At 66.5% G+C, this 228,446-nt stretch carries 196 protein-coding genes, 1 other RNA gene, 4 pseudogenes and 2 riboswitches (1 of these 203 running past the window's edge); of the genes and pseudogenes, 85 read left to right on the top strand and 116 right to left on the bottom strand.

Annotation, left to right across the window (positions count from 1 at the left end; all coding sequences use genetic code 11):
* Both rsmH and J7J08_RS11300 read right to left on the bottom strand, forming a co-directional pair.
* Positions 1–90, bottom strand: partial view of a 16S rRNA (cytosine(1402)-N(4))-methyltransferase RsmH gene (gene rsmH, locus J7J08_RS11305; RefSeq protein WP_214905453.1) — the beginning only. It extends 876 nt beyond the left edge of the window; only the first 90 of its 966 coding nucleotides appear in the window; its start codon is at positions 88–90; the stop codon falls past the left edge of the window.
* A 14-nt stretch (positions 91–104) separates the two neighbouring features.
* A complete protein-coding gene (locus J7J08_RS11300) occupies positions 105–551 on the bottom strand; it encodes a division/cell wall cluster transcriptional repressor MraZ (RefSeq protein WP_214905328.1) in 447 nt (148 codons plus the stop codon).
* 324 nt (positions 552–875) lie between these two features.
* Between J7J08_RS11300 and J7J08_RS11295 the strand changes: the two genes are divergently transcribed.
* Complete coding sequence (locus tag J7J08_RS11295) at positions 876–1,667, top strand: NRDE family protein (protein ID WP_214905451.1); 792 nt, start codon at positions 876–878, stop codon at positions 1,665–1,667.
* A 100-nt stretch (positions 1,668–1,767) separates the two neighbouring features.
* A complete protein-coding gene (locus J7J08_RS11290; protein ID WP_214905326.1) occupies positions 1,768–2,256 on the top strand; it encodes a DM13 domain-containing protein in 489 nt (162 codons plus the stop codon).
* 48 nt (positions 2,257–2,304) lie between these two features.
* On the opposite strand, the gene rnpB is transcribed toward J7J08_RS11290, so the two are convergent.
* Positions 2,305–2,656: RNase P RNA component class A (gene rnpB, locus J7J08_RS11285), an RNA gene on the bottom strand.
* 323 nt (positions 2,657–2,979) lie between these two features.
* Positions 2,980–3,801, bottom strand: a complete 822-nt coding sequence (rsmI, locus tag J7J08_RS11280) for a 16S rRNA (cytidine(1402)-2'-O)-methyltransferase (protein WP_214905323.1) — start codon at positions 3,799–3,801, stop codon at positions 2,980–2,982.
* Positions 3,802–3,869: 68 nt separating this feature from the next.
* Between rsmI and J7J08_RS11275 the strand changes: the two genes are divergently transcribed.
* The 5 genes from J7J08_RS11275 to J7J08_RS11255 all read left to right on the top strand — a co-directional run bounded on the left by J7J08_RS11275 (position 3,870) and on the right by J7J08_RS11255 (position 12,619).
* Positions 3,870–5,588 (top strand): penicillin-binding protein activator, encoded by a 1,719-nt coding sequence (locus J7J08_RS11275; RefSeq protein ID WP_214905320.1) that lies wholly within the window; start codon positions 3,870–3,872, stop codon positions 5,586–5,588.
* Positions 5,589–5,592: 4 nt separating this feature from the next.
* On the top strand, positions 5,593–5,961 hold the full coding sequence (locus tag J7J08_RS11270) for a YraN family protein (protein WP_214905318.1): 369 nt from the start codon (positions 5,593–5,595) through the stop codon (positions 5,959–5,961).
* A 62-nt stretch (positions 5,962–6,023) separates the two neighbouring features.
* The gene (locus J7J08_RS11265) at positions 6,024–7,373 is read left to right on the top strand and encodes an FAD-linked oxidase C-terminal domain-containing protein (protein WP_214905448.1); all 1,350 of its coding nucleotides are present in this window, start codon (positions 6,024–6,026) and stop codon (positions 7,371–7,373) included.
* A gap of 252 nt (positions 7,374–7,625) precedes the next feature.
* A complete protein-coding gene (locus tag J7J08_RS11260; RefSeq protein WP_214905315.1) occupies positions 7,626–10,094 on the top strand; it encodes an autotransporter outer membrane beta-barrel domain-containing protein in 2,469 nt (822 codons plus the stop codon).
* Between the two features lie 47 nt (positions 10,095–10,141).
* Positions 10,142–12,619 carry an autotransporter outer membrane beta-barrel domain-containing protein gene (locus J7J08_RS11255; protein WP_251006579.1) on the top strand — a complete coding sequence of 826 codons (2,478 nt, stop codon included), beginning with the start codon at positions 10,142–10,144 and terminating at the stop codon, positions 12,617–12,619.
* Positions 12,620–13,118: 499 nt separating this feature from the next.
* Here J7J08_RS11255 and J7J08_RS11250 read toward each other — a convergent pair whose 3' ends face one another.
* From J7J08_RS11250 to J7J08_RS11225, 6 genes are all read right to left on the bottom strand, one after another.
* Complete coding sequence (locus J7J08_RS11250; RefSeq protein ID WP_214905313.1) at positions 13,119–14,723, bottom strand: MASE1 domain-containing protein; 1,605 nt, start codon at positions 14,721–14,723, stop codon at positions 13,119–13,121.
* Positions 14,724–15,015: 292 nt separating this feature from the next.
* Positions 15,016–15,981 carry a thiamine-phosphate kinase gene (thiL, locus tag J7J08_RS11245; RefSeq protein ID WP_214905311.1) on the bottom strand — a complete coding sequence of 322 codons (966 nt, stop codon included), beginning with the start codon at positions 15,979–15,981 and terminating at the stop codon, positions 15,016–15,018.
* A 19-nt stretch (positions 15,982–16,000) separates the two neighbouring features.
* On the bottom strand, positions 16,001–16,480 hold the full coding sequence (nusB, locus tag J7J08_RS11240) for a transcription antitermination factor NusB (protein WP_214905307.1): 480 nt from the start codon (positions 16,478–16,480) through the stop codon (positions 16,001–16,003).
* Complete coding sequence (gene ribH, locus J7J08_RS11235; RefSeq protein ID WP_214905305.1) at positions 16,477–16,944, bottom strand: 6,7-dimethyl-8-ribityllumazine synthase; 468 nt, start codon at positions 16,942–16,944, stop codon at positions 16,477–16,479. Before ribH ends, nusB begins: the two co-directional genes overlap by 4 nt.
* Before the next feature lie 203 nt (positions 16,945–17,147).
* A complete protein-coding gene (gene ribB / locus J7J08_RS11230; RefSeq protein WP_214905302.1) occupies positions 17,148–18,245 on the bottom strand; it encodes a 3,4-dihydroxy-2-butanone-4-phosphate synthase in 1,098 nt (365 codons plus the stop codon).
* A complete protein-coding gene (locus J7J08_RS11225; RefSeq protein WP_214905301.1) occupies positions 18,242–18,889 on the bottom strand; it encodes a riboflavin synthase in 648 nt (215 codons plus the stop codon). The genes ribB and J7J08_RS11225 overlap by 4 nt, the downstream gene beginning before the upstream one ends.
* A 75-nt stretch (positions 18,890–18,964) precedes the next feature.
* Positions 18,965–19,109, bottom strand: a riboswitch (FMN riboswitch).
* A 159-nt stretch (positions 19,110–19,268) separates the two neighbouring features.
* Between J7J08_RS11225 and J7J08_RS11220 the strand changes: the two genes are divergently transcribed.
* From J7J08_RS11220 to J7J08_RS11210, 3 genes are all read left to right on the top strand, one after another.
* Positions 19,269–19,901: an outer membrane beta-barrel protein gene (locus J7J08_RS11220; RefSeq protein ID WP_214905299.1), complete on the top strand. Its 633-nt coding sequence runs from the start codon at positions 19,269–19,271 to the stop codon at positions 19,899–19,901.
* 196 nt (positions 19,902–20,097) lie between these two features.
* The gene (locus tag J7J08_RS11215) at positions 20,098–20,442 is read left to right on the top strand and encodes a hypothetical protein (protein WP_214905297.1); all 345 of its coding nucleotides are present in this window, start codon (positions 20,098–20,100) and stop codon (positions 20,440–20,442) included.
* A complete protein-coding gene (locus J7J08_RS11210) occupies positions 20,439–20,765 on the top strand; it encodes a transcriptional regulator (protein ID WP_214905295.1) in 327 nt (108 codons plus the stop codon). Before J7J08_RS11215 ends, J7J08_RS11210 begins: the two co-directional genes overlap by 4 nt.
* Positions 20,766–20,779: 14 nt before the next feature.
* On the opposite strand, the gene ribD is transcribed toward J7J08_RS11210, so the two are convergent.
* The 4 genes from ribD to J7J08_RS11190 form a co-directional block, all read right to left on the bottom strand.
* On the bottom strand, positions 20,780–21,862 hold the full coding sequence (gene ribD / locus J7J08_RS11205; protein WP_214905443.1) for a bifunctional diaminohydroxyphosphoribosylaminopyrimidine deaminase/5-amino-6-(5-phosphoribosylamino)uracil reductase RibD: 1,083 nt from the start codon (positions 21,860–21,862) through the stop codon (positions 20,780–20,782).
* 158 nt (positions 21,863–22,020) lie between these two features.
* Entirely contained in the window at positions 22,021–22,542 is a 522-nt protein-coding gene (gene nrdR / locus J7J08_RS11200) for a transcriptional regulator NrdR (protein ID WP_068849191.1), read from the bottom strand.
* 139 nt (positions 22,543–22,681) lie between these two features.
* The gene (glyA, locus tag J7J08_RS11195) at positions 22,682–23,935 is read right to left on the bottom strand and encodes a serine hydroxymethyltransferase (protein ID WP_214905293.1); all 1,254 of its coding nucleotides are present in this window, start codon (positions 23,933–23,935) and stop codon (positions 22,682–22,684) included.
* Positions 23,936–24,082: 147 nt separating this feature from the next.
* A complete protein-coding gene (locus J7J08_RS11190; protein ID WP_214905291.1) occupies positions 24,083–24,517 on the bottom strand; it encodes an RcnB family protein in 435 nt (144 codons plus the stop codon).
* A 234-nt stretch (positions 24,518–24,751) separates the two neighbouring features.
* Here J7J08_RS11190 and ettA point away from each other — a divergent pair, with 234 nt between their 5' ends.
* Positions 24,752–26,416, top strand: coding sequence for an energy-dependent translational throttle protein EttA (gene ettA, locus J7J08_RS11185; protein ID WP_214905289.1), 1,665 nt, complete (start codon positions 24,752–24,754; stop codon positions 26,414–26,416).
* Positions 26,417–26,933: 517 nt separating this feature from the next.
* The gene (locus J7J08_RS11180) at positions 26,934–28,250 is read left to right on the top strand and encodes an NCS2 family permease (protein ID WP_214905286.1); all 1,317 of its coding nucleotides are present in this window, start codon (positions 26,934–26,936) and stop codon (positions 28,248–28,250) included.
* Positions 28,251–28,355: 105 nt separating this feature from the next.
* Here the strand turns inward: J7J08_RS11180 and pncB are convergent, their stop codons facing one another.
* The 17 genes from pncB to purL all read right to left on the bottom strand — a co-directional run bounded on the left by pncB (position 28,356) and on the right by purL (position 57,397).
* A complete protein-coding gene (gene pncB / locus J7J08_RS11175; protein WP_214905283.1) occupies positions 28,356–29,531 on the bottom strand; it encodes a nicotinate phosphoribosyltransferase in 1,176 nt (391 codons plus the stop codon).
* A gap of 187 nt (positions 29,532–29,718) precedes the next feature.
* Positions 29,719–30,552 carry a glycosyltransferase family 2 protein gene (locus tag J7J08_RS11170; RefSeq protein WP_214905281.1) on the bottom strand — a complete coding sequence of 278 codons (834 nt, stop codon included), beginning with the start codon at positions 30,550–30,552 and terminating at the stop codon, positions 29,719–29,721.
* A complete protein-coding gene (locus J7J08_RS11165; RefSeq protein WP_214905277.1) occupies positions 30,549–31,409 on the bottom strand; it encodes a glycosyltransferase family 2 protein in 861 nt (286 codons plus the stop codon). The genes J7J08_RS11170 and J7J08_RS11165 overlap by 4 nt, the downstream gene beginning before the upstream one ends.
* Before the next feature lie 43 nt (positions 31,410–31,452).
* Positions 31,453–33,645, bottom strand: a complete 2,193-nt coding sequence (gene gspD / locus J7J08_RS11160; RefSeq protein WP_214905274.1) for a type II secretion system secretin GspD — start codon at positions 33,643–33,645, stop codon at positions 31,453–31,455.
* A gap of 9 nt (positions 33,646–33,654) precedes the next feature.
* On the bottom strand, positions 33,655–34,473 hold the full coding sequence (locus J7J08_RS11155) for a general secretion pathway protein GspN (protein WP_214905271.1): 819 nt from the start codon (positions 34,471–34,473) through the stop codon (positions 33,655–33,657).
* Complete coding sequence (gspM, locus tag J7J08_RS11150) at positions 34,463–35,194, bottom strand: type II secretion system protein GspM (RefSeq protein WP_214905269.1); 732 nt, start codon at positions 35,192–35,194, stop codon at positions 34,463–34,465. The genes J7J08_RS11155 and gspM overlap by 11 nt, the downstream gene beginning before the upstream one ends.
* On the bottom strand, positions 35,169–36,326 hold the full coding sequence (locus J7J08_RS11145) for a PilN domain-containing protein (protein WP_214905267.1): 1,158 nt from the start codon (positions 36,324–36,326) through the stop codon (positions 35,169–35,171). Before J7J08_RS11145 ends, gspM begins: the two co-directional genes overlap by 26 nt.
* Positions 36,323–37,183, bottom strand: a complete 861-nt coding sequence (locus J7J08_RS11140) for a type II secretion system protein GspK (protein ID WP_214905265.1) — start codon at positions 37,181–37,183, stop codon at positions 36,323–36,325. Before J7J08_RS11140 ends, J7J08_RS11145 begins: the two co-directional genes overlap by 4 nt.
* Entirely contained in the window at positions 37,180–37,812 is a 633-nt protein-coding gene (locus J7J08_RS11135; RefSeq protein WP_214905263.1) for a type II secretion system protein J, read from the bottom strand. Before J7J08_RS11135 ends, J7J08_RS11140 begins: the two co-directional genes overlap by 4 nt.
* Positions 37,809–38,231 carry a prepilin-type N-terminal cleavage/methylation domain-containing protein gene (locus J7J08_RS11130; protein ID WP_214905261.1) on the bottom strand — a complete coding sequence of 141 codons (423 nt, stop codon included), beginning with the start codon at positions 38,229–38,231 and terminating at the stop codon, positions 37,809–37,811. The genes J7J08_RS11135 and J7J08_RS11130 overlap by 4 nt, the downstream gene beginning before the upstream one ends.
* Positions 38,228–38,650 (bottom strand): GspH/FimT family pseudopilin, encoded by a 423-nt coding sequence (locus J7J08_RS11125; RefSeq protein WP_214905440.1) that lies wholly within the window; start codon positions 38,648–38,650, stop codon positions 38,228–38,230. The genes J7J08_RS11130 and J7J08_RS11125 overlap by 4 nt, the downstream gene beginning before the upstream one ends.
* Before the next feature lie 93 nt (positions 38,651–38,743).
* Complete coding sequence (gene gspG / locus J7J08_RS11120; RefSeq protein WP_214905258.1) at positions 38,744–39,178, bottom strand: type II secretion system major pseudopilin GspG; 435 nt, start codon at positions 39,176–39,178, stop codon at positions 38,744–38,746.
* Between the two features lie 43 nt (positions 39,179–39,221).
* On the bottom strand, positions 39,222–40,442 hold the full coding sequence (locus J7J08_RS11115; protein WP_214905255.1) for a type II secretion system F family protein: 1,221 nt from the start codon (positions 40,440–40,442) through the stop codon (positions 39,222–39,224).
* Between the two features lie 2 nt (positions 40,443–40,444).
* Entirely contained in the window at positions 40,445–42,178 is a 1,734-nt protein-coding gene (gene gspE, locus J7J08_RS11110) for a type II secretion system ATPase GspE (RefSeq protein ID WP_214905252.1), read from the bottom strand.
* A 117-nt stretch (positions 42,179–42,295) separates the two neighbouring features.
* On the bottom strand, positions 42,296–44,149 hold the full coding sequence (locus J7J08_RS11105) for a S8 family peptidase (protein WP_214905249.1): 1,854 nt from the start codon (positions 44,147–44,149) through the stop codon (positions 42,296–42,298).
* Positions 44,150–44,267: 118 nt separating this feature from the next.
* Positions 44,268–52,898, bottom strand: a complete 8,631-nt coding sequence (locus J7J08_RS11100) for an ESPR-type extended signal peptide-containing protein (RefSeq protein ID WP_214905246.1) — start codon at positions 52,896–52,898, stop codon at positions 44,268–44,270.
* A gap of 614 nt (positions 52,899–53,512) precedes the next feature.
* Positions 53,513–57,397, bottom strand: a complete 3,885-nt coding sequence (gene purL / locus J7J08_RS11095; RefSeq protein WP_214905242.1) for a phosphoribosylformylglycinamidine synthase — start codon at positions 57,395–57,397, stop codon at positions 53,513–53,515.
* Between the two features lie 314 nt (positions 57,398–57,711).
* Between purL and J7J08_RS13500 the strand changes: the two genes are divergently transcribed.
* The 3 genes from J7J08_RS13500 to J7J08_RS11080 all read left to right on the top strand — a co-directional run bounded on the left by J7J08_RS13500 (position 57,712) and on the right by J7J08_RS11080 (position 61,788).
* Complete coding sequence (locus J7J08_RS13500; RefSeq protein ID WP_214905239.1) at positions 57,712–59,814, top strand: glycosyl hydrolase family 18 protein; 2,103 nt, start codon at positions 57,712–57,714, stop codon at positions 59,812–59,814.
* A gap of 152 nt (positions 59,815–59,966) precedes the next feature.
* Positions 59,967–60,287, top strand: a complete 321-nt coding sequence (locus J7J08_RS11085; protein WP_214905235.1) for a hypothetical protein — start codon at positions 59,967–59,969, stop codon at positions 60,285–60,287.
* Between the two features lie 106 nt (positions 60,288–60,393).
* Entirely contained in the window at positions 60,394–61,788 is a 1,395-nt protein-coding gene (locus tag J7J08_RS11080; RefSeq protein ID WP_214905232.1) for a hypothetical protein, read from the top strand.
* A gap of 114 nt (positions 61,789–61,902) precedes the next feature.
* Here the strand turns inward: J7J08_RS11080 and J7J08_RS11075 are convergent, their stop codons facing one another.
* Positions 61,903–62,691: a thioredoxin fold domain-containing protein gene (locus tag J7J08_RS11075; protein ID WP_214905229.1), complete on the bottom strand. Its 789-nt coding sequence runs from the start codon at positions 62,689–62,691 to the stop codon at positions 61,903–61,905.
* A gap of 135 nt (positions 62,692–62,826) precedes the next feature.
* Here J7J08_RS11075 and J7J08_RS11070 point away from each other — a divergent pair, with 135 nt between their 5' ends.
* On the top strand, positions 62,827–63,657 hold the full coding sequence (locus J7J08_RS11070; RefSeq protein WP_214905226.1) for a hypothetical protein: 831 nt from the start codon (positions 62,827–62,829) through the stop codon (positions 63,655–63,657).
* A gap of 10 nt (positions 63,658–63,667) precedes the next feature.
* Here J7J08_RS11070 and xerD read toward each other — a convergent pair whose 3' ends face one another.
* On the bottom strand, positions 63,668–64,645 hold the full coding sequence (gene xerD, locus J7J08_RS11065; protein WP_214905223.1) for a site-specific tyrosine recombinase XerD: 978 nt from the start codon (positions 64,643–64,645) through the stop codon (positions 63,668–63,670).
* A 68-nt stretch (positions 64,646–64,713) separates the two neighbouring features.
* On the opposite strand from xerD, the gene J7J08_RS11060 reads away from it, so the two are divergent.
* Positions 64,714–65,187, top strand: coding sequence for an RDD family protein (locus J7J08_RS11060; RefSeq protein ID WP_214905220.1), 474 nt, complete (start codon positions 64,714–64,716; stop codon positions 65,185–65,187).
* Between the two features lie 67 nt (positions 65,188–65,254).
* On the opposite strand, the gene lptG is transcribed toward J7J08_RS11060, so the two are convergent.
* Entirely contained in the window at positions 65,255–66,361 is a 1,107-nt protein-coding gene (gene lptG, locus J7J08_RS11055; RefSeq protein WP_214905217.1) for an LPS export ABC transporter permease LptG, read from the bottom strand.
* A complete protein-coding gene (gene lptF / locus J7J08_RS11050; protein WP_214905214.1) occupies positions 66,358–67,437 on the bottom strand; it encodes an LPS export ABC transporter permease LptF in 1,080 nt (359 codons plus the stop codon). Before lptF ends, lptG begins: the two co-directional genes overlap by 4 nt.
* 104 nt (positions 67,438–67,541) lie before the next feature.
* Here lptF and J7J08_RS11045 point away from each other — a divergent pair, with 104 nt between their 5' ends.
* From J7J08_RS11045 to J7J08_RS11035, 3 genes are all read left to right on the top strand, one after another.
* A complete protein-coding gene (locus tag J7J08_RS11045) occupies positions 67,542–69,032 on the top strand; it encodes a leucyl aminopeptidase (protein WP_214905211.1) in 1,491 nt (496 codons plus the stop codon).
* On the top strand, positions 69,019–69,444 hold the full coding sequence (locus J7J08_RS11040; RefSeq protein ID WP_214905208.1) for a DNA polymerase III subunit chi: 426 nt from the start codon (positions 69,019–69,021) through the stop codon (positions 69,442–69,444). Before J7J08_RS11045 ends, J7J08_RS11040 begins: the two co-directional genes overlap by 14 nt.
* Positions 69,445–69,517: 73 nt before the next feature.
* Positions 69,518–72,343, top strand: a complete 2,826-nt coding sequence (locus J7J08_RS11035) for a valine--tRNA ligase (RefSeq protein ID WP_214905206.1) — start codon at positions 69,518–69,520, stop codon at positions 72,341–72,343.
* Between the two features lie 317 nt (positions 72,344–72,660).
* On the opposite strand, the gene rimI is transcribed toward J7J08_RS11035, so the two are convergent.
* The 3 genes from rimI to pssA are packed head-to-tail and all read right to left on the bottom strand — an operon-like array spanning position 72,661 to position 74,440.
* The gene (gene rimI / locus J7J08_RS11030) at positions 72,661–73,158 is read right to left on the bottom strand and encodes a ribosomal protein S18-alanine N-acetyltransferase (RefSeq protein ID WP_214905203.1); all 498 of its coding nucleotides are present in this window, start codon (positions 73,156–73,158) and stop codon (positions 72,661–72,663) included.
* Positions 73,155–73,664: a hypothetical protein gene (locus tag J7J08_RS11025; protein ID WP_343237726.1), complete on the bottom strand. Its 510-nt coding sequence runs from the start codon at positions 73,662–73,664 to the stop codon at positions 73,155–73,157. The genes rimI and J7J08_RS11025 overlap by 4 nt, the downstream gene beginning before the upstream one ends.
* Entirely contained in the window at positions 73,661–74,440 is a 780-nt protein-coding gene (gene pssA / locus J7J08_RS11020; protein ID WP_214905200.1) for a CDP-diacylglycerol--serine O-phosphatidyltransferase, read from the bottom strand. The genes J7J08_RS11025 and pssA overlap by 4 nt, the downstream gene beginning before the upstream one ends.
* Before the next feature lie 102 nt (positions 74,441–74,542).
* Between pssA and J7J08_RS11015 the strand changes: the two genes are divergently transcribed.
* The 3 genes and pseudogenes from J7J08_RS11015 to J7J08_RS11005 form a co-directional block, all read left to right on the top strand.
* Entirely contained in the window at positions 74,543–74,923 is a 381-nt protein-coding gene (locus tag J7J08_RS11015) for a DUF4124 domain-containing protein (protein WP_214905197.1), read from the top strand.
* Positions 74,924–75,017: 94 nt separating this feature from the next.
* A complete protein-coding gene (locus J7J08_RS11010) occupies positions 75,018–76,709 on the top strand; it encodes a proline--tRNA ligase (protein WP_214905194.1) in 1,692 nt (563 codons plus the stop codon).
* A 128-nt stretch (positions 76,710–76,837) separates the two neighbouring features.
* A pseudogene (locus J7J08_RS11005) lies at positions 76,838–77,200 on the top strand (H-NS histone family protein); the annotation flags it as partial.
* Positions 77,201–77,388: 188 nt separating this feature from the next.
* Here the strand turns inward: J7J08_RS11005 and J7J08_RS11000 are convergent.
* Entirely contained in the window at positions 77,389–78,648 is a 1,260-nt protein-coding gene (locus tag J7J08_RS11000; RefSeq protein ID WP_214905187.1) for a threonine/serine exporter family protein, read from the bottom strand.
* A gap of 104 nt (positions 78,649–78,752) precedes the next feature.
* Here J7J08_RS11000 and J7J08_RS10995 point away from each other — a divergent pair, with 104 nt between their 5' ends.
* Genes J7J08_RS10995 through J7J08_RS10980 form a run of 4 tightly spaced genes read left to right on the top strand, consistent with a single transcriptional unit; the run spans position 78,753 to position 82,281 of the window.
* Positions 78,753–79,865 (top strand): MlaE family lipid ABC transporter permease subunit, encoded by a 1,113-nt coding sequence (locus J7J08_RS10995; RefSeq protein WP_214905185.1) that lies wholly within the window; start codon positions 78,753–78,755, stop codon positions 79,863–79,865.
* Positions 79,865–80,695: an ABC transporter ATP-binding protein gene (locus J7J08_RS10990; RefSeq protein ID WP_214905183.1), complete on the top strand. Its 831-nt coding sequence runs from the start codon at positions 79,865–79,867 to the stop codon at positions 80,693–80,695. Before J7J08_RS10995 ends, J7J08_RS10990 begins: the two co-directional genes overlap by 1 nt.
* Positions 80,696–80,698: 3 nt before the next feature.
* Complete coding sequence (locus J7J08_RS10985) at positions 80,699–81,625, top strand: MlaD family protein (RefSeq protein WP_214905181.1); 927 nt, start codon at positions 80,699–80,701, stop codon at positions 81,623–81,625.
* Positions 81,622–82,281, top strand: a complete 660-nt coding sequence (locus J7J08_RS10980; RefSeq protein WP_214905180.1) for an ABC-type transport auxiliary lipoprotein family protein — start codon at positions 81,622–81,624, stop codon at positions 82,279–82,281. The genes J7J08_RS10985 and J7J08_RS10980 overlap by 4 nt, the downstream gene beginning before the upstream one ends.
* A 247-nt stretch (positions 82,282–82,528) precedes the next feature.
* Here J7J08_RS10980 and J7J08_RS10975 read toward each other — a convergent pair whose 3' ends face one another.
* Positions 82,529–83,113, bottom strand: coding sequence for an alpha-ketoglutarate-dependent dioxygenase AlkB (locus tag J7J08_RS10975; RefSeq protein ID WP_214905177.1), 585 nt, complete (start codon positions 83,111–83,113; stop codon positions 82,529–82,531).
* Positions 83,114–83,523: 410 nt separating this feature from the next.
* Here J7J08_RS10975 and J7J08_RS10970 point away from each other — a divergent pair, with 410 nt between their 5' ends.
* Positions 83,524–84,483, top strand: coding sequence for a UDP-glucuronic acid decarboxylase family protein (locus J7J08_RS10970; protein WP_214905174.1), 960 nt, complete (start codon positions 83,524–83,526; stop codon positions 84,481–84,483).
* 106 nt (positions 84,484–84,589) lie between these two features.
* Here J7J08_RS10970 and J7J08_RS10965 read toward each other — a convergent pair whose 3' ends face one another.
* From J7J08_RS10965 to J7J08_RS10945, 5 genes are read right to left on the bottom strand one after another with little or no spacing between them, the layout of a single operon-like run.
* Entirely contained in the window at positions 84,590–85,186 is a 597-nt protein-coding gene (locus J7J08_RS10965) for a hypothetical protein (protein WP_214905172.1), read from the bottom strand.
* Complete coding sequence (locus J7J08_RS10960; RefSeq protein ID WP_214905171.1) at positions 85,183–85,575, bottom strand: GtrA family protein; 393 nt, start codon at positions 85,573–85,575, stop codon at positions 85,183–85,185. Before J7J08_RS10960 ends, J7J08_RS10965 begins: the two co-directional genes overlap by 4 nt.
* Positions 85,559–86,521 carry a glycosyltransferase gene (locus tag J7J08_RS10955; protein WP_214905169.1) on the bottom strand — a complete coding sequence of 321 codons (963 nt, stop codon included), beginning with the start codon at positions 86,519–86,521 and terminating at the stop codon, positions 85,559–85,561. Before J7J08_RS10955 ends, J7J08_RS10960 begins: the two co-directional genes overlap by 17 nt.
* The gene (locus J7J08_RS10950) at positions 86,514–87,728 is read right to left on the bottom strand and encodes a hypothetical protein (RefSeq protein ID WP_251006577.1); all 1,215 of its coding nucleotides are present in this window, start codon (positions 87,726–87,728) and stop codon (positions 86,514–86,516) included. The genes J7J08_RS10955 and J7J08_RS10950 overlap by 8 nt, the downstream gene beginning before the upstream one ends.
* On the bottom strand, positions 87,706–88,119 hold the full coding sequence (locus J7J08_RS10945) for a hypothetical protein (RefSeq protein ID WP_214905167.1): 414 nt from the start codon (positions 88,117–88,119) through the stop codon (positions 87,706–87,708). The genes J7J08_RS10950 and J7J08_RS10945 overlap by 23 nt, the downstream gene beginning before the upstream one ends.
* Positions 88,120–88,734: 615 nt before the next feature.
* Here J7J08_RS10945 and J7J08_RS10940 point away from each other — a divergent pair.
* The gene (locus tag J7J08_RS10940; RefSeq protein WP_214905165.1) at positions 88,735–89,031 is read left to right on the top strand and encodes a SymE family type I addiction module toxin; all 297 of its coding nucleotides are present in this window, start codon (positions 88,735–88,737) and stop codon (positions 89,029–89,031) included.
* Positions 89,032–89,174: 143 nt separating this feature from the next.
* Positions 89,175–91,229, top strand: a complete 2,055-nt coding sequence (locus tag J7J08_RS10935; RefSeq protein WP_214905162.1) for a glycoside hydrolase family 99-like domain-containing protein — start codon at positions 89,175–89,177, stop codon at positions 91,227–91,229.
* Positions 91,230–91,270: 41 nt separating this feature from the next.
* On the opposite strand, the gene J7J08_RS10930 is transcribed toward J7J08_RS10935, so the two are convergent.
* The gene (locus tag J7J08_RS10930; RefSeq protein ID WP_214905159.1) at positions 91,271–91,897 is read right to left on the bottom strand and encodes a CoA transferase subunit B; all 627 of its coding nucleotides are present in this window, start codon (positions 91,895–91,897) and stop codon (positions 91,271–91,273) included.
* 1 nt (position 91,898) lies between these two features.
* Entirely contained in the window at positions 91,899–92,630 is a 732-nt protein-coding gene (locus J7J08_RS10925) for a CoA transferase subunit A (RefSeq protein WP_214905157.1), read from the bottom strand.
* 183 nt (positions 92,631–92,813) lie between these two features.
* Between J7J08_RS10925 and J7J08_RS10920 the strand changes: the two genes are divergently transcribed.
* From J7J08_RS10920 to J7J08_RS10910, 3 genes are all read left to right on the top strand, one after another.
* The gene (locus J7J08_RS10920) at positions 92,814–96,128 is read left to right on the top strand and encodes a DEAD/DEAH box helicase (RefSeq protein WP_214905155.1); all 3,315 of its coding nucleotides are present in this window, start codon (positions 92,814–92,816) and stop codon (positions 96,126–96,128) included.
* Between the two features lie 92 nt (positions 96,129–96,220).
* The gene (locus J7J08_RS10915; protein ID WP_214905154.1) at positions 96,221–97,570 is read left to right on the top strand and encodes a phosphomannomutase; all 1,350 of its coding nucleotides are present in this window, start codon (positions 96,221–96,223) and stop codon (positions 97,568–97,570) included.
* Between the two features lie 11 nt (positions 97,571–97,581).
* On the top strand, positions 97,582–98,985 hold the full coding sequence (locus tag J7J08_RS10910) for a mannose-1-phosphate guanylyltransferase/mannose-6-phosphate isomerase (protein ID WP_214905153.1): 1,404 nt from the start codon (positions 97,582–97,584) through the stop codon (positions 98,983–98,985).
* Between the two features lie 80 nt (positions 98,986–99,065).
* Here the strand turns inward: J7J08_RS10910 and rfbD are convergent, their stop codons facing one another.
* From rfbD to rfbB, 4 genes are read right to left on the bottom strand one after another with little or no spacing between them, the layout of a single operon-like run.
* Positions 99,066–99,956, bottom strand: a complete 891-nt coding sequence (rfbD, locus tag J7J08_RS10905; RefSeq protein WP_214905152.1) for a dTDP-4-dehydrorhamnose reductase — start codon at positions 99,954–99,956, stop codon at positions 99,066–99,068.
* Positions 99,953–100,510: a dTDP-4-dehydrorhamnose 3,5-epimerase gene (gene rfbC / locus J7J08_RS10900; protein WP_214905151.1), complete on the bottom strand. Its 558-nt coding sequence runs from the start codon at positions 100,508–100,510 to the stop codon at positions 99,953–99,955. The genes rfbD and rfbC overlap by 4 nt, the downstream gene beginning before the upstream one ends.
* Positions 100,507–101,394, bottom strand: a complete 888-nt coding sequence (rfbA, locus tag J7J08_RS10895; RefSeq protein WP_214905150.1) for a glucose-1-phosphate thymidylyltransferase RfbA — start codon at positions 101,392–101,394, stop codon at positions 100,507–100,509. The genes rfbC and rfbA overlap by 4 nt, the downstream gene beginning before the upstream one ends.
* Before the next feature lie 11 nt (positions 101,395–101,405).
* The gene (rfbB, locus tag J7J08_RS10890) at positions 101,406–102,461 is read right to left on the bottom strand and encodes a dTDP-glucose 4,6-dehydratase (RefSeq protein WP_214905149.1); all 1,056 of its coding nucleotides are present in this window, start codon (positions 102,459–102,461) and stop codon (positions 101,406–101,408) included.
* A gap of 258 nt (positions 102,462–102,719) precedes the next feature.
* Between rfbB and J7J08_RS10885 the strand changes: the two genes are divergently transcribed.
* From J7J08_RS10885 to J7J08_RS10825, 13 genes are all read left to right on the top strand, one after another.
* Positions 102,720–103,466 (top strand): electron transfer flavoprotein subunit beta/FixA family protein, encoded by a 747-nt coding sequence (locus J7J08_RS10885; protein ID WP_214905147.1) that lies wholly within the window; start codon positions 102,720–102,722, stop codon positions 103,464–103,466.
* The gene (locus J7J08_RS10880; RefSeq protein ID WP_214905145.1) at positions 103,466–104,404 is read left to right on the top strand and encodes an electron transfer flavoprotein subunit alpha/FixB family protein; all 939 of its coding nucleotides are present in this window, start codon (positions 103,466–103,468) and stop codon (positions 104,402–104,404) included. Before J7J08_RS10885 ends, J7J08_RS10880 begins: the two co-directional genes overlap by 1 nt.
* 58 nt (positions 104,405–104,462) lie before the next feature.
* Positions 104,463–104,843: a GtrA family protein gene (locus J7J08_RS10875; RefSeq protein ID WP_214905143.1), complete on the top strand. Its 381-nt coding sequence runs from the start codon at positions 104,463–104,465 to the stop codon at positions 104,841–104,843.
* A gap of 132 nt (positions 104,844–104,975) precedes the next feature.
* The gene (locus J7J08_RS10870) at positions 104,976–106,787 is read left to right on the top strand and encodes an LTA synthase family protein (RefSeq protein ID WP_251006576.1); all 1,812 of its coding nucleotides are present in this window, start codon (positions 104,976–104,978) and stop codon (positions 106,785–106,787) included.
* Positions 106,788–106,909: 122 nt separating this feature from the next.
* On the top strand, positions 106,910–107,899 hold the full coding sequence (locus tag J7J08_RS10865) for a lysylphosphatidylglycerol synthase transmembrane domain-containing protein (RefSeq protein WP_214905141.1): 990 nt from the start codon (positions 106,910–106,912) through the stop codon (positions 107,897–107,899).
* Positions 107,900–108,012: 113 nt separating this feature from the next.
* The gene (locus J7J08_RS10860; protein ID WP_343237728.1) at positions 108,013–109,404 is read left to right on the top strand and encodes a UbiA family prenyltransferase; all 1,392 of its coding nucleotides are present in this window, start codon (positions 108,013–108,015) and stop codon (positions 109,402–109,404) included.
* Positions 109,401–110,708: an FAD-binding oxidoreductase gene (locus J7J08_RS10855; RefSeq protein ID WP_214905138.1), complete on the top strand. Its 1,308-nt coding sequence runs from the start codon at positions 109,401–109,403 to the stop codon at positions 110,706–110,708. Before J7J08_RS10860 ends, J7J08_RS10855 begins: the two co-directional genes overlap by 4 nt.
* Positions 110,709–110,710: 2 nt before the next feature.
* Positions 110,711–111,442: an SDR family oxidoreductase gene (locus J7J08_RS10850; protein WP_214905135.1), complete on the top strand. Its 732-nt coding sequence runs from the start codon at positions 110,711–110,713 to the stop codon at positions 111,440–111,442.
* Positions 111,443–111,469: 27 nt separating this feature from the next.
* Positions 111,470–112,141 (top strand): class I SAM-dependent methyltransferase, encoded by a 672-nt coding sequence (locus J7J08_RS10845; protein WP_214905132.1) that lies wholly within the window; start codon positions 111,470–111,472, stop codon positions 112,139–112,141.
* Positions 112,142–112,170: 29 nt separating this feature from the next.
* Positions 112,171–113,115 carry an NAD-dependent epimerase/dehydratase family protein gene (locus J7J08_RS10840; RefSeq protein WP_214905128.1) on the top strand — a complete coding sequence of 315 codons (945 nt, stop codon included), beginning with the start codon at positions 112,171–112,173 and terminating at the stop codon, positions 113,113–113,115.
* 27 nt (positions 113,116–113,142) lie between these two features.
* Entirely contained in the window at positions 113,143–114,444 is a 1,302-nt protein-coding gene (locus J7J08_RS10835) for an NAD(P)/FAD-dependent oxidoreductase (RefSeq protein WP_214905126.1), read from the top strand.
* 274 nt (positions 114,445–114,718) lie between these two features.
* The gene (locus J7J08_RS10830) at positions 114,719–115,129 is read left to right on the top strand and encodes a GtrA family protein (protein WP_214905123.1); all 411 of its coding nucleotides are present in this window, start codon (positions 114,719–114,721) and stop codon (positions 115,127–115,129) included.
* Positions 115,126–116,844 (top strand): hypothetical protein, encoded by a 1,719-nt coding sequence (locus tag J7J08_RS10825; protein ID WP_214905120.1) that lies wholly within the window; start codon positions 115,126–115,128, stop codon positions 116,842–116,844. The genes J7J08_RS10830 and J7J08_RS10825 overlap by 4 nt, the downstream gene beginning before the upstream one ends.
* A gap of 54 nt (positions 116,845–116,898) precedes the next feature.
* Here J7J08_RS10825 and J7J08_RS10820 read toward each other — a convergent pair whose 3' ends face one another.
* The 13 genes and pseudogenes from J7J08_RS10820 to J7J08_RS10765 form a co-directional block, all read right to left on the bottom strand.
* Positions 116,899–117,900 (bottom strand): glycosyltransferase family 2 protein, encoded by a 1,002-nt coding sequence (locus tag J7J08_RS10820; RefSeq protein WP_214905116.1) that lies wholly within the window; start codon positions 117,898–117,900, stop codon positions 116,899–116,901.
* Between the two features lie 34 nt (positions 117,901–117,934).
* Complete coding sequence (locus tag J7J08_RS10815) at positions 117,935–120,220, bottom strand: hypothetical protein (RefSeq protein ID WP_214905113.1); 2,286 nt, start codon at positions 120,218–120,220, stop codon at positions 117,935–117,937.
* 19 nt (positions 120,221–120,239) lie between these two features.
* Positions 120,240–121,463, bottom strand: coding sequence for a hypothetical protein (locus J7J08_RS10810; protein ID WP_343237725.1), 1,224 nt, complete (start codon positions 121,461–121,463; stop codon positions 120,240–120,242).
* A 26-nt stretch (positions 121,464–121,489) separates the two neighbouring features.
* The gene (locus J7J08_RS10805; protein WP_343237727.1) at positions 121,490–123,058 is read right to left on the bottom strand and encodes a glycosyltransferase family 2 protein; all 1,569 of its coding nucleotides are present in this window, start codon (positions 123,056–123,058) and stop codon (positions 121,490–121,492) included.
* 630 nt (positions 123,059–123,688) lie between these two features.
* Positions 123,689–124,357 (bottom strand): annotated as a pseudogene (locus tag J7J08_RS13495) (wsae); the annotation flags it as partial.
* Positions 124,358–124,672: pseudogene (locus tag J7J08_RS13490) on the bottom strand (class I SAM-dependent methyltransferase); the annotation flags it as partial.
* Positions 124,653–125,888 (bottom strand): ABC transporter ATP-binding protein, encoded by a 1,236-nt coding sequence (locus J7J08_RS10795; protein WP_214905104.1) that lies wholly within the window; start codon positions 125,886–125,888, stop codon positions 124,653–124,655. The gene J7J08_RS10795 and the pseudogene J7J08_RS13490, both read right to left, overlap by 20 nt.
* The gene (locus tag J7J08_RS10790) at positions 125,885–126,646 is read right to left on the bottom strand and encodes an ABC transporter permease (RefSeq protein ID WP_251006587.1); all 762 of its coding nucleotides are present in this window, start codon (positions 126,644–126,646) and stop codon (positions 125,885–125,887) included. Before J7J08_RS10790 ends, J7J08_RS10795 begins: the two co-directional genes overlap by 4 nt.
* 24 nt (positions 126,647–126,670) lie before the next feature.
* On the bottom strand, positions 126,671–127,864 hold the full coding sequence (locus tag J7J08_RS10785; RefSeq protein WP_214905099.1) for a cystathionine gamma-synthase: 1,194 nt from the start codon (positions 127,862–127,864) through the stop codon (positions 126,671–126,673).
* Positions 127,865–127,994: 130 nt separating this feature from the next.
* Positions 127,995–129,365 carry a pyridoxal-phosphate dependent enzyme gene (locus J7J08_RS10780; RefSeq protein WP_214905095.1) on the bottom strand — a complete coding sequence of 457 codons (1,371 nt, stop codon included), beginning with the start codon at positions 129,363–129,365 and terminating at the stop codon, positions 127,995–127,997.
* A 186-nt stretch (positions 129,366–129,551) separates the two neighbouring features.
* Positions 129,552–129,770: a YdcH family protein gene (locus J7J08_RS10775; protein ID WP_214905092.1), complete on the bottom strand. Its 219-nt coding sequence runs from the start codon at positions 129,768–129,770 to the stop codon at positions 129,552–129,554.
* Between the two features lie 415 nt (positions 129,771–130,185).
* A complete protein-coding gene (locus tag J7J08_RS10770) occupies positions 130,186–131,079 on the bottom strand; it encodes a hypothetical protein (RefSeq protein ID WP_214905089.1) in 894 nt (297 codons plus the stop codon).
* Positions 131,076–131,480 (bottom strand): DUF4398 domain-containing protein, encoded by a 405-nt coding sequence (locus J7J08_RS10765; protein ID WP_214905084.1) that lies wholly within the window; start codon positions 131,478–131,480, stop codon positions 131,076–131,078. Before J7J08_RS10765 ends, J7J08_RS10770 begins: the two co-directional genes overlap by 4 nt.
* A gap of 98 nt (positions 131,481–131,578) precedes the next feature.
* Between J7J08_RS10765 and J7J08_RS10760 the strand changes: the two genes are divergently transcribed.
* The gene (locus tag J7J08_RS10760; RefSeq protein ID WP_214905081.1) at positions 131,579–132,709 is read left to right on the top strand and encodes a PilT/PilU family type 4a pilus ATPase; all 1,131 of its coding nucleotides are present in this window, start codon (positions 131,579–131,581) and stop codon (positions 132,707–132,709) included.
* A 356-nt stretch (positions 132,710–133,065) separates the two neighbouring features.
* Here J7J08_RS10760 and maiA read toward each other — a convergent pair whose 3' ends face one another.
* Both maiA and J7J08_RS10750 read right to left on the bottom strand, forming a co-directional pair.
* Complete coding sequence (gene maiA / locus J7J08_RS10755; protein WP_251006586.1) at positions 133,066–133,734, bottom strand: maleylacetoacetate isomerase; 669 nt, start codon at positions 133,732–133,734, stop codon at positions 133,066–133,068.
* On the bottom strand, positions 133,731–134,720 hold the full coding sequence (locus tag J7J08_RS10750) for a fumarylacetoacetate hydrolase family protein (RefSeq protein ID WP_214905078.1): 990 nt from the start codon (positions 134,718–134,720) through the stop codon (positions 133,731–133,733). Before J7J08_RS10750 ends, maiA begins: the two co-directional genes overlap by 4 nt.
* A 594-nt stretch (positions 134,721–135,314) precedes the next feature.
* On the opposite strand from J7J08_RS10750, the gene J7J08_RS10745 reads away from it, so the two are divergent.
* Positions 135,315–136,736, top strand: coding sequence for a DEAD/DEAH box helicase (locus tag J7J08_RS10745; RefSeq protein WP_214905075.1), 1,422 nt, complete (start codon positions 135,315–135,317; stop codon positions 136,734–136,736).
* 201 nt (positions 136,737–136,937) lie between these two features.
* Here the strand turns inward: J7J08_RS10745 and J7J08_RS10740 are convergent, their stop codons facing one another.
* Entirely contained in the window at positions 136,938–139,502 is a 2,565-nt protein-coding gene (locus tag J7J08_RS10740) for a M14 family zinc carboxypeptidase (RefSeq protein WP_251006574.1), read from the bottom strand.
* Between the two features lie 30 nt (positions 139,503–139,532).
* Positions 139,533–142,199 (bottom strand): TonB-dependent receptor, encoded by a 2,667-nt coding sequence (locus tag J7J08_RS10735; protein WP_214905073.1) that lies wholly within the window; start codon positions 142,197–142,199, stop codon positions 139,533–139,535.
* A gap of 188 nt (positions 142,200–142,387) precedes the next feature.
* Here J7J08_RS10735 and queD point away from each other — a divergent pair, with 188 nt between their 5' ends.
* A complete protein-coding gene (gene queD, locus J7J08_RS10730) occupies positions 142,388–142,741 on the top strand; it encodes a 6-carboxytetrahydropterin synthase QueD (RefSeq protein ID WP_214905071.1) in 354 nt (117 codons plus the stop codon).
* Positions 142,742–143,041: 300 nt separating this feature from the next.
* Here queD and J7J08_RS10725 read toward each other — a convergent pair whose 3' ends face one another.
* From J7J08_RS10725 to J7J08_RS10715, 3 genes are all read right to left on the bottom strand, one after another.
* Positions 143,042–144,127: an alpha/beta hydrolase gene (locus tag J7J08_RS10725; RefSeq protein ID WP_214905069.1), complete on the bottom strand. Its 1,086-nt coding sequence runs from the start codon at positions 144,125–144,127 to the stop codon at positions 143,042–143,044.
* Between the two features lie 131 nt (positions 144,128–144,258).
* Positions 144,259–145,731, bottom strand: a complete 1,473-nt coding sequence (locus J7J08_RS10720) for a HAMP domain-containing sensor histidine kinase (protein WP_214905067.1) — start codon at positions 145,729–145,731, stop codon at positions 144,259–144,261.
* Entirely contained in the window at positions 145,728–146,450 is a 723-nt protein-coding gene (locus J7J08_RS10715) for a response regulator transcription factor (RefSeq protein ID WP_214905065.1), read from the bottom strand. The genes J7J08_RS10720 and J7J08_RS10715 overlap by 4 nt, the downstream gene beginning before the upstream one ends.
* A 146-nt stretch (positions 146,451–146,596) precedes the next feature.
* On the opposite strand from J7J08_RS10715, the gene msrB (J7J08_RS10710) reads away from it, so the two are divergent.
* The 3 genes from msrB (J7J08_RS10710) to msrA all read left to right on the top strand — a co-directional run bounded on the left by msrB (J7J08_RS10710) (position 146,597) and on the right by msrA (position 149,751).
* A complete protein-coding gene (gene msrB / locus J7J08_RS10710) occupies positions 146,597–147,100 on the top strand; it encodes a peptide-methionine (R)-S-oxide reductase MsrB (protein ID WP_214905063.1) in 504 nt (167 codons plus the stop codon).
* Between the two features lie 120 nt (positions 147,101–147,220).
* Positions 147,221–148,996, top strand: coding sequence for a cytochrome c biogenesis protein DipZ (locus tag J7J08_RS10705; RefSeq protein WP_214905061.1), 1,776 nt, complete (start codon positions 147,221–147,223; stop codon positions 148,994–148,996).
* Positions 148,997–149,010: 14 nt separating this feature from the next.
* Positions 149,011–149,751, top strand: a complete 741-nt coding sequence (msrA, locus tag J7J08_RS10700; protein WP_214905060.1) for a peptide-methionine (S)-S-oxide reductase MsrA — start codon at positions 149,011–149,013, stop codon at positions 149,749–149,751.
* A gap of 3 nt (positions 149,752–149,754) precedes the next feature.
* Here the strand turns inward: msrA and bioD are convergent, their stop codons facing one another.
* Positions 149,755–150,435: a dethiobiotin synthase gene (gene bioD / locus J7J08_RS10695; RefSeq protein ID WP_214905058.1), complete on the bottom strand. Its 681-nt coding sequence runs from the start codon at positions 150,433–150,435 to the stop codon at positions 149,755–149,757.
* An 86-nt stretch (positions 150,436–150,521) separates the two neighbouring features.
* Here bioD and J7J08_RS10690 point away from each other — a divergent pair, with 86 nt between their 5' ends.
* The 3 genes from J7J08_RS10690 to btuB all read left to right on the top strand — a co-directional run bounded on the left by J7J08_RS10690 (position 150,522) and on the right by btuB (position 153,575).
* Positions 150,522–151,004 (top strand): GAF domain-containing protein, encoded by a 483-nt coding sequence (locus J7J08_RS10690; RefSeq protein ID WP_214905056.1) that lies wholly within the window; start codon positions 150,522–150,524, stop codon positions 151,002–151,004.
* Positions 151,001–151,363: a TfoX/Sxy family protein gene (locus tag J7J08_RS10685; protein WP_214905054.1), complete on the top strand. Its 363-nt coding sequence runs from the start codon at positions 151,001–151,003 to the stop codon at positions 151,361–151,363. Before J7J08_RS10690 ends, J7J08_RS10685 begins: the two co-directional genes overlap by 4 nt.
* 28 nt (positions 151,364–151,391) lie before the next feature.
* Positions 151,392–151,616: riboswitch (cobalamin riboswitch) on the top strand.
* A 117-nt stretch (positions 151,617–151,733) separates the two neighbouring features.
* Positions 151,734–153,575 (top strand): TonB-dependent vitamin B12 receptor, encoded by a 1,842-nt coding sequence (gene btuB / locus J7J08_RS10680; protein WP_214905051.1) that lies wholly within the window; start codon positions 151,734–151,736, stop codon positions 153,573–153,575.
* A gap of 84 nt (positions 153,576–153,659) precedes the next feature.
* Here the strand turns inward: btuB and gph are convergent, their stop codons facing one another.
* Complete coding sequence (gph, locus tag J7J08_RS10675) at positions 153,660–154,310, bottom strand: phosphoglycolate phosphatase (RefSeq protein WP_214905048.1); 651 nt, start codon at positions 154,308–154,310, stop codon at positions 153,660–153,662.
* A 157-nt stretch (positions 154,311–154,467) separates the two neighbouring features.
* Positions 154,468–154,557 (bottom strand): annotated as a pseudogene (locus J7J08_RS13485) (LysR family transcriptional regulator); the annotation flags it as partial.
* A gap of 97 nt (positions 154,558–154,654) precedes the next feature.
* Here J7J08_RS13485 and J7J08_RS10670 point away from each other — a divergent pair.
* Positions 154,655–155,293: an NAD(P)H-binding protein gene (locus tag J7J08_RS10670; protein ID WP_214905046.1), complete on the top strand. Its 639-nt coding sequence runs from the start codon at positions 154,655–154,657 to the stop codon at positions 155,291–155,293.
* Between the two features lie 389 nt (positions 155,294–155,682).
* On the opposite strand, the gene dinB is transcribed toward J7J08_RS10670, so the two are convergent.
* The gene (gene dinB / locus J7J08_RS10665; RefSeq protein ID WP_214905044.1) at positions 155,683–156,765 is read right to left on the bottom strand and encodes a DNA polymerase IV; all 1,083 of its coding nucleotides are present in this window, start codon (positions 156,763–156,765) and stop codon (positions 155,683–155,685) included.
* Between the two features lie 242 nt (positions 156,766–157,007).
* On the opposite strand from dinB, the gene fabA reads away from it, so the two are divergent.
* Both fabA and fabB read left to right on the top strand, forming a co-directional pair.
* A complete protein-coding gene (gene fabA / locus J7J08_RS10660) occupies positions 157,008–157,523 on the top strand; it encodes a 3-hydroxyacyl-[acyl-carrier-protein] dehydratase FabA (protein WP_214905042.1) in 516 nt (171 codons plus the stop codon).
* Entirely contained in the window at positions 157,523–158,731 is a 1,209-nt protein-coding gene (fabB, locus tag J7J08_RS10655; RefSeq protein ID WP_214905040.1) for a beta-ketoacyl-ACP synthase I, read from the top strand. Before fabA ends, fabB begins: the two co-directional genes overlap by 1 nt.
* A 326-nt stretch (positions 158,732–159,057) precedes the next feature.
* Here fabB and J7J08_RS10650 read toward each other — a convergent pair whose 3' ends face one another.
* The 3 genes from J7J08_RS10650 to J7J08_RS10640 are packed head-to-tail and all read right to left on the bottom strand — an operon-like array spanning position 159,058 to position 161,569.
* Positions 159,058–159,738, bottom strand: a complete 681-nt coding sequence (locus J7J08_RS10650; protein WP_214905038.1) for an HAD family phosphatase — start codon at positions 159,736–159,738, stop codon at positions 159,058–159,060.
* The gene (locus J7J08_RS10645; RefSeq protein WP_214905035.1) at positions 159,735–160,454 is read right to left on the bottom strand and encodes a pseudouridine synthase; all 720 of its coding nucleotides are present in this window, start codon (positions 160,452–160,454) and stop codon (positions 159,735–159,737) included. Before J7J08_RS10645 ends, J7J08_RS10650 begins: the two co-directional genes overlap by 4 nt.
* Positions 160,451–161,569, bottom strand: coding sequence for a class I SAM-dependent methyltransferase (locus J7J08_RS10640; protein WP_214905032.1), 1,119 nt, complete (start codon positions 161,567–161,569; stop codon positions 160,451–160,453). The genes J7J08_RS10645 and J7J08_RS10640 overlap by 4 nt, the downstream gene beginning before the upstream one ends.
* Positions 161,570–161,719: 150 nt before the next feature.
* Here J7J08_RS10640 and J7J08_RS10635 point away from each other — a divergent pair, with 150 nt between their 5' ends.
* Positions 161,720–161,983, top strand: a complete 264-nt coding sequence (locus tag J7J08_RS10635) for a hypothetical protein (RefSeq protein ID WP_214905029.1) — start codon at positions 161,720–161,722, stop codon at positions 161,981–161,983.
* A gap of 40 nt (positions 161,984–162,023) precedes the next feature.
* On the opposite strand, the gene J7J08_RS10630 is transcribed toward J7J08_RS10635, so the two are convergent.
* Positions 162,024–162,314, bottom strand: coding sequence for a DUF3247 family protein (locus J7J08_RS10630; protein WP_214905026.1), 291 nt, complete (start codon positions 162,312–162,314; stop codon positions 162,024–162,026).
* Positions 162,315–162,448: 134 nt separating this feature from the next.
* On the bottom strand, positions 162,449–164,434 hold the full coding sequence (locus tag J7J08_RS10625; RefSeq protein ID WP_251006584.1) for an ATP-binding protein: 1,986 nt from the start codon (positions 164,432–164,434) through the stop codon (positions 162,449–162,451).
* A gap of 233 nt (positions 164,435–164,667) precedes the next feature.
* Here J7J08_RS10625 and J7J08_RS10620 point away from each other — a divergent pair, with 233 nt between their 5' ends.
* Positions 164,668–165,234, top strand: coding sequence for a DUF3016 domain-containing protein (locus tag J7J08_RS10620; RefSeq protein ID WP_214905020.1), 567 nt, complete (start codon positions 164,668–164,670; stop codon positions 165,232–165,234).
* Here J7J08_RS10620 and alr read toward each other — a convergent pair.
* The gene (gene alr / locus J7J08_RS10615; protein ID WP_214905017.1) at positions 165,221–166,297 is read right to left on the bottom strand and encodes an alanine racemase; all 1,077 of its coding nucleotides are present in this window, start codon (positions 166,295–166,297) and stop codon (positions 165,221–165,223) included. The two genes, J7J08_RS10620 and alr, sit on opposite strands and share 14 nt — an antisense overlap.
* Positions 166,276–167,589, bottom strand: a complete 1,314-nt coding sequence (locus tag J7J08_RS10610) for a D-amino acid dehydrogenase (protein WP_214905014.1) — start codon at positions 167,587–167,589, stop codon at positions 166,276–166,278. The genes alr and J7J08_RS10610 overlap by 22 nt, the downstream gene beginning before the upstream one ends.
* Positions 167,590–167,737: 148 nt before the next feature.
* Between J7J08_RS10610 and J7J08_RS10605 the strand changes: the two genes are divergently transcribed.
* Complete coding sequence (locus J7J08_RS10605; protein WP_145481399.1) at positions 167,738–168,217, top strand: Lrp/AsnC ligand binding domain-containing protein; 480 nt, start codon at positions 167,738–167,740, stop codon at positions 168,215–168,217.
* A 78-nt stretch (positions 168,218–168,295) separates the two neighbouring features.
* Here J7J08_RS10605 and J7J08_RS10600 read toward each other — a convergent pair whose 3' ends face one another.
* Together J7J08_RS10600 and J7J08_RS10595 are read right to left on the bottom strand one after the other, a co-directional pair.
* Complete coding sequence (locus J7J08_RS10600; RefSeq protein WP_068848964.1) at positions 168,296–168,460, bottom strand: lana protein; 165 nt, start codon at positions 168,458–168,460, stop codon at positions 168,296–168,298.
* A gap of 144 nt (positions 168,461–168,604) precedes the next feature.
* The gene (locus J7J08_RS10595) at positions 168,605–169,024 is read right to left on the bottom strand and encodes a classical arabinogalactan protein 4 (RefSeq protein WP_214905012.1); all 420 of its coding nucleotides are present in this window, start codon (positions 169,022–169,024) and stop codon (positions 168,605–168,607) included.
* A gap of 131 nt (positions 169,025–169,155) precedes the next feature.
* Between J7J08_RS10595 and msrB (J7J08_RS10590) the strand changes: the two genes are divergently transcribed.
* From msrB (J7J08_RS10590) to J7J08_RS10570, 5 genes are all read left to right on the top strand, one after another.
* A complete protein-coding gene (gene msrB / locus J7J08_RS10590) occupies positions 169,156–169,623 on the top strand; it encodes a peptide-methionine (R)-S-oxide reductase MsrB (RefSeq protein ID WP_214905010.1) in 468 nt (155 codons plus the stop codon).
* Between the two features lie 164 nt (positions 169,624–169,787).
* Entirely contained in the window at positions 169,788–170,642 is an 855-nt protein-coding gene (gene motA, locus J7J08_RS10585) for a flagellar motor stator protein MotA (protein WP_214905008.1), read from the top strand.
* 9 nt (positions 170,643–170,651) lie between these two features.
* On the top strand, positions 170,652–171,650 hold the full coding sequence (gene motB / locus J7J08_RS10580; RefSeq protein ID WP_214905006.1) for a flagellar motor protein MotB: 999 nt from the start codon (positions 170,652–170,654) through the stop codon (positions 171,648–171,650).
* Between the two features lie 314 nt (positions 171,651–171,964).
* Positions 171,965–172,462: a hypothetical protein gene (locus tag J7J08_RS10575; RefSeq protein ID WP_214905004.1), complete on the top strand. Its 498-nt coding sequence runs from the start codon at positions 171,965–171,967 to the stop codon at positions 172,460–172,462.
* Positions 172,463–172,476: 14 nt separating this feature from the next.
* A complete protein-coding gene (locus tag J7J08_RS10570) occupies positions 172,477–172,752 on the top strand; it encodes a DUF4031 domain-containing protein (RefSeq protein ID WP_214905001.1) in 276 nt (91 codons plus the stop codon).
* A gap of 92 nt (positions 172,753–172,844) precedes the next feature.
* On the opposite strand, the gene J7J08_RS10565 is transcribed toward J7J08_RS10570, so the two are convergent.
* Positions 172,845–173,387, bottom strand: a complete 543-nt coding sequence (locus J7J08_RS10565; RefSeq protein ID WP_214904997.1) for a hypothetical protein — start codon at positions 173,385–173,387, stop codon at positions 172,845–172,847.
* Positions 173,388–173,489: 102 nt separating this feature from the next.
* On the opposite strand from J7J08_RS10565, the gene J7J08_RS10560 reads away from it, so the two are divergent.
* Positions 173,490–173,738 carry a DUF3297 family protein gene (locus tag J7J08_RS10560; protein ID WP_214904994.1) on the top strand — a complete coding sequence of 83 codons (249 nt, stop codon included), beginning with the start codon at positions 173,490–173,492 and terminating at the stop codon, positions 173,736–173,738.
* Positions 173,739–173,789: 51 nt separating this feature from the next.
* Here the strand turns inward: J7J08_RS10560 and J7J08_RS10555 are convergent, their stop codons facing one another.
* The 3 genes from J7J08_RS10555 to J7J08_RS10545 form a co-directional block, all read right to left on the bottom strand.
* Positions 173,790–175,433, bottom strand: a complete 1,644-nt coding sequence (locus tag J7J08_RS10555) for a Na+/H+ antiporter (protein WP_214904990.1) — start codon at positions 175,431–175,433, stop codon at positions 173,790–173,792.
* A 67-nt stretch (positions 175,434–175,500) separates the two neighbouring features.
* On the bottom strand, positions 175,501–176,295 hold the full coding sequence (locus tag J7J08_RS10550; RefSeq protein ID WP_214904988.1) for a class III extradiol ring-cleavage dioxygenase: 795 nt from the start codon (positions 176,293–176,295) through the stop codon (positions 175,501–175,503).
* A gap of 175 nt (positions 176,296–176,470) precedes the next feature.
* A complete protein-coding gene (locus J7J08_RS10545; protein ID WP_214905414.1) occupies positions 176,471–179,419 on the bottom strand; it encodes an EAL domain-containing protein in 2,949 nt (982 codons plus the stop codon).
* A gap of 337 nt (positions 179,420–179,756) precedes the next feature.
* Between J7J08_RS10545 and J7J08_RS10540 the strand changes: the two genes are divergently transcribed.
* Positions 179,757–181,880: a M13 family metallopeptidase gene (locus tag J7J08_RS10540; RefSeq protein ID WP_214904985.1), complete on the top strand. Its 2,124-nt coding sequence runs from the start codon at positions 179,757–179,759 to the stop codon at positions 181,878–181,880.
* 29 nt (positions 181,881–181,909) lie between these two features.
* On the opposite strand, the gene J7J08_RS10535 is transcribed toward J7J08_RS10540, so the two are convergent.
* Positions 181,910–182,824 (bottom strand): oxygenase MpaB family protein, encoded by a 915-nt coding sequence (locus tag J7J08_RS10535; protein ID WP_214904982.1) that lies wholly within the window; start codon positions 182,822–182,824, stop codon positions 181,910–181,912.
* Between the two features lie 318 nt (positions 182,825–183,142).
* On the opposite strand from J7J08_RS10535, the gene J7J08_RS10530 reads away from it, so the two are divergent.
* Positions 183,143–183,757 carry a hypothetical protein gene (locus J7J08_RS10530; protein ID WP_214904979.1) on the top strand — a complete coding sequence of 205 codons (615 nt, stop codon included), beginning with the start codon at positions 183,143–183,145 and terminating at the stop codon, positions 183,755–183,757.
* Between the two features lie 50 nt (positions 183,758–183,807).
* Here the strand turns inward: J7J08_RS10530 and J7J08_RS10525 are convergent, their stop codons facing one another.
* The 11 genes from J7J08_RS10525 to J7J08_RS10475 form a co-directional block, all read right to left on the bottom strand.
* The gene (locus tag J7J08_RS10525) at positions 183,808–184,581 is read right to left on the bottom strand and encodes a LytTR family DNA-binding domain-containing protein (protein ID WP_214904977.1); all 774 of its coding nucleotides are present in this window, start codon (positions 184,579–184,581) and stop codon (positions 183,808–183,810) included.
* Positions 184,571–185,830 carry a histidine kinase gene (locus J7J08_RS10520; protein WP_214904975.1) on the bottom strand — a complete coding sequence of 420 codons (1,260 nt, stop codon included), beginning with the start codon at positions 185,828–185,830 and terminating at the stop codon, positions 184,571–184,573. The genes J7J08_RS10525 and J7J08_RS10520 overlap by 11 nt, the downstream gene beginning before the upstream one ends.
* Before the next feature lie 433 nt (positions 185,831–186,263).
* Positions 186,264–187,913: a M28 family metallopeptidase gene (locus J7J08_RS10515; protein WP_214904972.1), complete on the bottom strand. Its 1,650-nt coding sequence runs from the start codon at positions 187,911–187,913 to the stop codon at positions 186,264–186,266.
* Positions 187,914–188,182: 269 nt separating this feature from the next.
* On the bottom strand, positions 188,183–189,826 hold the full coding sequence (locus J7J08_RS10510) for a CsgG/HfaB family protein (protein ID WP_214904967.1): 1,644 nt from the start codon (positions 189,824–189,826) through the stop codon (positions 188,183–188,185).
* A gap of 18 nt (positions 189,827–189,844) precedes the next feature.
* Complete coding sequence (locus tag J7J08_RS10505) at positions 189,845–190,510, bottom strand: hypothetical protein (RefSeq protein ID WP_214904964.1); 666 nt, start codon at positions 190,508–190,510, stop codon at positions 189,845–189,847.
* A gap of 76 nt (positions 190,511–190,586) precedes the next feature.
* A complete protein-coding gene (locus J7J08_RS10500; protein ID WP_214904959.1) occupies positions 190,587–191,687 on the bottom strand; it encodes a hypothetical protein in 1,101 nt (366 codons plus the stop codon).
* Positions 191,678–192,886 (bottom strand): hypothetical protein, encoded by a 1,209-nt coding sequence (locus tag J7J08_RS10495; protein WP_251006571.1) that lies wholly within the window; start codon positions 192,884–192,886, stop codon positions 191,678–191,680. The genes J7J08_RS10500 and J7J08_RS10495 overlap by 10 nt, the downstream gene beginning before the upstream one ends.
* Before the next feature lie 102 nt (positions 192,887–192,988).
* Entirely contained in the window at positions 192,989–194,251 is a 1,263-nt protein-coding gene (locus J7J08_RS10490; RefSeq protein WP_214904956.1) for a sigma-70 family RNA polymerase sigma factor, read from the bottom strand.
* A gap of 57 nt (positions 194,252–194,308) precedes the next feature.
* Positions 194,309–194,719, bottom strand: coding sequence for a VOC family protein (locus tag J7J08_RS10485; protein ID WP_214905408.1), 411 nt, complete (start codon positions 194,717–194,719; stop codon positions 194,309–194,311).
* A 13-nt stretch (positions 194,720–194,732) separates the two neighbouring features.
* Entirely contained in the window at positions 194,733–195,158 is a 426-nt protein-coding gene (locus tag J7J08_RS10480; protein ID WP_214904953.1) for a VOC family protein, read from the bottom strand.
* 28 nt (positions 195,159–195,186) lie between these two features.
* Positions 195,187–195,606: a YciI family protein gene (locus J7J08_RS10475; protein ID WP_214904950.1), complete on the bottom strand. Its 420-nt coding sequence runs from the start codon at positions 195,604–195,606 to the stop codon at positions 195,187–195,189.
* A gap of 212 nt (positions 195,607–195,818) precedes the next feature.
* Here J7J08_RS10475 and J7J08_RS10470 point away from each other — a divergent pair, with 212 nt between their 5' ends.
* Entirely contained in the window at positions 195,819–196,193 is a 375-nt protein-coding gene (locus J7J08_RS10470; protein WP_214904947.1) for a YciI family protein, read from the top strand.
* Between the two features lie 4 nt (positions 196,194–196,197).
* Here J7J08_RS10470 and J7J08_RS10465 read toward each other — a convergent pair whose 3' ends face one another.
* Complete coding sequence (locus J7J08_RS10465; RefSeq protein WP_214905404.1) at positions 196,198–198,243, bottom strand: NHL repeat-containing protein; 2,046 nt, start codon at positions 198,241–198,243, stop codon at positions 196,198–196,200.
* A gap of 178 nt (positions 198,244–198,421) precedes the next feature.
* Here J7J08_RS10465 and J7J08_RS10460 point away from each other — a divergent pair, with 178 nt between their 5' ends.
* Positions 198,422–199,942, top strand: a complete 1,521-nt coding sequence (locus J7J08_RS10460; RefSeq protein WP_214904944.1) for a hypothetical protein — start codon at positions 198,422–198,424, stop codon at positions 199,940–199,942.
* 16 nt (positions 199,943–199,958) lie between these two features.
* Here the strand turns inward: J7J08_RS10460 and J7J08_RS10455 are convergent, their stop codons facing one another.
* On the bottom strand, positions 199,959–200,732 hold the full coding sequence (locus J7J08_RS10455) for a lytic transglycosylase domain-containing protein (protein WP_214904942.1): 774 nt from the start codon (positions 200,730–200,732) through the stop codon (positions 199,959–199,961).
* Positions 200,733–200,991: 259 nt separating this feature from the next.
* On the opposite strand from J7J08_RS10455, the gene J7J08_RS10450 reads away from it, so the two are divergent.
* From J7J08_RS10450 to J7J08_RS10440, 3 genes are all read left to right on the top strand, one after another.
* Positions 200,992–202,590 carry an EAL domain-containing protein gene (locus J7J08_RS10450; RefSeq protein WP_214904939.1) on the top strand — a complete coding sequence of 533 codons (1,599 nt, stop codon included), beginning with the start codon at positions 200,992–200,994 and terminating at the stop codon, positions 202,588–202,590.
* A gap of 168 nt (positions 202,591–202,758) precedes the next feature.
* Positions 202,759–204,369, top strand: a complete 1,611-nt coding sequence (locus J7J08_RS10445; RefSeq protein WP_214904936.1) for an ATP-binding cassette domain-containing protein — start codon at positions 202,759–202,761, stop codon at positions 204,367–204,369.
* Positions 204,370–204,533: 164 nt separating this feature from the next.
* A complete protein-coding gene (locus J7J08_RS10440; protein ID WP_214904933.1) occupies positions 204,534–204,905 on the top strand; it encodes a MerC domain-containing protein in 372 nt (123 codons plus the stop codon).
* A 186-nt stretch (positions 204,906–205,091) separates the two neighbouring features.
* On the opposite strand, the gene J7J08_RS10435 is transcribed toward J7J08_RS10440, so the two are convergent.
* A complete protein-coding gene (locus J7J08_RS10435; protein WP_214904930.1) occupies positions 205,092–205,367 on the bottom strand; it encodes a metal-sensing transcriptional repressor in 276 nt (91 codons plus the stop codon).
* A 52-nt stretch (positions 205,368–205,419) separates the two neighbouring features.
* Between J7J08_RS10435 and dmeF the strand changes: the two genes are divergently transcribed.
* Complete coding sequence (gene dmeF, locus J7J08_RS10430; RefSeq protein ID WP_214904928.1) at positions 205,420–206,448, top strand: CDF family Co(II)/Ni(II) efflux transporter DmeF; 1,029 nt, start codon at positions 205,420–205,422, stop codon at positions 206,446–206,448.
* Positions 206,449–206,619: 171 nt separating this feature from the next.
* Here the strand turns inward: dmeF and J7J08_RS13395 are convergent, their stop codons facing one another.
* Positions 206,620–206,955 carry a hypothetical protein gene (locus tag J7J08_RS13395; RefSeq protein ID WP_251006569.1) on the bottom strand — a complete coding sequence of 112 codons (336 nt, stop codon included), beginning with the start codon at positions 206,953–206,955 and terminating at the stop codon, positions 206,620–206,622.
* Between the two features lie 112 nt (positions 206,956–207,067).
* Here J7J08_RS13395 and J7J08_RS10420 point away from each other — a divergent pair, with 112 nt between their 5' ends.
* Positions 207,068–207,493, top strand: coding sequence for a hypothetical protein (locus tag J7J08_RS10420; RefSeq protein ID WP_214904926.1), 426 nt, complete (start codon positions 207,068–207,070; stop codon positions 207,491–207,493).
* Between the two features lie 369 nt (positions 207,494–207,862).
* On the opposite strand, the gene J7J08_RS10415 is transcribed toward J7J08_RS10420, so the two are convergent.
* Together J7J08_RS10415 and J7J08_RS10410 are read right to left on the bottom strand one after the other, a co-directional pair.
* Entirely contained in the window at positions 207,863–208,348 is a 486-nt protein-coding gene (locus J7J08_RS10415) for a transposase (protein WP_214904924.1), read from the bottom strand.
* Between the two features lie 97 nt (positions 208,349–208,445).
* Positions 208,446–209,264 carry a hypothetical protein gene (locus J7J08_RS10410; protein ID WP_214904922.1) on the bottom strand — a complete coding sequence of 273 codons (819 nt, stop codon included), beginning with the start codon at positions 209,262–209,264 and terminating at the stop codon, positions 208,446–208,448.
* 149 nt (positions 209,265–209,413) lie between these two features.
* On the opposite strand from J7J08_RS10410, the gene J7J08_RS10405 reads away from it, so the two are divergent.
* The 5 genes from J7J08_RS10405 to J7J08_RS10385 all read left to right on the top strand — a co-directional run bounded on the left by J7J08_RS10405 (position 209,414) and on the right by J7J08_RS10385 (position 214,487).
* Positions 209,414–209,773: a hypothetical protein gene (locus tag J7J08_RS10405; RefSeq protein ID WP_214904920.1), complete on the top strand. Its 360-nt coding sequence runs from the start codon at positions 209,414–209,416 to the stop codon at positions 209,771–209,773.
* An 86-nt stretch (positions 209,774–209,859) separates the two neighbouring features.
* Positions 209,860–210,702 (top strand): MnmC family methyltransferase, encoded by an 843-nt coding sequence (locus tag J7J08_RS10400; RefSeq protein ID WP_214905398.1) that lies wholly within the window; start codon positions 209,860–209,862, stop codon positions 210,700–210,702.
* 142 nt (positions 210,703–210,844) lie between these two features.
* Positions 210,845–211,240, top strand: coding sequence for a BlaI/MecI/CopY family transcriptional regulator (locus J7J08_RS10395; RefSeq protein WP_214904917.1), 396 nt, complete (start codon positions 210,845–210,847; stop codon positions 211,238–211,240).
* The gene (locus J7J08_RS10390; protein ID WP_214904914.1) at positions 211,237–212,778 is read left to right on the top strand and encodes a M56 family metallopeptidase; all 1,542 of its coding nucleotides are present in this window, start codon (positions 211,237–211,239) and stop codon (positions 212,776–212,778) included. Before J7J08_RS10395 ends, J7J08_RS10390 begins: the two co-directional genes overlap by 4 nt.
* 137 nt (positions 212,779–212,915) lie before the next feature.
* The gene (locus tag J7J08_RS10385; protein WP_214904911.1) at positions 212,916–214,487 is read left to right on the top strand and encodes a serine hydrolase domain-containing protein; all 1,572 of its coding nucleotides are present in this window, start codon (positions 212,916–212,918) and stop codon (positions 214,485–214,487) included.
* A gap of 11 nt (positions 214,488–214,498) precedes the next feature.
* Here J7J08_RS10385 and J7J08_RS10380 read toward each other — a convergent pair whose 3' ends face one another.
* The 3 genes from J7J08_RS10380 to J7J08_RS10370 all read right to left on the bottom strand — a co-directional run bounded on the left by J7J08_RS10380 (position 214,499) and on the right by J7J08_RS10370 (position 216,577).
* Positions 214,499–215,458, bottom strand: coding sequence for an XVIPCD domain-containing protein (locus J7J08_RS10380; RefSeq protein ID WP_214904908.1), 960 nt, complete (start codon positions 215,456–215,458; stop codon positions 214,499–214,501).
* Positions 215,459–215,461: 3 nt separating this feature from the next.
* Positions 215,462–216,115 (bottom strand): hypothetical protein, encoded by a 654-nt coding sequence (locus J7J08_RS10375; protein WP_214904905.1) that lies wholly within the window; start codon positions 216,113–216,115, stop codon positions 215,462–215,464.
* 114 nt (positions 216,116–216,229) lie between these two features.
* Positions 216,230–216,577: a helix-turn-helix domain-containing protein gene (locus J7J08_RS10370; protein ID WP_214904901.1), complete on the bottom strand. Its 348-nt coding sequence runs from the start codon at positions 216,575–216,577 to the stop codon at positions 216,230–216,232.
* Between the two features lie 108 nt (positions 216,578–216,685).
* Between J7J08_RS10370 and J7J08_RS10365 the strand changes: the two genes are divergently transcribed.
* On the top strand, positions 216,686–217,675 hold the full coding sequence (locus J7J08_RS10365; protein ID WP_214904898.1) for an MDR family oxidoreductase: 990 nt from the start codon (positions 216,686–216,688) through the stop codon (positions 217,673–217,675).
* Between the two features lie 567 nt (positions 217,676–218,242).
* Here J7J08_RS10365 and J7J08_RS10360 read toward each other — a convergent pair.
* Positions 218,243–219,385: a YncE family protein gene (locus tag J7J08_RS10360; protein WP_214904894.1), complete on the bottom strand. Its 1,143-nt coding sequence runs from the start codon at positions 219,383–219,385 to the stop codon at positions 218,243–218,245.
* 257 nt (positions 219,386–219,642) lie between these two features.
* Here J7J08_RS10360 and J7J08_RS10355 point away from each other — a divergent pair, with 257 nt between their 5' ends.
* Complete coding sequence (locus tag J7J08_RS10355; RefSeq protein ID WP_083214053.1) at positions 219,643–219,858, top strand: hypothetical protein; 216 nt, start codon at positions 219,643–219,645, stop codon at positions 219,856–219,858.
* A gap of 21 nt (positions 219,859–219,879) precedes the next feature.
* Here the strand turns inward: J7J08_RS10355 and J7J08_RS10350 are convergent, their stop codons facing one another.
* From J7J08_RS10350 to J7J08_RS10340, 3 genes are read right to left on the bottom strand one after another with little or no spacing between them, the layout of a single operon-like run.
* Positions 219,880–222,330 (bottom strand): XVIPCD domain-containing protein, encoded by a 2,451-nt coding sequence (locus J7J08_RS10350; RefSeq protein WP_214904891.1) that lies wholly within the window; start codon positions 222,328–222,330, stop codon positions 219,880–219,882.
* A 9-nt stretch (positions 222,331–222,339) separates the two neighbouring features.
* Positions 222,340–223,698: a hypothetical protein gene (locus tag J7J08_RS10345; RefSeq protein ID WP_214904888.1), complete on the bottom strand. Its 1,359-nt coding sequence runs from the start codon at positions 223,696–223,698 to the stop codon at positions 222,340–222,342.
* A gap of 11 nt (positions 223,699–223,709) precedes the next feature.
* Positions 223,710–224,258 (bottom strand): hypothetical protein, encoded by a 549-nt coding sequence (locus tag J7J08_RS10340; protein WP_214904884.1) that lies wholly within the window; start codon positions 224,256–224,258, stop codon positions 223,710–223,712.
* A 330-nt stretch (positions 224,259–224,588) separates the two neighbouring features.
* Here J7J08_RS10340 and J7J08_RS10335 point away from each other — a divergent pair, with 330 nt between their 5' ends.
* A complete protein-coding gene (locus tag J7J08_RS10335; RefSeq protein WP_251006568.1) occupies positions 224,589–225,344 on the top strand; it encodes a hypothetical protein in 756 nt (251 codons plus the stop codon).
* Positions 225,345–225,371: 27 nt separating this feature from the next.
* Positions 225,372–226,685 (top strand): XVIPCD domain-containing protein, encoded by a 1,314-nt coding sequence (locus J7J08_RS10330; protein WP_214904878.1) that lies wholly within the window; start codon positions 225,372–225,374, stop codon positions 226,683–226,685.
* Positions 226,686–226,696: 11 nt separating this feature from the next.
* On the opposite strand, the gene J7J08_RS10325 is transcribed toward J7J08_RS10330, so the two are convergent.
* The 3 genes from J7J08_RS10325 to J7J08_RS10315 all read right to left on the bottom strand — a co-directional run.
* Positions 226,697–227,596, bottom strand: coding sequence for an Abi family protein (locus J7J08_RS10325; RefSeq protein WP_214904875.1), 900 nt, complete (start codon positions 227,594–227,596; stop codon positions 226,697–226,699).
* A gap of 291 nt (positions 227,597–227,887) precedes the next feature.
* The gene (locus tag J7J08_RS10320) at positions 227,888–228,121 is read right to left on the bottom strand and encodes a hypothetical protein (protein WP_214904873.1); all 234 of its coding nucleotides are present in this window, start codon (positions 228,119–228,121) and stop codon (positions 227,888–227,890) included.
* Positions 228,118–228,446: SymE family type I addiction module toxin (locus J7J08_RS10315; protein WP_214904871.1), on the bottom strand; the 329-nt coding region annotated here is incomplete at its 5' end. The genes J7J08_RS10320 and J7J08_RS10315, both read right to left, overlap by 4 nt.

The following is a 228,446-nucleotide window of genomic DNA, read 5'->3' as shown; positions in this document are numbered from 1 at the left end:
GCCGTCCAGGACCTGCGTGTACAGCACCGGCAGGTGGCCCGCCGGCGACTGCGACACCGGAAGGTGACCGGCCTGCGCGCCTCCGCGCACCCGGGCACCCCGGGTCACAACTTCAGGTCGAGCAACCCATCGCCCAGATCCCCGTCAGACAACGTCTGCTGGATCAATGCGCGATGAGCCTGCTCGCTCCACAATTCGAATTTGTCGCCCATGCCGAGCAACACCGCCTTCTTTTCAATGCCAACAGCGCCGCGGTGGCTTGCCGGAATACTGATGCGGCCGTTGCCATCCAGCTCCAGATGCGCGGCCGAACCGACCAGCTTCTGTTGCAGCAGGCGCACGACGCGCTGTGTGTTGGGTTTGGCCATGACGTCGTCGCGGACCCGCTCCCACTCCGCCTCGGCGTACAGCCACAGGCAGCCGGACTCGAAGGGGTTGTAGGTCAGGACCAGGCGGTTGTTGCTCACGCGCGCGACCAGGTCGCGATGCGCGGTGGGAACCGCCATGCGTCCTTTATCGTCAACTGTGATGGCCGTCTCGCCTTGAAACACGACGCGTGCACCTTTCCTTCGCCCGGTGAAACATTGAACCACGAAAAACCACAAAAAACCCGGTTTCTCCTCTGTTGCCCACCTTAGCAGTGCCGATTGGGTTGTCAACAGTTTTGCGAAGCGGAAATCGCCTTGGACATCAAGGGCTTGCGGCAATGTTTAGAGACTTGTTCAAGGCTTATCCACAAGTTGCTGTTTCGTCTCATTTTTTGAGATTGGGCCGAAGTTCAGGCCCGTGGAGGCCGCGTGAAACATCGGCGCGCATTCATCAGCCTTCACGTCGTCAGCGGCGCACCGCTGCGCAAACCCGGCACAATGCGCGGCATGTGCCTGCTCGCCCTGGCCTGGAAGGTCCACCCCCGCTGGCAGTTGCTGATGGCCGGCAACCGCGATGAATTCCATGAGCGCCCGACGGCCGGGCTGGCCGCATGGCCAGCCCCGGACCTGGGCGTGCTGGCCGGCCGCGACCTGCGTTCGGGCGGCACGTGGGCCGGCGTGGGCCCCGATGGGCGAATGGCGGTAGTGACCAACGTGCGCGACCCGCTGGCCCGGCAAACCGGTCCGTCGCGCGGCGCATTGGTGGCCGGCTACCTGCGCGGCACGACCCCGGCCGCCGAATTCACCAACCAGCTGGCCGCCAACGCGCCCGCCTTCGCCCCGTTCAACCTGCTGCTCGCCGACCGCGACAGCTGCCAGTTCCTCGGCAACCACCCCCTGCTGCGCCAGGCGCTGGCACCGGGCATCCACGGCATGTCCAACGGCCCGCTGGACGCGCCGTGGCCGAAGACGCTGGCATTGAACGGGGCCCTGCAGGCCTGGGTGGACGCCGGCCGCGAGGACCTCGCGCCGCTGTGGGCGGCACTGGCCGACGAAACCCGCGCCGACGACGCCCGCCTGCCCGACACCGGCATCGGCCTGGAACGCGAGCGTTGGCTGTCGCCCGCCTTCATCCGCAGCGCGGAGTACGGCACCCGGGCCAGTACCGTGATCGCATTGGACGCCCAGGGCCAGGGCTTCATCTGCGAACGCCGGTTCGCCCCCTCAGGCGCCTGCAGCGGGGAAACCACGCTGACGGTCGGCACGCCCGGGCCGCTGCCCAACCCCGCTGCACGGTGAATGGAAGGGCACGCGGCGGTGCGCCGCGCGGATCGATCCGGGCCCCGGATCGCTCTTGTCTGGCACCGGCGCAGTCCGCGCCTTCCCGTTGAGAGTTCCGATGAATCGACGCATCACCCTGTTCCTCGCCACCCACGTGCTGACCCTGGCAGCGGGCTTCGGTAGCGGCGTATACCTGCTGCCGATCCTCACCGCACCCGACGGCCCCAGCGCTGCCAGCGTCGCCGAGGCAATGGCCAACAGCAGCCACGACGCCCGCTTCCGCCGCGACCTCAAGGGCAGCGACGCGGTGCACTGGGCCGACGGCAAGGTGAGCGTGAGCCACGACCGGATCGCCTTCGACAGCCGCATGGCCCCCGGCCCGGATTACAAGGTGTACCTGTCGCGCGAGTTCGTCGACACCCGCAGCGATTTCCTGCGCATCAAGCAGGACGCCACCCTGATTGGCGACGTGAAGACCTTCAACCGCTTCCTGCTCGATGTGCCCGACAACGTCGACATCGACGACTACACCACCGTCGTGGTCTGGTGCGAAGCCTTCAGCCAGTTCATCTCAGCCGCCCAATACCGGATGGGCCCGGGCCACTGAACAAAACGGGCAGGTGACGACCGCTGGTCGTCACCTACCAAAAAAACAAGGCAGAGTCGGCCGATAAGCCGGGTTTTGTCGTGGACAGTCATTCTTCTAGGCGCCACGTCACCGTGGCGCTCAAGCAACCTACCCGGTCCCGACGCGGGCCGCGCCATGAGGACCCTATTTGGTCTTGCTCCAGGTGGGGTTTGCCGTGCCGGTCTGTTGCCAGACTCGCGGTGCGCTCTTACCGCACCATTTCACCCTTACCGGCTCCCCGAAGGGAACGTAGGCGGTATCTTTCTGTTGCACTTTCCGTCGGCTCGCGCCGCCCAGGCGTTACCTGGCACCTTGCCCTGCGGAGCCCGGACTTTCCTCGGCATTCCCGAAGGAATGACGCGACTGCCTGGCCGACTCTGCCATGCGTAGTCTATCACCGTAACGGCACCTTCCCCTTGGTTGATTGATCGCAATCTCAATGAGCCCGTACGAATTCGTAGTGCCGGCCGTTGGCCGGCTGCTTTTCGACCCGGGGTCATGAACGCCTGGAACGCGATTTCGATTTGGGTTAAACCCCGGATGTCCGTCGTGGGCGATCAATCAAGGTCTTCGGACACTTGGGCCGCGCTGCGCGCGGTTTCCGGCCAACGGCCGGGGCTACGGATTGTTACGTCGCGTCCGAAGATCGGGATCAATCAACCAATAGCCCAGGAATATGTACGAATCCATTGGCAATGACGTTTACGAGCCGTACAACGCTTTTCGGGGGGCGCCGGTGAGTTCCGCAGCCAGTTTGGCTGCGGTGGAAGGCGGCAGGTGCTCGCTGAGCTTGGCGTACAGGCGGCGGCCCTGTGCCAGCTGTGCCGCTTCGTCGTTGGCCGCGCCCTGCACCATCACCACGAATTCGCCCTTGCGCTGGTTGTCGTCCGCTTCGACCCGCTGCAGCAGGCTGGCCAGGTCGCCATCGAGCACGGTCTCGAACAGTTTGGTCAGTTCGCGCGCCAGTACCGCGGGCCGCGTTGCGCCGAATGCGGCAACCATGTCCGCGAGCGACTCCGCGATGCGGTGTGAGGATTCGTAGAACACCAGCGTGCGGGTTTCCCCCGCGAGCGCCTGCAGGCGCTCGCGGCGGCCGGAACCCTTGGCCGGCAGGAATCCCTCGAAGGTGAAGCGGTCGCTGGGCAGGCCGGCCACGCTCAGCGCAGCGATGGCCGCGCACGCACCGGGCACCGGGCTGACCCGGATGCCCGCCTCGCGCGCGGCGCGGACCAGCCGGTAGCCGGGGTCGCTGACCAGCGGCGTGCCCGCATCACTGACCAGCGCCAGCGATTCGCCCGCCTGCAGCCGCGCCACGATGCGCTGGGCCAGCGCCTCTTCATTGTGGTCATGCAGCGCCACCAGCGGCTGCTGGATACCGAAGTGGGCCAGCAACTGGCCGCTGCGGCGGGTGTCCTCGGCGCAGATCGCGGCCACCGAACGCAGCACCTCCTGCGCCCGCGGCGTCAGGTCGGACAGGTTGCCGATCGGGGTGGCAACGACATACAGCGTGGGGACAGCACTCATCGCAACGGCACTCACAGGTCAAGGGTAGAATCCTAACGTGTACGAGCCACCCTCGAATGGACCTGATCATGAACAAGCCCGCCGCACGCATCTCCGCCCTGTCGTTGTCGCTGCTGCTGCTTGCCGGCTGCGCCACGACCAGCCTGACCAGCGCCCCGGGTTCGCCGGCGCAGAGCCAGGCGCTGGCGCTGATCGACCAGGGCAAGCCGCGTGATGCAGCCGTGCAGCTCGAAGCGCTGGCCAACACCCTGCGCGGCAACGCCCGCAGCGCCGCGCTGGCCGATGCGGCCTTCGCCTGGCACGAGGCCGGCGACAACGCCCGCGCCCGCAGCCTGCTGGCCCAGGTCACCGCGCGCCAGCTCAGCGGCGCCAGCCTGCAGCGCTTCCACCTGACCAGCGCCGAGCTGGCCCTGGCCGACAAGCAGCCGGCACAGGCGCTGGCGTTCCTGAAGGAATCCTCCGATACCGTGGCACCGCCGTTGCGCACGCGTTGGCAGCTGGCCCGCGCCGATGCACTGCAGGCCACCGGCGATGCGATCGGCGCGGCGACCGAGCGCGCCCGCGCCCACGCATCGCTGAGCGGCCAGGCCCGCGCCGAGAACCAGCAGGCCATCGCCGGCCTGCTCGGCACCCTCGATGACGCCACCCTGCGCGCACGCGCCGCCGCGCTGCCGGCCAACGAGCCGCTGTACAACTTCGCCGGCCGCGCCCTGATCGCGCGTGGCCTGCCGCTGCCGCGCCCGTTCGATCGCGATGGCGCGGCCCAGTTCGATACCAGCAAACGGCCGCCGGCGATGAGCGACGGCTACCGCCCGCCGGTGAAAATGGCCGTGCTGCTGCCGCTCAGCGGCCGCCTGGCCACCGCTGCCCAGCCGGTGCGCGATGGCCTGCTCAGCGGCTACTACGGCGAGAGCCGGCAGCGCCCCGACATCCAGTTCATCGATACCGCCGGCACTGCGGCCGGTGCCATGGCCGCATACGACAAGGCGGTCGGTGCCGGCGTGGACTTCATCGTCGGCCCGCTTGGCCGCGATGAAGTGGACGCCGTGTTCGGCCGCAGCGAACTGCCGGTGCCGGTGCTGGCGCTGAACCGCGGCAAGAGCAGCCCGCCGGCCGGCAGCGCCGGTTTCTCGCTGGCGCCGGAAGACGACGGCATCATCGCCGCCGAATACCTGCGCAGCCGCGAACGCAGCAAGGTGCTGGTGATCCATAGCAATGACGACAATGGCCGCCGTACGGCGGCCGCCTTCCGCGAGCGCTTCACCCAGCGCGGCGGCCAGGTGCTGGCCACCGTGGGCGTGAGCGAGGTCGTTGGCGATATCGGCGCACAGGTGCGTGCGGCCGGCGCGGTGGACGGCGTGCTGCTGGCGGTGAAGGCACCGCAGGCGCGCGCACTGGCCCCGCAGCTGGCACTGGCCGGCGCCGGCGGTGCCAGCCGCGTGGGCACCTCGCAGCTGACCCTGGGCACCGGCACGCCGGAGGAAGACATGGCGCTGGACGGCATCGTCTACCCGAACGAAGCCTGGAACGTGCGTGGCGTGGCCGGCCTGCCATCGGCCGCCACCGCCGGGCAGCTGCTGCCAACCGCGCGCGGTGCGGCCGGCCGCCTGTTCGCCTTCGGTTTCGACGCGTGGAAGATCAGCGCCTACCTGGACAAGGTCGCCACTGAAGGCGGGCTGGCCGGTGCTACCGGCACCCTGTTCCTGGACAGCAACGGCAACGTGCTGCGGGTACCGGCCTGGTCGACCTTCAGCGGTGGCCGGCCGATGCCGGTGAGCAACAACTGAGGCCATGCCCACCGGGCGGGCCCAGCGCGGGGCGGCGGTGGAAACCGCCGCGCTCGCACACCTGCGTGGCACCGGGCTGCGCCCGATCGCCCGCAACGTGCGCTACAAAGGCGGTGAGCTGGATCTGGTGATGCGTGATGGCGACACCACGGTGTTCGTGGAAGTGCGCTACCGCGCCACCGCCGACTTCGGCGGCGGTGCGGCCTCGGTCGATCTGCGCAAGCGACGCAAGCTGGTGTTGGCCGCGCAGCTGTTTCTGCAGTCGCACCCGACCCTGGCGCAGGGACCCTGCCGCTTCGATGTGGTCGACGCCAGTGGCGACCCGCCCCGGTTGAACTGGCTGCGTGATGCGTTCCGGTTGGAGGATTGTTGATGGTTTCGATCGAGGTTCCCGAAGGCCGGCCAACGGCCGGCGCTACCGGGTTCGCGGCTGCGATGCAGGGGCTGCTGGGGTCCGACGGATGGCGGACGGATGCGCCGACGCTGGAGGCGCACGCACGCGACAACTCCTGGCGTCACGCGCTGCCACTGGGCGTGGCCCTCCCGCGTGATCGCGAGCAGGTGGTGCAGATCGTGCGCGCCTGCCGGACGCACCGCGTGCCGGTCGTGGCACGCGGCGCCGGCACCGGCACCACCGGTGCGGCGGTGCCGGTCAACGGCAGCATCGTGCTCTCGTTCGCCCGCATGAATCGCATTCTCGACATCCAGGCGGGCAACCGCTGCGCGGTGGTGGAACCGGGCGTACTCAACGGCGACCTGCAGCAGGCGCTGGTCGCACATGGCCTGTTCTGGGCACCGGATCCGTCCAGTGCCGATATCTGCAGCATCGGCGGCAACCTGGCCTGCAATGCCGGCGGCCCACGCGCGGTGAAATACGGGACCAGCCGCGACAATGTGCTGGGACTGGTCGCAGTGACCGGCGCAGGCGACCTCATCCAGTGCGGCGGTGCCTATACCAAGGACGCCACCGGCTACGACCTGACCCACCTGCTGGTGGGCAGCGAGGGCACGCTCGCGCTGATCGTGGAAGCGACCTTGAAGCTGACCCCGCTGCCGGTCACCCAGGCCGGCCTGCGCGTGCTGTACCGCGACGCCGATGCCGCGGCAGCCGCGGTGTCGCGCCTGATGGCGCAGCCGGTAGTGCCCACCCGCCTGGAGTTCATGGACGCGCGCAGCCTGGAACTGCTGCGCCGCAATGGCGCCGACGTACCGGAGGCCGGCGCGATGCTGCTGGTCGAAGCCGATGGCGATCACGACACCCTGCCCTACCTGCTGCAGGCGCTGGCCACTGCGGCCGAAGGCGACGGCATGCTGGCGCTGGATGTGGCGATGGAAGGCAGCGCGCGCGAGAAGCTGTGGGCCGCGCGCAAGGCGCTGTCGCCGGCGCTGCGCAGCATCGCCCCGGGCAAGATCAACGAAGACGTGGTGGTGCCGGTGTCGCGCATCCCCGACCTGGTGGCCGGGGTGCAGGCATTGGCGCAGCAGTACACGCTGACCATTGTCACCTTCGGCCACGCCGGCAACGGCAACCTGCACGTCAACATCCTCTACCACCCCGACGATGCGGACGAAAACGCACGTGCGCACGCCGCACTGCCGAAGATCTTCGAACTGACGCTTGCGTTGGGTGGCACGCTGTCGGGCGAGCATGGCATCGGCCTGGCCAAACGCGACTTCATGGCGCAGGCATTCACACCCACCACGCTGGCGGCGATGCGGGCGATCAAGCACGCGCTGGATCCAGACGGCATCCTCAACCCGGGCAAGGTATTGCCACCGGTGTAACCGGCGTCGCTTCCGGCACGTAACCGCGAAAAGTGCGGCGTACCTCACGCTGGTGTTGTGATGCTTTGCAACTCTTTGCATGGGCCGCGCCCACGTCGCTGCGCATTCTTGTCGCCCCTTGGACACCCGGGCCACGCCCGGCCCACGGTCGTGCACGCGGCCTGGACCGTGCTGCATTACGCACCTGCCTGCATGCCAACGCCGTGGTGATGGTCGGGGTGTCCTCTGCCCTCCGACACAAGAAGCCAGACGATGACGCCACGCCGCAGTACCGCGCCCACCTCCCTTTCGATGCGCCCGCTGGCGTGCAGTGTGATGCTCGCGCTGCTGGCATTGCCGGTGGGGGGCCTCGCTGCGCGCGAGCTCGATGGCGAAGACCAGGAAATCGTGGTGGGCCCCGACGATGGCGCCGAGTCGTGGACCCTGCGCAATGGCGCGCGGCTGGTGGTCCATCTGGGTCAGGCGCGCTCGATCACGGCCGAGAGCGGATCGCAGGTCACCCTGTCGGGCGCAAGGGTCACCCGTGACGCCAACTATGGCCTCACCGCGCTGCTGCGCGGCGGCGCGACGCTGGACGCCGCCGGCACCACCTTCCTGGGCGGCGGGCTGTGGCTCAACGGCGCGTCATCGGTTCACCTCACCAACAGCAGCATCCTGATGGACAACCTCGGCGCGGACTTCAGAGGCGCCGGCATCGGCGTGAGCCTGCTGCCCTGGGACTACTCGGACCACGGCCCCATGCATGCGGTGCTGGATTCCACCCTGGTCCGGGTCCGGGATGTGGAAGACGCCACCGACAATGACTCCGGACTTGGCGTGCGGCTTGACCACGGCACGGTCGAGCTCATCAACGGTTCCCACATCGAGGCGGCGAACGTGGGCGTGTTGTTCTTCGGGGTCGTCGGCAGGGATGGCGTCAGCAGGCTGCGGGTGGACAATTCCACGATCCGCGCCGGCCGGGGTGCGGCAATCCATGTCGATGCGCTGGCCAACGACGTTTCTGACCGCATCTACGACATCGAGATTGCCAACGGTGCCCAGCTGTTCGGCGGCGATGGCAACCTGCTGCGGGTGGAAGGCCAACCGCATGCCGGGCGGCGCTGGATCACCCTCTCCATAGACGATGCGCAGCTTGCCGGCGACATCACCGTGGATGCGCCGGGTAGCAACATCCGCGTGGATGTCGCCCTGCGCAACAATGCGCGGATCGACGGCAGATTCCTCGATGTAAGCTCGGCCACGCTCGGCACGGGCAGCCTGTGGCGGATGACCGGCGACAGCAACGTGGGGCGCCTGCAACTCGATGCAGATGGCACCGTGGTGCTGGGCGACGGGTCCACCTTCAACACGCTCAGTGTGGACGACTTCGTCGGCCACGGCGGCACGCTGCGGTTCAACACCGCACTGGGCGACGACACCTCGGGCACGGACACGCTGGTCATCACCGGCGATGCCAACGGCCAGGCCGGGGTACGCGTGCTCAATGCCGGCGGCGCCGGTGCGCAGACCGACCAGGGCATCGAACTGATCAGCGTCGGCGGCGACTCCAACGCCCGCTTCGATCTGATCGGCCGCGCGGTCGGCGGGCAGTACGAATACTTCCTGGTCAAGGGCAGCGATGGCGGCTGGTACCTGTGCTCGGAAGTGATGGCGATTCCGGAGCCGTGCCAGGTCGACCCCAGCCTGCCCGAATGCCAGCCGATCGATCCGGAGGAACCGATTGGTCCGGAGGACCCGATCGATCCAATCGATCCAATCGATCCGGTGGAGCCGATTGATCCGGGCGACCCGGTGAATCCCATGCCGGTGCTGCGTCCGGAGACCGGCGCCTACCTGGCCAACCAGTTCGCCCTCCACCATCTGCTTCGCCACAGCGGGCATGACCGTGCCGGCAAGCGGACGGCCGCCAGCGACGGCGTGCATGCCTGGGCCAACGTGGACTCCACCCACAGCCGCCTGCGTGCGGCAGCAGACCAGCTTGCACTCAACGTGGAACGTTCACGTCTGCAGATCGGTGCCGACATCGGCGTATTCGATGCCGACCGTGGTCGCCTCGGCGTGATTCTCACCGCCGCACAGTCGGAGGCGACCTCGCGCTCGGCGATCACCGGTTACAGCGCGCGTGGCAAGGTCCAGGGCGGTGCGGTGGGCGCGTACGGCAGCTGGAGCAATGACGCGCTTTATCTGGATGCCTCGGTGCAGCGCGGCCAGTTCCGCAACCGCGTCGAAGGCGATGGCCTGGATACGGAGCGATACGACGCCGAACTGTGGCAGTCGTCGTTGGAAGCCGGCTATCGCTTCGACATCGGTCAGCTGGGTGGCATGGGCATGAATCTGCAGCCGGAGCTGCAACTGATCCATACCGATGCCGCCACCGATCAGCACCGCGAGAGCAACGGCACGGTAGTGCGCAGCCTCGGCGACAACGGGCTGTCCAGCCGGCTTGGCCTGCGCCTGCAGGGCCAGCCGCGCAGCGGCGGCGCAACGGCGGTGAGCCCCTACCTGGCGGCGAACTGGTACCGCGACGGTGCGCTGCAAGGCATGGCGTTCGACGACGAGGTCATTGAGGCCAGCACGCCGCGCAGCCGGTATGCACTCGATGCTGGTGTGCGCATCAACTGGCGCTCGCAGCTGTCGACATCAGTCGCGATCAATCACACCCGCGGCGACAGTGGCTACCGCGAAACCAGCATGCAGCTGGGCATGGCCTACCTCTGGTAGGCCGCCCCCCCCGACTCCCTCTCCCCTCCCCCAGGATCAAGACAACGATGAAGAACTCCTGTGGCGCACGCCGCCGCTTTCCCGCATTGCGCCCGCTTTCCTGCACCCTGCTGTTGACCATGGCCAGCCTGGGTGCCGCCCAACTGTCCGCCCGCGAGCTCAACGGCGAAGCGCACGAAGTCATGTACGGCGATGCCAAGGAATGGTGGCAGCTGACCAATGGCGCGGACCTTCTCGTCAATGGGGGCAGCACGTACAGCATCAGCGCACAGGGCGGCAGCCTGGTCACGCTCATGAATGCACAGGTCGAACGCGAGCATTCCAACCCCGAAGCCATCGAGCTGCGTGGCAGCTCCACGCTGCTGTCCAGCGGCTCCCGAATCGAGCACGGCGGCATCCGGTCGTGGGACAGTTCCTCTGTCTATCTTCACTACAGCCAACTCACCATTGGTGAGGATTCCCCCGAGTCGGTCCCAACGGTGGGCATCATGATGATCGACAGCACGACCGACGCCCGGGTGACGCTGGATGCCTCGACCATCCGCGTCGCGGACAAGCAGAACCATGCGCATTACGCCACCGGAATCGGCATTCGCCACGGCGCGGGCGTGGTGCAGTTGCTGAACGGTTCGCACATCGATGCGGGCAACGTCGGTGTGATGCTTCCCGACACCCGCGGCGACGCCCGTTTGATCGTCGACGATTCGACGATCCTTTCCCGCCGCGGCGCGGCGATCGAAGTCCTTGATGCGAATCACACCTATGACGTGCGCATTGCCAACGACGCCCGCCTCACCGGTGGCGACGGCCACCTTCTGCGCGTCCACAATTCTGCCGAAGCTGCAACTGCCGGCCAACCGGATGTCAACGTGGTGGTCGACAACGCCCGCCTCCAGGGCAACATCACGCTGGATGACAGCGCCGCCGGCGGGCGTATCGACCTGCTGCTGCAGAACAATGCGCGCATCGATGGCCGCTTCTCCAACGTGACCTCGGTGGGGATCGGCACCGGCAGCTCCTGGATGCTGACCGGCGACAGCAACGTGGGCCGCCTGCAGCTTGATGATGCCGGCACCGTGGCATTGGGCGATGGGTCCACGTTCAATACGCTCACCGTGGATGACTTCGTCGGCAACGGCGGCACGTTGCAGTTCAACACCGTGCTGGGTAACGACGCGTCGGCCACCGACAGGCTGGTGATCACCGGCAATGCCAACGGCCAGGCGGGCGTGCAGGTGCTCAATGCCGGCGGCGCCGGGGCGAAGACCGACCAGGGCATCGCGCTGATCGACATCGGCGGCGAGTCCCATGCACAGTTCGACCTGATCGGCCGGGCCGTGGGCGGCCAGTACGAGTATTTTCTGGTCAAGGGCCTGGACGGCAGTTGGTACCTGCGTTCGGAGGGCGGGCCGACCCCGGATCCGTGCGAGGTGGATCCCAGCCTGCCCCAGTGCGAGCCGATTGATCCTGTTGATCCTGTTGATCCTGTTGATCCTGTTGACCCTGTTGACCCTGTTGACCCTGTCGATCCGGACAGTCCGAACGATCCAGACCATCCGAACGACCCCAGCGATCCCGGCGATCCGGTGGACCCCGCAGACCCGGTTCCGGTGCTGCGCCCGGAGGTGGGGGCCTACCTGGCCAACCAGTTAGCGCTCACCCACCTGCTGCGCCACACCTGGCGCGAGCGCAACGGTGACCAGGCGGCGGCCAGCGACGGCGCGCATGCCTGGGCCACGGTGGACGCCACCCATAGCCGCCTGCGTGCGGTTGAAGACCAGCTCGCGCTCAAGGTGGAGCGTTCGCGCCTGCAGATCGGCGCCGACATCGGCGTATTCGATGCCGACCGTGGCCGCCTCGGCGTGATGTTCACCGCCGCGCAGTCGCACGCGATCTCGCGCTCGTCCCTCACCGGTTACCTGGCGCGCGGCACGGTCGAGGGCGGCGCGGCCGGCGTGTATGGCAGCTGGAGCAATGAAGCGCTTTACCTGGATGCCTCGGTGCAGCGTGGTCAGTTCCGCAACCGCGTGGAAGGCGATGGTCTGGCTACCGAACGTTACGGTGCGGACCTGTGGCAATCCTCGCTGGAAGCCGGCTACCGCATGGACATCGGCCGCGTCGGCACGATGGCGCTGAGCCTGCAGCCGGCGCTGCAGCTGGTCCATACCCATGCCTCCATCGACCCGCATCGCGAGTCCAACGGCACGGTGGTACGCAGCCTGGGCGAAGGCGGCCTGTCGGGCCGGCTGGGGGTGCGCATCGGAGGCGAGTCCACGGGCGACAGCGGCGCGGCGGTGCGCCCGTACGTGGCGGTGGACTGGTATCGCGATGACGTCAGTAGCGGCATTGCCTTCGATGAGGAAGCGCTGCGGGCCAGCACCCCGCGCAACCGCTATGCGCTCGGTGCCGGTGCCAGGGTCGCATTCGGCGCGGGCTTCTCGGCCTGGAGTGGCCTGGGCCTGACGCGCGGCGACAGCGGTTACCGCGAAACCAGCGCGCAGCTGGGGGTCTCCTACGCCTGGTAGGTCGTGCGGCATGCGCCACAGAAGCAGACGCCGGGCAGTGCCCGTGATGCCGTTCACTAAAACGAACGGCGTGCAATCGGTGGCGTTTCCATTTTTCCGTGCTGGGGCGGCCGGCGGGCAGCCCCACTCCGGGACACGCCGTGAACCCGTCCTTGGGGGCTGCTAGAAAACATCCATGTTTTCTAGCGTCCCTCCGGGGGCTACCCGCCGGCCGCCCCCGATGGTTGGTCGTGTGCGGTGAGGAGAGCAGCGACGCAGGGCGTCGCTCTACGGGGTCATGGGTACATCTGACTCTGCATTGACGCTTTCCAAGAGCACCGCCATTCCTAAGGCGGGTCGGGGCGGGTTTTCGGGGGTATGAGCGGCATGGGTAGGGCGTATACCCCCAACCCCGGTCTAGCCGTGTGCGCAGGACAGCGCCGCATACCCAGCGGCATCGACGCCTGCGTTCATTGGTCAGGGTTGCGGAGTATCGGGTCGCGCCGTTCCCGCTCTCGCGTTATGGCACGGGTGAAAGGGTGGCGTAGTCGATTGAGGTTTCGGGCACTTGGCGCTGCGCGTCTGGTGCATCCCTGAACACCATGCAGATGCGATTGCGCCGGCACTGAACGGTACCGCCGTAGACCAGCGTGCGTCCGGCAAGGCGGCCAACCGCCAGAGCACGGGTTGCGTCGGACAACCGGTGCTGCGGGTCGAGCACCGACACCACCACGAGGATGCCCTGGCGGTTTCCGAAGCGCCCACACCGCGCGTTGACGCGGAGCAGCCCGGGCTCATGCTGCAGCAGCAGGGAAACCGCTTCGGTCAGCGTGCGATAGGCGGCCAGCTGCAACGCCACTGTCAGGCGGCACGGATCGCCAATCAGACGGGGCTGTGCCACGCGCTCGGTGTTCGACCATGCCTCGCTGATTCCGCCCACCTGCAATGCCAGGTACAGGCCGACATGTTCCAGCGCCGTGGGGTAGACCATGCTGGCCTGCTCGCGGAACTTGCGCGAGTACAGGCCTGCGGTGCGGATCAGGTTGCTGGCGATGTCGTGGTGGCCCTGCCGCTGCAGCCAGTCGGCGGTTTCGCTGAGATAGGTATCGATGCCATCGCCGATCCGGTTGATGTCCAGGGCGCGTTGCCGAAGGTCCATCTCGCCTGTCTTATGCGACGTCCTGGCCATGGAAACGACCTGCTTGCTGTCGCGGTCGCGGGTTTTGTAGCGGAGGTGGTAATGGCTGATGGTGGAACCCAGTGCAAGCAACGCGGCACCTGCCACAGCCAGAATCTGCTGTGCGGTGAATGTTGCAGCGTCGAACGACCAAGGCAAACCGCTGGTGGGCATGGTCAGACCAACCACCAGGTTCAGCATGGGTACGGCGACGGCGGCACCCCGCCAGCCATGAAGACAGGTAAGCGCGACGGCCGGAATGGCCATCAGCTGCAATGTCAGCTGCAAGCTGGTCTCGAATGCCGCATATCCTGGAAGAACCTGTGTAGAGCCGATGCCGAGCATGAGCATCAGTGATAGGCAAGCGATAGTCGGCGCAAGGAATGCGGTGCCCCGTTCGGTACTGGTAGCTCGCCGAATCCACAACAGAGCCAGCGGAACGACTGTCAGAATGCCGATGAAGTTTCCAACGATTTGATGCGCCGCTATCGTTGGAAGTGGAACGCTGAAAGCCATCGGCCAAAACAGCTGAGCAGTGCCAATGTTGATCAATGCGGTGGCTATGGCGATCGTTGTGGCCAACGAGAGCAGCCATGCACCTGGAGATATGGAAACCACATCCCGGTGAAGCCGGACGATCAATGCGACAGCCGGCATCAGAAGGACGGAACTGACGATTGCCCACGCCAGGCCATACTTGTCGATCAGCGGATACCGTACCTGTGCAAGGTGGGCATAGTCTCCAAGGATCAGGTAAGGCCAGAGCCTGGGCGGGCACAGTAGCAATGCGGCAACACGAAGCCCTGTGAGCAGGTTGAACTGATCAACCGATATCTGTCGCGCAGCCAAGCAAGCCAATGCGTACAGGGCTGCAATCAGCAGTCCATCGGGATAGATGCGCATCCCCAGCTTCACCTGAAGCCCATTCTTCCACCAGTTCAACAGCACTTTCCGCCTCCTGTTCAGTGCACAACGGCATCAACGGTGTGATGTCGCCGCGCATCGGTGCGGGGAAGGTATCTGCGGCAGGAGTCGCACGCAATTGGATGGATGCAGTTTCAGAGTTGATTGAATTTCCGATCCAGGCCCGGAAATGAGACAGCTATCACCATGCTGATCTGATGTAGTGCCAAAGATGGTATTAAGAACGACTTTACATGTCGCTTTTCTTCATGATTGACGCATCGAGTCACTTGGCGTCAATGGCTCACCGTGATGCGGAGACCGGAACAAGCGCTGCTCAGCGGAAGTGCTGGTAACCGCCCGTACCGGGGTCGTCGCCCGCACAGGCAACGCCCTGGCCCGCGATGATGGTGCCGATGCGGGTCAGCGGCAGGTGCAGCCGGACCGCCAGTGCCGCCAGCGCATCGCGCTGTGCAGGGGCAGCGGTGAAGCACAGCTCGTAGTCGTCGCCGCCGCGCAGGGCGCACTGGCGTGCGTCGTCGTCCGCAACCACATGACGCAGGGCATCGGACAACGGCAGCGCGGCCGCATCGAGCTGCGCGCCGACGCCGCTGCGCGCGCAGACATGGCCCAGGTCGGCAAGCAGCCCGTCAGAGACGTCCACCGCCGCATGCGCCAGCCCGACCAGCGCGCGCCCCAGGGCCACGCGCGGGGTCGGCCGTGCCAGTCGTTGCCGCAGCACCTCACGGTGGAGATCAGCGCAGGGCTGGCGCACGTCCAGCGTGCCGTCCTGCCAGGCGCGCAGGCCACCGGCGGCATCGCCCAGCGTGCCGCTGATCCAGATGTCGTCGCCCACCTGCGCCGCATCGCGCCGCAACGCGGTGCCGGTCGGCACCTGCCCCATCGCGGTCACCGACAGCGACAGCGGGCCACGGGTGGTATCGCCGCCGATCAGCACGATGTCGTGTTGGTCGGCCAGCGCGAAGAAGCCGTCGGCGAACGCATCGATCCAGTCCGGATCAGCATCGGGCAATGACAGCGCCAGCGTGCACCAGGCCGGTTGCGCGCCCATCGACGCCAGGTCGGACAGGTTCACCGCCAGGGTTTTCCAGCCGATGTCGTAGGGCGCCGTTTCAGCCGGGAAATGCACGCCACTGTTGAGCGTGTCAGCGGTGACCACCAGCTGTTCGCCGGCGCGCGGCTGCAGCAGCGCGGCATCATCGCCAATGCCGAGCACCACATCGGCACGCGTGCGGGTGCGCGTGCGGATGCGGTCGATCAAGGCGAATTCAGCGAGGGACATGGGTGTTCCCCGGCCGGGGTCAGTTCCCGCTTTCGACCTTGCGCCATTCGACCGCCGCGCGGTCCAGCACACCGTTGACATAGGTGTGGCCGTGTTCGGAACCAAAACGCTTGGTCGATTCGATCGCCTCGTTGATCACCACGCGGTACGGCACGTCCATGCGGTAGCGCAGCTCGTAGGCGGCCACGCGCAGCGCGGCGCGTTCGATGGCATCCACTTCGTCGATGCTGCGGTCCACGAATGGCAGCAGCGCCTCGTCCAGGTCCTTGCGATGGTCGAGCACGCCGTGAACCAGCGCCTCGAAGTAGGCAAGGTCGGCGATTTCGCGGGCCTGTTCGTGGGCGAACTGGGCGATGAGCTGCTGTGCGTTGCCGCCGGAGATCTGCCAGGCGTAGATCGCCTGCAGGGCACGACGGCGCGCGCGCGAGCGCAGCACCGGGTCGATGCCATCGCGGCGGACCGGCTTGCCGGAGGGCTTGCCCGGGTTTGACTTGTTCACGGCAACTGCTCCAGAAGATTGACCATTTCCAACGCCGTCAGTGCGGCTTCCTCACCCTTGTTGCCGTGGCTGCCGCCGGCACGGGCCTCGGCATCCTCGGCGCGTTCGACCGCCAGCACGCCATTGAGCACGGGCACGCCGAAATCCAGCTGCACGCGCATCAGGCCTTCGGCGCAGCGATCGGCCACGTGCTCGTAGTGGCGGGTGTCGCCACGGATCACACAACCCAGGGCGATGATCGCGGCATGTTCGTGCGCTGCCGCCAGGCGCGCGGCGACCAGCGGCAGTTCCCACGCGCCGGGCACCCGGATCACATCGATGGCTGCTTCCTGGATCCCGTTGCCGGCAAGGCTCTGGCGCGCGCCGGCCACCAGCACGTCGGTGATGCGCGCGTTCCAGCGGCTGGCAAGGATGGCGAAACGGGCCGCTTCGGGGGTGCGAAGGTCGCCTTCGTAGTGGCTCATGGTCGGCAGGTTATTCAATAAAGAGGGACATTCTACCGTAGAGCCAGGCCCTGCCTGGGGTTCGCGTCATCGCATGCGCGCTGCCGCCCCACGGTTGGCTTCGCAAACCGTGGGCCCCTCTTACCAGCACCCATGCCCCCGCCGCTTCGCGGCCGCCCCCTGACTCAGGGGGCTTCCGTCCACCAGCATTCGGGGCACCGCGATCAGGGGGTCACGGTTTCCACGACTTCCAGGCCGTAACCGGCCAGGCCGATCTGGCGGCGCGGGGTGCCCAGCACGCGCAGCTGGCCCAGGCCCAGGTCGGACAGGATCTGGGCCCCGGCACCATTACGGCGCCACTGGCTCACATCCTTGTCCTTGCCCGGGGTGACCGGCTGCGGCTGTTGGCGCAGGCGGGCCAGCAGGCTGTTGCTGTCGCGCGGGGCCGACAACACCACCATCACGCCGCGCCCGGCCGCCGCGATGGCGCGCAGGGCGTCGGTGGAGGCCACGCCGAAATCGTCGCGGCGCCAATGCAGCAGGTCGGCCAGCGGGTTCTCCACCTGCACCCGGACCAGGGTCGGCTGGGTATCCGGGGTACCGCGGACCAGGGCGAAATGCAGGTCGTGGGCGATGCGGTCGCGGTAGGTCACCAGCTTGAACGGGCCGAACTCGGTGTCGATCTCGCGCTCATCGACGCGCTCGACGGTCTTCTCGGTGGCCAGACGGTAGGCGATCAGGTCGGCGATGGAGCCGATCTTCAGGCCATGTTCGCGGGCGAACACCTCCAGCTCCGGGCGGCGCGCCATGCTGCCGTCGGGGTTGAGGATTTCCACCAGCACGCCGGCCGGTTCCAGCCCGGCCAGCATGGCCAGGTCCACGCCCGCTTCGGTGTGCCCGGCGCGGGTCAGCACGCCGCCCGGCTGGGCGATCAGCGGGAAGATGTGGCCGGGCTGGTGCAGGTCGGCCGGCTTGGCATCGGGCTTCACCGCCGTGCGGATGGTATGCGCGCGGTCGTAGGCCGAGATGCCGGTAGTGACGCCTTCGGCGGCTTCGATGCTGACGGTGAAATTGGTCTGGAACTGGGCGGTATTGGCCTGCACCATCGGCGCCAGGCCCAGGTCGGCGGCACGCTCGCGGGTCAGCGGCAGGCACACCAGGCCACGGCCGTGGGTGACCATGAAGTTGATGTCCGACGGCTTGACCAGCTCGGCGGCCATGATCAGGTCGCCTTCGTTCTCGCGGTCTTCGTCATCGACGATGACCACCATGCGGCCCAGGCGGATGTCCTCGAGGATCTCGGGGATGGGGGCGAAATTCATGCGGATGCTCCCTGCGCAATGGCGTCGTGACCGGGTAGCTGCCGACCGTTGGTCGGCAGGCCGACAAGGCGCTCCACGTAACGGGCAACCAGATCGATTTCAAGATTGACCGCACTGCCCACGGCAGTGGCGGCGAAGGCGGTGTTGGCCACGGTGTGCGGGATCAGCGCGACCTCGAAGCCGGCATCGTCCACCTCGTTGACGGTCAGGCTGACCCCGTCCACGCAGATCGAGCCCTTCCTGGCGATGTAGCGCAGCAGGCCGGCCGGTGCGGCGAAGCGCCAACGCTGGGCGCGCGCGTCCTCGTGGATGGACAGCACCTGGCCCAGGCCATCGACATGGCCGCTGACCAGGTGGCCGCCGAGGCGGTCGGTGGGGCGCATGGCGCGTTCCAGGTTGATCACCGCGCCCTGGGCCAGCTGGCCCAGCGTGGTCAGTCCTAGGGTTTCGGTCGAGGCATCCGCCTGGAAGGAGCTGCCGTCAAAGGCGATGACGGTCAGGCACACGCCGTTGATGGCGATGCTTTCGCCCATCTGCACGTGCTCGAACGGCAGGCTGCCGACATGGAAGGTGAAGCGGACATCGCCGCCCAGGGGATCGCGAGCGGCCAGGTGGCCGACGCCTTCGATGATTCCAGTAAACACTAACGTTCTCCGCGAAAAGTGAGCGAAAAACGCCGCAAGGCAAACAGGCGGGCGCAGGGCCGGCAGGCCCTGTAGCACCGTCTTCTTTCATCCGGACTATACCGTCGGCTCCGGCATTTGACCGGATCTGCTGACCTTCCGGCGTAACCGGAAGCGCTCGCGGGCTCGTGCTTGCGCACCTACCGCCGGTGGGGAATCGCACCCCGCCCTGAAGACGTTTGTATACCGGCGAACCGGCGCGGGCATTGTAACAGCGCTGGCTGAGCGCTCGCTTTCTGTAAACAATTTGTTAACATGCGCCCGCGCGGCGATGATCGCCGCCCTGCCGCCCATGACGGGCAGGCTGAAATGGACCTCACTTTTTTCCCAAGGAATCTCCATGCGCAAGATGCTCGTCCTGGCCGCCGCCCTGCTGGCCGCCGCTCCGATGGCCGCTTCTGCTGCCGACGCCATGAGCTACACCTACGTTGAAGGCGGCTGGATGCAGCAGCAGATCAACAACCCGGGCAGCAACCCGAAGCTGGACGGCGGCTACCTCCGCGGTTCGTTCGCGATTGCCGAGCAGGTGTATGTGTTTGGCGGCTACAGCACCACCTCCAAGACGTACCGCCTGGAAGACGACATCGGCGAATTCCGCCTGAAGAACACCCTGGAACAGCCGGAACTGGGCATCGGCTACCACATGCCGTTCACCGACCGCCTGGACTTCACCGCCGACCTCGCCTGGACCCGCATCAACAACGAAGTGGAGTTCAACGACGGCGTGACCCGCGACTCCGTGGAAGTGCACACCAATGCCGGCCGCGGCTCGCTGGGCCTGCGTGGCAAGCCCTCGCGCGCCACCGAAGCCTGGCTGAAGGCCGGCTACATCGACGGCAGCGACATGGACGGCGTGTGGATCGGCACCCTGGGCGGCCAGATCAAGTTCAACCGCAACTGGGGCGTGGTCGGTGAAGTGCAGTACTACGACGACGTGACCCAGTACACCGTGGGCGTGCGCGCCAGCTTCTGAGTTTCCGATCGGGCAGCGCCAACCCGCGCCATGATCGACGGGCCCCGCAAGGGGCCCGTTTTTTATTGCCTATCGATTCGCGCGTGTCGATTGATTCTGCGTCCGGCAGCGCAACCTGGATGTGACCTGCGGCCGGGAACAGGGGCCGGGCCCTGCGTATCGTTCACATGTAACCATACGCAGATAACGTATACTCATGCATGCAGTGTTTGTGGAACTGGCGGGATTCGCCCGTAACCGGGCAGCGCACCTGGATGACGCGGGCTTTCGTGAGCTGCAGCAGTGGCTGACGCGCGAACCGGAGCGCGGCGATCTGATCGTGGGCACGGGTGGGCTGCGGAAGGTTCGATTTGCTGATGAAGGTCGCCAGCGTGGCAAGCGCGGGGGCCTGCGGCTGATCTACTACTGGTGGCCCGATGGTGCGCAGTTCTGGTTGTTCACGGTGTACGGCAAAGGCATCCAGGACGACCTGGATCCGGCACAACGGCAGCTTCTTTCAAGGCTGCTGGATCAGGAGCGGAAGGCGAGGAGCCCAAGATGAAACGAGACATTTTCGCAGAGCTGGTCGAGGGGATGGAGGAACTCGCCCATGCGCGGGGGGGCAAGGTCACCCTGCGGACACATGCGGTAAAACTGGCTGCGCTGCCCCCACTGGCTGCAAACGAGCTGATCGCCATTCGCGAGAAGCTCAACATGTCGAGATCGATCTTCGCGATGTACCTGCGGACCAACGCACGCACCCTTGAGAACTGGGAGCAAGGGCGTGCGCGACCCAATGCGCAGGCGGCGACGCTGATCCGGCTTGTCCAGGCTTATCCGCAGACCGTGCAGCATCTCGCAGCCCTCGGTGCGGCGGCAGCGTAACGCTGCACCAAGACTTAGTGGGGCCGCAGCAGCAAGCGCAGGTCGTCGCCTACCTGACGCTGGTCCACCAGCCGCAGCCGACGCTGCTGTTCCATGGCGTGGATGCCCAGCCCGCCCAGCAGCGGCCGGCCGTGCTCGCCGAGCAGGGTCGGCGCCTGGTAGAGCAGCAGTTCATCCACCCAGTCGCCGGCCAGCAGCGCGCCGCATAGGGTGGCGCCTGCTTCCGTGTGCACTTCGTTGATGCCGCGCTCCGCCAGCAGGGTCAACACTGCTCCCAGATCGAGCCGGCCATTCTGGCTGGGCACGCTCGCGAACTCGGCATCGGCCGCATCGGGAGGGCTCACGGCGGCGTCGTGCAGGTAGAGCGTGGGTGCCCCACCCTCGCGAACCCGGGCGCATTCCAGTGAGCGCAGGCGCGAATCCAGTACCACGCGCAGCGGCGCCATCACTTCGGTGTCAGGCAGACGTACGGTCAATTGCGGGTCGTCGGCCAGCACGGTGTCGGCGCCGGTCAGGATCGCGCCGGCACGGGCGCGCCAGTGCTGCACATCCTCACGTGCCGCGGCGCCGGTAATCCACTTCGAGGTGCCGTCGGCCATGGCCGTGCGGCCGTCCAGGCTGGCTGCCAGCTTGACCCGCAGCCACGGACGTCCACGTTCAACGCGCGACAGGAAGCCGTGATTGAGTTCGCGCGCCTGGGTCGCCATGAGCCCTTCGACGACTTCGATAGCGGCCTCGCGCAGCAGGGTGAAGCCGCCGCCATCGACCTTGGGGAACGGGTCGCGCATGGCCGCCACCACCCGTGCAACGCCGGCCTCGATCAGCGCCAGCGCGCACGGTGGCGTGCGCCCGTGATGGGCGCAGGGTTCCAGTGTCACGTAGGCGGTGGCTCCGCGCGCCTCTTCGCCGGCCTGGCGCAGCGCGAATACTTCGGCGTGCGGGCCGCCGGTGCGCTGGTGCCAGCCCTCGCCGACGACGCGGTCGCCATGCGCGATCACGCAGCCTACCATCGGGTTGGGCCGGGCGGTGAACCTGCCGCGTTCGGCCAGGCGCAGCGCACGGGCCATGTGCAGGTGATCGAGCGTGGAGAAGGTCATGGCGGCCATGGTAACGCCCGGCAGCCGGTGCGACGTAGAGCGGGCCTCTGGCCCGCTGCAAAGAAAGGGTAGAGCGGGGCTCTGCCCCGCTGCCCAGAAATGCAGCGGGGCCGACCTAAGCAGCGGGGCAGAGCCAAGCAGCGGGGCAGAGCCCCGCTCTACCCTTTCTTTTTTTTGGTCAGGGCGATCACATCGCCCAGCAGCTGCAGCTGCTCGGTACTGGACGGCAGCTCGCGCTCGAGCTTCTCGATCTCCTCGCGGAAATCGGCCACGTCCTCGAAGCTTCGGTACACCGACGCGAACCGCACGTAGGCCACGTGATCGAGCTTGCGCAGCTCGTTCATCACGAACTCGCCGACCTTGATCGAGGGGATTTCGCGTTCGCCGCACATGCGCAGCTGCTGCATCACCGCGCGCACCGCCAGCTCGATCTTGTCCTCGGGCACCGGGCGCTTCTGCAGCGCACGGTCGAAGCCAACCCGCAGCTTGCGGGCATCGAACTGCTCGCGGCTGCCATCGCTCTTGACGATCGCGGGCAGCTTCAACTCGATGGTTTCCAGGGTGCTGAAGCGCTCGCTGCAGGCCTCGCACTCACGCCGACGGCGGATCGTCGCGCCGTCTTCGGAGACGCGCGAGTCGATCACCCGGGTATCGGCATGCTGGCAGAACGGACAGTACATGGAACGCCTTGCATCAGAGAAACGTCATGCCGTGGTCACGGCAGCGTCGCAACGGTACCTGAGAAGGCCCCGACGTACAAATCGGGATGTGGTTCGTGTTTCCAGGCAGCGGCGCAGGGCGCCGCTGCCTGGAAAGGCATCACCCGTAGACCGGGTACTTGCGACACTGCGCGCTGACCGCGTCGCGCACGCGGGCGATGACCGCCTCGTCGGCCGGGGCGTCGAGCACGTCGGCGATCCAGGTGGCCAGTTCCACGCAGTCCGCTTCCAGGTAGCCGCGGGTGGTCACCGCCGGGGTACCCAGGCGCAGGCCCGAGGTCACGAACGGCGAGCGCGGGTCGTTGGGCACCGCGTTCTTGTTGACGGTGATGTGCGCCTTGCCCAGCGCGGCTTCCGCATCCTTGCCGGACACATCCTTGCCGATCATGTCCACCAGCATCAGGTGATTCAGGGTGCCGCCGGAGACGATCTTGTAGCCACGGGCGATCAGCGTGGTGGCCATCGCCTGGGCGTTCTTGACCACCTGCTGCTGGTAGGCCTTGAAGCCCGGCTCCAGCGCTTCCTTGAACGCCACGGCCTTGGCCGCGATGACGTGCATCAGCGGACCGCCCTGGATGCCCGGGAACACGATGGACTGCAGCTTCTTCTCGATCTCTTCGCCGGCGCCCTTGGCGATGATGATGCCGCCGCGCGGGCCGCGCAGGGTCTTGTGGGTGGTCGAGGTGACCACGTGCGCATGCGGCAGCGGGCTGGGGTACACGCCGGCGGCGACCAGGCCGGCGACGTGGGCCATGTCCACGAACAGGTAGGCACCGACCTTGTCGGCGATGGCGCGGAAGCGCGCCCAGTCCACCACCTGCGAATAGGCCGAGAAACCGGCCACGACCATCTTCGGCTTGTGCTCCAGGGCCAGGCGCTCGACTTCGTCATAGTCGATCAGGCCCTGCTCGTTCACCCCGTACTGGACGGCGTTGAACAGCTTGCCCGAGGCATTGACCTTGGCACCGTGGGTCAGGTGGCCGCCATGGGCCAGGCTCATGCCCAGGAGGGTGTCGCCCGGCTTGAGCAGCGCGAAGTACACCGCCTGGTTGGCCTGCGAACCGCTGTGCGGCTGCACGTTGGCGTAGTCCGCATCGAACAGCTGCTTGAGGCGGTCGATCGCCAGCTGCTCGGCGATATCCACGTATTCGCAGCCACCGTAGTAGCGCTTGCCCGGATAGCCTTCGGCGTACTTGTTGGTGAGCTGGCTGCCCTGGGCCTCCATCACGGCCGGGCTGGTGTAGTTCTCGCTGGCGATCAGCTCGACGTGGTCTTCCTGGCGCTGGGTTTCGGCGGCGATGGCCTTGGCCAGTTCGGGATCGTAGGTTTCGATGCGGACGTCACGCGGGAACATCGCTTACTCCAGGCAGAAGGGGGAAACAGCGGGCCCCTGATTGTAAGGCGGAACCCACCCCGGAACGAACAAGCGCGCCCGGGGGCGCGCTTGTTCGTTCCGGGTCCAGGGCAGCCACGCAGGGCGTGGCTCTACCTGGGGCGCGGATTACCGGTTGTTGATCACGTAGTCGGCGATGATCCCGGTGGCGATGGCCACCATCAGCAGGTTGCCGCGGTCATCGCGGATCCAGTGGTGGCCATGCGGCGGGCGGCGCACGGAGTAACGGCTGTAGTCGTTGACCACGTACACCGGCCCCCGGTAGTACTCGTTGTAGCGGTGGCCGCGGGCCCAGCCGTAGCCCCGGCCGGGGCCCGGGCGGTAGACCACGCGCGGCGGCGGCGCCGGGCGGTAGTAACCGCGGTTGTCATGGTAGCGGCGGTCGTGACGGGCTTCACGGCGGCGGTCGTCGTGGCGGTCATGGCGATCGTCGTGATGACGGTCATGGCCGCGGCCGCGATGGTCGTCGGCGAAGGCCGGGGCGATGCTGCCCAGCGCGAGCAGCGAGGCCACGATTCCGACCACAATTCGATTCATGTGCATGATTGGCCTCGCTTGGTGGAGTGATGGCTCCATCATGCTGATGGCATCTGAACGGCTTCCGGCTGGAAACGGTTTCCAATCCAGCGGCTTTGACGACCCATTCAGGCAGCGGCAAGCCCCGCCCCATGGGCCGGCCGGCGGCGGTCAGCGCTTCCGGCTATAATTGCCGCCATCCCTTTTCATCTGTGCTTGTTCCTGACGGAACGGGCGCAGGGTTGCGCCTTCGGAGAGCTCATGTCCTCGCAATACATCTACACCATGAACCGCGTCAGCAAGGTGGTTCCGCCCAAGCGGCAGATCATCAAGGACATCTCGCTGTCGTTCTTCCCGGGTGCCAAGATCGGCCTGCTGGGCCTGAACGGCTCGGGCAAGTCGACGGTGCTGAAGATCATGGCCGGCGTGGACACCGACTTCGAGGGCGAAGCCCGCCCCCAGGCCGGGATCAAGGTCGGTTACCTGGCCCAGGAACCGGAGCTGGACCCGACCAAGACCGTGCGTGAATCGGTCGAGGAAGGCGTGGGCGAAGTGCTGCAGGCCCAGGCCGCGCTCGACGCGGTGTACCTGGCCTATGCCGAGGAAGGCGCCGATTTCGACAAGCTGGCCAAGGAACAGGAGCGCCTGGAGGCGATCCTTGCCGCCGGCGACGCGCACACGCTGGAAAACCAGCTGGACGTGGCCGCCGACGCGCTGCGCCTGCCGCCGTGGGATGCCGTGGTTGGCACCCTGTCCGGTGGTGAGAAGCGCCGCGTGGCGCTGTGCCGCCTGCTGCTGCAGAAGCCGGACATGCTGCTGCTCGACGAACCAACCAACCACCTCGACGCCGAATCGGTCGAGTGGCTGGAACAGTTCCTGGCGCGCTACACCGGCACCGTGGTGGCCGTCACCCATGACCGCTACTTCCTGGACAACGCCGCCGAGTGGATCCTGGAACTGGACCGCGGCCGCGGCATTCCGTGGAAGGGCAATTACACCGACTGGCTGACCCAGAAGGATGATCGCCTGCGCCAGGAAGACAACCAGGAAAAGTCCCGCCAGAAGGCGATCCAGAAGGAACTGGAGTGGTCGCGCCAGAACGCCAAGGGCGGCCGCACCAAGGGCAAGGCCCGTCTGGCCCGCCTGGAAGAGCTGCAGTCGGTTGATTACCAGAAGCGCAACGAGACCAACGAAATCTTCATCCCGCCGGGCGAGCGCCTGGGCAACGCAGTGATGGAATTCAAGAACGTCTCCAAGAAGTTCGGCGACCGCCTGCTGTTCGACGACCTGAACTTCCTGGTCCCGGGCGGCGCGATCGTGGGCATCATCGGCCCGAACGGCGCGGGCAAGTCGACCCTGTTCAAGATGATCACCGGCCAGGAAAAGCCGGACACCGGCGAGATCGTGGTCGGCCCGACCGTGAAGCTGTCCTACGTGGACCAGAGCCGCGACGCGCTGGAAGGCAACCACAACGTCTTCCAGGAAATCGCGGGCGGCCTGGACATCCTCAACATCAATGGCATCGAGATCCAGTCGCGCGCCTACATCGGCCGCTTCAACTTCAAGGGCCAGGACCAGCAGAAGCTGGTCGGTTCGCTGTCCGGTGGTGAGCGTGGTCGCCTGCACATGGCCAAGACCCTGCTGCAGGGTGGCAACGTGCTGCTGCTCGACGAACCGTCCAACGATCTGGACATCGAAACCCTGCGTGCGCTGGAAGATGCGCTGCTGGAGTTCCCGGGCAACACGTTCGTCATTTCGCATGACCGCTGGTTCCTGGATCGCATCGCGACCCACATCCTGGCGTTCGAAGGCGATTCGCACGTGGAGTTCTTCCAGGGCAACTACCGCGAATACGAAGAGGACAAGCGCCGCCGCATGGGCGACGACGCCGCCCCGAAGCGCCTGCGCTTCAAGGCGCTGAAATAATAAGGAAAAACGGCCGCGCTCTGCGCGGCCGTTTTGCATTCTGGTAGGCCACGACCGTTGGTCGTGACACAAGGTCAACGGCGGCGTTTCCATTGCTGTGTGCAGGGAGGCCGACGGGCAGCCCCTTACGGGACACGCCGTAAACCCATCCTTGGGGGCTTGGCAAAAACATCCATGTTTTTGACAGTCCCTACAGGGGCTGCCCGCCGGCCTCCCTCGACAGATCGCGTGTGCGGTTGGGAACGGCAGCCACGCAGGGCGTGGCTCTACGCGGCATCCCCCCCGCATGGAAATGATCGAAACGGCATCTGATCTTCCATGGCCACCGACCTTCTTCGGGAGGGCCGGCGGGTGCGGGGGTACGGGACCGTAGAAAACATGGATGTTTTCTACGAGCCCCCATGGATGGGTTCACGGCGTGTCCCGTACCCCCGTACCCGTCGGCCCTCAGCAAGTGATGCACCAGACGAAGGCTCTTGCTTTCGCCATAACCGACCAACACCCATGGACCCCCGCCATGAAGCTGCTTGAAAACCTGTTCCAGCTCGAACAACACGGCACCACCGTGCGCACCGAGATGCTGGCCGGGCTGACCACGTTCCTGACGATGTCGTACATCGTCTTCGTCAATCCGGACATTCTGTCCACCACCGGCATGGACCCGGGGGCCGTGTTCGTGGCCACCTGCCTGGCCGCCGCGCTGGGTTCGCTGGTGATGGCGTTTGCCGCCAACTTCCCGGTCGGCATGGCCCCCGGCATGGGCTTGAATGCCTTCTTTGCCTTCACCGTAGTGGGCGCCGCCGGCCTGCCCTGGCAGCAGGCACTGGCCGCCGTGTTCATTTCCGGCCTGGTGTTCCTCGCACTCTCGCTCACCGGCGTGCGTGCCTGGCTGGTGGCCGGCATTCCCGCCTCGCTGCGCGCCTCCATCGTTGCCGGCATCGGCCTGTTCCTGGCCATCATCGCCCTGCAGAAATCCGGCGTCATCATCGCCAACGCCGACACCCTGGTCGCACTCGGCCCGCTCAACACCGCCCCACCGCTGCTGGCGCTGGCCGGCTTCCTGCTGATTGCCATCCTTGAAGCGCGCCGCGTCAAAGGCGCCATCCTGATCGGCATCCTCGCCGTTACCGGCGCCGCCTGGCTGCTCGGCAACGTCCAGTACCACGGCGTGGTCTCACTGCCTCCCAGCCTGGCCCCCACCTTCCTGCAGCTCGACCTGCCCGGCCTGCTCCACCACGACGGTGGCGCACCGCTCGCCGTGCTCCTGCAGGTCGTGCTGGTGTTCGTGCTGGTCGAAGTCTTCGATGCCACCGGCACCCTGTATGGCGTGGTGGGCCGCGCTGGCCTGCTCAAGCTGCCCGGCGCCCAGAAGCGCTTTGGCCGCGCCCTGCTGGCCGACAGCACCGCGATTGTTGCGGGCTCCCTGCTCGGCACCAGCAGCACCACCGCGTTTGCCGAAAGCGCCTCCGGCGTGCAGGCCGGTGGTCGCACTGGACTGACCGCGCTGGTGGTGGCTGCATTGTTCCTGGCCGCGCTGCTGTTCTCGCCGCTGGCCGGCATGGTGCCCGGCTATGCCACCGCACCGGCGCTGCTGTTCGTGGCCGGGCTGATGCTGCGCGAGCTGGTGGATGTGGAGTGGAACGACCTGACCGAATCGGTGCCTGCTGCCCTGTGCGCGCTGGCGATGCCGTTCACCTACTCGATTGCGAATGGCTTGGCATTCGGGTTCATTGCCTATGCCGTGTTGAAGGCCGGTACCGGGCGATGGCGGGAAGTGCACCCGGCGGTGTGGTTGGTGGCGGCGTTGTTCGTTGCCCGGTATGCGTTGGAATAAGGCGCGGCGTCGGTCAGGGTCATGCGTTACCGTGTCGATCGGCAAGGTCGGCGGTTGTTTGGGAACCAACCCTACCCGGGTAGGTAACGACCGTTGGTCGTTACGCTATTCCGGCGGCAGCTCGAATACCTGGCGCAGGTAGGCCAGGTAGCCCGGGTCGTCGCACATGCTCTTGCCCGGCGAATCGCTGAGCTTGGCCACCGGCTGGCCGTTGCAGCGGACCATCTTGATCACGATGTTGAGCGGCGTCGGGCCCAGGTCGTTGGTCAGGTGCGTGCCGACACCGAACGCGACCTGGCAGCGCCCACGGAAGTAGTCGAACAGGCGCATCACCTTCTCGATGTTGAGCCCGTCGCTGAACACCAGCACCTTGCTGCGCGGGTCCACGCGGCGCTCCTTGAAGTGCGCCAGCATGCGGTCGCCCCAGCTGAAGGGGTCGCCCGAATCATGCCGCACGCCATCGAACAGCTTGCAGAAATACATGTCGAAATCGCGCAGGAACGCCTCCAGCCCCACCACGTCGGACAGCGCGATGCCCAGGTCGCCGCGATACTCGCGTGCCCACGACTCCAACGCCGCCACCTGCGAATCGCGCAGGCGCGGGCCGAGCGCCTGGAATGCCTGCAGGTACTCGTGGGCCATCGTGCCGTGCGGGGTCATGCCGTACAGCCGCGCGAAATGCACGTTGCTGGTACCCACGAACTGGTCGCCCAGTGCGTCGCGCATCATCGGCAGCATGCGGGCGTGCCAGTCGCGCGAGTAGCGGCGGCGGCTGCCGTAATCGGCGATGCGGCACAGCTCGAAGCCCGGCGTGTCGCGCAGCAGCGCCGTCTTGGCCTGCAGGCGGCGCTCGCCTTCGGCGAAATCCGGCGTGCTCGTATTGCGGAACCAGACCTCGTTGATGATCGCCAGCAGCGGCACTTCGAACAGGATGGTGTGCAGCCACGGCCCGGTGATGTCCAGCGCGATCTCGCCCGGCACCGTCTGCGACGGGCGCAGGTCGATGTACTTGCGGTCCAGGTGGAACAGGCCCAGGAAGTCGGCGAAGTCCGGCTTTACGAAACGCAGCCCGCGCATGTAATCCAGCTCTTCGGTGCTGAAGCGCAGCTGGCACAGGTGGTCGATTTCGGCGTTGATCTGCTCGATGAAGCCCGCCAGGTCGATGCCCGGCGTTCGGCACTTGAACCGGTACTGGACCTGCGCGCCGGGGTGCTGGTGCAGCACCGCCTGCATCATGGTGAATTTGTACAGGTCGGTGTCGAGCAGGGACTGGATGATCATCCCCGGATTATGCGCCCCCCAGCATGTACCGACCAACGCGGCGCGCGTCTGATTGCAAGGCATGCATGAAGTGAAGAGCCCCCTTGGTGTTCAAGGGGGCGCGCCGCAGGCGCGGGGATGAGGAAGCTGGTGTGGTGGGGCCCGCGGTTTGCGCAGCGAACCGTGGGGTGAATACGCGAATGCGGATTCACGACCGCAGCAACCGCGGGATCTGGGCCGCCGCGTGCGCCCAGATCGCGCCCCACACCGCGGCCTGCACCAGCAGGTTGCGCCGGGGCGCCTCGAACCGGCGGAAGTAACGCCACAGGCCACGGTGCTTGTGCCATTCCACGAAGAACGGCCGCGAACGGCTCGACACGCCGCGTACGTGCACCACCTGCAGGTCGTTGGCGATCGCCACCACCGCGCCGGCTTCGCGTGCGCGGCGGCACAGGTCCAGGTCTTCGGCATGCAGGCGGTAGCCGGCATCCCAGCCGCCGATGCGGTCGAACAGCGCACGCGGCATCAGCAGCAGCGCGCCCGACAGCGCCGGCACCGTCTGCAGCGCCTGCGACGGATCGGCCGGGATGGCCAGGCGTGCGCCCTGCCCCGGGTGGCGCAGCATGGCGCCAAAATCGGGATCGCGGCGGCGCACCGCCGCATCGGGCTGGCCCTGTTCGTCCACCTGCTCCACGCCCAGCACGCAGTCACCCAAGGCCTGGCCGCGTGCGCGCAGCTGGGCCAGGGTGTCGGCCGCGACCATCAAGTCGGGGTTGATGAAGGCCAGCCAAGGTGCCTGGCTGTCGGCCACGCCCTGGTTGTTGGCGGCGGCGAAGCCGGGGTTGTCGGGGTTGGCGATGAAGCGTACGCGCAGGTCGGCACTGGCGTGGCGCTGCACGATGTCCAGCGTGCCATCGTCGGAATCGTTGTCGACCACGCGGATCTCGGCGACCTCGTCGGCCGCGCGCAGCCGCGCCAGGCAGTCGTCCAGCGTGCTGGCGCTCTGGTAGCTGACGATGATGACGGCAATGCAGGGATTCAAGCAGGCGGCTCCGGAGCAGCGGCGGCGGGCGATCCGAACAGATCGCCCTGGGACCGGGGCATTATCGCCTGCTGATGCAGGCGCTGCAGGTCCTGGCGGACCTGCAGCAGCGGGTCGCTCATCAGGAACCCGGCCAGCCGCGGCTGCCATGTCGGCCAGCGCGTGCCCAGTGCCTCCAGGTCACCGTCGTGCGCCAGCGCCTCACCGCCGCGCGCGACATACGCGTTGGCGCACAGGGCGTTGCGCCAGCCCAGGCCGGCCATGCGCAGGCTCAGGTCAATCAACGCGGCGTTCCAGGAGCCGTAGCTGTGCATGTCCAGGCCGCCAGCCTTGCGTCGCGCGTTGGCACGCAGCAGCACCGCGTGAGTCACCGCCGAAGGCAGTTCAGGGTCCAGCGTAGGCAGCGCGGCGCACGCCTGGGCCATCGCGGACAGATCGTCCGGCACCGGGTTGATCTCGCCCAGCCGCGGCCAGGCCGCCGTTTCACCGGCGTTGCACCATGGCGTGGCCGAACCGATCGACGCATCCCGCGCGAAGCAGGCATCAAGCTGCTGCAGCCAACCGGGTGCGGGCACGGCATCGGGCGCCAGCACCAACACGTCGCCGCCGTCGCACGCGCGCAGCATTTCATCCAGGTGGGCCACTTCGCCAATCGCGCGCGCACGTCGGGTGTATTCGGCCCGCAGCGGTGTATGTGCCAGCCAGTGTTCGATCACCGCCTGTGCACGTGGCCCCGCCTGGCCGTCATCGGCCAGCCATACCGGCGTCTGCGCCGGGGTGCCTGCATCCAGTGCGGCCAGGCAGCGGTCCAGGGCGCTGTCATCGACCCCGATCGGCAGCAACACGATCGTTCCCATCCGTCCCCCTGAGTGCGGCGTCGTGACCGCAGCGTAGCAGGACTCAGCGCCTGGGGCGGGACGGGAACGGTTCCATGGCGCGGAAGCGATTGCTGTATTCGTCGGTCAGGTTCCGCGACTCCTGCGCGTTGCGCACGATGGTCGGGGTCAGCAGCACGATCACTTCCGAGCGGTCGGTGTTCTGGGTCTTCCTGCCGAACAGCGCGCCGATCACCGGGATCCGGCTCAGGCCCGGCACGCCGTTGGCGCCGTTCTCGTCCGAATTGGTGATCAGGCCGGCCAGCATGATGGTGTCGCCGCTCTGCACCGCCGCTTCGGTGGAAATCTTGCGGGTGTTGATCGGCGGGTTGCAGGTGGTGCGGGTGGGATCGCAGCCGGAAGGGATCGCGCCGGCCGAGCTGACTTCCTGCACGATGTCCAGGAAGACCACGCCGTCACGGGTGATGCGCGGGCGCACTTTGAGGATCACGCCGGTGTCCAGGTACTGCACCTGGCTGTAGGTGTTGTCACCGCCCACGCCGGTGTTGACCGACACCGAGTTGATCGGGATCTGGGTACCAACGTTGAGGGTGGCCTCGGCGTTGTTGCGCACGAAGATCGAGGGGGTCTGCAGCAGGCGCAGGTTGCTCACCTTGTCCAGCGCGGTCACCACCGCCGCCGCGTTCTTGCCCAGGAACGTCCAGCCGAGCCCGCCGTCGCCGACCCTGCCGGAAATGCTGCCCCAGATCGAACGACCCAATGCACTGGGCAGGTCGATGCCGCTTTCGGTCTTGCCGGTCTGCACCGCCTGTTCAAAGAACCAGTTCACGCCATAGGCGAGGTCGCCGGTCAGCGCCACTTCGGCCACCTGCGCTTCGATGTGCACCTGCATCGGCATCACGTCGAGCTTTTCGATGACTTCGCGGATCGAACGCCAGGCCTGCGGGGTGGAGCGCACCAGCAGCGTGTTGGTTTCCTCCACTGCCGACACGCCAACCGAATCGCCCTGGATTTCCAGGTTGAAGCTGGCGTTGCCGGGCTGGCGCTGCGGCAGGTTCATGGTGCCGTCGCCCATGCCGCCGGTGCGATTGGTGCCACTGTTGCCGGTACTGTTGAAGCTGTCGCCGCTGGTGCCGTCGCGACTACCCAGCTCCTGCACGTTCGCGCCCGGTGCCAGCGAGCCGCCACGGCTGCCGCGGCTGTTTTCGCTGGCGAACGCTTCGGCCAGGCGCTCGGCCAGGTCCTTGGCTTTGACATAGCGCAGTTCGTAGGAGAACAGCCGCGCGCTCCCGCCGGCGGTATCGATGCGTTCCAGCCACTGTTGGATCTGGTCGAGGTAGCGTGCCTGCGGGGTGATGACCAGCACCGCGTTGGCGTTCTCCAGCGGCAGGAAACGGAACATGCCGGCGCTGGGGGTCTTGCTCTCTTCGCCGAACACTTTCTCCAGGTCCGCCGCGACCTGCTCGGCCTTGCCGGTCTGGATGGGGAACACGCCCACGGACATGCCCGACAGCCAGTCGACGTCGAAGATCTCGACCGTGCGCAGGTAGTTCTCCAGTTCGCTGCGGGTGCCGCCGAGGGTGATGACGTTGCGCCCGCTGTCGACGTTGACGATCGCGTTCGGCCGCGCATACGGCTCCAGCACCTTCTTCATCTCGGTGGCGGAGATGTACTGCAGCGGGATGACGCGCACTTCGAAACCGCGCGCGTTGGCCGGCGGCGCGGTGCTCGGCGCGACGGTGCCGGCCAAGGCCTGGTCGGCGGCGACGATGTTGTAGCGGCCGCCGCTGTAGACCATGCGCGCGTTGTTCCAGCCCAACACCATCTCCAGCAGGTTCAGCGCCTGCGCCGAGGACACCGGCTTGGGCGTGGCCAGGGTCACGGTGCCCTGCACGCCCGGCGCGATCACGTAGTTCTGGCCGAGCATGTCGCCCAGGATCGCCTTGACCACCGCGTGCACCGATTCGCCTTCGAAATTGAAGGTGGCCGTACCGGTGCTGGCCTGCGACAACGCCGGCGACGGCGCCGCGGCGGCGCTGCGGTTGATCATGGTGCCGCTGCCGCGACGGATCACCGCCTGTGGCGCGCCGTCGGTGCCCAGCGGCTGCGCCTCCACGCCGTCGTGCGAGCCGTCGCCGGCCACGACCTGGTGCTTGCCATCGAGGACTGCATCGCGGCGCACTTCGGGACCGGGCACGGAGGCGCAGCCTGCAAGCAGGGCCACGGCGAACGACAGGGAGAAAAGACGCAATGTCATGCTTTCACTCTATTTGGTTTGGCCGGAGCCGCCCGCGGGCGGCTGCTGCGACTGTTGCTGTTGCTGCAGTTGCTGGCGACGTGCCTGGATGCGGGCGCGGATGGCCTGCATCTGTTCTTCGCTGGGGCCCTGCGTGGCCGGCTTCTGCGCCGCCGCGGCAGCGGCGGCGACCGCATTCGCGGCTGCTTCGGCGCCGGCCTGCGCGGCCGGAGGTACCGCGCCGGTGACGTTCGTTGTCGGCCCCCGCCCGGCGTTCTGCCCGGGCGGTGGCGGGGGTGGGCGCACGCCATTTCCCTGGGCCGCGCCGGCCGCCGTGCCCAGCACGGTGGGCGGTTCCCCTCCCTGCCCGCTGAAGGTCACCAGTTCCAGCGTCTGCGTGCCACTGGGGCCGGTCACGGTGGCACTGCGCGGTTCCAGCGCGAGCAACTGCCAGCCGTTCACCGCATCGCCGTTGAGGCGCAGGCGCAGCGACTGCTTCTGGTCGGTGGTGAGGATGGCCATGCCGAATTCGGCGGTGAGCAGCACACCGGTCAGCGTGACGGCGCTGGCGCTGCTGCCCGGTTCACTGCCGCCCAGCAGGTAGGGGCGCGGCTTGCGGTCTTCGGCGAACAGGGGGCGCGCACCGATGGCGGCGTACGCTTCGGCCGAGGCGATGCGCTCCGGCGCGGCCGGGGCCAACGTGGGCAGCGGCGGTGGGGCGCGGTCGCCGGCACCGGCCGGGGCGATGCGCCCACCGGCGCCGAACAGCATGGCGATCCAGATCGCGGCGGCCCAGGCGGCCACGCCGCCCAACCACCAGCTGCGCAGGGGCGCGAGTTCAATCTTCAATGGCAGCCCCCTCATCCTGTCCGGTCGTTTCCGGGTCGCTCGGCGCGGCCATGGCCGAAGGCACCGGTTCCAGCCCCGCCGGCGCCGCGTCAGGCACCGGCGCGGCAGGCGCTGCGGCGGCCGCGTCACCGCCTGCGCCCGGCTTGAGGTAGCCGACCAGTTCGAACGACACATCCAGCCCGGTGCCGGTCTCGTTGGGCGATGCCTGGAAACGCTGCGCCAGCAGGTTGAGGTTGCCCACGAACAGGCGCGGGCTGCCGGTTTCCAATGTATGCAGCACCGCTGCCATTTCCGGCACGCCGCAGCGCAGGCGTACCTGCAGTGCCACGCGCGGGAACTGCGCATCGCGCGCGGTGTCGGTCAGCGGCGAGCGGTTGCTGATGGTGCAGCTGCGGTTGCCCGGGCTGGCGGACGCCACCGCATCCTGCAGCCGGCTCGACAACGCGGCCGCGGCCGATTCGGCGGTGGGCTCGCGCAGGAAGCCGGGGCGCCCGTCCAAGGCGGCCTGCACCTGCTGCAGCCGCTGCTGCACCTGGGCACGCTGCTGCAGCTGGGCCTGCACGCGCTGCTCGCGTTCCTGCAGTTCGGCAATGCCCTGGTTGATGTCCAGCAACGGCCGGGTGAACCACGGGTGGACCAGCACCAGGTAGGCCAGCGCGACCACCGCCAGCAGCAACGCCAGCGCCAACCAGCGGTCACGGCGTGTTGGCGGCATTGCCATCGGCAACCTCCGTGGCGGTCGTGGCAGCGGCAGCTGCGCCCGGCAAGGGCTGCAGTTCGGCGGTGAGCGTGAAGCGGTCGCGGCCGGCGGCGCCGCCATCGGCCTGCAGGACGCCGGTCAGGTTGACCTTGCGCCACAGCGGCGAATCCTGCAGCAGCGACACCAGCTGCGACGCCTCGCGGCTGAGCCCGATCAGCTGCAGCGTGTTGCCTTCCACCGACAGTTTTTCAAGATAGGTGCCATCGGGCAGCAGCCGGGTCAGTTCGTTCCACAGCTCCACGGTGCTGGCGTGCGCGGTGCGTTTGCCCTCCAGGAACGCCGCGCCGTCGACCAGCTCCTGCAGTTGCTGGCGTTGCGCCGCCACGCGGCGTGCGTCGTGTGCGGCGGCATCGACCTGCCCGCGCAGGCGATCGGCGGCAGCCTGGCGGTTGTCCAGCAACTGGGTGCCGGCCAAGGCCAGCAGCACCACGGTGGCGATGGCGAGCAGCAGGTTCCAGCGCCGCATCGGGTCGTGGGTGACGCGGCGCTGGGTCGGCGGCAGCAGGTTCACGCCCAGCGGCTGCCCATTGCCATCGTCGGCATCCACGCCGGCCAGCTGCTGCGCCCAGCCGCCGGCCTGCTGCGACCACTGCTCCAGCGCCTGGCGTGGAATGACCACCAGCTCCACCTGCAGCTGGCCGTCGGGCAGCGTGTCCAGTTCGCGCACGTCGTAATGGACCTGGCTGGCCTCGAACGGGGTCTGCCGGTCGATCTCGAAGCCGACCACAGCGCGCAGGCGTGGTGCGGCGGCGGCCGGCAGGCGCAGCGGGCGGCGCAGCACGGCGGTGGCCGGCAGCACCCAATGCCGCGGCAGCGCGCGCAGGCGCGCCTCCAGCACCCGGTCCAGATCGGCCGGCGTGGTCGGCCACGGCAGTTCGGCCACGGCCTGCAGCTGGGTGGCGGTATCGCGGCGCAGCACCAGCTGTTCGGCATGCCGCGACAGCAGCAGGCGTGAGCGCGACCAGCCCATGGCCCATTGCCAGCGCAGCGGCAGCCAGGCCAGCAGCGAACGCCGCCACCAGCGCAGGCCATTGCCCACGCCGGGTGCGAAGCGTCCCCGTGCCTGCACCAGACTGTCCCGCCATGCCGTCATCGTGCTGCCATTCCCTGTTCCCAGCGAAGTACTGTGTAAGTCGTTCCCGGCGTGCCCGCCGCGCCCATGCGCACCACGGCGCGCAACACTGAAACCCGGCCGCGCTCATCCAGGGCGCGGCTCTCGATACTATAGGTGCCGCTGCCACTGGCAAGCGCGCCGGTCACGTTTTCATCGCCGGCCGCTTCGGCCCGCTCGCGTTCGGCCAGCAGGCGCTCGGCATCCAGCCCGAGCGCTTCCAGTACCGGCCCGGACGCGAACCGCGGATCCGGACGCGACTGCCGACTGTACAGGGTCAGCATCGGTTCCATCCGTTCATACAGTGCCGCGTCCATGCCCAGCACCCGCTGCAGTTCGCCCAGCGTCTCGAAGCGCCCGTTGCGCGCGCCATACGGCAGGCCGGCCGCCTGGTAGTCGGCGGTTTCCGCCCCACCGCCGGGCTGCTTGAGGCTGTCGGGATCGCGCCAGTCGGCGATGGCCCCCGCCACCTGCGGGGCGCGCCCGGGCTCCACGTCCAGCGCACGCAGGAACGCGGTCAACAGGGCGGTGTCGGCCAGGTTGAGGTTGATCTTGCCGTTCTCGTCGGTGATCCGCAGGTCGACCTGGCGGCCATCGAAGGTCCAGCGATAGCGGCGGCCGTCGGCCTGCCACGGCGGTTGCAGCGCCGAAGGGCGCAACCGGAACAATGCGTACTCCAGTCCGGCACGGGCATGTTCCTGGCCGATCGCGTCGTCACCGATCACCCGCTGCTGCAGGTGTTCGATGCGTGCACTGAGTGCGAACGCACCCACCACGGCAGTGAGCAGTGCGATCAACCACAGCACCAGCACCAGCGCCGCACCACGCGCACGCCTCATGAGCGAGCCCCGCGCGCCTGCGACAACGCAGCCACCATCGGCGGCCATGCCGGCCCCTGCTGCGGCACGATGCGGATCTCGACCAGCAGCGGCAGCCGCCGGGTGTCGTCCCAGCGTGTCTCCCAGTCCCCGAGCTTGCCGCTGCGCGGATCGATGCCACGGTATCGGAACGCGACCTCGCGCAGCGCGTCGGCCAGCAGCTCCGGCGCGCGCGGCGGCGCCTCGTCGATGCGCTCGCCGTTCTGCACCAGGGTCAGTGCAACCTCCAGCCGCAGCTCCGTGCCACTGCGGTTGACCTGCAGCTCATGCACGTAGGAACCGCCACGGCCGAGGTAACCGGGCAGTTCGGACACGAACAGCATGCGCTGCGGCTCGCCCTGGAAATACAGCGGTTCGCGGGTGGGATCGGGCGGCTCGGCCGCGGTGGGCAGCGCCATGCTCAGGCGCCTGCGCAGGAACCCTTCCACCGCACGCATGCGCTCATTCTGCGCGGCCACGCGTTCGCCGCGCTGGGCGATGTTCATCGCCGAACGCACGGTGGCGAAAGCCAGTGCCAGCCCACCGACCAGCAGCACGGTCGCCAGCAGGACTTCGATCAGGGTGAAACCGCGTGCAGCGCGCCGGCTCATCGCGCCGCCTCGGGCGTATTCGGCAGCAGCCGCAGCGAGCGCCATTGCAGGCGTTCGCCGTTACCCTCGCCCCAGCGCACCTGCAGGGTCACCTGTGCCAGGGTCGGGCCGCCGGTGGGGGTGTCGGCAGCCTGCGGCAGCGCGCTGGTGCGCGCATCCACGTACGGTTCCACCTGCAGGTCCCAGCGGTAGCGGCCGTCCTCCCATTCGCCCTGCGAACGCCCTTCCTGCAGCGGCGCCTCGATGCCGCTCGCGGCGAGCAGCGACTGCGCGTGCAGCACCGCACGCGTGCGCAGGTCGGCGTGGTGCACCTGGCGGGCGGCACCGGAAAGGCTGCCCAGCAACAGGGTCAACGCCAGTGCCAGCAGCGCGAAGGCCACGATCACTTCCAGCAGCGAATAGCCACGCTGGTGCTTCATCGTGCCCCCCGCACCGGACCGGAGCGCACTTCACCGGTGATCCAGCTCACGTCGATGCGCCACCGTGCATCGCGCACGCCCAGTTCGATGGTGCCGCCGCTGGAGCCGCCGTCGGGATGGAACGCGATGCCGCCCTTGCCGCTGGCCACGCCGGCGACCTGGCCGGCACCCCGGAAGTGGACCTCCAGCGCGGCGGGCAGGCTGCCGTGGCGGCCGTTGGCCGCTTCCCAGGTACGCGCCTCGGGATCGATCAGGAAACGCTGGCGTTCACCGGTGGCGATGGCCTGGGTGCGGGTGTAGCGCAGCTGGCTGGCCACTTCCTTGCCGGCATTGCGCAGGCGCACGCCGTCGATGCCGCCGTTCATGGCGGTGGCGGTGATCACCCCGATGATCGCGATCAGGGCGACCACCAGCAGCATTTCCAGCAGCGAAACGCCGCGCACGGCGTACCGTCGCGACAGGGTGCGAGGGCGGCGGGTGCGGCGCGGCGCGGCGGAGGGACGCAAGCGCGCTTACTCGTACTTGATGTCCGCGTCGTAGCTGTTGCCGCCAACCTTGCCATCCTTGCCCAGGCTGATCAGGTCGAACGGCTGGCCTTCGCCCGGCGCGCGGTATTCCAGTGCGTTGCCCCACGGATCGTTCAGCTCGCTCGACTTGGCGTACGGGCCCAGCCAGCCATTGCTGCCGCCGGGCTGGGTGACCAGGTCGTCCAGCCTGGCCGGCAGCTTGCCGGTATCGAGCTGGTAGTTTTCGATCTTGCCGGCCATGGTCTGCACCTGCGACTTGGCGATGTTGGCCTTGCCGCGATCGGCACCGCCGAGCACGCGGCTGCCGACCAGGGTGAGCACCGCGCCGATCAGCACGATGACGATGATGATTTCCAGCAGGCTCATGCCCGACTGGTTGCGCGGCGAAGACAGGCGGACCGCTTTACGACGGTGGATCATGGAAGCTCCTTGCAGCATGTCGGGACGAAGTGCGCCACGGCGGTCAGCCGATGGCATTGGTGAGGTCGTACAGCGGCACCAGCACGGCAACGATGACCAGGCCGACCACCGAGGCCAGCACCAGGGTGATCACCGGCACCAGCGCCGACAGCAGGCGGTCGATGGCGCGTGCGGTTTCCTGTTCGAAGGTATCGGCGGTCTTGAGCAGCATGACATCCAGCGCGCCGGATTCTTCGCCGACCTGGATCATCTGCAGCGCAAGGCGCGGGAAGCGCTTGCCCTTGCTCAGCGAGGCGGACAGGCCATTGCCGTTCTTGACCTCGTCGCTGGCCGCGTCCACATCGGCGGCCAGCGCCCGGTTGCCCAGCACGTTGCGCGCGATGCCCAGGCCGGCCAACAGCGGTACGCCGTTGCGCAGCAGCGTGCCCAGCGTGCGTGCCAATCGTGCGGTTTCCAGCTTGGCCACCAGCCCGCCGATACCCTTGCGCTGCAGCAGCCAGCCATCGAGTGCCAACCGCGCCGCTGGCTGGCGCAGCCTGCGTTCGATCACCAGCAGCGCCAGTGCCGGCACCACGATCATCGCCAGCCAGCCTTCGCGCACCAGCAGGCCCGCGCTGAGCACCCACTGGGTGAACCACGGCAGCGCCACATCGAGGCTTTCATACATCTGTGCGAACTGCGGCACCACGTAGCCGAGCAGGAACAGCAGCGCTCCGCCGACCACCGCCAGCAGGATGGCCGGGTAGATCAGCGCGTTGATCACCCGGCCCTTCAATTCCTGGCTGCGCTCCAGGTAATCGGCCAGCCGCTGCAGCGTATCGTGCAGGCTGCCACCGGCCTCGCCGGCACGCACCATGTTGATGTACAGCCGCGAGAACAGCCCGTGCTGGCGTTCCAGCGCGGTGGACAGCGCGGCCCCGCCACGCACCACATCGCGGATGTCGGTGATCACCCGCCGGCTGCGTTCGTCTTCGGGCAGCTCCAGCAGGATGGTCAGCGCGCGGTCCAGCGGCTGCCCGGCGCCGAGCAGGGTGGCCAGCTGCTGGGTGAACTGCACCAGCGCGCCGCCGTCGAACGGCTTGCGCCGCAGCAGCGCGGCCCAGGAGGTACCGCCAGCACCACCCTCGCCGGCCAGGCGCGCTTCCATCGGCAGGTGCCCCTGGTCCTGCAGTTTCGCGGCCACATCGGCTTCGCTGGCAGCCTCCATCTGGCCGTCGAACAGCTCGCCGTGCGCATTGAGGGCCTTGTAGCGGTACTGCGGCATGCTCAGCTTTCCTCGGTCACGCGCAGCACTTCTTCGAGCGTGGTGTGGCCCATCAGCGCCTTGGCCAGGCCATCTTCATACATGGTGCGCATGCCGGCGGCGCGGGCGATCTGCTCCACCTCGCCCATGCCGGCGCGGCGCATCACCGCGCGCCGCAGCTCGTCGTTCATCACCAGGAATTCCATGATGGTGGTGCGCCCCAGGTAGCCGGTCGGGGCGATCGCCGAGGGCTGCGCGCGGTACAGGAAGATCTCGCCTTCCGGCTGCAGGCGGCGCAGCCCGAACTTCTCGATCTCCTCCGGCGAGGCCGGGTAGCGCAGCGCATGCTGCGGCTCCAGCCGGCGCACGAGGCGCTGGGCCAGGATGCCGTTGATGGTGGAGGTGAGCAGGTAGTCTTCCACGCCCATGTCGAGCAGGCGGGTGATGCCACCGGCGGCGTTGTTGGTATGCAGCGTGGACAGCACCAGGTGGCCGGTCAGCGCGGACTGGATCGCGATGCGCGCGGTTTCCAGGTCGCGCATTTCGCCGATCATGATGATGTCCGGATCCTGGCGCACGATGCTGCGCAGCGCATTGGCGAAATCCAGCCCGATCTGCGGCTTGGCCTGGATCTGGTTGATGCCTTCGATCTGGTATTCGACCGGGTCCTCGACGGTGATGATCTTTACATCGGCGGTGTTGAGCTGGCTCAGCGCGGTGTACAGCGTGGTGGTCTTGCCCGAACCGGTGGGGCCGGTGACCAGCAGGATGCCGTGCGGCTGCTCCAGCACCCTGCGGAACTGCGGCAGGAACGCATCGGTGAAGCCGAGCCGGTGGAAATCGAACACCACCGTGTCGCGATCGAGCAGGCGCATCACCACGCTCTCGCCGTGCGCGGTGGGCACGGTGCTCACGCGCAGGTCCAGTTCCTTGCCCTGCACCCGCAGCATGATGCGGCCATCCTGCGGCAGCCGGCGCTCGGCGATGTTCAGCCGCGCCATGATCTTGATGCGGCTGATCACCGCTGCGGTGAGGTTGGCCGGCGGGCTCTCGCCGTCGATCAGCACGCCATCGACGCGGTAGCGCACCTTCAGCCGGTTCTCGAACGGTTCGATGTGGATGTCCGAGGCGCGCAGTTCCACCGCACGCTGGATCACCAGGTTCACCAGGCGGATCACCGGGGCTTCGGAGGCCAGGTCGCGCAGGTGTTCGATATCGTCGACCACGCTGCCTTCGCCATCGGCGGTTTCGATGATCGCGCCCATCGCGCTGCGACCCTGGCCGAACCAGCGTTCGATGACGTCATCGATCTCCGAGCGCAGGCCGACGTGCAGGCGTACCGGCACCGCCATCGCCAACTGCACCGCATCGGCCGTGTACGGCTCCTGCGGGTCGCTCAGCCACAGGTCGAGCACGCCGTCGTGCAGCGCCAGTGGGCAGGCATGGAACTGTTTGAGGAAGCGCAGCGACAGCGGCAGCGCGTCGATCAGGGATTCGGGGGGCGCTTCGGGCACGCCCTTGCCCTCCAGCAGCGGCAGCGCCAGCACCTCGGCACAGGCCTGCGCGTGGTCACGTTCGGACACCAGGCCCAGCCGCACCAGCAGCGGCAGCAGGCTGCCACCGGCTTCGCGCTGCAGCGGCCGCGCGCGGGTCAGGTCGGCGTCCTTCAGCCGCCCGTTGCGCAGCAACAGCGCCACGATGCGGCTTTCCGCATCCATGGCTGACTCTTCAGCAAGATCGTGGGTTACCGCATTCACGAAAGCTCTCCTGGCGACCCGCAGACTTTAGCAGCTCGCCGTGATGCCACATGCGGTGGTGGCCTTGGAAAACGGGAGCCCGTCACATGACGGGCTCCCGCAGGTACTGCCGGACCGTTACTGGACGGCCTGGATGCTCACGCCACTGAAGGCCGATTCACCCACCAGGTTGATGTAGTAGGTGCCCGCCACCGGCGCGGTGAAGCGCACGGTTTCACTGTTGCCCGGACGCGAGGACTTGGCATCGAAGTCCGTCGCGGTCGGCGCGTCGCCCGCGCTGACGTACAGCGAGACATTGCCACTGCCGCCGTAGGTGAGGAAGCTCAGCGTCTTGCCCGCCGCTGCTTCGAAGCTGTACAGCGTTTCGCTGCCACCGGCGCCGGTCAGACCGCTGACAGCCACGCGGTTGGTGAGCGGCGTCGCATCCGGCGCGCAGTCTTCCGTGCACGGCTCGGCCAGCGCTTCATCCAGTGCCCCTTTGGCGTCGACGATGCCGCTGCCGATCGGGGTGGAGGTCGGAATGGTCACCGGGAACGCACGGGCACTCTGCTTGAGCAGGGTTTCCACCTGCGCCGGGGTCAGCGGGTCCTTGCCGGCCGAGGCCAGCGCGCCCTGCACCAGTGCAGCCACGGCGGCCACGTGCGGCGAGGCCATCGAGGTACCGCCCATGCCCATGTAGGTGTAGGCACCGGAGGTCGGTGTGGTCAGGCCGTCGTAGCCGGCCTGCCAGACGTAGCCGCCGGGATTGCCATCCACGCCGCCACCGCCGCCCGGACCGGACAGGTCGACCGCCGTGCCGAAGTTGGAGTAGGAGGCGATGCCGCCGGTGATGCGGGTGGCGCCCACGGCGATCACGTTGGCGCAGCTGGCCGGACGGTAGCCGGAGGCGTTGGAGGCCTGGTTGCCGGCCGCCACCACCACCGTGGTGCCGCGCGACACCGCGCCGTTGATCGCATCCTGGTAGGCCGGATCGCAGGCGCCGCCGCCGCCCAGGCTCATGTTGATCACTTCAGCCGGGTTCGGGTTGGCCGGAATGCCGGCAACGGTGCCGCCAGAGGCCCAGGTGATCGCGTCGGCGATATCGGACAGGTAGCCGCCGCACTTGCCGAGTACGCGTACCGGCAGCACCTTGGCCTTGTAGGCAAGGCCGGCCATGCCGATGGTGTTGTTGGTGGCCTCGGCGACCGTGCCCGACACGTGGGTGCCGTGCCAGGAGCTGTCTTCGGCCAGCGAACCGGCGTAGCACTCGTTGTCGTTTTCGACCCAGTCGCCGTAGTCCAGTGCACCCGGCACGCGCTCATCGGTGGGACGACGCGAGGTCTCGGCGTCGCTGATGAAGTCATAGCCTTCCAGCAGGGTGCCAGCGGCGAAATCCGGGTGCTGCGGCAGGATGCCGGTGTCGAGCACCGCCACCACCACGCCCTCGCCCTGGGCCACGTCCCATGCAGCAGGTGCGTTCACGCCACCGGTGGGACTGTGCAGGTGCCACTGGTACTGCGTGTAGTACTGGTCGTCCGGCACCAGCTGCGGGGTTTCCTTCGCACGCACGTCGGCGCGCTGCAGCTTGACGTCCACCGCGGCGTACTGGACCGACGGATCGGCCTGGATTTCCTTCAGCACTTTCTGCAGGTCGGCCTGGCTGAGCTTGCCCTGCAGGCGGATCACGTCGGCACCGGTGCCGAGCCGGCGCAGGTGCTGCGGGCTGGCGGCGGCAGCGCGCGAGGCGGTGGCGCCCAGGCTGGCCCGCGACACCGCCGAGGTCACCGCAGCCAGCTTGGCCGAGCGGTCGGAGGCAGCCGCGCTGCCGGGGGCGTACTTGACGATGATGCGTTCGGAACCCTGTTGGGCGGTGCTGGCCTGCTTCGCCGGTTCCTTGACCGGCAACCCGGCGGCATAGGCGCTGGCGCCCACGGACAGCGACAGCACGGCGGCTGCCAGCACATTGATGCGAAGGTTCTGCTTTGTGGTCACGGTGTAATCCTCTTCAAGGTCATGGATCAAACGACTGTTCAGGCCAACACTCCATGCGGAAACCCCGGCCGGCCCTGGCCAGGGTTCCCGTGACCCGCCCCCTCAGGCCTTGCATTGCTTACCAACCGAAGCCGGCACCGACGCCGACCGAGCTGTCATCGCTGCTGAACGCACCGCCGACAGTGACCGTGGCGCGCTCGCTGAGGGCGCGCTGGTAGCCCAGCGACAACGCCGACTCGCCGCTCTGGAAGCCGACGCCGACGCCGACGCGGTTCTGCGTGCGGATGCCCGCGGCACTGGTGGCCATGTTGAGCATGGCCGCGTTCATCGCCCCCTGGCGGTCGATGCGACGATCCTGGTGACGCAGGCGTTCGTCGATCTCGCCCTTGTAGATGTCGAAGCTGTCGGCCATCGCGTTGTAGCGCTGGTCGGTGTAGCTGTTGGCGGTGGCGATGCCACCGTCCAGCTGGCCCTTGTTGACCGCGTCGGTGGCGGCACTGCCGGCCGCCACGTTGGTGACCTGGCGTTCGGCACCCACCGCACCCACCGAAACCGTATCGGCGCGGTCGGCAACCGAGCCCTGGCCCAGCGCGACCGAGTTGGCGGCCGTGGCGCTGGCCCCCTGCCCGATCGCGGTGGCCGACGCCCCGCTGGCCACGGCACCGTCGCCCATCGCCACCGAGGTGACCGGTGCCACCGCCGCGACAGGCTGCGGGGCACCGACACTGGCAGCCGTCGGCGTGCCCTGCACGACCGGCGCATCGGCACTGGCTACGCGGGCCGTGTCGGTGCTGGCCGCGGTGGTCGCAGCCGTATCGGCGGCGTCGGGTGCGGCGGCCACGCTGGCGGTGGACACCGACGCGGTACGCGCGCGTGCCGCGCTGTTGCTGCCACCTGCCACACGCTGGTCGAGGTCGCTGACCTTGGCATCCAGCGCGCCGAGCGCATCGCCCACGTTGTTGTACGTGCTGCCCTGGATCACATAGTTCGGCGCGACGAACACCCCCTGCATGCCGACGCTGGCGCCGCCGCCGAGGAAGCTGGCGGTGTCGGTCAACGCCTGGAACAACTGGCCGCCGTTGACGGCCTGGCGGCTGCCGCTGGCGATTGAACCGGTGGCGACGTTGTCCAGCGTGGTGCCGTCCAGTCCGGACAGGGTGATCTTGTCGCGGGTGCTGTCGTCGTAGCTCAGCGCATTGGCGGTCACGTTCTCGACCGAGCCGATACGGTCGTCGATGTCACCAACCCGGGTTTCCACGGCGCCCACGCGCTGGTTGGTGGTGTTGAGCTGGCCACCGGTGACCGCGTCGGTGCTGTTGGCGGCGATGCGACCGGCCGCGACATTGACGATGCGGCGGGTAGCCGGCGAATCGGTGCCGTTGCCGCCGCCGACCGAGACCACGTTGGCTTCCACCGCACGCGAGCCCGCGCCCAGTGCCACCGAATTGGCCCCGGACGCGCCGGCGCTGGACCCGATGGCGATGCCGTTGGCGCCGTTGCTGACGAAGGCGCCGTTGCCGACGGCCACGCCGTTGGTGGCGTTGGTCGAGGCCAAGCGGCCGAGCACCGTGCTGTTGTCACCGCGTGCGGAAGCATCGGCGCCCACGGCGGTCGCACCTGTCGCCGAGGCGGTCGCAGCGGTGCCCAGCGCACTGCTGCGGTTGCCGCTGGCGGTTGCGCCGGAACCGGCTGCCAGTGCGTCGCTGCCGCTGGCGGTGGCCAGGCCGCTGCCGCTGGCCTGGAAGCGCTGGCCCACCGCATCGGCGGTCGCGACCACACTGTCCAGCTGCGCCTTGTTGACCGCGTCGGTGGCATTCACGGCCGCACCGACGTTGGTGATGCGGCGCGTGGCAGGACCGGTGGTGCCATTGCCGCCACCGACCGAGACCACGTCGGCCTCGGTCGCGCGCGAGCCTGCGCCCAGCGCCACGCTGCCGGTGCCGCTGGCCCAGGCGCTCTTGCCCAGTGCGGTGGCGTTGATGCCGCTGTAGGCGTAGCTGTCCTGGCCGATCGCGGTGGAGCCGGCCGAGGTGGCCCACGCCAGCTGACCCACGGCGGTGGTCTGTGCGGCCGTGGCCCAGGCACTGGCGCCGCCGGCGAAGCTGTTGGCGCCGCTGGCCTGCGCGCTGTTGCCGATGGCAATGCCATACGCGCCCGAGGCGGTGCTGCCCCAACCGAAGGCAGAGGCGTAATCGCCACTGGCCTCTGCGCCGTAGCCGAGTGCGGTGGTGCGCACGCCGCTGGCGGCACTGAACGCACCCACGGCGGTGCTGTAATCGCTGCCGGCTTCGGCGCTGTAGCCGAACGCCGACGACTGCAGCCCGGCCGAGGTCGCACCGGCACCGCTGGCAGTGCTGAATACACCGGTGGCCTGTGCACCGGCACCCAGCGCGGTGGCACCGGTACCGCTGGCGCTGGTGGCCTTGTCGAGCAGCACGTTGCCGTTGACATCTTCGTAGTACAGCGAACCACCGATGGCGGTGGCCGAATCAGCCGTGGCCGACGCGTTGTAACCCGACGCCGAGGCGTAGCGGCCCGACGCCAGCGAACCGCTGCCGTAGGCCGACGCGCCGGTGCCGAAGGCGTTGGAGGCTTCGCCCGCCGCAGTGGCGTAGGCGCCATCGACGTAGCTGCCCACGTCATCGCCGTTGCCGCTGCCGGAGGCCTTGAAGTAGCGGTTGGTTTCCTCGGCGGTATCGGCGACCGCACTGAGCTGGTCAAGGTTGACCGCGTCGGTGCCTTCAGTACCCGCTGCCACGTTGGTGACCTGCCGCTGCGAGGTGGCGGTACCGACCGAGACGCTGTTGTCGCGGTCCGCGCTGGAACCCGCACCCAGGGCGACGCTGTTCACGCCGGTGGCCGTGGCGCTTTCGCCCAACGCGGTGGCGCTGGCCGCATCGGCCCACGAATTCCAGCCGATCGCCGTGGTGTAATCATCGGTTGCCCAGGCGCCGGCGCCGAACGCGGAGGCGCCGGTACCCGAGGCGCGCGCCGGAATGAAGCCGAAGAAGGTGCTGCCGCCGACGGCGACGCTTTCATCGCCGGTGGCTTCACTGAACTCACCCACGGCCACTGCGCTGGCACCGGAGGCGGTCGCCGCTGCGCCGACGGCGGTCGCGTAAGCATTGGAAGCCACCGCGCCGTAACCCAGCGCCGAAGACAACTCGCCGGTTGCTTCGCTGTACCCACCGAATGCCGACGCCCCTGCTTCGGAGGCGGTGGAGCGGAAGCCGCTCGCGGTGGCCTGCTGGCCCGACGCAATGGCTTCGCTGCCGTTGGCGGTGCTGTATGCACCGGAGGCCTGTGCACCGGCACCGGTGGCGCTGGCGCCGATCTCGCTGGCTGCGGCGCCCGTGCCGACCGCCACACTGTTTTCGCCGGTGGCCTGGGCCTCGCTGCCCAGCGCCGCCGCCCCTTCGCCGGCAGCCAGCGCGTTGAAGCCGATGGCGGTGGCGTTGTTGGCCAGTGCGTTGGCACCACTGCCGAGCGCGCTGGCACCATCGCCGATCGCGTTGGACGCCTCACCGGCCGCCAGTGCGTTGTCGCCTTCCACGTACGCGCCGGCATCGCTGTCATCGCTGCCGCTGGCCTGGAAGTACCTGCTGGTGGTTTCAGCCACCGCGGCCACTTCCTTCAGCTGTGCCACGTTCACCGCGTCGGTGTTTTCGGTACCGGCACCCACGTTGGTGATCTGGCGGTCAATGGCGTCGTGCACCACGCCCGCCGCATCGGTCCAGGCTTCCGCCGCGCCGACCGACACCGTGTTGGCACGGTTGGCCAGCGTGCCGGCACCGAGCGCGACACTGTTTTCGGCATCCTTGGTGGTCCAGGTGTTGCTGCCCACCACGGTGGCGTTCAGCGCCTGCGCGTAGCTGTTGTAGCCGACCACGGTGGCGCCGTCTTCGGTGGCCCATGCCTCACTGCCGATGGCCGTGGTCTGGATGCCCTGGCTGGCGCTGTTGGCATCCGCGCCGGCCAACGCGTTGAAGCCTACCGCCACGCCGTTCTGCGCGGTGGCGGCATTGTTGCCCAGCGCCACGCCGTACTCGCCGGCATTGGCCTGCACGCCGAACGCGGCACCGGCTACGTTGGCGCGGGTGCCCTGGCCGACCGCGGTGGCCACTTCGTCCGCGTAGCTGTAGGTACCCAGTGCGGTGCCGAAGAACCCTGCCGTGGCACCCGCACCGAAGGCACTGGCGGCCCAGCCATCGGCCGTGGCGAAGTTGCCGATGGCCGTGGTTTCGCGACCCAGCGCCCAGGCGCCGTAGCCTACGGCGGTAGAGGCAAGGCCACTGGCCTCGGATCCCGCACCCACCGCGACGGCACCCAGGCCCTGCGACAGCGCGCCGCCGCCGATGGCGACCGACGCGTTGCCACTGGCCGCGCTGAGATCGCCCACCGCGATGGCGCCTGCGCCGGTGCTGGCCGCATTGCTGCCCACGGCCACCGCGTTGTCGGCCGTGGCCGTGGCGTTGAAGCCAACCGCCGTCGCCTCGTTGGCGACCACCGTGCTGCCGGCACCCAGCGCCGTGGCGCCGTTGCCGATCGCATTGCTGGCTTCACCGGCCGCCAGCGCATCATCGCCATCGACGAACGCGCCGGCGTCGCTGGCATCGCTGCCGCTGGCCTGGAAGTACTTGCTGGTGGTGGCGGCCGTATCGGCCACCGCGTTGAGCTGGTCCACGTTCACCGCATCGGTGCCTTCGGTACCAGCGGCGACGTTGGTGACCTGGCGCTCGCTGCCGGCACTACCAACCGACACGCTGTCGTCGCGGTCGGCAATCGAGTCCGCACCCAGCGCTACGCTGTTGATGCCTTCGGACGTAGCGGCGTTCCCCAGTGCGGTGCTGTTCAACCCCGGCGACCACGCCCCTCCGCCGACGGCGGTGGAGTAGTTGCCGGAGGCTTCGGTCGGCAGCAGGCCGAACAGGGCGCCACCGATGGCAACGCTGTTCGTGCCGCTGGCCAGGCTGCCCTGGCCGGTGGCGGTGCTGTAGGCGCCGGAGGCTTCGGCGTCACCGCCGAGCGCGACGCTGTTGGAGCCTGTGGCCTGGGCGAAGCTGCCCAGCGCGGTGGCGTTGAACGCGGTGGCGGCCGCATAGCCACCGATCGCAGTGGTGTAACCGGCGGTGGCTTCCGAGGCGAAACCGTAGCCGGCCGACAGGGTACCGCTGACCACGCTCTCGGCGCCGACCGCCGTCGCGCCCGAGCCGCTGGCGGTGCTGTAGTAGCCCAGCGACACCGATTCTTCACCGGCCGCTTCGGACAGCGCACCACCGGCCAGGCTGCCCGCGCCCGACGCGATGCTGGCTGCGCCGGTCGCGGTGCTCTGCTCGCCCGAGGCCAGGCTTTCGGCACCGCTGGCGGTGGCGTACTCGGCGGTGGCCTGCGCATTGGCACCTGCCGCCGTGGCGTTGCCCGCGCTGGCCAGCGCGTTGAGGCCGACCGCGGTTGCGCCATCGGCCAGGGCGAACGCACCGCTGCCCACTGCCGAGGCACCCGTACCGCTGGCGAAGCTGCTTGAACCCACCGCCGTGGCGTAGTCGCCATCGGTGGCGGCATTCGAACCCGCCGCCACGCTTTCTTCGCCGCCCGCCACGGCCACGCCGTCACCGGTTGCCTGGAACGTGTCCGTGGCTGCGGTCAGCTGATCGACATTCACCGCATCGGTGCCTTCGGTACCGGCGGCGACCTGGGTGATCTGGCGCTGCTGGTCGTCATTGCCGACCGACACGGTGTAAGCCCGGTCGGCGCGCGCGCCGGCGCCCAGCGCCACTGCATTGGCGGCACTGGCGTTGCTGCCCGCACCGATGCCGATCGCACTCTCGCCGCCGGCGACCACATTGGTGCCGATGGCGATGGTGTTGATGCTGTCGGCCAGTGCCTGATACCCCACGGCCACGCTGTTGTCGCCGTAGCCGAATGCACCGCGACCGAGCGCGGTGGCACTGCTGCCGCGCGCCCAGCTGTTGTAACCGATGGAGGTGGCTCCTGCACCGTCGGCCCAGGCCGCGTAACCCACCGCAGTGGCGTTGGCCTCGGTGGCCCAGGCGCTGGCACCGAAGGCGGTAGCGCTCTCGGCGGTGGCCCACGCATACGCACCGGTCGCCGTGCTTTCCACGCCGCTGGCGAACGCGTTGTCGCCCTGTGCCATGCTGTAGTCGCCGGTGGCGCGCGACTTGTAGCCCTGCGCCAGGCTGTTGTCGCCGGTAGCCTGTGCGCCGCTGCCGAAAGCGTTGCTCTGCGCGCCGGTAGCTTGTGCACCGACACCGACCGCGACGGCGTCCGCTGCGGCCGTAGTACCCACCGTCACCGCATTGCCGTCGCTGTCCACGATCGGCTGGTTGTACTGGTCGTACGCTTGGCCAAGACCGCCGATGGCGACGCCGCCAGTGCCGGTGGCGGCCACATTGCGACCGACCGCCACGCTGTCATCGCCAAGCGCGGATGCGCCATTGCCCACCGCCGTGGCACCGGCGCCGAACGCATTGCTGGCTTCGCCGGCGGCCAGCGCGCCGTCGCCGTCGGCGAAGGCACCCACATCGCTGTCCTGCGAAGGATTGGCCTTGAAACGCTTGGCGGTTTCATCGGCCGTTGCGGCCACGCCGTCGAGCTGGGCCTTGTTCACCGCATCGGTGTCTTCGGTACCGGCGGCGACGTGGGTGACCTGGCGTTCGTTGCCGACATCGCCGACCGAGACCGTGTTGTCGCGCACGGCCGTGGAGTTGGCCCCCAGCGCCACGCTGTTGGCGCCACGTGCAGTGCTGTAGAAGCCAACTGCCGTGCTCAGCTCGCCGCTGGCCCAGCTTTCCGCGCCGAGCGCGGAAGCGCCCTCGCCCGGTGCATACGCGAAGTAGCCTACGGCGGTGGCTTCGGTGCCGGAGGCTTCGCTGAGCGTGCCGTTGGCCACGGCGTAGTCGCCACTGGCGATCGCGCCGGCGCCTACTGCGGTGGCGGCTTCACCGCTGGCCTGGGTATCGACGAAGAAGCCCAGCCCGGGAATCAGGTCGACCGGACCGCCGATGGCGGTGCTGCTGGTACCGCTGGCCGCGCTCTGCGTGCCGACCGCGGTGGCGTAATCGCCTGTTGCATTGGCCACCGCGCCGAACGCCGACGACTGCGCACCGGCTGCATACGCGCCGACGCCATAGGAGGACGCCGCGAAGCCCGCCGCTTCCGCACTGGCGCCGACTGCGGTACCGCCCACGCCGGCGCTGGTGGCACCGGTATCGACCGGTACCCCGCCATTGGTGATCAGCGGGTTGCCGTCTTCGTCCACGGCTGCACCGCCAACCGCGACGCTGCCCGGGCCGCTGGCCTGCGCGTTGGTGCCGAACGCGGCGCTGTTCTGGCCGCTGGCCAAGGCGTTGTAGCCGACCGCCGTGGCATTCTGCGCCACCGACGTTGCACCACTGCCGAGCGCGGTGGCGCCGTTGCCGAGCGCGTTGCTGGCTTCGCCAATCGCCGTGGCGTTGTCGCCATCGGCAAACGCACCGGCGTCGCTGTCAGCGCCGCCGGTGGCCTGGAAGTACTTTGCCGTGGTCGAGGCCACGTCCCCCACTTCATCCAGCTGGGTCTTGTTCACCGCGTCGTTGGCTTCGGTGCCGGCGGCAACATGGGTGATCTGCCGTTGCAGGCCGTTGTTGTTGCCGACCGAGACGGTGTCCACGCGATCTGCGTAGGAGCCGGCGCCCAGCGCCACGCTGCCGACCGCAACCGCTGCGGAGTTGGAACCGAGTGCCGCACTGAAATCGGCCACGGCAGTGCTGAAGGCACCCACCGCAATGGACGCTTCACCGCCGCTGCCAGCGCCACGGCCGAGCGAGGTGCTGCCCGCGCCGATGGCCAGCGCGCCGCCGCCAATGGCAGTGGCACCGTCCGCACTGGCCTCTGCCAGACCCCCAATCGCGGTCGCGGCGCCGTTCTCGCTGGCGGCGAATGCGGACGCACCAAGTGCGACATCGCCCAGGCCGAACGCCATGGCGTTCTGACCGACCGCGACGGTGGCGTCACCGATGGCCAGGCTGCCCTGGCCGAATGCGCTGCCACCCAGGCCTGCCGCAACCGCATCGCTGCCGACCGCCGTGGTGGCATTGGCCAGCGCCTGGCTGTTGTGGCCGAGTGCAGTAGCGCCATCACCGTCGGCGGTGGCATCGGCACCGGCCGCAAGCGCGCCGTCACCGTCGATGCTGGCCGCATCGCTGTCGTTGCCTTCACCATCGGCCTTGAAATAGCGGGTCGCGCCTGCAGCGGTGGCAGCGACCGTATCCAGCTGGGCCTTGTTCACCGCGTCGGTAGCGGCAGTGCCAGCAGCAACGTTGGTGACCTGGCGCTCCTTGCCGGCATCGCCGACCGAGACCGTGTTGGCGCGCGCGGCCCGCGAGCCGGCGCCAAGCGCCACGCTGTTGGCCGCCGAGGCGGTGCTGTTGCTGCCGATGGCCACCGCGTTCGCGCCCGATGCGGTCGCGTTGCCGTCCACCACGCAGCTGTCAATCACACTGCTGTTGAGCACCACGCAGTTGGCGTTGCCGCCCACTTCCACCGACTGCGCATGCGCGTGGGATATCGCTCCCGCCATGCCCAACCCCAACGTCAACGCAATGGCGGCCGACAATGTCGATGCGCTGCGCGCGCCAGCGGATCGTCGCTGATCGATGACCACGCCCGGGGTCTGGCTGCTGGCCAATTCGGAGGCAACGACCATCTGCCCCAGTGCTTTGTTCCAGACCTTGCGATAAATCCGATTCATCGATGCGACTCCTGGTTGGCTGGTTTTGGGCAAAGCGACGCCAACGCCAGGCCGCGTGGCCCAACGTCCCCTGGGGGCGTTTTCCGCTTGATTTACTGCGTAGTGCGGGATGGCGCGCTATCGGCGCGATCAACGAACAGAGAACTCGCCATCCTTGCGGTTACTTCCGAACTGAACACTTCCCAACTGAGAACTCAGTGTTAACGCAGGGTTTTCATAACGTCAAGACTTTGACAGTAGAAATTGTTCTAACGCGAGAAGCGTCACACATTCGGCCATTCATGCGGTCAATTTGTTAGATGCATGTGAGCATCTTTCATCACGCGTGAAACGCGACGTAACTCATTGCCACGTATTGAATCGCGCGTTCTGGACACCTGCATTTTTCACGTGACTTTCACCGACGGGGGATGCGTGAGCCGCATTTCCATACGCCTGCGTCGCGAAAAGCGCGCGCGTGCGCGATGGCGCGCTGCGACATCGGCAACGTGTGATGTGAAGACGGAATTGCGCGAACGCGGCGGTGTTGTGCGGGCCGGCCAACCGCCGGCGCTACCGCTTCGGGAAGTGTGCGGAGGCGGCACGCCTGGCGTGCCGCCGTGCAGGGCGATGCCTTAGTTGCACCACACCCGTGCGTTGCGGAACATGTGCAGCCACGGCGAGTCGCCGTTCCAGTCCGCCGGGCGCCAGCTCAGGTTCACTGCGCGCGGGGTGCGCTCCGGGTGCGGCATCATGATGGTCACGCGGCCATCGGTGGTGGTCAGGCCGGTGATGCCGTCGGGCGAGCCGTTCGGGTTGAGCGGGTACTGGGTGGCCACGTTGCCGTCGCCATCGACATAACGCAACGACACCCGGGCCGCGGCCTGGTCCACTGCGCTGGCGAACACCGCCTGGCCTTCCCCGTGCGCCACCGCCACCGGCAGGCGCGAACCGGCCATGCCACGCAGCAGGATGGAGGGCGACTCCACGATCTCCAGCAACGCGGTGCGGGCTTCGAACTGCTCGCTGCGGTTGCGGCGGAACTGCGGCCAGTGTTCGGCACCGGGGATGATGTCCTTGAGCTGGCTCATCATCTGGCAGCCGTTGCACACGCCCAGCGCGAAGCTGTCCTGGCGCGCGAAGAACGCGGCGAACGCATCGCGCAGCGCGCTGCGCTCCAGCACCGACGTCGCCCAGCCGCGACCGGCACCGAGCACGTCGCCGTAGCTGAAGCCACCGCAGGCAGCCAGGCCGGTGAAATCGGCCAGGTCCACGCGGCCGGCGATCAGGTCGCTCATGTGCACGTCCACCGAGGTGAAGCCGGCGCGTTCGAAGATGTTCGCCATCTCGATCTGGCCGTTGACGCCCTGCTCGCGCAGCACCGCCACGCGCGGGCGCGCGCCGGTGTTGATGAACGGCATCGCCACGTCTTCGTTGAGGTCGAAGCTGAGCTTCGGCTTCAGGCCCGGCGCGGTGAAGCTGCGCGCGATGGCGCGCTCCTGGTCGGCGTTCTCGGGGTTGTCGCGCAGCTTCTGCATCGCATGGGTGACAGACCACCAGGCATCGAACAGCGCTTCCCAGCGCCACTCGACCAGGCTCTCGCCCTGCAACGACACCCGCACCACCGGTGCGGTGGTCGGGCGGGCGATGCGCTGGGCGCACTCGGTCAGCGCGTGGCGCTCGACCAGGTCGGCGAACGCCGCGCGGTCTTCGCGGGCAATCTGCACCACCGCACCCAGCTCTTCGTTGAACAGGCTGCGGAACGGGTCATCGCCCCAGGCATCCAGGGTGATGTCCAGGCCCTGGCGCGAGGCGAACGCCATTTCGCACAGCGCGGCGAACGCGCCGCCGTCGCTGCGGTCGTGGTAGGCCAGCAGCAGGCCGGCCTGGCGCGCGTCGCGGATCAGGTCGAAGAACCCACGCAGGCGCTGCGGGTCGTCCAGGTCGGGCACGGCACCGGCGAACGCCGGCAGCGCGCTGTGGTCGGCATGCACCTGGGCCAGGATCGACCCGCCCAGCCGCTGCTTGCCGGCGCCCAGGCCGATCAGCCACAGCTCGCTGTCGGTTTCGCGGTCCAGTAGCGGGGTCAGCTGGGTGGACGCATCGGCCACCGGCGCGAACGCGGTGATCACCAGCGACACCGGCGACACCGACTTGTGCGCCGCGCCGGCGTCGTGCCATTGCGCCTGCATGGACAGCGAGTCCTTGCCGACCGGAATGCTCAGGTCCAGCTGCGGGCACAGCTCCATGCCCACCGCGCGCACCGCGTCGTACAGCAGCGCGTCTTCGCCGTTGTGGCCGGCCGCGGCCATCCAGTTCGCCGAGAGCTTGACCGTTTCCAGCGCATCCACCGGGGCCGCGCACAGGTTGGTGATCGCTTCGCCCACCGCCATGCGCGCCGAGGCAGCGGCATCGAGCAGGGCCAGCGGCGTGCGCTCGCCGATCGACATCGCTTCTCCGGCCAGCGTATCGAAGCCGGCCAAGGTGATGGCGACGTCGGCCAGCGGCAGCTGCCACGGACCAATCATCTGCTCGCGTGCGGTCAGCCCGCCCACGCTGCGGTCGCCGATGGTAACCAGGAAGTTCTTGGACGCCACCGACGGGTGCGCGAGCACGCGCAGGCCGGCATCGTGCAGGTCCAGGCCACCGGTCTTCAGCGCCGGCCAGCGCGGGGCCGCCGGGTGTGCGGTGTCGCGGTGCATCTTCGGCGGCTTGCCAAACAGCACGTCCATCGGCAGGTCGATCGGGGCATCGGCAGGAATATTGCCCACCGTTGCACCGTAGGCGACAACAAGATGTTCCTCGGCCGTGGCCACGCCCACCGCGGCGAACGGGCAGCGCTCGCGCGCGCACAGCGCGGCGAACTCGGCCAGGCGCTCCTGCGGGACGCCGAGCACGTAACGCTCCTGCGATTCGTTGCACCACAGCTGCATCGGCGACAGCGACGGGTCATCGGTGGGCACCTTGCCCAGGTCGATCACCCCGCCCACGCCCGAGTCGTGCAGCAGTTCCGGAATCGCGTTGGACAGGCCACCGGCGCCGACGTCATGGAACCAGCGGATCGGGTTGTCCAGGCCCAGCGCGACGCAGCGGTCGATCACTTCCTGGCACCGGCGCTCCATTTCCGGGTTGTCGCGCTGCACGCTGGCGAAATCCAGGTCCTCGGCGCTTTCGCCCGAGGCCACCGAGCTGGCCGCACCGCCGCCCAGGCCGATCAGCATGGCCGGGCCGCCGAGCACGATCACCGCATCGCCCGGCTGCAGCTTCAGCTTCTCGACCTGGACCTGGTCGATCGCGCCGAGGCCACCGGCCAGCATGATCGGCTTGTCGTAGGCGCGGGTCAGGCCTTCGCCTTCGGGCAGCTCGAAGCTGCGGAAGTAGCCGAGCAGGTTGGGGCGGCCAAATTCGTTGTTGAAGGCGGCGCCGCCGAGCGGGCCCTCCAGCATGATGTCCAGCGCCGGGGCCATGCGCGGGTTCAGCGCGCGCGGCGCTTCCCACGGCTGCGGCAGGGTCGGGATGCGCAGGTGCGAGACCGAGAAACCGGTCAGGCCCGCCTTGGGCTTGCCGCCGCGGCCGGTGGCGCCCTCATCGCGGATCTCGCCGCCGGCACCGGTGGAGGCGCCCGGGAACGGCGCGATGGCGGTCGGGTGGTTGTGGGTTTCCACCTTGATGCAGAACGCCGAATCAACCACGGCCTCGCTGCGGTATTCGCCCGTGGCTGGATCGGGGCGATAACGCGCCGCCGGGAACCCCGCCACCACTGCCGCGTTGTCGCTGTACGCGCTGAGCGTGTGCTGCGGGGTCTGCTGGTGGGTGTTCTTGATCATGCGGAACAGCGAGTGGGCCTGGTCGGCGCCATCGATGGTCCAGCTGGCATTGAAGATCTTGTGCCGGCAGTGCTCCGAATTGGCCTGCGCGAACATCATCAGTTCCACGTCCGACGGCTTGCGGCCCAGTTCGCCGAAGCGCTGGCGCAGGTAGTCGATCTCGTCCTGGGCCATGGCCAGGCCAAGGCGGCGATTGGCCGCTTCCAGATCTTCCAGCGCCACCCGCTCCAGCTCGCCACGGGCCGGCGCGGTGAACAGCGCCTGGGCCTGGGCGGCATCGTCGAGCACGGACTGGGTCATCGGGTCGTGCAGCGCGCGAACCACCGCCTCGCGGGCAGCAGCATCGGCCGGCCAGCCGGCCAGGTCGATGCGCAGGCCACGTTCCACGCGGCGGATCGGCTGCCCGGCACCACGCACCAGTTCGGTGGCCTTGCTCGACCACGGCGACAGCGTGCCCAGGCGCGGCACCACGAAGCGGGAGGTTGCCCCTGCTTCCTGCGGCGCCAGCGCGGGCTGGGCCTCCAGGATCCGGCTCAGGATCGCCGGGTCCGGGGCTGCATCGCCCTCGGTCTGGATGAAGTAGACGTGCCAGGCACCGGTAATGCACAGGTCGGCGGCCAGGGACTGCAGGCGGGATTCAAGACGTTCGCGGCGGAACGGCGAAAGGGCGGATGCGCCCTCGAGGACCATCATGTCCGGGGAACCGTGGTTGGAGACGGGGCCCACTATTGTACCGGTCCGTGCCGGCCGGTGGTCGCTCCCGGGGTCGGTTCCGGCCTGCCCGCCGCCGGTCCGGACGAAAGCACCGGCACCCCGAACCTTGCGCTGGCGCACGGATTGCCCCCGCAAACCATGACAACGTTGCCACCACCCACCCGGCACATCGCCTGGCGGGACCCGTGTCCGCCCCCTCTGCTGTTGCCGGCCTCTCTCACCGGCCCCGGACCTGCTGCAACGCTGGCCGACACCCTGCCGCCCAGCGCCCACCACCTGATCGGAGTACGACCATGGCTGACCCGATTGCGCGCAGTAAGGTGACATCGTTATCCCCCCGTTCCCCGGCCCGGCACCGCCGATGGCTGCTGGCCCTGGCGCTGGCCTCGGCCACCCTCGTCCCGAGCCTGGCCCAGGCGGCCAGCTGTACCGGCGTGGCCGAGTGGAACCCGTCCGTGATCTACCTGGCCGGCAACACCCTGCAGAAAGGTGGCGTGCTGTACCGCGCCAACCAGGACATCTGGAACGCCCCGCCCGACCACCCGGCCGGCGCGCAGTACTACACCAACCTGGGCGCGTGCGACAGCGGCGGCAGCAACCAGCCACCCAGCGTCAGCCTGACCTCGCCGGCCAACGGCGCCACGTTCAGCGCCGGCAGCAGCATCACCGTCAGCGCCAATGCCAGCGACGCCGATGGCAGCGTCAGCAAGGTCGAGTTCTTCCGTGGCGGCACGTCGCTTGGCATCGATACCAGCACGCCCTACAGCGTCACCTGGGCCAATGCCGCGGCAGGTACCCACACCTTCAAGGCGGTCGCCACCGACAACAACAACGCGGTGACCTCGTCGGCCACGGTCAGCGTGACAGTGAATGCGGCGAGCAACGACACCACCGCGCCCAGCGTGCCGGGCGGCTTGTCGTCGCCGTCTAAAACCGCCACCACGGTCAACCTGGCCTGGAGCGCGGCCAGCGACAACAGCGGCGGCAGCGGCGTGGCCGGCTACGACGTATACCGCAACGGCAACCTGGTCGGTTCGCCCAGCGCCACCCAGTTCACCGACGGCGGGCTCACCGCCAGTACCGCTTACACCTACGCGGTGCGCGCCCGCGACAACGCCGGCAATGCCTCCGCACGCAGCGCCACCATCAGCGTGACCACCAGCGCCGGCAGCGGCAATGGCGGCAACAAGCGGGTGATCGGCTACTTCACCCAGTGGGGCATCTACGGCCGCAACTACCGGGTCAGGAACATCGACACCAGCGGTTCGGCCAGCAAGCTGACCCACATCAACTACGCCTTCGGCAACGTGCGCAACAACCGCTGCGAAGTGGGCATCACCCAGCCGTCCGACTCGAACACCGGCGCCGGCGGCGACGCGTTCGCCGATTACACCAAGGCGTTCCAGACCGGTGAAAGCGTCAGCGGCAGCGCCGATACCTGGGACCAACCGTTGCGCGGCAACTGGAACCAGCTCAAGCAGCTCAAGGCCAAGCACCCGAACGTGAAGGTGTTGATCTCGCTGGGTGGCTGGACCTGGTCGCGCGGCTTCTCCAGCGCGGCGCAGCCGGCCAACCGCCAGGCCTTCGTGGCCTCGTGCATCGACGCCTACATCAAGGGCAACCTGCCGGTGACCGATGGTGCGGGTGGCGTGGGCGCGGCAGCGGGCGTGTTCGACGGTATCGACATCGACTGGGAATACCCGGTGGCCTGCGGCATCGCCTGCGGCAACCCGGCCGACAATGCCAACTTCACCGCGTTGATGGCCGAGTTCCGCCGCCAGCTCGATGCGGTGCGTCCGGGCCTGTTGCTGACCGTCGCCGTGGGTGCGGGCATCGACAAGATACGTGTGACCGACCCGGGTACGTACCACCAGTACCTGGATTACATCAACGTGATGACGTACGACTTCCACGGTGCGTTCGACCCCATCACCGGGCACCATTCGGCGCTGTTCGACTCACCGGCCGATCCGTCCACCGGTGACGTGAAGCTCTACAACAGCAATGACGCGATGGAAGCCTTCATCGCCCGTGGCGTGCCGGCCAGCAAGCTCAACCTGGGCATCGGCTTCTACGGTCGCGGCTGGACCAACGTGCCCAACGTGAACAACGGGCTGTACCAGAGCGGCACCGCCGCAGCGGGTACGTATGAGGCGGGCATTGAAGACTGGAAGGTGCTGAAGAACCTCAACCACCCGGTCTTCACCGACGCCAACGCACGCGCCACCTGGAGCTACAACGGCACCACGTTCTGGAGCTTCGACACGCCGGCACTGGTGACCGAGAAGATGGGCTACGTGAAGACCCAGGGCCTGGGCGGTGCGTTCTTCTGGGAGTTCAGCGGCGATGATGCCCAGGGCACGCTGGTGAACAGCATCAGTACCGGGTTGAAGTAAGGGGGATCGTGCCCGGGGCCCTCCCACCCCGGGCACGATATTTTCGCTCGCGTGACGCGATCAGCGGCTGGTGAGCGGAATCTGCAAGCTGCATTTTTTGCATCACGCAGAATGATGCACCCGCTGTATGCCGCTGCCTGGGAGCACCGCCGATGTATCGCACCGACGCCACCGCACCCGCCCAGAGGGCCCAGACACGGCCCGTGCCGCCGCCGGTGCCCCCGCGTCCGTCGTCCAGCACCTGGGCGCCGATCCGCAACCTGAGCGCGGTAAACAACGCGCCCGCCATGCTGTCGCCCCCGCGCCCGGCTGACGACGACCGGAGCGACAGCGACAGCGAATTCGAGAGCGGGTACACCCCTGAACAGATGGCTGCCTTCGATGCCCGCTTCGCGGAAGAAGAACTGCAGAACATCAATGCACCGCAACCGGTGGCGCTGCCGGTTGGTCAAGGACAGGGAACTTCCGACTGAAATAGACGCACATGAAGCCTCAGGCGCGCGCTTGAGCATTTTCTGAAAGCCATACAGAGCCGCCCTCCAATAATGGCGATTCTTCCTTTACGGCGCATCCCATTCCATGCGGACCCCAACCGCCCTGCTGCGCATCGGCGCCGCGCTCGGTAGCCAGAGCGCGAAACAAACGCTCAAGGATCGACGCGCCACCAAGACGGCGTTCATTACCAATATCAACAACATCAACAAGGAATGGAAAGCGGAGCGCCAGCGCCAGGGGTTCCACGACCCGCTGTACACGCAGCTGCCCAAGACGTCGCCCGATGTGGCTTCACGCATGCGCACGGCGACCGAACATCGCTCCAGCGAAGGGCTCGCGCAGACCCGGGCACGCCTGTGCATCCCCGCGTCGATAGCCAACTCACGCGACCCGGGCGCCGCGACGCCGACCGGGGCCGTACCCGGGGAAAGCCTGCTGCCCTCCAACCGTAGCTGGCTGCACCATGGTGCTGGTGGCCCGGGGGCGAGCGCAGCCCACTTCATCGCGTGCGGATCGAGTGCAGCCGCCGCCGCGCAGCCCGACCTGAACGCCGCTACCCGCAAGCTTGCCCCGGATTCGCCGACGCTGCCGTTCAAGACGAGCGAGCTGCACCCCAACGCGGTGATGCAGCTCAAGGTGGTCCACGGTCCGTTTGACCGGATGAGCCACCTCAATCTCCAGGCGGCTGCATTGATCAATGCGGAGAAGGACATCGCAAGCATGTTCGGCGAGCTGGATCCACCCGAAACGGAATCAACACGACCCGCCGCGTTGCCCCAGGGGATCAACGGCCGTCTGGTGGAATCCGGTGAAAACGCCCCGCTTAAGTTCACCATTCCCCGGCCGCAGCTTGGGCCGAAAGTCCCCGCTGCGGACCATGAACGTGAGGGCGCCAAAGCGGAGCTGCCGGTCGGATTTACCCTTCCCAGGCCCCAGCTCGGCCCCACGATTCCCCCTGTCGACTATGGAAGTGATGCCGAAAGCGTCTACAGCGGCTACGACAGTGATGGCAGCAGTGACACGGCTTCCATTGCCTCGCTCAGCGACCGCGATTCTGCCGACGAGTGGGAGGACGTCATCCCTGAGGAGATGGCTGCCGCAAAGGAAAGGTTCATGCAGGAGGATCAGGAGATAGCGCAGTTCGAGGCTCAGTTTGTGCGCTCGAACCACGTTTCACTGGAAACGACGCCGGAAGCCCCACCGGCGCCTGACGAGGGTTACGCCGCGCCCGGTCACTCGGTCGACTTGAACGTAGCCAACCTGCTTAAAGAAATCCGGGAAGAAGGGACCCGACGGCAAGGTATCACTGTCGAAGTCACGGACAGGTCCGACAGGGATTATCCCACCCTCGCAGAGTCGATTCTCCGCGACAGTTTGACCTCGCTGAAAAAGATCCATTCGTTCGAGGCGTCTTCCGACGAAGAGGATTCCGGGAAGGGCAGCGGCAATGCGTCCGATCTGGAACGCGACTGGAGTTGATGGCACAGGTGACATCGCGGGGGCCGGCCAACGGCCGGCGCTACCGCGGAACCGACACGAGTGGGTGAACCCCATTACAGCGCCCCGGATCATTCGATCCGGGGCGTTTGTGCATCAGCGCGCCTGGCGCTCCAGCGCCTTGACCAGCTGCGCCGGCGGCACATAGCCGCCCAGCTGGGTGCCATCGGCGGCGAACACCGCCGGGGTGCCGCTCACGCCCACCTGCTGGCCGAGGTTGTACTGCATGGCCACCGGGCTGGTGCAGTTCTTCGGGGCAACCGGCTGGCCCTGCTTGGCATGGGTGAGCGCCTGGCGGCGATCGGCCGCACACCAGACCGAGATCATGTCGGTGAAGTCCTGGCTACCCGGGCCCATGCGCGGGAAGGCCAGGTATTCCACGGTGATCCCGAGCTTGTTCAGTTCCGGAATGTCCTGGTGCATCTTGCGGCAGTAGCCGCATTCGATGTCGGTGAACACCGTCAGGGTGTGCTTGGGGTTGGAGGCGGCGAACACGATCCGCTCGCCACGTGGCACCTTGTCCAGCAGCGCCTTGCGGTGGGCCAGCAGGCCGGCACTGCTGGCCGGCGCGCGGTTCTGGATGTCGTAGGGCTGCGACTGCATCAGGTAGCGGCCGTCGTCGGAGACGTACAGTACCTGCCCGCCTACCAGCACCTCCCGGAAACCGGGGAACGGGGCGGCGCCGATGTAGTCCGGCTTGAACTTCGGGTCCAGCCCGGCCAGCGCGCTGCGCACGGTCTGGTCGGCATTCGCATTGCCCTTGGCGGCGGGGGCGGCAGCGTTGCTGCCCGGCTTGGCAGCCGGCGTGGCACCGGGGGAGGCCGGTTGGGCGCAGGCGGTCAGGCTGAGCGCACCGAACAGGGCCACGGTAAGAACTCGACGCATCGGTACATCCACGGGAGAGAGTGGGCGGATTCTCGCACAGACGCCCGGGTGAAGCCTGTGAGGCCGAGGGATTTCTGAAAGTCGCCGCCGCCCCGTGCGGGGATGATTCCATCCCCCGAATCGATTCCCGGCCGCATGCGCATTCCTTCCCCACTGCTCTGGTTCAAAGCACAAATTGGCAGCACGGCAGCCAAGGTGGAGTTGAGTGTCCGCTCCCCCAGCAACGGCCGCTTCGACACGGCCCTCATCGCGATCCAGAACCGGGAGGCGCGTTTGACCCAGGCCTGGCGACGGGACCAGGTGTCCGAAACGCAGCTGGTCGACCGCAGCCGCTACCTGACCGACCTGCGCCAGAAGCTTTACCAGAATCCTTCGCCCATGGCGCATAGCCAGTCCATGCAGGACATGCTGACCCGCATCTGCAACCCCTCGCAGGCGGCCGGACCACGCAGCTTCTCGGGATCCTTGGAATCGCTGGCGTCACGCACGTCGGTAAGCTCCCGGACCTCGGTGGCGTCCAGCGAACAGTTCCAGGGCCGCGCCCTGGCAGCGCTGGCCGATGCAGTGTGGAGCGGCCAGTTGAACTCGCTCAAGGAGCTGCGCACGGAAGTGCTGGCAACTGCCGATCTGATCGCCGACGCCGATCCCACCCGGCGGCAGTCCGAGGTGGTTGCCGAGGTCTTCGACGGGCTGCAGGCGCGTGCGCCTGTCGGTTCGGGCCTGGCAGGTCCGGAGTGGAGCGTGGTGCGCTACCTGCGGCGGGAAATGCTGACCAACAGCGACGGTCCCGGCGGGCGTGTCGCGACCGACCGGCTGGTCGTGGACGCGGACAACGCCGACCGCTTCGCGTCGTGGCTTGCACAACCGTTGCCCGCCGGCCCAGCCCCGCCGAAGCCGCCGCGGCTGGGCCAGCCCCGCGCGATAAGCCTGGCGCGCGATTGGCGACCGGGTGAATCCAGCGCATGAGGGGTCGACCCTACCCGCGCGGGTGGTGTTTGGCGTGCAGCTTCTGCAGGTGTTCGCGCGCCACCAGCGTGTAGATCTGGGTGGTGGACAGCGAACTGTGGCCGAGCAGCATCTGCAGCGCGCGCAGGTCGGCGCCGCGGTTGAGCAGGTGGGTGGCGAAACTGTGGCGCAGGCCGTGCGGACTGATCCGTACCGGATCGATCCCGGCCAGTACCGCGTACTTCTTCACCAGCGCCCAGAACTGCTGGCGGCTCAGCGGGTGCAGTGACGGGGCCAGGAACAGCGGCACCGCGCCGTCGCGCGACGCAGGCACCGCGCGCGTACCGGCCAGCTGCGGCCGTGCTTCGCGCAGGTACCGTTCCAGCCAGTGCTGGGATTCTTCCCCCAGCGGCACCAGCCGCTCCTTGCTGCCCTTGCCGGTGACCCGCAGCACGCCCTGGCGCAGGTTCACCGCGTTGGCCGGCAGTTCCACCAGTTCGCTCACGCGCAGCCCGGCGGCGTACATCAGCTCCAGCATGGCGCGGTCGCGCAGGCCCAGCGGCTGGGCCACGTCCGGGGCGGCCAGCAGCGCATCGATCTGGCTTTCGGCCAGCGCCTTGGGCAGCAGACGCGGCAACCGCGGCGGATCCAGCAGCGCGCTGGGGTCTTCGCTGCGCTGTCCGCGGCGCAGCGCATCGGCGAAGAACGCGCGCAGCGCCGACAGCAGCCGTGCGTTGCTGCGCGGCGACCAACCGTGGCGGGCGCGCCAGGCCAGGTAGTCAAACAGTCCGGCCCGGTCGATTCCGGCCAGCCCTTCCCCGGCCCCGTCGCGCCAGCGCGCCAGTCCTTCCAGGTCGCGCCGGTAGCTGTCCAGGCTGGCCCGGGCCAGGCCCTGCTCGGCCCAGATGGCATCGAGGAAGCGCTGGATCAGCGCGTTGTCGGCATCACGCAACTCGGGCAGGTGCTGCACCAGCTGGCGGCGTGCGGCGGGGGTGGTGGCGTCAGGCATGCGCACAGGATACAGGCGGGCCGGCGGCGACCATCCAAACCGGAAGCGGGCGAAGGTATGCTCGGCGCATGAGCACACCCACCGCCGTGGCAACCGACACCGCCCGCCCTGCATCGCTGCTGTTGTGGCGGCTGCTGGCACTGCTCTACGACTTCTTCCCGGCGCTGGCGCTGTGGATGCTGGTCGGCGCGCTGTTTACCGCAGGCTATGCGTTCGGCCACGCCAAGCGCGACAACATCCCTCCGTTCAGTGCGCTGCAGTGGGTGCTGTGGGTGTGCTGCTGGGGGGTCACCGGTGTGTACGCCGTCGAAAGCTGGCGGCGCGGCGGCCAGACGTTGGGCATGCGCCCGTGGCGGTTGCAGGTGGTGGGTGCCGATGGCACCTCGCCCACGAGACGCCAGCTGTGGCTGCGTTACGCGGTGGGCACGCTGTCCCTGTTGCTGGGTGGCCTGGGGCTGTGGTGGGCGCTGCTGGACCGCCAACGCCTCACCTGGCACGACCGCGCAAGCGGCACCCGGATGGCGAGGTTGCCGAAGCGATAGGAACGCGGCGGACACCGCCTGGGCCGGCCAACGGCCGGCGCTACCGTCGGGTTGACCCGTTACCGGGTCAACCCGATTTACGTCGGAACAACATCCCCGACACCACCAGCATCACGATTGGTGGCAGCGCGTAGGCGATGCGGTAATCGAACTTCAACGCACCGGCCATGCGCCCGAAGAACAGCTGCAGCAGCCAGAAGCCCAGCGCGAACAGGATGCCCAGGAACAGGCGCTTGCCCATGCCGCCGCTGCGCAGCGAACCGAACGCGAAGGGCACAGCGGCCAGGCACAGCGCCAGTACGTTGAGCGGGTAGAACCAGCGGCTCCAGTAGATGTCTTCGTAAGCGCGCGCGTCCAGCCCATTGCGCTTGCGGTACTCGATGCTGGTGCGCAGGTCGCGCGCGGCCAGATTGCGCGGCTTGGAGAACCCGGCCGCCAGGGCGCCCGCATCCAGCTGCGACTCCCACTTCTCGGTCTCGGCCGTGGTACGCGTAGCCGAACGTTCGCCAAAGGTGTCCCGGCGCACCTTGTTGAGTGTCCATCCGTCCGCGCCATGCTCGACCGTGGCCGCGTGGGTCAACGAGGCGACCCTTCCGTCGGCCGCGATCCGGTACAGACGCACGTCGTTCAACACCAGCCGCGTGCCACCGCCGGGCAGCAGCTGCTCGTCGCCGCTCATCGCACTGAGGAAGGTGTCGCCTTCGCGCACCCAGACGCCGGAATAACGCGACGATGCCACGCTCTGGCCCGACTTCGCGCTGGTCTTGATGTTGTCCGCGCGCTCCTGCGCCCACGGCGCCAGGGTCTCACCGCTCAGCACCATCACCGCCGTCATCAATGACAGCGCGATCGCCACCGAGGCGCTGAGCCGCTTGCGCGACAGCCCCAGCGCACGCAGCGCCGTCAGCTCCGAGGTGGCGGCGAGCTGGCCCAGCCCCATCAGCGCGCCGATCACGGCGGCGGTCGGGAAGAACGTATAGGCACGGCGGGGCACGGTATAGAGCACCCAGGCCGCCGCATGGCCGAGCGTGTAGCCGCCCTTGCCCACGTCATTGAACTCGCCGGAGAACGCCATCACCACGTCCAGGCCCACCAGCACGGCCCAGGTCAACAGCACGGTGCCGAACACCGCACGGCCCAGGTACAGGTCAAACCGCATCGGAAGCAGCTTCATGCGGTCCTCCGCGGGCGCGACAGCTTGCCGTCACGCAGGTACATCCATATCGCCAGTGCCAGCAGCGGCAGGCTCAGCCACCACAGGCCCACGGTCCCGGACAGTGTGCCGTCGGCAATCCAGCGGGTACCGATGAACATCAGGTTCATGCCGACCATGTAGGCGAGGAAGGCCAGCATCATGCGCCCATAGCGCTGCTGGCGCGGCGAACTGCGGGCCAGCGGCAGGGTCATCAGCGCGAACGCCAGGGCGATCAACGGCGGGGTGATGCGCGAATGCAGCTGCGCCTGCGCCTCCGGCCGCTCGTCGCCGAACAGCTGGGTGGTCGGCAGCAGCTCGGGGTCGTCATTGTCGCGGGTGTCCGCACCGTCGGGCAGGGCCACATCGTTGCGGGCGAAGGTCATCAGGCGATAGTCAAGCGCACCGTTGGCCGGCCCCTCGATCTGGTGGCCGTCTTCCAGCTGCAGGTAACGCTGGCGGTCGCCTTCGAAGAACATCTTGCCGCGCGCGGCCGAGACCACTTCGATCCGCTCGCCGCGGCTGCGTTGCAGGAAGACCCGGCCCAGGCCGGTGCCATCGGCGGTCACCGAGGACAGGTAGACCACGCCGCCGTTGGGCAGCATGGTGAACTTGCCCGATTCCAGCCCGGCCATGACCAGGCTGCGGTTGGCCTCGGCGATCAGCCGTTCACTGGTGCGGTCGGCCCAGGGGCCCAGCCACAGCGAGCACATCGCCACCAGCCCCACCACCGGCAGCACCAGCATCAGCACCGGCCGCAGCAGCCGCTTGGGGCCCACACCAATCGCGGTCAGCACCGCCATTTCCGAGTCCCGGTACAGCCGGGCCGTGGCCAGCAGCAGGCCCAGCATCAGTGCCAGCGGCAGGATCAGCGGCATGTAGACGATGAACTGCAGGCCCAGCTGGGAGAACAGCAGGCGGGCAGGCAGGCGGCCATCGGCAATGTTGCCGAGGATGTCCACCAGCACGCCGCCCACGCTCACCACCAGCAATACGATCAGGGTGGCCAGAAAACTCTGGACGAAATCACGCAGGAGATAGCGATCGAGCTTCGACATGGGGCGGTGGTTTAAACTCTCGGATTCGTTCGCGTGGTTGCCCAGTCTACTGACGGGACGTAAACAGCTCGCGATTGTACGTATTTGCCAACGGAATCTGATCAATGGCCCTGGAATTCACCCTGAACCACGCTGCCCCGGCCTCTGCCGAGGTCGACTGCGTCATCATCGGCGCCTACGCCGACCAGACCCTGAGCCCGGCGGCACAGGCCCTGGACGCCGCTTCGGGCGGCCGTTTGACCGCCCTGGTCGCCCGCGGCGATGTCAGCGGCAAGACCGGCGCCACCACCCTGCTGCATGACGTGCCCGGCGTGAACGCCCCGCGCGTGCTGGTGGTCGGGCTGGGCGAGCCGGCCAAGTTCGGCGTGCCGCAGTACCTCAAGGCGGTAGGCGATGCCAGCCGGGCGCTGAAGAGCGGGGTCATCCGCCACGCGCTGTTCACCCTGGCCGAGATCGAGGTCAAGGGCCGCGACGGCGCCTGGAACATCCGCCAGGCGGTGATCGCCGCCGACCACGCCAGCTACCGCTACACCGCCACCCTGGGCACGAAGAAGCCCGAGGCCGCGGGCCTGGCCACCCTGGCCATCGCCGGCACCGACGCACAGGCCCTGCTCCAGGGCCAGGCCATCGCCGCCGGCGTGCAGCACGCGCGCGAGCTGGGCAACCTGCCGCCGAACCTGTGCACCCCGGCCTACCTGGCCGACTCCTCGGTGGCCTTCGCCCAGGCCCATGCCGGTGCCGAAGCGGAGATCCTGGACGAGGCGCAGATGGAAGCGCTCGGCATGGGCTCGCTGCTGGCCGTGGCCCGTGGCTCGGCCAACCGCCCGCGCCTGGTGGTGCTGAAGTGGAACAACGGCGGCGACGCCAAGCCGTACGTGCTGGTCGGCAAGGGCATCACCTTCGATACCGGCGGCGTGAACCTGAAGACCCAGGGCGGCATCGAAGAGATGAAGTACGACATGTGCGGTGGCGCCAACGTCATCGGCACCTTCGTCGCGGCGGTCACCGCCAAGCTGCCGCTGAACCTGGTGGTGGTGGTCCCGGCGGTGGAAAACGCCATCGACGGCAATGCCTACCGCCCGTCCGACGTGATCACCTCGATGTCGGGCAAGACCATCGAAGTGGGCAACACCGACGCCGAAGGCCGCCTGATCCTGTGCGACGCGCTGACCTACGCGCAGCGTTTCGAACCGACCGCGCTGGTCGACGTGGCGACCCTGACCGGGGCCTGCCTGGTCGCGCTGGGCCACCAGACCGCCGGCCTGATGACCAAGCACGACGACCTGGCCAACGAACTGCTGGCCGCCGGCGAGCACGTGTTCGACCGCGCCTGGCGCCTGCCGCTGTGGGACGAGTACCAGCCGATGCTGGATTCCAGCTTCGCCGACGTCTACAACATCGGCGGCCGCTGGGCCGGTGCGATCACCGCGGGCTGCTTCCTGTCGCGCTTCACCGAAGGCCAGCGCTGGGCGCACCTGGACATCGCCGGCGTGGCCAGCGACGAAGGCAAGCGCGGCATGGCCACCGGCCGCCCGGTCGGCCTGCTGACCCAGTGGCTGCTGGACCAGGTCGGCCGCGCCCATGTCCCGAGCTGATTTCTACCTGATCGCCAAGCCCCGCTTCCTGACCGAGCCGCTGCGCCTGGTCTGTGAGCTGGCCCGCAAGGCCAACGACGCCGGGTTGTTCACCCTGGTGCTGGCGCGCGACCAGGCCCAGGCCGAGGAACTGGACGAGCTGTTGTGGTCGTTCGACGACGATGCCTACATTCCGCACCAGATCGCCGGTGAAGATGCGGACGAGGAAGAGGCGCTGGTGCTGATCGCCGTGCCGGGCACCGATGCGCCATCGCGCCCGCTGGTGATCAACCTGCGCGACGACCCCTATCTGGGCGCCTGCGACCGCGTGCTGGAAGTGGTGCCGGCCGACCCGGAAGCCCGCGAACCGCTGCGCGAGCGCTGGCGCCAGTACAAGGCGCTGGATTTCGACCTGAACAAGTACGACATGTAAGCCCGTGCCGGCGCCCTTGATCGGGCTCGCCGGCGCCCTGATCCTTTACTGATTGCCTCCTGGTTGCCCCCGCATGACCCAACTTGCCTCCAGCTACGACCCCAAGACCTTCGAAACGGAGTTGTACGACTCCTGGGAGAAGGCCGGGCACTTCAAGCCGTCCGGCAAGGGCGAGCCGTACACCATCCTGCTGCCGCCGCCGAACGTGACCGGCACGCTGCACATGGGCCATGCCTTCCAGCAGACCCTGATGGATGCGCTGGTGCGCTACCACCGCATGCGCGGCTACGACACGTTGTGGCAGGTGGGTACCGACCACGCCGGCATCGCGACCGAAATGGTGGTATCGCGCAACCTGGCGCTGGCCGGCAACGGCGAAAGCCGCGATTCGCTGGGCCGCGACGGTTTCATCGAGAAGGTGTGGGAGTGGAAGGCGCAGTCGGGCGACATCATCGAACGCCAGATGCGCCGCATGGGTACCTCGGCCGACTGGTCGCGCAGCACCTTCACCATGGACCCGCAGCCGTCCGAAGCGGTGGTCGAGGCGTTCCTGCGCTGGCATGAGCAGGGCCTGATCTACCGTGGCCAGCGCCTGGTCAACTGGGACCCGGTGCTGAAGACCGCCATTTCCGACCTGGAAGTGGAAAGCGTGGAAGAAGAAGGCTTCCTGTGGTCGATCGCCTATGCGCTGGAAGATGGCGCCAGTTATGAGCATGTCGAGCACGACGTCGACGGCAACGAGACCCTGCGCGAGACGCGCCCGTACCTGGTCGTGGCCACCACCCGCCCGGAAACCCTGCTGGGCGATACGGCCGTGATGGTGCACCCGGAAGACGAGCGCTACGCGCACCTGATCGGCCGCAGTGTGACCCTGCCGCTGACCGGGCGCAGCGTGCCGGTGATCGCCGATGAGTACGTCGACCGCGCGTTCGGCACCGGCGTGGTCAAGGTCACCCCGGCGCACGATTTCAACGATTACCAGGTGGGCCTGCGCCACGACCTGCCGATGATCAACCTGTTCACCCCGGTGGCGGCGATCAACGACAACGCCCCGGAAAAATACCGTGGGCTGGACCGTTATGAAGCGCGCAAGGTGGTGCTGGCCGAGCTGGAAGAACTGGGCATCCTGGTCGAAACCAAGGCGCACACGCTGCAGGTGCCGCGCGGCGACCGAACCGGCCAGGTGATCGAGCCGTACCTGACCGACCAGTGGTTCGTGAAGATGGACGTGCTGGCCAAGCGCGGCCTGGAGCTGGTCGAGAACGGCTCGATCCAGTTCGTCCCAGCCAACTGGATCAATACCTACCGCCACTGGATGGAAAACATCCAGGACTGGTGCATCAGCCGCCAGCTGTGGTGGGGCCACCGCATTCCGGCCTGGTTCGACGCCGCCGGCACCTGCTACGTCGGTCGCGACGAGGCCGATGTCCGTGCGCGGAACAACCTGGGCGCGGACATTGCCCTGCGCCAGGACAGCGACGTGCTGGAAACCTGGTTCTCCTCGCAGTTGTGGCCGTTCTCCACACTGGGCTGGCCGAACGAACAGGCCATGGCCGAGCGCGGGTTCGAGCGTTACCTGCCGTCGGCGGTGCTGGTCACCGGCTTCGACATCATCTTCTTCTGGGTGGCCCGCATGATCATGGCCACCGACAGCTTCACCGGGAAGATTCCGTTCAAGGACGTGTACATGACCGGCCTGATCCGCGATGCGCAGGGCCAGAAGATGTCCAAGTCCAAGGGCAACGTGCTCGACCCGCTGGACATCATCGACGGCATTTCCATCGACGACCTGGTCGCCAAGCGCACCACCGGGCTGATGAAGCCCAAGGACGCGCCGAAGATCGAAAAGGCCACCCGCAAGGACTTCCCCGAGGGCATCATCGCCCACGGTGCCGACGCGCTGCGCTTCACCATCGCCGCACTGGCCACCCACGGCCGCGACATCAAGTTCGACATGAGCCGCGCCGAGGGCTACAAGAACTTCTGCAACAAGCTGTGGAACGCCAGCCGCTTCACCCTGATGAACACCGAAGGTAGCGTGTTCACCGGCGCGCCGCAGCCGCGTACCGATGCCGAACGCTGGATCCTGGCGCAGCTGGCGGCGGTGTCGGCCGAGGCGCAGACGCACTACGCCAACTACCGCTTCGACCTGCTGGCGCAGTGCCTGTACGAATTCGCCTGGAACGCGTTCTGCGACTGGTTCCTGGAGCTGACCAAGCCGGCGCTCAACGGCGACAACGCCGACGACGCCACCAGCACCCGCCACACCCTGCTGTACGTGCTGGAAGCGCTGCTGCGCCTGCTGCACCCGCTCACCCCGTTCGTGACCGAACAGCTGTGGCGCCAGGTCGCGCCGCGCCTGGGCCTGGAAGTGGACACCATTTCGCTGCGGCCCTACCCGACCGCCGACGAATTCGCCGGTGATTACACGCGCGCCGAAGCGGATGTGGAATGGCTGAAGTCGATGGTCAGCGCGCTGCGCCGCGTGCGCAGCGAACTGAACGTGCCGCCGGCCAGGCAGATCGCCCTGCTGCTGCAGGGTGGCAATGAAGAAGATCGCAACCGGGTGGCCGGCTTCACCTCGTCGCTGTCGTTCCTGCTCAAGCTGGAGCGCATCGAGTGGCTGGCGGCAGATGCGGAAACCCCGCCGGCCGCCACCGCGATCGTGGGCGACCTGAAGCTGCTGGTGCCGCTGGAAGGCCTGGTCGACCTGGGTGCCGAACGCGCGCGCCTGGACAAGGAGATCGCACGCGTCGAATCGGAGAAGGAGAAGAGCGCGGTCAAACTCTCAAAATTCACCGACAAGGTGCCGGCCGCGGTGATCGAGCAGGAGCGCGTGCGCCTGGTCGAATGGACCGCGCAGCTGGAAGGGTTGGTCGCGCAGCGCGCGAAGCTGTAACGGGGTTGAGCGTGGCGACCAGCGGTCGCCACCTACCGGGCGGGGCTGCTCGCCGGTAGAGTCGGTTCCCAAACGACTGCCGATCGCGGTGATCGGCCCTTTGACGCATGGACGTTGATCGGAATAACCGCCGTTGCCGTTCGAGGTCATGCCCCAATGCATCAACAACAGTCATCGGCGGTGGTGCTCCTCCGCATCCTGCGGCCGCACCACTCGTGCATCCATGCACATCGTCGATCGGGATGCGACCCTACCGGCGGGATGTCATTTGCCGGAGTGGTATCGGCATGACGCCGTCGCCTTCGCGCACTGGGTCATTACAGCGGCGGCATCGTCTGGATGTCTTCGTCAACCAATTCCATCGCCATCACCAGCGCGTCCTCGCGCCCATCACGGGCCGGGTAATAGCGCGGGCGGCGGCCGATCTCGTTGAAGCCTTCACTGTGGTACAACGCCACCGCCGGCGTGTTGGACGGGCGCACTTCCAGGAACACCCGCTGCGCCCCGTGCTCACGCGCCAACTTCACCAGCGCGCGAAACAGCAGCCGGCCCAGGCCCCGGGTCTGACACGCTGGATCCACGCAGACATTGAGCACATGCGCCTCATCGGCGGCGATGCTCAATACGCCATAGCCAACCAGCACACCATCATCTTCCAGCGCCAGCGCCGGGTAACCCGCACGCAGGCAATCGACGAAGATGCCGCGCGTCCACGGGAACGGATACCCGCGCAGTTCGATCTCCATCACCGCATCCAGGTCGCTTTCGCGCAGCGCGCGCAGCGACATCGGGCGCGGCGAGCTGACCGCGCTCACCCGCGGCCCCGCTTGCGCAGTGCCCTCAACTGCGGCCACAACGCACGCTTGGCGGCGGCATTGCCGCGCAGTTCGTCCAGTTTCCAGGCGGCCATCAAGGCCTGTGTCTCAGGATCGTTCGGGTTGCAGCCGGACGCGCGCAGCAGGGCGATCTGCAGCGGCGGCGGCATGCGGACCGCCGGGCGGCGGGAGCCGGCACGGGTGGGCGCAGGCGCGGCAGTATCTTCGGCCGTGGGGGCGTTGCGGCGCGACGGCGCGGACGGTCGTAGAGTCGGGCTCTGCCCGGCTTCCCGTAGCGCCGGGCTATGCCCGGCCAAGCCCCCATCCAGCCGGTCAGCGTCGGCACCCGGCCGGGCAGAGCCCGGCGCTACGGGTATCGCGCCCAGTTCGACCACCGCCTGCGGCGCCGCTTCCACGCTGCCATCCACGAACACCGTGTACCCCATCGCCTGCAGCCAGGACTGCTGCGCCGGGGTCCACAGTGGCGGGGCGGCCGGGGTGCTCACGCGCCGGGCTCGGCCGTCTTGCGGGTGCGCTGCCACAGCCAGCTGACCGGCCCGGACAGCGCATAGATCACGCCGACCGCAAACAGCACGCGCGGCAGGTCGATGACCATGATCGCAATGGCGATCGGCACCAGCGCCAACGCCAGGAACGGCACCCGATCGGCACGCGGGCCTTTCTCACCGCTGCCCTTGAAGCTCCAGAAGCGGATCCGGCTGACCATCAGCAGCGCCGCCACCAGGGTCACGCCCAGTGCCGCGTAGCGCAGTTCGTTGCCGTCCCAGCCCAGCGCGCCATCGGCGAACGCCCACACAAAGGACATCATCAGTCCGGCCGCAGCCGGGCTGGCCAGGCCGATGAACCAACGCTTGTCGACCACGCTGACCTGGGTATTGAAGCGGGCCAGGCGCAGCGCGGCGCACGCGGCATACAGGAACGCCACTGCCCAGCCGACCCGGCCAAGGAGGGGGTCGTCGAACTTCAGCCACGACAGCGACCAGTGGTACATCACCAGCGCCGGGGCCATGCCGAAGCTGACCAGGTCGGCCAGCGAGTCGTACTGCACGCCGAATTCGCTGCTGGTGCCGGTCAGGCGCGCCACCCGGCCATCCAGCCCGTCCATGACCCCAGCCACGAACACGGCAATGGCGGCATTGACGAAATCGCCGTTGGCCGCCGCGATGATCGCGTAGAACCCGGCAAACAGGCCCGCGGTGGTGAACAGGTTGGGCAGCAGGTAGATGCTGCGTGAGCGGGGCGGGGGTTTCATCTGGTCCATACCGGCCAGTTTAGTGGCTGCGGCGCGGTTTTGGGGGGAGGCTTGCCAGCGCGGGGCGGGAATGCTGCAATCGAGCTTCTGTCCCCGCTGCCTGGAGTTGCCATGCGTGCCCTGCCCCTCGTGTGCTGCCTGCTGCTGCTCGCCAGCGCATCGGCCAGTGCCGGAACCGTCTACAAGTGGAAGGACGCCAACGGCGTGACCCAGTATTCGGAAAAGCCCCCTACCGGCCAGCAGGCCGAACAGCGCCAGATCCAGAACCGCGATCCCGCCGGCGGCAGCGCGGTTGCCAAGGCCGCGCCGGTCGAATCGGCCGACTGCACCACCGCCCGCAACAACCTGGCCCTGCTCAACGGCAAGGGCGCAGTGCTGCAGGACACCGATGGCGATGGCAAGCCCGATTCCCCGCTGGATGACGCCCAGCGCCAGAGCCAGAAAGGCCTGGCTGAAGCCGGCATCACGGCGTATTGCACGCCCAAGGCCTGAAGGTCACACGACCAACGGTCGTGTGCTACCCGCCTACATTCTGCCAGCCGGGGCTGGCAGAATGTAGGCTTTCCGCCGTTCAGCGAAGCCGACGATGCGCCTCTCCCAGTTCCACCTGCATACCACCAAGGAAACCCCCAGCGACGCCGAGCTCACCAGCCACCGGCTGATGCTGCGCGCGGGCATGATCCGCAAGCTGGCCTCGGGTCTGTACACCTGGTCGCCGCTGGGCCTGCGCGTGCTGCGCAAGGTCGAGCGCATCGTGCGCGAGGAAATGGAGCGCGCCGGCGCGGTGGAATTCCAGGTGCCGACCATCCAGCCCAAGGAACTGTGGGAAGCCACCGGGCGCTGGGAAAAGTTCGGCCCGCAGCTGCTGAAGATCAAGGACCGCAAGGAGCAGGTGTTCTGCTACAGCCCCACCGCTGAAGAGGCCGCCGCCGATTTCGCGCGCCAGGAGCTGTCCAGCTACAAGCAGCTGCCGGTGAACTTCTTCCAGATCCAGACCAAGTTCCGCGACGAGATCCGCCCGCGCTTCGGCGTGATGCGCGCGCGCGAGTTCCTGATGAAGGATGCGTATTCCTTCCACCTGGACGATGCGTGCCTGGTGCGTGAGTACGAAAACATGAAGGCTGCCTACGCCCGCGTGTTCACCCGCCTGGGCCTGGACTTCCGCATGGTGCAGGCCGATTCCGGCGCCATCGGCGGTGATGCCTCGCAGGAATTCCACGTCATCGCCGAATCCGGCGAAGATGCGCTGGTGTTCTCCACCGGCTCGGATTACGCGGCCAACATGGAAGCGGCCGTCGCCGCCGCCCCGGGCCCGCGCCCGGCCGCCAGCGAAGCGCTGCGCAAGGTCGACACCCCCACCCAGAAGACCTGCGAGGCGGTGGCCGCCCTGCTCGGCCTGGGCCTGGAGCGCACCGTCAAGTCGATCGCGATCATGAGCGAAGCCGGCTTCGTGCTGGCGCTGGTGCGTGGCGACCATGACGTCAACGAGATCAAGCTGGGCAAGGTGGATGGCCTGCAGGGTTACCGCATGGCCGGCGAAGCGGAAATCGCCGCGCACCTGGGCAGCGAACCGGGCTTCCTTGGCCCGCTCAACCCGGACAGGCCGATCCGCATCGTGGCCGATCGCGATGTGGCCGCGATGGCTGATTTCGTCATCGGCGCCAACGAGGTCGGTTTCCATTTGGCCGGCGTCAACTGGGGCCGCGACCTGCCCGAACCCGAAGTGGCTGATATCCGCAACGCCAAGGAAGGCGATCGCGCCGCCGATGGTGGCGAGCTGCGCGTCGCACGGGGTATCGAAGTGGGCCACGTGTTCCAGCTGGGTCGCCAGTACGCGCAGGCATTGAATGCCACCGTCCTGGACGAGAACGGCAAGGCCGCGGTGATGGCGATGGGCTGCTACGGCATCGGCATTTCGCGCATCGTGGCTGCGGCAATCGAACAGAACCACGACGATGCCGGCATCCTCTGGCCCGACGCGATGGCGCCGTGGCAGGTGGTGGTGTGCGTGATCAATCCCAAGCAGGACGAGGGCGTGGCGCTTGCCGCCGCCGAACTGCTGGCCCAGCTGCAGGCGGCCGGCCTGGATGCCGCGCTGGACGACCGTGGGCTGCGCCCGGGTTCGATGTTCGCCGACATGGAACTGATCGGCGTGCCGCACCGGGTGGTGGTCTCCGAACGTGGCCTGGCCGCCGGAACCTTCGAATACCGCGCGCGCAGCGCCGGCGAGGCCGAAAGCCTTGACCGCGAAGCGCTGCTGGCCAGGCTGACGAAGTAATGACGGTGCCGGGTGAAACAACCCGGCATTTTATGGTCCCGTTTCCATTGATTATTCCTTTCAGCTGTGCATTGGCGAAATGAGAATGTATGCTGTTGGGAATGCCTTTTTAGATTCCGGAGCAGTTGATGAGTATTGACCTGAGTGGTTTGTCCGCCAAAGAGCTGGGCGCCCTGATCAAGAACGCCAAGAAGCAGCAGACCATCGTCGCCAAGCGCCCGGCCATCACCAAGGTCCGCGCGCAGCTGACCAAGCTGGCCAAGGCGAGCGGATACACCCTGGAAGAAGTGGCGGGCGTTGCGGCCCCCACCCGCAGCCGCGCCACCAAGGCGGCACCAGCCAAGGCCGCGCGCAAGCTCGGCAAGGTGGCTCCGAAGTACCGCAACCCGGCCAACCCCAAGGAAACCTGGACCGGCCGCGGCAAGCAGCCGCGCTGGCTGGCCGCCTACACCACCAAGGGCAAGAAGCTGGAAGATTTCCTGATCAAGAAATAAGCGGGCGCTGTTGCGCACCGAATGAAACGCCGGCCCGGATGGCCGGCGTTTTTTTTGGAACGGTAGCGCCGACCGTTGGTCGGCCCAGGCGGTGTTGGATGCGCGCGTCATGCACGACGCATCGATATCGATTATTTCAATGCGTTACCGGGTGTTGATAGGGGTTTGCCGAACGTCGCGTCAACTCACAGATTCTTCCGCGCGGGCACCAGCAGGTTGCCAAACAGCAACCCCGCCACCAGCGCCATTACCACGTTCAGCACGGTCATCAGCACGATCTGGCCGGCGCTCACGTCCTGCTGCTGCACCAGGGTGAGCACGCCGCGCAGGCTGGTGCTGCCGGGCACCAGCATGATGATGCCGGGCAGGCGGATGATCGCCCCCGGGCGCTGCACGAGGCGGCCGAACAGGTTGCCCGCCGCGGTCATCACCATGGCTGACATGAAGATGCCTGCCGGCAATCCCCACGCCTGGCCGGCGAACTTGGAAATTGCATAGCCGGCCACGGACGCCGCCACCACCCACGGGTAATCCCGGCGGCTGGCCTTGAACAGCATCGCGAACGCGAACGCGGCCACCAGCAGCGCGCTCCATTCCACCCAGTCGGCCTGCGGGCGCGATGCGCGCACCAGCGGATCCAGGCCAAGGATGCCCGACAGCGTCACCGCGATCACCGCGCCGACCGTCAGTTTGAGGATGGTGGTGATGGCACCGGCGAAACGTGCCGTGCCCGACACCCAGTGCTGGCTGGCCAGCTCGTTGACCGCGTTGGTCAGCGACATGCCGGGCAGCATCACCACCAGCGAGGCGATGATTACCGTATTGAGGTTGAGCGCGCCCACGAACGAAGCGACCAGCGCCGCCACCGTGCCGGCCAGCAACGCGGCCAACGCTTCGCTGGCTTCGCGGCTGGCCGGGCGCCGGTCGGTGACCAGGGTCATCAGCCCGATCAGCAGCCCGATCACCCCGGCCGTGGCGATGTCCAGCCACGGCAGTTTCCACAGCCCGGCCACGCCGGCCGCGCCCAGGCTGTAGGACAGGATCATGCGGACCTTGCCGCGCCGGCCCGGGTCCTTGTCCAGTTGCCGCAGTGCGGTATGGCCCTGCGCGATGCTCATCGTGCCGTTGGCGACCGCTTCGGTGATCTGGTCGGCGATGCTGAGTTTGTGCAGGTCGTTTTCGCCCGGCGCCAGCCGGATCACGCGCGTGATGTCCGACGAACCGATGGCCTTGGTCGGGTCGCTGAAGCTCAGGATCAGCCCGGTCGGGTTCGACCATGGCTCGCAGTCCAGGTCCAGCCGCTGCGACAGCGCGACCACCGCCGCCTCCAGCCGCTGGGCCGTGGTGCCGTAACTGTGCAGCCGTCCGGCGATCTCGGACACGAAGGCCACCCGCTGTGCGTAGGTGGCTGGAGGGGTGGCAATGGCGGGTGCGTCGGCAGACATGCGTCGTAGTATTACCCGAAGCCCGCCCGGGCTGAACAACGAAGTCGTGGCGCGCACACACTTGGCCTCCACGCAGACAGGTTATGCTGCGTGGAGGACGCCCCATGACGCCAGACCAAGCCCCCAAACTCGAACAGGATCCACAGGACCCCGGAATCATCCGGTTGTCCGGCCAATGGACCTTGCGCACCGCGCTGGACGCGGCCGAAGCGCTGCGTGCGGCACCGGAACACGTCACCGGCATCGATGCCAGCGGCATCACCCAGCTCGATTCGGCCGGCGTGCTGCAGGTGCTGCGGGTGGCCCATCGCGCCGACCTGGCCGAGGATGCGCTGACCTTCCGCGACGACCACCGCGCACTGGTGTGCACCATTGAAGAGGTGGCCGACGACCGCCCCAAGGCCAAGCGCGACTTCGGCGTGCTGGCCGCGTTGGAGCGCCTGGGCGTCAGCGTGCACGCCACCGGCCACAACATCGTGGCGCTGGCCAGCTTCCTGGGCGAGAACCTGGTCAAGGGCGGCCGCCTGCTGCGCGAGCCACGCCGTTTCCGACTGACCGCGACCGTGCACCACATGGAGCAGGTCGGGCTGGATGCGGTGCCGCTGGTGGCGCTGCTGTCCTACCTGGTCGGTGCGGTGATCGCCTTCCTGGGTTCGACGATCCTGCGCGACTTCGGCGCCGAGATCTACGTGGTGGAACTGGTCAGCATCGCCTTCCTGCGCGAATTCGCCGTGCTGCTCACCGCGATCGTGCTGGCCGGCCGCACCGCCAGCGCGTTCACCGCGCAGATCGGCTCGATGAAAGCGCGCGAGGAAATCGATGCCATCCAGACCCTGGGCCTGGACCCGGTTGATCTGCTGGTGCTGCCACGCCTGATCGCCCTGCTCATCACCCTGCCGCTGCTGACCTTCGTGGCGATGATCGCCGGCCTGGCCGGTGGCGTCACCGTAGGTGCGTTCGACCTGGATATTCCGCCGCAGATGTACCTGGCGCGCCTGCACGACACCATTGAAGTGCGGCACATGCTGGTGGGCCTGTCCAAGGCGCCGATCTTTGCCGCCGTGATCGGCCTGATCGGCTGCCTGGAAGGGCTGAAGGTGGAAGGCACCGCGCAGTCGGTGGGCGAGCGCACCACCTCCAGCGTGGTGCAGACCATCTCGCTGGTGATCATCATCGACGCGTTCGCCGCGTTGTGGTTCATGCACATGGATTGGTGATGACGACCGCAACCGCCCCTGCCGAGGACACCCGCACCGCCCTGGCCGACGAGGCCGGGCTGGCGATCCGCGTGCGCGGGCTGGCCAACCGCTTCGGCAGCCAGACCGTGCACGACGACCTGGACCTGGACGTACGCCGCGGCGAGATCCTCGGCGTGGTCGGCGGCTCGGGTACCGGCAAGTCGGTATTGATGCGCAGCATCCTTGGCCTGCGCACACCCGATGCCGGCCAGATCGAGGTGCTGGGCGTGGATGCACGCTCGGAAAACCGCGCCGACCGCCTGCACATCGAACGCAATACCGGCGTGCTGTTCCAGGACGGTGCGCTGTTCTCCTCGATGACCGTCGGCGAGAACGTGCAGGTACCGCTGAAGGAACACCACGGCGAACTGCCCGAGCGCTGGCATTACGAACTGGCCCTGCTCAAGGTGAAGCTGGCTGGCCTGCCGGCCGATGCGATCAACAAGCTGCCCTCGCAGCTGTCCGGCGGCATGCGCAAGCGCGCCGGCCTGGCCCGCGCGTTGGCGCTGGATCCGCCGCTGCTGTTCCTGGACGAGCCCACCGCCGGCCTGGATCCAATTGGCGCGGCCGCCTTCGACCGCCTGATCAAGACACTGCAGGAAGCGCTGGGCCTGACCGTCATGCTGATCACCCATGACCTGGACACGCTGTATGCGATCTGCGACCGGGTGGCGGTACTGGCCGACCACAAGGTGATCGCCAATGCCCCGCTGCACGAGATCGAACAACTGGAGCACCCGTGGATCCAGGAGTATTTCCACGGACCGCGTGCGCGTGCCGCACGCGCCGCCAAGCAGAAGAGCGAGTAAGCCATGGAAACCAAAGCCAATTACGTATTGATCGGCGCCTTCACCCTGATCGTGGGGCTGGCCATGCTGGCCTTCGGGCTGTGGGCGGCCAAGTACTCCTCCGACCGCACCTGGACCGAATACCGCGTGGTGTTCCGCGAGGCCGTCACCGGCCTGTCGGTGGGCAGCCCGGTGCAGTACAACGGCATCGCGGTCGGCTCGATCACCGAACTCAACCTGGTGCCGGACGACCCGCGCCAGGTGGTCGCGCGGATCCGCCTGAACTCCAACACCCCCGTCAAGACCGATACGCGCGCCAAGCTGGCCATCACCAGCCTGACCGGCCCATCGATCATCCAGCTCAGCGGTGGCACCCCGCAGGCGCAGGCGCTGACGGCAGTGAACAAGGACCCGGCACCGATCATCCCGACCACGCCCTCGGCGCTGCAGAACATCACCGACGTGGCCAACCGGATTGTTGAACGCATGGACCAGGTGCTCAGCGACCGCAACGTGGCCAGCATCAACGCCACCCTGGCCAACCTGGAAACCATCAGCACCGGTCTGGCCGACCGCGACCAGGGCACCCAGGCGCTGCTGCTCAGCGCACGCGACGCCGCGCGCAGCCTGGACGTGACCCTCAAGACCACCAACGGCACCATCCAGCGCCTGGACACCAACCTGGTGCAGCAGTTGCCGCCGATCCTGGACAAGCTGGAAACCACCCTGACCAAGTTGGATTCGGCTGCCGGCAGTGCCGATTCGATCCTGGGTGAGAACCGCGCGGCCATCAACAGCTTCGCCAACGATGGCCTGGCCCAGCTCGGCCCGACCCTGACCGAGCTGCGCGGACTGATCCGCGACCTGCGCCGGGTCAGCGACCGCCTGGACAACAACCCGGCCCGCTATCTGCTCGGCCGCGACGCGCCGAAGGAGTTCGAACCCAAATGAGCCGCTTCCCTCTCCTGCCCGCTTCCCTGCCCCGCCTGCTGCTGCCGGCCGGCCTGATGGTCGCGCTCGGCGCGTGTTCGCTGCTGGGCAGCAATGAACGCAGCGCGGTCACCATCTATTCGCCGGTGGTACGCATCCAGCCGGATCCGTCGTGGCCGAAGGTCGACTGGCAGCTGGTGCTGGTCAAGCCGACCGCCGCCCGCGTGGTCGACAGCCCGCGCATCAACGTGCGCCCCACCCCCGGCGAGCTGCAGGTGTACAAGGGCGTGAGCTGGGCGCAGCCGGCCACCGACATGGTCGACGATGCGCTGGTGCGCGCCTTCGAGGATTCCGGCCGCATTGCCGGCGTGGCCCGCGCCACCACCGGCATCCGCGCCGACTACAAGCTGGCACTTGATCTGCGCCGTTTTGAATCCGATTACCGCGGCCAGCCCACGCCCACCGCCTTCATCGAGATCAACGCCAAGTTGATCCACGTGATCGACCAGCGCGTGGTGGCCGACCGTACGTTCCGCCAGGAACAGCCGGTGGGCAGCGCTGCCACCGGCGATGTGGCCCAAGCATTCGAGAAGGGCCTGCAGGCGGTGACCACCGAGCTGGTGGGCTGGACGTTGACTACCGGGCAGGCGGACCGCCAGGCGGCCCCCGGCCGGTAACGGCGATCCATCCGTAGAGCCACGCCGCGCCCCCTCACCGGCGGGCGCCATTTCGACGAGCGCGTCGCCACGCGCCCGGATCTCGCCGCAACGGAATGGGACACGCTTATGTGGGCGTGGCTGAACGGGTCCGACACCGCGCAGCCACGCCCACAAAAGCCTGTCGCATCGCGATGCGGGTGGCTTCTGGCGCGTGGCGACGCGTTCGCCACAATGGCGCCCATAGGTCATTGGGCGCGGCGTGGCTCTACGCCCGGTCCCCTATCCAGCGGAAGGTCAGGTTGATGCGTTCGGCGAGCGGCCGGGCGCTCTTGGGCAGCGCGTGCTGGTAGAAGGACTGTGTGCGCCCGCCCATCAGCAGCAGGTCGCCGTGGCCCAGCGTCACTTCGGCCTTGCGCGCATGGTCGTCGCGACGGCGCAGCAGGAAGCGGCGCGCGGCGCCCAGGCTGAGTGAGGCGATCATCGGGGTTGGTCCCAGTTCGGGTTCGTTGTCGCTGTGCCAGCCCATGCCGTCGTCGTTGTCGCGGTAGCAGTTGAGCAGCACGCTGTTGAACGGCTGGCCGCAGAACCTGCCCAGTGCGTCGCGCAGCGGGACCAAGGCCGGGTGCCAGGCATGCGGCACGAAGTCGGTGCCGGAATAACGGTAGCGCGCGGCGGGGTCGCCCATCCAGCAGCTCAGGCGGGGTGAATCGACCGAACGGCCGAACATGCGGATCTTGTGGACTTCCCACGGCACGTCCTGGCGCAGCGAGCGCTGCAGCGTGTCCGCATCGGCGACGGCAAGCCAGTTGCGGTGCCAGTGCACCTGGGCGTCGGGAAGATGGAGGTCCATGGCGGAACGCTAGCATGGCGGTGAATCACCCGCATGCGCCCGTCGGGCGCCTTCCCCGCCCATGTTCATGCCATCACCGGATGCGGACGGTGCAATGGCGGTCGATTGGGATGCGACCCTACCGCGCGGTGAATCACCCGCATGCGCCCGTCGGGTGCCTTCCCCGCCGATGTTCATGCCATCACCGGATGCGGACGGTGCAACGGCGGTCGATTGGGATGCGACCCTACCGGCGTAGTCGGTCGGCATGCGCGGGGAATGCAACATTGGCGGCGTGGCGGCAGCCCTGTCGCTATGCCGGGCGCGCCTGACCCGCCTACAATCTCCCTTCCCCCCCAGCATGATCAGCGGCATGCCCGGTTCCTGCGCTCGCCGACTGGACCACGCCGCCTACAGGCAGAGAACCCTCAATGAGAAGTCACGACAGCAGCAAGCGCATCCTGGTCACCGGTGGTGCGGGGTTCCTCGGCTCGCACCTGATCGAGCGCCTGCTCGAGCAGGGCCACGAAGTGGTCTGCGCGGACAACCTGTTCACCGGCACCAAACGCAACATCGCGCACCTGCTGGGAAACCCGCACTTCGAGTTCCTGCGCCATGACGTGACCTTCCCGTTGTACATCGAGGTGGACGAGATCTGGAACCTGGCCTGCCCGGCCTCGCCGGTGCACTACAGCCACGACCCGGTGCAGACCACCAAGACCTCGGTGCATGGGGCCATCAACCTGCTGGGACTGGCCAAGAGGCTCAACTGCCGCATCTTCCAGGCCTCCACCAGCGAGGTTTACGGCGACCCGAGCGTGCACCCGCAGCGCGAGGAATACTGGGGCAACGTGAACCCGATTGGCCCGCGCTCCTGCTACGACGAGGGCAAGCGCTGCGCGGAAACGCTGTTCTTCGATTACCACCGCCAGCACGGGCTGGACATCAAGGTGGCGCGCATTTTCAACACGTATGGCCCGCGCATGCACCCCAACGATGGGCGCGTGGTGTCCAATTTCATCGTGCAGGCGCTGCGTGGCGAAGACATCACCATTTATGGCGAGGGCCAGCAGACGCGGTCGTTCTGCTATGTGGACGATCTGATCGAGGGGTTCATCCGGCTGATGGCCACCGACAAGGATTTCACCGGGCCGTGCAACCTCGGCAACCCGGCCGAGATGACCATCCGCGAGTTGGCTGAGACGGTGATTGCCTTGACCAATTCAAGCGCGAAGCTGGTATTCAAGCCGCTGCCGCAGGATGACCCGATGCAGCGCCAGCCGGATATCTCATTGGCCAAGAGCAGGCTGGGCGGGTGGGAGCCGCAGGTGAAGCTGGAAGAGGGATTGGTGCGGACGATTGCGTATTTTGATGGGTTGTTGAGCGGCTGAGAGCGCGCTCCGTTTTGGGTCATGCGTTCCCGGGCGATGCACCGATACGTGCAGTCGTTTGGGAACCGACACTACCGTGTCTGCCGTTGCGCCAGGACCCGATTACTCACCGGCACTGGTAGGTGACGTCCTGGCGGCTGTGGCGGAACGGGTCGGTGAGGTCGTCGGAATACCTGCCCAGCAGCAGCCGCTGCCTGGGCAGGAAATGCTGGCGGTAGAAGCGGCTCATCGAGGCCATCCGCCTGCCCTTGTCGGTCAACAGCACACAGCCATGCTCGATGCGGACGGTGCCCGAACTTTCCTGCTCGGTCAGGCGCACGTCCACCAGTCGGTGTTCGACCATGTATTCCTTCGTGAACACATCCTGGAAGGCGTCCTGGCGGATGCCACCACCCCGCTGGTCGAGCTTTTCCAGGATGTAGAACGACAGCGAACGGTCGATCACGGTCGGCACCGAGATCGCGAAGGCGTAGCCGCCCAGCAGCCATACCAGCACCAGCAGCACCTTTTCCGTCGGGGTGAAGCGGCGCAGCGCGGGCACCAGCAGCAACAGGCTGGTGACTGCGGCGGCCAGCAGCGCATCGCCGATTGCCGCGTAGAACACCACATCCACGTTGAAGAAACGGACGTGCAGGAAATGGATGCCCAGCAACAGCACCACGTAGAAGGCGGTAAGCAGCAGTGCGTTGCGTAGGGTTTTCATGGTTTGAACACCAGCAGGCGATTGCCCAGGAACGAGAGGATGAACTGGATGATGCTGATCAGTACGAAGCCCACGCGATAGTCGAACTTCAACACGTCCGACCAGAGCGCCATCAGCCCGCCGTTCAACAGCGCGATGGCCGCGTACAGCAGCACGAATCGCCACAGCTGGCCACTGGCGCGCGCCTGGGTAGCGGCGAACACGAAGAGACGATTGCCCAGGAAGGACGCCACGATGGCGACCGCCGCCGCCAGCAGGTTGGCCACGCCTTTGGAGGGCACATGCACCACCTCCACCAGCAGGGTCAGCACCGCAAAGTGCACGCCGGTCGCCACCAGTCCATTGATGACGTAGCGCAGCAGCTGGCGGATATCAGCGTTGCGCGGCATCGGCGGATACTTCGGTGACACCGGCCAGGTACTCGCGGTAGGCACCCGGCTTCTGGATGGTGCCACGGACGATGCCACTGAGCATCAGCGTCATCAGGGTAAGCGTGCCGGTCTGCAGGAAGACCAGGAACAGCACGCCCAGCGCCATGGAAAACCAGCCCGGGGTGGCGTAGCCGGCCAGCTTGAGCAGGGTGGCTACCACCGCCAGCAGGATCGAGGCCGAGGAAACCAGTACGCACATCAGGCCCACCCGTACCAGCACATCCTCGGCAAACACCATCAGCGCGCGGAAACCGTGCAGCGTGAGCCCAACGAAATTCATCTTGCTCTGGCCGGCGTAGCGCGGGCCGCGGTCGATCGGGCACACCGCCAGGCGCAGCTTGCTGGCGATCAGTCCCGCTGCCACGTGGGTCCACACTTCATGCATGGCATTGAGGCGGTGCAGCGCACTGACCTTGATCGCCATGAAGTTGCCGAAGCTGATGGTGCGCCCGGTGAGCAGCTGGAAGATGAATTTGTAGACCACATAGAAGGTGCGGAAGCGCAGGGTTTCCACCCGGCTCCGGCGCCGCGCCACCGCCACGTCGACATTCTCGTCGCGGGCTGCGTCCAGCAGTTCGGCAATGGTTTCCGGCAGGTCCTCGCCGTCGGAGTCCATCACGATGACCCGCTGCGCGTCGGGCAGGTTCTCTTCGACATAGCCGAGGCCCACGGCGATGGCCTTCTGATGACCGACATTGCGGCGCAGCTTCAACACTACGCCGCTGACTCCCGAGCCAGACAGTTGGAACGGCTGTACCGGTTCCCTGATCGAGCCATCATCCACGGCCACCACAAACACGCGGTCGCCATACAGGCGCGCCAGTTCGCTGAACAACCGGGTCGAGGCCACGTGGTCCTCGTAGACCGGCGTCACCACCACGAACGATTCGTTGGTCTCAAGCATTCTGCTCTCCTGCAGCTCTGCGCGGGGTAGTCTGTCTCCACTGATCCAGCACCATCAGCACCGCGTACATCAACAGCAACTGCACCGGCAGCGCCACGCGGCGGGCACTGGTGGCCAGATGCCAGACCAGGTCGTGCGGGGTGCTCAGGTACACCGCAAACAACACGCCGAAGTAGGCCACGGCGACCATCAGCCCGGCCCGGGCGGCGGGCGTGCGCCAGGTGCGGGTCCACAGTACCAGCAGCAGCACCAGCGGCACCCAGACGGCGCCGCGCAGAAGGGCTTTCAGGATAAGCACGGTCGGTGCCAGGTCGGGCAAGCGCACCAGCAGCTGCCCCTTCAGATCGCTTTCGGCCAGGTCGTTGCCCAGGTCGGCGCCGGCCACGGCCAGCTTCCATGCCAGCAGCGGCAGCATCGACACGGCGAACGCGATCAACAGTCCCCACGGCATGCGCCGGTCGCGCAGCACGCAGGTTGCCACGGCGACGACGGCCACCAGGATGGCCAACACGGCGCCTTCGTTCTTGATCAGGGTCAGCACCGCCGAAAGCGCCGCATACGCAGCCAGCTGGAACCAGGCCACACCGCTGACCTGCGTGCGCGGCTGGACCGCCATGGCGAGTGTGGCGACGGCATAGACCGCCAGGAACCCGTCCATGTACCCATCAACCAGATACCGCCCGCCCACCTCCAGCACCGCCACCGCGAACAGCCCGGCCACCCACCACGTGCGCAGGCTACGCGCGATCAGCAGCAGTGCCGGCAACAGCAGCAGCGTGGCCGCGGCCTTGGGGAAGATCTCGTTCCAATGGCCAACCAGCTTGGCGGCCGTGGCCGACCAGAGCGGCATCAACGAGGGGTAGTCGTTGTGGCTGTAGACGGCGTAGTCGTCCAGCTGGCTGTACAGCGAGCCTTCCAGGTAGATCCGTTTGGCATGGAAAAGCCAGATCGAGCGCGGATCCCATTCGTCGGTGGGGCTACCCAGGGCAAGGACCAGCAGCACGGCAACGATGCCGATCATCCAGGCCGTGCGGCCGTCGCGCAGCGCCAACAACGACCAGACCGCACAGCCCAGCACCGCGATGAAGGCAAGCTGCGTGGGCAGCCCTATCCAGCCAAAGGCGGCGAAGGCATAGCAGGCCAGCACGCCGGCCAGCATGCCCAGCGCGGCGCGTGCGCCTGTATCAGTGGCAGTCAACGAGAACAATGCGCTCACTCCTTGCAATTTCGGTGCAGGTTGGCTGCTGCGGTCCCGGGGTGCGCCAGAGCATCAAGCCCTTGTCGGCCCAATGCACGCGGCGAGGGTACAGCCCGTCCCAAAGGCGTTCGCGCACCAGTGGGTCTTCCCACAGGCCCGGTGCCAGCGCGATCGGCGCGCCGCTTTGCTCGTGGCGGAGAAGCTCGCGGGCTTCGACCACCTCGGGGGGTACCGACTCGGCCCAGCCGGCGTCGGCAACAAAGGCCTGGCGCAGCAGGGCGCCGTCGAAATGGACATCCTTGGCGATGCCGCGCAGCCCCACCAGCAACGCCGCCCCGATCAGCAGACCGACCAGCCAGCGTTGCACAACGGAGGGGTTTCCCTTCCCGGGTTTGATCACGGCAGCATTCCAGGTTCAGCCAAGCCGGAAATTCTAGCATTGCGCCTCGAACGCCCCGCTGGCGCGAGGCCGGGTAGGGTCGGTCCCCAGACGACGCCGTGCATGGATGCACAAGTGGCGCGATCGCAGGATGCGAAGGAGCGCCCCGCACGTATCCCCCCAACGCCCGGTAACGCATGGAGGCCTGATCGAAATCACGCCCTCACCGCGCGATACAGAAAAATTGGTGCCAGAGCCGCCATCTGGAATTCCGCCGCGGCCACCTGAAAATCCCGCCCAGGACCGTCAACTGCCAACTTCATTCCACTTCCCAATATCCTTACCGCACAAGGCTTTCTGGCGCTTTCTAGGCTCGTGACGTCACACCCATTGATGGCGTCAAATGGAATGCGAACATCAACAGGAAAAATCTACTGGAGGTATCGTCGTGTGGTTCGCATGGTGTGCCCGAGAGTTTGAAAGCTCCGCTACTGCATATCGGTCCTCCTATGTCGGGAGGGCGACGGAATAAAAAACCCCATGAGGGAAATACGTCGCACCGTCTGCAGTAGCACGGCTTTCAACCTCCCGACTCCCCTCGCCATCCCGGCGAGGGATACATCTTGGAGAGCCACCATGCATTCCCATGAAAACGAAACGCCAGTCACTGCTGCGCCCCGCCCCGGCCTCGGTTGGCACAAGCCAAAGCGCATACTGGTCGGATCGCTGATCCATCAGCACCAGCAGCCGCAGCCCGGCGATCCGATCATCCCGTGCATCAAACTGCGCGGCATGTGGATGTCCGAGGCCGGCATCGCGCCTGGTACCCGGCTGACCGTGGAAATGTATGACGGCGCCATCCTGCTGCGTGCTGCGGAGCCGGCGGTGTCGGTACAGTTTCGGCCGGTCAGGCGCAGGCACTGGCGGGCGTAATCCGGGCGGTGATGGGTTCAGCGACGCACGCCCTCGCCCTGCATTGCCGCTGCACCGGCGAACGCCCAGAATGACGGCCATTCCCGTTGTGCTGGAGTCCCCATGCCCGTTGCCGCGTTCACCCTGACCTGGGTCTGCCGTTCATGACCGCCCTGAAGGCCAGGCTGCGCGCTGCGGTCTACCTGGTGCTGCGCACCGGCTTCCGGGCGCTGCCCCTGTCAGAAGGGCAGCGCGACCGCCTGCGCGGCCGCTTTCTGGACCGGCATTCGGACTGGGTACCGCCACCGCCGCGCGGGCGGCTTGATGCGTCGGGTGGCGACTGCGCCCGCCGGCCGCTGGTCCGCGCCGATGAGCCTGCCATCGGCCACGTGCCGTACCGGGCCGAGGCCTTGCCTGCAACACTGCCGGCCACGCTGGTGGCGTTCTACCTGCCGCAGTTCCATCCGATCGAACAGAACGATACGTGGTGGGGCAAGGGCTTCACCGAATGGCGCAATGTCACCCGCGCTCTGCCCCAGTTCGAAGGCCACGTGCAGCCACGGCTGCCGGCCGACCTGGGCTTCTACGACCTGCGCAGCCCGCAGGTGATGCGCGACCAGGCCGCCCTGGCCCTCGAGTACGGCATTGGCGCGTTCTGCTTCTACTACTACTGGTTCAGCGGCACCACGCTGCTGGAGACGCCGCTGCGCCAATGGCTGGCCGACGACAGCATCGAGATGCCGTTCTGCCTGTGCTGGGCCAACGAGAACTGGGCACGGCGCTGGGACGGGCGCGGCGATGACATCCTGATCGGCCAGCAGCACAGCGCCGGGGACGATATCGCCTTCATCACGCACGTGGCCGACTACCTGCGCGACCGCCGCGCGTTGAAGGTAGATGGCAAGCCAATGCTGCTGGTGTACCGCCCGCACCTGCTGCCCGACGCACGGGCCACCGCACAGCGCTGGCGCCAGTGGTGCCGGGATCACGACATCGGCGAGATCCACCTGGCGTACGTGCAGGGCTTCGAGCGCCCAGACCCGCGCGATATCGATTTCGATGCGGCCGTCGAATTCCCGCCGAACATGAGCAACCCACGCTCGCTGACCGCCGACCAGTTCCTGATCAACCCGGAGTTCCACGGCGACGTGCGCGACTGGCGCGAGCTGGCCAGCGAAATCGCCGCGCGCCCGCTGCCCGACTACCCGATGTACCCCGGGGTCAATCCCGGCTGGGACAACGAGGCGCGGCGCTCCGGGCGCGGCCGCGTGTACCTGCACGCGTCACCGCGCGGCTACCGCGACTGGCTTTCGACCACGATCCACCAGCGCCTGGCGCCGATTCCGCCGAGCCACCGCCTGGTGTTCATCAACGCCTGGAACGAGTGGGCCGAAGGCGCAGTGCTGGAGCCGGACCTGCGGCTGGGCCATGCGTACCTGGATGCCACCCGACAGGCACTGCACGCACCCGCTGCTGCGCGCACCGCAACGCGCCCCTGCGTGGTGATCCACGCGTGGTACCTGGAAGAGCTCGGTGAGCTGCTGGCGCAGTTGAAGCAGAGTGCCCTTGATTGCCGCCTCATCATCAGCACCGCCCATGAGCACCTCGACCGGGTGCAGACGTTGCTGCAGGCCTCCGGCCTGGCCGGTGAGGTGATGGCCTTCGCCAACCATGGCCGCGACGTCCTGCCGTTCCTGCACGTGGCCAACCGGCTGCTGGAGGAAGGCGAGGACGTGGTGCTCAAGCTGCACACCAAGCGCTCCACCCACATGCAGCAGGGCGCACAATGGCGCCAGGAACTGCTGCTGCAGCTGCTCGACGATGGCCACGGCGCGCAGGCAGTGGCGCGTTTCGCGCAGGACCGCGAGCTGGGCCTGCTGGCCCCGGCCGGCCACCTGTTGTCGGTGCGCGACTACGTGGGCGCCAATGACGCCGCGCTGCAGCGGCTGCAGGTGCGGCTTGGCCTGCACACCGACATCCGCGCGGCGAAGTTCAGCGCCGGCAGCATGTTCTGGGTGCGACTGGCGGCCCTGCGGCCGTTGCTGGATGCCCACCTGCCACCCAGCGCGTTCGACGCCGAACACGGCCAGGTCGACGGGACGCTGGCACACGCGCTGGAGCGTGCGCTGGGTGCGGTGTGCGTGGATGCCGGGTATACCGTGGCCACGATCGGCGCGACGACGGAGGGGGCGGGCTATGCCTACGCCAGACGCGGCTGACCCGCACGCCGGCACAGCGTGCGGACCCCCGCGCTGCCGGCTCAGCTGAAGCTGACGCCGGTCTTTTCCTTCAACTCGTCGGTACTCACGCCCGGCGCGGCCTCGACCAGGGCCAAGCCTGCATCGGTGACATCGAATACCGCCAGGTCGGTAATGATCCGGTCGACCACGCCCACGCCGGTCAGTGGCAGGGTGCACTCGGGCAGGATCTTGTGCTCGCCGTTCTTGGCGGTGTGTTCCATCAGCACCACCACGCGCTGCACGCCGGCCACCAGGTCCATGGCGCCGCCCATGCCCTTGACCATCTTGCCCGGCACCATCCAGTTGGCCAGGTCGCCCTTGTCGGTGACCTGCATCGCGCCGAGGATGGCCAGGTTGACGTGGCCGCCGCGGATCATCGCGAAGCTGTCGTGGCTGCCGAAGTAGCTGGCGCCGGCCCGTGCAGTGACGGTCTGCTTGCCGGCATTGATCAGGTCCGCATCCACCTCGGCGTCGGTCGGGAACGGGCCGATGCCGAGCAGGCCGTTCTCGGACTGCAGCCACACATCCACGCCGTCCGGAATGTAGTTGGCCACCAGGGTCGGCAGGCCGATGCCCAGGTTCACGTACGCACCATCGGTCAGCTCGCGGGCGGCGCGCTGCGCCATTTCATCGCGGGTCCATGCCATGTCAGTTGTCCTCCGCACGCACGGTGCGCTGTTCGATGCGTTTTTCGGGGGTGGGATTGTGCACGATGCGGTGCACGTAGATGCCCGGCAGGTGCACGTGGTCCGGATCGATGCTGCCCACTGGCACCACCTCTTCCACTTCCACCACGCACAGCCTGCCGGCCATCGCGCAGGCCGGGTTGAAGTTGCGCGCGGTCTTGCGGAACACCAGGTTGCCCGCCTCGTCGGCCTTCCATGCCTTGACCAGCGCCACGTCGGCGCGCAGCGCGGTTTCCATCACGTAGTGCTTGCCATCAAATTCGCGGGTTTCCTTGCCCTCGGCCACCACCGTGCCGAAGCCGGTAGCGGTGAAGAAGGCCGGAATGCCGGCACCGCCGGCACGCAGGCGCTCGGCCAGGGTGCCCTGCGGGTTGAACTCCAGCTCCAGCTCGCCGGCCAGGTACTGGCGCTCGAATTCCTTGTTTTCGCCCACGTAGGACGAAATCATCTTGCTGATCTGCCGCGTTTCCAGCAGCTGGCCCAGGCCGAAACCGTCCACACCGGCATTGTTGGAAATCACCGTCAGGCCTTTCACCCCGGTGTCACGCAGCGCCGCGATCAGCGCTTCGGGAATGCCGCACAGGCCGAAGCCGCCGACCGCCAGGGTCTGGCCATCGGCCACCGCGCCCTGCAGGGCTTCTGCTGCGGAAGCAAAGCGCTTGCTGCGCTTGCCGTTGGAAGTGGGTTGCTGCATTGCGGTCTGGCCCTGCACGGTATGGATGGGGCCATTCTAGCCGGTCACCCTCGATAGCCCGGGATGCGACGCAGCATGGCCGCCACCCGGTGCCGGAACCGGTGCCCGTATCGTCCTAGAATGTCCATCTCCATTCATACCGGTGCAGCGCGCGACGCTGCATGTCGCAACCCAAGGCGGGCCATGGCAGCACCTTTCAACGAAGATGACCTGTTCCGCTGGTTCGACGCCTGGACCCTGGAAAAGAGCGAGCGTTGCCTGTCAGGGGTGCGCAATGTGGAACTGCAGGACGCGGTGCTGACAGCCGATGTGAAGGGTTCCGTCAAGCAGCCCTATCAGGTCTGGATCGACCTGCGCGCCAGCACCCGTACCGCGCGCAGCCGCCTGAAGGGCGATTGCACCTGCCCGGTAGACGACATCTGCAAGCATATGGCCGCCGTACTGCTGGCGGTGCTGCTGGCACCTGACGAAATGCCAGACGCTGCACTTGCCGCCACCGACCTCACCCTTCCGCCACGCCCGCAGCTGCTCGCGGAATTGTCGCGCTGGCAGGCCGGTCGCGTCACCCCAGCCCCTCGGCACCCTCGCGGTATCGCCTTCACACTGTCGACGAGCCACTTCCGGCCCTTCATCGTCGTCCATCGAACCCGGCAGGCCGCCAACGGCGCGGTGACCTTCGACAAACTGCTGGACATCACCCCGGACGTGCTGCTGGAACCGGCTGGCCACCTGACCCAGATCGATATCGCGATCCTTACCCAGTTGTGGCTGCTCCAGCAGAACCAGCTGAAGACCGCGCAGATCGATGTCGCCGCCCTGCTGGCCCTGGTCGTCTCCAGCGGCCATGGCTGGGTGTCCGGTCCCTCTCTCCACGAACGGGTGGCCGCGCGCGCGGGTCCGCTGCGCCGCGGGGAGCTGGCGTGGACGCCCACCGACCATCACGGCACGCTGCTGCCCGCGCCCACCCTGCAGTTGGAGGGAGGTGCCGAGGGAATGGTGCTCGGAACGTCAGCGTGCTACCTGGACCCGGTGACCGGTGAGGTCGGCCCCTTGGCGCTGGACGTGTCGGCCCAGGATGCAGACGCCTTCCTCAGCCTGCCACCACTGCTGCCGAACGAAGAAGCCGTGGTCGCCCAGATGCTGCAGCAGATCGATTCAGCACTGCCACGACCTGGCAGCGCCGAGGCCCTGCCCACCCTGCGCATCGCCTCGATGTCCCCGGTCCTGCGCCTGCACAGCCTGGAGTATCGTCCGGCCTGGCTGCGCCGCCGCGATCCTTCGCAATGGACTGACATGGCCACGGTCGCCTTCGAATACGACGACCACGTTCGCGTCCTGGGAGATCCCTCGTTGTTTGCCCATGATGCAGATGGCCAGCTTTGCCTGCTTCCGCGCGACCTGGCCGAAGAGGCGCGACGCGAGACCGAACTCGGGACGGTAAAACTGCACCGCGAACGCCAGCCACGTGCGACGCTGGAAGGTGCCGGGCCATCGTTCGAACTGCGCAGCTTCGACTGGACGCGTTTCATGCTCGAAGACGCGCCGCGCCTGGAGGCGCTGGGCTGGAAGATCGAGCCCGACGATGATTTCCGCCATCGCATCACCCTGGTGGAGGACATCCACCTGGATATCCTCCCTGACCCCAGCCAGGAAGGCTGGTTCGACCTGGCGCTGGACGTCCAGGTCGATGACCGTAACGTGCCGTTGGCACCGCTGCTTCAGCAGATGCTGCAGACCGACCCGCGCTGGATGCGGGGGCAGCTCGATGCCATCGATGACGACGAACGCATCCTGTTGTCGGCGGCCGACAACACCCGCCTGGTACTTCGTGCCGGGCGCCTGAAGCCGGTGATCGCGCTGCTGGCCGACCTGTTCGGATCGCGCGATGCATCGCTGCGGGTTTCTGCCCGCGACCGGGGCCGCCTGCGTGCCCTGCAGGACACTGCGCGGTTGCAGTTCAAGGACCGCAAGGACACCCGCGCGCTGGTGCAACGGTTGTTGGACGGTCCGGCCATGGCAGCAGTAAGTGCGCCGCTCGGACTGGCGGCCACCCTGCGCCCCTACCAGCAGGAAGGCCTGGCGTGGCTGCAGTATCTGCGGCAACAGGACCTGAGTGGCGTACTGGCCGACGACATGGGCCTGGGCAAGACCCTGCAGACCCTGGCCCACGTGCTGCTGGAAAAGGAAAGCGGCCGGCTGGACCGGCCAGCGCTGGTGGTGCTGCCGACCTCGCTGCTGAACAACTGGCAGACTGAAGCCGCCCGCTTCACCCCCGGCCTGCGCGTGCTGACGCTGCATGGCACCGGACGCGAGGCGTTGTTCGAACAGATCGCCGGGCACGACCTGGTGTTGACCACCTACCCGTTGCTGTGGCGCGACGAAGATGCGCTGCAGGCGCACCGCTACCACCTGCTGATACTGGACGAAGCGCAGCAGGTGAAGAATCCAAAATCACGCGCTGCCGCCACCTTGCGCATGTTGCAGGCACGCCATCGCCTGTGCCTGACCGGCACGCCACTGGAGAACCACCTGGGCGAGCTGTGGACGCACTTCGATTTCCTGCTGCCCGGCCTGCTCGGCAGCGAAAAACAGTTCAACCAGCACTGGCGCCACCCCATCGAGCGCGGCACCGACCGCCAACGCGCGCAGCTGCTGGCACAGCGCCTGCGGCCGTTCATGTTGCGCCGGCGCAAGGACCAGGTGGCGACCGAGCTGCCAGCCAAGACGCTCATCACCCGCACGGTTGCCCTGGAAGGCGGGCAGCGCGACCTTTACGAAACGGTGCGCGCCGCCATGGAAAAAAAGGTACGCGATGCCATTGCCAGCAACGGCCTGGCCAAGAGCCACATCGTGGTCCTCGACGCCCTGCTGAAACTGCGCCAGGTATGCTGCGACCCGCGCCTGCTGCCCGGCGACAAAGGAGCACGCAGCGCAGGCTCGGCCAAGTTGGAACTGCTGCGCGACATGCTGCCGGAGCTGGTCGAGGAAGGCCGCCGCATCCTGCTGTTCTCGCAGTTCACCAGCATGCTGGCACTGATCGGGAAGACCTTGGACGAGCTCGGGCTCGCCTATGTCGAACTGACCGGCAGTACCAAGGATCGTGCCACGCCGGTGCAGGCCTTCATGCAGGGCCAGGTTCCCGTTTTCCTGATCAGCCTGAAAGCCGGCGGCGTCGGCCTCAACCTGACGGCGGCAGACACCGTGATCCACTTCGACCCCTGGTGGAACCCGGCGGCGGAAAACCAAGCCACCGATCGCGCCCACCGCATCGGCCAGCAGCAACCCGTGTTCGTCTACAAGCTCATTGCCGCCGGCAGCATCGAGGAGCGCATTGCCGAGTTGCAGCAACGCAAGGCGGCGCTGGCCGAATCGATCCTCGAGGGCGGCGCTGGCACCGGGCCACGCTTCAACGACGCCGACTTGGATGCCCTGCTCGCGCCACTGCCGGGCGTGGTGCCCAGGAAAACCGGGGGCAGGCGTTCTGGCGGAAGCGGCTGAGGCCCGTTCGGTCACGCGGTGTTGGGGCCTGAAAACGATTCCCATACATGACAGCAGCTAAACTTGCCTACTGACTCAGGATAGGACTCACGATGACCCTCCCCGCATTCAAGGCATACGACATCCGCGGCCGCGTGCCGGACGAGCTGAACGAAGACCTGGCGCGCCGGATCGGCGTGGCGCTGGCTGCCCAGCTGGAGCCGGGCACGGTGGTGGTGGGTCATGACGTGCGCCTGACCAGCCCCGGCCTGCAGGATGCGCTGGCCGCCGGCCTGCGCGGTGCCGGTCGTGAGGTGCTGGACATCGGCCTGTGCGGCACGGAGGAAGTGTATTTCCAGGTCGACCACCTTAATGCCGCTGGCGGAGTCATGGTCACGGCCAGCCACAACCCGATGGACTACAACGGCATGAAGCTGGTCAAGCAGCAGGCCCGGCCGATCAGCTCGGACACCGGCCTGTTCGCGATTTCCGACGCGGTCGAGGCCGACACTGCACCTGCCGTGGCGCCCAAGGCGGGCATCCAGTCGCACACCGACAAGGGCGCCTATATCGAGCACCTGCTCAGCTACGTGGACCGCGCCGCGCTCAAGCCGCTGAAGCTGGTGGTCAACGCGGGCAATGGCGGCGCCGGCACCATCGTCGACCTGCTGGCCCCGCACCTGCCGTTCGAGTTCATCCGCATCGCGCATGAGCCCGATGGCAGCTTCCCCAACGGCATTCCCAACCCGCTGCTGCCGGAAAACCGCGCGCTGACCGCACAGGCCGTGCGCGACCATGGCGCGGACTTCGGCATTGCCTGGGACGGCGATTTCGACCGTTGCTTCTTCTTCGACCATTCCGGCCGCTTCATCGAAGGCTATTACCTGGTCGGCCTGCTCGCCCAGGCGATCCTGGCCCGCCAGCCCGGCGGCAAGATCGTGCACGACCCGCGCCTGCTCTGGAACACCATCGAGATGGTGGAAGAGGCCGGCGGCGAAGCGGTGCTGTGCAAGAGCGGGCACGCCTTCATCAAGGAAAAGATGCGCAGCGAAAATGCCGTGTATGGCGGCGAAATGAGCGCGCACCATTATTTCCGCGAGTTCGCCTATGCCGACTCGGGCATGATTCCGTGGTTGCTGATCGCCGCACTGGTGTCCGAATCGGGCCGTTCGCTGGCCGACCTGGTGGAAGCGCGCATGCAGAAATTCCCGTGCAGTGGCGAGATCAACTTCAAGGTGACCGATGCCAAGGCCGCCGTTGCCCGCGTGATGGAGCACTACGCCGCGCAATCGCCGGTGCTGGACCATACCGACGGGATCAGCGCTGATTTTGGCCAGTGGCGCTTCAACCTGCGCAGCTCCAATACCGAGCCGCTGTTGCGCCTGAACGTGGAAGCACGTGGCGACGCAGCACTGCTTCAGCAGCGCACCGACGAGATTTCCCAGTTGCTCAAGGCATCCTGAGGCCCAGCCCGATGAACGACATTCTTCCAGTGATCCTGTCTGGCGGCTCCGGCACGCGGCTGTGGCCGCTGTCGCGCGAGGCCTACCCCAAGCAGTTCCTGGCACTGGCCGGCGAGCAGACCATGCTGCAGGCCACCTGGCAGCGCGTGGCCCCCATCGCCGGGCGTGCGCCGCTGGTGGTGGCCAACGAGGAACATCGTTTCGTCGCCGCCGAACAGCTGCAGCAGCTCGACGTGCAGCCGCAGGCCATCCTGCTGGAACCGGTCGGGCGCAACACCGCGCCGGCCATCGCGGTGGCGGCACTCGAGGCCACGCTGGACGATGGCGACCCGCTGCTGCTGGTGTTGCCGTCGGACCATGTGATCGCGGATGAGGCGGCCTTCCGTGCCGCCGTGATCCGTGCACTGCCTGCCGCCCGCGACGGCAAGCTGGTCACCTTCGGCATCGTGCCCACGGGACCGGAAACCGGCTACGGCTACATCAAGGCGTCTTCCGGCGATGCCGTGCGCGCGGTGGACCGGTTTGTCGAAAAGCCCGATGCCGACACCGCGCTGCAGTACGTGCAGTCCGGCGGGTATTTCTGGAACAGCGGCATGTTCCTGTTCAAGGCCTCGCGTTACCTGGCCGAACTGGAACGCTTCCAGCCGGCCATGCTGGCCGCAAGCCGCAACGCCTGGCAGCTGGCGCGGCGGGACACCGACTTCACCCGCTTGGACAAGGACGCCTTCGCGGCGGTGCCGGCCGATTCCATCGACTACGCAGTGATGGAAAAGACCGCCGATGCCGTGGTAGTGCCGCTGGATGCAGGCTGGAATGACGTGGGTTCGTGGACCGCGCTGCGCGATGTGTCGGCGCAGGACGCCGATGGCAACGCCCATCATGGCGACGTCATCGCCATCGACTGCCGCAACACCTACGCTTATGGTGAGCGCCTGATCGCACTGGTCGGGTTGGATGACGTGATCGTGGTGGAGACCGATGATGCGGTGATGGTGGGCCGCAGCGATCGCATGCAGGAGATCAAGCAGGTGGTGGCGCGGCTCAAGGCCGACGCACGTCCTGAAGCCACCTGGCACCGCAAGGTGTACCGCCCCTGGGGCGCCTACGATTCCATCGACAACGGCGAGCGGTTCCAGGTCAAACGGATCACGGTCAAGCCCGGCGGCACGCTGAGCCTGCAGATGCACCACCACCGCGCCGAGCACTGGGTGGTGGTCAGCGGCACGGCCGAAGTCACCCGCGGTGACGAGGTGATCCTGCTGGGCGAGAACCAGAGCACCTACATCCCGCTGGGCGTGACCCACCGGCTGCGCAACCCGGGCAAGCTGCCACTGGAGCTGATCGAAGTGCAGTCGGGCAGTTACCTCGGCGAAGATGACATCGTGCGCTTCGAAGATACGTACGGCCGCAGCTGAGCCGCTGGCGCACGCCCAACAAAAAACCCGGCGATGCCGGGTTTCTTTCTTGTGCGTAGAGCCACGCCCTGCGTGGCTGCTCACATCTCAGCAATCACACGCTTCAACCCGTCCTGCCAGCTGGGCAGCGCGATGCCGAAATCCGACTGGATCCTGGCCACGTCCAGGTGCGAATAGGCAGGCCGCTTGGCCGGGGTGGGATACTCGGCGGTGGTGATCGCCTCGACCGTTGGTGCGCGCGCCAGTTTTCCTGCGGCCACCGCCTCGGCAAAAATGGCTTCGGCAAATCCATGCCAGCTGGTTTCGCCCTCTGCCGTGAGGTGCCATGTACCGGAAAGCGCGCCCGGGTGCTGCAACGCCTGCGCGGTTACGTCGGCAATCAGCGCGGCCGGCGTCGGCGTTCCCACCTGGTCGGCGACCACGCGCAGCACATCACGTTCAGCACCCACACGAAGCATGGTGCGCAGGAAGTTGGCGCTGTGCGAGGCGTACACCCACGCGGTGCGGAAGATCAGGTGGCGGCCGCCGGCCGCCCGCACGGCGTCCTCACCGGCCAGCTTGCTTTCGCCATACACGCCCAGCGGTGCGGTGGCATCGTCCTCGCGATACGGACGGCGGCCCTGCCCATCGAACACATAGTCGGTGGAGTAATGCACCAACGGCACGCCTGCCGCCGCACACCAGCGCGCAATCACGCCCGGCGCCTCGGCATTGGCACGCCAGGCGGCATCACGCTCGCCTTCGGCGCGGTCCACGGCCGTGTAGGCGGCAGCGTTCACCACCACCGCCGGTTGGATGCGTTCGAGCACCGCAGTCAATGCGTCGGGCGCGTTGAAATCGGCAACCTCGCACGGGCTTCCATCTGCCAGCAGGCCACTGCGGGTGGTCGCCACCACGGGCCCCAGCGGTGCCAGCGCGCGCAGCAGCTCCTGGCCCAGCTGACCGTTGCCGCCAAACACCAGCACCGTCATGCGGTGAAGACCGGCAGGCGCTCTTCGGCGATGTCTTTCAGGAACGGCGCGGCTTCGTCCTTGGCCGACAGGGTCGGGCCGCTGATCGGCCAGTCCACCGCGATGTCGGCGTCGTTCCAGCGCACACCGGCATCGAAGTCCTTCAGGTAGACCTCGGTGCACAGGTAGCTGAACACCGCACGCTCGGACAGCACGGCGAAACCGTGTGCGAACCCTTCCGGGATCCAGAACTGTTTCTTGTTTTCGGCGCTCAGCACCACCGCTTCCCACTGGCCGAACGTCGGCGAACCGCGGCGGATATCCACGGCCACGTCATAGACCTCGCCTTCCAGCACGCTGACCAGCTTGCCCTGCGGGCGCGGCCACTGGTAATGCAGGCCACGCAGCACGCCCTTGGCGGAGGTGGAGACGTTGCTCTGCACGAACTTCGTCGGCAGGCCGTGCTGGCCGAACCGCTCTGCGTTCCAGGTTTCGAAGAAGAAGCCACGCTCGTCGCCGAATACCGCCGGCTCGATCACCACGCAACCGGGCAACTTGGTTTCAATCACTTTCACGGAACAACTCCACGCACGGCCATCGCATGCAGGTACTGGCCATAACCATTCTTGATGAGAGGGGCAGCAAGCGCTTCCAGCTGCTCGGCAGTGATCCAACCCTGCCCGAACGCAATCTCCTCGGGGCAGCAGACCTGCAGGCCCTGGCGGGTCTGGATGGTCTCGATGAAGTTGGAGGCCTCCAGCAACGACTGGTGCGTGCCGGTATCGAGCCACGCGTAGCCACGACCCAGCGCTTCCAGGTGCAGGTTGCCCTCGCGCAGGTAGCGCTGGTTCAGATCGGTGATTTCCAGCTCGCCACGCGGCGAAGGCTTCAGCTCAGCGGCGTGGTGGCTGGCATTGCCGTCGTAGAAGTACAGGCCGGTGACCGCATAGTTCGAGCGCGGATTGGCCGGCTTCTCCACCAGGTCGATCACCTTGCCGGCCTTGTCGAATTCGGCCACGCCATAGCGCTCAGGGTCGTTCACCCAGTAGCCGAACACGGTTGCGCCGGTTTCGCGCTGGTCGGCATTGCGCAGCACTTCGCGCAGACCGTGACCGTGGAAAATGTTGTCACCCAGCACCAGGCAACTGGGCTTGCCGCCGACGAAATCCTTGCCGATCAGGTACGCCTGCGCCAGCCCATCGGGGCTCGGCTGTACGGCGTATTCGATGTTCATGCCCCACTGCGAACCGTCACCCAGCAGGGTCTGGAACAGTGCCTGCTCGTGCGGCGTATTGATGATCAGCACGTCGCGGATTCCCGCCAGCATCAACACGCTGAGGGGGTAGTAGATCATCGGTTTGTCGTACACCGGCAGCAGCTGCTTGCTGACGCCCTTGGTGATCGGATAGAGGCGCGTGCCGGAGCCGCCCGCCAGGATGATGCCTTTGCGTTGCGTCATATATGGATCCTTTAGGCCGTGGTGCCGATGCGCTGCAGGCGGTAGCTGCCATCCAGCACGCCATTGACCCACTCCTGGTTGTCCAGGTACCAGTCGACGGTGAAGCCGATGCCCTGCTCGAAGGTGTACTTCGGCTCCCAGCCCAGCTGATCCTTCAGCTTGCTCGCATCGATCGCATAGCGGCGGTCATGCCCGGGACGGTCCGCCACGTAGGTGATCTGGCTGCTGCGCGGCTGACCGTCCTCGCGCGGACGGCGTGCATCCAGCAGCGCGCAGATGGCGTGCACCACTTCGATGTTTTCCTTTTCCGAGTTGCCACCCACGTTGTAGGTCTCGCCGACCTGGCCCTTGGCCAGCACGGTACGGATGGCCTCGCAGTGGTCGGACACGAACAGCCAATCGCGTACCTGCTTTCCGTCGCCATAGACCGGCAGCGGTTCGCCGGCCAGCGCCTTGGCGATCACCAGCGGGATGAGCTTCTCCGGGAAGTGGTACGGGCCGTAATTGTTGGAGCAGTTGGTGGTCAGCACCGGCAACCCGTAGGTGTGGTGGAATGCGCGCACCAGGTGGTCCGAAGCAGCCTTGGACGCCGAGTAGGGCGAGTTGGGCGCATACGGGGTGGTTTCGCTGAACTTCCCGGTTTCACCCAGGGTGCCGTACACCTCATCGGTGGACACGTGCAGGAAGCGGAACGCCGCGCCCTGCTCGGCCGGCAGTGCCTTCCAGTAGTCACGAACGGCTTCGAGCAGCCCCAGGGTGCCGACCACGTTGGTCTGGATGAAGGCACCGGGACCATCAATGGAGCGGTCCACGTGGCTTTCGGCGGCGAAGTTCAACACCGCGTCGGGCCGGTGCTCGGCCAACAGGCGGGCCACGAGGTCACGGTCGCCGATATCACCCTGGACGAACACATGGTCCGGGTTGCCCTCAAGGGGGGCCAGGGTTTTCAGATTGCCCGCATAGGTAAGGACGTCCAGATTGACGACGCGTACGCCTTTGGCGACAGCTTCGAGGACAAAATTACCGCCAATGAATCCGGCTCCGCCGGTTACAAGCCATGTGGGCACTTCCCGTTCTCCAGTTCGGTTTCTTCTTAAGGGCACCAGTACGGCACCCGATTGAGCGTTACAGCATACATGCAGCTGTGTTTCAGACTGTCTTCAACCCGTTCATACGGCCGGGTGTAAGCGTCGCGATACTGCAGCGCAGCATTTCCATACGCATTCGCATGGTAGCGCGGGGACAGTTAGAATCACCGTCCCACCCCCGAACCGGTTGCTTCCCAGGCGCCGGACGTTCCCCGTTATTGAAGGATCCCGCACCAGATGAAAATCCTCGTCGCGTACAAGCGCGTGGTGGACTACAACGTCCGCATTCAGGTCAAGCCGGACGGTTCCGGCGTGGTCACCGACGGCGTCAAGCTGTCCCCCAATCCGTTCGATGAAATCGCGCTGGAAGAAGCCCTGCGCCTGCGCGACAAGGGCATCGCCACCGAGGTGATCGTCGCCACCATCGCCCCGGCCGACGCCCAGGCGCACCTGCGCAACGGCCTGGCCATGGGCGCCAACCGCGCCATCCACGTGGTCACCGACCAGGCCATCCAGCCGCTGACCGCCGCGCGCACCCTGCTCAAGCTGGTCGAGAAGGAACAGCCGGACCTGGTGATCCTGGGCAAGCAGGCCATCGACGACGATGCCAACCAGACCGGCCAGATGCTGGCCACGCTGTGGGGCCGCCCGCAGGCGACCTTCGCCAGCAAGCTGGAGATCTCCGACGGCAAGGCCACGGTGACGCGTGAAGTCGACGCCGGCCTGGAAACGCTGGAAGTGGACCTGCCGGCCGTGGTCACCACCGACCTGCGCCTGAACGAGCCGCGCTTCATCAAGCTGCCCGACATCATGAAGGCCAAGGCCAAGCCGCTGGAGAGCCTGCAGTTGGCCGATCTCGGCGTCGATGCCGCCGATACCTTCAAGACCACCCAGTACGCCGCGCCGTCCAAGCGCAGCAAGGGCGTGATGGTCAAGGACGCGGCCGAACTGGTTGCCGCACTCAAGCAGAAGGGGTTGCTGTAATGACCAAGATCCTCGTTGTCGCCGAACACCATGACGGCAAGCTCAACGCCGCTACCGCCAAGACCGTCAGCGCCGCCGCTGCGATCAGCGGCGCCAGCATCGATGTGCTGGTGCTGGCTGCCGATCCAGCCACCGTCGCCGCCCAAGCGGCCGGCCTGGCAGGCGTGGCCAAGGTACTGACCGTGGCCAACCCGGCCAATGCGCAGGCGCTGGCCCAGGTACTGGCCCCGCAGATCGCGCAACTGGCCAAGGGCTACACCCACGTGTTCGGCCCCTCGACCACCTTCGGCAAGGACCTGATGCCGTGCGTGGCCGCGCTGTTGGGCGTCAACCAGGTGTCCGACCTGATGACCGTTGAAGGCAGCCACAGCTTCAAGCGCCCGATCTACGCCGGCAACGCGATCATCACCGTGGACCTGCCGGCCGACCAGATCGTGGTGGCCACCGTGCGTGCGGCGTCCTGGCCGGAAGCGGCCACCGGCGGCAGCGCCGCAGTGGAAGCGGCCAGCGTGGACGCGGCCCTGCCGACCCACACCCGCTTCATCGGCTTGGCCGCCGGTGCCACCGACCGCCCCGACCTGCAGAGCGCCAAGCGCGTGGTCTCCGGCGGCCGTGGCGTGGGCTCGGAAGAGAACTTCAAGGTGATCTTCCAGCTGGCCGACAAGCTCGGTGCAGCCGTGGGCGCCTCGCGTGCTGCGGTGGACGCCGGCTACGTGCCCAGCGACCTGCAGGTGGGCCAGACCGGCAAGATCATTGCGCCGGAACTGTACGTGGCGGTGGGCATCAGCGGTGCGATCCAGCACCTGACCGGGATCAAGGACGCCGGCACCATCGTGGCGATCAACAAGGACCCGGATTCGCCGATCTTTGAGATTGCCGACATCGGGCTGGTGGGCGATCTGTTCACGCTGTTGCCGGAGCTGGAAGCGGCGCTTTGATATCCATCGTTGGGATGCCAGGGTGCCGTTGCGGCACCCTGGCATTACCGGAGCCGACATGAAACTGAGGGTGCTGCGGTTTCTGATTTCCGGCGGGTCAGCGGCTGCCGTTGAGTATTCCGCGTTTGCCGTTCTGCAACTTGTCCTGGGTAGCGACTGGCTTCTGCTCAATCAATCCTCAAGCTTCGGCTGTGGCTTCGTTGTCAGCTTCCTGATGAACCGTCACTGGGTATTTCGCAGCAGCGGACCTATGGGAGGCGAGCTCGCCAAGTACGGATTCGTCGCAGCGATCAATCTATGTGCGAGCAACCTGGCCATTTTCCTGTTGGCAGGACCGGCCGGGTTCCATCCACTGGCCGCAAAGTTCGTGACCATGGGGATGGTCGCAGCCTGGAATTATTTGATCTTCTCGCGGCTGGTGTTCAAGTCTGCCGATTAGCAGATCGTCTTTACAAGCCGACGAATCTCTCCCATTACCAATGGTATATGTCAACTTCGTGACAGATGCACTATCATCACGCGCCGACCGCACAGGGCGGATCGGACTCCAGCGCAACGACCCAACTGAACCATGGAGATGTTGGAGGAACGGCTGGACTCCTCCCGGTTGCTGATGACAAAAAAAAACCTGGCTTCAAATGCTTTTCTGCCCGGATGGGGTACTTCGGTAGCGGCACTACTGACCCTGGCAGTCATTATCCGGATGCGGCAGTTCTATTCGGTTCCGGACTTGGCCTGGTTCTCCGCAACCTGCATCCTGGAGCTGGCGCTGCTGGAAATGATGACGCGATTGGCCCTGCGCCCTCGTCGCGCATGGATGAGGGCCATTGCACTTGTCCCAATGGCCGCCGCCGGCTGCATTTATATCGGGCAGCTGTATTCCATCTGGATATCTGGCGGCATGATCCCGCCCATCGCATTCGCGAACAATGAAGTCACCGGCCTCATCTCGTTCAACGGCATTTACCTGCTGATCGGGCTGTTTCTTCTTGCCGCTTTCCTGAACGCGGTACTGCGCAGGACTGGGGACGATAACTGGTCCGCACGCCCTCTGTTGTTGGCCATTGTCATCACCGGCGGGGTTTACGCGGCAGCCATCCACTCGCAGCCACTGGCGCGCGGCATTGTCGTGGCCCGTGGCGAAGCACCGGTTTCGTCCTTCCTTCGCGCGGTGGCCACCTATGCGGGGATGAACGCCCACGCCCAGTTGAGTGCGGCAGAGATGATCGAGGCACGCAAGAGCTTCTCCCGCCGCACCACATACCACAGCGAGTTCCCCGAAAATCTCAAGAAAGGCCTGCCTGAACATCCCAATGTCATCGTCATTTTTACCGAGGGCATGTCGGCACGCTGGATGGGTACTTACGGCGGGGTGCACCCGGGGCTGACTCCAAACCTTGATGCGCTCGCGGCCAAGTCGCTTGTCTTCTCCAACTACTACAACCACACCGCAGCCACCTTCCGCGGCCTTCGCGGACAGCTGACCTCTGGCCACCAGGAGATTGATGGATTCAACAAGCAAGGTACCGGCATCGGCCAACGCGATGTCTCGCATGACATCACCGCCATATCGCGGATCAGCGTAGCCGACATTCTGCGTACGCAGGGCTACCAAAGCATGTTCTTCCTGTCCCAACAGGAATATATCAACAAGATGATTGACACCCTGGGTTTTGACCGCACCCTGGGACGCGATTACCTGTACGACCATCACATCCGCACGGCCCCCGGAAAACAACCCAAATACCTTACCGACGAGCAGTTGTTTGACGCCATGCTTTCCGAGCTGGAAGGCCTGCCCGGCAACAAGCGTTTTTTTGCGGCAGCATACAACTTCCAGACCCACGCATTTCTTGATGGCGAGGCAAAGTACGCCGGCGCCGACAACCCGATGTTGAACCGCTTCCATACTTACGACCGCGACATAGGGAAATTCCTGCAACGGTTCATGGCCAGCCCCTTGCATGAAAACACGGTACTGGTATTCACCACTGACCACTCCACGTACCCCAGTCCAGATGTGGTGAAGGCGGATGGCCGGATGAAGGGTTACTTCGTGGATACCATTCCCCTGCTGGTGTACTGGAAGGGAATAGAACACAGCGTGATTGATGTGGGCGGGAAAAATTCGCTGGACCTTGCACCCACCATCCTGAGCCTGCTGGACGTGCGCAAATCGCGCAATCTTTTCCTTGGCTGCACCTTGTTCGAATCGTGCTCGCTGGATCGGATCTCGAACATCGGCGGAGAGTACATCCTGACCGACGGGAACGACTCGTATTCCGAGAGTCTCGTTCCGGCCGCGCAGAAGGACTATTACGACGAAGGCAAGCGCATCATCGAACGTTACAAGTCGATGGATCTCATCATCGATAGTCGCTAGAACGGGACCGGGCGGCCCGTCAGGGGAATCTGCGATCCGCGGTAGCGCAAACCGCTCCCGCGGATCGGATGTCGTTAGACTTTCGGTACCAGCCAACGCTGATCAGAGCGGATTTCCACCGAATGTCCCCGATCCAAGAGGCCACCTCCCCAACGCGTGACGCGCCTGCACCACGGTGGAAATCCGCCGTCATTCTGCTGGTTACCTGTGGGCTGTACGTTGCGCTGCTTCTCTACATCGACAGGGGCAATGGCATCTTCATGCGGCTGGCAGAGCTCGGTCGCCCGCTGGCGGTGTGCTCCGCGTTGGTCCTTCTCAGCTTCGGACTGCGCTATCAACGCTGGCGCATGGCGCTTAAAGCCCAGGGGTTCGCTGCGATACGATGGGCGCCTGGTCTGTGCGCTTACCTGGCTGGCTTTTCGTTCACTGTTTCACCTGGAAAGGCCGGCGAACTGCTGCGCATTCGTTACTTCGGCAGAATGGCGGTCCCTCCGACGGTGGTGCTTACCACGTTTATCTACGAGCGGGGCCTGGATCTGGTCGTGCTGACCCTGCTCGGGCTCGGCGCAGCCTGGCTGGTACCCGCCTTTGTTCCCCTTGCCTTCGCAGTGCTGGGCTTTCTGGTGCTGTTGTTCCTGGCCGGCCGGTGGCCCCCGCTCAATGCCACGCTGTATACCATCGCCTCGCGACTCCCCGGTAGCCGCGTGAGACGACTGGCTCACTTTCTGCTGGATGGGGTCAGCCAGGCGGGCCCCCTCCTTCGTCCCAGGGTAGTGATTCCCGGCGCAGCGATAGGGACGCTCGCCTGGCTCTTCACCGCTGCCGCTTTTGCATATCTGTGCCATGCAATTGGCATCCCGCTGGCGTGGAGCCATGCTCTGGGCATCTACCCGCTGGCAATGCTGGCAGGCGCGGCATCCCTCGTACCCGGGGGCGTAGGTACGACCGAGGCCGCCATCGTGCTGATGCTGGGGGCGCTGGGGGCGCCAGTGGAGGTTTCATTGGCCGTTGCCGTGGGCATACGCCTGGTGACCCTTTGGCTCGCCATTGCCGTCGGAATGGTGGCCATGGCGGGCCTTGAGGTCTTCGGAACTAGAGGCAACGAGTACTAGCGTCACGTTGCTCCTGCCATACTGACGGGCAAGGATTTTCCCTTGCCCACCGTACGAGCGCCTTGGCGCCGCAGGAGATCCAAGTCTTGAGCCCTGATTCCCGTGCCCTCTGCGTGGATCTCGACGGTACGTTGCTGCGTAGCGACATCCTCTACGAGTCCTTGCTGTCGCTGCTGGCCCGCAACCCGTTCTATCTGTTCGTGATCCCGTTCTGGCTGCTGGGCGGCAAGGCTGCAGTCAAGCGGCAGCTTGCCTCCCGCGTTCAACTCCCGGCGGAGACCCTGCCGTATGACGATCGGGTACTGGATCTTCTGCGCACAACCCGGCAACGCCCCCGTGTGCTGTGCACGGCCTCGGACCACCTCCTGGTCCAGCCAATCGCCGACCACCTGGGCCTGTTCGAGGAGGTCATCGCCAGCGATGGGCACACCAACCTGTCCGGCCGAAACAAGGGCAAGGCGCTGGCTGAACGCTTCGGCGAACGCGGTTTCGACTACGTGGGCAACGGCCGGGTCGACCTGCAGGTCTGGGCCCGCGCCGGAGGGGCGGTCGTGGTCAACAACGGAGAGCGGCTGGCCCGCGATGCCGCCCGGGAGACCGAGGTCCTGGCGCACCTGCCCTCGCAGAATGGCGGGGTGATGACCTGGTTCAAGGCCCTGCGCATCTACCAGTGGCTGAAGAACCTGCTGGTGCTGGTACCGTTGCTTACCGCGCACCGGTTCCTGGATCCGGCAGCATTGATGGACGCCGGCATCGCCTTCCTGGCATTCGGCCTCTGCGCATCGGGCGTCTACCTGCTCAATGACCTCCTGGACCTGACCCCGGATCGCATGCACCCGCGCAAACGCAAGCGCCCCTTCGCCGCGGGCACCCTGCCGTTGCTGCATGGCTTGCTGGCAGCCCCGCTGATTGCCTTGGCCGGCTTCGCGCTCGCCTTGGCGTGCAGCCTGGAGTTTGCCGCTGTGCTGCTCTGCTACTACGTCATGACTCTGAGCTACTCCCTTCAGCTCAAGCGCATCGTCATGATCGACGTGGTGCTTCTGGCAGCCTTGTATACGGTGCGCATCATTGGCGGCACGGTGGCCATAGGGTCGCAACTTTCATTCTGGCTTCTGGCATTTTCCATGTTCGTGTTCCTTAGCCTGGCCATGCTCAAACGCTACACCGAGCTGGCCTCGGCCCTGGCCAACGGCAAGGAGCTGGCGCTGGGCCGTGGCTATTCGGTGGCAGACCTGCCGCTGGTGCAGTCGCTGGGTGCGGCCGCTGGCTATATCGGCGTGCTGGTGTTCGCGCTGTACATCAACAGTCCCGAGAGCTTTGAGCTATACCGCCATCCGAAGGTGCTGTGGTTGCTGTGTCCGATGCTGCTGTACTGGACCAGTCGGATGTGGATCGTTGCCCACCGCGGCAACATGCACGATGACCCAATCGTCTTTGCCGCCACCGACCGTGGCAGCCAAGTGGTGATCGCGCTGTGCATACTGATCGTGCTGGCCGCGATATGACCCTTGGCAGCGGCCAATGCTGGGGCCGCTACCCACGGGTAGCCCAACGCCTGCTACCGGTCAGCGACCGGGCCGCCGCGCTACCTGTGACCGAAGAATCCCTGCTGCCGCACGGCAACGGTCGCAGTTATGGCGACAGCTGCCTCAACCCGGGCGGCGCCCTGCTGATGAGCCGTGCGCTCGACCGATTCATCGCGTTCGACCCGGCCACCGGCGTGGTCCGCTGCGAGGCGGGGGTGACCCTGGCCGAGATCATCGACATCGCCCTGCCGCAGGGCTGGTTCCTACCGGTAACGCCCGGCACCCGTTACGCCACCGTAGGCGGTGCAATCGCCAATGACGTGCACGGCAAGAACCACCACCGTGCCGGCAGCTTCGGTCACCACGTGCGCTGCTTCGAACTGCTGCGCAGCGATGGCTTGCGCGTGTCACTGGATGAAACCGATGCCAGCGGGTTGTTCAGCGCGACCATCGGCGGGCTTGGCCTGACTGGCCTGGTGACCTGGGCCGAACTGCAACTGCGGCGCGTGCCCGGTCCGTGGATCGAGACCGAGTCGATCCGCTTCGACTCGCTGGACGTGTTCTTTGCGCTGTCACGTGAATCGGCGGCCGACTTTGAATACACCGTGGCATGGATCGACTGCCTGGCGAGTGGCAAGCAACTCGGGCGGGGACATTTCCTGCGTGGCGACCACGCGCGTGGCAATCCGCGAGCGGCCACGCCGAGCGCGATGCCCCGCCGCAGCATTCCATTCGTGCCGCCGGTGTCGATGGTCAACGGCCTCACCCTGCGCCCGTTCAACACCCTGTACTACTGGCGGCAGCAGGCGCGCAGCAAGCGCCACGTCGCGCACTACCAAAGCTACTTCTATCCGCTGGACGGCATCAATGACTGGAACCGGATGTACGGCCCGGCCGGTTTCCTCCAGCACCAGTGCGTGCTGCCGCCCAGCACGGCGCGCGATGCCACGGCGGCGCTGCTCCAGGAAATTTCCCGGAGCGGTCGCGGCTCGTTCCTCGCCGTCCTGAAGGAATTCGGCAAAGCACCGGCCCGGGGTATGCTGTCCTTCCCGCGGCCCGGCACCACGCTGGCACTGGACTTTCCCAATACCGGACCTGACGTGTTCAGGATGCTTGAGCGCCTGGACAGCATCGTGAGCGAGGCGGGTGGCGCGGTGTATCCGGCCAAGGATGCGCGGATGTCGGCCGCCCTGTTCCGCCAGGGGTTCCCCGCCTGGGAAACCTTCAGTTCCCATATCGACCCCCGTTTTTCATCCGGCTTCTGGCGCCGGGTCATGGAGTAAGCATGCAGAAGATTCTCATCATCGGCGCCACCTCCGCCATCGCCGAATCGGTGGCGCGGCTGTACGCGACACGTTCGGCGGCAGTGTTCCTTGTAGCGCGTAACCCGGCACGGCTGGAGGCCATCGCCGCCGACCTGCGCGTGCGCGGCGCGCCGCAGGTCGGCACCTACGCGCTGGACGTGAATGACATCGCCGCCCATGCCGGCATGCTCGATGCAGCATGGGCAGCGAATACCGGCATCGACACCGTGCTGATTGCCCACGGCACCTTGCCCGACCAGGCCGCCTGTGACGCTTCGGTGGACGTGGCGCTGCGCGAATTCGTCACCAACGGCACCTCCACCATTGCGCTGTGCACCGCGCTGGCCCAGCGCCTGGCACCCGGCAGCAATCTGGCAGTGATTTCCTCGGTGGCCGGCGACCGTGGCCGCGCCAGCAACTACCTGTATGGCAGCGCCAAAGCCGCGGTCACCGCATTCCTGAGCGGCCAGGGCCAGCGCCTGCGCAAGCAGGGAATCAACGTACTGAACATCAAGCCCGGGTTCGTGGATACTCCCATGACCCAGGCTTTCAAAAAGGGCGCTCTGTGGGCGTCAGCAGACAGGGTCGCACAGGGTATCGTGCGCGCCTCCGACCGCCGTCGTGCGGTGGTTTACCTGCCCGGCTTCTGGTGGGCGATCATGATGGTCATCAAGAACATTCCAGAGTTCGTTTTCCGCCGTATCTCCCTTTGAATCTCATTAGAAAAAGGACCGTCTGCGATGCCTGATATCGACCACGATCTTGACGTTCTTTATCAAAACCGTTTTCCGAAAGAAGAACTCGCAAACAAGAACCGCATCTGGCGCGTCTTGTGTACTCAGTACTTCAACCGTTTTGTCGGCGCCAGTGACGCCGTCGTGGACATTGGCGCGGGCTACTGCGAGTTCATCAACAACATCCCTGCCGGCCGGAAGATAGCAGTGGATTTGAATCCCGACGTTCGCAGGTTCGCTGCAGGCGGCATCGAGATCATTAACGAATCGTGCACGGCAGTCAGCTCCATTGCGAGCAGCAGCGTCGATGCCGTATTCATGAGCAACTTCCTGGAACACCTGCCGAGCAAAGACCTGGTGCTGCAGACACTGCGCGAAACTGCCCGCATGCTCAAGCCTGGCGGCCGCGCAATCATCCTGCAACCGAACATCCGCTTTCTGTATGACGAGTACTGGGACTACTTCGACCACCATACGGCGCTGAGTGATCGGAGCCTGGTGGAAGGTGTGCTGATGGCAGGCCTGGAGCCGCGCGTAGTCATTCCCCGCTTCCTGCCCTACACCACCAAGAGCCGCTTGCCGCAGGCGCCGTGGCTGGTTTCCCTTTACCTCCGTATCCCGCTGGCGTGGCACATCCTGGGCAAGCAGGCCCTGGTTGTCGCCTACAAGCCAGGCTGATCCTTCCATACAGGTACCCGAGTTCGTCCATGGCACAGAAGAATGACAAGATCGTCCTGACGGGCGCCGCGGGCTTGGTGGGGCAGAACCTCATCGTCGAGATGAAGCAGCAGGGTTACACCCAGCTCGTGGCCATCGACAAGCACGAGCACAATCTGAAGATCCTGCGCAAGCTGCACCCGGACGTGAAGACGATCCTCGCCGATCTCGCTGAACCGGGCGAATGGACCCGTGCCTTCGAAGACGCGCGCCTGGTAGTACAGCTGCATGCGCAGATCACGGGCAAGACCAGCGACCTGTTCGTGCGCAACAACATCACCGCCACCGAACGCGTGCTGGCGGCATGCAGGGCCGCCAACGTACCTTACATGGTGCATATCAGTTCATCGGTCGTGAACTCCATGGCCAAGGACGATTACACCAGTACCAAACGAGATCAGGAAGCGATGGTGGTCGCCAGCGGCCAGCCCCATTGCGTCCTTCGGCCCACGCTGATGTTCGGCTGGTTCGACCCGAAGCACCTGGGCTGGCTGTCGCGCTTCATGGCGCGCACTCCCGTGTTCCCGATTCCCGGTGATGGCCGCTTCATGCGGCAGCCGCTGTACGAACGCGACTTTTGCCGCTGTATCGCCAAGTGCATTGAGACCGAGCCTGATGGCCAGGTATTCGACATCGTCGGTGACACCCGGGTGGACTACGTAGACATCATTCGCACCATCAAGCGGGTCAAGAACTTGAGGACGCTGATCATCCACATCCCCATCGGCTTCTTCGCCTTCCTGCTCCGCACATATTCGCTTTTCAGCAACAAGCCGCCATTCACAGCCGATCAACTGAAGGCGCTCAGCGCAGGCGATGACTTCAAGGGCGTCGATACCGAGACCGTCTTCGGCGTTCGCCAGACCCCGTTCGAAGCGGCGATCCGCGAAAGCTACACCGATCCAAGCTACAGCCACATCGTGCTCCAGCGCTGACCCAACTCAGATTCGGAAGAAAAGAGAATGAGTAATTTTGCCATCATCGGCAGCGGCCCCATGGGCCTCATGGCAGCTCTGGAGCTGCTCAGGAAGGGCCACCAGGTCGACATATACGAACGCGATGATCGCATTGGCGGGATGTCGGCGGACTTCGATTTCGACGGCTTGCGCATCGAGCGGTACTACCACTTCATCTGCAAGACCGACTACCCGTTGTTCAAACTTCTCGATGAGATGCAGCTGTCCGATCGCCTGCACTGGACGGACACGAAGATGGGCTACTACTACCAGGGCAAGCTGCACAAGTGGGGAACGCCCTTCGCGCTGCTCGGCTTCCCGCACCTGGGCCTGGTCGACAAGGTCCGCTATGCCCTGCACGTAATGCACACCAAGGGAATCAAAGACTGGGCCGCGCTGGACAGGGTGAACGCGCGCGAGTGGATCACTCGCTGGATCGGGCCAAAGGCCTACAAGGTGATGTGGGAAAAGGCCTTTGCGTTGAAGTTCTTTGAGTACCAGAACGATTTGTCGGCGTCGTGGATCGGCACCCGAATCAAGCGCGTTGCGCTTTCGCGGCGCAACATCTTCAATGAAAGCATGGGCTACCTGGAAGGTGGATCGGCCGTGTTGCTGGAGCGCATGGCTGAAGAGGTTCGCCGCTTGGGTGGCAACCTCCACCTCGGACAGCCGATCGACGAGATTACCTCGGCGTCGGGAAAAGTTACCGGGATCCGCACCCCGACCTCGCATACGCCGTATGACGTGGTGGTATCCACTGCACCGATCCAGTACGTGCCGGGGCTGGTACCGGGGCTGCCGCCGGCATTCTCCAGGCAGGTAGCCGCAATCGAGAATATTCCAGTTGCGTGCGTCATCCTCAAACTCACGCATCCGGTCAGCGAGAATTTCTGGATGAACATAAGCGACGACCGCATTGCCATTCCAGGCCTCATCGAGTACAGCAACCTCAATCCAGGCAAGGGCGCGGGTGAGCACATCGTGTACGCGCCTTATTACATGCCCAAGACGCATCCGAAGTGGCAATGGACCAACCAGCAGCTCATTGACGAGGTAATCAGCTACTTGCCCATGATCAACCCAGCCTTCAAGCCGGAATGGATCCGTGCGAGTCATTGCCACCGCTATGAGTACGCACAGACGATCTGCCCGCCTGGATTCCAGGAAATGCTCCCGCCGATGACGACCCAGCTTTCCGGTTTCTATATGGCTGATACTGCCTATTACTACCCGGAAGACCGCTCAATCAATGAGAGTATTGCCGTCGGCGTGCGCCTCGCTGAAACGGCGAGTACGCAGGCACCCTGATCCATCTTGCAAGGACATCACCTTCCGTGCGAGCAGACAAGAGTCTTCGTGCACTGTCGGGGCGTAGATCCGCATTGGCGCCCCTCTCCAAGGCACCAAGTCATCGCCTCTCGGGTCGCAGATTGTGGAGACACTCCCAGGATACCTGCCGAGATGGTCCAAGCCGGATTTTGCTCACTACAGCGTGCATGACAACACACTCACCCAATGGGGCCTGTCACCTCCTATAGGCACGCCCCTCCTGATTGGACCTTTCGAGACTTCCCTTACGCCAATGATCGAACGACGCTTCATGCTGTTTGTCGCTGCCAGCGGCCTTGCCGCGCTGGCGAATTTCTGCTCTCGTATTCTGTTCAGCCACGTGATGGCCTACGTGTACGCGATTGTGCTTGCTTACATGGTGGGCATGGCCACTGCATTCCTTCTTAATCGCACCTATGTGTTCAAGGATGCTGGCAAGCCGCTTGGCCACCAGCTGTCCTGGTTTGTCGCCGTCAATATGCTTGCGCTGCTTCAAACACTATTGATAAGCCTTGCATTTACCCACTACGTTTTTCCATGGTTTGGCATGTTGTTCCACCCTGAGGCGATCGCGCATGCATTGGGCATCGCCGCGCCTGCGGTAGTGAGCTACTTTGGCCACAAGCACCTGACCTTCAGAATTACAAAGGAGCCCCATCCATGATGTCCAGCCCACTTCCTAGTCGCCGCAAGGGCGCGATAGGTTTTATCAAGGACAATCCGCTCGCCAGCACAGGATTCGCGCTTGCAGCGATATACGCGATGTTTGGAATCATCGCTGGCGCACACGCGCATAGTCCAGTGCCATTCTGGGACATGTGGGATGGCGCACTCGGCTTCTACATGCACCAGCAGACGGACCCATCGGCTTGGTGGGCGCAGCACAACGAGCATCGCATCGTTCTGGGGCGGATCCTGTTCTTCACCGATCTTCGTTTCTTCGGCGGCAGTGCGGTGTTTCTCGTTGCCGTCAACTACATCCTTGCGGCGGCGACCTTTGGTCTGCTGGCTTGGTGCGCTTGCCGTATCGCCCCCCGAACGCCGCCTGCCCTGAAGATTACGGCCGCCGTCATTCTAAGCTTGTCCTTTCTTTGGACCCAGGAGAATAATCTGACCTGGGGCTTCCAGAGTCAGTTCTTCCTGGCTCAATTGCTGCCGTTGGGCAGCCTCCTGCTACTCTGGCGATCCAGTGGCTCCCGGTCTCATCGCACAGTCTGGTTCGCCGCCTCTCTTGCCATGGCCACCGTCGCTTCCGGGAGCATGGCGAACGGCGTATTGGCAGGCTGGTTGGTGCTGGCAGGGTGTGTGATTGGCCGTCAAGGTTGGAAGCGTGTGTTGATCGCACTGCTTGTTGCCATTGCAATCAGCGCAGTGTACTTCCACGGGTATGTTTCGCCGGGTAGCCACGGCTCGCTCACCGAAACGCTCAAGAATGCCCCTCGCGGCGTAATGTGGTACCTGTTTGCATACCTGGGGAGCCCCTTCGCGCATCTGGTGCCAGGCTCCGCACCGAACGTGGTCCTTGCCGTGGCGTGTGGCGCCGCCATCGCGCTGTCGGCGACCCTTTTGACGATTTCCACGCTTCTCCGACGACACGTCACCGTCGATCTGGAGCTGGTGCTTGCACTGTTCCTTGGCTACCTGGGCGTGTCAGCATTCGCGATCGCAGGAAGCCGATTGGTATTTGGCTTGGATAGCGCCGTCGCAAGCAGGTACACGACTCCCGCGCTACTGGCTCTCTCATGCGTGCTCATTCTGGGCGTGGCGGAGCTGTGCAAACGATACGCGTGGGCGCGGGGGAAGTGGGCGGGCATGCTGTTGCTCATTCCGCTTGCTTTTCTCCCCTTGCAATTTGGCGCGATGAAACACAACCCGCTGGTGGACTTTGAAAGGGTTACGGCTGCCATGGCGCTGGAGGTGGGAGCACGTGATGATGAACAGATCCTCTGGACTTATCCCGACAGCGCACGCGTGCTGGAGATTGCAAGTGCATCATCCGACCTCGACTTGTCCGTGTTTGCGCGGCCCTGGCTGCAAGGTGCGCGAGAGAGCATCGGCAAGCCCTACGGACCGACGCCAAGCACTGGCTGCGGAGTCGTGCCGCCAGTTCGGACTGGCCTTCCCAACTCCAACGGGTGGTCGCGGCTCCAGGGAGGCCTTGTGGACAAGTATCTTGGCGAAGGTCTCGGCCCGCTGTTTCTACTCGATGCCGAAGGCACCGTGATCGGCCGCGGCATCCTTGCTGAACCCGAAAGGCAGGAGGGCGGCGAGATGTATGGCTCGCCATTCAAGCTTTATGCGCCGGACTCCCGCTTGATAGCGGGCGAAATGAAGGTTGTTGTCCCCGGCATCTGCAGCGGCGCGTTCAACTACAAATAGAGATCCTGGCGTGCAACGCGTTCCTGCCGGTATCCAGGAACGCGTTGCACGGTATCAGCGACGGAGCCGGGCCAGCGAATCGTGCACAGGCCTGACCGGCTGATTGGAGATGTCGTAACTCAGGAATGCGAGAAGGAACTGCAATCCACTAACGATGGCGATGGAGGGGAGCACGACGGTGCCGATCGGCGCGGACACCCCCGCACTTGCCGCGAGGATCCAGTTCCAACCGCCGTACGCGATACCACCGGAAAGAAGAATCAACGCTGCGACAAGCTCGAACGATGCGATGGTGAGGTCACGCAGGTAGTAGCGATAGCCTATTCGCTTGAGAAAATTGCGAGCATGCTTGAGGGCAAACTCGCCAAAGATCTGGCGTACTTTCAGGTTGCTTACTTCGTCGCCATACAACGCATCCATCGGCACATCCACTACGACGGCCTGCATGGCATTCAGGCGGAACAACACATCCGTTTCGAAGAAGTAGCGTGTACTGATGGCATTCATCGGCAGGCGATCTGCAACGGCAGCATGGATGGCCGTATAGCCATTTGTCGGGTCAAACAAGCGCCAGTAGCCGGTTGACGCCTTGGCCAGGAAGGAGAGGCCCAGGTTTCCTGCTCGACGCAACAGCGGCATGCGCGCGATGTGGGAAAGATCCCAGAACCGGTTTCCCTTCGTGTAATCGGCGTCCCCATTGAGAATGGGCGCCACAAACATCGGCAGCAACGCAGGGTCCATCTGCCCGTCACCATCAATCTTGACGATGACCGACATGCCGTCCAGTACAGCTTGACGATACCCGGCCATGGTGGCCCCGCCAACACCCTGGTTGACGGCGTTGTACAGGACACGCACCCGCGGATCGGTGCTGTTCGCCTCGATGAACCGCCCGGACTGCTCCGGACAGGCATCATCCACACAGTAGATGGCATCGACCTCCGGGCCGATAGCCGCGAGCACGCCGAGGATGTGGCGGGTCACTTTATAGCTTGGAACCACCACCGCGATCCGGTGCGACGTAACCTGATGGCCACGTGTGTCTACTGCGCCCATCTCTGTATTCTCCAAATGCATTCCGGCGATCGTCTCAAGGGTGCAGCTGATAGAACACCAGGCCGTCCGGCCCAGTGGCCACTGCCTCGCCGACCGCACCCAGCTGGCGGTACCCGGTAAGGCAGTATTGTCCATCAAGAACCCGTGCGTCGCTCTGCCCTTCCCATCGATGCGCGAGCAGATGGGTGACGCCCGCCCGGCGAAGGAAGGCGCGCGTCTCCTCGGGCTGCCAGCGGCAGAACAGATCCCGCAGATCTTTGGCCTGGTATCCGTAGCCAGAACCGATCCGAACATTGAACAGATAGTCGCGCTGCGCGAATGGCAGGTAAGGCGTGACGTACATGGATGGTAGTACCCAGTCCTCGCGCCCGTTGAGCACGATCGCGTAAGCGGGAGCCAGCACCACCGCATCTTCGGGAAGTTGGCGCTCAGCCGCCTGGAATGCGCGTACCCCCTCTTCGCTGATGGGGAAGGTCCAGCCCTGATCGGCTGGCGTGACACCCTTGATGTCCTGGCGAACAAACCCAATCACAACGCCCAGGACCGACACGCCGAGCACTGTCAATGCAGCCCACTGCAGCCATCGCCGCCGATGCCACTCGGGACGGAGACACGCCAACAGGGAGTCGATCGCCAACAGCAGGACCGATAGCGCCAGGGCCACCTGGAGGAACATAGCGTACATGCTCAGCAACCCGACATAACGCCCGGTATAGGTGCTGAGAAGGCTCGCCTCCAGCGTTTCATGGCCCAGCGAAAGCTGAACGATGTTGGACATCCGAAGCGCCGCCGCTACGCCAATCACCAGACCCAGCTGCACGGCGAGCAGCATTCCAAATCGGCGTTCCTGACGAACCGAGGCCGGGGCGACAGTGAGCATCCCGACGCAGACCACGAACGAGACTGCTACGGCTGCACGCATGAAGGGAAGCAGCCATTGCCCCATCACCTGCAGCGATTTCGGCAGGTACTGGAAGCCAACCCCTGGCTGCGGGCCGTACCACAACTCCCACCACAGGACGACCTTCATGCGCTCCCATGTGGGGCCGGCGTGTGGCATCACTTCCGAGGGAGCAAGCAGATTCAACCCGAGCGAGTGTTCAACGACATGGCGCACGGAAGGCAGCGCTTCGGCAAGCAGGTGCAGGTAGTACGGATCGCAAAGGAGCACCACGATTCCGAGCACGCCGCCCAGGCATAGCCCGAGCAGTGGGAGTACTACCTTGCCGCGGATTCCCGGTGCACGCCACCAGAGCATCGACACTGCGATCAGCCAGGCGGGAACCGTGAAGCTGGTGAAGCTGATGGCCAGCGAGGGATTCAGCTTTGCCGCCAGCGCGCCCGCAAACGCGAGCCCCAGCCAGGCCAGGACCCACGGACGACGCGCGGCCGCCGGCTCCAACCAGGCATGCATGGCCAGCCATACGGGCAGGAGCAACGTGGAGAAAGCGGCCAGTCGACCGGTGCTGTTGAGGTCCTCGACGGGATACAGGAACGTGGTGCCCCGAACGATCATGTAGCCCAGAGCCACTACCAGCAGTGCTGCCCAGGCCTGTTGCAGGATCGGCGCCAGCTGACGCCGCTCAAGCCACAGCAGCACCAGCTCCATGAATGCGAACACAGCCAGGGTCGCCTGCAGCACTGGCTGGATCTTCACGAATGGGCCGATGTGCGCACCGAACCCGGGCCAGGCCCATAGGGCGGCGAGCGTGTGCAGCATCTTTGGATACTTTTCCAGCCAATCCGTTTGGCCAGCGCTCAGCTTGGGATAGCCTGCATTGAACAGATCCAGGGTAAACGCAATGTGCTGGTGCGTGTCCAGGCCGAGCGCGCCGGCAGTGAACGAATAGTGGGTTGCTGCCTTCGCGAGCGCCACGAATGCCAGTACGAACAGCGCCAGCCATGCGGCCCCGGGGCCCGGCGAGCTGCGCAGCCAGCGGCAGACTCGCCGCCGCTGCCACACCACGCTGGACAGCACTACGCCGAGAATCAGTATCGACAGCGCATGGGGCAATCCTGCCAGGTGCGTCCACGTCCAAGTTATCGGCGTTGCGCACAGCCACACCACAAAAAGGACGAACTGCCCCAACAACGCACGTCCAAACAACGCCGGCGACGCCAGCATTACCTCCAAGCGCCACCATCGAGCGCACAGATCGCCCAGCCAGACCATGCCGGTGAAGGACACCGCGAGCAGAAGCAGGAATTGCGCTTGGGCTGCACTCTGCAGGAACGGCAGGCACAGCATGACTGCCACGATTGGCACGATGAACCGGCGCAGCAGTACACCGGCCGGGTGCAGGACAGGGACAGTAATCACTCACTCGCTTCCGTTTGCGTTACGCGGTAAGGCGCAGGGCTTCCATTACATCGTTGGCGACACGATCAAACATCCCTGGCAGCAGCAAGGGATGAGAGTCCCCCGCCAGTGCACCAGGAGCCATCCCTTCTTTCTCGCTGGCGTCCACCTGAGCAATGAGCGCCGCGCATATTGCCTCGGGCGTCATCGCATCCAGCGACACCACGTTGCGCGTGGTCTGCTCGAGGTTTTTATTGCCGTACTGGTTGGTGATTACCCGCATGCCGAATGCCGCCATTTCCAGCGGTGGATAGCTGGGATGCGGCGAAACCATGAGCGACAGACCGATTGACGAGGTCGAGAGGAGTTCGGCATATGCATCGATGCCCAGCTTGCCCAAGGCCTTGAGCGCAAACGGCCCCAGGTCCAGGTCTTCGCGAAGCTCACCCGGAGCAGCGACTTGCCACTGTGCAGCACGAGGGTCCTTCCATCCCCACATGCGCAACCCTTCGCAGATCAACTCGAATGCGTTTCGCGGCGTACCGGGTCGCGCGTAGACCACGATGCGGCGGTTGCGAGGCTGCGGACGGGCCCGTGCGGCCTGCAACGCCTGGCGCAACCCGTCGTGCAGGACCGGCTCGAACACGGACCGGCGCTCATAGCACATGCCATTCTGCTCGAAGAAATCGGCAAGCAGCCCAGTATTGAATACTCCGATATCACGATTGCAGCGATAGGTGCTGAGTGCAAGCGCGTACTGACTGGACCACGCGTAGAACCCGGGCTCGAAATCCTGTACCAGATACACCAACGGCCGGTCGATTCCTGCGTTCTCGCCCTGCCACTGCGACAGGCGTTGGGCTGCATACGCCGTCCACCAGGCGGTGGCGACCCAGATGTCCTCGCCGGCCACCGGCAATGTCCGCTGGTAACGGTCGTTGAACGGAACGATCTGCCGCAACGCAGTCGATGCCTCGCTGGCAGGCACCAGGACGTGGTCGGCGAAGCGGGAAAGCGCCTCCTCATCGGGCGCACTGTCCACCAGGATGATCCGCGAGGCCGGGAAATGCCGGCAGAGCTCACGGTAGATGAGCACCGCTGTATGGATGCCGCCGAAGTAGTGCTGCTTGTTGATCGACGGGAGCACAAGGTTCAGTCGCTTGCCAATCCACGGGTCGTGCCGGGGCGGACAAGGCGTTATTTCCCCTACGTGCGTGCTGGGCTTGGCCTCGCCCGGCGCGCTGGCATCAAGTCGCGCGGACATTCGACGGAGCAGGTGACCAATGCGACTCACTGGACTTCCTCGCGCAGCCTGGGCGACGACGCCATGTAGTTCAGGTTGGGGCTGAAGAACGGATCGCCCTCCTCCCGGTACGGCGAATAGGCCTGCGCGGAGCGCACGAAATCACTCTCTGGGATCGCGCGGGGGTCACGGGTCTTGGACTCGTGGTGGATCATGACCGAACGAGCAACGTACACCGTGGCGAGGTCGCGCGCGTACGCACGCAGGCATAGCTCAACGTCACTTCCGCAGACGATGAACGACTCGTCGAACCCGCCCAGCGCTTCAAAGGTTTCGCGTGCGACCACCATGCATGCTCCGGTAACGGCAAGCACCTGGCGCTGGAGAACCGGGGAAACAAACAGATTCTGGTTGTGGACCGGCGCCTCGCCCTTGAATACGTGGTCGGCCCAGCCTCCCATGCCCAGGACGACACCAGCGTGCTGGATGGTCCGGTCACCGTAAAGCAACAGGGGCCCGCATACGCCAACGTCGGGGCGAAGTGCATTCTCAGCCAACCGCTGCAACCACTCTCCATCGATGATTTCAGTATCATTGTTGAGGAACACCAGCACTTCGCCGCGCGCCTCCCGCGCCGCCAGATTGTTGAGCGCCGACCAGTTGAACGGTACGTCAGCCGCGATCACCCGGAAGCTGTCACGCCGGGACATCCCCTCGAGCCATGCCAACGTAGCTGGCTCGGTGGAACCGTTGTCCACCACGATGATCTCGAAGTCGCGATACTGTGTTTTGGCGTACAGCGACTCGACGCAGGTGCGCAGCAGATCCAGCCCATCGCGGGTAGGAATGATGATGCTCGCCAGTGGTCCGCGGTCCGCGTACGGATAGCGGACGTCGTAACAGAACAGGTTCGCGCCGTCGTCCACCCGCGCGCCCGCATGGCGCTTGACCACGTGGTCCTGCAGAGCGCGCCTGCCTGCGTCGTGAGCGTACGGCTTCGAATCGGCATTGGCTGCAGTGGAGCCTGCATGTGCGCGCCAGTGGTACAGAACGCGAGGAACATGCGCCACGGTCGCGCCAGCGGCAACACACCGCAGCACCAGATCATAATCCTGCGAGCCATCACACCCACTGCGCAGGCCGCCTGCCTGACGAACCAGTTGGGCCTCGAAACTTGTGAGATGCCCCAGGTACATCTGCGACAGGAACAGGTCCAGGTTCCAATCCGGCTTGAAGTACGGATGCCGCAGATTACCGTCATCGCCCAGTACATCATGGTCCGTGTAGACAATCCCGGCACCGGTCTGAATGTGTGAAGCCACGACAGCGGCAAGCGCATCCGGTTCCAGCAGGTCATCGTGGTCCAGGAACGTGATCCACCGTCCCTGGGCCAATGACACGGCTGCATTGGTGGTGGCCGCAATTCCCTGGCGTACGCTTGACCGCGACACCTTCAGATTGGGCAGGCGCGCGGAAAGCTCGCCCAGGATCCGCGCAACGTGAGCTTGATCCGATGCATCGTCATGCACGCACAGCTCCCAGTGGGAGTAAGTCTGTGCTTCAACGCTGGCAATGGCCTCCCGCAGGAACACTTCGGGCGTGTTGCAAACCGGCATCACGATGCTGATCAGACCCGCATCGGCCGGAACCGGTACGAGGGATTGCGTGCTCCGCCAGCGGGCGTACTCGTCCGGCTCAACCTGCGGAAGCGCTTGCGGCGCGGTTGAATAGGCCATGATTTTCCGGACCAGATGGCGAGGGCCCTTGGCAGCGGCTCGCCTGACCGCTGACAGGATGGCTTCCGCCGTGACACCCTGCTCCTGGGCACGTCGCACGCTCCTGTACACCGCGTTGAGCAGGCTTCGTACTTTAGTCAGCATTGGACATCTCCCTAGGGGTTCGGTTTCTTCTTTTCATTTCGAAGAGCCGCATCACAACACCCATGCAACAGCGGCGCCGGCACTGAGCCCCGCCAGCGCGATCACAACCATGGCCGATTTCCATTTTCTACGGGACCGCGCGTACGCCGCGGCGGCCTCGGCATTCGTACGTTCCAGCGCCTCACGCTCTTGCCGGTGCAGGGCGGCATCCGCCTCGCGTTCGCTTGTCAACCGTCGGGAGGTAACTTCTTCACGAGAAAGCAATTCGGCTTCGCGAGCGTCCCATGACTGCTGGAGAGCCTGCCATTCTTCTTGCCGTGCGTCCCATTGCTGCTGGCTGGCCTGCCATTCGCCCTGAAGCGCGTGGACCTCGGCTTCGCGTGCGAAAAACGCCTTGTCTGTTTCATCCTTCGCCGCTTGGAGCGTCTGTGCGAAAGCCGCCGTAGCGCCCCATTCCTGCTTGGCGACAGCGAGATCAGCTGCATACGCCTCCAGCAGGCGCGCCGTGGACGCCCACTCACGTTCCGAGCTATCGGTTCGCAGCGCGAGGGATCGCAGGCTGTGGGCCAACCCGGACAACAGCGCGGTCGCCTCTTCGTCCGGTTGCGCCTGGAAGGGAGGATTGGCCCGAAGTTTTGCGACATCTTCCTCGCGGCGCAGCCCCACGTAGTACTCCCGGTAAGGCTGATCGCTCTGATCGCCGGCGAAGACACGACTGTTGTACAGGCGATCGGCGGCGGCGACGAGCGGCTCCAACTCAGGGAACTTGACCTTGATGAAATGTGCACCCATCAGGCTGGACCACATGTCCGAATTGCCCTGGCCAAAGCGCACGACCTGCAGGCCTGCGGCTTCGAAGGTAGCAACAACCTCTTCTGTGTTGACCAGGCCGAGCTCTTTGTGCTCCTGCAACCACGCGTAGTCGTCGCCGAAGAGTTCCTGCCAGCGCCCGTTGGCGTCGAGTTCCGCCGCGTGCACCCATGGACGGTCGGGCGGGAACCCGACGATCACGACGCGGCCTGCGACGCGCGCCATCTCGGCGATGGCCTGTCGGCGAAGATGCGCGGGAATGTGTTCAATCACATCCAGCGAGACGATGGAGTCAAAGCTCTGGTCGGCGAACGGGAGCGCTGTAGCATCAGCCACGACGAAGTCCTGTTCGTCCCCCTCTGCGTGCAGGTCGGTGTACAGCAACGATGCACTGGGCAGGAATTGCCCCAGGAGACGCTGGCGGTTGGCGCCAACTTCCAGCACGCTTGGATTGGGAAGCTCGAGCGCATTCAGCAGGTGCGCCGCTGCTGCGTATCGCTGGTAGTGGTCGAACGGAATATCAAGCAGCGTCTGGGTCATGAACCTTCCACTCGTGGGGAATGTAGACAACGCCTTCGCTGAAGTAAGGGGCCGCTACGGTGAAGGCGCTGGCTTCGGACAGGTAATCCAGGCACACCAGGCCTTTGTCGGTGAACAGACCCACGTCGACGCGGTAGGTGCCGGTCAACAGGGTCATCTTCGGAATGTGGTACGTCACCCTGTGCGACCCGCGCGACATTGGAATCTGTACGCGCTCAAGGTACGTATTGGGCCCGAAGATGTGCAATCCATCCATCCCCTTGATGGCCACACCCAACAGCAGGCCGTGGATGGTTTCGTCCACCACGTTGTAACTGATGTCGACGCTCAAGGGCTCGAAGGGCGCGAGCATGTCAGTGCTCAGTGCCACTGTCTCCAGGTGCGCAGGCACGGCGCCGGACGGCGGCGATACACTGCAGACTGCTGTGGCGGATTCGGCGGCTTGCTCCTTGCCCAGCTCATAATCGCGGAAACGGTCTGCCACAAAGCTTGCCTCGCCATGCAGCTTTACCTTGCCGCCTTCCAGCCACAACGCTGTCTGGCAGAAGCGCTTGACCTGCTCCAACGAGTGGGAAACGAAGAGAATCGTGGCCCCCCGAGCGCGGATCTGTTCGATCCGGGCGAGGCACTTCATCTGGAATCGGATATCGCCGACCGACAGCGCCTCGTCGATGATCAGCACATCCGGCTCTGTATGGATAGCAACCGAGAACGCGAGCCGCACGTACATGCCGCTGGAATATGTTTTCACCGGACGATCAAAGAAGTCGCCAATGTCTGCGAATGCAATGATCGCATCCAGCTTCTCATCAACTTCCTTGCGCGCAAGCCCCAGCAGTGAGGCGCTCAGGTACACATTGTCGCGACCAGAGAAGTCCGGATTGAAGCCAGCCCCCAGCTCAAGCAACGCCGCGAAGCGCCCATGGATGGCGACCGAGCCGGACGTCGGGCGCACGGTTCCGCAAAGGATCTGCAGCAACGTGGACTTTCCGGCGCCATTGCGGCCGATGATGCCAACCGTTTCACCACGCGGTACGACCAGATTGACGCCGTCCAACGCCCGGAACGTACGACTGGCACGGTCGCCAGAAGGCTTGAGCAACGAGAGCAGGCGATCCTGTGGACTCGCATAGACAGGATAGTCTTTCGTTACATCGACCACTTCAATTGCAGCGTGGAGATGCCCGGACGTGCCATCGGGTAGCGAATTGTTCATAGGACGTCCGAGAAGCCGCGCGACAAGCGGCGGAAGAGCGCATAGGAGAGCAGCGCGGCAATCACCGACAGCGTGAAGTGCGGCAACAGTGCCGTCAGGTCGGGAGGCGAGTTCTGTATCGTCACCAGCCTCAGCTGCTCGATGGGTGTTACGAGGGGATTGAGATGAATGATCCCCTTCACTGCTTCCGGCATTGCCTTGGCCGGGAAGAAAATCGGGCTGAGGAACAGCAACATGCTGCTGAGGATGCCAACGAACTGGCTGATATCACGCAGGTACACGCCCAACGCGGACAGAGACCATGCGATGGCCAGCAGCATCGGGGTCATTTCAAGAATGATGAACGGGGCTGTCATCGCCCAGACAGACGGCAGCCCTGATTGCCAGACCTGCGCTACCAGCAGTATTGCCAGGCCGATACCCGCAGTCGTCAGCGCCGCTGCCACCTTGACGATCGAAAGCATCGGCAAGGGGAACACGACTTTCTTTACGAAGTTGGGCTGGCCAGCAATGATGTTCGGCGCCGTGATCAGCGTTTCGGACAGCAGGCTGAAGGGCACCAGGCCGGCAAACAACATCAAAGCGAAGTCGGCGGTGGAATCCGCGCCCGCCCAGCGAGCTTTGAACACGCCACTGAACACGAGGGTGTACACGGAAAGCATCAGCAACGGCTGCAGTACCAGCCACAGCACCCCGAGGGTTGTGGTTCGGTAGCGTGTAGCCAGTTCGCGCCCCAACAGCTGGCGGAAAAGGAACATGAGATTGGCGTGCTTCTGCATTGATCAGCGGTTCCCGGAGGCCAGCGCCCGCTCCAGATCCACCTGCAGATCCCCCAACTCCTCCACCCCCACGCTCAGCCTTACCAGCGCATCACTGATGCCCAACTGCTCACGCCGCGCCACCGGAATGGACGCATGCGTCATCACCGCCGGATGGTTCACCAGGCTTTCCACCCCCCCCAGCGATTCGGCCAGGGTAAACAGCTCGGTCTTCTCGCAGAACCGCTTCGCCGCCTCGAACCCGCCCTTGAGCACGATCGAGACGATGCCGCCGTAGCCGTTCATCTGGCGCGTGGCCAGTTCATGCTGCGGATGCGAGACCAGGCCCGGGTAGATCACCTTTTCCACCGCCGGGTGCGTTTCCAGCCACTGGGCCAGGGCCAGCGCATTGGCGCAGTGCGCCTTCATGCGCAGCGGCAGGGTCTTCAGGCCACGCAGGGCCAGGAAGCTGTCGAACGGACCCTGCACGCCCCCGATGGAGTTCTGCAGGAAGGCCATCTGCTCGGCAAGTTCGGCGTTGTCGCCCACCACCACCATGCCGCCGACCATGTCCGAGTGGCCGTTGAGGTACTTGGTGGCCGAGTGCAGGACCAGGTCCGCGCCCAGCTCCAGCGGGCGCTGCAGCATCGGCGAGGCGAAGGTGTTGTCCACCACCACGATCAGGCCATGGCGCTTGGCGATGGCGGCGACTGCGGCGATGTCCACGATCTTGAGCATCGGGTTGGTCGGGGTTTCGATCCAGACCATCTTCGTCTGCGGGGTGATCGCCGCTTCGAAGGCAGCCAGGTCGGTCAGGTCGACGAAGCCGAACTGCAGCCCGGCGGTGCGCTTGCGCACGCGCTCGAACAGGCGGAACGTGCCGCCGTAGATGTCGTCCATCGCCACCACGTGGCTGCCGGCATCCAGCAGCTCCATCACCGTGGCGGTGGCGGCCATGCCCGAGGCGAAGGCGTAGCCACGGCTGCCACCCTCCAGCGAGGCCACGCAACGCTCATAGGCGAAGCGGGTCGGGTTGTGGGTGCGCGAGTACTCGAAGCCCTGGTGCTCGCCGGGGCTCGACTGGGCGTAGGTGGAAGTGGCGTAGATCGGCGGCATCACCGCGCCGGTGCTCGGGTCGGGCGACTGCCCACCATGGATGGCCAGCGTGGCCAGCGCGAGCTGGCGCTTGGAGTGCCCGGAGGCTGCAGGATCGGACATGGGATTCCCAGCGATTGAGAGCCCCAAACGGGGCCCGCTTTAAATGGAGCGGAAGTCTATCAGCGCAGGCTTAATCAGCCGTTGACGCGGATAAACGCAGGTTGAGTGCCGAACGTCGGCCATCGCGCGCTTATTGCACGCGACGACGCAGGTAATTCAGCAGGTCGATCCGGGTAATCAGGCCGAGGAAGCTGCCGCCGTCCATGATGATGGCGACCTGGCCGCGGTCGAACACCGGCAGCAGGGCCTCGATCGGTGACTTCACGTCCAGCCGGTCCAGCTTGCTGACCATGGCGGTGGCGACCTTGTCGCGGAAGCGCGTTTCGTCGCCGTAGACGTGCAGCAGCACGTCGCTTTCGTCGACGATGCCGACCAGCTGGTCGCCATCCATCACGGGCAGCTGCGACACGTCGTACAGCTTCATGCGCTGGTAGGCGGTGGTCAGCAGGTCGTTCGGGCCGATCACCACGGTGTCGCGCTGGCCATACGGGCGCAGGATCAGGTCGCGCAGGTCACCGGTCTGCGGGCGCTCCAGGAAGCCGTTGTCCAGCATCCAGTAGTCGTTGTACATCTTGGAGAGGTACTTGTTGCCGGTGTCGGGAACCAGCACCAGCACCTTCTTCGGGGTGGTCTGCTCACGGCAGTACTTCAGCGCGGCGGCCAGCAGGGTACCGGTGGACGAGCCCCCCAGGATGCCTTCCTTGCCCAGCAGCTCGCGCGCGGTGTGGAAGCTTTCGGCGTCGGTGATCGCGTAGGCCTTGGTGACCCGGCTGAAATCGGCGATCGAGGGCAGGAAGTCCTCGCCGATGCCTTCCACCAGCCAGCTGCCCGACTTGTCGTTGAGCACGCCGTCGTTGATGTACTCGGCCAGGATCGAACCGACCGGGTCGGCCAGCACCAGTTCGGTCTTCGGCGACAGGGTGGCGAAGGCGCGCGACAGGCCGGTCATGGTGCCGGAGCTGCCGCAGCCGAACACGATGGCGTCCAGGTCGCCGTCCATCTGCTCCAGGATCTCCGGGCCGGTGCCAAATTCGTGGGCGGCCGGGTTGTCCGGGTTGCCGAACTGGTTGATGAAGTACGCGCCTGGGGTTTCCTCGGCCACGCGCTGGGCCATGTCCTGGTAGTACTCGGGGTGGCCCTTGGCTACGTCCGAGCGGGTCAGGCGCACTTCGGCGCCCATCGCCTTGAGGTTGAAGATCTTCTCGCGGCTCATCTTGTCCGGAACCACCAGGATGAGCTTGTAGCCCTTCTGCTGGGCGACCAGGGCCAGGCCCAGGCCGGTGTTGCCGGCGGTGCCCTCCACCAGTGTCGCACCCGGCTTGAGATCGCCGCGCTTTTCAGCAGCCTCGATCATCGACAGGCCAATGCGGTCCTTGATGGACCCTCCGGGATTGGCGCTTTCGAGCTTCAGGTACAGCTCGCAGACACCGGTGTCCAGGCGCTGGGCCTTGACGATCGGGGTCTTGCCAATGAGGTCGAGTACGGAGGAATGGATTGCCATCGGGTCACATCGATTCGCGCCGCAGGGCGGCCGGACCCCCGATTATCCGACAGATGGTAGAGACACGCCATGCGTGTGGGGACAGCCCGGAAAGAGCGACGCGGACGGCGCCCGTCGACGAGGAGACGGACGCCGCCCGCGGCGTTGGGTGGCAGGTGCCGACCGTGGGGCCGGCACGCAGGGACGTTAATTCAGGGGGGAGGAGTACATCCGTTCCAGCTTCTGCTTTGCCAGCAGCTTCTCACGCTTCATCTGGCCCAGAGTTCCACCATCTATCGGAAGTACGCCCAGCTCGGCATCCATACACTTCTTGTTCAACTTCTGGTGCCGTTCGTAAAGCGCCTTGAATTCCGGATCACGCTGGCGGCGTGCGTCGATTTCACTCTGGGGCTGACCTTCAAACATGATGAACCTCCTATCGCGTTTACAGCACAAACAAGAACGCCCCGGCTGGTAAGGCACGGGGCGTTGCTTCGGGAGGAGCGCCGGCATCCACCGCCATCGCAGCCGAACCCAGGCACACAGCCGGGGTTGCCCGGCCTGCAGACTGCTCTGGTTCGTGCCCTCGATGCATCGGCCCGGCCCTCCAATCGTCCGGGTCGCGGAAGGCCACCCGGACAATTGACCCTACGCCTGCCAAGGAGCCGGTTCAAGGGGTTCGTTTGAAATCGCTGGCGCGCTCCAGTGGAGGTTCAGCCTGAACGCGCAGTCCAACGAAAATTAAACAAAAACATGGGGTTGCGTCATTCTGACGCAGCCACGACCAACGGTCGTGACCTACCGGCAAATCCCCACGATTGGACCTTGGTCATCACGCTGTTCACGGCGCGATGATGACCTCGGCCGAACGTGCCTTGGTCGCTGCCGCCTTCTTGCCGCTGACCTGCAGGCGGCTGGCGCTGACGCCGGCCCCCACCAGGGCATCGCGCAGGGCGTCGGCACGCTGCTGCCCTACCCCGGCGGCGGCGTCGTAGGCCTCGATCCGGACCCGGCCCTTCTTGCCGATGTTCAGGTACTCGGCGAGCGCCTTGGCCTGGCCTTTGGCACCGGCCGAGAGCGCACCCGTGCCACTGGCGAAGGCATCGCCGGCAAAGGTGAACACCTCGCCGCGGCTGTTGAACTTCGAGCCCGGCAGCGTGTTGCCCGAGACCAATTCGGCCTCTTCGCGGGCCAGCTTGGCGGCGTTCTGCTGGGCCGCGCTCAGCCGCGCGGTCTGCTTGCCGGCCACGCTGGTCAGGGCGGTTTCGGCGTCCTGGCGGGCCAGCGCTTCGGTTTCGGCGGCCAGGCGCAGGCGGTCGGACTCTTCGGCCTGGATCTGCGCCTGCACGCGCAGCCGCTCGCTTTCCTGGCGGGCACGCTGGGCATCGCGGCGGCTGGCTTCGATCAGCAGGTCGCTGCGGGTGCGCTCGAGCTGGGTCACTTCGCGCTTGGCCAGGGCGGCGCGCACGCTGGTTTCGGCAATCTCCACCCGGCGGTCGGCCAGGTAGCGGGCCTGGTCGAGGTCACGGCGCTTGGCATCGGCCAAGGCGGCAATGGCCTGCTGGGCCTGCAGGCGTTCATAGGCGGCCAGCTCGCTGGCGTCCGGGTTGGCCTGGATCGCGATCAGGCGTTGGGTGAGCTGGGCCACGGCCGGGTCTTCGGCGGCGAAGGCCTGCGCGGACAAGGCCAGGCCGACGGCGAGCAACAGGGGCGACAGGCGCAGGGCGGTCTTCATCGGCGGTCCTCCCCGGCGGCAAGCTGGCGTTCGAGCTGGGTCACCTCGTTGCGGCGCAGCTGCAGCTGGGCGGTGGCGGTGGCCTCCTCGCTGCGGGCGCGGGCCAGGTCGGCGTCGGCGGTGGCCCGTACGGCCAGGGCCGGGGCGTTCTTGCGCTCGCGGCGGTCGCCGGCGGCGCGCTGGGCCTGTTCCAGGCCCTGGCGGGCCACGGCGATCAGGTCCGGAGCGTACTGGTCGGCGTCGGCCTGGGTGGCCTTGTCCACGGCCTGGCGGGCCTGCATGAGCTCCAGCGCGCCGTCCTGGGCCAGGGCCGGCCCGGCCAGTGCGAATGCGCACGCCATCACGCAACTGCTCAAAACTACATACGGGGTACGCCGCATTTGTGCGAAGCTAGGATTCATTGGGGGTGCCGTTCGCCTGAAGAAGGTGCGCGGCCATTGTCGGAAGCCTGCGGCGTGCTTGCAATGGCATGTCGCCGATTGTTGGGGAAACATTTCGCATGGATATCGGCTATTTCCTGAAGCTGATGACCGAAAAGAACGCTTCGGACATGTTCTTGACCACCGGAGCCCCGGTGTACATCAAGATCGAAGGCAAGCTGTACCCGCTGGGCAACACCGGGCTGCCGCCCGGGATGGTCAAGAAAATCGCCTATTCGCTGATGGACGAAGGCCAGGTGCCCCAGTTCGAGCGCGATCTTGAGCTCAACATGGCCATCGCCCTGCCCGACGCGGGGCGCTTCCGCATCAACGTGTTCAAGCAGCGCGGCGAGGTCGGCATGGTGATCCGTGCCATCCGCAGCAAGATTCCCAGCATCGAAGAGCTCAACCTGCCCCAGGTCCTGAAGGACGTCATCATGACCCCGCGCGGGCTGGTGCTGGTGGTCGGCTCGACCGGTTCGGGCAAGTCGACCTCGCTGGCCTCGATGATCGACCACCGCAACAGCACCACGACCGGGCACATCCTCACCATCGAGGACCCGATCGAGTACCTGCACAAGCACAAGATGTCGATCGTCAACCAGCGCGAGGTCGGGCTGGATACCCACGCCTTCCACAATGCGCTGAAGAACGCGATGCGTGAAGCGCCGGACGTGATCCTGATCGGCGAAATCCTGGATTCGGAAACGATGGAGGCGGCCATCGCCTTCGCCGAAACCGGTCACCTGTGCCTGGCCACGCTGCACTCCAACAACGCCGACCAGACCATCGAGCGCATCCTCAACTTCTTCCCCGAGAGCGCGCACCGCAACGTGCTGATGAACCTCTCGCTGAACCTGCGCGCGGTGATTTCCCAGCGGCTGGTGAAGGGCCAGGACGGGCGCCGCCTGCCGGCCACCGAGGTGTTGATCAACACGCCGATGATCCGCGACCTGCTGCGCCGCGGCCAGGTGCACGAGATCAAGGCCGCGATGGAGGGTTCGCTGGAAGAAGGCATGGAAAGCTTCGACCAGTGCCTGTTCCGGATGGCCAAGAACGGCATCATCGAGCAGGAGGAGGCGCTGCGTGCAGCCGATTCGCGTGACGGCCTGGCGTTGAAGTTCCGCCTGTCCGAAGGCGGCGCCGAGCACGACCCGTACGCGGATTATTCGCAGCAGGGCGCACCGGCGGCGATCACGCACGGGTTTTGACGGCAGCTTCGATGGGGTTGGCCGGTGTCCGGCCAGTCCCAGCCGACAGGGACCGCCTGGGCCGGCCAACGGCCGGCGCTACCGGGACTGTCCGGAGCACGGTGGATGGATACGGATCCCAATGGGCCCATGGTTGATTGATCCCGATCCCAATGGGCCCGTAACAATTCGTAGCCCCGAAGAGAACGGCAGGAGCCGTTCTCAACGTCGCGAAGCGACGGCCCGAAGGGTGCCCGCCAGGACGGCGGGCATAACGTTGGCCGGACACCGCGCGCAGCGCGGCACAAGCGTCCGAACGCGGTACGGTTACCGCTTGCGGCCAACCACCCGACGTTTAACGGTACCGAAGCCGCCCGTCACGCCACCCAATCCACCTGGTTTTCCGGCCGTGCCGCCTCGAACGCCGGCAGGGCCGCACAGGCCTCTTCAATCCGTACCAGGGTCGGGTACGGCGCCAGGTCCACGTGGAAGCGCCGCGCGTTGAACAGCTGCGGCACCAGGCAGCAGTCGGCCAGGGTCGGGCTGTCGCCGTGGCAGAAGCGCCCGGTGTCCACCGATTCGACCAGCAACCGCTCCATGGCGTCGAAGCCGACCCGCATCCAGTGACAGATCCAGTCGTCGCGCTCGGCCTGCGGCACGTTCCAGGTGTCATCGAAGAACTGCAGCACCCGCAGGTTGTTCAGCGGGTGGATGTCGCACGCCACCAGCTGCGCCAGGGCGCGCACCCGGGCGCGGCCGGCGGCGTCGTCGGGTAACAGCGGCGGTTCCAGGAACACCTCGTCGAGGTATTCCAGGATCGCCATCGACTGGTGCAGTACCCGCTCGCCATGCACCAGGGTAGGCACCAGCTCCTGCGGGTTGAGCGCGGCGTAACCGGCGCTGTGCTGCTGGCCGCCGTCGCGGACCAGGTGCACCGGGGTAATGGTGTGCTCCAGCCCCTTCAGGTTCAGGCCGATGCGCACGCGGTAAGCCGCGCTGGAGCGCCAGTAGCTGAACAGTTCGATGCGGTCGGCCGAGGTGTTCAGGGCCGTGTCGCCTGTTCGATGCGCTGTTCGATGGCGCCGAAGATGCTCTCGCCAGCGGCGTCGAACATTTCAATGCGGACCACGTCGCCGAACGACATGAACGGCGTGCTCGGCTTGCCGTCGCGCAGGGTTTCCACGGTGCGCTGCTCGGCAAAGCACGAGGCGCCCCTGCTGGTGTCTTCGTTGGCGATGGTGCCCGAGCCGACGATGGCACCGGCGCCGAGCGGGCGGGTTTTGGCCGCATGCGCGACCAGCTGGGCGAAATTGAACTGCATGTCCACGCCGGCTTCAGGCGCACCGAACCAGGCGCCGTTGACATGGGTGACCAGCGGCAGGTGCACCTTGCTGTCCTGCCAGGCGTCGCCCAGTTCGTCGGGGGTGACGAACACCGGCGACAGCGCCGAGCGCGGCTTGGACTGCAGGAAGCCGAAGCCCTTGGCCAGCTCGCCCGGAATGAGGTTGCGCAACGAGACGTCATTGACCAGGCCGACCAGCTGGATATGGCCCGCAGCCTGTTCCGGGGTGACCGCCATCGGCACGTCATCGGTGATTACCACCAGCTCGGCTTCCAGGTCGATGCCGTACTCCTCGCTGATCACCTTGACCGCATCGCGCGGGCCATGGAAACCGGCGCTGGTGGCCTGGTACATCAGGGGGTCGGTGTAGAAGCTTTCCGGCACTTCGGCGCCACGGGCGCGGCGCACGCGTTCGACGTGCGGCAGGTAAGCGCTGCCATCGACAAATTCATAGGCGCGCGGCAACGGCGCGGCCAATGCCTGCAGGTCGATGTCGAATACACCGTCGGCGCTGCCATCGTTGAGCGACTCGTACAGCGCATTCAGGCGCGGCGCCAGGTGGCTCCAGTCTTCCAGCGCCTGCTGCAGGGTGGCGGCGATCCCGGTGGCGCGCACGCCATGACGCAGGTCGCGCGACACCACGATCAGGGTGCCGTCGCGGCCGCCTTCCTTCAAAGAACCAAGCTTCATTGGGTGGGTATCCGGGATCGTAGAAAAATAGGTTTCGAGTGTAACCAAATACGCGCGGGTGCCAAGGGCAGTGCGTCAAACGACGATAAACCATCCCGCGTGATCGCGCGGGGCGTGGGGCCGACGGCCGGTGGTCCGGGTCCGGGTCCGGGTGTGGGTGCAGGTCCGGGCCGAGGCCGGGTAGTGTCGGTCGACAGACGACTGCCGATAACGGTGATCGGCAGGGAGACGCATCGTCCTTCGGTGGGAAACGACGTTTTCGTTCGAAGTCCATGCGTTACCGGGGTGCCATACCGGGTCGGGTTCCCAACCTGAACGGGGCATTTGTTATGGCTGTCGCAGTTCCGCTACAATGCCGGGGTCTGCAGCGGCCGTCCGTTTCCCTTCGGGATCGCCGGCGACCGGGATTACCGTCCCTCGCCCGCCCCCACTCCGACGCCATTCGTCATGCATTCCAGTCTGCGCACCGCGTGGGCTGCACCCAATTCTCGCAGCGCGGTTCACGGGAACGCTCCGAGTCAAGCCGATCACATCGATCTGCCTTGCGTCCGGCCATTCGGCCTGGCGTTACTTCGTCTTTGGAGCTTCCACCCGATGTCTTTTGAAAACCTGGGCCTGGCCCCGTTCCTGCTGCGCGCGTTGTCCGAGCAGGGCTATGAAAACCCGACCCCGATCCAGGAGCAGGCGATCCCGCTGGCCCTGGAAGGTCGCGACCTGCTGGCCGGCGCGCAGACCGGTACCGGCAAGACCGCCGCGTTCGGCCTGCCGCTGCTGCAGCACCTGGGCACCAACCCGCAGGCCGTGAACGGCCCGCGCAAGCCGCGTGCGCTGGTGCTGGCCCCGACCCGCGAGCTGGCCACCCAGGTGCATGACAGCCTGCGCGGCTACAGCAAGTACCTGCGCATTCCCAGCGCCTGCATCTACGGCGGCGTCGGCATGGGCAACCAGTTCGACGTGCTGCGCCGTGGCGTGGACCTGCTGGTGGCCTGCCCGGGCCGCCTGATCGACCATCTGGAGCGTAAAAGCGTCGACCTGTCGGGCATCGAGATCCTGGTGCTGGACGAAGCCGACCGCATGCTCGACATGGGGTTCCTGCCGTCGATCAAGAAGATCCTGGCCAAGCTGCCGCGCCAGAACCGCCAGACCCTGCTGTTCTCGGCGACCTTCGAAGAGAGCATCAAGCAGCTGGCACTGGAATTCATGCGCGATCCGGCGCAGATCCAGGTGACCCCGAAGAACACCGTCGCCGAATCCATCACGCACTGCGTGCACCCGGTTGACGGCCCGCGCAAGCGTGACCTGCTGCTGCACCTGCTGGCCCAGGACAGCCGCGAACAGACCCTGGTGTTCGGCCGTACCAAGCACGGCTGCGACAAGCTGGCCACGTTCCTGGAGAAGTCCGGTATCAAGACCGCGGCGATCCACGGCAACAAGAGCCAGGGCCAGCGCCTGCGCGCGCTCGGCGACTTCAAGGCCGGCCGCGTGACCGTGCTGGTGGCCACCGATATCGCCGCGCGCGGTATCGACATCAACGAACTGCCGAAGGTCATCAACTACGACCTGCCGATGGTGCCGGAAGATTACGTGCATCGTATTGGCCGCACCGGCCGCAACGGCTCCACCGGCCAGGCGATCTCGCTGGTCGCCCAGGACGAAGCCAAGCTGCTGCGCCAGATCGTGCGCCTGCTGGACAAGGACATGGACATCCGCGACGTACCGGGCTTCGAGCCGCAGACCCCGATCCGCTGGGGCAACAGCGCGCCGGGCAAGGCTGAAGTGCCGGGTGGCGATCGTGCCCCGCGCAGGAACTCGCACGCGCGTCGTCCGCACGGCGACGCCCCGCGCCACGCCCACGCCGGTGCCAAGACCGGTGGCGGCCAGCGTGACGGCGCCGCGCGCGGCGCAGGCCGTGGCGCCGGCAACGGTGCCCCGCGCGGCGGTGCGCCGCAGGGCCAGCGTCGTGGCGGTGGTGGCGGTGGTGGCCGTGGCCAGGGCGGCGGTGGTCGACCCAGCTGATCCGTTCGCACGGATAACGGGTAGCGCCGGCCGTTGGCCGGCCCCGATATCGCCTGGGCCGGCCAACGGCCGGCGCTACCGGGAATGCAGAAAGGGCGACGCATTGCGTCGCCCTTTTCATTGGGCCGCGACCGCGTAGCGACACGCCATGCGTGTCCCACGTAACGTTCGGGCCGTGCGATGGACACGCATGGCGTGTCGCTACCCGCGCTGCTTGGTCGGGTTGAGCAGGTTGCCGAAGAACACCGCGTTCAACAGCAACCGCTCGGTGCCGTGCCAGTACTTGCGGTGCGCCGGGTCGTCGGCGAACAGCACCACGTTACCCTGCCCCTGCGGCGATACCAGCAGCCAGGCGGCGCCGGCCACGCGGCTGCGGTTGGTTTCGGACAGGTAGCCGTTCACCCGCGGTGTTTCGTCGATGCGCACCACGGTGGAGAACGCATTGCGGCTGAGCTTGAAGCTGATCCCGTTTTCCTTGTTGATCGCCAGCGCGGTGCGCGGTACGCCGAACGCGAGCGGGTGGCTGGTATCCACATCCGCACTGAGGATGTTGCCGCTGACCCGTTCAATGGCAGCAATGTCGCGCTGGTCGCCGAATGCACGGCGATCGGTGGCCGGCGCTTTCTCTTCCTCGCCCAACACCTCATCGCTCAACTTCTGCCCGATCGCCCATTTCGCCGCGCTGCCATAGGTCACCAGCGAACCGCCGGCGTTGACCCAGTGCTTGAGCGCGGCCACCGCGGTGGCATCCACGTTCGCGTAGGTGCCACCGGCCAGTACAATCGTGGTGTAGCGGTCCAGGTTGACCTTGCCCAGCTGCGCCGGGTCCAGCTTGCTGGCCGGCAGCTGCACCTGCTGGTCGAGCAGGAACCACGCCGAACCGATTTCGGTGGCGCTCACGCCCTCGCCCATCACCAGCGCCACCGCCGGCCTGCGCAGCGATTTGACGCTGTCGCTGCCCAGGTCGATGCCGCTGCGGCTCTGCCCGCTGGCCAGCGCATGCACCTGCACACCGCTGCTGCGTGCAACCTCATCGACCGCGGCCAGCAGCGCCTCACCGGCCAATGTCTGCCCGGCGACCGGAATCACCACGCTGCCGCGCGCGAACGCCTGCTCACCCGACGCCGTGGTGGCCGTGAACGGCTGGAACGCGGCGCGCGTCAGCACGCCCTTGGCCTGCAGCGCGTACAGCGCGCGGCTGGCGTTATAATCGCGCCAGTCGAACACATAGGCGTAGCCGGCCTGGCCACCGCTCACCCCGCCACGCGTGGCCGGCAACGCGGTAATGCGCTCACCACCGGCAACCCGGCTGCGGCTGCCGGCGAACGCCAGCCCGTAGGCCGGTGCGATCGCATAGGACGTGCTGCCGTAGAACACGTCACCCTTGATCGGTGGGGTGTCGGCGAAGATCGAATGGACCAGGCGGAACTGCGGCTGCGCGGTGGGCACCACGTAGGCACTGCCCGGCTCGAAGCGCTGGCCGTCCACGGTGACCGCTGCGCCCAGCCCCTGCACGGTGATCTGGTGCTGCAGCAGCAGGTCGAGCAGGCGCCGGGTCAGGCCCGGGTCCTTGGCATCGCCGAACACGAAGGCCTTCACCGGCTGCTGGTTGGCCTGCTTCAGCGCGGACTGGAAGAATTCCTTCTGCAGCTTCAGCAGCCCGTCGCGTTCGGTCACCGCACCGCGCACGGTGCCCAGGCCGGTGGCGACCTGGTTGCGGATGGTGAACGGGAAGGTCAGCAGGCCGTTCACCGATTCCTGCACGCGGCCGCGCGAGCTGGCCTGCTCCACGGTAACGCCGACTGCGCCGTGGAAGTCCGGGTAGGTCGAGCCGTACACCGGCGAGAAGTTGTCGAAGTTCTCACCGGTGTAGTACAGCGAGCCCAGCGCATCCAGCGATTGGGCGTGGTACGTGGCCAGGGTCTTGTTCCATTCGTACGACGACGCCGGCAACAGCGGGCTGTGCATGCTCGCCGGTGAGGGTTCGAAGTAATAGGTGCTGTCCTTGCCCATTTCGTGGAAGTCGATCTGGACGTTCGGGTACCACTGGTGGAAGTACGCGATCTTCGGCCGCGTATCCTGCTGGGTCAGCGCCAGCCAGTCGCGGTTGAGGTCGGTGAAGTAGTGGTTGGTGCGCCCCTGCGGGAACGGCTCCACGTGCTCCTTGTCGGCCGGATCGGCCGATGCCGGCGACGATGCATAGGCGTTGTGCCAGCTTGCCGCGCGGTCACGCCCATCCGGGTTCTGCGCCGGGTCGAACAGCACGATGGCATTCTGCAGCCACTGCGCGGTGTCGGCACTGCGGTTGGCCACCAGGTAATACGCGGTGAGCAGCGCGGCTTCACCGCTGGAGGTTTCGTTGCCGTGCACGCTGTAGCCCAGCCACACCACCACCGGGCTGTTGCCGGCGGCCGACAGCGGCTGCGCCGGGTCGGCCAGGGTCACGTGCTGGCGGCGCAGGGTCTCCAGTTGCTGCTGGTTCTGCGCCGAGGTCACCGTGGCGATCAGCAGCGGACGGCCCTCGTAGCTGCTGCCGATCTGCTCGACCTTGATCTTGTCCGAGTGCCTGGCCAGCTCGTTGAAGTAGGCCACCAGCTGGTCGTGCCGGGTGTAGCGGCTGCCGATCTCGTAGCCCAGGAACTGCTGCGGGGTGGGAATGGCCGGATCGAAATCACCGCCCTGCGGGAAGAAATAGGCGCTCTGCGCGAACGCCGGCGCGGCCAACAGCCACAGCGCCCCCACCACCCAGGTGATGGGACGCGACAAACCACGGAACAAGGACACAGCAAACCCCTTTTAGAAGCGGTAATCGAAGCCGACGGTGAAATAGCGGCCGCGCAGGTCGTACTGGCTGAAGTCGTACGGCGCACGGATACCCGGGAACGAGGCGTCGTACGGCGGTTCCTCGTCAGCCAGGTTCTGGACCTTCGCGTACAGGGTCAGCTTCTCCAGGCCGGTGTAGGCCAGGTACAGATCGAACTGGCTGTATGAATCCACCCGGTCCTGCACGGCCGTGGCCGCCGCACTGGCCTTCTGGTCGTACCCACTGGTGTAGTACCAGGTCAGCGCGGTGCGGAAGTCGGCGTAGGACCAGTCCAGCGTGGTGGTGGCCTTGTTCTTGGGCAGGGTAGCGCCCAGGTTGCTGCCGGCGTAGTCCACCAGCGGGCCACCGACCACGGTGGGGCGGCTGTAATCGCGCACGTGGGTGAACGCGGTGGAGAGCGAGAAGTCGCCCGCCGCTTCGGTCGGGAAGCGCTGGCGCAGTTCCACGTCGAAGCCGGAGGTCTTGAGCTCGCTCAGGTTCTGGTAGCGGTTGAACACCGCCAGCAGCTTGCCGCGCTCATCGCGGGTGACGGCGCCGGGTACATCGTTGGTGACCAGGGTCTGGGTGTTGTTGGTGCCGACCAGGTTCTCCAGTTCAATGCGGTAGTAGTCCACGCTCAGGCTGGTGTTGGACCACGGCGACAACACCAGGCCCAGGTTGTAGCTCCTGGTGCGCTCGGGCTTCAGGTCGCTGTTGCCGACGGTGAAGAAGGTCGGGTTCTGGCGCGAGCCCGGCACGTCCGGGTCACGCGGATCGATCACGCTGCCGTAGGCGATGCTGGTGCTGTTGGAGTTCTCCGACAGCGACGGCGCGCGGAAGCCCTTCGACGCGGCGGCACGCACCAGCAGGATGTCGAACGGCTGCCAGCGCAGGCTCAGCTTGGGCGAGAAGGCGTCGCCGAAATCGCTGTAGTGGTCGGCGCGCGCGGCAGCCTGCAGCTCCAGGCGCTCGGCCAGCGGCACGTTCACTTCGGCGTAGGCGGCGGTGACCTTGCGCTCACCATGCACTTCGGCGATGGCCGGGCGGATCTGCAGGCCCGCGTCGATCTGCCACGGGTTTTCCGAATCCAGTTTCTCGCGGCGCCATTCCAGCCCCGCCGCGAAGCCGATCGGGCCGGCCCAGGTGCTGCCCAGGCCACCGGAGATCTTGGCGTCCACGCCCTGCAGCACGGACTCGGCCGGGCGCAGCGTGCTCAGGTTGATGCTGTCGATCACCGACTGCGGGGTGGCCGACGGATCAAGCAGGTTGTAGCTGCCGGTGGCCAGCGCATCGGCCAGGGTCCAGCGGTTGGCGAAGCCGCCGGAAACGGTCTCGCGCTCGCTGCTGCGTGCGCCGAACGCACCTACTTCCCAATCCCAGTCCTGCAGGCTGCCGCGCAGGCCGACCACGCCGCGGTAGGCGGTGGAACGGTTGGTCTTGATGGTTGGGCCCAGGTTGAAGAAGGTGTACTCGATCGGGATCGCACGGCCGTACGGATTGAACGGGCTGCTCGCCGGCAGGTTGGACGACACCGGCTCTGCGAGTCCGGTATCGGCGTTGAGCGCGAAGCGGCCACTTTCCAGGGTGAAGAACGGGCTGCTGCCGAACCACGACACGCCCTTGATTTCGCTGTAGATCACTTCGCCGAAGGCTTCAACGTTGTCGTTCACCTTGAAGGTGCCGTTGACGTAGGCCTGGTAGCGCTTGGTCGAGGGAATCAGCGTGGTGTACGGCGCCAGGTTGTAGCCGCAGGTGTCACCGGCCAGGCCGTCGATCGGCGCGCTGGGCACCCGCGTGGTGTTTTCCGGGCACTGCCCGTTGGCGTCGAGCATGGGCACCGAGGCGCCGTTGACCAGGAAGCGCGCGCCCTTGGCCGACCAACCGTTCCAGCGGCCACCGGGCTTGTCGGTGTAGATGCCGGACTTGGTGAGGTCGCGCTGGTCCTGGTCCAGGCGCTCGCGGTTGTAGCCTTCCAGGCTGACCAGGATGTTGTAGCCATCGGCCTCCAGGTCGCCGATGCCGCCGATGAACTTCAGGTTCTGCTCGTCCAGGCCACCCTGGTCGGCGGTGCCAACGCTGCCGCCGAGCTCGGCGCCCTGGAAGTTCTGCCGGGTGATGATGTTGACCACGCCGGCCACGGCGTCGGAGCCGTACACGGCCGAGGCGCCGTCCTTTAGCACCTCGATGCGCTCAACGGCGACCATCGGCAACGCGTTGAGGTTGACGAAGGTGTCGGACAGGCCACCGGCCGGGAAGCCGTAGTTGGCCAGGCGGCGGCCATTGAGCAGCACCAGCGTGTTCTTCTGCGACAGGCCGCGCAGGCCGATGCCGGCCGAACCCGAGGCCCAGCCGTTGTTGGTGGTCTCGTTGTTGGCGTTGCCGGTGTTGGCCGAAATCGAGCGCAGCAGGTCGGCGACGGTGGCCTTGCCGGTCGCTTCGATCTCCTGGCGGCCGATCACCTGCACCGGGTTGGCGGTCTCGGTATCGGTGCGCTTGATGTTGGAGCCGGTGACGCGCACTGCCGCAAGGGTGGTGCTGTCGCTGCTGGCGGAGGCGTCGGGGCTGGCATCGGGGCCAGCGGCGGCGTCGAGGGCAAACGCGGACAAAGGCGTAGCCAGAGCGGCGGAAAGTGCCGCCACAAGAAGGGTGTGCTTGGGCATGAACTCAATGGGGGTGGTGGACGACAAGTTCCGCAGTAGCCCATGCCAAGGGCTTAACGAGCCAATAACATCGCTTCATGCGGATATAACGAAAAGTAACATCTCTTCATCCGGATGAATATGTTTTTGGTTGCAACCATTCCAGCCGGCAGGCCAATGCGCTGCGGCACAGGCCTTACAATGCGTGCATGGAAATCTTCAAAGTCTTTACCCTCGAAGCGGCCCACCACCTGCCCAACGTGCCGGCGGGCCACAAGTGCGCGCGCCTGCACGGCCACTCGTTCCGGGTGGAACTGAAGGTCGAGGGCGAGCCGGGCGAACACACCGGCTGGATCATGGATTTCGGCGACGTCAAAGCGGCCTTCCAGCCGATCTATGACCGTTTGGACCATCATTACCTCAACGACATCCCGGGGCTGGAAAACCCAACCAGCGAGCGCCTGGCGATCTGGATCTGGAACGAGCTCAAGCCCACCCTGCCGGCGCTGAGCGAGGTCACGGTGCACGAGACCTGCACCTCCGGCTGCCGCTACCGGGGATAAGGGTTTAGACGCCAACCGGTTGTTCCTGAACGGGTTTCAATGAATCCGGACCGTTTCGGACATTTATTGTTGCAATGCACCAGTATCGGCGTATGCTGCATTGCATCAAACGGAATTTGCGTGGGTCCCTCCCCCCACGCAATCCCAAGACCCGACAGAACCCTCCCTCTGTCGGGTCTTTTTTTTGGGTTTGATTGATCCGGATCCCAATGGGCCCATTGGGATTGGGGTCAATCAACCATGGGCCCATTGGAATCTGGATCAATCAACCAGCGCATTCGGATGCATGGGTCGCGGTGGTTACCGCGCCAGCGGGCGCACCACCTGCACCAAGGTCATCAATGTCTTGCCCGGCTCTTCCCACGGCACCATGTGCGCCGAATGTTCGAACCACACGCCCTGCTTGAAGGGGGCCTGCACGTGGTTCAACCAGCGTTCGGTCGGCGCGGTGGGCGTGGTGTAGTCATGGCGACCCATGAACATCACCACCGGGATCGGGAAGCGGGTGATCGGGTTGAAATCCACCTTCAGCATCTGCGGCAGCAACGGCCCCAGTGACAGCACGCTGCCCTTGTCGATGTTGCAGCGGTCCACATCCGTGTAGTCCGGCGACAGCTTGGCGGCGCCGAAGTAGTACTTCGAGTCATCGCGGTACGCCGTCAGCCCACCGTAGTACTGCGGCCACGTGCGCGCGGTGATGATCCGTTCGCGCGTGATCGGCGTGGTGCCCGGGTACGGTGCGATGGCCTCCAGCTCGGCCACCGCCTTGGCATTGCCATGCGCCCTGGCCTGCGCCAACCCGTAATCGAAGCTGATCTTCTCGTTTTCCACCTGGTTGATGATCTGGCCAATCCCCACGTACGCGTGAAACAGGTCCGGCCGCTTCAGCGCCGCCTGCATCGCCACGATCGTGCCCCAGCTGTGCGCCACCAGGATCACCTTGCGCTGGCCCAGGTGCGTGCGCAGGTGCTCGGCCACCTCGATCGCGTCATCCACGTAGCGCTCGACGGTCAGTGTGGGTGCGATGACCTCCGGCGGCGCCTCTGCGTAGGTCTTGCCTGCACCGCGCTGGTCCCAGTCCACCACCGTGAAGTATTCCTCCAGCGGTCGCTGGAACTGCCACAGGCTGGGCGTCACCGGACTGGCCGGGCCACCGTGCACGAACAGGATCACCGGATTGGCGCGGTCCTCTCCGCGGATGGTCAGCCACTGTCGCACGCCACCAATGGGCGTGGCGTACTGTTCCTGGATGCCGTTCGGCGTGGTGATCCGTTGCAGGTCGCGGACTACCGCCCGCGCCGGTTCAAGCGCCGCAGTATCCGGGCATCCGTCGGCGGCTGCGACACTGCCTGCCATGCCCAGCGCGAGCACAAGCACAAACGACATCAGGCCATACCGGCGGCGGGAATCCTGTGCGATGGCCATGCGCTCACTCCGGGGGGTGTCGATTGCATTGCATCCTGCCCGCGACCGCATCTCCAGTGCCGGTTGTCGCCGTGACGTTGGGCAGGGGCGCGTCACACCATCCGTGCCGCCGGCAGCGAGAACACGAACAATGCGCCCTCGCGACTGTCCAGCAGCTGGATCTCGCGCTGGTGCAGCTGCAGGATGCGATGCACGATCAGCAGCCCCAGCCCGCCGCTGTCCGGCCGCTGGCTGCCAAAGGCCGGTGGCGTGTGGAACAGGTCCTCGCGCCGCGCTGCGGGAATGCCGGGGCCGGTGTCGGCCACGCTGACCTGCACCTCGCCCTGCGCGGCCTGCAGCGTCACGGTGATCCGCCCGCCTTCGGGCGTGTGCCGGATCGCGTTGTCCAGCAGGTTGGTCAGCACCCGCTCGATCAATGCCAGGTCTGCATCCACCACCGGCAAACCGGGCGGAATGTCCGCCGCCAGCGTCTGCCGGCGCGCCTGCGCGGGCAGCTCGAATTTCTGGAACACGTCCTGCACCAGGTCCGGCAGCGAGAACGCCTGGCGGTCCAGTACCACCCCGCCGTGCTCCAGCCGCGCCAACTCGAACAGCGCCTGGGCAAGCCTGCCCACCTTGTGGCTCTGCGACAGCGCGATGCCCAGGTAGCGCTGGCGTTCTTCGGCGCTGAGGGTGGCGTCCTTCAACGCCAGTGTTTCCAGGTAGCCATGCAGTGACGACAACGGCGTGCGCAGGTCATGCGAGATGTTGGCCACCAGCTCGCGCCGCTGCAGGTCCTGCTGGCGCAGCTGCTGCCACTGTTCGCCCAGGCGCTGGCCCATGTGCCCGAAGCTGTGCTGCAGGATGGCAAGTTCGTCGCGCTCGCCGCTGCGCAGCGGCGTGGGCGGCAACGCCTGTGCCGGCGCAGCTGCATCCACGTCGAAGGACTGCACGCGCCGGGTCAGCTGGCGCAGCGGCCGGGTTACCCAGCGGAACGCCACCGCACCGGCCAGCAGGCCGATGCCGGCCACGATCGCCAGCGACCAGAGCGTGGTGCGCAGGGTGGCGTTGGCGGCGATGTTGGCGGCCAGCGCCTCGCGCTGCTCCCCCACCAGCACCACGTAGATGTAGCCGGCCTGGCGCCCCTGCACGAACAGCGGGGCGGCGTTGAACACTTTGCGCCCAGTGCTGCTGCGGGGGTCGTCGCCAAGGATCGGCAGCGGATCGTCGCGCAGCAGTGCCTGCACCGGCGCCAGGTCCACGCGGTCGCGCTTCAGGTGGCCGGTGGGTGCGTCATGGCCAAGGATGCGGCCTTGGTCATCCAGCAGGTACACCTCCACGCTGGGGTTGACCGCCATCAGCTTGCCGAACAGCGCGCGCACTTCGCCGGTGCGCATGCCGCCGCCATCCATCAGCTCGCCACTGCGCGCGATGTGCTCGGCCAGCCCGCGCGACAAGCGCTGCACGGTTTCCTGCTCATGCAGGCGGGTGCTGCGCATCTGGATCGCCATCAACGCACCGCAGCACACCAGCAGCAGCGCGAAGAACGCCACCGACAACCGTTGTGACAATGACAGCCGGATCATGCCGGCGCGCCCTCGTTGCCATCGACCAGCTTGTAGCCGCGGCCCCACACCGTCTGGATGCGCTGCGGCGAGGCCGGGTCGCGCTCGATCTTGTTGCGCAGCCGGTTGATGTGGGTGTTCACCGTGTGCTCGTAGCCATCATGCTGGTAGCCCCAGACCTGGTTGAGCAGGTCCATGCGCGAATACACCTGGCCCGGGTGGCGGGCGAAGAAGTACAGCAGGTCGAATTCGCGCGGGGTCAGTTCCAGCGCGCGGCCTTCCACCTGCGCGGTGCGTGCCACCGGGTCGATGCGCAGCCCGGCCACGGCCAGCTCGCCGGCATCGATGCGCGCGTTCTGCGCCATGGCTTCCACCCGGCGCAGCAACGCCTTCACCCGCGCCACCAGCTCCAGCATCGAGAACGGTTTGGCCAGGTAGTCGTCCGCGCCCAGTTCCAGGCCCAGGATGCGGTGCACTTCGCTGGCGCGCGCGCTGGTGATGATGATCGGGGTATAGCGCGCCATGCCACGCGCGCGCCGGCAGATTTCCAGGCCGTCCACGCCGGGCAGCATCAGGTCCAGCACCAGCGCGCTCCACGGCTGCGCTTCCAGCAGCGCCAGCCCCTCGTCGCCGGTCGCCGCGTGGGTGACCTCATAGCCCTCGTCGCGCAGGTGCATGCGCAACAGGTTGGCGATGTGGACGTCATCTTCGACGATCAGGACGCGTTTGGCACTGCTCATTGGCACGGTGACGGGCAGCAGGAAGGTGAACGCATTGTGGCCAGATCCGGACCTGAATGTGTCACGGAAAATTTAACCCTGCGTGAGGATTCGTTGATCGGCCCGGGCGCAGCATGGCCACATCGTTTCCAGACCGGGAGATCGCCATGCGTTGTACCCGTCGCAGACTGCTCGGCATGGGCGCCATCGGCGCTGCGGCCGGCCTGTTCGGCCTGACCGCGTGCAGTGGTCCGGCGCCCGCTGCGCCCGCCCCCACCCGCCGCTTCGAGGTGATGCGCACCGATGCACAGTGGCGCGAGCAGCTCAGTCCGGCGCAATACGCCGTGCTGCGCCGGCAGAGCACCGAGCGCCCCTTCAGCAGCCCGCTCAACAAGGAACACCGGCGCGGCACCTTCACCTGTGCCGGCTGCGCGCTGCCGTTGTTCTCATCGTCCACCAAGTTCGACAGCGGCACCGGCTGGCCGAGTTTCTGGGCGCCGCTGCACGACGCGGTGGCCGAGGACCGCGATACCACGTTGGGCATGTTGCGGGTGGAAGCGCACTGCCGGCGCTGCGGTGGGCACCTGGGCCACGTGTTCGATGACGGGCCACGGCCTACCGGCTTGCGGTATTGCATGAATGGTGTGGCGATGCAGTTCGTTGCGGCGTGACAAGCGGCCGGGCAGAGCCCGGCGCTACCGGGCGCTGCCCGGGAACCAAAGCACCACGCGTAGCGCCGGGCTCTGCCCGGCAGCCCAAGCACCCGTAATCCATCACCGAAAAGGATTCCCATGTTCCTGCTAGTCCTGGCCTACCTCGGCGGCGTACTCACCATCCTCAGCCCGTGCATCCTGCCGGTGCTGCCGTTCGTGTTCGCCCGTTCCGACCGCCCCTTCCTGCGCAGTGGCCTGCCGCTGCTGATCGGCATGGCGTTGATGTTCGCCGTGGTGGCCAGCCTGGCCGCAGTGGGCAGCCAATGGGTGGCGCAGGCCAACCAGATCGGCCGCTGGATCGCGCTGGTGGTGATGGCGCTGTTCGCGCTGGCCCTGCTCTGGCCCGCCCTGGCCGACCGCCTGCTGTCGCCCTTCCAGCGCCTGGGCGCGCGGCTCAGTGCTTCGGCTGACGCAGCCACCGACGCCGGGCGCGGCGGCGTGGGCACCTCGCTGCTGATCGGCGTGGCCACCGGCCTGCTGTGGGCGCCGTGCGCCGGCCCGATCCTCGGCCTGATCCTCACCGGGGCTGCGCTGCAGGGCGCCAGCGTGGGCACCAGCGGGTTGCTGTTGGCGTATGCACTGGGCGCGGCGACGTCGCTGGCGCTGGCGATCTGGATCGGCGGGCGGGTGTTCACCGCGCTCAAGCAGCGCCTCGGCGCAGGCGAGTGGATCCGCCGGGCGCTGGGCGTGGCCGCGCTGCTGGCGGTGGTGGCCATTGCGATGGGTTGGGATACCGGCGTGCTCACCCGGCTGTCGTCGGTCAGCACCGCACGGCTGGAACAGGGCCTGCTTGATGCCCTGCCCGGCCAGGCCCCCGAAGCGGGTCCGGCGATGATGATGCGCGCCGCCGACGCCCCGGCCGGTACCGAGCTGCCGGTGGAAGGCACGCTGCCCCCGCTGGACGGCGCCACCGGCTGGCTCAACAGCCCGCCGCTGACCGCCGAAGGCCTGCGCGGCAAGGTGGTCCTGGTCGATTTCTGGACCTACTCCTGCATCAACTGCCTGCGCGCCCTGCCCTACGTGCGTGAGTGGGAACAACGCTACCGCGACCAGGGCCTGGTGGTGATCGGCGTGCATGCGCCGGAGTTCGCCTTCGAACGCAACCTGGGCAACGTGCAGCATGCGGTGAAGGAGCTGAAGATCGACTACCCGGTGGCGATCGACAACGACTTCGCGATCTGGCGTGGCTTCAACAACCGCTACTGGCCCGCGCACTACTTCATCGACGCCCAGGGGCGCATCCGCGCGCACCACTTCGGTGAAGGCAACTACGCGCAGTCCGAGCAGATCATCCGCCAGCTGCTGCGCGAAGCGGGCGCCACCCTGCCTGACGCGCCGCAGGCCATGGCGATGGCCGCCAGCGCGCCGCGCGACGGGGTGGAGCTGCAGGCCGACATGTCCAACCTCAAATCGCCGGAGACCTACCTCGGTTATTCACGCGCGGAGAATTTCGCCTCGCCGGACGGGCAGCACCGCGATGTGTCCGCCGATTACACGCTGCCGCCTGCGTTCGCGTTGAACCAGTGGGCGCTGGCCGGGCGCTGGACGGTGGGCGACGAAGACGCGCGGCTGCAGCGCGCCGGTGGCCGCATCGCGTTCCGCTTCCATGCCCGCGACCTGCACCTGGTGCTGGCACCGGGCGAAGACGGCAGGCCGGTGCGTTTCCGGGTGTGGGTCGATGGCCGGGCGCCCGGCGCATCCGCCGGTGGTGATGTCGGCGCCGATGGCAGCGGCACGGTCGGCGAGCACCGCCTGTACCAGCTGATCCGCCAGTCCGGCGATGTCGGCGAGCGCACCTTCGAGATCGAGTTCCTCGACCCGGGCGTGCACGCCTATGCCTTCACCTTTGGTTGAACCAGGAGACACCCATGCGAGTTTCCCTCGACAAACTGGTGGCCGGCGGCATTGCCGCCGCCATCGCCGCGCTGACGATCAGCGCCGTGGTCAGCCTGGACCGCCCGGCACATGCGGCGCCGGCCGAAGCGGTGGTCGCGGTGCCCGCGGCAACCGGCGCGGCCGACCTGAAGCTGCCGGGCAAGCGCGCGCAGGTGGTGTTCGCCGGTGGCTGCTTCTGGGGCGTGCAGGGTGTGTTCCAGCACATCAAGGGCGTGGACAACGCGGTGTCGGGTTACATCGGCGGCCGCCCAGCCGATGCCAACTATGCGCGCGTGAGTGGCGGCGGCACCGGCCATGCCGAAGCCGTGCAGGTCACCTACGACCCCAGCCAGGTGAGCTACGGCCAGCTGATGCAGGTGTTCTTCTCGGTGGCGCACGATCCGACCCAGCTCAACCGCCAGGGTCCGGACCGGGGCACGCAGTACCGCTCGGCGGTGTATGCCGACGATGCCGCGCAGCGTGATGCCACCCGCGCCTACATCGCGCAGCTGCAGCAGGCGCGTGCCTATGCCGCGCCGGTGGTGACCACGGTCGACGGCGGCAAGCCGTTCGTTGCGGCCGAGGGGTACCACCAGAACTACCTGACGCTGCATCCGGAGTCGTTGTACATCCGCATCAACGACCAGCCCAAGGTGGCGGCACTGCAGCGGATGTATCCGCAGCTGTATCGGGAGAAGCCGAGGTTGGTGTCGACGTTGTCGGCGCGCAGCTGACGCTCAGCCCAGCAGATGCCTGGCCAGCCCTGCCGGATCGGCACCCGGTGCATACGGCAGCCGGCCCCAGAACGGCAGCGGCAGGCGCGCGCGCAGCAGCGCCACGTTGTCGTCGATGCGTTGCATCTGCGGGTCTACCTCATTGGCGATCCAGCCGATGCAGGTCGCACCGCTGGCGGCGATCGCCTGTGCGGTCAGCCGCGCATGGTTGAGGCAGCCCAACCGCAGGCCGACCACCATCACCACCGGCAGCCGCAGCGCCTGCACCAGGTGCGCCTGGTCCAGCGTGGTCGACAGCGGCGCCAGCCAGCCGCCCACGCCCTCCACCACCACGGTGTCGGCCTGCGCACGCAGGCGTGCGAAGGCCGTCTCGATCGGCGCCAGCGACAGCGTCACCCCGGCTGCAGCGGCGGCCAGCTCCGGGGCCAGCGGCAGCGGCAGCGCATAGGGATTGAGGTCGGCATAGGCCGGGGCCGGGTCGCTGGCCGCCAGCAAGGCGGTGGCGTCTTCGTTGCGCAGGCCGTCGGCGGTCCGCTCGCAGCCGCTGGCCACCGGCTTCATGCCCACCGCACGCTGCCCGCGCTGGCGCAGGGCGTGCAGCAGGACGCAGCTGCTGAAGGTCTTGCCGATACCGGTATCGGTGCCGGTGACGTAGAAGGCGGCAGGGGAGGCAGGGGACGACATGGCCGGTCCGATGAACAGGGGGGCCCATTATCAGCGTTCCGCCGCCGGTGGGTCCGGCCAACGGCCGCGCTTGATAGACTGCGGCCATGTTCGATACTTCCACGCTCACCGGCAGCAAGCCGGAACAGTATGGCCAGCTGCTGGCCCAGGCCCGCGCGCTGGTGCACGGTGAACGCGACCGCATCGCCAATGCGGCCAACCTGTCGGCGCTGGTCTACCACGCGCTGCCGCAGCTGAACTGGGCGGGTTTCTACTTCTTCGACGGCACCGAACTGGTGGTCGGCCCGTTCCAGGGCCTGCCGGCCTGCGTGCGCATTCCCCTGCACAAGGGTGTGTGCGGGGCGGCCGCCTCGCAGCGGGTCACCCAGCGCATCGAGGATGTGGACGCGTTCCCGGGCCACATCGCCTGCGATTCGGCCTCGCGCTCGGAACTGGTGGTGCCGCTGGTCAAGGGCGACACCCTGATCGGCGTACTCGATCTGGACAGCCCGGTGCTGGCCCGCTTCGATGCCGACGACCAGGCCGGGCTGGAAGCCATTGCCGCGGTGTTCGTCGAGGCGCTGGAATGAGCGCCAAGCTGCGCAACATCGGCCCCAAGAGCGCCGCCTGGCTGCGCCAGGTCGGGTTGCGCACTGCCGAAGACCTGGCCGCCGCCGGTTCAGTGGGCGCGTTCGTGAAGGTACGCCGCGCCGGCTTCAAACCCAGCCTCAACCTGCTCTATTCGCTCGAAGGCGCGCTGCAGGACTGCCACTGGCAGGAACTGCCCGAAGCGCGCCGCGCGCAGCTGGTGGCCGAATACGACTCGATCATCGCCGACAACCCGCTAAAGAAAGCGCCGCCGGCGTCGGGCCCGGTGTATGACCGGACCGTGGCCAACGATGACGACGGCGAAAACCCGCCGTTCGATACCGAAGACGACCAGGCGTAGAGCCACGCCGCCTGCCGGGCTTTGCTCTACACTGCGCGCACTTTCAGGTGACCTGCGGCGCAAGCCGGCAGGTTGAAACGGGAAGCCGGTGACGCACCAGGTCCTGCCTGTTGCCATTCCGGCGCTGCCCCCGCAACGGTAAGCGTGGAAGCCAGGCAATACGCCACTGTGCGCAAGCATGGGAAGGCGCCTGGCGCGATGGTCCGCCATCGGCCCGCGAGCCCGGAGACCGGCCTGGAAGACGACTGGTTGCGATGCGGCGGGCATGGCGGCGGCAAGCGGCGCCGTGCGCCCGCCCACCGTCCCATGCTGCCGTTGACCACCGCCCCTTCCCCAGCCGCGCGGGCGTGTGCGGTGTTTGGAGTCAACGATGAAGCTGCAGAACCGTGTTCTTTCCCTCGCCGTGCTGTCGGCGCTGCCCCTGCTGGCCGCCGCACAGGATGAGGCCACCGCGCTGGACCAGGTGCTGGTCACCGCCACCCGTACCCCGATCGCCCTGCAGGACAGCATTTCGCCGGCGCAGGTGATCGACCGCGCCGAGATCGAGCGCAGCCAGGCACCCTCGCTGCAGGATCTGCTGCGTGGCCGCGCCGGCATCAACCTCAACAACAGCGGCGGGCTGGGCAAGCAGAGCTCGCTGTTCCTGCGTGGCACCAACTCGGCCCACACCCTGGTGCTGGTCGATGGCGTGCGCATCAATACCGGCGACCTGGCCCTGGCCATGCTGCAGGACCTGCCGCTGGCGCAGATCGAGCGCGTGGAGATCGTGCGCGGCCCGCAGTCCAGCCTGTACGGCGCCGACGCGATCGGCGGCGTGATCCAGATCTTCACCCGCCGCAATGCCGGCGACTTCGCCCCGCACCTGCAGCTGGGCGGCGGCAGCAACGGCCTGCGTGAAGCCAGCGGCGGCTTCGGCGGCACCGGCGCGCATGGCTGGTTCGGCACCGACATCGCCTACCAGCACACCGACGGCATCAATTCCTGCCGTGGCGATGCAGCCACCTTCGCCGGCTGCGGTGCTGACGAGCCCGATCGCGACGGCTACCGCAACCTGTCGATGAGCCTGCGCGGCGGCTACACGCTGACCGACACGTTGAGCGTGGAAGGCACCGCGCTGCGTGCCGAAGGCGAAAACCACTACGACGGCTACTACAACTATTCGGAAACGCTGCAGCATGTGCTGGGCGGCAAGGTCCGCTACACACCGAGCGAACGCTTCACCCTGACCGCCAACGTCGGCCGCGCCGACAACGAGTCGGATAACTACAACGACGGCACCTGGCTGGGCGCAGCGCAGACCCATCGCGACAGCGCCTCGCTGCAGGCCGACGTGGGCCTGGCCGACGGCCAGCTGCTCAGTGCCGGCGTGGACTGGAGCCAGGACAACCTGGATGGCAGCAGCGCCGGCTATGTGGTCGACAGCCGCGACAACACCGGCGTGTTCGTGCAGTACCAGGGCCGCTTCGGCGCGCACCACCTGCAGGCCAGCGTGCGCAACGACGACAACGAACAGTTCGGCAACCACACCACCGGCAGCCTCGGCTGGGGCATGGACCTGGGCGGCGGCTTCCGCCTCAACGCCAGCTACGGCACCGCGTTCAAGGCACCGACCTTCAGCGACCTGTACGACCCGTGGAGTGGCGTGCCGGGGCTGGATCCGGAAGAATCCAGGAGCGCCAACCTCGGCATCGCCCAGCAGGGCGATGGCTGGCGCTGGGGCCTGGATGTGTATGAAACCCGCATCGACGACCTGATCACCTACGACGCCACCACGTTCACGATGACGCAGGTGGAAAAGGCGCGCATCCGCGGTGCCGAGCTGACCGGCTCGATCACGCTGGCCGGTGTCGACGTCAGCGCGCAGCTCAGCCACACCGACCCGCGCAACCGCACCGACGGCAGCGCCCAGTTCGACAACTGGCTCGCCCGTCGCGCGCAGGACACCGCGCGGCTGGATGTTGATCGCAGCTTCGGCGGCTTCCGCGCCGGTGTCACCGCGTTCGGTGCGGGCAAGCGGTACGACAATGCCGACAACAGCGTGCGCCTAGCCGGGTACGGCACCGTGGACCTGCGCCTGGAATATGCGATCAGCCGCGACTGGTCGGTGCTTGGCCGGGTCAGCAACGTGTTCGACCGCGAGTATGAAACGGTGGCCTGGTACAACCAGCCGGGCCGTGAGTACCGCCTGAGCGTGCGTTACCAGCCAAAATAAGGTGAGGAGCGCACCACCAACGGTGGCGTGCTACCCCGTACACGGTAGGTGCCGACCGTTGGTCGGCACTCCCCTCCGGTCGCGCTACAACCCAGGCAACGCCCGCAGGTCATCAACCACCGCCACCGCGTCCACCGACTCCAGGTCCAACCCACGCGGGTATCCATAGCGCACCAGCGCCACCGGCATGCCCGCATCCACCGCAGCGCGATAGTCGGTAATCGAGTCACCCACCATCAACGCCGCAGCCGGCGCGACCTTGAAGGCTCCGGCGATGTGCCTCAGCGGTATGCCGCTGGGCTTGCGATCAGGCAGCGAATCGCCGCCGAGCACCATCGCGAAGAAATCCTGCACGCCCAGGTGCGCCAACAACGGCGCGACCAAGGCCGATGGCTTGTTGGTGCAGATCGCCATCGCCACATCGCGTTCGCGCAGCGTTTCCAGCGCAGGCACCACCCCGTCGAACAACCGTGGGCTGCGCAGCAGGCAGTCCTCGTAGTGCCGCATGAAGCCCGGCATGACCCGATCCAGGTGGATGTCGCTGTGTGCAGCGGTGAAGGCCTGTTCCACCAGCCGACGCACACCGTCACCGATCCAGGTAAGCACCGTGGCTTCAGGCACGCGCGGCAGCTGCCAGTCCTGCAGCGTACGGTTGAGCGCTTCGGCGATATCGTCCGCGCTGTCGACCAGCGTGCCGTCCAGATCGAAAATCACCAGCGGATAGGGATAGGACAAAGGGGGGATTCGCTTTCACACCATGGGGAAGGTGATTGTAGAGCCACGCCCTGCGTGGCGGCGTGGTGCCAGCGAAGACCAACCACGCAGGGCGTGGCTCTACGGCCCTGTGCATCTCAGATACGTGCACCGAATTCGGGACTGGCGAACAGCGACGCCTCATTATGTCCAGCGCCTCCGCCGCCGCGGTCAGGCCGCCACGCTCGGCCACCTCCACGAACACACGCATGGCGGCAAGACGGTCCATTTGATCAACCCGCGCAACAAACTGGGCCGTCATACGCGGTTTTTCGTCCGCTTTCAGGCGCATATGCTGGTCGTCCTCCCTCAACGGACCCTGCCCCATGAAAATCGCTCTCGTCGGTGCCACCGGCAACATCGGCCGTGAAATCACCCGCCAGGCCCTCGCCCGCGGCCACCAGGTCACCGCGGTCGTGCGCCGCGAAACCGACCTTCCCGCCGAACTCGACGGCGCCCAGCTGGCCGTTGCAGCCCTCGACGACACCGACGCCCTGGCCGCCGTGATCGCCGGCCACGACGTACTGGCCAGTGCCTTCGGTCCCCGCCCCGGCGACGACCCCGCCACCGTCACCACCGTCACCGCCGACCTGGTCAAGGCCGCCCGCCAGGCCGGCGTACCCCGCTTCCTGATGGTCGGTGGCGCCGGCACCCTGGAAGTCGCCCCCGGCGTGCAGCTGGTGGATACCGAAGGCTTCCCGGACGCGTACAAGCCGGTGGCCCTGGCTGCGCGCCAGGCGTTCAACCTGCTGCAGAAGGTGGATGACCTGGATTGGACGTTCTATTCGCCGGCCGCCGAGATTGGCCCGGGGCCGCAGAAGGGCGGTTTCCGCACCCAGGCAAGGCAGTTCCTGGTGGGCGCCGATGGGCACAGCCGGATCAGTTATGCGGATTACGCGGATGCATTCGTGAGCGAGATCGAGAAGCCGCAGTTCGTGCGGCAGATTGCGACCGTGGCGTATTGATCCGGAGCGGTGATGCGCGGCGTGAGTGATTCTCATGCCCCACCGCGCCTTGCATTGCCATCGGCGGTCGATTGGGATGCGACCCTACCGTGGTGATCCCACCAACCGTGGGTCGCCGGTTTCCGTGTCCCAATGCCCCGCGTTCAAGTGCCGCCCGCAGTCGGTTGCGATGCGCAGTTGCCAGCCGCTGTTTCGTTGGGTGCCGACCAAATGTCGGCGGGTCGGCGTGGGTGGGTTGGCGGGACTGTAGAAAACATGGATGTTTTCTACAAGCCCCCATGGACGGGTTTACGGCGCGTCCCGCCAACCCACCCGCGCCGGCCCGCTACCCGGAGCAGTGAAACGTTGTTGTTGTCGTTGATGTTGTTGTTGTTGTTGCTGTTGCTCGATCAACCAACATCGTGCCCGTCGAACAACCCCATCTGGCTCACCGGTTCGCGTTCGCGGAACCCGCCCAATCCCACCCCCACCAGCCGATAGCGCGTCTCCGCCGGCAGGTCCACGCGGGCGCGCAATGCAAGCGCGATATCGCGTAGCTCCTCCAGCGTTTCCGGCGGCGCTTCCGGCGTGAAACTGCGCGTGATGATCCGGAACTGCGACGTCTTCAACTTCAACACCACCGTATGCCCGACCCGATCGGTCTTGCGCGTCGCATTCCACGTCTTGCCCGCCAGCTCCAGGATCGCCGGCTCCAGCGCCTCCAGCGGCAGGTCCTCCGCAAACGTGTCTTCCGACGAAATCGACTGCACCGGCTGGTCCGGCTCCACCGGCCGCTCATCGATACCGCGCGCCCGCCGATACAGGCTTGCACCGAAACTGCCAAAGCGGCTCTCCAGCATCTCCAGCGGCAACGCGCGCAGATCGCCCACCGTCACTATCCCCAACGCCGCCAACTTGCCCTCCATCACCTTGCCCACGCCCGGCACCCGCTTCACCGGCAGCGGCGTAAGGAACTGATCAATGCGATGCGGCGGCACCACGAACTGACCATCCGGCTTGCGCCAATCCGAGGCAATCTTGGCCAGGAACTTGTTCGGCGCGATCCCCGCCGACGCCGTCAGCTGCGTTTCCTCGCGGATCTGCGCGCGGATCAGCGCCGCGATCTCGGTCGCCACCGTCATCCCGCCCTTGTGCACCGTCACGTCCAGGTATGCCTCGTCCAGCGACAGCGGCTCCACCAGGTCGGTATGCCGCAGGAAGATGTCCCGCACCTGGCGTGACACCGCCTTGTAACGGACGAAATCCGGCGGTACGAACACCGCATCCGGGCACAGCCGTTCGGCGCGTATTGCCGGCATCGCCGAACGGATCCCGAACACCCGGGCCTCGTACGACGCCGCGCACACCACCGAACGCGCCCCCTTCCACGCCACCACCACCGGCAGCCCGCGCAGCGACGGATTGTCGCGCTGCTCCACCGACGCGTAGAACGCGTCCATGTCGACGTGGATGATCTTGCGTTGTGCGGACACGGCGGTGGCTCAAGGGCTCAAGCGGCAGAAACAGATGAACAAGATTACAGCCACACGCATGAGTATGGTCTTTTCATAACAACGACATGCGTTTTTCAAGCTGAAAACACTACGCCTGCGTACGGTTAAAACGTTTGATTGAATGCAAATTACTCTGCACTCTTGGGTGCTTTCAACGGCAACAAACCGCCGCCTCCGGGCCGGCGACACCCGATGTCACCTTCTTCAGGATTGCGTTTTCCATGACTCGTCTCAACGCGTTCTCGCGCGAACAGCTGCTGGCCAGTGCCCGTGGCGAACTGTTCGGGCCGGGCAGCGGTCGCCTGCCCAACGATCCGATGCTGATGTTCGATCGCATCACCGACATCCGCGATGACGGCGGTCCACACGGCAAAGGCTACGTGCGCGCGGAACTGGATATCCGCCCCGACCTGTGGTTCTTCGGCTGCCATTTCATCGGCGACCCGGTGATGCCCGGCTGCCTGGGCCTGGATGCGATGTGGCAGCTCACCGGCTTCTACCTCACCTGGCTGGGCGCGCCGGGCCGTGGCCGCGCCCTGGGCTGCGGCGAAGTGAAGTTCACCGGCCAGGTGCTCCCAGAGGCCAAGCGTGTGACCTACGAAATCGACATCACCCGCGTCATCAACCGCAAGCTGGTCATGGCGCAGTCCGATGCCCGCATGCTGGTCGACGGCCGCGAAATCTATACCGCCAAAGACCTCCGCGTAGGTCTGTTCACTTCCACCGAGAACTTCTGATGCGTCGCGTCGTCATTACCGGAATGGGCATCACCTCGTGCCTGGGCAACGATCTGGACACGGTGTCCACCGCACTGCGTGAAGGCCGTGCCGGCATCCGCAATCTTCCCGACCACGCCGAAGCTGGCCTGCGCAGCCATGTCGGCGGCAACGTCGAGCTGGACCTGGATGCGCAGATCGACCGCAAGCTCAAGCGTTTCATGAGCGATGCCTCGGCCTATGCCTACATCGCCATGCGCGACGCCATCGCCGACGCCGGCCTGGACGAGGCGCAGGTGGTCAACCCGCGTACCGGCCTGATCGCCGGTTCCGGTGGCGGCTCCAGCCAGTGGCAGGTGGAATCGGCCGACATCCTGCGCGCGCGTGGCGTGCGCAAGGTCGGCCCGTACATGGTGCCGCGTACGATGTGCTCCACCGTGTCGGCCTGCCTGGCCACCGCGTTCCAGATCAAGGGCCTGAGCTACTCGCTGTCGGCCGCGTGCGCCACCTCGGCACACTGCATCGGTGCGGCCGCCGACCTGATCCGCCACGGCGCACAGGACGTGATGTTCGCCGGCGGCGGTGAAGACCTGCACTGGTCGATGAGCGTGATGTTCGACGCGATGGGCGCGCTGTCGACCCGTTTCAACGACACCCCCGCCACCGCATCGCGCCCGTACGACAAGGACCGCGACGGCTTCGTCATCGCCGGTGGCGGCGGCATGCTGGTGCTGGAAGATTACGACCACGCCGTGGCACGCGGTGCGCGCATCCATGCCGAACTGGTGGGCTACGGCGTCACCTCCGACGGTGCCGACATGGTCGCCCCGTCCGGTGAAGGCGCGGTGCGCTGCATGAACATGGCCATGCAGAACATCAGCGGCCCGATCGACTACCTCAACACGCATGGCACCTCGACCCCGCTGGGCGATGTCACCGAGCTGAAGGCGGTGCGCGAAGTATTCGGCGAATCGATTCCGCCGCTGTCCTCGACCAAAGCCCTCTCCGGCCATTCGCTGGGTGCGGCCAGCGTGCACGAAGCGATCTACTGCCTGCTGATGATGCGCGACGGCTTCATCGCCGGCTCGGCCAACATCGGCGAGCTGGACCCGGCGGTGGAAGGCTTCCCGATCGTGCGCGAAAGCCACGACAAGCAGTTGAACACGGTGATGTCCAACAGCTTTGGCTTCGGCGGCACCAACGCAGCGCTGGTGTTCGCGCGGGTCTGATCGCCCTTGGTGCAGGAATGAAGAAACCCGGCCCTGCGCCGGGTTTCTTCATGGGGTGGAATCGGTGCCGGACGCCCCGGTCGATGTCGGGGCATGCCTGCCGTGTAGGGTCGGTTCCCAAACGACCGCCGATATGGTCACCACGGGCGGCGAACGCATGACCGTTGAACGGAGAGCCGCCTTCGTTTCCGGGGCCATGCCCAAATGAACCCCGCACCGTTATCGGCAGTGGAATGCTCTTCCGCATCCTGCGGTCGCACCACTTGTGCATCCATGCACGGCGTCGATCGGGATGCGACCCTACCGGCGGGCTTCGCCTGTTGGTATTACCGTGGCAACAGCGGCAACAACAGCGCGTGCGCGTCGGTGAGCGAATCCACGATGCGGTGGCCCAGCGCGCGCAGCGCTTCGTCCGGGTGCACCAGGTCGGGGACCTGGATCGCGGTCATGCCCGCCCCCACCGCAGCACGGATGCCGGCCGGGGAGTCTTCCAGCGCCAGGCAGCGCGCCGGGGCCTTGCCCAGCTTCTGCGCCGCCAGCAGATAGATGTCCGGCGCGGGCTTCGGGTTGGCGACGTCGCTGCTGGTCACCACGTGATCGAAGTACGGCAGCAGCCCGGACGAGGCAAGCTTCCGCGAGGCGCGCGGCTGCCGGGTCGAGGTCGCCACCGCGCGCGGAACGCCATGCGCCTGCAGAAGCTGCAGTAGTTCCACGATGCCCGGCCGCAGCGGCAAGCCCTGCTGGGTGCGCGCTTCGTACAGGTCGTGGCAGCGCGCGTACAGCAGCGTGACCTGTTCGGCGCTGACGTGGCGCAGCAGCAGCTGTTCGCAGTCGCGGTCGCCCAGCCCCACCAGGCCCAGCCAGAAATCATCGGCGAACGGCAACTGCAGTTCCTGCGCGGCCTGCGACCAGCAGGCGATGGAGACCCGCTCGCTGTCGATCATCAGGCCATCCATGTCGAAGATGACCGCTTCAGGCAGGAACGGCAGCGCGGCAATCGCGGTCATGGCGCGGCGGTCAGGTGCCCGGTGAACAGCGTATCCAGATCTGCCGCATCCAGCATGCGCCACTCGCCTTCGGGAAGCTCGCCCAGCGACAACCCACCAATACGGCTGCGGTGCAGCGCCTGCACGTGGTTGCCCACCGCGGCGAACATGCGCCGGGCCTGGTGGTAACGGCCTTCATGCAGCACCAGTTCGGCCTCGCGCGGCGAACGCACCTGCAGTTCGGCCGGCAGCAGCGGCGTGTCGTCCGCTTCCAGCATCAGCGTGCCGCTGGCGAAGCGTGCCACCTCGTCACCACGCAGGTCTTCGGCCACGGTGACCTGGTAGGCCTTGTCCAGCCGCGACTTGGGCGACACGATCCGGTGCAGCAGCGCGCCGTCGTCGGTCATCAGCAGCAGGCCGCTGGTATCGCGGTCCAGCCGGCCCACCGACGACAGCAGCGGCGAACGCTCGCGGAAGCGCGGCGGCAGCAGGTCGTAAATCAGCCGTCCCTTGTCCTTGGTCGAACAGGTGTAGTCACGCGGCTTGTGCAGCATCAGGGTCAGGCCCTGCGGCGGATCCAGCGGCTCGCCTTCCACCCGGATCGCCGCGTGCGCCACCTGGTCGTCGGCATACAGCACCTCGCCGTCGGCGTCGGTGACCAGGCCCTCGCGGAACATCCCCTGCACCTGCTTGCGGCTGCCATAGCCCAGGTTGGCCAACAGCTTGACCAGCTTCATGGGCGACCTCCGCGGCCCCACTTCGGCTCGGTGCTCCTGGGCGCCCGGGCCGGCGTGGCGCTCCTGCTGGCCTTGGTCGCCTCGATCAGCTTGAAGCCGTCGCGCTCGGCGGCCACGCGCACCTGGCCGAAGCTTTCATTGAGGATCTGCTCGTACGGCAGGTGGCGGTTGGCCACCAGCCACATCCGCCCGCCCGGGCGCAGCGCCTGCGCGGCCACGGCGATGAAGCGTTGGCCGATGTCGGGGCGGTCGGCGCGCGACGGGGTGTGGAACGGCGGATTGGTGACGATGAAGTCGTACTGGCCCTCGATGCCGGCCGTGACGTCCTGCCAGTGGAAGCCCAGCTGGGCCGGCTTGCCCAGTGCCTCCAGGTTCACCCGCGCCAGCGCCAGCGCGCGGCCTTCGGCCTCGAACAGGTCCAACCCGGTCACCTGCGTGCAGCGCTGCAGCACTTCGCTGGACAGGTAGCCGAAGCCCGCGCCCAGGTCCGCGCCACGCCCGGCCAGGTCGGCCGGCAGCTGTTCCACCAGCAGCGCCGAAGCGGGGTCGATGCGGTCCCAGGCGAAGATGCCCGGGCGGCTCTGGAAGCGCCCACCGAGGATCGCGCGCGGCGCGTCCAGCGCGGCCCAGCGCTTGGCCAGCGCGGCGTCGTGCTGGCCCTCCAGCGGCGCGGTCCAGTACACCCGGCAGTGGTTCTTGGTCATCTTGCCGCCCAGCCCGGCCAGCTGCTGCAGGTCGCCCTCGCCGGAGCGCGCGCCTTCGTTGTTGTGCTGGCAGGCCACCACGATGCCACCCGGGGCGGTCAGCGCCAGGGCGCGGGCGAACAGCGCGCGGGCTTCTTCACGCTGGCGCGGCGGCAGGACCAGCACCACCGCGTAGCGGGTAGCGTCGTCGGCCAGCTGCTGCTCATCGCGCACCGTCCAACCGCTGGCTTCCAGCGCGTCGGCGAACGGGCGGAAGCTCTGCTCGCACACCAGCTGGCCGGGCTGGGCGCGCTCGCGCAGCGGCCAGCCATCGCGGGCGCGCAGGAACAGCACCGGCCCGGTCGGCCAGGCCAGCGCGCCGCCGAACGGCAGGAACAGGGTTTCCAGGGGGGCGTCGTGCTGGGCAGCCATGGGGGCACATCTTGAAAAGAGACCGCCATTCTACCGTTTCGGCCGTTCGCCCCCCTCCGGCGGCCGATTTGCGTTTATTCAACGCTGCCTTGATGCGATCGCAACATGCACTCGGTCAGGGTGAGGGTTCATTCGCAACGGAGGTAGCTCATGCGCGCATTGTTCGTCGGTGGCAAGGTCGACAACAGCGAAATGGATCTTGAGGGCGCACAGCCGCCGGTGCACTACCCCGAGGACACCGGTGGTGGACATTCCAGGTACCGGTTGCATCAGATCGGCAAGCAGGCCAATGGGGACATCGCCTATGCCGTTTACGGCGCGCCGGACATGGCCGATGACGAAGTCGCCCGGATCGCGGATGAGCGTGCCTACGCGCGCCGCTTCGAGGCGGAGCCGGAACTTTTCGTGCATTGAGGGGCGCGGTGCCGGGCCGCGCCCGGCACTGCACCGAAGGTCATTCGTGCGGGGGCAGCTCGCGCACTGCGCTGATCTGGTCCAGCCACAGCACGTGCTGCTGGGCCGGGGCATCCAGGTCGTCCAGGCGCAACTGGCCATTGCTGCCTTCGTTTTCTTTCGCATCCCGGTACTGCTGCACGGTGGGCTGGACCGCCACGGTGCCAAGCAGGCGGCTGCCGTCTTTCAGGGTGATCTCGACCTGGATCTGGCCTTTGAGCTGGGGCAGCAGGGCTTCGAGCGCGGCAATGTCGGCGGGGTGCGTAAGGATGTTGGGGGCGATGCGGGACATGCAGGTCTCCTGGAACGGTGATCCGTTACGTCAGCCACGCAGGGCGTGGCTCTACGACAAGCGGCGCGTAGTGCCACGCCCTGCGTGGCAAAACAGGTACAAGCCGCGGCAATGCACGCCCTGCGTGGCAATGGTCAATTCCGCGCGGCGAGCACGCTGCGTACCGCCGACACCAGCTGCGCGACCGAGTAGGGCTTGGCAACGTGTTCCTGGAAGCCCGACGCCAGCGCGCGCTTGCGGTCGTCGGCGCGCGCCAGCGCCGTGACCGCCACCACCGGCAACGCGTGTTCGTCCAAGCCGAACTCGCCGCGCAGCGTGCTCACCAGGCCATAGCCATCCATGCCCGGCATGCCGATGTCGGTGAGCAGCACATCCACCGCCTCATGGCCGCCGGCATCCAGCAGCGCCAGCGCTTCGCCGGCCGACGCCGCCGCCGTGACCTGCGCGCCCTGCTCTTCCAGCAGCCGGCGCAGGTATTCCAGCACGTCGGGCTGGTCCTCCACCGCCATCAGGCGCAGGCCCTTGAGCGGGAACGGTTCGATCAGCTGTTCGCGGATCGGGCCGCTGAACACTTCGCGCAGCGGCCGTCCATCGGCCTGCGGCTGGTAGCGCGGCAGCTGCACGGTAAACTGCGCGCCCTGGCCATGCCCTTCGCTGTTGGCACTGACCGTGCCACCGTGCAGTTCCACCAGTTGCTGCACGATCGCCAGGCCCAGGCCCAGGCCGCCATGGCGGCGCGTGGTGGTGCCATCGGCCTGGCGGAAGCGCCCGAACAGATGGCGCAGGAACTCCGGGGCGATGCCGTCGCCTGAATCGGCCACGGTCACCGTCCAGTGCGCACCGTCGGTGGCCAGGGTGACCATGACCGAGCCAGCGGCGGGGGTGAACTTGATGGCGTTGCTGAGCAGGTTCCACAGCACCTGCTGCAGGCGGGTGGCATCGCCCAGCACCAGCGCCGGTTCGTCGGGCATGACCAGCAGGGTGTCCAGCGCCTTGCCTTCGGCCACCAGCTCCTGGGCACGCATGGCCTCGGTGAGCTGGGCGCGCAGGTCCAGCACTTCCACTTCCAGCTGCACCTTGCCCAGCAGCATGCTGCTCAGGTCCAGCATGTCCGAGATCAGCCGCTTCTGCGCCATGGCGCTGTTGGCGATCACGCCCAGACCCTTGAACATCGGGCTGGTGTCGTCCACGCGCTGCAGCAGCAGCTCGCTCCAGCCCAGGATGGTGGTCAGCGGCGTGCGCAGCTCGTGCGACAGCGTGGCCAGGAATTCGTCCTTCAGCCGCGCCATGCTTTCAGCGGCGTTGCGCGCGGCGCGCTCGGACTGCAGCAGCTCTTCGCGCGCCATCTCGATTTCGCGGCGCTCGGTGACATCGCTGCTGCTGCCGGCCAGGCCGATGAAGCGGCCCATGCGCGAGAAGCGCGGCTGGGCATTCATTTCCAGCCAGCGCCACTGTCCGTCGGAACGCAATCCACGCACCAGCACCTGCATCGAGCGCTGTGCCTTCAAGGCGGCCTGCAGCTCGTAATCGAACACCGACACATCGTCAGGGTGGACCACGCCGCGCCAGACATCTTCCGGCACGCGCTGCTCGTCGCCCCCAAAGAATTCGGTGAACGCACTGTTGACGAAGCGCGCATGCCCGCGTTCGTCCAGCACCCAGACCGGCATGGGCAGGCCATCGGCCAGCGCACTGAAGCGCGCCTCGCTCTCGGCCAGTTCCACTTCGATCTGCTTGCGGTTGGTGATGTCGAAGAACAGCACCGCCACCCGCCGTTCGTGCGGCTGGCCTACCCGCATCGCTTCCACCGCATACCAGCGGCCCAGCGCGCGGGCTTCCAGCTCGAACTGTTGCGACCGCCCGGTCAACGCGATCTGGCCGTAGACCCGGTACCACTCCTGCTCGTGGGCCGGTTGCAGCTCGCTCATCAACCGCCCGGAGGCCTGCTCCATGCCCGTGTTGCGCTCGAAGGCGTCGTTGACTTCCAGGAACCGGTAATCCACGCCGACGCCATTTTCGACCATCACTTCGATGATGCAGAAGCCCGCGCTGAGACCTTCCAGCACGCTGCGGTGCAGGGAAGGGTCCGAGGCCGGGGCCGCATACGGGGCGCGTTCCAGGGTGGAGGCAGGCAGGCTGGGCAAGGGCGTCAAGAGGGGCAACTGGCGGAGCGGAGGAATACAGCATCTTCCAGACCGCGTATTCGTAGCGTCAAGCAGGTTGACCTGATTTGACGTAAGTGAATTCGCCCCCATTCGCGATCATGCGCATCGCGGCTGGCAATTGTTCCGGCCCGGGATCAGGATCACACTGCGGATGATCCACTTTCCGCAACCCCGACCGAGGCAACGCCATGAACCGCAAACCCTTGTTGGCTGGTGCTCTCAGCTGTCTGATGCTGCTGGTTGCCGGCTGCGCATCCGCCGGCCCGCGCACGGTCACCGCCCCCGACGCACCGCGCGCCCTCACCGGCGACAGCCCCGTGCAGGTCAGCTGGACCGACCCGGCCCAGTTCACTGAAATCCGCACCAACTCCAACCGGTTCGAGGCCCAAAGCGGCAACTGGGTGTACCAGTTGGCCGATTCGCTGCGTAAAAGCGCCGTCAAACGCCTGTCGCCGGGCCAGACGCTGGAGGTGCAGATCACCGACATCAAGCGCGCCGGGGATTTCGAGCCGCAGCATGGCCCGCGTACCAACGACATCCGGATCATGCGCGACCTTTATCCGCCGCGGATGACGCTGAACTTCACCCTGCGCGACGCCCATGGCGGCGTGGTCCAGCAGGGTACCGACGTGAAGCTGATCGACATGAACTACCTGCACAACGGCGGCCTGCGCAGCGACAGCGATCCGCTGCGTTACGAGAAGCGGATGCTGGACAACTGGCTGCGCAACCTGCTGCCCACTACCCGCCGCTGACCACCCGCGCCACGCGCTTGACCGCACACGGCAGCTGGTAGGCGCTCACGTTGCACAGTGGGGCCAGTACATCCAGGCGCGGGGCCTCGCCCCATAGCGTCACGGTGCTGCCCACCCCGGCCTGCGGCAGGTCGGTCAGGTCCACGGTAAGCATGTCCATGGAAACCCGGCCGATCAGGTGGCCGGGCTGGCCATCGATCTGCACCGGGGTGCCGTTCGGCGCGAACTGCGGGTAGCCGTCGGCATAGCCCAACGCCACCACACCCACGCGGGTGGGACGTTCGGCCACGAAGCGGGCGCCATAGCCGACCGGTTCACCGGCGGCGATCTCGCGGGTGGCGAAGATCTTCGACTGCATGGTCATCACCGGGCGCAGGCGCTCGGTGAACGCATTGTGCTTCTGCAGCGGGTTGGCCCCGTACAGCATCAAGCCTGGGCGCACCCAGTCGCTGCGCACATCGGGCCAGCCCAGCAGGGCCGGTGAATTGCACAGGCTGGTTTCGCCCGCCAGGCCGTCGATGGTGGCCGCGAACAGGGCGGCCTGTTCGTGCGTGCGCGGGCTGTCCAGTTCGTCGGCGCGGGCCATGTGGCTCATCAGCACCATCGGCGCCACCTGCGGCAGGGCCGACAGGCGCGCATGCGCGGCGCGGAATTCTGCCGGGGCCAGGCCCAGGCGGTGCATGCCGCTGTCCAGCTTCAGCCAGATATGCAGCGTGGCGCCGGTCTGGAAGGCCTCCACCGCCTCCACCTGCCAGGGCGCGGCCACCGCGAACCACAGGTTGTGCTGGACGATCAGCGGCAGCTCATCGGCATCGAAAAAACCCTCCAGCAGCAGGATCGGCGAGGCGATGCCGGCCGCGCGCAGCTCCAGCGCTTCTTCGATGCAGGCCACGCCGAACGCATCGGCTTCGCCATCCAGCGCGCGCGCGCAGGCCACCGCGCCGTGGCCGTAGGCATCGGCCTTTACCGCGGCCAGGGTCTTGCGACCGCCGCCCAGTTCACGGGCCAGGCGGAAGTTGGAGCGCAACGCGTCCAGGTCGATCAACGCGCGGGCTGGGCGCATGTTTTGGGTTCACTGTGTTGGACGGAAGCGGCGCGGTGGCCGCCATAACGGAAGATATCCAGGCCTTCGGTGCTGATCTGCGGCTGGCGCGCGCTCATCAGGTCGGCCAGGTAGCGGCCCGAGCCGCAGGCCATGGTCCACCCCAGCGTGCCGTGGCCGGTATTGAGGAACAGGTTGCGGTATGGGGTGGCGCCGATCACCGGCGTGCCATCCGGCGTGGCCGGGCGCAGCCCGGTCCAGAACTCGGCACGCGACAGGTCGCCGCCGTCCGGGTACAGGTCGCCCACCACCTTTTCCAGGGTGGCGCGGCGGCGCGGCGACAACGACAGGTCGAACCCGCCCACTTCGGCCATGCCACCCACGCGGATGCGGTCGTCGAAGCGGGTTACTGCCACCTTGTAGCTCTCGTCCAGGATGGTCGAGGTCGGCGCCATCGCCACGTTGGTGATCGGCAGGGTCAGCGAGTACCCCTTCAGCGGGTACACCGGCAGGCGCATGCCCAGGGGTGCCACCAGCGACGGCGAATAGCTGCCCAGCGCGACCACGTAGCGGTCTGCGGTTTCAACCTTGCCGTCGATGCGCACGCCGGTGATGCGGTCGCCGTCGGTTTCCAGCCCGGCGATATCCTGGTCGAAGCGGAACTCCACCCCGGCATCCATGGCCATCTGCGCCAGGCGGCGGGTGAACAGCTGGCAATCGCCGGTCTGGTCGCGCGGCAGCCACAGCGCGCCCACCAGCGTGTCGGCCACGCTGGCCAGCGCCGGTTCGTGGGCGATGATGCCGTCGCGGTCCAGCACTTCATAGGGCACGCCGTACTGCGCCAGCACTTCGATGTCCTGTGCCGATGCATCCAGCTGCTGCTGGGTGCGGAACAGCTGGGTGGTGCCCAGGTCGCGGCCTTCGAACTCGATGCCGGTCTGCACGCGCAGCTCGTTGAGGCAGTCGCGGCTGTATTCGGACATGCGCACCATGCGCGCCTTGTTGATGGCGTAGCGTTCGTGCGTGCAGTTGCGCAGCATCTGCGCCAGCCAGCGGTACTGGTTCACGTCCAGGCCGGGGCGGATCGCCAGCGGCGCGTGTTCCGAGAACAGCCACTTCATCGCCTTGAGCGGCACGCCCGGGGCAGCCCACGGCGAGGTATAGCCGAACGACAGCTGGCCGGCGTTGGCAAAGCTGGTTTCCAGCGCCGGGCCGGGCTGGCGGTCGACCACCGTGACTTCAAACCCGGCCTGCCGCAGGTACCAGGCACTGGTCGTGCCGATTACCCCACTGCCAAGGACTAGAACGCGCATGAGACCTCTCCAACCCGATCATTCCCTGCACTGGAGCGTGCCGGGACCATAATTGAGGAAGTATATTCCGGCCAAACCAATCAAATTTGCTGTTTTTGGCTCATCATGCAGGATATTGTCGCGCCAACGCCCCCGAGAAGCTGACACCATGGCTGCACGTCCCCGCGAGCTGGACAAGATCGACCGCAAGATCCTGCGCATCCTGCAGGACGAGGGGCGCATTTCCTTCACCGAACTGGGCGAGCGCGTGGGGCTGTCCACCACCCCGTGCACCGAGCGGGTGCGCCGGCTGGAACGCGATGGCGCCATTACCGGCTACTACGCCCGGCTCGACCCGCAGTACCTCAAGGCCAGCCTGCTGGTGTTCGTGGAAATCAGCCTGGCCTACAAATCCGGCGACATCTTCGAAGAGTTCCGCCGCGCGGCACTGAAGCTGCCGAACGTACTGGAATGCCACCTGGTGTCGGGGGATTTCGACTACCTGCTCAAGGCGCGCATCAGCGAAATGGCGTCCTACCGCAAGCTGCTCGGCAGCACCCTGCTGACCCTGCCGCACGTGCGCGAATCCAAGAGCTACATCGTGATGGAAGAGGTCAAGGAAACGCTGACCCTGCCGATTCCGGATTGACCCGCTCCCGATCGAGCCACCCGAACGCAAAGGGCGGCGCGCCTGCGCGCACCGCCCGTGTAGTTGCCGACCAGCGCATCAACGCTGCTGTTTCTGGTCCTGGTGGCGCTGGTCCTGCTGTTTGCCACCTTTCTGGTTCTGCTGATCCCATTGCTGCTGGTTCTGCTGGCCGGATTTCTGGTTCTGCTGGCCCTGCTGTTCCTGCGGCATCTTGCCGGGATTGCCCTTTTGCTGATTAGCCATGACTGCACCTTCTGAGCTTGGGGATGCGCGTTGTTGCGGCGCACGTAAAGACTCGGCCGGAAGCAGTTAATCGCGGGCGAAATTGCAGTGAGCTGCGGCGTTGACACGGATGACTGCGGGTAGTGGTTGTGAAACGTTCATGCATCAGGGCTTGATGCGTTGCCCATCGCCACTCGGCACGGCGTCGTAATAGCGACCCGTGCGCGTATCGAGCACGCGGTTCGGCCCTACCTGCTTCATGCCCGGAATGATCCGGCCATGGCGGTCGTAGACCTTCGGTGGCGCGGTGGTGGCCGGCGGCGCAGGCGGCACCACCTGCGCCGGGCCTTGGCTCTGGATCGGGTGGGTACGCAGCTGCTGCGTGGTCTGCGCTGGCGTTGTCACCGGCGCCATGCGGTTGTCTGCAGGGGCGGGACGCACCGGGGTGGAAGGTGGCGCCTGGATCGGCGCGGGGCGGGTCGCAGGCCGGGTGTCGGTGGGGCTGCGTGGCGCGGCGATCTGCGCTTCCGCGCCCAGCGGCACCAGCACCAGCAGCGACAGGGCAAGCCAGGAGAGGCGGTTCATGGCAGCGGACTCACGGCGGGAAACATGCGTTCACCCTGCGCCCGCAAGCGTGTCAGCACCATGAACGCCCACAGCGCTTGCCCCCGGCGGTGGCCGCCCCCATTTTCCTGCCATCCCCACGAGGACTGCCCATGACCGCTTTCGATCTCTCCCCGCCCAGCGACGCCCAGCGCGACGCCCTGGTTGCCGGGCTCAGCGCGGACGAGCGCCGCGTACTGCTCCAGCACGGCACCGAAGCGCCATTCTGTGGCGTGTTCCTGGACAACAAGCAGGACGGCGTCTATGGCTGCCGCCTGTGCGGCCTGCCGCTGTTCCGCTCCAGCACCAAATTCGACTCGGGCACCGGCTGGCCGAGCTTCTTCGCCCCGTTCGAGCCGGCCCATGTGCGTGAAATCCGTGATGCCAGTCATGGCATGGTGCGAACTGAAATCGTTTGCGCCCGCTGTGACAGTCATCTTGGTCACGTCTTCCCGGACGGCCCGGCGCCCACCTTCGAGCGGCACTGCCTGAATTCGGTCTCGCTGCAGTTCACCCCGAACGGCGAACCGTATCCGGACCCGCTGCAACGCGGAGGCGCCGAGGCTCAGCCGGCGGGTTGAGCCCGCGAACGCGTACCCACCGTTGGTGGGTACGAGAAGCCGGTAGGTACCCACCGTTGGTGGGTACGCTTCGCTGGCCAAAACTGTGACATCGAACAGGCGCTGCCCTTCAGAACCCCCGCGCCAGGCCGACATGGAGGTATCCCCCACGCCGCGTCCGCCCCATGCTCATCATTGTTGGCTTCCTGATCGTCATCCTCAGCGTGTTCGGCGGCTATGTCGGCGCGCACGGCAAGCTGGCAGCCCTGTGGCAGCCCTATGAGCTGGTCATCATCGGGGGGGCGGCGCTGGGTGCGTTCCTGGTCGGCACCCCGGTCAAGACCGTCAAGCAGACCCTGCAGGCCACCGTGGACGTGTTCAAGGGCCCGCGTTACAAGCAGCAGGACTATATCGATGTCCTGAGCCTGCTCTACGAACTGCTCAACAAGGCCCGCCGCGAAGGCTTCATGGCGCTGGAAGACCATGTCGAACGCCCGGCCGACAGCGCCATTTTCGCCAACTACCCCAAGGTGCAGGCCGACCAGCATCTGGTGGACTTCATCACCGATTGCCTGCGCCTGATGATCGGCAGCAACATCGAGCCGCACGAGCTGGAACCGCTGCTGGAAATGGAGCTGGAAAAGCACCACGCCGAGGCCATGCAGCCGTCGGCCGCGCTCAACAAGGTCTCCGACGGCCTGCCCGGCTTTGGCATCGTGGCCGCGGTGCTCGGCATCGTGATCACCATGGGGTCGATCGGCGGCGAAATCACCGAAGTAGGCACGCACGTGGCCGGCGCGCTGGTGGGTACCTTCCTGGGCATCCTGCTGGCCTATGGCTTCGTCGGCCCGCTGGCGGCGGCGGTGGAAGCGCGCGCCGAACAGGACAGCCGCATCTACGAATCGGTCAAGACCGCCCTGTTGGCGTGCCTGCGCGGCTACAACCCGAAGATCGCGCTGGAATTCGCCCGCAAGACCCTGCCGTCCAATGTGCGCCCGGGATTCAGCGAATTCGAACAGCACCTCAAGACGGTCAAGTAAGGCACCACCATGGCCGAGAACAAACCCACCGTCATCGTCCGCCGGGTCAGGAAGGGCCGCCATGCGACCCATCACGGTGGCGCCTGGAAGGTGGCCTATGCCGACTTCGTGACCGCCATGATGGCGTTCTTCCTGGTGCTGTGGCTGATGGCGGCCACCACCAAGCCCGAACGCGCGTCCATTTCCGAGTACTTCCGCAACCCCAGCCCGTTGACCGGCCAGAGCCCCACGCCCGCTCCGGGCATGGCCGGACCGGGCGGTGCCAGTACCTCGATGATCAAGCTGGGCGGTGCCACCGATATCTCGCGTGGCAACAGCAACGACCCGTTCCAGAACCACCAGGCCGAGCGCCCGGTGCCGCAGGAAGAGGAGCGAGAGCGCGAGAAGAAGCAGTTGGAAGCGCTCAAGCAGGAACTGGAAGAAGCGATCAGCCGGAGCCAGGCGCTGGAACCGTTCAAGGACCAGTTGCTGCTGGACCTGACCCCGGAAGGCCTGCGCATCCAGATCGTGGACAAGCAGAACCGCCCGATGTTCGACATGGGCAGCGCGGCGCTGAAGACCTACACGCGCGACATCCTTCGCGAGCTCTCGCAGTTCATCAACCACGTGCCGAACCGGATCAGCATCACCGGCCACACCGATACCACCGCCTACAACGCCACCCACGGCTACAGCAACTGGGAGCTCAGCGCGGACCGCGCCAACGCGGCCCGGCGTGCGCTGCTCGATGGCGGCATGGCCGATGAAAAGGTCACCCGCGTGGTCGGCCTGTCGTCCTCGGTGCTGTTCGACAAGACCCAGCCGGACAACCCGATCAACCGCCGCATCAGCATCGTGGTGATGACCAAGGCTGCCGAAGCCGCCGCGCTGGCAGGTTCAGGCCAGGAGGTGGCGCTCTCGCCGGCCGTCACCGATCCGGACGTGCGGGCTCAGATAGCGCCTGCGGTCGGCCCGCCGGTGCCCGTGCTGGCCCCGGCGGCCCCGGTGGAGGCATCCGCAGGTCCCTGACGCCGACAGGGTGCGCATTGGAAAGCACCGCGTGATCCGGCCAACGGCCGGGGCTACCCCTGGCATTCTCCCGAACGAAGCCCGTACCCAGGCCCAAGCGGCGCATCCGGTGGAGAGCCCCCGGTGTACGGGGGCGGCCGCGAAGCGGCGGGGGTGGGGAGGCACGATAAGAGGGGCTCGCGATCCGCGCAGCGGATCGTGGGGCGGCAGCGCGCATGCGATGACGCGTACCCGCCGGCCGTTGGCCGGCCCAGGCGGTGCGTCCGACGCCAGGGCTTACAATGTGCCTTTCCGTTCAACGAAAGATCCCCCGAATGTCCAAGCAGTCCAAAGCCAAGCGCGACAAGCGCAGGAAGCTCCAGCCCAAGCGCCCGATCAACCGCCTCAACGCCCAGCAGCCGGTCCAGAACCACGCCGTGCTGACCAACGAAGAAGGCCAGGTGGTCGCCGCCATCGGCCTGCAGGGCACCGAATGGCTGCTGGCCATCGGGGGCCAGACCATGGGCAACGCCGACAACCCGGTGCCGATGCTGGCCATGCTCAAGCACCTCGCCAACGTGCAGGAAAAGGAAGGCCGCAAGGTCACCCTGGAATACTCGACCCAGTTGCAGCAGCTGATTGACGATCTGGCCGCTGACGAAGGCAAGACCGCCGACGAGTACCTGGGCCAGCTGGTCTCCGAGTTCGAAGGCGTGGAAGGCGAAGACGGCGATGACGCTGAAAACGCCGCCGAAGACGCCCCGGCCGACGAACCGGCTGCCGGCGACGCCGACGCCACCCCGGCCGCCAGCGACGACAAGCCGCAGGCCTGAGCCACGGCCACCCGGTGACGGTCTATATCGACGATGCGGTACACCCCTGGCGCGGCGAGCGCTGGGCGCATCTGATGGCCGACACCCTGCCCGAGCTGCACGCCATGGCGGCGCAGCTCGGGATTCCGCGCCGGGCCTTCCAGAACCGCCGCAGCGGCGCCCACTACGACGTGCCTGCACCGTTGCGGCTGCAAGCGATCGCGCTGGGTGCGAAGGCGATTTCGCGGCACACCGACCGCGCGCTGGTGAAAGCGGTAATTGCGAATGCGAGAACGCAATACAGCGGGTAGCGCCGGCCGTTGGCCGGCCCAGGCGGTCTTCCCGAAGATCATGAGGGCCGGCCAACGGCCGGCGCTACCGGTGCGAACGGGGCCGAGCCGGGTTAAAACGGATCCGACCCCGGCCGCACTTCCACGCCCAGCAGCGAACACAGCGCCAGCATGGCGTCATCATCGCGCTGCAGCGCCATCCAGCCGGCCAGGCCGCCGTTGCCGGTGTCCACGCTCCACAGCGAGTAATTGTGCTCGCGCAGGCGGTCGTAGGCGGTGCCCATCAACCTTGGCGCGTCCATGTCGGCAGCGAAGTCCTCGTCGTCGAGGTCGCCGCCCCAGTCCAGCTGCAGGTTCCAGCGCGCGGACAGCTCGTTCACCGCAGAGACCAGCGAATCGGTATCGCCACGGTCCACTTCAAAGCCGGACTGCCAGGCAATGGCGGTCATCAGCGGCGGCAGCCAGTCGGCTTCCTCGTCGATCTCCTCGCCGTTCTCCAGCAGCGCCTCGCGCCAGCGGTTGAACTGCTGCAGGCCCAGTTCCTCGTCGCCCGGGTTGATCAGCACGAACAGGTTCCAGATCCGGGCCTCGAAGTCGTCTTCGTCGAAATCGCGTTCTTCTTCTTCGAAGTCGAAATAATCGCTGTTGTCGGGCATGGCCGGTATTCCTGGAGACAGGCAGGCATTCTGCCACGGGGGCCACACGGTTTATCCTGTGCGCCTGAAGACGGCCGTGGTGGCCGTCAGCATCCCGTGACCATGAGCGATACCCCTCCCGACCACCTGGCGATCAATCCGGCCAGCCCCTTCCATGATGCCGCTGCGCTGGAGCGCGGCGTGGGCATCCGTTTCAACGATGTCGAGCGCGACAACGTCGAGGAATACTCGGTCAGCGAAGGCTGGATCCGGGTGCAGGCCGGCAAGGCCCGCGACCGTCGCGGCAACCCGATGACCATCAAGGTCAAGGGCACCGTGGTGGCGTATTACCTGGATCAGAAGCCGGAATAATCGGTCAACCGACCAACGGTCGGTTGCTACCCGGGATTGACGGCTGCGCCGTCAATCCCTTTGCCGGGTTTCCAGCAGGTCCAGGTTGCGGATCAGCTTGCGCGAGATCTCATCGGAGATCCGCCCGCGCCGCGTCAGCCGGAACAATTCCTCGCGCTCGGCGGTCAAGCCGGCGCTGCGCAGCTGGCGGTAGCCCTGCTCCATGCGCTGCACTTTGTCCGGGTCTGCATCAGGGCCCTGCTCCTTCTCCAGGTTGCGCTGGTACAGCAGGCTCACCCGTGCCGCCGCGTCGTTGTACAACTGCACGTTCTCGGTGCTCTGGTGATCCACCAGCTCCTGCCGCTTGCGTTCCACCCCGGCCAGCGCGGCCTTGGCGGCCATGCGCCGGGCCAGGTCTTCTTCCTTGCGCTCGCCCGAATCGGCCGGCAGCTCCAGGCCCTTGAGCAGGCGTGGCAACGCCACGCTGGCGCCCACCAGCGACACCAGGATCACCGCGGCCGCCAGGAAGATCACCAGGTCGCGCGCGGGGAACGCACTGCCGTCCGGCAGGAACAACGGCAGGGTCAGCACGCCGGCCAGGGTGATCGCACCGCGCACGCCTGCCAGCGAGGTGGCCACCACGATCCGCCACGAGGTGCCCTGGCGCTCTTCGCCGCGATGCTTGGCCCGCAGCAGGCTCCAGCGCAGCGACAACCACACCCAGCCCAGCCGCAGCAGCACCAACGCCAGGTTGATCACCACCACGTACACCAGCAGCCACCAGGCATTGTGGTGCCCGCTTTCGCCCATGGTGGCGATGGCCCGCTCCACGATCCCCGGCAACTGTTCGCCCAGCAGCACGAACATGATGCCGTTGAAGGAGAACTGCAGCATGTTCCACACCGCCGTGCGCTGCACGCGCATGCTGCCCGAGACCCGGCCGGTGAGCTCGACGTAGCTCATGGTGATGCCGGCCGCAACGGCGGCCAGGATGCCCGAGGCATTGGCTTCTTCGGCCAGCAGGTAGGCGGCGAAGGGAATCAGCAGGTTGACCAGCAACGCGGCGCCCGGCTCTTCGCCGAAGCGCCGCCACAGCCACCGCTGGAACGTGGACACACCCAGGGTGACCGCCACGCCGATCGCCAGACCGGCCAGCGCCACCCACAGGAAGGTCAGCGAGGCGTTGGCCAGCGAGAACGTACCGGTCATCACCGCTGCCACCGCGAAGCGGAAGCAGACCAGGCCGGAGGCATCGTTCAACAGCGATTCGCCTTCCAGGATGTGCAGCAGGCGCTTGGGAATCGGCGCGCGCGAGGCGATCGAACTCACCGCCACCGGGTCGGTCGGCGAAATGATCGCCGCCAGCGCGAAGGCCACGGCCAGCGGCATCACGGGAATCATCCAGTGGATCAGCAGGCCGGCGCCGATCACGGTGATCACCACCAGCCCGAACGCCAGTTCGAGGATCACGCCCTTGTCGCGGAACAGGCCCTGCTTGGGAATGCGCCAGCCGTCCAGGAACAGCAGCGGCGGCAGGAACAGCAGGAAGAACATCTCCGGTTCCAGCGCGTGGCCGCGGTTGAATACGCCCGCAATCACCGCACCCAGGCCGATCTGCACCAGCGGCAGCGGCAGCGACAACGGCAGTACGCGGACCAGGTAGCCGCTGGCGACTACCGCCACCAGCATCGCCAGGACGACTTCAATCGTATGCATGCATTTTCCAGAGAGCCTGGAAAAAAATTACCACACCCACCCCGAACCGCGCCCTATTGCAGCGCCCTCATGCCGCCTCGCCGTCGAAGCGGTAGATATCCATCGCCAGCATGCCCGCATCGATACCGGCATCGATGCGCTGTGCGCCCAGCACGTCGCCGCCGGCCGCGCCGAGTGCGAAATGCAACGGCTGGAAGTGCTCGTCGGTGGGGTGCGCGCGTTCGGCATGCGGTGCCTGGCGGCGGTAATCGAGCAATGCGGCGCTGTCATTGGCCTGCAGGCGCTGCTCCACCCATTCGATGAAGGGGCGCACGTAGGGGGCTTCGCCGCCGCTCTGGTACTCGCGGAAGTCGTGCAGGTTATGGGTGATGCTGCCCGAGCCGACCAGCAGCACGCCCTGCTCGCGCAGCGGCGCCAGCGCACGACCCAGCGCGAACTGGTGGGCCGGCCCCTGCAGCGGCTGCAGCGCCAGCGGTACCACCGGAATGTCGGCCTGCGGGTAGAGCAGGCGCAGCGGCACCCACGCGCCGTGGTCGAGGCCACGGGTGGGGTCCACGGCGGTGGGCAGCCAGGCCGCGGCCAGCCGGTGCGCCACCTCCTCGGCCAGCGCCGGATCGCCCGGTGCCGGGTACTGCAGGTCGAACAGCGCCTGCGGAAAGCCACCGAAGTCGTGGATGGTCGGCGGCTGCGGGTGCGCGCCCACCACCGGCTGGCGGGTCAGCCAGTGCGCCGAGGCCATCACGATCGCGCGCGGGCGCGGCAGCTGCGCGGCCAGCTCGGCCAGGCGCACGCCCACCAAGCCGGGTTCAAGCGCGGTCATGGGGGAACCGTGGGAGATGTAGAGCGACGGAAGGCGGGTCATGGGGGAGCTCCGGGCGTGGAGGAAGTGATGTGCTGCCCTGTCAGCGTATTGACTCCAACCATGATGGTAAACATCCAAAATACGGTTGTTCGTTCCAAAAACGGAACGCCGTAGCACCAGGCTCTGCCCGGCTGCCTTTCCGCGAACGGTGACGCCAGCGGGGCAGAGCCCCGCTCTACGCCATTGTGGTTTCCAGGTGCCCTATCACCGCCACCAGCGGCGCCGGCCGGCCCAGCAGGAAGCCCTGCACCTGGTCGCAGCCGTGCGCGGCCAGCCACTCGTGCTGGCCCGGGGTTTCCACGCCTTCGGCGATCACCGTCAGGCCCATGCTGTGGCCCAGCGACAGCAGCGCCCGGCAGATCGAGGCGTTGCGCGGGTTGGTTTCCACATCGGCCACGAAGCTGCGGTCGATCTTCAGGATGTCCAGCGGCAGGTGCTGCAGGTAGGACATGTTCGAATAGCCCGTGCCGAAATCATCCAGCGAAATGCAGATGCCCTGCTCATGCATGCGCTGCATGGTCTGCTTGGCCTGGCCCGGTTTGCGCATCAGGCTGCTCTCGGTCAGCTCCACGTGCAGCGCTCCGCGCGCCAGCCCGAACTCCTGGCTGGCACGGCTGAATTCAGCCACCAGGTCGCTGTTGAAGAACTGCACGGCCGACACGTTCACCGCAATCGGCAGGTCCCACCCCGCATCCACCAGCTGCCGCTGTGCACGCGCCGCTTCGCGGATCACCCAGCGGCCCAGCGCCAGGATCAACCCGGTGTCTTCGCACAGCTGGATGAACTCGCCCGGCGGAATGAAGCTGCCATCGGCCTGCGGCCAGCGCAGCAACGCTTCCAGGGCGGCCGGGCTGCCATCGCTGGCATGGCGGATCGGCTGGAAATACAGCGCGAACTCAGCATCGATCGCACTGTGGATGCGCCCGGCCAGGCGCAGCCGGTCGGCCAGCCGCGAGCTCACCGCGCTGTCGAACCAGGCGATCACGCTGCCCTCGTCGCGCGCGGCATGTGCGGCCTGCGCGGCCATGCCGATCACCTGCTCGGCACGCACCACATCGCCGTCGAACTTCACGGCCACGCCAATGCGCGGTTCGAACTGGTGCAGCCAGTCCTGGCCGCGCACCGGTTCGGACACCGTCTGCACCAGCGTATCCAGCGCGGTCTGGCGCTCGTGGTCATCGCGGATGGCGAAGATGAAATCCTCGGCCGGCTGGAACGCCAGCAACCCATAGCGCACGCCCAGCCCGCCCAGCCGCTTGGCCATGGCCTGCAGCACCACGTCGCCCACTTCGCGGCCCAGCGTATCGGCCACCAGTTGCAGCCCGCGGAACTGCACGTAGGCGATGGTGTAGCTGCCGCCTTCCTCATCCAGCTGCGCGGCCAACGCACGCGTGTTGAGCAGCCCGGTCGCGGGGTTGTGGGTGGCGTGGTAGGCCAGGTCGCGCTCATAGGCCATGCGGTCGCTGATGTCTTCGGCCAGCACCAGGCAGGCCTCGTGCCCATCGAAATCCAGCCGCGCCAGGTGCGCGCGCACTTCGAACACGGTGCCGTCCTTGCGCCGGTGCAGGCGCACCGCGGCGTCCTGCAGGCCGCCGCTGGCCGCGTTGGCGATCGCACCGCGGACTTCCTCCCAGCCTTCGCGCGGGCGGATGTCCAGGATGCTCATCGCCAGGAATTCCTCACGGCTGTAGCCGTACTGGCGGATCGCCGCTTCGTTCACTTCCAGGAAGCGCAGCGTGTCCGGGTCGAACACCCAGAACGGCGCCGGGTTGCGGTCGAACAGCAGGCGGAACTGGCGCTCGGCCTGCTGCGCGCGCGCCAGTGCCTGGACCCGTTCGCTGACATCGGTGAGCGCACCGATCATGCGCCGCTCGCGGTCGCTGCCACCGACCTGCTGGCCACGCGCGGATACCCAGCGCATGGTGCCGCCCGGCAGCACGATCCGGAACATTTCATCCAGCACGCCATTGCCGGCGAAGGCATGGTCGAACGCCGCCTGCAGCCGCTGCGCATCCTCGCGGTGCACACGGTTGAAGAAGGCCGCCACCGGCAGGAAATCCAGGTGGATGCCGAAGATCTCCCGCGCCAGCGGCGACCAGCGCAGCACGGACGCGTCCTCATCCACCGTCCAGGTGCAGATCTTGCCGACCTGGTGGGCCATGCGCAGTTCGGCATGGCCGGTGCGCAGTTCCTCGCTCATCGCATCCTGGCGGCGGGTAGCGCGGCGCAGGCTGGTGTACACCAGCGCGAACGCGCCCCAATACAGCAGGAACAACCCGACCGAGGCCTGCACATACGGCCACCATGGCGCCAGCACATCCTGCCGCCCCAGCCCCGCATACACCGCCAGCGGGTACTCGGCGAGCGTGGTCAGCGTGGAGATGCGTTCCACCCTGTCGATCGGGCTGTACTCGATACCCAGCGGGGTCACCGCTTCGCGGCCCACCAGGTTGCGCTGCTGCAGCGCGAAGCGCTGCCCGGTCAGCCCTTCATTGTCCGGGCTGCGCGCCAGCACATGGCCGGTGACATCGCTGATGGAGACCACGCCGTGGTAGCCGGTATCCAGCCCGCTGATGACGGCCTGCAGTTCGCTGGTATGCAGCCGGCTGAGCAGCCAGCGGTCCTCACCCATGGGCAGCGCCAGTGGCAGCACCCAGCGGCGCATGCCCATGTCCTGCGGCGGGCCCAGGTAGAGCTGGCTGTCCTGGCCGCGATGCGGCTCCATCACCCACAGCGGCAGGGTCAGGTCGCCGCTGCCGCTGGTCAGGGCGCGGCCGAACGGGTCCACTACCACGATGCTTTCCAGCTCGGCATGCCGCTGCAGCACCCCGTCGATGGCTTCGTCCAGCAGGTCCGGCGCCTGCGCCGGCACGCGCTCGAACAGCTGTGCACCGTCGGTGGCGATGCCGCGCATGGCGCGTTCCAGGTTGCGCAGTTCCAATCGCAACAGGCGCTGCGAACCGGTGGCCAGCGCGGTGCTCTGCCGCTGGGCGGCCTCCTGCCGGCGTTGGTAGTCGTTCACCAGCATGGCCACCAGGCCCATGCCCAGCAGCAGGCCCAGGCCGAAACCCAGCCACACGATCGTCCGCAGCGGCCGCGCCATGGGCTGGCTCAGCGCGGGCATCACGACCCTGTACCCCGGTGACGGCCTGACTTCATGCAAACGCTTCCTGGTTTCCCCAAACCTGAGCGGCCGAGGTCGCAATTTCTTGACGTCCTTCCTGCCCGTTCCCCACAGGCAAGGCCGTGGCCCAGCGCCTTGACCCCAGCATGCACGAGCCTGCCGGGCGCGGGAAGGGGGGCGCCTCCCTGAACCTGAAGCCACCATTTGATGAACGCGTCGCCACGCGCCCGGGCAATAAACAACCGATGATCGGAACCTGTCTGGGATAGTCGCCGGCGGCATCCCGCAAGGTCACCCGCGCATTAGACTTGGCGTTTCCCCGTTGCCTGAGAAGTCCATGTCCAAGCTGCGCCGCCCTACCCTGATGCTTGCCATTGCCGCCAGCCTGTCGCTGGGCCTGGCCGCCTGCGACCGCGATGCGGCCGCGCCGACCGCCGCCCCGGCGGCCGATACCGCCGCCACGCCGCCTGCCGCGCCCACGCCGCAGCTGGGCAGCTTCGGCTTCGATGCCGCCGGCATGGACCGCAGCGTCGCCGCCGGCGATGACTTCTTCGGCTTCGCCAACGGCAGCTGGGTCAAGAACACCGAAATCCCGGCAGACCGCTCCAGCCACGGCAGCTTCAACGTCATTGCCGAGAAGACCCTGGCCGACACCCGCGCCATCCTCGAAGGTGCCGCCGCCGATACCCAGGCCACCGGCGAAGCCAGGCAGGTCGGCGACTACTACGCCGCCTTCATGGACAAAGCCGGAATCGAATCGCGCGGCATGGCCGCGGTCAAGCCCGAACTGGATGCCATCGCTGGCATCAGCGACAAGGCCGCGCTGGCCACCGCCCTGGGCGGCACCCTGCGCGCCGACGTGGACCTGCTCAACGCCACCAACTTCTACACCGACCGCCTGTTCGGCACCTGGGTCTCGGTGGACCTGCTGCAGCCGGACCGCAACGCGCCGTACCTGGTGCAGGGCGGGCTGGGCCTGCCCGACCGCGACTTCTACCTGCAGGGCGGACGCATGGCCGAACTGCGCAAGCAGTACCAGGCATACATCGCGCAGGTGCTGCAGCTGGCCGGTGTGGCCGACCCGGCGGCCAAGGCGCAGCGCATCCTGGCGCTGGAAACCCGCATCGCGCAGGCGCACGCCACCCAGGAAGAAACCAACGACGTGGCCAAGGGTGCCAACGCGTGGAAGCAGGCCGACCTGAGCGCCAAGGCGCCGGGCATGGACTGGGCCGCGTTCCTGGCCGCCGCCGGGCTGGACAAGCAGGATGACTTCATCGTGTGGCAGCCCAAGGCCGTGGCCGGCATCTCGCGCCTGGTCGCCACCGAACCGCTGGATGTGTGGAAGGACTACCTGGCCTTCCATGCGCTGGACCGCGCCGCGCCGTACCTGCCCAAGGCGATCGCCGATGCGCGCTTCGCTTTCCACGGCACCACCCTCAACGGCACCCCGCAGCAGAGCGAGCGCTGGAAGCGTGCGGTGGATCAGAGCAACAGCGCGGTGGGCGAAGCGATCGGCAAGCTGTACGTGGAAAAGCACTTCGACCCGGCCACCAAGGCGCGCGCCGACGAGATGGCCAAAAACATCATCGCCGCCTTCGCCAAGCGCATCGACGCGCTGGAATGGATGTCGCCGGAAACCAAGGCGCACGCCAAGGCCAAGGTCGAAGGCCTCACCGTGGGCATGGGCTACCCGGACAAGTGGCGCGATTACAGCGGCCTGGAGGTGAAGCGCGATGATGCGTTGGGCAACGCCGAACGCGCCAGCCTGTTCGAGTACCGCCGCAACCTGGCCAAGCTGGGCCAGCCGGTGGACCACAGCGAATGGGCGATGCTGCCGCAGACCATCAACGCGATGAACGTGCCGCTGGAAAACCGCCTGGTGTTCCCGGCGGCGATCCTGCAACCGCCGTTCTTCGACGGCGCCGCCGACGATGCGGTGAACTATGGCGCGATCGGCGCGGTGATCGGCCACGAAATCAGCCACGGCTTCGACAACGCCGGTGCGCTGTTCGATGAAACCGGCAAGCTGCACAACTGGTGGACGGCCGAAGACCTGAAGAAGTTCAACGCCGCTGGCGATGCGCTGGCCGCGCAGTTCAGCAGCTACCAGCCGTTCCCGGGCGTGTCGGTCAACGGCCGCTTGACCCTGGGCGAGAACATCGCCGACGTGGCCGGCCTGGCCACCGCCTACGATGCCTACCAGCTGTCGCTGCAGGGCAAGCCGGGGCAGACCCTGGAAGGCTTCACGCCGGACCAGCGCTTCTTCCTGGGCTTTGCCCAGGCCTGGCGCAGCAAGGCACGCGAGCAGGCACTGCGCAATTCGCTGCTCACCAACGTGCATGCCCCCGGCCAGTTCCGCACGCTCACCGTGCGCAACCTGGACGCGTGGTATCCCGCGTTCGAGGTGAAGGAAGGCCAGAAGCTGTACCTGGCCCCCGAAAAGCGGGTCAAGGTGTGGTGAGAAAAACGGGCGCGAAAGCGCCCGTTTTTTTACCAATGGGCGAGCGTGCCTGCCGGCACGCCTACGCGTGCGCACGCGCGTGCCGCTACGCCGTCCTGCAGCGCGCGGCGGAACAGGGGCGACATGCCTTGCAGCAACCGTGCGGAGGCGCGCGCCTGGGTGCGCTGCAGCGGCGTGCGCTCGAGCATCGCCGTTGCCCACTCGGGCAGCAGTGCCGCACCGGCACCGAGGAACAACTCGCGCGAGATCCCCGCCATCGGCACCGGCAGCCGAATGCTCGACAACACCGCCAGCACTTCACGTGAGCGCGCGTCGAAACGCAGCACCGTTTGCTGCCGCGCGAAATACGCCGCCACCTCCGCTTCCGATGCGGGCACGTCGGTAGCACCCAACGCTTCTGCCACGCGCCGGTACTCATCGTAGTAACGGTCGGCGATTACCTCCGGCACCTCACGGCAGTACCGCCGGTAGCCCTGCAGGAATCCAAACGCCTCGGTCACGTGCACCCAGGTCAGCAGCGCCGGATCGTCGGCCGAATACGCCCGCCCGTCCGGGGTGTGCCCGCGCACTTGCGCGTGGATGCGCTTCACCTTCGACACCAGCGCTTCGACTTCGCCTGCCGGCCCATAGCTGGTGCACGCCACGAACGCCGTAGTCCGGCGCAGCCGCCCCACCAGGTCATCGCGGAAGTTGGAATGGTCGTACACCCCGGCCAGCGCCAGCGGATGCAGGGTCTGCAGCATCAGCGCGCACAGCCCGCCGGCCAGCATCCCGGGAAACTCGGCGTGTACCCGCCAGGTCACGCTGTCCGGCCCGAACCAGCCCGGGTCGCCCAGCGGGTGGTCGTAGTCGATGCCGCTTTGCCCACGCGGGAAGGCCCCCAGCACCCAGCGCCGGATCGGCACGGTGGCAGGGCGGGTGAGGCGGTGCAGCAGTGACGACATCAGGGACTTCCAGGGGGTCGGGAGGACCGCGATCCTGCGCGGTTGTGTCAATTCTGCGTGATCTGCGACCCCCCGGCCACGTCCGTTGCCAGGCCTGCCTCCGAATTGTGCGGTTGCAGCAAAATCCGGGCCGGTTTTCGCTTTCTCCAGCGGATTCACATGATGCGCCGCGCAAAAATTCGCACGGTTCCCGCATTCAGCTATCCCCCCTGCGGCGTTTTGTCGCACTGCCCATTGCCAAGCGCAACCAAAGTGCTAGAACTGAACGCGCCTCACCGTCCGTCCAATGCGCCGCTGCACGTTCCGAAGGAGCCCGTGATGATCGCTTTGTTCAAAGGTTTAGGTTTACTGCTCCAGGACAACGAGCTCTACGGCAGCCCGTTCGACAAGCAGGTCGCGCATTGGCGCAACAAGAGTGAGCAGCAGATCCGCGAGGAAGTGGCCACCCTGGCCAGGGCCAAGGGCCAGTGGCTCATGGCCTCCATCGTCGGCTGGCAGGCGGCCTCGCTGCTGGTCCTCGGGCTGATCGCCAACTACCTGTGGAAGGACGACTTCCATATCACCTTCACCCGCGTGGTGATCGTGTTCGGTTCGTGGGTCTCGATCCTGTTCGTGATCTGGTTCATGGCCAACATGTTCGACCACACTGCCGGTTTCGAGCGCTGGATGAAGGCGTTCAACAGCCGCGCGCGGATCACCTCCGATGCCGACACCGTGGAATGCGTGGCCGAAGCGCTGGACATGGCCCAGCTCTACCCGGAAGTGCTCGACTACAAGCAGGCCGTCACCGCCAGGCGCGAACTGCGCCACGAAGACATCCGCATCATGCGCGAGATCGGCCGCATGAAGCAGCATTCGGAACTGGTGGGGCAGCTGAACCATGTGGGTGAGTCCGGCAGCGGGCACAACCTGCACCTGCAGCCTGCGTTCTGACACGTAGTGCCGGGCTCTGCCCGGTTGCACGCGCACCGTCACCGACCGGATCACATCCCCCGGAACAGGCTCATGAACGGTTGGCTCACGTTGAGCACTTCGGGCCGCTGCTTCAACCGCAGCTGGCCACGGCCGGTGTCATCACGGCTCACCGCCGCCACCGCTTTCATGTTGACGATGGTGGAACGGTGCACCTGGCGGAAGCGCTGCGGGTCCAGCACTTCCAGCAGTTCGCGCAGCGGCGTGCGCAGCAGGCTTTCGCCGGTCTCGGTCACCACCGTGGTGTACTTGCTGTCGGCGCGGAAGTAGACCACGTCTTCCAGCATGATCAGCTGCGTATCGCGGCCATTGCTGGCGGTGATCCACGCCAGCGGCGGTGCGTTCGAGTGCGCTCCCGGCTGCTGGCCCAAGCGCTGCAGCAGCTGCTCCAGCATCGCGTTGTCCGGTCGGCCCATCTGCATGCGCGCCAGGATCCGATCGCGCGTGGCCAGCAGGCGCTCGTCGCTGACCGGCTTGAGCAGGTAATCCATCGCGCCCTGTTCGAAGGCATCGATCGCGTACTGATCGTAGGCGGTCACGAACACCACCTGCGTGCGCGGGCTGATCTCCGGCAGCGCACGCGCCACCTCGATGCCGCTGATGCCCGGCATGCGGATGTCGAGCAGGGCCAGGTCCGGTTTCAGTTCGGCCAACCGCTCCAGCGCGCTGGCGCCGTCTTCGCATTCGGCCACCAGCCGCAACTCTGGCCACAACCGCTGCAGCTGGGCCACCAGCGACTGGCGCAGCAGGTCTTCGTCTTCGGCAATGAGGGCATCAAGCTGCATGGATCGCCTCGCGTGCGTCGCGCGGCAGGGTGATCGTTGCCGCCACGCCGCAGGGGAAGTTGGACACGATGGCCACGCCGGCGCGTTCACCGCAGGTCAGGCGCAGGCGCTCGCGCAGGTTCTTCAGGCCAATCCCGGTACCGCTGCTGCCTTGGCCGAAGCCCAGGCCATCATCGGCTACGGTCAGGGTGACGTGGTCTTCAAAGGCACGCGCGATGATCCACACCGTGCCGCCACCGGGCTTGGGTTCCAGCCCGTGCTTGATCGCGTTCTCGACCAGGGTCTGCAGCGCCATCGATGGCAGCGGCAGTGTCTCCAGCGCCGGCGGCACGTCCACCTGCAGCGCCAGCCGCGCGCCCATGCGGATCTTGAGGATTTCCAGGTAGGCCCTGGTGCGCTCCAGCTCCACCCCCAGCGTCGACATCGACTCGTCCACGCTTGGCAGCGAGCTGCGCAGGTACTGGATCAGGTGCCCCAGCATCTGGTCGGCGCGCGGCGGGTCGGTGCGGGTCAGCACCTGCGCGTTGGCCAGCGTGTTGTACAGGAAGTGCGGTTCCACCTGCGCGTGCAGCAGGTTCAAGCGGGCCACCGACAGTTCCTTCTCGGTGGCGGTCTGTTCGGCGGCGGCCTGCTCGTCGCGGCGCTGCTCGGCCACGCGGCGGGTGATGGCGCGGCTGACCGCTTCGGCGTTCTCAAAGTTGCTGCCTTCATCCACCGCCAGCAGGTCGGCCCATATCCCTGCATCGGGCTCGAACACCAGGGTCACGCTGCTGGTGCCCTGCCCCGGGCTGACCGTGGCCAGCACGCTGTTGCGCTTGATCGCCAGCCGCGCCGGCAGGTTCCAGCGCGACGGCGGGCGGCCGTTGTAGGGGTCCACGCGGCGCACATACGCGCGCACCTGCAGGCTGCCGGCGGCACTTTCGATATCTTCCACGCGCGGCAGTTCCTTGATCGCCTGTTCGACCAGGCTGAAGGCCGCGCCGGCGTCCATCGGCAGCTCGATCTGGCGGCGCTGGCGGCTGGACAGGGTGGCCGCATCCAGGTGCCCGGCCACGATCGAGACCCGGCGCAGGTGGGTGATGCAGCTGCCCAGCGCGGTGATCATCAGGAACAGCGCCAACAGCCCGAACACCCAGCCGGGGCCTTCGTCCATGCCGTGGAAGAATCCACTCCACACGAACCCGGCCACGACGATCGCCGCGGCCCAGGCCACCAGAATACGGAGAATCAGGGAGAGGCTGGCGAACACGGCGGTATCTTCACGATGGGATGGTGTGAGGATAGCCCTGCCCGGCATGGGCACAAGCGCCATGCGATGGAAGCCGGGAATGCAGGGATGAAACGGCGCCGGCGGGCATCGGGGCCCAGGTACCGTGTGGACACGCATGGCGTGTCTCTACGCAACATCCCGACCCAAATTGGTCGTTCGACCCCAACATCGCCCGACCCAGGATCGTAGTGACACGCCATGCGTGTCAAAGCCATGCCGAACGGGGCCGCAGACACGCCATGCGTGGCTGCCCTTCGTTCCGGCGACGATATCCCGAAATCGCGCTGCTCTCCGGTCGGGTTCATCGACGCTGGGCGAAGAGCCGCCGACTAACAGTCGGCGCTACCCGTTCCGCGCTGGAGCCATCGCGGCGTCCGGGTCCCCGCCGACGATGTCGGCGGGGTCGCTTCGATCACTTCCGATCGGCAGCCGATGCATCCCGGGTTGCGCGGAACTGCGAATCATCGCTCCAGTTCGGCCAGCTGCGGGCATTGGCCAGCTGGTTGCCCAGCGTGTACAACACCTCCAGGTCGCGCGCGGCGCCGGCGAACTTCCAGTCCGGCTGCCACTCGTCGCCCTGCTGGTGGTAGCGCTTGGCGGTGTAGTCGTCCGAGGCCGCCTTGCCTGCGGCCACGCCACCGTCCACCCAGTCCTGGCCGGCCGAGTAGGACACCGCCGGCACGCCACGCTTGGCGAACGGGAAGTGATCGGAACGGAAGAACAGGCCGGCTTCCGGCTTCGGGTCCGGGGTGTAGCGGATATCCCAGCCCTTGGCCACGTCCTTCAGCTGGTCCAGCAGCTCCAGCTTGGCCGAGCCGTAGATGCCGAAATCACGCGATGGGCCGAACGGCGCCATGCCATCCATGTTGATCACCGCCACGGTCTTGGCCAGCGGGTACAGCGGGTGGCTGGCGTAGTACTCCGACCCCAGCAGGCCCTTTTCTTCGGCGGTCACGGCCAGGAACAGCACCGAACGCTCCGGGCGCTTGCCCTTGGCGAAACCACGGGCCAGTTCCACCAGCGAGGCGGTGCCGCTGGCGTTGTCCAGCGCGCCGTTGAAGATGGTGTCGCCGGTCGCGTCCGGCTTGCCCACCCCGATGTGGTCCCAGTGCGCGCTGTACACCACGGTTTCATCCGGGTGCCGGCTGCCTTCCAGGCGCGCGGCCACGTTGTGCGAGGTGATCACCTCGGTCTTCACCGCGTACTTGGCCGACAGGGTTTCGCCCTTCAGTTCCACCGGCTTGAAATCGCGGCGCTGGGCCTGCTTTTTGAGCGCCTCGAAATCCTGCCCGGCGCGCTTGAACAGATCCACCGCCAGGTCGCGCTGGATCCAGCCTTCCAGCAGCGGGTGCGCTTCGGCCGGGTTGTCGCGGACCACGTCGAACATGGTGTTGGTGTTGGAACCAGCCACCGTGGCCCAACCATACGAGGCCGGTGCGGTTTCGTGCACGATCAGCACGCCCAGCGCCCCCTGGCGGGCAGCCTCTTCGTACTTGTAGGTCCAGCGGCCGTAGTAGGTCATACCCTTGCCGTCGAAGTCGCCTTCGCCGGTTTCGAAGTCCGGGTCGTTGATCAGCACGACCGCGATCTTGCCCTTCAGGTCGACGTCCTTGAAGTCGTTCCAGTTGCGCTCAGGCGCATTCACGCCGTAGCCCAGGAACACCAGCGGGGCGTTCTGGATGTCGACCTCGGACGCGCCGTTCATGGCTGCACGCACCGCGATCTCCTGGCCCTGGCTGAGCGGCTGCGGCTTGCCCTGGCTGGACAGCGCCAGGCTCGGCGTGCCGACGATATCGCCCTTGAGCAGCGGCACGGCCTGGGTCCACAGGCGCTTGCCATCCTTCAGGTCGCCGCCCGGCTGCAGGCCGGCGGCCGCAAACTGCTTGCTGAGGAAGGCGATGGTCTTCTCTTCGCCGGCCGTGGCCGGCGAACGGCCCTCATAGGCGTCCGAGGCCAGTTCCTTGACGTCGGCTGAGATCCGCGCGCCATCGAATTTGGGCGTCGCCGCCATCAGGGCGCTGGACACCGACAGGGCCAGCACGCTCAGTACCACTCGCTTCATCATTCTCTCCGCTGTTGGGACAACCCCACCATCAACGGATCATAACCGTCCCGCGCGCGCCACAGACAATGAGGGCCGGCCAACGGCCGGCGGGTACACGCCAACGCATGCGCGCTGTCGCCCCACAATTCGCGTTGCGAATTGTGGGCCCCTCTTATGATGCTTCCACCCCCCCGCCGCTTCGCGGCCGCCCCCGAACTCCGGGGGCTCTTCACCCGACATACCGCCTGGGCCGGCCAACGGCCGGCGCTACCGATGGTGATCTGCTCTTACCAGTTCGGATCTTCCGCGGGCGCGGCGGGCTTTGCCGCAGCCGCACGCGCCGACTTTGGCTTCGCACTGCCACCACCGTTCGACGCGGTTGCGGTCGCAGCCGCCGGCTTCACCGCCCCAGCCAATTGACGCAGCTCGATCGAGCCCGGCTTGAACGTCGCCCCACCCACGTCTGCGCCACCTTCGATGGTGCCGTAGGAGGTTTGCGCGGCCACGCGGTCCACCCGGATCGTGCAGCACGGGGTTTCATTGCGGCCCAGCGAACGCCCGGTCTGCGGGTCCTTCAGTTCCTCGCCGAGCATCACCGCCTGCCAGCGCTGGCCGGCCTTGAGCGATTCGCCGCCCTGGCTCAGCACCACCTGGTCGCCGGTCATGGCCACCACCGACACCGGGAAAATCCCGGTGATGATCGCCGTTCCAATCTGCCCGGACAGCGAATCCATCATCGCCGCCGCCATGCCCTTGCCATCCACCACGCGCGGCAGGGTGCTCGGGCCGGTCGACGCCAGCTGGTGGTCGAAACTGTCGGACATCACCACCTCACCGGTGGTCGCGTTGATCAGGCGCAGGGTGATGCGCCCCCCGCCCGAATACGAGGTCACCTGGCGGTCGGACATGCGCAGGTTGCGTACGCTGCGCGGGTACTCGAAGCGTTCGATGGTCGGAATCAGGATCAGGGCGGTGGCCAGCTGCTGGCCCAGCCGCGCGGTGTCCTGCAGGCGCACGTTGCCGCTGTTGATGTGGTCGATCTCGGCCTGCATCTCTTCACCGAATTCACGGTCCAGCACGATGAAGCGCTTGGTCTGGGTCAGCGTGTCGTTCAGGCGCGCGCGGATGGCCGCGGCTACGTCGTCGCTGGCCACGCGGCCATCGCCCACGGCATAAGTGCCGCTGCGCACATGTGGCAGGGCCACCACGATCTTCGGCCGGCCCTGCTCGTCCGGAGCGCGGTACTGGGCGATGTTGGCGCGCACGCGCACCTTCCAATAGCTGCGCATCGTGCGCCTGCTGACATCGGACTCGAACGACTGCGCGCCACGCTGGGCGTCCACGCTGGCCTGTTCCTTGTAGCTTTCCTTGATGCTCGCCGAGGCCGAACCCACGCCGTCGGAGGCTTCCGCCTGCGCCTGCACCGAGCCACTGGCCGAGGCAGACGCGGAATAACTATAGCCGGCGTCGCTGGCGCGCACGCGGGCAATCACTTCTTCATCCAGCTGGCTGACTTCTTCCTGCGAGAGGATCTCGTAGCCCAGCACCGCCCCTTGCGAAGCGACAATCATCTGCTGGGCGAACGCGTCGGCGCGGATATCGCCGACGTGTTCCCCATCCACGTCCACATGCAGGCCTGCACGCAGGCTCTGCATCTGGCTGGCAACACGCACGCCATTGACCTGGGCCACCGCCGACTGCAGCGCGGCCAGCACCGCCAGCTCCGGCGTGCTGCCGATGCCATCGGCTTCGCGCGCCACCTGGGTGGTGCCGCCGAAATCCGGGGCGCCGCGCAGCGGCTTTTCAGCCGGTGCTTCCAGCTTGGATTCGGCCTTCGGTGCCGTGGTCTCCACCGGTGCCTCCTGCTTGCCGCAGGCGGCAAGCAGGGTAGCGGTGAGGGCCAGGCTCAACAGTCGGTATGAGGTCTGCATGCGTGGCGTTCCTTTCTCTTACAGGCTGTCGAGCATCGACTCGGCGTTGCCCGGCACCTTGATCTTGGCGGCGCGGGCGAAGGTCAGCGCGGCCTTCGACGAGGAGTACAGGCGCTTCAGGTAGCCCGGCGATTCCTTGGCAACCCATGCACCGGCAGCCAGCTTGCGGCCCACGGTGACCAGCTGGGTGCCGCTCAGGCTCTTCATGCCGCTGGCGAAGTTACTGGCTTCACCGCTCAGCTTCTGGCCTTCGGCGGCCGAAGCGACCAGGGCCACCAGGCCGGTGGTGTAGTGCTGCTTGGACTCGGCGCTCAGCTCCGGCTGGGCAGCCACGCGCTCATCGATCGCCGCCTGGGCCGCTTCGCTGACCGACACCGACTTCTTAATCTGGTCCACGTTGACCGAACCGGACGACAGCGCCTGGCGCTCGGCTTCCAGCAGCTGCACCTGCTCGGCCAGGCCGAAGGCCTTGGCGAAGGAGGTCTGCGCATCGATCGAGTGCGACTGCGAGGACACGAAACGACGCACCAGCGCTTCCTGCGCGGCTTCGTCCGGGGCGCCGGCCGAGGCGGCCGAGGCGCTGTTGCCGCCGCCGGCCAGGTCCTTCAGCTTGCCGAACTGCGCGTGTGCCGGCGCGGCGAAGGTGGTGGCGATGGCCAGTGCGATGAGGGTCTTGCGGATCATGGTGTGTTCCTGAAGAGAAATGATGGGATTCGGTGGCTGCCGACCCTTGGTCGGCAGGCATCAGGTGCGCTGATTCTCAGCGCACCGCTTTGACGTTCAATTCGTTGATCATCTGCTGCGCACCCTTTTCAGAGGCGATCTGCAGGGCATTGGTGCGGGCCACGGTTTCGTTCGGGCCGGTGCCGGAGAACTGCACCGGCCCCACCGAAGACACGGTCTTCGGGAAGCGGCCGCTCACGTCCAGCACCTTGCCGGTGACGGTCACGAACACGCGGGTGTTGCCGCTGACCGGGTCGCGGTCGCGCATGCCCACGTCCAGCGTGCCCACGGCCAGGTACGGAATGTTGGCCGCCTTGATGCCGTTGGCGGTGTCGCGCAGGGTGGCCGGCGACAGGTCATTGCCCGTGCTGAAGTCCTTGCGGATGCGCTCGATGCTCAGCAGGCCACGGCTTTCGCCTTCCACGTATTCCGCTTCCACCACTTCATAGCCGGCCGCGCTGAACGCACCGGTCATGGCGGTGTTGATCTCGTTGGCGTTGGCCACCTTCCAGCTGACGTTGTCACTGCGCGCGGTGGTGCTGCCACCGGAGGTGACCGATACCGACGCATTCTGGTTGATGCTGCCGCTGGTGCTCACCGCATTGCCACGGAAGCTGTCGCCTTCGCGGGTCTTCTCGTCATAGCTCTGGCTGGCATCGACGCGGCGGTATTCCTTGTCCTGGAACGACTGCACGGTGTCCTGCGAGCGCGCCATGAACAGGAAGGTCAGCAGCGAGCGTTCATTGCCGCGCGCCCCGGCGGTGGCCGAACCCGCATCCAGCTTGGTCTGCAGCAGGGTGGTGTTGATCTCGGCGCGGACGCTGACCGTATAGGTCTTGGCCTTCTTGTCTTCGGTGTCCGACAGCGGCACCGCCGACAGCACGTAGCGGTCGATCTCGCCAATGAACTCGGCGCGGCGGTCTTCGAACAGGCGCAGCTTGGCCGCACCGGATTCGGCGATGTACGCCTCCAGTGCATTGACCTTGGCCTTGTTCAGGGCCTGGGCGCGGGTGTCGGCACTCAGGCGCAGGCCATAGCTGGCCGAACCGGTACCACGGGAACTGGCGGTCTGCGCCGACACCGGCGCGGCAACCATCAGTGCAATGAGAATCAGCAGTACGGCACGAATCAACGGCATGAGGTGATCAACTCCTGGAGGGCTTGGGTCTGTTGCTGCAGCGGCTTGCCGCCGGGCTTCTGTTCGTTCAGCCATGCTTTCGAATCCGCGCGCCTGGCGGCCGCGCCGGCGAAGGCGTCAAGGCCGGCCAGCGTGGTTTCGTAGCTGGCTGACCATTGGTCCACGTGCCACTGGGTCGCCGGCACCACCTTGGTGGCGCCCTTGCGCAGCGGCTGGTCGAAGAACACCTTGCCCGAGAATGGCTCCACCACCGTGGCCTGGAAGAACGCGCCGAACAGCATCGTCTTCATCGCCGGGGTTTCGTTGATCACGCCGTTCTTCAGCGCATCCAGGCGCAGCTTCACCACGTAATCCGGCTCGGGAATCTTCAGCTGGTACACCTTGCCGTCGGCAAAGCGTGCGGCCATCGCACCGCCAATTGCCTGGCCGCTGGCCGGCGGCAGCAGGCCGATACCGGTATTGGACGACAGGGTCTTGGACAGCTCGTGGGCCAGCGTGGCGCGCAGCATTTTTTCGTCCACCGCATCGGGCAGCTTGGCGCGCACCGCATCGGACAGGGTCACCTCGCCCACCTGCAGGCGGCGCGTCGACGCGGCCGGCAGCTGCGCCTTGGCCAGCGTGTCGGCCAGCACCTGCGGCAGGCCGGTGGCGGCATTGCCGTAGAGCAGGTCGGCGACGATGGCGTCGATGTCGTCCTCGTCCGGCAGGTACTCCATCACGTCGATGCGCTGCAGCGTGATCGGGTAGGACGCCACGACCTGGCGCTCGCGGAAGTCGAAGAACAGCGCCTGCAGCGCCACTTCCACCAGCACCTTGTACTGGCCGCCGATCGGTTCGATGGAAACCAGCTCGCGGTCCAGCGCGGTGGCCAGCACCGTGGCACTGGTGGTGCCATCGAGCATCGCCAGCGGCTGGTCGATCAGCTCCAGCGTGGCCGGCGGCTTGGCCTTCAGCCGCGCCCACAGCGCCTGGTTGAGCGGGGCCAGCCCGCGCGCCTTCAGCACCGTGGCCGCACGCGGGGTGCTGGCCTCTACGGCACTCTGCTCGGCGGTGTAGGCAAAGCCGGCCCAATAGGCCTGCTGCGATTTGTCGGCAGCCTGCGCGGCGCTGGCGAAGGTGGCAGTGCCCACCACCACGACCAACCCACACAGCAGCAGCCACGCGCTGCGCGCGCGCGTACGCTTCTTCCCTGAAAACATCGTCCCGCGTCCTTATCGGCTGGACCTGGGCAGGTGCCCGGTCACTTTTGTGAGTGCGCCACCATAGTGCCTGTTCAGGTTTCGGGCAAGGGGAAAATTGTGTCAGCGCGGTTGCGGCCCCGCGGCCCGCGCCTGCAGCAATGCCCGTTCGCGCGCGTTGGGAGTAAGCCGCGCAGCGCGCGCAAAAGCATCGGCCGCTTCTGCATGCCGGTCCATCTGCGACAAAAGGTCACCCTGCACCGCCGCCAGCGGCGCGTAATCCTGCAACCGGGGATCGCCGGCCAGCTGCTCCACCAATGGCCACGCCGCTGCCGCGCCTTCCGCGCGCGACACCGCTACCGCCCGGTTGAGCTCCACCACCGGCGAGGGCTGCACCTGCGCCAGCCGCGCATACAGCGTGGCCATCCGTGCCCAGTCGGTGTCGTCGGCATGGCGCACACGGGCATGGCACTCGGCAATGGCCGCCTGCAGCACGTAGCCATCGTCTGCCCCGCCCAGTGCCACTGCGTGCTGCAGCGCCGCCTGGCCGCGCGCTACCTGCAGGTGATCCCAGCGGGTCCGGTCCTGCTCGGGCAGCAGGATCGGGTTGCCCTGCGCATCCACCCGCGCCGCTGCGCGCGACGCCTGCAGTTCCATCAGCGCCAGCAGCCCGTGCACCTGCGGCCAGGCCGGCAACCGCTGCTGCAGCACCCTGCCCAGCCGCAGCGCTTCCTCGCACAACGCCGGGCGCATCCAGTCATCGCCACTGCTGGCGGCATAGCCTTCGTTGAAAATCAGGTACACCACCGCCAGCACCGAACCCAATCGTTCGGGCAGGGCCGCCTGGCGCGGCACTTCGAAGGGCACCTGCCTGGCGGCCAGGGTGCGTTTGGCGCGCACGATGCGCTGGGCGATGGTGGGCTCGGGTTGCAGGAACGCGCGGGCGATCTCATCGGTGGTCAGCCCGCCCAGCAGGCGCAGGGTCAATGCAACCCGCGCATCGGCCGACAGCACCGGGTGGCAGGCCACGAACATCAGCCGCAGCAGGTCATCGCCGATATCGTCCTGCAGTGCGTCGCTGTCGTCGGGAAGCGGCAAGGGCTGCGGTTCCAGCTCGCTGCCCCATTGCGCGTGCTGGCCGGCCACGCGCTGGTGCTGGCGCAGCACGTCGATGGCGCGATTGCGTGCAGTGGTCATCAACCACGCTCCCGGATTGTCCGGAACGCCCTGCGTGGGCCAGCGCTCCAGCGCGGCCAGCCAGGTGTCCTGGGCCAGTTCTTCGGCACGCCCGATATCGCCGCCCAGCATCCGCGCCAGGCGTGCAATCAAGGCCGGCGATTCCATCCGCCAGAGGGTATCCAGTCGTTGTGTCAGCGCGGCATCCATGCCGCGAATCAGAGCATTCCCCTCCGCGCCGCACAAGCTGCGGCGCGGTAGTGGGCATCAGCCGGGTTCGCCGTCCATATGCGCCACTTCCCAGAGGTGGCCGTCCAGGTCCTCGAAGCTGCGCTGGTACATGAAGCCGTAATCGCGCGCCGGCGTTGGCTCGCGGCCGTCGGCCTTCAGCACCTTCTCAAGGGTGGCGTCCACGGCGGCTCGGCTGGGCGAGGACAGCGCAAGGATCACCTGCGCCTGCCTGCGTGCATCGCTGATCGGCCTGTCGATGAAGGTGGCGAAGAACGGCTCGCTCAGCAACATCAGCATGATCGTGTCGCTGATGTTGAAGGACGCCGCCTTCTCATCGGTGTACGTCAGGTTGGGGGTAAACCCAAGCGCGCTGAAGAACGCCTTGCTCTTCTCCAGGTCACGGACGGGCAGGTTCACGAAGATCATCTGGGGTGCATCGGACATGATGGGTTCCTTGGGCTCAGTAGGGTTTCATGCAGTTGACCATCCACGGCTTGCCGTAGCGATCCTCAAGCATGCCCCAGCGCTTGGCCCAGAAGGTTTCGCCGATCGGGAAGGTCACCTTGCCGCCTTCGGACAGCGCCTTGAACACGCGCTCGGCTTCGTCCTCGGTCTCCACGTCGATGTTGATCGTGGTGCTGCCGTGGCCCGGGGAAGGCGGACCATCGGCCGCCATCAGGATCGCGCTGCCCACTTCCAGCTGGCTGTGCGCGATCAGGTTCGGATCGGCCGGGCCGGGGTTGTCGCCGCAGCCGTCCATGTTGTCACTGGGCGGCATGTCGCTGTACTTCATTTCCGAGGTGACCTTGCCACCCAGGACCTGGGCATAGAAGGCCATCGCTTCGTGGGTCTGACCGCTGAAGCTCAGGAAGGGAATCAATTTCATGGGAATCTCCAGAACACGGTTTGGGGGGTCAGTCGGCCTGGCCGATCTGTTCGCGCAGACGCTGTTCCTGCGCACGTAATTCCGGGGTGAAGGCCGCGCCGAAATCCTCCTCGGTGTAGAACGGGCGTATCTCCACCACGTTGCCCGCCGAGAACGGCGCGCGCGTGAGCCACTCGGTGGCCTCATCCACCGTGCGCACCTGCCACAGCCAGAACCCGGCCACCAGCTCGCGGGTTTCGGCGAACGGCCCGTCGATCACCTGCGGTGCAGCGCCGGTGTAGGCCACTCTGCGCCCGTGGCTGGTTGGCCTCAGGCCGTCACCGGCCAGCATGATGCCGGCCTTGACCAGCTCTTCGTTGAAGGCCCCCATCGCCCGGATCTCCGCCTCGGTGGGCAGCACCCCGGCCTCGGTATCCTCGGTGGCTTTCACGATCACCATGACTTTCATCGGCTTGTCCTCGTTGTCGGCCCGGTTGGCGGGCCCTTCACTGGTTACGACGCCCCAGTGCAATGGAAATCGACACGTCTGCCAAAAAATGTTTCGATGCCGCCCGAAGGTGACGGCCACGGCCCTGAACGGGCACGCGGCGCTGCACTGCAACAGGCCGGCAGCGCAGGCTGGGGCATCATGGGTGTCCCCTGCCCAGCATTGGTCCGGCCATGCAATTCCTGCTGCTGATCCATATCGACGAAGCCCTGATCCAGGACGTGCCCCCAGAGGAGTACGACGCCATGATGCGCGGCTGCATCCAGCACGCCGACAAACTGAAGGCCGACGGCACCCTGGTCCTTGCCCAGCAGCTGGAGCCCGTTGCCCAGGCCCGGACGCTGCGCACGCGCCAATCGCAGGCCCGCATCACCGACGGCCCGTTCGCCGAAACCCGCGAACTGCTCGCCGGTTTCAACCTCATCAACGCACGCGACCCCGACGACGCCATGCGCATCGCCCAGGCGTTTCCGTGGTCCCGCTACGGCAGCATCGAAGTCCGTCCGGTAGCCGACTTCGAGGCAGAGCGCCGCCGCGTCGGCGCCTGACCCCTCACGGCAACACCATGACCTTCAACTCGCGCGCCCCTACCGCCTCATTCCCGCTGTAATCGCGCGCACTCCCGCGAATGATGTAGTCCCCCGCAGGCAACGCATCCGGCTGCCAGCGCCCGGTCTCCACCAGCCCATCGCGCACGGTATTGGTCACCAGGTAGCGGAAGCGTGTCACCGCGCTGCCGTGCACGGTAATTCCACTCTCCGGTGCATACGCCACCACCGTGGCGCTGTCTTCGCGCGGCATGCGGTTGAACACGATGTTGAAGCGCGGCTGCTCGTACCCGGCCAGCGGCGTGCCGTTCGCATCCAGGATCTGATACCCCACCTGGTAGGCGCCCAGGCGACGGCGCGGCAGGTTGTTGTCCACCTGGTCCCACGCCTCCACCACGATCTGCACGCCGGGCCCCTGGCGCGGCACCGGCACCCGTCCGTCCGGCCCTGCCTTGATCGGCTGGTCCAGATCATCCAGCAGTGCCATGTCGGTAATGCGCGGTGCGAAGCTGTCGGCATACCCCACGAACCCCAACGCCACCGCATTGCGCTGGAAGCCCCCGGCACCCACGCTCAGGTGCACGTGCGCCATGCGGTTGATGCTGCCCAGCGGCTCACCGGCCTTGAAGCGGGTGCCGCGCCGAACCCGCACCCGCTCCAGCTTGCCGTCCAGGTCCCGCAACTGCGGCCAGCGCGCGTCGAACGCTCGGTCGCGCGCATCGCGGCCCACCTTCATGTGGATGTAGCGCAGCCGATCCAATGAGAGCCCTTCGGCCTGCCCACCCACCGACCAGCTCGGGAACGGACTGCTGACCTTGCCATCAACAATGGCCAGCACCGTCTGCCCGACATCGCCGCGGATATCGAAGCCATCGTGCAGGTGGTGCCGGCTCTCGCCACTGAAGTTGCCGCGCACCTCGCCCAGCGTGCCCACCACCTCGTGCCAGCCCAGCTGCGGCGCCAACGGCCAGCGCCCGCCGGTGTCGGGCAGCGCAGCGTCGGCGGACGGCCCGACCAGCGCCGGCGCCGGCGTGGCCCCGGCAGCCAGCGCGCGCAGGCGATGTACCCGGTACGACGCGGCATCGGACAGGTACAGCCCGCCCTCTGCATCCAGCGCCAGCCCGCCCGGCCGCGAGAAGCGCGGCTGCGCTGCCGTGCCAGTGAGGTCCAGCACATGGCCACGCGCCGACAGCTGCACCACCTTGCCGTCGAAATCAGTCACGTACACGACGTCATCGTGGGTCACCGCCAGCGCCAGCGGCCCGTTGAGCAGGCTGCCCCGGCCCAGCAGCGTATCCAGCGTGCCATTCGGTGCCAGGCGTCGAATCGCGCTGTTGAGCAGGTCGGCGATCAGCAGGTTCCCGTGCGAATCCAGCGCCACTGCCACGGGCGTATCCAGCCGTGCGCCCACGCCCGCACCGTCCACGTTGCCGGGCGCGTCGCCGCCAGCCAGCGTGCGCACCTGGCCGTCGGGCTCGATCACGCGGATGCGGTCGTTCCAGGTATCGGCCACGAACACGCGGCCACCGGCATCCACCGCCACGCCCATCGGCCCATCGAAGCGCGCCTGCGCTGCCGGGCCGTCCGCGAAACCTGCGCTGCCATCACCGGCAATCGTGCTGACCACACCATCGGTACCGATCCGGCGGATCACATGGTTGCCGGTGTCGGCCACGAACACATTGCCGGCCGCATCCAGCGCAATGGCCGAGGGCGTGTTGAACTGTGCCTGCAGCGCCGGACCATCGCGCCAACCCTCGCCCTGCCCGGCCAGCGTGTCCACGCGCCCATCGGGATACACCCGGCGGATCCGGTTGTTATCGCCAGCATCGGCGACATACAGCACGCCGTGCGTATCCAGCGCGATGCCGTACGGATCCGCAAACTGCGCCTGCGCCGCCGCGCCGTCGCGCAGCCCGCCCACGCCATCGCCGGCCAGCAGGCTGGTCTGCGGGGTCCAACCCAGCACCGTGGCCAAAGGGCCCGGCGGCGGTGCCGGTGCGGCCGGTTCGCGAACGAAGGTCCAGGCCAGTGCCGCTGCCACCGCCATGCCTGCCAGCGCCACCATTGTCCATCGTCCGCGCGTCATCGCTGTCCTTGCCTGCTGCCAGTTCGGGACACGACCTTAGCCGCTCGGCGCGTGCCTGCAAACCCCGCGCGCGCGCCGACTTGTGTGGATGGCGCATACCGGTTTCAATCGGGGCCTACGCCAAGGAAGGATGCACCCCATGACCTGTCGCACCGGCACCACCCTCGCCCTGCTGTTGTCACTGTGCGTAGCGCCTGTTGCAACGGCGGCCACTGCAGGCAGCGGCGCCACCGTGGACGCCAGCAGCGCGGCACCCACCGCGAACACCGCGTATCTCGTCGAGTTCGGCGCCGCCCTGCAGCAGGCCGACCGTGGCGACAGCCTGGGAGCGTCCATCATCATTGATCGCCTGCTGGCCGATCCACGCCTGGCGAATATCGACGTCGAAAACCGCAGCCATGTCTGGGCCTCTGCCGCGATGGTGGCCGGTGCGCAGAAACAGGGTGCGGTAGTGCTTCAACGCCTGCAACAGGCGCTGGCGGTCAACCCGCGAAATGCCTATGCACGGCTGCGGCTGGCCTGGTCCCAGATGGTCGAACAGCAGCCCGAAGCGGCCGCTGACAGCGTCGTGCGCGCCATTGCCGACAGCGATGGCGCGCCGGACATGTCCCCCCAAATGGTCTGGCAGCTGGACACGCAGTTGAAGCACCAGCCGGCCAAGCGCCTGGCCGTGCTGCAGGGCCTGTTCGATTCGGAGTGGAAGATCGAAGGCATCGAACCTGCCGAGCTGTGGGTGGTGCTGGCCACCCTGCAGGCCGAAGCCGGCCAGGGCGACAAAGTGGCCGCCACGCTGGAACGCATCGATGCCCCCATCCCCCTGGTGCGGCTGCGTGCCGACAAGCGCTTCGATCCTTACCTGCGCCGCGACGACCCGCGCCATGACCCGGTGGCGGCCGCGCGCCGCCATATCGATCAGCTGCGCGTGGACGCCATGCTGGCGCCAGGCTTGAACGAAACCGCCGTGGAATTGAGCAGCGCGCTCATGGTCGCCGGCGAACTGCAGGACGTGGTCGGCATGACCGAGACACTGGCCGTGGCCGCCACCGAGGCCACCGTGGCACCGCCCGGCAAGGGCCGCTACGTTGCCTGGATGCTCGACATCCGCAGCCGCGCATTGCGCCGGCTCGGCAAGCCCGACGACGCGCTGGCTGCCCAGCTGCTGGCCCTGCGCATGACTGACCCACAAGGAGATACGGTCAGCCAGAACCTCAACCTGGCCAGCTTGTACGTAGCGCTGGACCTCCCGCTGAAGGCGCGGGAGATCATGCAGAGCGTGGGCGACGACATGAGCGCCTACGGCGCGAGCACGCAGGCGCTGATCGAGCTCCGCGCTGCCCTGCAGCTCAAGGATGCCGCGGCTGCACAGCGTGCGCGTGAGCGGCTGCTGGCCAACCGTGCGCTCGCGCCGGACCACTATCGCGAGAGCCTGTTGGTTGACCACCGCATGGATGAGGCCGCCGCAAGCCTGCTCGAGCAGCTGGCCGATCCGATGGAGCGCGGCACCGCCCTGTTCGACCTGCAGGGCGTGCTCCGTGCACCGGTGCTGCCCGCTGATGCGGAACTGCATGCAAGCTGGGAGGAACTCAAGCAGCGCGCCGATGTGCAGGCCGCCGTGAACCGCGTGGGTCGCATCGACACCTACCCGCTGTTCGCCAACTGAGCCTCTCCACTTCCGCCTACCGCGCCGGCGTCTCGGCCTTGAACCCCATCGCCTCGCGGTAGCGCATGTACAGCGCGCCCACCTTTTCCACGTAGGCCAGCGTTTCGGCATACGGCGGCACGCCCTTGTAGCGGGTCACCGCGCCGATGCCGGCGTTGTAGGCGGCCGCCGCCAGCGTGCGGTCGCCCTTGTAGCGCGCCAGCAGCGCTTTCAGGTAACGCGCCCCGCCGTTGATCGACTGCTCGGCCGACAACGGGTCGGACACGCCCAGTTCGGTGGCGGTATCGGGCATCAACTGCATCACCCCCTGCGCGCCCTTGGGCGACACCGCACCGGCGTCGAAACCGCTTTCGGCATGGGCAATCGCACGCAGCCAGGCATCGTCCACCCCGGTCGCGCGTGCGGCCGCCTTGAACTGCTTCGCATGCCGGTTGAGCTGCGGTGGGCCGACCTTGCCCAGCCCTTCGTGCGCCGGTTCACCCGGCGGCGTGGCCACGGTGAACTTCAGGAACACCCGCGACCCGGGCAGGTTGCGGGTGGAATACACCCGCTGCCCGTCCTGTTCGCGCTCGTACAACGTGCCGCTGAACACCCCCATGTTGCCCCACAGGTTGGGGGCCTGCACCGCGTTGTCGTCGATCTGCCGCGCCTTGCACGTCGAGCCCGGCTCCGGCGCGGTCGCCAGGCTGACCGTGTTGTTCTGCACGCAGCGGTAGACCGTGCGCGCGCCCGCCGTACCGGGCAGCAGCAGCGGCAGCAGGGCCAGCGCGGCAGGCAACAGGGGCTTCATGGCTCCGGGGCCGCCAAGAGCGATCAGATCGGGGGGGTGGCGCGATCATCCGGCCGGCGGTGCGAACTGCAGGTGAATCCGGCCCCGGGGCTGTTGGAGCGCAGCAGGCGGTTGGACAGACGGCTTCACCTTGCCAATGCGACCTGATACCGACACTGGGGAAATACCGACAGGAATCTACGTGAAGCCCTGTTCCAAACGTCCGTTCCAGATGGTCATATAGGGCTCATTCCACGCCCAGCCGGGCAGAGAGGTCCGCTTGAAGCGCGCCAGCACCATCGCCGCCATTGCGCTTGCCGCGCTGCTTGGGGCCATCCTGCCTGTGGCCGCGCTGGTCTACATCAGCTGGAGCCGCGCCCAAGTGGCCGAAACCGACCGTCTCGAGCGCACCGCCGAACGCACCCTGCAGCGCGCCCACCGTGCCTACGAGGCCGGCCTGCTGGCCCTGCGCAAGCTCAACCAGTCCCAGCTGCCCGGTTGTTCACCCGAACATGTGAAGCTGATGCGCAGCCTGGCGCTGGCCACCATCTCGGCCGAACAGGTCGGCTATTTCGAGGAAGGCCGGCTGCGCTGCACTTCCTGGGGCAAGGTCGAGGACCTGGTGCCCGAGCCTACCCCGGACCACATCACCGCCGACGGTGCCTCCATCACCCTCGGCGTGCGGCCCTTGGCGGGCGATGGCGCGTCGCTGCTGTCGCTGCAGATGGGGCGCCATGACATCCTGGTGGACCCTTCCCGGTTCGTGGACGTCATCGCCGACCCCAACGTGCGGTTGGCGGTGGCAACGCCCGATGGCCGGCTGATCGCCCAGCAGCCCATGGCCGACCCGGAACTGCTGCAGCGCCTGTTGCGCGAACCGCACAACGGGCACACCCCGCGCACGCTGTTCGCCAGCGCGCAGGACCAGGAATGGCTGGCCATCGCCATCGCCCCGCGCGTCAGGCTGGCGGCCGCCTTCCAGCAGCAGTTCTGGCAGCTGGTGCCGCTGGCCGCGGTCGGCGCGATATTGGCCACCGTCGCCGGCATCTGGCTCTCACGCCGTCGCGTGTCGCTGCGCAACGAACTTTCCAGCGCGGTGCGCCGCCGCGAATTCCGCATGGATTACCAGCCCATCATCGAACTGGACACCGGCATCTGCGTAGGTGCCGAGGCACTGGTGCGCTGGTCACGCGCCGACGGCACCCAGGTGCGGCCGGATCTGTTCATACCCGTGGCCGAAGAAACCGGCCTGATCGAAGCACTCACCGACCACGTCATGGACCTGGTGATCAGCGACATGCGCGAGCTGCTCATCCACGACCGCAGCGCGCATATCGCCATCAACCTGTCCGCCGGCGATGTCAGCAGCGGCCGTGCCCTGAAGGTGCTGTCGGGGAAGCTGGTCGGCAGCGGCATCCATCCGCAGCAGATCTGGCTGGAAGCCACCGAGCGTGGCTTCCTCGATATCCAGGGGGCGCGCACCTCGCTTGCCGCCGCGCGGCGTGCCGGGCACTGCGTGGCCATTGATGATTTCGGCGTCGGCTATTCCAGCCTGCAGTACCTGCAGCAGCTGCCGCTGGATGCGTTGAAGATCGACAAATCGTTCATCGACTCCATCGGCACCCACAGCGCCACCAGCCCGGTCACCTCGCACATCATCGACATGGCCAAGACCCTGGGCTTGTTTACCGTGGCCGAGGGCATCGAAACCTCGGCGCAGCTGGCTTACCTGCAGTCGCGGCAGGTGGAATTCGGGCAGGGCTGGCTGTTCTCGCGGCCGCTGCCGGGGCCGGAGTTCATCACCTTCCATGAGCAGCGGCGAACGCAGTACGGCATGGCGCCGGAGGATATGCGTAATCCCAACGGGATCACGGAGTAGAGGGGGTTCATCGGCCGGTTGGAATGCAGCCCTATAATGGATGCGCGGCATCCAGCCGCCCCCGTAATGAGGTGTGCCTGCATGCGCCAGTAATGCCGCCGTCGTTTGACGGCCAGTCTCCTTCCCGCCCTGTTCGCAGGGGGAGTCCTTGGCATTCCTGGAGGTCGCATGACCGCATTCGCCCTCACGCTCGACCGCGTGACATTCACCCTGCCCGATGGCCGGGTGCTCTTCCCTGAGCTTTCCGCTTCGTTCGATACCACCCCCACCGGCCTGGTTGGTAGCAACGGCGTGGGCAAGAGCATGCTCGGCCGCCTGTTGGCCGGCCAACTGCTGCCCAGCAGCGGCCATATCCAGCGGCAGGGCCACGTCCACCTGCTGGCCCAGCACAGCGGCGTGGTGCCCGGCCGCATTGCCGACCTGGCGGGCGTCGCCCCGGTGCTGGATGCGCTGGACCGGATCGAAGCCGGCAGCGTGGACCCTCACGACTTCGCCCTGATCGGCGAGCGCTGGACCCTGCGTGAGCAACTGCAGGCGCAGTGGCGGCAGCTCGGCCTGCCCGATTTGGATCCCGCAGCGCCGGCTTCCCTGCTCAGCGGCGGCCAGGCCATGCAGGTGGCGCTGGCCGGCGCCCTGCTGTCCGACGCCGACGCGCTGGTGCTGGACGAGCCCAGCAACCACCTCGACAGCGCGCATCGAACGCGGCTGATCGATGCGCTGGCGCAATGGCGTGGCGGGCTGATCGTCATCAGCCATGACCGCGCCCTGCTGCGGGAGATGCAGCGCATTGTCGAGCTCACGCCCACGGGGTTGCGCAGTTACGGCGGCAATTACGATCTGTATGCCGAGCAGAAGCAGGCCGAGCGGGCCAATGCCGAAGCCGAGCTGGCCCTGCGCAAGCGCGAGCGGCGGCATGAACAAGCAGCACTGCGCGAACAGCACGAGCGGCAGGAACACCGCCAATCACGCGCGCAGCGCGATGCCCGCAACGCCAACCAGGCGCCTATCCTGCTCGGCGGCATGAAGAACCGCGCAGAGAACAGCGCCGGTCGGCTGCAGGCGCAGCAGCTTGAACGGCGCGCAGAGGCCGACAGCCGGGTGCGCGAGGCGGCGGCGGGCGTCGACGACGTCACCCGGATTGCGATGCTCGGGCCATGCCTGGCCACGCCCGGCCCGCAACAGGTAGCCACGCTTGCCGACGTGCAGCTGCCGTGGGTGGAGGCGCCCTGGCAGGACATCACCCTGCACCTCCAGCGCGGCGACCGCATCGGCGTGCGTGGCCGCAACGGCAGTGGCAAGTCCACCCTGCTGCGGGTGCTGGCCGGTGAAGTGCAGGCACTCAAGGGCGAGGTCAAGCGCGCGGCCACCACCGCCCTGCTCGACCAGACGCTGTCCTCGCTACCCGCGGAGGACTCCGCATTGCAGCTGTTGCAGCGCGCGAACCCACAAGCCAGCGATGCCACGCTGCGCACCCAGTTGGCCCTGCTCGGCCTGGATGCCGAGCGCAGTCTGCGCCCACTGGCTACCTTGAGTGGTGGCGAACGGGTCAAGGCCGCGTTGGCGGCCGTGCTCTACGCGGAAGCACCCCCACAACTGCTGCTGCTCGACGAACCCGGCAACCACCTGGACCTGGCCTCGCTTGCCGCCTTGTTGCAGATGCTCAACCAGTATCGCGGCAGCGTGGTGATCGTCTCGCACGACCAGGCGCTGCTGGATGCAGTGCAGCTGACCCATCTGCTGGATGCCACCGCGAAGGGCTGGGAGTTGCAGCGGCTGTGATTGCGTGGGGCCGCTGCTACGTGGGACACGCATGGCGTGTCCCACGTAGCACCTGACCGGCAAGCGAGCGTTGATTGGGGTGAGAACTGCAGTCAGGACGACGAAAGATTGGAAGCGGACTTGAATGTTACTATATAACACCACCCGTTCCAGACCCCTCCCCCATGAAGACCTCCAACGCCCTGCTCGACGCCGGCGCCATCGCCCTTTCCAGCCTGTGCCTGCTGCACTGTCTGGCCTTGCCGCTGCTCGCTGCCGCCCTGCCGCTGATGGGGGTATGGGCCGAAGCGGAGTGGGTGCACATCGTGTTCGTGGCCATCGCCGCCCCGACTACCGGCTTCGCGCTTTGGCGCGCCCATCGCCAGCAGCCGCTGCCGGCCTTCGCCGGCATGACGGCAGCGGTAGGCCTCCTGCTGCTGTTGGCAGGTGCCGCCGGTTGGCCAAGCCACGACGCCGAAACCCCCATGACGGTAGCCGGCAGCCTGCTCCTGGCCAGCACCCACATCTGGAACGCCTGGCGCCGCCATCGTCATTGAGATTGGGTGCGCCGCCGCCCTACACCGTAGATCCACGCCCTGCGTGGATGGTGTTTCAGGTGCACGCGCGCCGGACGCAGGGCAGCCAGGCATACATCCCTGTCCAGTGCCTATGCGGTTACACCCGGACGCGTGGCGACGCGTTGATCGAAACGGCGCCTGTTGGTCATCTGGCGCGGCCTGGCTCTACTGGCCGTAGGCGCGTAGCAGCTTCACCAGCACCTGGGCTTCGGCGGCCCGTTCGGCCGGATCTTCCGGCGATACCACGTGCGCCTGCAGGTGGTCGTCCAGCAGCGCCATCAGCAGGGCATGCGCGGCACCGCGCACCGCCGAGGCCTGCATCAGTACGTCGGTGCAGTCGGCATCGTCGGACTGCAGCGAGGTTTCCAGGGCAGACACCTGCCCGGCCATGCGCCGGACCCGGGCCAGAAGGGCCTTACGTTGTTGTTGAACATGCGCCATGGGGTCAAAGCATATACCCTATGGGGGTATATTCCAATCATAGCCCCGCCCCATGAGCCTTACTGCCACCGCAGACGCCCGCCGCCACAGCCATCGTTTCGACGACGGCAACCCGCTGGCCGAACGCCGCACCCGCCAGGCTCTCTACCTCACCACCGTGATGATGGTGGTCGAGATCTTCGGGGGCTGGTGGTTCAACTCCATGGCCGTGCTGGCCGACGGCTGGCACATGAGCTCGCATGCGCTCGCCCTGGGCATGGCGGCGTTCGCCTACGCATGTGCGCGGCGCTACGCGCACGATGGCCGCTTCGCCTTCGGCACCTGGAAGATCGAGATCCTCGGTGGCTACACCAGCGCCATCGCGCTGCTGGGCGTGGCGCTGTTGATGGCCGTGCAATCCACGGAACGCCTGTTCTCGCCCAGCAGCATCCACTACAACCAGGCCATCGCCATTGCGGTGGTCGGGTTGGTGGTCAACCTGATCTGCGCGTGGTGGCTGCATGACAGTGACGGACATGGTCATGGTCATGGTCATGGTCATGGTCATGGTCATGGTCATGGTCATGGTCATAGGCACAACCACGAGCACCACCATCATGACCATGGGCACGGGCGACACGAACACGGCGCAGGCCACCACGCGCATGGCCAGGATCTCAATCTGCGCTCGGCCTATCTGCATGTCATCGCCGACGCTGCCACCTCGGTGCTGGCCATCGTGGCGTTGATCGGCGGCAAGCTTTGGGGTGCGGCATGGCTCGACCCGCTGATGGGGTTGGTGGGCGCGGTACTGGTAACGGTCTGGGCGATCGGCCTGCTGCGCGACACCGGTCGCATCCTTCTGGATGCGCAGATGGATGCCCCGGTAGTGGCTGAAGTGCGCGAAGTGATCGAGGAAGGCCCGTGGGCGGCGAAGCTGTCCGATCTGCATGTCTGGCAGGTCGGCCGCGGCAAGTACGCGGTGGTGGCCAGCGTGGTGACCGAAGGCGACCTGTCAGCGGATGTGTTCCGTGATGCACTGGCCGTGCATCAGGAATTGGTGCACGTCACTGTGGAAGTGAATCAAGCGCACACAGGGTAGATCCAGCCCTGCGTGGATGGTGTTTCAGGTGCGCGTGCGCCGGACGTAGGCAGCCAGGCAAACGCCATCCCCCTGTCCAATGCGGTCAGCCCCGGGCGCGTGGCGACGCCTTGATCCAAACGGCGCCCATTGGTCACGCGGCGCGGCCTGGCTCTACGGGTTTGCGCCCCTTCAAAGGCGCAGCATCATCCCCACCAGGAACAACCCCAACGGCAGCGCGGTGATGATGGCGCCGGCAATGCCCACCCACGGCCAGCGTTCGCGGCGTACGCGTGAGCCAATGGTCAGCAGCAGCCCCAGCACTGACGAGGCCAGTACGCCCACCGCCACCCCGGCGCTTCCGACCAGCAGCCGCCCCGTCTCGGGTGATGCCTGCGCCACTGCATAAGCCGCCGCCAGGATCGCTGGCGACACAAGCCAACTGGCGGCGCCAAGCAGCGGCCAGCGCTGGCCGGCGGCGGCGGAATCTACACGGGTATGCAGCGGCTGGGAAGTAGGTTGCGACATGTACATGCTCCGTAGGTCTCCCCAACCGTACACCCAACGCAGCGCGTACACACCGCCTGCGCAGGCCAAGGCTCACGATGTGCCCCAAGACCTGTCCCTGGGGGGATCCGCCATGCGCACACTGCCATTCCTGCTTCTGCTACCCAGCCTGTTGCTGCTCTCAGCCTGCCGCGACCGCGACAACGCCGCTGGGGTGTTCTCCTCCGATCCGCTGCTGGGTTGCTTCGCCACCCACCCGCGCAAGCCGGCCGAGTTCCGCATCGAGCAACAGCAGGGCCAGTACTTCGTCTCCTTCAACCGCGACGAGCAATGGCAGCGCGACACCACGCCGCTGCAGCTCTCCTCGCGCGCCGATATCGCCCGTTTCTTCAACGATGATGCCGACCAGATCGACAAGGCCCTGGTGCGCCCCACGGGCGGCTTCGGCATCTTCCACTTCAATCCCGGCGCCACCCTCAAGGGGAAGGACAAGGACAGCGACTACATGGCGCTGGTCCTTATCGGTGCCGGCCCGGTGTTTCAGGTCACCTGTCCCTGAGCGCCACACCCAGGGCACAGCCCTGCGGCGAACCGCGGATATGCAGCTGCCGCCGGGGCTTCCTCGTCGGTGCGGATCCCCGCCGCACCAAACCCCGGTGTGGGCACTGCAGGTAGCGGCGGACCTGCCGCCGCGCTCCCTCTCCCCTGTACGGACGGCCCGCGCACGCAGTGGAGCTTGCCTGCACCGGCACGACCGCCCATTGCCACGTACGGCCCCGCTGCACCGCCCCCCCCGTCAGCAGCGCCCGGCGGCGCCCACGTGGTTCACCAGCCGCCTGCCGCAGCGACCTGCGCACAGGTCGCGCCAGCCATCCGATTCGCCTCCCCATCATCCAGCGCACGCCGCGCGGCGCGGCCCGCCCGTACTTCAGCATGGCCCACCCTCCCTGACGCAGCGGCGGTGGATGGAGCTGTAGGGCCATTCGGAGGCCTCACGCACCAACCCGTGCTGTACCGGGTAGTCGTGCACGTAGGCGATGTGGCGCTGCACATCGTTGGCATCCACCAAGCGGTGCTCGCGGAAATCGTCATGCCACAGCGGCCGCACGCAGCGGTCCCGGCGCACCATCGCGCGCGGTGGATGGCCAGGCAGCTGGCGGTCGAACACCGCCTGTATCTGCCGCCAACGCCGGTCGCCGTCCTCGTCGCCAATCGGCAGCGTCCACACGCCATGCAGATGGTCAGGCAGTACCACGATCGCGTTGATCCGGAACGGGCGAACCTGCTGCGCTATCCGGAAGGCCAGCCGCAGCACCTGCGTGTGCTCCACCAGCAGGCGGCTGCGGCGGTCGCGAAGATGCGCGCTGAAGAAGTACGCGCTTCCGGGTTGCCAGGAGGGGTTGTCGGTGACCATGCGCGCAGTGTGCAAATCTGCGCGGATGCGAACGATCAGCTCAGTGCGTGCAGCTGCGTCGGGGTGACACCCGACAGAACGTCAGGTTTGAGTACCTTCAAGGCGCAGCGCGCGCGTCACCGTGTTCCCGCATACATTCCAGCTCAGCCACGTCAGCCACGTTCGTCGCCAGACGCCTGTCGGTGTCCTCAGCCAACCGCTGGGCGGCCTGCGAGGTGGTCGGCAGCAGCCGGCGCAGCGCGTCACTGACGGGCAACGACCAGCTGTACGGGCCGGCATCCCGGGTGCCTGGCGGGGGCAGGTCGCCCAGCGTCCACGGCAGCATGAACAGCCGCTGCGAACGCGACGAGATCACCCGGTCCGGCGCGTTGCGGAAGGAGATCACCACGCGCATCACGGGGTAGTCGTCGGTCCAGAACGTTTTCTGGTAATACGCGTCCAACTGTGTGCGCAGGGCAGCGCCACTCAGATGGGCAAACATGCGGTTGCGGATGTCTTCTTTGCTGCAGCCGGGCACGTCATCGCGTGCGACGATCACTGCGTTCTCCATCATCCGCGCCGGTGGCACCCGGCGTGCCACTACCTGCACCGCCCGCTCGCGCGGCCACGGTGGTGCCGACAATGCCCACACCAGTTCGCCTACCCGCTGTGCCGGCACTGTGGCCCGCGTGGTTTCCACGCCATCCGCCGTTTCCGCCATCGAGGTGCGGGTAAACGCGCGTTGGCCTCCGCTGCGCTGCAGCCGGTGCACCTCGTCTGCATGGCTCCAGCCGCTGTACTGGTACTGGATCTCCACCGAGCGCACGTTGTCTATCGCGGCCGGTGGCGGCCCGCTGCCAGGCACGGCACACGCCCCCAGCAGCACGGCGGGCATGCACCCCAGGAAGCGCAGAACGACGCGGTGGAAGATGGACATGCTGTCATTCTAGACCCGTCCACAGGCGACGCGCTGCACAGTATTGGATGTTTCCATCGTCCGATTTCCAGAGCTGCGATGCAGTGCACGGTGATCGTCGGATCGACTCGACCAGAGTGGCCCCACCTTGGCCCACCGCGCAGCCCCCCATGTTCTCAGTGCTTCTAGTCCTGCTTGCCACTACTCCTTCCGAGCCGTTCCCACCCGGCTACCACGACTGCCCCGGTTTCTCCGACGACGGCACCCACGTCATCATCCGTACCGCCCTGTGGGACGACTTCAACGGCGGCAAGGCAGCCGTGGAGCAGGTCCTCATCCCCAACGAAGACGGCTCATTCACCTACCAGTACGCGCGCCAGTCCCGCGCCACCCGGATGTACCACGCCACTTACTGCTGGTTCCACCAGATGTACCCGCCAGATGGCGACTCGACCACCAGCGGTCCGGGCACCTACGGCGGCTGGAGCTGCAGCCGCAGCACGGAACATCCACCGGAGCCCCCTGCGTGAACCAGCCCAGCGCCCATCTCGGTTACGATGCCCACCCCTTCCTGCCCGTCGGCCGGCTGCCCTGCAGCGCGGTCTGCCCTGATCCCGTGCCCCATTACACCGGCCCCCTGCTCACCCGCCCCCTTGCCGAAGCCCTGGTCCGCGCCCGCGACAGCGGTGCCACCGAATGGACCGGCTCGCTCGACCTGGCGCGCTCCACCGGCACCGCCACGTTGGGCGCGGAGAGCTGGCAGTGGAAGGGCGAAACCTACCCCTACCCGGGCAAGACCAAGGACCGCACCCTGTACTACTGGGATGGCGAGGAGTTCCTGGCGGTATCCCGGTTCGGCACAGCGCTGATCAAATTGGTGCCCACCGAGTGGGACGCGCCCACCTTCGAGATCGACGGCATCAAGATGCTGCCCAGCGCGCAGGTGTCGCCCTACGAGGATGCGCGCCGCAAGGTGGCGCTGGTGGCCCCGGCCGGCAAGACCGTGCTCGATACCTGCGGCGGGCTGGGCTACTTCGCCGCCTGCTGCCTGGAAGCCGGCGTTGCCCGCATCCAGTCGTTCGAAAAGAATCCCGATGTGCTGTGGCTGCGCACCCTCAACCCGTGGTCGCCCGATCCTGACGCGCCGAGCAGCGGCGGCCGGCTCTCGCTCACCCGTGGCGATGTTTCGCAGGCGATTGAAACGCTGGAGAGCAGTTCAGTGGACGCCATCCTGCACGACCCGCCGCGCTTCGGCATTGCCGGTGAACTGTATTCGCAGGTGTTCTACGACCAACTGTCCCGCGTCATCCGCAAGGGCGGGCGCATGTTCCATTACACCGGCGCGCCCAACAAGCTCACCAGCGGCCGTGACGTGCCGCGTGAAGTGGCCAAGCGCTTGGAGAAGGCTGGCTTCAAGGCCGAGCTGGCGTTGGATGGGGTTTTGGCGGTCAAGCACTGACACGCGCCAACCGCCCGCCCAGATGAACTCGCCATCCGGAATGGCCGCGTGCGTTCGCCAATTACTAATTAACTAGTTGACACGTGGATCCGACCGGGAGCAGGATGGAGGTCATCAACTAATAAAGCAGTAGACGCCGACCATGGCCCGCCCACCTTCCCCCACGCTCACCGATTCCGAGCGCCGCATCCTCGAAGTGCTGTGGAAGAAGAAGGAAGCGTCCGTGCGCGAGGTGGCCGATGAGCTGTCAAAGAAAAAGCCAGTGGCCTACACCACCGTGCTCACCATGTTCAAAGTGCTGGGCAAGAAGGGCCTCGTGCACCATCGCACCGAGGGCCGTGCCTTCATCTACAGCGCCGCCATCAGCCGCAGCGAAGCGCGCAGGCAGGCGCTGGAGAACCTGCTCAGATCGTTCTTCAACGATTCGCCCAGCGTGCTTGCCCAGCACCTGATCGAAGAACACGACATGGACGTCGACGAACTGCAGGCGCTGCAGAAGCGCGTGGACGACGCCGCCAAACCGGGGAAGCCGAAATGACCGTGCACTGGACCCAAGCCCTCGCCACCTTCGCCCTGCAGCACCTCTGGCACAGCGCCCTGCTGTTCGCCCTGGTTACCCTGGTGGTCACCCGCAGCCGCCTGAGCGCCGAAGCCCGCTCCTGGCTCCTCTGCGCCGCCTTCGCAATAGCGGCGATCTCGCCGCTGCTGGTGCTGCTGCCTCCGGCACGTTCGGCGCCTGCGGCGACCGTTGCGGCTGATATGGTCGATGCGTCTGCGGTAGCGCCGACCGTTGGTCGGCCGATGGAAACCAAACCGCATTCGGCCCCCTCTACCACGTCGGCCCTCCTGAACGCAGCCGCCCTGCTCTGGCTCCTCGGCACCACCTACGCCCTGCTGCAACTACTGCGCGGCATCGCCTCCACCACCACCCTGCACCGCACCTCCCGCCGCGCCCCCCACCTCAACGCTCTGCTCGGCCGCGACCTCCCCTACAACACCACCGTTGCCCTCTCCGACACCGCCTCGGGCCCCATGGTCGTAGGCCTGTTCTCCCCCCGCATCCTCATTCCAACCCACCTCGCCGGCACCCTGGCTCCTACCGCCCTGCGCGACCTGCTCCTTCACGAAGCCGCCCACATCCGCCGCAACGACCTGTGGGTAGCTGCCGCGCAGCGCGCGTTGCTCGCCGTGTACTGGTGGAACCCGTTCCTGCACCTGCTCGGCAAGCGCCTGGACCTGGCCCGCGAAATCGCCTGTGACACCCGCGCCGCCGCGCAGGGTGGCAGCGGCCGCACCTACGCCGATTCCCTGCTCAACGGCATCAACAGCCTGCTCACCACCAAGCGCGGCAACGCGCCGCTCGCCGTGGCCATGTCCGGCAGCCGCAGCGGCCTGTCCCAGCGCATCGACAACCTGCTGCGCCTGGATACCGCCCACACCGCCTGGGCCACCCGCCTCCTGTGGAGCGCGCTCTGCGTGTTCGCCCTCGCCGCGCACATCAGCGTCACCGTAGCCGCCACCCCACGTCTCGGCACCGCCCCGGTGCGGATCATGGATGACGAACCCGAACGCGACGTGTCACCGCAGGCCACCCGCCTGATCAACGCCGCAGCGGAAGGTGATGTCGCCCAGGTGCAGCAGTTGATCAACGCAGGCGTATCCGTCGACACCAACATACGCGGCGATGGCACGGCCCTGATCAGCGCCGCACGCAACGGCCAGCTCGGCACCGTCGATGCCCTGATCGCGCTTGGCGCCCAACCCGACCTGCAGGCCATTGGCGACGGCAACCCGCTAATCGCCGCTGCCCGCCGAGGCCACCTGCCGGTGGTGGAACGCCTCGTCGCCGCCGGTGCAGACGTCAACCGCATCGTGCCCTTCGATGAAACCCCGCTGATCAACGCCGCCCGCTCCGGCGACGTCAACACCGTGGCCTTCCTCATCGACCACGGCGCCGACGTCAACCTGGGCGTAGCGGCCGATGCCGGCCAGTGGCGCTCCCCGTTCAACCAGGCACACAACCCGCGCGTACGCGATTACCTCGTGCAGCGCGGCGCCATCAACACCCGCCGCTAAGCCGCGCCCACCCGCGACACCCATCCGGAGGCCGTCCACGGTCAGCCACGGCCCGCTGTTGTCCGCAATTCCCCGCTGCCAGCGGCGTGCACCCGCACGCCTCCGCTTCGCGCTGCCCAACCCCGAAGAGGCCCCGCATGGATTACGCCCCCACCTCCCACGCCACTGCCGTTCCCCCGCGCAACCGCGCACCCTCGCCGCTGCTGGGTCGCACCCTGTGCACCGCGATGGCGCTGCTGTTCGCCGCACCGGCCTTCGCCGCCGATCGCAAGGACCCTGCGATCGAGGCCGTACTCAACAACGGCCTGCGCCCCACGGTACTGCAACCCAACGCCGCACTACCGCACTGGTCGCTGCAGGCACGCATGGCCCAACACCACGTACCCGGCGTGGCCATCGCCGTGCTGCGTGATGGCAAGCTGGTGCACAGCACCGGCTACGGCACCCGCGAAACCGGCACCACTCGCGCGGTCAATTCGGACACCCTGTTCTCGGTAGGCTCGGTAAGCAAAGTCGTCACCGCCGCCACCACATTGCGGTTGGCCGCCGACGGCAAGCTCGCCCTCGACCAGGACATCGCCGCCTATCTGCGCAGCTGGAAGGTACCCGCCACCGAAGCGGTGCCCGCCCCGCAGCTCACTCTGCGCATGTTGATGTCGCACACCAGCGGGCTCGGCGTGCATGGCTTCGCCGACTACCTGCCCAGCGAACCGCTGCCCACCCTGCTGCAGACTCTCGATGGCATCGCCCCGGCCAAGAACAAACCCGTGCGCCTTGTCCACGCTCCTGGCAAGCGCGGCGACTACTCCGGTGGCGGCGTGATGGTCGAGCAGCTGGTTCTGGAGGACGTCACCGGTCAGCCGCTCGACGCCATCGCCCGCGCGCAGGTGTTCGCGCCACTGGGCATGCAGCGCAGCCGCTACAGCGACCCGCAGCCGGGCACCGACAACATTGCCAAGGCCCACGATAGCGACGGCGCACTCACCGCCTTGCCGCGTGGCTGGCAGTCGTTCCCCGAACAGGGCGCTTCCGGCCTGTGGACCAGCACCAATGACCTGGCCGCGTTCGTGGCCGCGCTCACCGCAAGTTATCGCGGCGAGGGCAGCTTCCTGCCGCGCGAGATCATCGTCGACATGATGACCGAGGTCTCGCCCAGCTGGCACGGCCTCGGCCCGCGCCTGGACGGTGCCGGGCAGACCCGCATCTTCCACCACGGCGGTTCCAACGACAGCTACCGCGCCTGGATCGAAGGCTACCTGGAGACCGGCGATGGGCTTGTCATCCTCACCAACGGCGAGAACGGCGCCGAGCTGGTGGCCGAGATCCGCAACGCGCTCAGCGATGCCATCGGGCGCGGCGTGAACCCCGCAGTGCACACCGTGGCGTTGGATCTGCGCGATGCCCGCTACGCCGACTATGCGGGCGTGTTCGAGCGCGACGACGCCATCCCCATGGACCAGCGCCGCGCCCTTGCCGACTTCTTCGACATCCCCGCGCTGCAGGTCAAGGTGACCAACGGCGAAGTACGGGTGGGCGTGGCCGGCATCCCGCGCGACGGCCAGGTGCTGCCGCTCAGCCCGAACCGGTTCGTGTCACCGGATATCGATGGCCTGCAGATCGACTTTCATCGGGACGCACATGGACAGGTGAATGCGCTGAGCGTGGTGCATGGTGAAGGGCGGGCGCGGTACGTGCGGAAGCGGACGTAAGGGGCGGGCAATCACCCCATTCGCCGAACGGCAGCCTCACGTTCCTGCGATTGCGCCTGTTCGGCCTGGGCCGCCAGCTGCTGGGTCTGCTGGTTGGCACTGGCGAGCTGTTCGCCACGTTCCAGCGATGCTTCAACCGGGGCCTGCGCCGCAATCGCGGTAGGCATGGATGCACGCAGATGCCCGGGATCGTCGCGCTCACCCTGCACGACGAAGATGTTTTCCGCCGCCGCAGAGTGCGAGGTGCGCTCACTGAGCATTACGTGGTCCACGCGCGATAGGCCATTCTCTTTGGCGAGCACATACAGGCTTGCGCTGACGCGCTCACTGGCTGGGTCGAAGGTTCGGCCATTGGCGGCGTCCAGTTCCGCCACCTTGTCGCGGATCTGGGAGAGCATGGGATCGCCCCTGACGCCTTCGTAGGAATCATTCTCGGAGATCAGTCGCTGCAGCAGCGACCGCTTCGGCAGGTCATTGTTGATTTCGGTGTTCAGCTTACTGCCCGGAACGGGATCCGGAATGCTCTCGATTTCACGCTTGTTATCGAGCGGTTTGACCGCCCCCTCGAAACCCTGGTCCTGCCCTGACTTTGTTTGACGGTGAAGGCCTACGTGATTGAGTGCGCCCCAGGTAAAATCGATGCAGCTGTTGGATAGCCCGCCGTACTCCATGCTGAAACCATGCTTGGACGGGTCCTTACCGTACTCAACGATACGATCGAACTGTTCCTTGCTGATCTCCATCGTCCGGGCGTAATAAGGATTCTCGTAATCTCGGCTGTCGCGGTTGGTGATCGCACCAGGACCGCTGGTCGCGCCATGCTTGATCGGTGCGAAGCCACAACTGCGTGACCACTCGCCGTGCTCAACCGACAGATACATGTGGCCTGCAGCCGATGTTCCTCCTCCGGCCAGTGGCGTCCCGGGGGCGGCAACGTATACGGTAACGGTATAAGGTGCGTCCTTGCTCATGGGTCACTTCGCCTTCTTGAAGTAGGCAACAAGCAGTTCAGCGGTCTCCTCGCGGAACTCCGGGTGATCGCCTGTCAACTCAATGGTGAGGCGGTAGTGCCCAGGCTGGATATTCTCTGCATACGCGAACTGAAGCACGTCATAGTAAAGAGCTGCATCAACAAGGCCCGCCCCCTGCAGCAGTGAGGGGTCAACACCCGACATGGTCAAGCCAGGTACCGCTCCGTCAGGGGCGACCTGAATGCTGTCACGGAGATTCGGGGCATCCCTGGTCAGGGGCACCGTCTTGATTGCACCCTCCTCAATGCGAATCAGATTCACCCGGGCAGCGAGCCCTGCTTCCACCAGCCGCATGGATAATGCTGTCCCGGACTCCGCATCCGGCCTGACCAACCGCATGCCCAGCATCACGCCAGACGAGGCATTGGGCCCGGGAGGTGGAAGTTCGAACTCCACGTTCACCACCTCGCCTGCCTTGTCCAAGGCAATGGGCCGGGTAAGCGGAACTTCAGTGCGCATCGTAGCGCTCTCCTTGTTGACCTCCATGCTGGGCTTGGCGGTATCGGCCTCTCGCCCGCACGCGACAAGGCCGGCAATCGCAAACAGCGCTGGCGCGCTCAACAGCATCAATCTGGTTGCCCGAAGCATCTTGGTCATATCTGTTCCTGATACGGCTGATCCAGCCTTCGTAGTCTGGGGCACGCGACTAGTCCGGAAAATAGGAAAAGCCCTACTCACAGCTTGATTCGCGTCACAGTTCAGCCCGCCCGTTCACCCCGCCTCCGCCTGCTCCCGGTTCTTCTTCTTGTACGCACTCCCCCAATCCCGCATCGCCAACAACACCGGCACCAGCGTCTGCCCCAGTTCCGAAAGGCGGTATTCCACCTTCGGCGGCACCTCTGGGTACACATGCCGCACCACCACGCCGTCGGCCTCCAGCTCCCGGAGCTGGCTGGTCAACATCGATTGGGTGGCGTTGGGAATCAGCCGGGTCAGTTCCATGAAACGCTTGGTGCCGGACACCAGATAGAACAGGATCACCGGCTTCCACGTGCCGCCCATGACCGACAGCGTGGCCTCCACGCTGCAACCGGTTTTGCCATATACGCGCCGCGCCATTACTGGATACTCCTGAAAACCGTAGTACCTATGGAAAAGCATGGTTCTTGTGACAACCACGGCACGACCATAGCATGCAGGTCATATCCCCCGAGGTAATGCACGCCCATGAAATTCAATGCCCTGCTGGCCAGCAAAGACGATGGCCAGGTATCCACCAAGCTGGTGAGCTTTGACGAAGCGGACCTGCACGACGGCGATGTGCTGGTGCAGGTGGACTACTCCACGCTGAACTACAAAGACTCGCTGGCGATGACCGGCGCTGCGCCCATCATCAGCAGCTTCCCGATGATTCCCGGCATCGACCTGGCCGGCACCGTGGTGGAATCCACCCATGCCGGCTTCAACAAAGGCGACCGAGTGGTGCTCAACGGCTACGGCCTGAGCCAGTCCCACCACGGCGGCCTTGCCCAGCGTGCGCGCGTTCCGGGCGAGTGGCTGGTGAAGCTGCCCGACAGCATCAGCACCAAGGACGCCATGGCCATCGGCACCGCCGGTTACACCGCCATGCTGTGCGTGCTGGCGCTGGAACACGGCGGGGTGAAGCCCGAGCACGGCGACATTCTGGTAACCGGCGCCAACGGCGGCGTGGGCTCGATTGCGCTGGCCATCCTTTCCAAGCTGGGCTACCGCACGGTGGCCTCCACCGGCCGCCCCCAGCACGCGCAATACCTGAAGGACCTGGGCGCCGACGAACTCATCGACCGCGCAACGCTGGCCGAACCGCGCACGCGCCCGCTGGATGCCGAGCGCTGGGCCGGCGTGGTGGATGTGGCCGGCAGCCACACCCTGGCCAATGCGCTGGCGCAGACGAAGTACCGCGGCGTGGTGGCGGCGGCCGGGCTGGCGCAGGGGACCGACCTGACCACCTCGGTGCTGCCCTTCATCCTGCGCAACGTGACCTTGGCCGGTATTGACTCGGTGCAGGCGCCGCATGAGGTGCGTGCTGAGGCGTGGAAGCGGCTGGCGACCGATCTGGATCTGGGCAAGCTGGCCAGCACAGTTGAAGTGATTGGGCTGGAGAAGGTGCTGGAGGTGTTCCCGGCGTTCCTGGAAGGCAAGGTGCGCGGGCGGTTGGTTGTGGATGTGAACGCCTGAGCATTACGCCGCAGCGTAAGGCGAATGGGCAGTGCAGCGACGTGGTCGCACGGCCACGCCTGCCCGTTTGCTTCTGGCACGCATCGCATTCGACGTGGGTCATGCCCCATCGGGCGTTGCATTGTTATCGGCGGTCGATCGGGATGCGACCCTACCCTGTCGCCCGGCGGCATTGCCCCGGGCGCCCCGCGCCTCGCGCCTCGCGCCTCGCACCTCGTGTCGGGCACGGCGGGTGTCTGGTATCAGGCGCCGCACACCCGTGCCTTGTACCGGGCACAATGCCCTGCATGGGTAGGGTCGTACCCCAGTCGACTGCACGTAACCGTGCAACAACCGATTACGGCATGACCTGCAACGAAGGCGCTGCAATCCAGCCAACCACGCCGGCGTTCCTGGCCACAGCGCGTGCGCCATAACAACCCGTCCGCAACGTACCCGCGGCCAATTGCGTTAGCTTTCATCCGGACCGCGCTCCCCGGGGTCGTAACATGAAATTTTCGCCGTAACGCAGCGCGTGTTACGGCGAAAAATCATGTTACGACTTGGGACACCTGAGCCCGTCAGCCCTTACAGCGCAATCCGCGCCACAGATTCCTCACTACCCTTCTCGTCCTTGTCCCCATTCTTGATGGTCACGTACAGGACGTTCTTCTTCGCATCCAGCGCCAGGCTGTTCGGGTGGGTCGGCACGTCATAGGTGCCCACCTGCTTGTAGCTCTCGCTGTCGTACGCGGTAACCGTACCGGCCTCGCGGTTGGTCACGTACAGCCGCTTGCGCGGCGCATCCAGCAGCAACCCCAGCGGGCCGGCGTCGGTGGCGATGCTGGCCAGTTCCTTGCCGGTGGTAGGGTCCAGCACCAGCACGCGCTGGCCCGGGTGCTTGGAGACGAAGCCCGGAATGCTGCTGCCCTGGTACTTGCGGATCATCTCCAGGCCCTGGTCGGTCACGAACAGGCGCTTGCCGCTCGGGTCCAGCACCAGGTTCATCGGCTGCTCGGCGCTGATGTTGAAGCGCTGCTCCACCTTGCCGCTGTCGGTGCCCACGGTGACCACTTCACCCAGCAGGTTGGAGGTGAGCACGCGCTTGTTGGCCGCATCCAGGGTCAGGCCCGGTGCCTTGGCGTTGCCCAGGCCCGGAATGGTGTTGATCAGCTTCAGCGACTGGGTATCCACCACGAACAGCACGCTGCCTTCGCCGGAGTGACCGGTGACGTACAGGCGGTTGTTCGGGGAATCCACCACCAGTTCGCGCAGGTCGTGGGTGTAGCCGGCCTTGCCGTCCTTGCCCACCTTCTTTTCCATCAGCTGCACGATCCCCACCGCCTTGTTGCTGGCGGTGTCGACCACGGTCACCGAGATGTCCACGGTATTGCCCACGTACAGGCGGTTGTGGGCGTCGTCGAGCACCACGCCGAAGGCTTTGCGCTCCAGCGGAATATTGGCTTCCACCGCCAGCGAATCCGGGTTCAGGCGCAGCACCTGGGCCGGGCCGGCGGCATCGCCGAAGCCGCCGGAAGAGGCCACGAACAGCGCGTTCTGGGTGGGGCTGAAGGCCAGCTCGTACAAGCCCTGCGCAACGGGCGAGCGCTGCACGGAGGAAGCGGCGGCAGTGGTGCCGGTCTTTTCAGCGGCGAAGGCGGACGGAGCGCCAAGGGTCAGGCTGACGGCCAGCGCCAGGGCGGCCGAACGGAACAGGGAACGAGGGTGCATGCGAGCGTCCTTGTGAGAGGCAGAGGAAGGATCCTGGCTCGCGTGGCCGCTGGGAGGAGCGGCCAACCACACGGTCGAATGACGTGGGAAGGCTGGCTGGCGTGGATATCTTAGCAGGGGTGGCGACGGGGCATCGCTCGCGCCTATGGATATCCACGGAGCGATAGGTTTCTCGCCCATCTGCGGAAGCGGCCACCCTCCGTCCCAAGCTATGAGACGCCCCTGCGCGATCCTGCGATCCGCTTCGGAGGATCAACATGAACAAGATCGACCTTGATTGGCTGGAAGAGTTCGACCAGGCCATGCTGGGCCTGTATGCCATCAACCACAGCGACGCCGGGATGGATGAGCAGCTGCTGGTGAGCTACTACGACCTGGAGCCGCGTGAGGCGGCGCTGGCGTTTGGCAATGACTACGACCTGGACCGGATGAATCCGCTGTGGCCACCGATGGGGCTGGCACTGAATAGCTGAGCTCAGTGAAAAGACCCGTTGTCAGTACCCCATGCTCGCCGCTGCGACCTGCATCTCCTGCTGCACGCGCTGGTCTTCGTCCTGCTGCTGCGTTGCCAGTTGCGCGGCGCGCTGTTCCTGCTCGAACGCTGCAACATCAAACTGCTCAAGCGACTCCTCGAACGGGGTTTTCACTGCCTGCGCCGTTGGCATGCCAGCGCGCTTGTGACCGGGGTTGTCCAGCTCGCCCTGAACCACGAAGACGTTCTGGCCGCCGGGTTGGCTTTCCGTGGGTTGGCTGAGCACCACGTGGTCCACACTGTCCAGGCCGTTGCGCTTGGCCAGCACCATCAGGCTGCCGGTGAGGCGCTCGCTGGCTTGGTCGTAGCTGCGGCCGTGGGCCTCGTCCAGCTTCGCTACTCCCTCGCGGATCTGTTGGTAGAGGGCGTGGTCGGGGTGCTCGGGGTTGAGGGGTGTCCAAGGGTCCTGCTCAGCGGGCTGCGCCATCCGCTCCATGGCAGGCTCTGGTTCTGGCGCAGCCTGATTCGCGGTGACGTCGTTCGCGGGTTCTTTCACCGGAACGGCGTCCAGCTCAGCTACCATCATCTGCTCAGCCACCTCTACCGGTGGTGACTCTGCAACAGGCTCGTTGAGCGAAACTTCATCCAGGGGTGGGTGCTGTATTGAGGCTTCATCATCCATGCCCGGTCGCTCAGACGTCTCGGCCTGCACCGCGACTTCAGCAGGCTGAGTAGCATCCACACGCATGACAGCCTCCGGCACCCCTTCGGGGGTTACCTGCTGCTCTACCTTCGCTTCTGATGCAGCGACGGTCACAGCGAGGTCAGGGAATTCCACCGGTGGCCGTACGACAGGTTCGGCCTCAGGCCCTGGCTGCATCGATGTCGCGGCGATGTTGGGTGGAGGGGGCCCCGAGTACGCTTGCGACTCGGCCAAGGACACTTCGTGGCGAGTCTCCTCTTCCGCAGCAGTACGAGCGAAAGCCTCTTGGGCACGCTGCTCCTCGACGTGCTCGCGTGTATCCTGCTCGGCCCCCTGACGTGCCTGGGGCTCTTGCTGGGCCGTGGACTGCTCTTCCATCGCATTGCGCTCAACGGAAGCCGTAATCGCTGCCGCTACCAACTGAGGGGCTGGCTGCGCGGCAGATGGCTGAGCGGTGTCTCGCTCATTCGCAACCAACTCCGGCACATGCACCTCATCAACCCGGGTGCCATCTGCCCGCATCGCCGCCAGCGCAGCCAACCGCTCGGCCTCCTTCGTGGAGGTGCCCTGCCGGTTGGCCTCCCGCAGCGCCTGCTGATGGGCGTCCCACGCCTCGGGCGACAGTGCCTCAATGCGCAGTTCCGGGGCGTTCTGGATCGGCGCCTCGTCCGCCACACCGGCCTGCAGCGCAGCCGTATGCACCTGTGACGCCTGAATCCTCGCAACGTCCTCCATCGTGGTGGTCGCCGTGAGAACCATACGGTTGCCGCCCGCATCACCGAACGCGGCAATGGCGCTTTCAGCGCTCGGCGCGTGGGTGCGCGGGTCTGGAATCAGTTCAAGGACCAGGTCACCCTGCCTTCCATTATCTGCAAGACCCTGCTCTACCGCCGCCGCCGTGGCTACCAACTGCGCTTCGCTGCGCTCGATACCGTGCCGTGCGTAAAGTGCTTCCACCTGCCCGCGCACGCCTTCCGGCGCCAGTTGCACGGTGGCCTTGATCTGCTCGGCCATGGTGCCCAGACCGGCCACGCCAGCCTGCTGGCTCTGCCACGTGACATCCAGCTCATCGCTGAGGTTGCCATTGGCCGCGCGGTTGAAGGCCCATTCGTTACTGACCCACTTACCATCCTCCTGGCGGGTATACCTGTGGCCATTGCTTGCCTGCAGGGTGTCTGATTTGCTCTGTGCGTCCTGGATGGCGGCGGGAACTGAAGGATTGTTCGCATCGCCAAAGTCGCTCCAGCGCCCTTCCGCATGCGCCACCATGTAGCGCGCCGCAACGGCAGCTGGCGTGTTGGTAGCGTTCTGGGCGATTACCACCTGCGACTGTGCATCAAGGGTTTGGGCCTGCTCCGCTGAAACGGGTTCGTACCGCGTGGTGGGTGCACGCCCATCCTGCATCTGCCCGACCTGCAGCTCCCATTGGCGGGAGATGGGGTCACGTACGAATGCCCTTCCGGTTTCAAACGGCGCCGGCGGGGTTCCCTGCTCCGCCCGGGCACTCAGGCGATACGGGTCTTGAGGTGGAGGAAGATGGGCCAAGCCCAGCTCATACGACGCCCTGGCTGCCTGCCAGTTCAACTGCCGCTCCAGCGTACCGGTCGCCACGTAATCGGCGCGGAAGGTGACATCTTCACCCTGCGCGGTCTGCACTGGCCGCACTTCCACGCCTGTGCCCAGCTCAGCGGACTGCACCTGCTGCTGGTGCGCGGCACGTAGCCATCGCCCCTCCTCATCAGTGGGGCTTCGGGTCCAGGTGCGGCCCATGGGGTCCACCTAGACGTAGATGGCTTTCATGTCCTTCTGGTTTGCCCACTCCTCGCCGAGGTGGGCGCCCAGAACACCGCCGCCTACGCCAATGACCAGCGCACCCGGTCCGGTCCATGAGCCGGTAGTAAGACCAACACTGGCGCCAGCGACAAAGCCGCCCAACGCGCCGCCTACATTACGTCCGACGAAGTGGGCTGCGGTTGAATCGGCGCCCGCTGCATTGCCCTGGGACCTCAGCTCCACCCATTTGTGGCCGGAGGTTGCGAAGTCCTGCGCCAGCAGCGCCACGCCGGCAACACCGGCAACCTTCATGCCCGGGCTCATGCCGGCATGCGGAGCGGGAGGGGCGCGCTCGGCAGCAGCCTCGGCAACGGTGGCGGCTGAACCGGGTGGGCCTCGCGCTGCGCCGGGCTGCTGCGACCCATGCGACGTGCCCTCGGGCACATCGACGTACGTGCGCGGCGCCGTTGCCAGGCTGGAGCCAGTGGCTACCCACTGCGTCCGCGTGGCCGTCATCTCAGCAAAGCTCAGGGTCTTGAACTCCTCCACCGGGCGGTTGAACAGCACTTGGGCTACCGCGTCGTAGCCTTCGATCGGCCTCAACTGCAGACGCACCTCGGCAACGGTCACCGCGTGGCCGCTATTGGTGGCGGCCTCACGCGCGAGGGCGATCTCCAGCGATTGGTACTCGGCAGCCGACTTGCTTACGAAGGCAAGCGGATCTGGGCCAAAAGAGCTTACCGGGTAACCGTTGATCCTGGCGTTCGGATGTTCAAGTGCAATGGTGAGCTCGAAGTTGCTGAAGCCTCGGTTGGGCGGAGCGTTCTCGACCATTGCAAGCAACGGCTTGCCAGTGGCGATGGCATTTTCGAAGTACCGTGGGCTGCCAGCATTCCACATCATGTCCTGGAGCGCAGCTTTGTACCTCCCGCCTTTTGGCTCGGTTCCCTGAGTATCCATGAAGCGCTCCAATCCGCGCTCCATGGTATGAAACTCTGGGTGCTTGGCGGGGTCGGTCCGCAACTCCTCGATGAAAGCGCCCCAAGGCGTTTCGCCAATGATGCCCGCCCTCGAATCAACGTCTCTTACATAGTTGGCTGCGTTGTCAAAATTTGACACTCCGGCATGATCAGTCCCCGAGAAGGCAACATAGTCTTTGCCAGCGCTAAGTATGGGAGGATGATCCCTCAACTTGGCAGCGACGTAATCCGCGTAGCTCGTTGCAGCGTCCGGTCCCGAACCAGGGGACGTCAGATATCCGACCACTTCGTCCACCTGCTGCGCTGACAAGGGCGAACGGTCGGCTGTGTTGCTGGCTGCTGCAAGTGTGGTGCGAGCAAAATCGTCAAAGATGAAATTTGCCACGGCGGGTCACCTCAGCCGATCCGAGCTGGTACACGCGCTTCGGCCAAGACGATACCGCTTTCAACTGAATCCGAATCAACGGGGATTGGAGTTATCCCACATCGAGCAAGCGCTTCATACGTGGTGACGGCGACGTAGCGGATACTGTACTTGGAGCTACCCTCATCCATGTTCGCCATTATCAGTCCTTGTGCAAGTCCCTGCAGGAATGTGAAATCCCCATCTGTGTTACCTATGGATTCTTTGAAACTAAGCGCGGACTTCAGAACCCAGTCACGACTTAGGTCAAGCGTGAACTTCCGCTCAGGCATGCCACTGCGGCCCTGAATTTCATCGCTTCCAAAGAGTCCCAACCCGTCAACACGCTCGCCATGAACATGGAAGAGGTATTGGTACTCAGTGTAGGTTGGATCCTCGGGCGGACTCGCCGGAAGCACTCTCGGCGCCGTAATGACGATTCCATTTCCTTCATCGACCGCAGAGCCGGGGCGTGGTTCAAAATTCAAGGGCATGGTTGGTCCTTCAGTCAATGACAGCCCAAAGCCGGTCACAAAGAACAATCATAAGCGTATCACCACATGAAGGATGCGCCGCGCCACCCGCGTGGGACAGACTTTGAGACAAGCATCTCAGATTGCCATGGCTCTCTCTGCAGGGCTATCAGGAAAGTCCTAGTCGCATAGGCAACGTGACCAATGAACCTCTACTTCAGGCCCATTCCTATTCCGCGGCCCCCACATTCCCTATAGTTGACCCCAACCACTGCAATGGAATGGCCCATGCGCGTAACGTCATCCGGCCGGTGCCTGACAGTTGCACTCGCTGTCGCCCTGAGCGTCAGTGCCTGTGCCAAGGCCCCACCCACGGAAAATGGACACAAGGAAACTGCCATGTCTGAAGACGCCAGCCAAAGCCGCACGGTTGATGGATACACCTACACCACCGCGCCGGTGCAAGCCCAGCTGGGCCCGCACCGCTACGCGTTCCCGGCCAACCTCTACGATGACCAGATTGGCCCATCGGTAGGCGGCGGCATTGCGTTGAGCTTCATCTGGCCCGGACTGAAGGCGGCCGCTCCCGGTGACCGTCCCACGCGCAGCATGGAAGACCACTACCGCACGGTCACCGCGTCAATCGACTACCTCGATGCGGTCTCGGCATCAGAGCTGCTGCCCCGGCTGAGCGACACCGAAGCCACCACCGAAGCAGGCTCGATCAACCGCAACGACCCGCGCCGGCGACTGGACCTCCGCAAGGCGGGTGCGGAGCAGTTCGGCCTCACGCCGTACGCCATCGACGAGGGGCGCATGGCGCTGTTCGGCAAGGAATACCAGAAGCAGTTTGGCGAGCCCGTTACCCGTAACCCACGCAAAGAAGACGAGTGGTACATCGCCCGCGCCGCCGATGGGCAGCTGGCCACCTTCATCAAGTGCGATCAGCCTGAGGGTGGGAACGAGGGCCTGGCGATACAGGGCGACACACTGGTGCCCGATGAGTCAGTCAAGGTTTCAAGCTGCACCCACTACTTCGTGGACCTCACCGACAATCTGGGCGTGACCCTGTTTTATCCACGCGTGCTGCTGAAGGACTGGAAGGGCATGGAAGAAGCTACCCGCGCGGCACTGGCCAAATACAAGGTCCAGTAACCCAGGAATGTTCAGGAGGAACAACGCATGAGCGGCTTGAATCAGAAGGACATCGAAATCCTGCGGCAGTACGCCTCCAAGGGGAACCGGGAGCTGTACTGGAACTACCTGGCACAGAAGGAAGGCTCTGACGGCTACGGCCTGCTGGCACTGGGCGTGGTGCGCAATGACAACCTGCCCGGCCAGGTTGCCAACGCCTATGCCCAGCTCGAGGCTAGCGACCAGCATGACCGCAACCCCAGGCTGCAGAACCGCACACTGACAGAGCGCCAGTGGGAACACTTCGGCCAAACCCTACTCGACCGCGACCTCGAGCGCCGCGAGTACTGGATGGGTGCACGCAGGCCAGACCTGGCACTCAACCTGCCCGGCCGCGACGTACAGGTTGCCCATGACAAAGCCTTCGTCCAGCACGGTTTGGACCCGAACTGCTGGACCCCGCGCATCCTGCTGGAGGCCACCCGGAAGAACCTCAGCGAAGACGCCGCCGAGAACGTCTGGAAGGAAATGCTCAACAACGATTACCGTGGCACCGCGCGGGCATGGAACACCGCTGGCCACGCCTACGACGCCATGCCGTGGGGCCAGGCCACCGCCTACGTGGCCAAGCTGGGCGTGTATGAGCTGAGCATGGCCGATCAGTCGCTGCCCAGCAGCAACCCCAACATCATTGGTATACGCAGCTCGTACCACGCGTATGATCCGAAAGCCGGCACCTGGTCGCACCACACCGAAAGCGGCTTCCCCATGCAGGAACGCAACCCACGCGTGCTGGAACGGCTGAATGACACCCGCGACGTTCGCCAGGAGCGCGAAGAGAAGGCAACCCACTTCCACCCCGACGACCCGTACCGCCAGCGCATCGAAACCCCGAAAGTGGTGCTCAACGACCCGCCCGGGCAGGACCAGAACACCCGCTTGGCGGCACTACGTCCCGGCGATGCGCATTACCCGCTCTACCAGCAGATACGCGAACACGTTGCCGCGCTGGACGCCAAACATGGGCGCAGCTTCGACGACACCAGCGAACGGCTGACAGCCAGCCTCACCGCGCTGGCCGTGGAGAACAAGCTGGAGCGGGCTGACCACGTGGTACTGAGCCAAGCCACCGCAGAGGGTGCGGCCGGTCGCAACGTGTTTGTGGTGCAGGGCAACCTGCATGACCCGGCACAGCAGCGTGCCGCGATGGCCACTGAACTAGCGGTGCAGGCGCCGGTGGAGCAATCGCTGCAGCGGCTGGATGAAGCAGGCCAGGAACGGCAGGCCTTGGCCATGCAGACCGAGCAGCGCACGCAGCAGAACCAGCAGGAGCTTGAAGCCCGCGGTATGCGGATGGGCTAGCTGACGACCTATCACCAGAGCGGATGTGACTTCCATCCTGGGCCGGCCCCTATTGCAACGATTCGGTGGTCAACGTTGAGGTGCTGCTCCAGAAGCGTCGTAACCCGGTCCCGCCAGTTCAGGTCGTTAGCCGTGGTGTAGCGAAGAAGATACCTCAGGACCAGCAGCGTATAGAAGCAGCGGGAAGTCGAGTATGGAGTCTGCTCCTCGGACCAGGAATTTCCATGTGGGCGAAGAGGCTTCACACCTAACTCGCGATTCCAGAGCCTCCCGTGATGGGCGGCGACGTTGCGCAGAACTGACGCGAAATGCAGCCAATTCCTCAGTACCGGGCTTCTGAGCCCGAAGTCTTTCGCAATCACCTTCTGGTGAGCAGGATGCATCGCAGAGTAAAACTTGGATAGCGTCCCAACGGACATCACTTCGCTGGCCATCCAGATCGGCACCATCGGAAACGGCGGATCGGTGTACTTGTCGCGGTAATGGATGAGGAACGCCTCCCTCGAGCGCTCCACCTCGCCTCGCACCTTTGCGATCCATTCCCGATGCCAGTCGGGACCAAAGGAGAAATTTCCCGCCAGGTGATGACCAAAGGGTCCGTAGACGTTGGAGAAGTTGTGCGTGATGGAGGTTCGGACTGCGACTTCGATGTGTCCAACAGCCTCAAGCGCCAGCTCACGTAGGCAGCGATCAAACTCGTACACTACCAAGGCTTCGTCAATACTGGCCCCTGCAATGTAGTGGTCGCTCTGATGCAACCGCTGCGGATACAGATAGCCCATCAGCCGGTAGTAGCCCACCCTCTGAAGGTAGAGCAAGGCCATTGCGCGATCGGGTACGGCCAGACCGCGCCCTTCCAACTGCAGCAGCTGCGCATCGAAGGAAAGAGGAGGCTTGAGGTACTTAGTCATCCTGACTTGAACCCTCGAGCAAAAAAAAACCCGCCAATTTGAGCGTGTCGCGTGCGACAGAGGCGTGGCGGGTGTGTTGGGCGAATTTTATCCACTGCCTGTGTCCTGCGCAACTGCCGATACGGTGAAAACTGAACGGAATCTTAGATCCACGAACATGGTTCAGAAAGGGGCAAACGCGCCTATGCCACGAAGGGGTGTGACTGTCTGGAATGGTGCGGCTCGGATACTCCGGTGGCTGGCCAAGCGAGCCGGTTGCCATCCCGGCTCGCTTCCCCAGCAGCCACGCTCTCAGCGCCTGGAGTTGTGTCGCCCTGCCGCTTCTTTCACATCGCTTTCTAACGGGAAGGAATCCCCCCAGACGTTGAGATCAATGTCCCAGGGGTTCTGATCCATGGCCACGCAGTTATGGATCAACGCCCGAAGCCGGTGCGTCGGCGACTGGCTCATGCGCCACGAGGAGAGCTGAAAGGCGCGGCGAATGCCGGGGTCGACCTTCACCCGTATGTAGACCTGCTTTTTCATCGGATCACATCCTCGGGCGTGAACGACCCCGTGTCGGACTTGACCTCGCCGTGGTAGATCGTGCGCTCCACGAACCTGGGCACCCGTGGGTCTTCCACCGCCGGAGTGCCCAGCAGCTTGATGGTGATGACACCAGCGCAGGCTTCGATCTGCAGCTTGCGGCCCACGTTGAAGCCCATCTGCCGCAGCCAGCGGCCGCGGATCTTGAGGTACGGAACCTTCAGCTCCTCCTGGAAGTGCGGGGGCGGCGAGCAAGGCGCGGGGGTTGCGCTGCGGGCCGGCTGTGGCCGGGGAGCGGGCCGGCGTTGAATCGCCCAGGGTTCCG

Origin of the sequence: Stenotrophomonas sp. ISL-67 (assembly GCF_018612915.1) — a bacterium.
Lineage (GTDB): Bacteria > Pseudomonadota > Gammaproteobacteria > Xanthomonadales > Xanthomonadaceae > Stenotrophomonas.
This window is presented reverse-complemented; position numbering and strand designations above follow the sequence as displayed.

Excerpts from the sequence above, each read along its gene's own strand:
- J7J08_RS11295 (WP_214905451.1), top strand. The coding sequence starts at position 876 with ATGTGCCTGCTCGCCCTGGCCTGGAAGGTCCACCCCCGCTGGCAGTTG.
- J7J08_RS11290 (WP_214905326.1), top strand. The coding sequence starts at position 1,768 with ATGAATCGACGCATCACCCTGTTCCTCGCCACCCACGTGCTGACCCTG.
- rsmI (WP_214905323.1), bottom strand. The coding sequence starts at position 3,801 with ATGAGTGCTGTCCCCACGCTGTATGTCGTTGCCACCCCGATCGGCAAC.
- J7J08_RS11275 (WP_214905320.1), top strand. The coding sequence starts at position 3,870 with ATGAACAAGCCCGCCGCACGCATCTCCGCCCTGTCGTTGTCGCTGCTG.
- J7J08_RS11270 (WP_214905318.1), top strand. The coding sequence starts at position 5,593 with ATGCCCACCGGGCGGGCCCAGCGCGGGGCGGCGGTGGAAACCGCCGCG.
- J7J08_RS11265 (WP_214905448.1), top strand. The coding sequence starts at position 6,024 with ATGCAGGGGCTGCTGGGGTCCGACGGATGGCGGACGGATGCGCCGACG.
- J7J08_RS11260 (WP_214905315.1), top strand. The coding sequence starts at position 7,626 with ATGACGCCACGCCGCAGTACCGCGCCCACCTCCCTTTCGATGCGCCCG.
- J7J08_RS11255 (WP_251006579.1), top strand. The coding sequence starts at position 10,142 with ATGAAGAACTCCTGTGGCGCACGCCGCCGCTTTCCCGCATTGCGCCCG.
- thiL (WP_214905311.1), bottom strand. The coding sequence starts at position 15,981 with ATGTCCCTCGCTGAATTCGCCTTGATCGACCGCATCCGCACGCGCACC.
- ribH (WP_214905305.1), bottom strand. The coding sequence starts at position 16,944 with ATGAGCCACTACGAAGGCGACCTTCGCACCCCCGAAGCGGCCCGTTTC.
- ribB (WP_214905302.1), bottom strand. The coding sequence starts at position 18,245 with ATGAATTTCGCCCCCATCCCCGAGATCCTCGAGGACATCCGCCTGGGC.
- J7J08_RS11220 (WP_214905299.1), top strand. The coding sequence starts at position 19,269 with ATGCGCAAGATGCTCGTCCTGGCCGCCGCCCTGCTGGCCGCCGCTCCG.
- J7J08_RS11215 (WP_214905297.1), top strand. The coding sequence starts at position 20,098 with ATGCATGCAGTGTTTGTGGAACTGGCGGGATTCGCCCGTAACCGGGCA.
- J7J08_RS11210 (WP_214905295.1), top strand. The coding sequence starts at position 20,439 with ATGAAACGAGACATTTTCGCAGAGCTGGTCGAGGGGATGGAGGAACTC.
- ribD (WP_214905443.1), bottom strand. The coding sequence starts at position 21,862 with ATGACCTTCTCCACGCTCGATCACCTGCACATGGCCCGTGCGCTGCGC.
- nrdR (WP_068849191.1), bottom strand. The coding sequence starts at position 22,542 with ATGTACTGTCCGTTCTGCCAGCATGCCGATACCCGGGTGATCGACTCG.
- glyA (WP_214905293.1), bottom strand. The coding sequence starts at position 23,935 with ATGTTCCCGCGTGACGTCCGCATCGAAACCTACGATCCCGAACTGGCC.
- J7J08_RS11190 (WP_214905291.1), bottom strand. The coding sequence starts at position 24,517 with ATGCACATGAATCGAATTGTGGTCGGAATCGTGGCCTCGCTGCTCGCG.
- ettA (WP_214905289.1), top strand. The coding sequence starts at position 24,752 with ATGTCCTCGCAATACATCTACACCATGAACCGCGTCAGCAAGGTGGTT.
- J7J08_RS11180 (WP_214905286.1), top strand. The coding sequence starts at position 26,934 with ATGAAGCTGCTTGAAAACCTGTTCCAGCTCGAACAACACGGCACCACC.
- pncB (WP_214905283.1), bottom strand. The coding sequence starts at position 29,531 with ATGATCATCCAGTCCCTGCTCGACACCGACCTGTACAAATTCACCATG.
- J7J08_RS11165 (WP_214905277.1), bottom strand. The coding sequence starts at position 31,409 with ATGGGAACGATCGTGTTGCTGCCGATCGGGGTCGATGACAGCGCCCTG.
- gspD (WP_214905274.1), bottom strand. The coding sequence starts at position 33,645 with ATGACATTGCGTCTTTTCTCCCTGTCGTTCGCCGTGGCCCTGCTTGCA.
- gspM (WP_214905269.1), bottom strand. The coding sequence starts at position 35,194 with ATGGCAATGCCGCCAACACGCCGTGACCGCTGGTTGGCGCTGGCGTTG.
- J7J08_RS11145 (WP_214905267.1), bottom strand. The coding sequence starts at position 36,326 with ATGACGGCATGGCGGGACAGTCTGGTGCAGGCACGGGGACGCTTCGCA.
- J7J08_RS11140 (WP_214905265.1), bottom strand. The coding sequence starts at position 37,183 with ATGAGGCGTGCGCGTGGTGCGGCGCTGGTGCTGGTGCTGTGGTTGATC.
- J7J08_RS11135 (WP_214905263.1), bottom strand. The coding sequence starts at position 37,812 with ATGAGCCGGCGCGCTGCACGCGGTTTCACCCTGATCGAAGTCCTGCTG.
- J7J08_RS11130 (WP_214905261.1), bottom strand. The coding sequence starts at position 38,231 with ATGAAGCACCAGCGTGGCTATTCGCTGCTGGAAGTGATCGTGGCCTTC.
- J7J08_RS11125 (WP_214905440.1), bottom strand. The coding sequence starts at position 38,650 with ATGCTGCTGGTGGTCGCCCTGATCGCGATCATCGGGGTGATCACCGCC.
- gspG (WP_214905258.1), bottom strand. The coding sequence starts at position 39,178 with ATGATCCACCGTCGTAAAGCGGTCCGCCTGTCTTCGCCGCGCAACCAG.
- J7J08_RS11115 (WP_214905255.1), bottom strand. The coding sequence starts at position 40,442 with ATGCCGCAGTACCGCTACAAGGCCCTCAATGCGCACGGCGAGCTGTTC.
- J7J08_RS11100 (WP_214905246.1), bottom strand. The coding sequence starts at position 52,898 with ATGAATCGGATTTATCGCAAGGTCTGGAACAAAGCACTGGGGCAGATG.
- purL (WP_214905242.1), bottom strand. The coding sequence starts at position 57,397 with ATGATGGTCCTCGAGGGCGCATCCGCCCTTTCGCCGTTCCGCCGCGAA.
- J7J08_RS13500 (WP_214905239.1), top strand. The coding sequence starts at position 57,712 with ATGGCTGACCCGATTGCGCGCAGTAAGGTGACATCGTTATCCCCCCGT.
- J7J08_RS11085 (WP_214905235.1), top strand. The coding sequence starts at position 59,967 with ATGTATCGCACCGACGCCACCGCACCCGCCCAGAGGGCCCAGACACGG.
- J7J08_RS11080 (WP_214905232.1), top strand. The coding sequence starts at position 60,394 with ATGCGGACCCCAACCGCCCTGCTGCGCATCGGCGCCGCGCTCGGTAGC.
- J7J08_RS11075 (WP_214905229.1), bottom strand. The coding sequence starts at position 62,691 with ATGCGTCGAGTTCTTACCGTGGCCCTGTTCGGTGCGCTCAGCCTGACC.
- J7J08_RS11070 (WP_214905226.1), top strand. The coding sequence starts at position 62,827 with ATGCGCATTCCTTCCCCACTGCTCTGGTTCAAAGCACAAATTGGCAGC.
- xerD (WP_214905223.1), bottom strand. The coding sequence starts at position 64,645 with ATGCCTGACGCCACCACCCCCGCCGCACGCCGCCAGCTGGTGCAGCAC.
- J7J08_RS11060 (WP_214905220.1), top strand. The coding sequence starts at position 64,714 with ATGAGCACACCCACCGCCGTGGCAACCGACACCGCCCGCCCTGCATCG.
- lptG (WP_214905217.1), bottom strand. The coding sequence starts at position 66,361 with ATGAAGCTGCTTCCGATGCGGTTTGACCTGTACCTGGGCCGTGCGGTG.
- lptF (WP_214905214.1), bottom strand. The coding sequence starts at position 67,437 with ATGTCGAAGCTCGATCGCTATCTCCTGCGTGATTTCGTCCAGAGTTTT.
- J7J08_RS11045 (WP_214905211.1), top strand. The coding sequence starts at position 67,542 with ATGGCCCTGGAATTCACCCTGAACCACGCTGCCCCGGCCTCTGCCGAG.
- J7J08_RS11040 (WP_214905208.1), top strand. The coding sequence starts at position 69,019 with ATGTCCCGAGCTGATTTCTACCTGATCGCCAAGCCCCGCTTCCTGACC.
- J7J08_RS11035 (WP_214905206.1), top strand. The coding sequence starts at position 69,518 with ATGACCCAACTTGCCTCCAGCTACGACCCCAAGACCTTCGAAACGGAG.
- pssA (WP_214905200.1), bottom strand. The coding sequence starts at position 74,440 with ATGGACCAGATGAAACCCCCGCCCCGCTCACGCAGCATCTACCTGCTG.
- J7J08_RS11015 (WP_214905197.1), top strand. The coding sequence starts at position 74,543 with ATGCGTGCCCTGCCCCTCGTGTGCTGCCTGCTGCTGCTCGCCAGCGCA.
- J7J08_RS11010 (WP_214905194.1), top strand. The coding sequence starts at position 75,018 with ATGCGCCTCTCCCAGTTCCACCTGCATACCACCAAGGAAACCCCCAGC.
- J7J08_RS11000 (WP_214905187.1), bottom strand. The coding sequence starts at position 78,648 with ATGTCTGCCGACGCACCCGCCATTGCCACCCCTCCAGCCACCTACGCA.
- J7J08_RS10995 (WP_214905185.1), top strand. The coding sequence starts at position 78,753 with ATGACGCCAGACCAAGCCCCCAAACTCGAACAGGATCCACAGGACCCC.
- J7J08_RS10990 (WP_214905183.1), top strand. The coding sequence starts at position 79,865 with ATGACGACCGCAACCGCCCCTGCCGAGGACACCCGCACCGCCCTGGCC.
- J7J08_RS10985 (WP_214905181.1), top strand. The coding sequence starts at position 80,699 with ATGGAAACCAAAGCCAATTACGTATTGATCGGCGCCTTCACCCTGATC.
- J7J08_RS10980 (WP_214905180.1), top strand. The coding sequence starts at position 81,622 with ATGAGCCGCTTCCCTCTCCTGCCCGCTTCCCTGCCCCGCCTGCTGCTG.
- J7J08_RS10975 (WP_214905177.1), bottom strand. The coding sequence starts at position 83,113 with ATGGACCTCCATCTTCCCGACGCCCAGGTGCACTGGCACCGCAACTGG.
- J7J08_RS10970 (WP_214905174.1), top strand. The coding sequence starts at position 83,524 with ATGAGAAGTCACGACAGCAGCAAGCGCATCCTGGTCACCGGTGGTGCG.
- J7J08_RS10965 (WP_214905172.1), bottom strand. The coding sequence starts at position 85,186 with ATGAAAACCCTACGCAACGCACTGCTGCTTACCGCCTTCTACGTGGTG.
- J7J08_RS10960 (WP_214905171.1), bottom strand. The coding sequence starts at position 85,575 with ATGCCGCGCAACGCTGATATCCGCCAGCTGCTGCGCTACGTCATCAAT.
- J7J08_RS10955 (WP_214905169.1), bottom strand. The coding sequence starts at position 86,521 with ATGCTTGAGACCAACGAATCGTTCGTGGTGGTGACGCCGGTCTACGAG.
- J7J08_RS10940 (WP_214905165.1), top strand. The coding sequence starts at position 88,735 with ATGCATTCCCATGAAAACGAAACGCCAGTCACTGCTGCGCCCCGCCCC.
- J7J08_RS10935 (WP_214905162.1), top strand. The coding sequence starts at position 89,175 with ATGACCGCCCTGAAGGCCAGGCTGCGCGCTGCGGTCTACCTGGTGCTG.
- J7J08_RS10930 (WP_214905159.1), bottom strand. The coding sequence starts at position 91,897 with ATGGCATGGACCCGCGATGAAATGGCGCAGCGCGCCGCCCGCGAGCTG.
- J7J08_RS10925 (WP_214905157.1), bottom strand. The coding sequence starts at position 92,630 with ATGCAGCAACCCACTTCCAACGGCAAGCGCAGCAAGCGCTTTGCTTCC.
- J7J08_RS10920 (WP_214905155.1), top strand. The coding sequence starts at position 92,814 with ATGGCAGCACCTTTCAACGAAGATGACCTGTTCCGCTGGTTCGACGCC.
- J7J08_RS10915 (WP_214905154.1), top strand. The coding sequence starts at position 96,221 with ATGACCCTCCCCGCATTCAAGGCATACGACATCCGCGGCCGCGTGCCG.
- J7J08_RS10910 (WP_214905153.1), top strand. The coding sequence starts at position 97,582 with ATGAACGACATTCTTCCAGTGATCCTGTCTGGCGGCTCCGGCACGCGG.
- rfbD (WP_214905152.1), bottom strand. The coding sequence starts at position 99,956 with ATGACGGTGCTGGTGTTTGGCGGCAACGGTCAGCTGGGCCAGGAGCTG.
- rfbA (WP_214905150.1), bottom strand. The coding sequence starts at position 101,394 with ATGACGCAACGCAAAGGCATCATCCTGGCGGGCGGCTCCGGCACGCGC.
- J7J08_RS10885 (WP_214905147.1), top strand. The coding sequence starts at position 102,720 with ATGAAAATCCTCGTCGCGTACAAGCGCGTGGTGGACTACAACGTCCGC.
- J7J08_RS10880 (WP_214905145.1), top strand. The coding sequence starts at position 103,466 with ATGACCAAGATCCTCGTTGTCGCCGAACACCATGACGGCAAGCTCAAC.
- J7J08_RS10875 (WP_214905143.1), top strand. The coding sequence starts at position 104,463 with ATGAAACTGAGGGTGCTGCGGTTTCTGATTTCCGGCGGGTCAGCGGCT.
- J7J08_RS10870 (WP_251006576.1), top strand. The coding sequence starts at position 104,976 with ATGGAGATGTTGGAGGAACGGCTGGACTCCTCCCGGTTGCTGATGACA.
- J7J08_RS10865 (WP_214905141.1), top strand. The coding sequence starts at position 106,910 with ATGTCCCCGATCCAAGAGGCCACCTCCCCAACGCGTGACGCGCCTGCA.
- J7J08_RS10855 (WP_214905138.1), top strand. The coding sequence starts at position 109,401 with ATGACCCTTGGCAGCGGCCAATGCTGGGGCCGCTACCCACGGGTAGCC.
- J7J08_RS10850 (WP_214905135.1), top strand. The coding sequence starts at position 110,711 with ATGCAGAAGATTCTCATCATCGGCGCCACCTCCGCCATCGCCGAATCG.
- J7J08_RS10845 (WP_214905132.1), top strand. The coding sequence starts at position 111,470 with ATGCCTGATATCGACCACGATCTTGACGTTCTTTATCAAAACCGTTTT.
- J7J08_RS10840 (WP_214905128.1), top strand. The coding sequence starts at position 112,171 with ATGGCACAGAAGAATGACAAGATCGTCCTGACGGGCGCCGCGGGCTTG.
- J7J08_RS10835 (WP_214905126.1), top strand. The coding sequence starts at position 113,143 with ATGAGTAATTTTGCCATCATCGGCAGCGGCCCCATGGGCCTCATGGCA.
- J7J08_RS10830 (WP_214905123.1), top strand. The coding sequence starts at position 114,719 with ATGATCGAACGACGCTTCATGCTGTTTGTCGCTGCCAGCGGCCTTGCC.
- J7J08_RS10825 (WP_214905120.1), top strand. The coding sequence starts at position 115,126 with ATGATGTCCAGCCCACTTCCTAGTCGCCGCAAGGGCGCGATAGGTTTT.
- J7J08_RS10820 (WP_214905116.1), bottom strand. The coding sequence starts at position 117,900 with ATGGGCGCAGTAGACACACGTGGCCATCAGGTTACGTCGCACCGGATC.
- J7J08_RS10810 (WP_343237725.1), bottom strand. The coding sequence starts at position 121,463 with ATGTCCGCGCGACTTGATGCCAGCGCGCCGGGCGAGGCCAAGCCCAGC.
- J7J08_RS10805 (WP_343237727.1), bottom strand. The coding sequence starts at position 123,058 with ATGCCGGTTTGCAACACGCCCGAAGTGTTCCTGCGGGAGGCCATTGCC.
- J7J08_RS10795 (WP_214905104.1), bottom strand. The coding sequence starts at position 125,888 with ATGAACAATTCGCTACCCGATGGCACGTCCGGGCATCTCCACGCTGCA.
- J7J08_RS10790 (WP_251006587.1), bottom strand. The coding sequence starts at position 126,646 with ATGTTCCTTTTCCGCCAGCTGTTGGGGCGCGAACTGGCTACACGCTAC.
- J7J08_RS10785 (WP_214905099.1), bottom strand. The coding sequence starts at position 127,864 with ATGTCCGATCCTGCAGCCTCCGGGCACTCCAAGCGCCAGCTCGCGCTG.
- J7J08_RS10780 (WP_214905095.1), bottom strand. The coding sequence starts at position 129,365 with ATGGCAATCCATTCCTCCGTACTCGACCTCATTGGCAAGACCCCGATC.
- J7J08_RS10775 (WP_214905092.1), bottom strand. The coding sequence starts at position 129,770 with ATGTTTGAAGGTCAGCCCCAGAGTGAAATCGACGCACGCCGCCAGCGT.
- J7J08_RS10770 (WP_214905089.1), bottom strand. The coding sequence starts at position 131,079 with ATGAAGACCGCCCTGCGCCTGTCGCCCCTGTTGCTCGCCGTCGGCCTG.
- J7J08_RS10765 (WP_214905084.1), bottom strand. The coding sequence starts at position 131,480 with ATGAATCCTAGCTTCGCACAAATGCGGCGTACCCCGTATGTAGTTTTG.
- J7J08_RS10760 (WP_214905081.1), top strand. The coding sequence starts at position 131,579 with ATGGATATCGGCTATTTCCTGAAGCTGATGACCGAAAAGAACGCTTCG.
- J7J08_RS10750 (WP_214905078.1), bottom strand. The coding sequence starts at position 134,720 with ATGAAGCTTGGTTCTTTGAAGGAAGGCGGCCGCGACGGCACCCTGATC.
- J7J08_RS10745 (WP_214905075.1), top strand. The coding sequence starts at position 135,315 with ATGTCTTTTGAAAACCTGGGCCTGGCCCCGTTCCTGCTGCGCGCGTTG.
- J7J08_RS10735 (WP_214905073.1), bottom strand. The coding sequence starts at position 142,199 with ATGCCCAAGCACACCCTTCTTGTGGCGGCACTTTCCGCCGCTCTGGCT.
- queD (WP_214905071.1), top strand. The coding sequence starts at position 142,388 with ATGGAAATCTTCAAAGTCTTTACCCTCGAAGCGGCCCACCACCTGCCC.
- J7J08_RS10725 (WP_214905069.1), bottom strand. The coding sequence starts at position 144,127 with ATGTCGTTTGTGCTTGTGCTCGCGCTGGGCATGGCAGGCAGTGTCGCA.
- J7J08_RS10720 (WP_214905067.1), bottom strand. The coding sequence starts at position 145,731 with ATGATCCGGCTGTCATTGTCACAACGGTTGTCGGTGGCGTTCTTCGCG.
- J7J08_RS10715 (WP_214905065.1), bottom strand. The coding sequence starts at position 146,450 with ATGAGCAGTGCCAAACGCGTCCTGATCGTCGAAGATGACGTCCACATC.
- msrB (WP_214905063.1), top strand. The coding sequence starts at position 146,597 with ATGCGTTGTACCCGTCGCAGACTGCTCGGCATGGGCGCCATCGGCGCT.
- J7J08_RS10705 (WP_214905061.1), top strand. The coding sequence starts at position 147,221 with ATGTTCCTGCTAGTCCTGGCCTACCTCGGCGGCGTACTCACCATCCTC.
- msrA (WP_214905060.1), top strand. The coding sequence starts at position 149,011 with ATGCGAGTTTCCCTCGACAAACTGGTGGCCGGCGGCATTGCCGCCGCC.
- bioD (WP_214905058.1), bottom strand. The coding sequence starts at position 150,435 with ATGTCGTCCCCTGCCTCCCCTGCCGCCTTCTACGTCACCGGCACCGAT.
- J7J08_RS10690 (WP_214905056.1), top strand. The coding sequence starts at position 150,522 with ATGTTCGATACTTCCACGCTCACCGGCAGCAAGCCGGAACAGTATGGC.
- J7J08_RS10685 (WP_214905054.1), top strand. The coding sequence starts at position 151,001 with ATGAGCGCCAAGCTGCGCAACATCGGCCCCAAGAGCGCCGCCTGGCTG.
- btuB (WP_214905051.1), top strand. The coding sequence starts at position 151,734 with ATGAAGCTGCAGAACCGTGTTCTTTCCCTCGCCGTGCTGTCGGCGCTG.
- J7J08_RS10670 (WP_214905046.1), top strand. The coding sequence starts at position 154,655 with ATGAAAATCGCTCTCGTCGGTGCCACCGGCAACATCGGCCGTGAAATC.
- fabA (WP_214905042.1), top strand. The coding sequence starts at position 157,008 with ATGACTCGTCTCAACGCGTTCTCGCGCGAACAGCTGCTGGCCAGTGCC.
- fabB (WP_214905040.1), top strand. The coding sequence starts at position 157,523 with ATGCGTCGCGTCGTCATTACCGGAATGGGCATCACCTCGTGCCTGGGC.
- J7J08_RS10650 (WP_214905038.1), bottom strand. The coding sequence starts at position 159,738 with ATGACCGCGATTGCCGCGCTGCCGTTCCTGCCTGAAGCGGTCATCTTC.
- J7J08_RS10645 (WP_214905035.1), bottom strand. The coding sequence starts at position 160,454 with ATGAAGCTGGTCAAGCTGTTGGCCAACCTGGGCTATGGCAGCCGCAAG.
- J7J08_RS10640 (WP_214905032.1), bottom strand. The coding sequence starts at position 161,569 with ATGGCTGCCCAGCACGACGCCCCCCTGGAAACCCTGTTCCTGCCGTTC.
- J7J08_RS10635 (WP_214905029.1), top strand. The coding sequence starts at position 161,720 with ATGCGCGCATTGTTCGTCGGTGGCAAGGTCGACAACAGCGAAATGGAT.
- J7J08_RS10630 (WP_214905026.1), bottom strand. The coding sequence starts at position 162,314 with ATGTCCCGCATCGCCCCCAACATCCTTACGCACCCCGCCGACATTGCC.
- J7J08_RS10620 (WP_214905020.1), top strand. The coding sequence starts at position 164,668 with ATGAACCGCAAACCCTTGTTGGCTGGTGCTCTCAGCTGTCTGATGCTG.
- alr (WP_214905017.1), bottom strand. The coding sequence starts at position 166,297 with ATGCGCCCAGCCCGCGCGTTGATCGACCTGGACGCGTTGCGCTCCAAC.
- J7J08_RS10610 (WP_214905014.1), bottom strand. The coding sequence starts at position 167,589 with ATGCGCGTTCTAGTCCTTGGCAGTGGGGTAATCGGCACGACCAGTGCC.
- J7J08_RS10605 (WP_145481399.1), top strand. The coding sequence starts at position 167,738 with ATGGCTGCACGTCCCCGCGAGCTGGACAAGATCGACCGCAAGATCCTG.
- J7J08_RS10600 (WP_068848964.1), bottom strand. The coding sequence starts at position 168,460 with ATGGCTAATCAGCAAAAGGGCAATCCCGGCAAGATGCCGCAGGAACAG.
- J7J08_RS10595 (WP_214905012.1), bottom strand. The coding sequence starts at position 169,024 with ATGAACCGCCTCTCCTGGCTTGCCCTGTCGCTGCTGGTGCTGGTGCCG.
- msrB (WP_214905010.1), top strand. The coding sequence starts at position 169,156 with ATGACCGCTTTCGATCTCTCCCCGCCCAGCGACGCCCAGCGCGACGCC.
- motA (WP_214905008.1), top strand. The coding sequence starts at position 169,788 with ATGCTCATCATTGTTGGCTTCCTGATCGTCATCCTCAGCGTGTTCGGC.
- motB (WP_214905006.1), top strand. The coding sequence starts at position 170,652 with ATGGCCGAGAACAAACCCACCGTCATCGTCCGCCGGGTCAGGAAGGGC.
- J7J08_RS10575 (WP_214905004.1), top strand. The coding sequence starts at position 171,965 with ATGTCCAAGCAGTCCAAAGCCAAGCGCGACAAGCGCAGGAAGCTCCAG.
- J7J08_RS10565 (WP_214904997.1), bottom strand. The coding sequence starts at position 173,387 with ATGCCCGACAACAGCGATTATTTCGACTTCGAAGAAGAAGAACGCGAT.
- J7J08_RS10560 (WP_214904994.1), top strand. The coding sequence starts at position 173,490 with ATGAGCGATACCCCTCCCGACCACCTGGCGATCAATCCGGCCAGCCCC.
- J7J08_RS10555 (WP_214904990.1), bottom strand. The coding sequence starts at position 175,433 with ATGCATACGATTGAAGTCGTCCTGGCGATGCTGGTGGCGGTAGTCGCC.
- J7J08_RS10550 (WP_214904988.1), bottom strand. The coding sequence starts at position 176,295 with ATGACCCGCCTTCCGTCGCTCTACATCTCCCACGGTTCCCCCATGACC.
- J7J08_RS10545 (WP_214905414.1), bottom strand. The coding sequence starts at position 179,419 with ATGCCCGCGCTGAGCCAGCCCATGGCGCGGCCGCTGCGGACGATCGTG.
- J7J08_RS10540 (WP_214904985.1), top strand. The coding sequence starts at position 179,757 with ATGTCCAAGCTGCGCCGCCCTACCCTGATGCTTGCCATTGCCGCCAGC.
- J7J08_RS10535 (WP_214904982.1), bottom strand. The coding sequence starts at position 182,824 with ATGTCGTCACTGCTGCACCGCCTCACCCGCCCTGCCACCGTGCCGATC.
- J7J08_RS10530 (WP_214904979.1), top strand. The coding sequence starts at position 183,143 with ATGATCGCTTTGTTCAAAGGTTTAGGTTTACTGCTCCAGGACAACGAG.
- J7J08_RS10525 (WP_214904977.1), bottom strand. The coding sequence starts at position 184,581 with ATGCAGCTTGATGCCCTCATTGCCGAAGACGAAGACCTGCTGCGCCAG.
- J7J08_RS10515 (WP_214904972.1), bottom strand. The coding sequence starts at position 187,913 with ATGAAGCGAGTGGTACTGAGCGTGCTGGCCCTGTCGGTGTCCAGCGCC.
- J7J08_RS10510 (WP_214904967.1), bottom strand. The coding sequence starts at position 189,826 with ATGCAGACCTCATACCGACTGTTGAGCCTGGCCCTCACCGCTACCCTG.
- J7J08_RS10505 (WP_214904964.1), bottom strand. The coding sequence starts at position 190,510 with ATGATCCGCAAGACCCTCATCGCACTGGCCATCGCCACCACCTTCGCC.
- J7J08_RS10500 (WP_214904959.1), bottom strand. The coding sequence starts at position 191,687 with ATGCCGTTGATTCGTGCCGTACTGCTGATTCTCATTGCACTGATGGTT.
- J7J08_RS10495 (WP_251006571.1), bottom strand. The coding sequence starts at position 192,886 with ATGTTTTCAGGGAAGAAGCGTACGCGCGCGCGCAGCGCGTGGCTGCTG.
- J7J08_RS10490 (WP_214904956.1), bottom strand. The coding sequence starts at position 194,251 with ATGGATGCCGCGCTGACACAACGACTGGATACCCTCTGGCGGATGGAA.
- J7J08_RS10480 (WP_214904953.1), bottom strand. The coding sequence starts at position 195,158 with ATGAAATTGATTCCCTTCCTGAGCTTCAGCGGTCAGACCCACGAAGCG.
- J7J08_RS10475 (WP_214904950.1), bottom strand. The coding sequence starts at position 195,606 with ATGAAAGTCATGGTGATCGTGAAAGCCACCGAGGATACCGAGGCCGGG.
- J7J08_RS10470 (WP_214904947.1), top strand. The coding sequence starts at position 195,819 with ATGCAATTCCTGCTGCTGATCCATATCGACGAAGCCCTGATCCAGGAC.
- J7J08_RS10465 (WP_214905404.1), bottom strand. The coding sequence starts at position 198,243 with ATGGCGGTGGCAGCGGCACTGGCCTGGACCTTCGTTCGCGAACCGGCC.
- J7J08_RS10460 (WP_214904944.1), top strand. The coding sequence starts at position 198,422 with ATGACCTGTCGCACCGGCACCACCCTCGCCCTGCTGTTGTCACTGTGC.
- J7J08_RS10455 (WP_214904942.1), bottom strand. The coding sequence starts at position 200,732 with ATGAAGCCCCTGTTGCCTGCCGCGCTGGCCCTGCTGCCGCTGCTGCTG.
- J7J08_RS10445 (WP_214904936.1), top strand. The coding sequence starts at position 202,759 with ATGACCGCATTCGCCCTCACGCTCGACCGCGTGACATTCACCCTGCCC.
- J7J08_RS10440 (WP_214904933.1), top strand. The coding sequence starts at position 204,534 with ATGAAGACCTCCAACGCCCTGCTCGACGCCGGCGCCATCGCCCTTTCC.
- J7J08_RS10435 (WP_214904930.1), bottom strand. The coding sequence starts at position 205,367 with ATGGCGCATGTTCAACAACAACGTAAGGCCCTTCTGGCCCGGGTCCGG.
- dmeF (WP_214904928.1), top strand. The coding sequence starts at position 205,420 with ATGAGCCTTACTGCCACCGCAGACGCCCGCCGCCACAGCCATCGTTTC.
- J7J08_RS13395 (WP_251006569.1), bottom strand. The coding sequence starts at position 206,955 with ATGTCGCAACCTACTTCCCAGCCGCTGCATACCCGTGTAGATTCCGCC.
- J7J08_RS10420 (WP_214904926.1), top strand. The coding sequence starts at position 207,068 with ATGCGCACACTGCCATTCCTGCTTCTGCTACCCAGCCTGTTGCTGCTC.
- J7J08_RS10415 (WP_214904924.1), bottom strand. The coding sequence starts at position 208,348 with ATGGTCACCGACAACCCCTCCTGGCAACCCGGAAGCGCGTACTTCTTC.
- J7J08_RS10410 (WP_214904922.1), bottom strand. The coding sequence starts at position 209,264 with ATGTCCATCTTCCACCGCGTCGTTCTGCGCTTCCTGGGGTGCATGCCC.
- J7J08_RS10405 (WP_214904920.1), top strand. The coding sequence starts at position 209,414 with ATGTTCTCAGTGCTTCTAGTCCTGCTTGCCACTACTCCTTCCGAGCCG.
- J7J08_RS10395 (WP_214904917.1), top strand. The coding sequence starts at position 210,845 with ATGGCCCGCCCACCTTCCCCCACGCTCACCGATTCCGAGCGCCGCATC.
- J7J08_RS10390 (WP_214904914.1), top strand. The coding sequence starts at position 211,237 with ATGACCGTGCACTGGACCCAAGCCCTCGCCACCTTCGCCCTGCAGCAC.
- J7J08_RS10385 (WP_214904911.1), top strand. The coding sequence starts at position 212,916 with ATGGATTACGCCCCCACCTCCCACGCCACTGCCGTTCCCCCGCGCAAC.
- J7J08_RS10380 (WP_214904908.1), bottom strand. The coding sequence starts at position 215,458 with ATGAGCAAGGACGCACCTTATACCGTTACCGTATACGTTGCCGCCCCC.
- J7J08_RS10375 (WP_214904905.1), bottom strand. The coding sequence starts at position 216,115 with ATGACCAAGATGCTTCGGGCAACCAGATTGATGCTGTTGAGCGCGCCA.
- J7J08_RS10370 (WP_214904901.1), bottom strand. The coding sequence starts at position 216,577 with ATGGCGCGGCGCGTATATGGCAAAACCGGTTGCAGCGTGGAGGCCACG.
- J7J08_RS10365 (WP_214904898.1), top strand. The coding sequence starts at position 216,686 with ATGAAATTCAATGCCCTGCTGGCCAGCAAAGACGATGGCCAGGTATCC.
- J7J08_RS10360 (WP_214904894.1), bottom strand. The coding sequence starts at position 219,385 with ATGCACCCTCGTTCCCTGTTCCGTTCGGCCGCCCTGGCGCTGGCCGTC.
- J7J08_RS10355 (WP_083214053.1), top strand. The coding sequence starts at position 219,643 with ATGAACAAGATCGACCTTGATTGGCTGGAAGAGTTCGACCAGGCCATG.
- J7J08_RS10350 (WP_214904891.1), bottom strand. The coding sequence starts at position 222,330 with ATGGGCCGCACCTGGACCCGAAGCCCCACTGATGAGGAGGGGCGATGG.
- J7J08_RS10335 (WP_251006568.1), top strand. The coding sequence starts at position 224,589 with ATGTCTGAAGACGCCAGCCAAAGCCGCACGGTTGATGGATACACCTAC.
- J7J08_RS10330 (WP_214904878.1), top strand. The coding sequence starts at position 225,372 with ATGAGCGGCTTGAATCAGAAGGACATCGAAATCCTGCGGCAGTACGCC.
- J7J08_RS10325 (WP_214904875.1), bottom strand. The coding sequence starts at position 227,596 with ATGACTAAGTACCTCAAGCCTCCTCTTTCCTTCGATGCGCAGCTGCTG.
- J7J08_RS10320 (WP_214904873.1), bottom strand. The coding sequence starts at position 228,121 with ATGAAAAAGCAGGTCTACATACGGGTGAAGGTCGACCCCGGCATTCGC.